This window comes from Paraburkholderia sp. SIMBA_030, from assembly GCF_046535245.1.
Lineage (GTDB): Bacteria > Pseudomonadota > Gammaproteobacteria > Burkholderiales > Burkholderiaceae > Paraburkholderia.
Genome location: NZ_JAWRXB010000005.1, coordinates 1 through 230,686 on the forward strand (window position 1 = coordinate 1; position 230,686 = coordinate 230,686).

Consider the following 230,686-nt stretch of genomic DNA (forward strand, 5'->3'; position numbering starts at 1 on the left):
AAGATTCACGGCACCTTCATTCTGGGGCTGCCGGGCGAGACGCAGGAGACGATCCAGAAGACCATCGAGTACGCGAAAGAGATCAATCCGCACACGATCCAGGTGTCGCTTGCCGCGCCGTATCCGGGCACGACGCTGTATAACCAGGCGGTCGAGAACGGCTGGCTCGAAGAGAACAAGGTCATCAATCTCGTCAGCAAGGAAGGAGTGCAGCTCGCGGCGATCGGCTATCCGCATCTGTCGCGCGACGAGATCTACCACCAGCTCGAGAACTTCTACAGGCGCTTCTATTTCCGGCCCTCGAAGGTCTGGGAAATCCTGCGCGAGATGCTGACGAGCTGGGACATGATGAAACGGCGCCTGCGTGAAGGCGTCGAATTCTTCCGGTTCCTGCGCGCCCACCAGGCGTGATCGCCGCGCATTGGCTCGCCGTCACGCTGGCCTATGCGTGCGCGGCGGGCGCGGTCTTCGGGATCGGCTACACGGTGCTGGCCGGCGTGCTGATTGGCCGGTTCTTCGCGCGAGCGGTGTCCGAGCCGACCAGCTTTCCGCCGGTCACGATCGTCAAACCCCTGCACGGCACCGAATGGGCGTTGCTCGGCAACCTGTCGAGCTTTTGTCAGCAGAATTACCCGGGCCCCGTGCAATTCCTGTTCGGCGTGCACGAATCGACCGACCCCGCGTTGCAAACCGTCGACGAGCTGCGGCGTCTGCATCCCGAAGCGGACATCACCGTGATCGCCGATGCGCGCCTGTACGGTCCGAACCGCAAAATCAGCAACATCCTCAATATGCTGCCGCACGCGCGGCACGACGTGCTGGTCTTCGCGGACAGCGACGTGAGCGTCGGGCCGGACTATCTGCGCAACGTGATCGGCGAATTGCAAAAACCGGGCGTCGGTCTCGTCACCTGCGTCTATCGCGGGCAGCCCGATCCGGGCTTCTGGCCGCGCCTGTCGGCCAAGGCCACCAACTACCAGTTTCTGCCCGGCGTGGTGATGGGGCTGGCGCTCGGTCTCGCGCGCCCGTGTTTCGGGCAGACCATCGCGATGCGGCGCGACACGCTCGACAAGATCGGCGGCTTCACGCCGTTCGTGCGGCATCTGGCCGAAGACCACGCGATCGGCGAAGCGGTGCGGACGATCGGCGAGAAGGTGGTGATTCCGCCGTTCACGATCTCGCATGCCTGCGTCGAAACGAGCGCGGCGCAATTGTTCGCGCACGAACTGCGCTGGAGCCGCACCATCCGCAGCATCGATCCGCTCGGCCATCTCGGCTCGGCGCTGATTCATCCGCTTGCCTTTGCGCTGCTCGCCATTGCCTTCTCGGGTGGCGCCATGTGGGCCTGGCCGCTCGCGCTGGCCGCCGTGTGCGCGCGGCTGATGCTGAAACTGCTGTCCGACCGGGCGTTGCAGCAAGCGCATCGCGACCTGTGGCTGCTGCCGTTATGGGATATCGTATCGTTTGCGATTTTCGTGGCGAGCTTCCGGTCGTCGCGAGTAATCTGGCGCGGCGTCAGCTTCAAGGTGGACGGCGACGGCTTGCTGTCGGCGGCTCAGGACGAATGACGCAGAACGAATGACGGATCGACAGCAGGTTAGGGAAGCGCTGATGGGCAGGTATTTCGAAGACGGTGTCGGCGGCTTGAAGCACAGGCAGCACAGGCGAAAGGTGCGCGCATGATGAAGCATCTCGGCCGCGTGGCCGCGCTAGCCGGCTTGCTGGTTTCGCTGTGGCTGGTCTGGCAAGGCAACCCCGGCGCCGTGCTCGGCGCGCTGCGCGCCGCGGGCGCCGGCCTGCTGCTGGCCGCCATCGCGCACGTGCTGCCGATGCTGGCCAATGCCGCCGATTGGCGTTCGCTGATTCGAGGCGCGAATCGGCCGAGCCTCGCCGCGATGCTGCATCTGGTGTGGGTGCGCGAATCGATCAATAGCATGCTGCCGGTCGCGCGCGTGGGCGGCGAGGTCGTCTCGTTCCGGATGCTCAAGCGCTGGGGCGTGCGTCCGTCGACGGCGGTCGGCAGTCTGATTGTCGATATGCAGCTCACGGTGATCAGTCAGTTGCTGTTCACGATGGTCGGCATCGGCTTTCTGTTCGCGCACGCGCATTCGGATACGCTGCGGTTCGCCGGGCAGCTGGCGTGGGGCGTCGTCGTACTGACCCCGCTGCTGGTGCTGTTTGCGCTCGTGCAACACGCCAGTCCGTTCGAGCGCATCACCCGCGCGCTCAATCATATGACCAGCGGCAAGCTGGCCGCGCTGGTCGGGCAGTCGGCGCAGATCGATCAGGCCATCAAGCTGATCTGGCGCCGGCGCGCCGTGGTGCTGCGCTATCTGTTCTTCTGGCAACCGCTGCAGTGCTTCCTGACGGCGCTGGAAATCTGGCTGGCGCTGTACTTCCTCGGCGTGCACGTGACGCTCACCGAAGCCGTGGTGATCGAATCGCTGATCCAGGCGGTCAGCAGCGCGGCTTTCTTCGTGCCGGGCGGGCTGGGCGTGCAGGAGGGCGGTTTCGTTCTGATCGGCGGCGCGCTGGGCCTCGATCCATCCATCTGTCTCGCGCTGGCAGGCGCGCGGCGCATTCGTGACCTGCTGATCTTCGTACCGGGACTCATTGCGTGGCAGTTCGCCGAGTCGTTGACTCGCGCGCCCAGCCAGGTGGAGCGTCAGGCGCTTGCCGAGCTCGCGCAGCGAGGAGAAATCCGCGAGGTGAGCCAGCGCTGAGCCCCGACAGCCGCCCAACGCGGCTTCAACGCGCTCCCGCTTGAGCAGGAAATGAGACTTCGACGGCGAGCCCACGCTCGCCGATCCCCGCGCCGAGGTGCAGGCTCGCGTCGAAATGCTCCGCGATCCGCGCGACGATCGACAGGCCGAGGCCGCTGCCCGTCGCCTGAGTGCCTGTCGCGCGAAAAAAACGATTCGTCAGATGAGCGAGATCGCCGGACGCGACGCCCGGGCCGTCGTCACGCACCGTGAGCCGCACGCGGTCGAGCGCGTGCTGCACCGCGATTTCCACGCTGCCGCCGGCGTGCCCGTACTTGATCGCGTTATCGAGCAGATTGTCGAGCAGGATGCCGATCAGCACAGGCTCCGCATTGATCTCGGCGCGCAGGTCGCCGGTCAGGGCCACGCGAATATTTTTTTGCTGCGCATTGCGCTCGTTGGCGAGCAGCGCGTCTCTGGCGATTACGGCAGGCTTGAGCGGCGCGGTCGGCATTTTCTCGTGCGCGTCCAGCCGCGCCAGCAGCAGCAATTGCTCGGCAAGCCGCGCGCTGCGGTCGACCCCTTGCACCACGCGTTCCATCGCCAGCCGCTGCAAGGCGGCGTCCGGCTCGGCCAGCGCGACTTGCGCCTGCACCTTGATTGCAGCGAGCGGCGATTTCAGCTCGTGGGCGGCGTCCGCGGTAAACGCGCGTTCGCGTTCCAGCGAGAGCCGCAAGCGCGACAGCACCAGATTGATCGCATCGACCAGCGGCCGCACCTCGGTGGGCGCATGGCCGATGTCGACCGGCGTCAGCCGGTTGACGTCGCGCGCGCGGATCGCGCTCGACAGAATCCTGAGCGGCGCCAGACTCCAGCCGATGTCGAACCACACCAGCAACGCCAGTGCCGGCAGCGCAAGCAGCGTGGGCCGGGCAATCCGGTTCGCGACGCCGCTTACCAGATCGCTGCGCGTGTTGGCCGGTTCGAACACGCGCACGGTGTGACCGAGCGCGGTGTCGCGCAAGGTGAACGAGTGCCACGCCCTGCCGCCCAGCGTGATGTTTTGCGCGCTGCTTGCCGGCGGCACCGGCAGGTCCCACGCCTGCAACGAACGCAATTGCGGGCTGCCCGCCAGCACGTCGCCGTTTGCGTCGCGCACCTGAAACAGCGCGTCGCGCGGCAAGCTGTCGTCGTCATCCTCGTCGTTGGCGCCGGGGCTGCCGCCTTTTTCTTCCTCCCGCACGTCGATGCGCGCATTGGCGAGCGTGACCAGATTGCGTTGATCGAGCAGGGCGAGGACTTGCGCCAGTTCGGCGAGGCGCGCGTCTTCCCATTCGCCTACTTCGCGCGTGGCCTGACGATAGCTCGATACCAGCGCGACGCCCCATATCAGCGCGATGCTGACCAGAATCAGCAGCATCAGCCGGCGGCGTATCGACGCCATCACGCTTTCTCCACCACGTAGCCGATATTGCGGACGGTTCTGATCAGTTTCGCGCCGAGCTTCTTGCGCAGATTCGACACATGCACTTCGATGGCATTGCTTTCAATTTCTTCCTGCCATCCATACAGGCTTTCTTCGAGACGCGAACGCGACTGGGGAATCCCCTGATTGGTCAGCAACTGCATCAGGATCGCCCATTCACGCGAGGTGAGGGACACGCGCGTGCCATCGATTTCGACCGTTTGCGCGGCCGGGTTGACGGTCAGGTCCTGATAGCGGATCACCTCGATGCTGCGCCCTTGCGCGCGGCGCAGCAAAGCCCGGCAACGCGCGATCAGTTCGGTCAGATCGAAGGGCTTGCCGAGGTAGTCGTCGGCACCGGCTTCGAGGCCGACGACGCGATCGACCACCGTGCCCTTCGCGGTCAACACCAGCACCGGCACGTCTTTGCCCGCGTCGCGCAGGCGCCTCAGGATTTCCTCGCCCGACACTCTGGGCAAGCCGAGATCGAGTATCACGAGCGCATAGGCCGTGGTGGTCAGCGCGAGATCGGCCTTGTGGCCGTCGCGCGCCCAGTCGACCGTAAAACCGGCCTGGCGCAGTCCCGCTTCGATACCGCAGCCGATCAGGTCGTCGTCTTCGACGAGGAGTAAGCGCATGAGTCAGTTCGTTCCGTTCAGGGATTTGGTCTTGGTGCGACCTTGCCGCGCCCGCTTCTAAGCAACCGCCGGGCCGCACGGTGAAGTGTAACCATGATGCCCGACACCCGCTTTATACCGCGGTCTTCCTTAAGGTTCCCTTCAGTTTGAATCGATACTATCGCCCCACAGCAGGTCGCTGTCGCGAGTCTCGACACGAGCGCGCGAAAGCGATATCGCGTTGTTATGTTTTTGCAATGCAATCGTAAGCACATCGATGGAATGCATCGCCGGCGCGTCGCGCCATCGTGCGGCGCATATCGTCAGGTCATGAGACCAAGCCATGAAGCCAGTCACCGTCGACATGCTGCGAGCCCATCTGATGGCGGCTTCGCTCACGGCCATGGGCGCTGAAGCCCTTGCCTGGACCTTGCGGCCCGTTTGGGTGGCGGCGAGTTGCCCGCGGCGCTGGCTCGCCATTCTCCATCCGCGCTTTACAGGTAGACCGTTCGTGCTCGCCGCGCACTGACGGAACCAGGCAATGACGGCTTACACATTGACAGCATGGCAATGGTTGTTGCTCGTCGGATGTGGCGCGGCTTCGCTGTATGCGATGCTGGCGGCGGTGGCCATGCCATTCTTCGCGGCGCGCCGGGGCGGTGCCGGCAGATACCCGGCCGGTCCCTTCGCGAATGTCGGCGTTAGCGTGCTCAAGCCGCTCTGCGGCGCGGAGCCGCGTCTCTACGAAAACCTCAGGACTTTCTGCGACCAGCGTCACGGGCACTTTCAACTGGTGCTCGGCGTGTCGTCGCCCGACGATCCCGCGATCGCGGTGGTGCGGCGTTTGCAGGCTGCCTATCCGATGCACGACATCGAGCTCGCGGTGGATTCACGCGTGCACGGCAGCAATCTCAAGGTCAGCAATCTGATCAACATGGCCGAGCGGGCGCGCCATGACGTGATTGTCATTGCCGATAGCGACATCGCCGTCGAAGCCGATTACCTCGACACCGTGGCCGCGCCGCTGGCCGATCCTCGCGTGGGCGTGGTCACTTGCCTTTACGTGGCGCAAGGCGTCGGCGGATTCTGGCCGCGCGTCGGCGCGCTTTTCATCAATGAGTGGTTTGCGCCGTCGGTGCGGGTCGCGCACGCGGCCGGGTCGCGCCGCTTCGGTTTTGGCGCGACGCTGGCATTGCGTCGCGAAACGCTCGAGCAGATCGGCGGTTTCGACGCGCTGAAGAACTGTCTCGCCGACGACTACTGGCTCGCAGAACACGTGCGCGCGCTGGGTCTGAGTACGGTTCTGTCGCGCGTGATGGTGGCGACCGATGTGATCGAGCCGACCTTTGGCTCATTGTGGCAGCGTGAAACGCGCTGGCTACGCACGATACGCTCTGTGAACCCGCTGGGTTTCGCGTTTCTGTTCATTACTTTTCCGTCGCCGTGGATTGTTGCCGGCGCCTGGCTTACTGGCAGCCTGGCGGCGGGGCCGTCCGACGGCGTGCATGTGTGGGCGGCGCTTGCGAGCACCTTCTTCACCGCTGCTGGTTTTGCCGCGCGCATGTTGTTGCATCTGCGCAGCGCGCGGCATGAGCGCACGTTCTGGCGCGATTTGCCGATTGTGCCATTGCGGGATTCGTTGCTTGCTGCGCAATGGCTGGCTGGGGCGTTTGGGTCACATGTGATCTGGCGCGGGGCGCGTGTGCCCGTGGGAGGCGGTTCCGCGCCCGCGGCGCGCAGTCGCGCGTTGCGGGTGATGGAGACGTCCGACGGAGGGTGAGGGTCGGTTTTGATGGTGTTTGGCTGATTGCATCAAATAGCCTGTTTCTTCATCAACAATTTCAACAGCACTGGCAACAGCAACAGCACCAGTGGCAGCTGCACGATCAACCCGGAAATAATCGCAATAGCGAGCGGCTGCTGCATCGCCGACCCTTGCCCGAGGGCAAACGCAAGCGGCAGCAGCGCCAGAATGGCAGCGATGGTCGTCATCGTGATCGGCCGCAGACGATTACGCCCGGCGGCGATCAAAGCCGCCTCGAACGCCATGCCGTCATCCTGCACGAGCCCCTGCAACTCCGAAACATAAAAAATCGCCACCTCCGTCACGATACCGATAATCATCGTCATCCCCATCATCGCGGAGATGTTCAACTCGATACCGGTGAGCCAAAGGCCGATGAACACCGCCCCCGCAGCCAGCAAAGGCATCGCCATGACCGCCATCGCGACGCGAAACCGCTCGTAGAGAAACAGCAGCAAACCGAACACCAACGCGATGGCCGCGCCGAACACGATCAGCAAACCCTTGAACGCAATCTGCTGTTGCTGATACAAACCGCCCAGCTCGTAGTAAACGCCGTCCGGCAACAGATTTTTGTCGCCAAGCGCTTTCTGCACGTCGGCGATCGTCGAGCCGAGATCCCGGCCGTCGATCCGCGCGGTAACGGCCACCATGCGCTTGAGATTGTCGCGGCTGATTTCCGGCTGTCCGGTCACGATTACCTGATCGGCCACGCGGTTGAGCGCGAACAGATGACCGTCTGGCGCGCGAATCTGCAACTGGCCCAGTTGCGTATCGGTCAGCTTCAATGCGCCGGCCACGCGCACGCGTACACCCACCGTCTTCGGTCCGGTCTGGAATTGCGTCGCGACGTTGCCTTCCACCATGTCCGACACCGCTTGCGCAATCGACTGCGTATCCATCCCCTCGGCGGCAGCCGCTTCGGGCCGGAGATGCAGTTCGAGCGCATCGCCGGCCGGGTTGATGCCGTCGTTCACGTCCACCACGCCCTGGATCTTGCCGATCTGCGCCGCTACCTTGCGCGCGGTGGTGTCGAGCGTGGTCTGGTCGTCGGAATAGATCTTGATCTGCACCGGTTGCGGCACTGCGGTCAGATCGCCGATCAGGTCCTCCATCAGCTGCGCGAGTTCCAGATTCACGCCGGGCACTTGCGTCTCGACCTTCGAACGGATCTCCTCCATCACCGTTTCGATCGGCTCGCGATTGCTCGACTTGAGCCGCACGAAGAAGTCGCCCCGGTTGGGTTCGTTCAGGTCGCCGCCGAGGCCCGCGCCGGTGCGGCGCGAGTAGGTCAAGACATTCGGATTCGCGCGAATGATGCGCTCGACCTGTTTCATCAGCCGGTCGGTTTCGGTGATCGACGTGCCGGGTTCGGTGTGATAGTCGAGCACGAAACCGCCTTCGTCCATGCTCGGCATGAAGCCGCTGCCCACGCGCGTGAAGGCGAACGCCGCGACCGCGATCAGCGGCAGGAGGCCAAGCAGCACGAGGATCGGCCGCGCGGTGACGTGCTCGATCAAATACGCGTAGCGCCTGTTCATCCAGGAAGCAAAGCGGGTTTCCTTGTGCTCCTCGGCGTCCTTCGCCTTCAGCCAGCGGTCGCACAGAATCGGCACCGCGAGCCAGGTGACGAGAAACGAAATGAACAGCGCGCTCGCCATCGTCACGGAGAGCGCCTTGAAGAACGCGCCCGTCACGCCGGACAGGAACGCGAGCGGCACGAAAATAATCAGCGTTGCCGCCGACGAACCGGCGAGCGGCCGGGTGAATTCGAGCGCCGCGGCCATCACGCGGCCGTGGAACTTGTGCGCGCCGCCTTCGCGCATGCGCCGCACGATATGCTCGATCATCACGATCGCATCGTCGATCACGAGGCCGACCGCGGCGGCCATCCCGCCGAGCGTCATGATGTTAAAGCCCATGCCGAACACGTCGAGCAACAGGATGGTTGCGGCCATCACCACCGGCACCAGCGCGACGGCGATCGCGGTGATTTTCCAGTTGCGCAGGAAGACAAACAGCGTGAACGCGGCCAGCATCACGCCGATCATGATGGCGTCGCGCACGCTGGTGGCCGAGGCGACCACGAGTTCGCTCTGGTCGTACCAGTTCGAAAGATGCACGCCGGCCGGCATCTGGTGCTGGAAGGCGGCGAGCTTCGCGGTAATCGCCCTGGCCATCGCCACGCTGTTCGCGCCGGGCTGCTGATAGACGTTGATCAGCACGGCGTCCTGACCGTCGGCGGTGACGCGCATCCATTGCGGCACCACGCCCTGTTGAACCGTCGCGATGTCGCCGAGGCGAATCTGCGTCGCGCCGTTGGCCGACACCACTACGTTCCTGAGTTCATCCAGCTGCGTGATGGTCGTGTTGGCAATCACGAGGTACAGCTTGTAGTGATCCTCGATGCGGCCGGTCGCCATCAGCACGTTGCTCGCGCCGATCGCCTTCGAGACGTCCGAAAGCGAGAGCTTGTACGCGGCGAGCCGCGCCGGATCGATCGCGACTTCGAACTCGTCCTGCGCGCCGCCCATCACGTCGACGCGCGCCACGCCTTCCACCGACGACAACAACGGCCGCATCTGGAACTGCGCCAGATCGTGCAGTGCCGTCAGCGATTGCTGCTTCGACGTCAGGCTGTACGCGAGCACCGGGAACACCGTCGGGTCCATGCGCCGCACCTGCATCGAGGTGCCTTGCGGCAGCGTCGAGAGAATTTCGCCGATGGCTGACTGCGCCTGCAACGTGGCCTGCGCCATGTCGGTGCCCCAGTCGAAATTGATCGAGATTTCCGCCGAGCCGCGGCTCGTTTTCGATTCGACGTCGCGTACATTCGGCACGCGGCGCAGTGCTTCCTCGACCGGCATGGTGACGAGCGTGGCCATCTGTTCGGCAGGGCGGTCGCCCGCGTCGAGCGAGACCACCGCACGCGGAAACGCGACGTTCGGGAACAGCGAGATCGGCAGGCGGAACGCGCTCAGCACGCCCGCGATCGCCAGCAAGGCGATCACGAACAGCAGCGAGCGCCGGTGCTTCTGCATCCATTGACCGAAATTCATCGCGGCGCGCCTCCGCCGGTTTGCACCGCCATGCCGTCCTTCAGCTCATAGTTGCCGCTGACGACGAGCGCCTGCGCGCCGTCGATCGCGCCGTCCACACCGTAGCGCTCGCCGTTTTCGACCTGCGTGAGCACCGCTACGCGGCGCGCCTTGTTCTGCGGCGTGATCTGGAACACGTAAGCGCCATGGCCGTCTTTCAGCACGGCGGCGCGCGGCACGACCCAATGCGTGCCGCTGCGGGTCGCGATATCGGCGGCGACGCGCGTGCCCGGAATGAACGCGGTCTGCCCGAGCGGCACATTCGCGCCGACGTTGACGAGCTGGCTCTGCTGATCGACAGATGCGCCGACCAGCACGACGTGGCCGTCCGCGGCGGCTTTCGCGAGCGAGGTGGACAGGCCGTGCAGCGTGACAGTGTCGCCGGCGTGGATCGCGCTCGCATCCGACGGCTCGACGCCGAGCACCACGTTCGCACGGGCATCCCTGCTGCTGCCGCCGGCCAGTTGCAGGATCGCGGCGCCGGGCTGCACCTGGTCGCCCTGAGCCGCCGACACCTGCAACACCACGCCATCGAGCGGCGCGACGATGACTTTGCTGCCGCTCGCGACGCCGGTCTGGTTTTGTGCCGCGAGGGCCTGCTGCGCATCCTCGGCCGCTTTTCTGGCGGCGGCGAGTTGCGATTGCGTGGCGAGCCCCTTGTCGTACAGCGATTGGGTTCGGGCCAATTCGCCTTGGGCCAGCGTCACGGCGCTCTTCGCCTGGGTGGCTGCGAGCACTGCGGCGGGATCGGCTTGCACGACGAACAGCGGCGTGCCGCGCGTCACGTTTTGCCCGGCCTGCACGCGCATTTGCACGATGCGCGCGACGTACGGCAAATTGACGGTGGTCAGATTCGACGCGGACGCCGCGACGATGCCATACGCACGCACCGGCTGTGCGATGGTGGCGCGCTGCACGCGCACGGTCTGTACGGCCACGACGCCTTTGTCGGCGGCATCGTCGGCGGCGGCTGCATCGGCCGCATGCGTGGCGAGGCTCCAGCTGCCGAGGGCAGCGCTTAGCAGGGCGACGCAGGTGACGGAGATCGCATAGGCAGCGATGCGAGGCCGCTGCGCCGAAAATAGGCTATTTCGCATGAGTTTCGGTGATTGTTTGAGCGGAAGGGGCGACGGAATAGGCGTCGGGAATCGCACTGCCCAACAGTGCCTGCAAACCGACCCGTTGTTCGGCGAGCGATTCGCGCAGCGTGGCGACGTCGATACGTTTGGTGAGCGATGCGCTCTGCGCGTCGGTGTAAGCGCCGAGCGCGAGGTTGTGTTCGGCGAAGGCCTGTGCCGCGTGTTGCGCGGCGAGATCGGTGTCCGGCAGCGCCGCTTCGGTCTGCTGCAACTGCCGCGTGAGAATGACGTTGTCCGCGCGCAGATGGGCCACATCCGCATAGGCCGTGTTCAGGCGCGATTGATATTCGTCGCGCAGGCGCTGGCGAGTTGCTTTTTCGATTGCCACGTTGCCTTGATTGCGGTTGAAGATCGGCAGGCTCAGATTGATCGTGAAGCCGCTGGTGTAGATATTCGAGGTGTCACGCGCCCGCACGAAACCCACTGACAGGCTCGGGAACTGGCTGAGAATCGCCGCGCGGTATTTCTGTTCCTGCGCTTCATAGCCGGCTTGCAGCGCGATCAGGTCCGGGCGGCGTTGCGCCAGCCTGGCGAGAGCCGAGTCGAGCGTGGCGTCAGACAGCGGCGCTGCGTCCTCGCTGCCGGTGAGCTGCAATTGAACCTCGGGCGACAGACCGAGCAGCGCGTTCAGATCGTGGTGCGTCTGTTCGGCGGCACGCTCGGCGTCGGTGTACTGCTTGCGCGCGTCGCTGTACGACGTAAGCGCTGCGCTCAGCGTGTCGTCGGTCAGATTGCCGTCGCGGCGAGCTTCGGCCATCCGCTCGTAGCGTGCGCGCGCGAGCTCGCGCTGCTGTTGCAGCAGCGGCAGCGTGTCCTGCTGGAAGCGCGTTTTGATGAACAACTGCCGCGCCTGGGCGACGATCTGCCATTCCTGCCAGAGCAGGCCCAGATCGGTCTTCGCCACGGTCGCGTCGGCGGATTGCTGGTTGGCGCTGCGCAGGACGATCGCCATCACGTCGATGCTCAAGCCATAATTGAAGGCGCGCGTGGCGCCTGCCGCGCCCGGATAATCGCTCGACACGCTCAGTTGCGGATCGGGCAGCAAGCCGGCCGAATAGGCCTGCGCGCGGGCGATGCCGAGATCGTCGCGGGCGAGCTTGAGATCGGGATTGTTGGCGACGGCGAGCATCGCGACTTCGTCGATGTCGAGTCCGTCGGACGGATCGAAACGGTGTACGGCCAGTTCGGGCAGCGGCATCGTCGACGGATCGATGCGGATGCGTTCGAGCGAATGGGCGGAAGTCGACGTATCCTGGGGCGCGAGCGGCTCGCGGTGGTACCACGTGCAACCGGCCAGCAGCATCGCGCAAAGCGGCACGAGCGCGCGCAGCCGTGTCGCTGGGACGGCCGCTGCGGCGGCGTAGAAAACGGGCAAGATCCGGCTCCTGAACGAAACTAGGTGAGTGCATCCGCGAGCGGACGCAGCTAAACAGGTGCCAATTCTGCTGAGGACCAGCTTAAGTGATGCTTAACCGGCGCTTAAGCCTCCCATAAGCGTCCGCTAAGCCTCCCATAAGGAAAACATAAGCGTGGCATAAGGAAGCGTTAAGCTGACTGGCGGGACAATGCGGCGGCCATTCGGGCAAACAGGAGAGAGGAGAGGCCATGCGTCTGTTACTGGTCGAAGACGACGACATGATTGCGGAGACCGTATTGGGCGCCATGCGCCGCGCGGGCTACGCGATCGACTGGGCCGAAGACGGCCGCGCCGCGGAGTTGTCGCTCGGCAACGGCGTGTACGATCTCGTGCTGCTCGATCTCGGCTTGCCGAAGAAAGACGGCATCGAGGTGCTGAATGCATATCGCAAGGCCGGCGGCGCCGCGCCGGTGATTATCCTGACCGCGCGCGACGCGGTGGACGAACGGATTCGCGGTCTCGACGCGGGCGCTGACGATTACCTGATCAAGCCATTCGATCTCGACGAACTCGCCGCGCGCGTGCGCGCGTTGTTGCGGCGGCGTACCGGCCAGAAGCAGCCTGTGTATGCGCATGGCGAGCTCACACTCGATCCCGCTGCCCACGAGGTCACCAAGGACGGCGCGCCGCTGCCGCTCGTGCCGCGCGAATTCGCGCTGCTGCAGGCGCTGATCGAGGAGCCGACGCGCGTTTTCACCAAGGCCGAGCTGGAAGAAAAACTGTACGGCTGGGGTGAGGAAGTGGGCAGCAACACGATCGAGGTGCATGTGCACAGCTTGCGGCGCAAGATCGGCGCGGACCAGGTCGTGACCGTGCGCGGCGTCGGCTATCGCCTGAAGAGGTGCGGATGACGTCGATTCGCCGCTGGCTGCTGGGCTGGCTGATTTTCGGCATGGCGGCAGCCTCGGGCGTGGCCGGCTACGGCATCTTTCACACCGCGCGAGAAGAAGCGAGCGAACTGTTCGACTACGAACTCCACACGGTGGCGTTGTCGTTGCCGTCGAACCTTCGGAGCACCGCGGAGGGCGAGCATCGCAGCCCCGATTTCGGCGATCTCGCCGACGACCGCGTCGTCATCGAAATCTGGGACCGTGCCGGCAACCTCGTCTATCACTCGACGCAGGCGCCGGTGTTTTCGCGCCTGCAGGAAGGCTTCAGTACCGTCGAGCGCGGCGAGTATCACTGGCGCGCGTTCGGGCTGCAGCAAGCGGACCGCTATATCCAGGTCGCGCAACCGGTGTCCGTGCGCGAAGATCTCGCCCTCAAGCTCGCATTGCATACGCTGTGGCCGCTTGCGTTGCTGGTGCCGGTGACGATCGTGCTGGTGCTGCTGGTGGTCGCACGCGGGCTCGCACCGATTGGCGGGCTGTCGCGCGCGCTGTCGACCCGTTCGATCGATTCGCTGGAGCCGTTGCACCTGGACGGCACCGTGCCGGTCGAAATCCGGCCGCTGGTCGAGGCGCTCAATGATTTGCTGCAGCGTTTGAATACGGCATCGCAGGCACAGCGCACCTTTATTGCCGATGCCGCGCACGAGTTGCGCTCGCCGCTGGCCGCGCTGAAGCTGCAACTGCAGGCCGCCTCGCGCGACGGCACGTTAATGGGCGAAGGGCAGGCGCTGGAGCGTGTCGAGGGGCGGGTCAACCGGATCATCCATCTGGTGCAGCAGTTACTGACGCTGGCGCGCGAGGATGCGCATCCGGTGACGTCGATGGTGCCGGTGAGTTTGCGCCGGATCGGCGAACAGGCTGTCGGGGATTTCTCGCTGCTTGCCGAAACCAGGGGGATCGATCTTGGGCTCGAATGCGAGCAGGCGCGCATGCCAGGCGACGCGTATACGGTGCTGGCCGAGCCGCATGGGATGAGTGTGTTGTTGGGCAATCTGATCAACAACGCGATTCGGCATACGCCGCGGGGCGGCAAGGCCGACGTGATTTTGAAGCGCTCTGGAGACCGCGTGGGGCTCGAGGTGGTGGATAGCGGCTCTGGTATCCCCGAGCCTGAGATCGAGCGTGTTTTCGACCGGTTTTATCGTGGGGACGAGGCGCAGGGCGAGGGGAGCGGGTTGGGATTGGCCATTGTGGCGCGAATCGCGCAGAGGCATCAGCTTTCGCTGGCATTGCGGAATAATGTTGGGCGCAGCGGGTTGTGCGTTTCTGTTTTTGGCCTGACGGCGTATGGGGTTGAGGTGGTGGCGGCAGCGAAAAGTTGATGTTGGGTTTTTTTGCCTTTCGCGACGGTATTTGGCTGTGCTTTTTTGGCGTTGCCTTTTCTTGACCACCGCAGACGTACAACCAGCAGCGCCGAAAAAATCAAACTCCGCCACACTGCTACAATCTCTTCTTTCTCGATTGACTGTGTGCCATGGGTTTCGAACAACTCGCTGAACTGAAAAAGCAACTTGCTGCGGCACGCGCCGAAGCCGCGCCTGCCGCCAAGCCAGGTGCCAAGCCAGGTGCCAAGCCCGCGGCCAAGGCCGGTGGTGCCAAACCCGGCGCCAAGCCGGACGCGAGGCCTGCTCGCAAGCCATCGCAGCCACGCCGGGCCGCTGCGCCCGCTCCCGCGCCGGACGCGAAGCCTGTCGACCCGGTGGTGAAGACGATCGGGAAACTGCAAAAGCGCTTCCCCAATGTGTTTCCGAAGAATCCTGCGCCCAAGCTCCCGCTGAAGGTCGGCATCTTCGAGGATCTCGTCGTTCACGCGAAAGAATTGTCGTTGAGCGAAGCCGAGCTGCGCGACGCGATCAAGACGTGGTGTCGCGGCAGCCGCTACTGGAAATGCCTCGTCGAAGGCGCCGCGCGAGTCGATCTGACCGGCAGCGAAGCAGGGCAGGTGACGGCGCAGGAAGCCGCCGGCGCGCAACGGCTGCAGGCGCATCGGGCAGCCAAAGCCGCGCCTAAAGCCGCCAACCCTGCGGCCACACCGCCGGCCGACTCGCAGGCCGACTCGACTGTCGCACCGCCGGCCGACCCGACTGTCGCACCGCCGGCCAACTCGCCGGCCGACTCGCCGACAAGCTCACCACTCGACACAGAGGCCTGACAGCCGGAATCCCGTCTAGGGGCGGTTGTCTTGCCTCGACGTCGCCCCGAGCCGGGCCCGCACGAAGCCGACGTGCTCGCGCAGTACGTAAAAAGCATCGGCATATGCAAGCGGCATGCGCAACTGGTTCAGCGACGCCTCGATATGATCGAGTTCGTGGCAGAGCGCTTCGCGCTCTTCATCGCTCGAGTCGGCGAGCGCGCCGCGTTCGATCGCGATCAGCGAACCGTAGTATCGATAGATGCGCGAGCGCACGCGCCATCGGTAAAGCGCCGGTATCAACCGCATCGCCGGGAACAACAGCACAGCCATCGGCAGCAGCAGAACGAGTGTGCGGTCGCCGATGCTGGCCAGCCAGAACGGCAGGTTGCGATACAGAAAACTTTTGCCGGTCTTGTAGTAGCGCTGCGCGTCTTCGCTGATCTGATATTCGCGGGCGACCGGATTGGGGAATTCGCCCGCATGCTGCAAGAGTCCCGGCATGCCATGAACCTCCTGCGCGGCTTCGATCACCAGGTCGGAGATGGCGGGGTGCAGATTGGTGCGGGCGACGATCTCAACAGTCGGGCTGACCAGGTGGACGGTTTCGGGTGGGATCCGGTGCTTGAGATCCAGCACGCCGGGCGGCAGGTCGATCTGATCGAGATACGGGAACAGACGCGCATACGCGCTCGCTTCGTCGAAGTTCATCACGGAGATGCCGGGCACCTTCAGGAGTCTGAGCATCAGGCCACGGGTCGCCGAGTCGCCGTTCAGGATCGCGGCGTCGACGTCGCCTGCAACCAGTTGCGTGGCGGCCTGCAATCCGTCGCTCGGCACCAGCACGGTGGCGCCGCCCGGCTCGATACCGTTTGCCTCCAGCAGCTTGAGCGCCAATAGGCGAGTGCCGCTGCCTTCGCGGCCGATCGCAATACTTTTGCCTTCCAGTTGTGAAAGCTGGGTCACGCCCGTGCCGCGATAGAACACCACGACCGGTATATAGAAAACGCTGCCGAGCGACATCAGCGATGACGTATCCATGCCATCCGCCACCCCGCCCTGTACGAGCGCGAGATCGACATGCTGTTTGGGGTCTAGCAGTCGATGCAGGTTTTGCACCGAGCCATCGGATTCCAGCACTTTCAGCGTGATGCCGTTGCGGGCGAGAATTTTTTTGTATTGCTCGGCGGCGACCAGGAATGAACTGTCGTGCGGGCCCGCGCTCATCGTGATCGTTTTTGGCGGCGCCGGATCGATCAGCCAGACGACCAGCGTGACCATCAGCACCACGAGCGCGGCGACGATCGCATACGGCAAGGTATGATCCCGCCATTCGGCATGCGATTGATCGCCTGGCATACTCGGGAGACGCGGGCGATGCGGTTTCATGGGCACTCAAAGAAAGCGCCACCGCCGCAGGCGGATAACCCATCGCGCCGCGCAGACAAGAAAACAAGCATCAATCCGCGGTACGCTTATCAGCCAGCGCATTCTGGCAATCCGCGAAAACCTGCCTCACTAACCGCGCTTGCGGATCCAACTCGTCCGTATCGAGGATTTCCTCAACCGCGTCCCGCGCCCATTCGGTATCGACAAACCGCGCATGCCGGCGCGCGATCTCCAGCGCCAGCGCCGACAGCTTGGCCACGCTCAGCCAGTCCGCCTCGCGCATCCGGCGGTCCAGCCATTTATGCGCGGCCTGCACATGAAACGCCGCGTCGGGCCAGTCCTCATTCAGGTAGTAAGCGCCCAGGCTCCCGCATGTGAGCCAACACAACAGCTCCAAACGGTCCCGTGGACTTAAATGGTGGCGTACATCACTCATGGCGACGCTCGCGGCTGTAAATTGTGTTCAGGTCAGGCCGGCGCACCACTGGCCCCTGCTTACATCAACAATATCACGCACTGTTGCACAGCGGAAATATACAAAATGCAGCCATCGATCATACGATTTCGGATCAGAGACACTGCGCGCGCAAACACGTCGCCGCGTGACTCAGATCGCGTTCGATCGCGCGTCGCACCCCCGCCGCGTTGCGTGCCTTCGCTGCGTCCAGCAACGCGTCGTGCGCGTCGTTGAGCGTGCCGGCAAACCGCGCGTCGCCGAAAAGCAGGTTGGAAATCGGTCCCACCTGGAGCCACACCGTTTCGATCAGCTCCAGTAAAAGCGGCGAGCCGCTCGCGCGGTAAAGAATCAGATGGAACGCCTCGTTGGCGTCGAGGTAGCCCTTGGCGTCGGCCGCTCGCAATGCTCGCGCCATCTCCGCGTTGAGTTGTTCCAGCGTATCCAGATCGTGCTCCGTGAGGTGCGGGACGCCCAGTTCGGCGGCCTGGCCTTCGAGAATCAGCCGCACGCGCAACACGTCGTCGAATTGCGCCCTGGACAGACGCGGCACCGTCACGCCGCAATTGGGTACGTTCACCAGCGCCGATTCGGCCGCGAGGCGTTGCAAAGCGGAGCGCACCGGCATCTCGCCCACGCCGAGTTCCGCCGCGACGTGACGGATCTTGATGCGCTCGCCCGGCACGAAGCGGCCGATCGTCAGCCATTGCCGCAGCGTTTCGTACGTCTCGTCCTGCAGCGTGTGATGGCGCGATGTTTTCATAACACTCGATGCATAAACGCAAAGGCCGTCAGTTTAGCGCCGCTCGCGCTCGATCACGGGCTCAGGTCAGCTCGGTGAGGCAGGCGTCGAACACAGCGATCAGCCGGTCGACGTCGGCCGCCGATGTGTCGGGGCACACCAGCATCATGTTGTGAAACGGCGTGATCAGCACGCCGCGATTGAGCAGGTACAGGTGCACGATATGTTCGAGTTCAGGGTCGAGTTGCCGGCCGGCCTCAGCGCCGTTGCGCGGCGGTGTCGCGGAGAACTGGAATTCGGTGCGGGCGCCGACGCGCGTCACGCACCACGCCAGGCCGTGACGCGCGATCACGCTTTTGAGGCCGGTCTCAATGCGCCCGGCGAGCGCGAACATGTGCTCGTAGGCGGCGTCGGTCATCACCTCGGCAAGCGTCGCGCGAATCGCACTCATCGCCAACGCGTTCGCGCTCAGCGTCGTGCCGATGCCGGAGTGGCCCGGCGGCACGCTGCGCTTGGCCTGCTGCGCGCGCTTCGCCAATTCGGCGCTAAAGCCATACACCGCGCAAGGCACGCCGCCGCCGACCGGCTTGCCGAGAATGAACAGGTCGGGCTCGATGCCGTGCGCGACCGAATAGCCGCCCGGGCCGCAACTGACGGTGTGGGTTTCGTCGATCGCGAGCAGCGTGCCGTAGCGGCGCATCAGCACCTGCGCCTCGCGCCAGTAATCCGCTTCCGGCAGCACCATGCCGATGTTGGTCATCGCGGGTTCGGCCAGCACGCAGGCGACGTCGCCGTCCTTCAGCGCGTTTTCCAGCGCGCCGAGGTCGTTGAATTCGATCACGCGCGTGTAGTCGAGCAGATCGTGCACCTGGCCGATCAGGCTGTCGCGCTGCTTCGGTTTTCCGTCGACCAGGTCGACGAATACGTCGTCCACCGTGCCGTGATAGCAGCCGTTGAACACCACAATCTGTTTGCGGCCGGTCGCCGCCCGCGCCCAGCGCAGCGCGAAGCGATTGGCGTCGCTGGCGGTCATCGCGAACTGCCAGTAGGGCAGGCCGAAGCGGCGCGCGAGTTCTTCGCCGACCCACACGGCGTCTTCGCCCGGCAGCATGGTGGTTAAACCGCGCTCAGCCTGCGCAGCCAGCGCGCGCGCCACCGGCACGGGCGAGTGGCCGAACATCGCGCCGGTGTCGCCAAGGCAGAAGTCCGCATAGCGATGACCGTCCACGTCCGTGAACGTGGCGCCGCGCGCCTCGTCGACGTACAGCGAGAAAGGGGTCGACCAGTCGTTCATCCAGTGCAGCGGCACGCCGAACAGCAGATGCCGCGCCGCGCGTTCCGACAGTGCGCGCGACTTCGGCATGGCCTTGGCAAACGCGCTGCGTTCGCGTTCGACGAGCGCTTGCGCGCGCGCCCAGTTGACGCCTTGACGGGTATTCAATCGAGTCGCTTCCGACGATGGCTTCATAAAACGCTCACACTCGCGCCCGCGCTCAGACGAGCAGTTGCAGATGCTCGCGTTCCCACGCGGTAATGCCCTGCGAGAAGGTCTCGAACTCCTTTTCCTTCACCGAGCAATAAGCCTGCACGAAGTTTTCGCCCAGCACGTCCGCGAGTTCGGTGCAGGTGGACAGCGCCTTGAGCGCGTCTTCGAGACCGCGCGGCAATTCGTATTCGAGGTCGTAAGCGCTTTCGACCATCGGTGACGACGCCTTCTGCTGTTCGACCATGCCGAGGTAGCCGCAGGCGAGGGTGGCGGCCATCGCGAGGTACGGATTTACGTCGACGCCGGGGACGCGGTTTTCCAGCCGCCGGCCGTCCGGTCCCGAGTTCGGCACGCGAATGCCGCAGGTGCGGTTGTCGTAGCCCCAGCGCACGTTGATCGGCGCGGCCGTGAAGCGCGACAGACGGCGGTATGAGTTCACGTAAGGCGCGAACATCGGCATCGCCTTCGGCATGTACTTCTGCAAGCCGCCGATGTAATTGAAAAACAGCGGGCTGGCCGTTCCGTCAGGCAGCGAAAAGATGTTCTTGCCGGTCTGGCTGTCGACGACGCTCTGGTGAATGTGCATCGCGCTGCCCGGTTCGTGCTCCATCGGTTTCGCCATGAAGGTCGCGAAAATGCCGTGACGGAAGGCGGTTTCGCGCACCGCGCGTTTGAACAGGAACACGCGGTCGGCGAGATCGAGCGCACCGCCGTGAGAAAAGTTGATCTCCATCTGCCCGGCGCCGACTTCGTGCACGAGCGTTTCGACACCGAGATGCGTCAGCTCGCAGAAGCGCGACAGGTCCTGGAAGAACGGATCGAATTCGTTGACGGCGTCGATCGAAAACGACTGGCGACCGGCTTCGTGACGGCCCGCGCGGCCGAGCGGCGGCCGCAGCGGCTCATGTGGATTCTTGTTCTGCGCGATCAGGTAGAACTCCATCTCCGGTGCGACCACCGGTCGCCAGCCCTTTTCTTCGTACAGCGCCAGCACACGCCGCAACACGGCGCGCGGCGAGATGCCGATCGGCTTGCCGTCGAGACCGACGCAATCGTGGATGACCACCGCAACCTGTTCGATGGCCCACGGCACGAGCCGAACGGTGTTCGGGTCGGGAATGCAGACCATATCGGGATCGCTCGGCCCGACGAAACGCTCGAAATCCGCGAACTCGCCGTTGACGGTAATCATCAGCAGCGCATTCGACATGTGCATCTTGCCTTCCGACAGAAACAGATTCTTCGGCACGATCTTGCCGCGCGCGACGCCAGTCATGTCCGGTATCACGCATTCCACTTCGTGGATCCGGTGATGCTCCAGGAATTCACATAGGTCATCGCGTAGGTCGCTTTGCAAGGTTGACTCCAGTCGATTGATGAAGACGGCGTGCCGCGCTGCCGCACGACACGCCGTCCGTCGGGGAAAGCTGGGCGTTTTGCATCATGAGATTTGATCAAATCATCGCATGAAAATCTCATTTTGTGAAATTTGATCAAATATGATCGCTTCGTCGTGTGTTCTGAGCGTTGCATCATGATCGATGCACCGTCTTCGCAACGCTCGTCGCCGGACCAGCGTGTCGCGACTTTGCATACCATTGCCGCCGCCGTGTCGCTGCCGGACCGGCAGGGATCGACGCAGGCTTTCGGGTCCGGCTGGGCAATCGGGGCAACTTGGGCGGCCGTCAGTGCCTCAGCGGCCGGAAGAAATCGCGGATTTCGGCCGCGAGCAGCTCGGGTGCTTCCATCGCCGCAAAGTGGCCGCCACGCGGCATGTCGGTCCATTGCGCGACATCGAATGTCCGTTCGAGCCAGGAGCGTGGCGGCTGACTGATCTCCTTCGGGAAGCGCGCGAAGCCGACCGGCGGTGACACACGTTGACCAGCCGTGAAGCGCATCGGTTGGAGCCGGTTCTCCCAAGTACATGCGGATCGCGGAGCCCATGCTCTGCGTGTGCCAGTAAAGCGAGATGTTGGTGAGCAACTCGTCGCGCGAAAATGCCCGCTCGATCTGACCGTCGCAATCGCTCCAGGCGCGAAACTTCTCCGCGATCCATGCGGCCAGTCCCACCGGCGAATCGTTGAGCGAATAGGAGAGCGTCGCGGGTTTGGTGCTGTGCATATGCGCATAGCCGCCTTCAAGCGCCGCCCATTGCTCCTTCGCGTGCAGAAAATCCTGTTCGTCCTGGGTGAGCGGGGCTTGTCCCGCATCGCGTGAAGGTTCGTATGAGCTCGGCAGAAAATTCAGGTGGATGCCGTCCACGTTCTGCGGATGTCGAAGCGCGAGCGCGATCGATACCCCGGCGCCAAGGTCGCCGCCTTGTGCGCCGAAGCGGTCGTATCCCAGGCCACGCATCAGCGACGCCCATAGATCGGCCACCTGAAACGCGGAAGTGCCGGGTTGTGTGGGCGCCTGCGAGAAGGCGAAGCCCGGCAGCGACGGCACGACGACATCGAATGCGTCTTCCGGTCGCGCACCCAATGCGGCCGGGTCGCACAACTGGTCGAGCAGGGCGTAAAACTCGAAGAACGATCCCGGCCAGCCGTGCGTGATCACGAGCGGATAAGGCTTCGGGCCGACGCCCCGGCGATGCGCGAAATGCACGCGTTGAGCGTCGACCTGTGCGACGAATTGCGGCTGAAGGTTCAGGCGGCGCTCGGCGGCGCGCCAGTCGAAACCGTCGGCCCAGTACTGCGCGAACTCGCACAGCCAGCCGGAATCGACGCCTTGCTGCCACGGGTCATACGGCCCCGCCGGCGCCCAGCGCGTCTGGCGCAGGCGTTGACGAAGGCCGTCGATCTCTTCGTCTGGAACGGAAATGCGAAATGGCTCGATGCGCATGCTTTCTCTCCGAATGCGGGCGCGGCGGCTGCCGCGTTGACCAGACGGGATCGAGCATAGCTCCTGGGCAAAATTTCCGCTGCAGGGCGGCTCACGGCGGTCAGTCCGAAAATTTGAAAACGACTGCGCAGTGCTTACGGATTCATCCGCGCAGAAGCCTTCTGCGCGCCACCGCCGGACTCACTTACAATGGCCGTTTTTCGACGTAGATTGAAGGCTCGACAATGCGAGTATCGAAAATCGCGCTGGCTTTGCTGACGGCGTGTTTCACTTTGAACGCGAGCGCCGAGATGACGGCGGCACAGTACAAGCAATGGGCGCACGCGGACAACAACTCTGTCTACGCCGCGTACATCACCGGCACGATCAATGCGTTGGGATGGGCAAACGGGGATCTGGTGTCAAAGAAACGACCGCCGCTTTTCTGTGCACCGGAAAATCTGCCAATCGGCAACCAGAACGTGTACCCGCTGCTCGACCAGTTTTTCACCAACCACCCCGGCATTTCAGACGACTTTCCGGTTGGTCTCGCGATACTTCGGTCGCTTCAGGCGGCGTTCCCTTGCTGATACGGGAACGCCTCACGCCTTGATTGATGGCGCAGAACCTCAACCCTGAACGATGTCAGGAATCCGCACGTCGGGATTCACGTCGGCTTCATAGTTCACGCCAGCGATCTCGAAGCCGAAGAGGCGCAAGAATTCCGTCTTGTAGCCGCTAAAGTCGGTGAGTTCGTAGAGGGTCTCACTGGTGACCTGATTCCAGAGCTGCTGGACGCGCGCTTGCACGTCCGGATCGAGTTCCTTGTAGTCCGCACGCAGCCGGCCTTCGTCATCCATGTGCGGCGACGTACCGTACAGGCTGTCCCTGTAGAGCCCGTAGACCTGCTCGATGCAGCCTTCGTGCGTGCCTTTCTCCTTCATGACCTTGAAGAGCAGCGACAGATACAGCGGCATCATCGGGATGGCGGAGCTCGCCTGGGTGACGACCGCCTTCAGCACCGCGACACGCGCATCGCCGCCTGTCGGCGCCAGTTTCTCGCGGATGCCGAGCACCTTCCGGTCGAGGTCCTTCTTGGCCGCGCCGATGGAGCCGTTCCAATAAATATCGTGCGTGATCTTTTCGCCGAGATAGGTGAAGGCGGTCGTCTTCGCGCCGTCGGCCAGCACGCCGGCGTCGAGGAGGGCGTCGATCCACATCTGCCAGTCTTCGCCGCCCATCACCGCGACGGTGTTGTCGATTTCGCTCTGCGTCGCGGGCTCCAGAACGATATCCTTGACGACTTCCTTGTCGGTGTCGATGCCACGCAGGCTGACGGCCTTGCCGACCGGCTTCAACGTCGAACTGAACACCTCGCCGGTCTTGGGGTGAGTGCGTTTCGGTGCGGCAAGACTGTAGACCACCAGGTCGACCTGACCGAGATCGCGTTTGATGACGTCGATAGTGCGTTGCTTGATCTCGTCCGAGAAAGCGTCGCCATTGATGCTGGTCGCGTACAAGCCCTTGGCGGCGGCAAATTTCTCGAAGGCGGCGGTGTTGTACCAGCCCGCGGTGCCGGGTTTGGTTTCATTGCCGGCGCGCTCGAAAAACACCCCGAGCGTGGCGGCGTTGGAACCGAACGCGGCGCTGATGCGGGCGGCCAGCCCGTAGCCGGTCGATGCGCCGATCACCAGCACTTTCTTCGGGCCGTCGGCGATGGGGCCGCGTGCAGTGACGTAGTCGATCTGTTCCTTGACGTTGGCTTCGCAGCCGGCAGGATGCGTCGTCACGCAGATGAAGCCGCGCACGCGTGGTTTGATGATCATGAAGCTTCCCTGTGGTGTGAATTGCCGACATTATATTTGGAAGCCAGAGGTTTTCTTGCCGGGCGGTTTGGGTTGTACGCCCGCGGCGGCGGCCTTTTCATGGTTTCTTTTCGTGTGCGGACCTATGGTCTGGGTCTGCGTCAACAAAAAACCCACCACCGCAGCGCGTGCAACCAAAACCGCCGGGCAGGCAAACGGAATTGGTACGATGCTGGCTTTCCGCCTGACGGTAAGCAAGTGTGAAACGCCTCATCACGCAGTTTTTCGAGTCCTGTGCAAGAAGGCTGGCCGAGATCCGGCCACTAGCCGCCGAGGCGCTCCGGCGCGTCCGGCGCCCCACGTGGGGGGGCGTGGCGCTGACATGTGCCGCCGTGCCGGCGCTGTTGTTCCTCTATGTGCTGATCCTGATTCCGTTCACCCCGAGCATTGGCGACATCCGCAAGGCCAAGGTAGAACAGCCCGCCCAGGTGCTTTCGGTAGACGGCAAATTGCTTGCCGAATTCAAACCGTCCAACCGCGAGTGGGTGAAGCTCACGGATATCTCCCCGCACGTGGTGGACGCCTTGATTGCCACGGAAGACCACCGCTTCTACCAGCATTTCGGCCTCGACTGGCGGCGCACCGCGTCGGCCGCGCTGCACACGTTCTCCGGCGACCGCCAGGGCGGCTCGACCATCACGCAGCAGCTCGCCCGCAATCTCTATCCCGACGAAATCGGCCGCACGCCCACGCTGACCCGCAAGCTCAAGGAGGCGATCACCGCCTTCAAGATCGAGGCGCTCTACACCAAGAATGAGATCCTCGAGACGTATCTGAACACGGTGCCGTTCCTCTACAACGCCTTTGGCATCGAGATGGCGGCGCGTACCTATTTCGACAAGTCCGCCGCCGACCTGAACGTGCTGGAAAGCGCGACGCTCGCCGGCATGCTCAAGGGCAACAGCTACTACAACCCGGTGCTGAACCCCGAGCGCGCCTTGCAGCGCCGCAACACCGTGCTTGGGCAGATGCTCAAGTACGGCAAGCTGACGCAATCGGCCTACGACACGCTGAAGGGGCGTCCGCTGCGAATCGACTTCGAGCGACAAACCGAGCCGCCTGGACCCGCGCCGCATTTCGCGCAGCAACTGCGCAAATGGCTTGCCGCATGGGCTGATCGCAATGACTACAACATGTACTCCGACGGACTGGTGGTGCGCACCACCATCGATTCGCGCTTGCAGACCATGGCCACTCAGGCCGTGGTGTGGCAGGGCAACCAGTTGCAGGGCATCGCGAACTCCGCATGGGGGACGCGCTCGGGTTGTGCGGGCGGCCGGGACCTGTTGCAGGTTTTCCTGCGCGAGACGCCTGACTATCGCGCGGCGAAAGACTCGGGGCTGACGGACGACGAAGCGTTGAAACGGCTTTTGTCCGATCGCCGTCTGGTGCAGTCGGTCTGCGAAAGCAAGACCCGGGTGCAGGCCGATTTTCTCGCGCTGGATCCGCGCAACGGGCAGATCAAGGCATGGGTCGGCAGCCGCGACTTCAGCCGGGATCCGTTCGATCATGTGCAGCAGGCGCGGCGCCAGCCGGGTTCGACCTTCAAGCCGTTCGTCTATGCCGCGGCATTCGAAGACGGCGCCAAACCTGCCGATACGTTTGTGGACAAGCCCGTCGAAATCCCGCTGGCGGGCGGCGAGATCTGGCGGCCGAGCGACGAAGACGAGCCGAGCGGGCGCGCCATCAGTCTGCGCGACGGCCTCGCTTATTCGCGCAACCGGATTACTGCTCAACTGATGGAGACCGTCAGCCCGGCCAAGGTCGCGCGGCTTGCTCGCGCCATGGGTGTGCGCGACAGCGAGCTCGATCCGGTGCCGTCGCTGGCATTGGGTACGAGCCCCGTGACACTGAAGGAAATGGTGTCGGCATACGGCACGATTGCCAACCTCGGCGGCTATGTGGAGCCGGTGATGGTCACACGCATCGAAGATCGCAAGGGCGAAGTGCTGGCTGAGTTCGCGCCAGTGTCGCCTAAACAGGAATTGCCGGCCGACGCCGCGCGAACGCTGGTGGACGTGATGCGCGACGTGATCAGCCGAGGGACGGGTTCGAGTATCCGCAGCCGCTTCGGCGTGCGTGGCGATGTGGCCGGCAAGACAGGCACGACGCAGGGCAATGCCGATGGCTGGTTCATCCTGATTCATCCGCAACTCGTGGCCGGCGCCTGGGTCGGCTTCAACGACAGCCGCGTGACGCTGCGCAGCGACTATTGGGGCCAGGGGGCGCACAGCGCATTGCCGATCGTCGGCGATTTCTTCCAGCGCGTGCAGAGGTCGAGATTGGTCGACGTCCGCGCCAGGTTCGCGACCGAGCAGGAGCCGGGCCGGTTTGCCGAACTGTCGGGCAAGATCCGCACGTGGTTCCAGCAACTGTTTGCGCCGGCCAAGCCTGAGGCGCCGGCTGCAAGCCGCAATGCGACGCGCCGCGCGCCGGCTGTCGCCGCCGCCTCTGCTGCGTCCGGTGCGTCGTCTGCTGCGGCCTCCGTTGAGCCGCGGCCGATGCCGCAGTCGCCGCTCATTCCACAGGCGTCGGCGTCCGCGCCTCCGCCGGCCGGCGAGCACATCGACGGACAGGCGCCCGCGGGCGGCGAGCCTGCGTCCGCGCCGACGCCCACGCCGGATGACGTGACGCCGGCAGACGCCGGCAACACGGCAAACGATCCTTCGAATGCGCCTGCAAGTACCGGCACATCGCCTTGAGGGGCGAATCCTGGACGCGCAGTAGTGGCCAGACCAACCAGAGCGTCGGCGAGGCGCACACGTGACCCACGGCCGTGTGCGCCCCTTGCCGTGCCGGGACGCTACTCGCCCGGGCTATACAGATCGAGCAGCTTGAGCGTCACGCCGTTGGTCCAGCCGAAGCCGTCCTGTAACGGATACTCGCCACCGCCTCCGCCGCCGGTTCCCGCGCCTTCGACCACGTACTTCTCGACCAGCTTCTGGTCGGACGCATAGACGCCCTTGACGTCAGCCAGAAACCGCGTGCCGATCTGTTGCGCGAGCGCGTCCTGTCCATAACGCTTCAGACCTTCGACCGCGATCCAATGCAACGGCGCCCAGCCGTTCGGCGCATCCCATTGCTGCGTGGTGTTGTAGATGGTCGTCACGAGGCCGCCCGGTTGCAGGAGCGTCGATTGCACCTGCCTGGCCGTCTTTTGCGCACGTTCCGGCCATGCCACGCCCGCGAACAGCGGATACAGCATCGCCGCCGTCTTGTTGTCGCGTGGCTTCGCGAGCTGCCAGTCGTAGTCCCCGTAGTAGCCGTTGTGATTCCACAGGTACCGGTTGATGCCCACCGCGCGTTTTGCCGCGCGTTCGGCGAACTCGCCCACGCAGCGGAAATCGCGGGTCTCGCCGCAGCCTCTCGCGATGGTCGTTTCGAGGTGGAACATCAGGCTGTTCAGATCGACCGGAATGATCGACGTGGTGCGGACCGTCGCGAGCGTCATGTTGTCGCCGAACCAGCGTGAGCTGAAATCCCAACCGCTCTCCGCGGTCGCGCGCAGTTCACGGTAGACCTCGTTCGGCGAGCGGCCCGTGGCTTGCTGCGCGGTCTTCACGTCTTCCAGATACGACTCGTCGCGCGGCGTGTCGAGTTCGTCCCAATAGCGGTTGAGCACCGTACGGTCCGGCATCACCACGACGTTGCGCGTGGCGTTGCCCGGCTGGGTCGAGTCGGCGCCTTGCATCCAGTACGCATACTCCTTGCGCAAAGCGGGGAGATATTTCTGATAGACCTTGCCGCCTTCGACTTTTGCCGCGAGCGTCACCATGTACGAGAAGAACGGCGGCTGCGAACGGTCCAGGTAATACGTGCGATTGCCGTTCGGGATGTGGCCGAATGTGTTGATCTCATACGCGAAGTTGTCGAGCATGTTGTCGACGAGATCTTCCCGGCCGGCTTCCTGGAGCCCCAGCATCGTGAACCAGGTGTCCCAGTAATAGCCCTCGCGGAAGCGTCCGCCCGGCACGACATACGGTTTCGGCAAGGGAATCAGCGAACTGTTCGCCGGCGCGCTCGTCGTGGTGCGCGTGAGCGCGGGCCACAGCCAGTTAATGTGCTCGCGCAACGTCTGATTCGGGGGCGGCGTGATGACCGGCTCGCTCGGCGGCGTGAAGTACTGGTTGACGAAGCTCGCCAGCGAGAAGCCTGGGTTGTTCTTCTGCTGTTCATACAACTGCACGATCGCGGCGGGGTCCGCGTTCGGTGTTGCATCGACGAAGGTCTTCTGATCGGGATAGATCTGCGCGGTTTGCACGGCGACGAACAGGTCGCCGTACAGCACGCTCGGAGCAGGCGGAAGCGCTGCGCCGACTTGGGTGTCGGCGAAGCAAACGCTAGAGACACTGGCGAGGAATACCAGACCTGAAACGGCCGCCCGATGAACGCTTCGCTGTCGAAGCGCGCCGGCTGCGAGGCGTGGCGAGGTCAGGGCGATGGCGATGTTGCGGTGGACTTGCGACGGCTCAATCATGTCTCCTCCTGAGGAATGGACAACAGGATTGGTCTCCGGCGCGGCCTCTTTTTTCTGACGATACTGAGGCGAAGGAAGCATCGCATAAAAGCGGGCGCGTTTCAAACTTTCGTGCGGCGTAGCGGAGTGCGTGCCAGCGAATACGGCTCCCGCGCTGCACCATTGCACGATTCGCTTTGCCCTACAATGCACATCTATAAGCGCTTAACAGACCACTATCTGCGGCGCGATAGTCCAGGCACCAGCAAGCCGTTCTCTCATCGCCGCGGAGCGCCTTTAGCACCGAGGAGTTTTCGCGTGACTTATAGCAAAGCGTTCTTCGATCTCCAGGTGCAGTTTGCATGCAGGGTCGCCCGCATTTCCGGCCTGCATCTGGAGCAGGCTCTGCTGGACTACACCAATCTGTATGTCCGCTTCGGCTTGGGCCGGGCGTTCGATCAGGAACATCCGGTATGGCGCCGCTACGTGACCGGCCTGTGCAACGCAGTCGACATTCGTGAGTGGACCTATCAGTTTTTTCTCGCGGGAACGAACAATATCGAGCCTCCTTCGGTCGTGGCGACATTCGGTTGCTTCTCGTACGCGAAGCCGGATCACGAATACGTCCGCCTTCACTTCCGTAATGCGGAGGCAACTGGACGTTCCCCGTTGGATATTCAATGCGTGGACAACTGCTCCCGGGTCAGTTCGCGCTGCTTCCGTGTGCCCACCTTGCGCTCCTTCGGCCGCGGCGCTTCACCCTGGTTCGTTCTCGATGGCGAGCCTGACGCACGCCGGTCATCGCGCTGCGCCTGGATCACCTGCGCCATCTGCAACGTGTGTCCCAGCCGCTTGTTGTCGACCACCGCCGCCTGGTCAATCTCCGAGAGCCGGTCGTAGCGGACACAGGGCAGGGCAGCGCCATTGACCCGGATCTCGATGCGTCCGTCCGGATACTCGAACACGTCCAGATAGTTGTGAATCAGGCTGCGGTTCGCCCCCGTGTCTTCAAGCAGGTAGATCACCCGGTCGTACTGCACCGTCAGCACCTTCGACACGCGCCGCGGAACACGAACTGTCAGGATCAGATCAAGATCGTCGTCGGCACGCAGCGGCCGGTGCGCATCGAATGCGCTCCTGGGCGCCTTGCCGAACCGGCCGTTAAAGTCAGCGATGAAGTGGGGCGCGTAAGCGTTGGCCGCCTCCTTCGTGCTGATTCCGCGCAGCCGCAGTTCCTTCACGAGCCGGTCCTGCAACGTCAGGTTGGCGCGCTCGACACGCCCCTTGGCGGGGCTTGAGTTCGCGCAGAAGGTGTCGATATTGAGCTCGTACATCGCCCGGCCAAACTGCGTGACGCCCCGCGCGCCGTTGCGGCTGTACGTTGGCCGGAATACGCTGGCCCGATCGCTGTAGAACGCCACCGGCTTGCCATGGCGTTCGAGGTACGCCCGCGTCGCCTCAAAGTAGCTGAAGGTCGATTCGGTCGCCGTGAAGTGCAGCGCCATCAGCCGGCTGGTTGCATCGTCGATGAACACCAGCAGCGTGCACGCCGGCGCGCGTTCCTCGAACCAGCGATGGTCGCTGCCGTCGATCTGGATCAGCTCGCCCAGGCATGCGCGGCGGTTTCTCGGCTGGTGCAGTTTCGGCGGCCGCTGCCGGCGTGGAATCCATAGCCCGGCTTCCCGCATCCAGCGCCGCACGGTTTCCTTCGCCAGCACCACGCCATGACATTCGGCCAGCTTCTCGCACGCCAGCGTCGGTCCGAAGTCGGCTATTTTTGCCCATCCCCCGAAAACTGAAAATCTTCACTAAACCGTTGCCAGGCTTGGCCTGCAGCGGCAGCTGACAGCGGAAAATGGTTGATTGTGGCGACTTGTTCCTCCGGAGACTCTCTCAAATGCCCCATCCTACGTTCCGGTCCTGGTGCGCGGCCGCGACTTCGCTGCCGGTGAGATGGACGTCGTGAGCGGAATGGGTTCGAACAGCGCCTCGAGATCATCGGCCGAGAACTTGACGGCGCCGGCGGCATCTTCGGACAGGATGGCGTCGGCAAGCGCTGCCTTTTGTTCCTGCATCGCGACGATCTTCTCCTCGACACTGCCGGCCGTAATCAGCTTGTAGACGAACACGGGCTTGTCCTGTCCGAGACGATGTGCGCGATCGGTGGCCTGATTTTCGACGGCAGGGTTCCACCATGGATCGTAGTGAATCACGGTGTCGGCCGCCGTCAGGTTCAGGCCGACGCCGCCGGCCTTCAGGCTGATCAGGAAGAGCGGCACCGCGCCTTGCTGGAAGCGCCTGATCGGCGTGCGACGGTCGGTTGTATCGCCGGTCAATACGACGTACGGAATCCCGGCTTCGTTGAGTGCGGCGGCAATGAGATCGAGCATGCCGGTAAACTGCGAGAACAGCAGGATGCGGCGGCCTTCCTCGATCAGTTCGGGCAACATCTCGAGCAGCAGTGCCAGTTTGGCCGACTCCTTGATGCGGGCGGCCTGGCTGATCTTGACGAGTCGGGGGTCACAGCAGACCTGACGCAGCTTGAGTAGCGCCTCAAGCACGACGATGTGACTGCGCGCGAGTCCCTTTGCGGTGACGGCGGCACGAACCTTTTCCTGCATCGCGGCGCGTACGGTCTCATACAGGTCGCGCTGCGCGCCTTCGAGTTCGACGGTGCGCACGATAATCGTTTTCGGCGGCAGTTCGGTGGCGACCTCGTCCTTGCGCCGTCGCAGCATGAAGGGGCGAATGCGCCGCGCGAGCAGATCGCGACGCACGGTGTCTCCGCCTTTTTCAATGGGCGTGCGCCAGCGCTGCGTGAAATCCTTGTGGGCGCCGAGGAAACCGGGCAACAGGAAGTCAAACTGGGCCCACAGTTCGCCGAGATGGTTCTCGAGCGGTGTGCCAGTCAGGCACAGGCGGTGCCGGGCACGTAGTTCGCGGATCGTGGTGGCGGCCTTGGTGGCGGCATTCTTGACGTACTGGGCTTCGTCGAGGATCAGCAGGTGGTACTCGTGTTCGGCGAGCGCTGACTGGTCGCGCCACAGCAGCGGGTAGGTCGTGAGAATCAGGTCGTGTTTGCGGATCTGGTCAAAGCGCTCGTGGCGCTGCGGGCCGTGCAGATCGAGCACGCGCAGCTCCGGTGTGAAGCGTTGCGCTTCCTCACGCCAGTTGTGCATCAGTGTCGTCGGCACAACGATCAGCGCGGGCCGGTCGAGCCGGCCGGCTTCCTTTTCGGTCAGGATGTGAGCGAGGGTTTGAACCGTTTTGCCAAGTCCCATGTCATCGGCAAGCACCCCCGACAGGCTGTGTTCACGCAGGAACTGCATCCAGCTGAGCCCCTGGCGCTGATAGGTACGCAATTCGGCTTGCAGTCCTCGCGGCACCGGCGTTTCACCCACACCGGGTCCCGCCATCAGGCGCTGTGCAAGCTGCCGGATCGATGCGTCGCCATGAAACTGCCAGCGCCCGGTCCGGTCAAGCGCATCGAGCCGGGCGGCATCCCACTGCGAAATGCGCAGCCCGCCTTCACCGAGTGAATCGAACAGATCGATCAGCACGCGCACAACGGGTTTGAGCCGGTCAGCACGCAGGCGCAGCCGTTCATTGCGGTCGGTCTTCAGATCGACCGGTTCATCGTCGGCAATGGCGTCAAGTCCACCCGACAGCCAGCGGGAGTCGCGCCGGAACAGATCTGCCAGCAGTGGTTCGAGGCGAACCCTCCGGTCGTTGACCGTGATCCCCATCTCGACATCGAACCAGCCGTCACCGGCCTGATGGAGCGCACCGTCGATCGCCTCGATCTCGATGACATTGTGGCGAAACACTTCGGTCATCGCTACCTGCCAGCCGTTTTCGTGTAACCGGGGCAGAGCCTGCTTCATGAAGACGGCCCAGTCTTCGGCATTGTTGGGCCCTAGCATGCCATCCGGAAATGGACGTGGGCCATGGACACGACTGGCTGGAATTTTTCGCAGTCCGGCCTTGTGCAGCTCTGCCAGACAGCGTTGTTCCCTATCAAGAGACCGTTTGATCTGCACCACTTCGCCGCTGGCGGTTCGCACGAGTGTGGTGTTGCTTTGCGCGTCGATGTTGACCCCCGCATAATCGAAGCTGACGGTGGCAAAATCGAGCATGTTGGGTGTGTCTGACATCCAGCCCGATCCGTAGGTCGGCAACGTGTTGAGCGACAACGCGGGTACAGGGGTGGTGTCGATGACGCGCACGGCCGATACATTGTGCGCAGGCGGCAACGGCAAATCGGGCGCAACTTCGCGCAGCACGTTACCGACCAGTGCGGCTTCGTCGAGCGAAATCGATGGCATCGCCAGGTACTCCGCGAGATCTTCAGCGGGCCACGGCATGTCTACTGTCCCGGCTTCTCCCGAATGAGGGTCCACGTACCAGCAGGGCTGCGTTGTCGTCAACAGCATCGTTGCGGGTGGCTCAGTCTGCAGTACCGGTCGCACACGTGTGTCGGGCTGCGATCGCCAGGCGATCTGTCCGCGGCGCGAAGGCCCGGGATGCAGTACACATGGCGTCCCGGAATGCATGGTGCTCGCGCCCGGCGAGGCAAATGCACGCCCTGTGGCGATAAGTTTTTCCAGGATTGCCGCGCCGGTTGTGCCTTGCAGTCCAAAGCTGCTCGTGTACTCGCGGGAGCGGTCCAGCCACAGCCCTCGCAGGATCGGCAGATCCTCTTCGGCAACAAACTTAGGCGGCTTGACGAGCGCGTTCTCCACGTTCTGCCACGCGTCGTCGAGTGAGCGGATCGTGCCGTCGGCGTTGACCCTTGCCTTGTAGAGGAAGATTTCCGGATATCCGCGATACGATCCGGCAATCACATAGGCAAGCGCATGCGTGGCCCTGGCGATCGCGGGCTTCCTGCCTCTGGGAGGGGTAGCCGTGCGTTTCGCCCGAAAGGCTTCGAGCCACGTTACCAGTTCGGGGCGCACGCCGGTGGCGGGTTGCTGTGGAAGGTGCTCAAGACCTGCGATCAGGAGCGCGGCCACGTGCTTGCAGTCGACGCCGACCGGGCACGTACATTCGCCTTCAACCCACATGTCGCGATGATCGTCGATATCGTGAAAATACGCACACGTCATACGGACGGGTCCTTGTGCCTTGCACCTGGCCACTCAGGGTGTCGGCGCTTCGCCAGCGCAGCTCGGAGACAGCGTGGGCGTACTCGCGTGCCTTGGCGACCGTGTGGGAACCTAACCAGTCCGTGATTTGCTTGCGATTATAGGAGACAGACATGCTGATGGATTCGGGTTGACGACGCGAGGGGCATTTTACGCGGGCCGGTTGCCGGGCGGCCCGTTCGTTTCCTGCGCGGACGGCACGTGAGTCGTCTGTGCATGGCGGCGATCATCTTCGGCATGCAGATAGATCAAATGTGCTGCAGCACATTTCCAGTATTACCGACAGTAAGTTGTTATGTGCAGTATCACCTCCAGCTCTTTGATCTCAAAGGAGACCAGTCGCCGGTACTCAACATAAATATTTGAGCCGGCTGTGGAGACCCGCAGTTCAAAAACGGCATGTGTGACCTCAGCGGTGCTATAGCGAAGGTTCTCCAGTTCGCCCAAGGCCCCTGTAACGAACCGGTCCAGCGGCAGGTTGTTTGAAACTTGATGAGGGGATAGGTGCATGATCGAGCTGTTCACCAAAGGCGAACCCAATGGCCGCCAGGAGTCCCATCATGAAACTTTATGTGCAGTAGTCCAAGGCTAACGCCTTGCTCTCAAAGCACTTACGTTGGCCACTCTACATAACAATTTACTGTCGGTAATAGATGCCGGTCGTCTCGATCGACGCATGCCGCAGATTTTTCTGGATGAAGCGCAGGTCGGTGCCGGCGTCCGCCTGATGCGAGGCCGCGCTGTGGCGCAGCCAGTGGGTCGAGGCGCGACGTAGCGTGGTGGCGCCAACTGGATCGATTGCATCGAGCGCGTCAGCGGCACGACGAAAGACGTCCCTGACGATCAGGTAGATCGCCGCGGGTGTCAGATGCCGCGCATCGTCGCCGGCGATGCTCATCACGGCAGGACCGGTCTCGCTCGCGGCCGGTACCGGCGACAGGCCGTGAAAGGCACGATAGCGCGCAAAGTCGGCCATCAACGCATCGCCAACCGGCACCTCGCCCTCGGCGCCGCCTTTGCCGACGACGTGCAGCCACCATTTTCCACGGCGCTGATAAAAGTCCACCGCCTTCGCGTGAGCGGCTTCCGAGACACGCAGCGCGGTGTGATACAGCAGGCGGATCAGCCAGCGGCTGCGCTCGTAGTGCTGCTCGTCGCGTTCGGTCAGACGCGGCCACTGCTCGACGCTCGCGAGCACGTGGTCCCACAGCGCGTGCTCGAGATAGCGCTCGACGCGGCGGGACCGCCTGGCTGAAGTCGTACGCCCACGGCGCAGCGCGAGCGGATTGCCGGCCAGATAGCCGGCGCTCACGAGGTACGTCATCAGGCCCGACAGGATGCCCAATGCCTGATGCTGGCTGCGCTCCGACAGCGGCCCCTCGAACAGCCGCCTCGTGCGTCCGCGGCGCGGCCGATCCGGATCGGCCCAGTCGCCGGTCGGTGCAGCCAGGAAGCGCTCGTAGAGCAGGAAGTCCTCGCGCGTGAGACTCGACAGCGGCTTGTCCAGCGTCTGGGTGGCCCACAGCAGCAGGCGTATCGCCTCCTTGCGGTAGCTGCGCAGCGTATGCGGCGACGCGCTGTATTCGGCAAGCCACAGGCGCACCGCTTCGACATCGGTGTCGGCGGCGATCTGCCTGTGTCCACCGCTCGCGCGGTTGGTGCCGAGGCTACCGTCGAGCGCGGCCGGCAGCACGATAGCGAGAACAGGTTCGATGGGCGCGACGGCAAGGTTCATGGTGTGACGCGTTCGGGAATCAGGTTTTCGCAGCGTACAGCGAAATAACTTGCGATTATACGAATTATCGTAAATTTCAAACCGATATCGTTATACCTATACCGTTATACAGTAATATACGGTTCGATTTTCTCTCCAAACCCATCCACCTCGACCGATTTCACCGGTCAAAACGCCCCATGAGCCGCATCAGCGATACCCGCCTGCTTACCCGCCAAGCCGCCGCCCGCCTCGTGGCCGCCGGTCGGCTCCCGCATGAGCTCACCGTCGACCTGATCTACGCCGAGATCCGGCAAGGCAGCCGCACCACGATCAATGACGAGCTCAAGTTGTGGAAGGACGAGCAGGCGCGCATCGATGCACTGAGCGCTGCGCTGCCGCCGGCGGTTGCAAACGCGATGCTGTCGGTCTGGGCGCTCGCGGTCGAACATGGTGAACAGGTCTTCGCCCAGCGCGGTGAAGAGCTCGAGACCGAAGCATCGAGCGCGGCGATACGCGCCGAGTCCCTGGTGACGGCCAACGCAGGTCTTCAGGCCGAAGCTCATACCCTGCGCGTCCAGCTCGAGGATCACCAGACACGTCTTGCCTCGGCCCTGGCCGATCTTGCCCGTGCCCAGGCCGAGCGCGATGCCGCCACCCGGCAGAGCGAAGCCGCCACGATCGAGCGCGATACCCTGCGTGCGCAATCGGAGCAGGCACTGCGCGATGCGCGGTCCGCGCATGCGCGCGAACTCGAAGGACTGCTGGCGGCCCGCGCCGAACACGAATCCACCTTGCGGGCGGAAGTCGTCCAGGCAACCACCCGGCTCGAAAGCGTCCAAAAGCGCGTGATGATGCAGGCCGATGAAGCACGCGAAGCGCAGCGTCGCGCCGAAGCTGCGCTTTCAAAGACCCAGCAGCGCAACGAACAGCTCGTCGGTGACGTCCAGCACCTGTCAGCCGAGGCCGCCGAGCAGCGGCGGCTCGCCGAGCGGCACGAAAAGCAGCTCGCCAGCGTCATGGATGAAGCACGCGAACTGCGGCGGGAGCGTGATGCGCTCGCCCAGCAGGTCGCGTCGCTACAAGGTCAGATCAAGACGCACACCAATCCTTCGTCAACGCGCCCGACGAAACGGCCGCGCTAGACTCCAAGGATCACTTCAGCGTAGCTGTGCGCCGCGGAATGCCCAAACATCAAAGAACAAATACACGCTTCCCATGGCAGCCAATTCGCATCGCCTGTCGATCCTGACACGCCACGAAATCGACGAACTGTACGCACTTCCACACTTTACCGACGAGGAGAGGCGCGCCTACTTTGAACTGGGCGAGGCCGAGCAACAGCTCGTTCAATCACGCACGACTTCGGTCGCCGCGTACCTGACATTGCAGCTCGGCTATTTCAAGGCAAAGCAGCAGTTCTTCGAATACGACCGGGATGCCATCCAGGACGATTTGCGGTACATCCTGTGCCGACACTTCCCGGATAAGGGGGCGGCCTCCATCAGCCCGCCTTCGACGCCAACCCGGCGCCTACTGCAGCACAGCATCCTCGATCTGTTTGGCTTCCAGCTCTGCGACAGCGCCGCAAAAGCCGAGCTTGAGCGTCGTGCGCAACGCCTCGCCATGCTCTCCACGCAGCCGATCTTCATTCTACGAGAGACCCTCCAGTACCTGAAGCAGCAGCGCATCGTCGTGCCCATTTACACGTTTCTGCAGGACATGATCGGACGTGTCGTGAGTGCGGAGCGCCGGCGCGTCTCGAACCTGCTCAGCGATGCACTCACCACGGAGATCTCACAGCAGCTCGATGCAATGCTGTGCGCCGATGAATCGATGTACCGGATCAGCATCCTCAAGCACGAGTCAAAAGACTTCAGCTACAAGGAACTTCGTCAGGAATCCGGGCGTAGGGAATTTTTCGCGCCGGTGCATGAGTTTGCCAGGCACTTTCTCGAGACCACCGGCATTTCCACGGAAAGCGGCCGGTATTACGCGTCGCTCGTGAAGTTCTACACCGTCTACAAGCTGCAACGCATGCCGGTCGCCATCACGCGCCTGTACCTGCTGTGCTTTGCCTACTACCGGTTTCGCCAGATCAACGACAATCTGATCGAGGCCTTCATTTATCTGGTCGACCAGTATGAGCAGTCGGCCCGCCAGGCCGCTGAGGAGGCCGCGCAAAGCGCGCTCACCGACGCCAGCACCCATCTGAAGGCCGCCGGTCAGGTTCTCCACCTCTTTGTCGACGACTCGATCCCGCGCAACGCGTCGTTCGCCAGCGTCAGGAAAAAAGCCTTCGCACTGCTCCCGCCCGAACGTTTCGAGCCGGTCTCCAACTACATGCGCAACGTCACGTTCGACAAGGTCAGCTTCGAATGGTCGCACTACACTGCGTTGTCGCCGGTCATCAAACGCAATGTCCGCCATCTGTTTGCCGGTCTCGAGTTCGCCGGCCGCGTCGAGGACGCGCCGTTGCTGGAGGCTGTCGCTTTCCTGCAGGAGCTGTTCGGCAATGGCAAATCGCCCCGGCAGAGCAAGCCGTCCGCGTTTCCCACCGCGTTCATTCCGAAAAACCTGCAGCCCCACCTGTATCGCACTGAGGTCGGAAAAAAGAAACAGCTCGACGTCGATCGCTACGAATTTCTCATCTATCGTCTCCTTCGTAACGCGCTCGAGGCGGGCGATGTGTTCAGTAATGACAGCACCGAGTTTCGCCGCTTCGAGGACGATCTGATCAGCGACGCGCGCTGGCAGCACAAGGACGATATCCTGTGCGAGGTCGGTTTGCCGGTCCTGCTTGCGCCAATCGAAGAAACGCTCGCCACCTTGCACGACGACATCGAGGCTCAACTCAAGCTCGTCAACCACCACATCGAGCACCGCGACAACCCGCATATCAAGGTGCGCCAGCAGGGCAGCAAGCGTCGCTGGGGCCTGGTGTATCCGGACCCCGACGAGTCGGTCAACCATTCGTTCTACGGCCAGTTGCCCGGGATCGACGTCGCGAGGCTGTTATGGTTCGTCGCTGAACGCACCGGTTTCCTGAAGACGTTTACCCACGTGCTCGACCGCTATGTTAAGCACGACGCCGACCCACGCGAAATCCTCGCCTGCGTAGTCGCCATGGGCACCAACATGGGGTTGCGGAAAATGGCCGAGGTGTCGGGCATCAGCTACCCTTCGCTCGCGAGCACCGCGCGCAACTATCTGCGCCCCGAAACCCTGCATGCCGCCAATGACGCGATCAGCAACGCGACCTCAGGCTTGCCGGCGTTCCATCTGTTCGACATCGGCGACCAGATCCATTCGAGCAGCGACGGTCAACGCTTCGAAACCCAGATCGACACCTTCAACGCACGGCACTCGCCCAAGTATTTCGGCCTCGACAAGGGCATCAGCGCCTGCACCGTCATCGCCAACCATGTGCCGATCAACATGAAAGTCATCGGCGCGCACGAGCACGAGAGCCATTACGTGTTCGACCTGCTCTACAACAATACGTCCGACATCCGTCCGCAGGTCCATTCCACCGACACGCACGGCATATGCGCAAGTGAAGAGCGATTTCCAGATACTCGCAGGCTGTGTTAAAGCGGACATCCGCACAAACACAGCAGAGGATCTGCACGATGACAGCAAGACGAACGACCATCCGGCAACTGCCGCTGACCGAGGTCGTTGACCGCGACACACCCGGCGCGACGCCGGTCAGCATCACCACGCCCGAGGGCGGCACCATCTATCACACGGTCCCGCTCGCAGACCCCGACACCGGCAGGCGGCGCGACGCCCGCCCGCAGTGGATCGCAAGCACCTTCCCTCTGTTTCCTGTTGTCCGGCTCGCTGAAGGCGCGCCGTGGGCTGAGGCGAACCTCTGGCTCATCGACATGATGGAGTCGAAGTCGTCGCCGAACATGCTGACGTTCGCCAGCATCGCTGACGACCTGGTAGCGTTCCGTCGTTATCTGGATGACGAGGGTATCGACTGGCTCGTCTTCCCTGTGAACAAGCGGCAACGTCCGACCTACCGATATGGCGGCTCGATCAAGCTGGCCGTGCAGGCGGGCGAACTGTCTCCTGGCGTTGCCAGGCGTCGTATGGGCGCCGTGGTGCGCTTCTATCGCTGGCTCATGAGCGAAGCAGGCTTTCGACCCACGAACGCGCCGTGGGTCGAATCTGATCGTTTCATTGAGTTCAAGGACCAGAAGGGCTTCAGCAGCGTAATCGAAGTCAAGACCACGGACCTGTCGATCAGTGGCCGGCGCGTAGAAGACCCATGGGACGATCACATCCAGGACGGTGGCCGCCTGCGCCCGCTCCCCTCTGCCGAGCAGTCGGCGCTGCTTGAATCGTTAGCCGCACTCGGCAACACCGAGATGACGCTCATTCATCTGTTCGCGCTGTTGACTGGCGCTCGTATCCAGACAGTACTGACCGTGCGCGCGAAACACGTGATGCGCAAGCCTGACGAGTTTCACGGCGACGATATCCGTCTCGCCTGCGGGCCGGGCACTGGCATCGATACAAAGGGCGGTGTCAAGGGCGTGTTGCACCTGCCGCGCGGTTTTTATGAGCGGTTGTACGTCTACGTGCACAGCGATCGTGCTCGCAAGCGCCGCCAGCTGGCAGACGGCGGCGATCACCCCGACCAACCGCTCTTTCTGAGCCATCGCGGTGCGCCACTCTACGAGGATCGCGCGTCGCGCGGCCCGCTCAGCACTGGCCCGCACGTGCGCCGCCACGTCAAGACCGGGCAGGCCGTGCGCCAGTTCATCAGGGACGAACTGTTGCCCATGATGCGCGGGCAGCTCGGCAACCCCAGGTATGAGTTCAGCTTCCACGACCTGCGTGCGACCTACGGGCTGAACATGGTCGACGCGATGACAGCGAACGAGACGAAGTACACGCGGGCACTCGATCAGTTGCGGCAGTTGATGTGGCACGTACAACCGGCTATGACCGAGCGCTACCTCGCTTACCACGAGAATCGCAAGCTGTTCGACGCGGTGCAGGACGGCTGGAGTGCGCACCTGTCGACGCTGGTCACGCGCACCCTCGACACTGCGGCGGCAGCATGAGTCGCCAGTACGAGGAAGTGCGCATGCCGCTCGCGGAAGGCACGACGCTGCTGCACCCCGAGCGAGCGCTGCTCAAGTGGGAAGGCCTTTACGGCAGTTCCGATATCGGGCGGATCTGCTACCTGACGCGCGACACATCGAGCCGGCAGCGCACGCGCCACACTTTCGACCATACGAGCTTCAGTAGCGATCGCGCCAAGGTCGTGCGTCTGCTGGTAACCCAGCTTTCCGGGCGTATGACCCTTGGCGCGATGCGTCCAAAGACGGTCTACGCTGCTCTGCGTGTCGTGCTTGACTTCGTCAACTGGGCCGACATGCAGGGCCTGCATCAGGTGCTCTGTGACGAGAAGGCGACCGCGGAAGCGGTTCATCGCTACTTCCGTGACAAGCGCGAACAGGTCTCGCTGGGCAACCTGCAGCGCCGTTCCGCCGCTGAGTATCAGCGCAGTCTGTTGTCGATGCTACGTGAGTTCTTCAGAAACGACGACTTCTGCACCGATGCGAGGGTGCTGCGCCGCCAACAGGCTGCTTCTGTGCCAACGGCTGTACCAGATGCCGAAGCACAATCCTCCCTGCTCGCATGGGCTGACGCACTCTTCAGCAGCATCAGCACGCTCGTACTCGACTTCAGGCCGTACCCGATGCACGTGACCACGGCACGAGGCGAGCATCTTTGCCTGGTTCCGCACCCATATGGCCGTAAGAACGGCGACGACTCGCGCGGCCTGCTTGGCTGGGATCTGGAGACAGGCGAGCTACATACCCAGGAGGAGCTCACGAAGCGCATGACTGAGGCAGGAGCTAAACATCCTCGTCAGAGTTCGTGGAGCATCGCCAGGATGACGGCTAAAAATCTTGCGGCAGCGAACGCGGACGCGCAGTCTCCGATCCGACGCTCGCACGCTTCGATAGCGGTCTCTTGTTTCGCTGCGCTGTTTCTCGCCGAAACAGGCATCAACCTCGCGCAACTGCTGGCCATGAAGTGGAGCCCGGGGCTTGCCGCGAGCCTGCAGGATGCGTCAATTGCACGTCAGAAGTTTCGTGAGGTCAAGTACCGGGCAGGCGGGAAGGACGTTACATTCACTGTCTCGCTGGGCTTCATGCCGAAGCTCAAGGCGTATCTGGCGTTGCGCGAGTATCTGGTGCAGGACGCTGACTGCGACGCGCTATTCATCGTAGTCGGGAATCATGCACAGCAACGACGGCCAATCGGTCTTGCAACCGAATTTCTGGTTCTGCTCTACAGTCGACTCAAGAAGCTCGGGATCGTGCTGCCGCGAATTAACGCACGTCAGTGGCGCGCGGCGAAGCAGGATTGGGCGGTGAGCAACCACGGCCCCGTCGTCGCAGCGAGGCTGATGGGGCACTCGCTGGCCACGGCACTGCGTTCGTACTCGAACGGCACGGATGCCGCGCACAAGGCAGAGATGGGCGCGTTCCTCGCTTTGGTGGAGAAGACCGTGCTGAAGCCCGGTGACGACCCGGCGGGCGGCATCAGGAGCGCGGTGGGCGTCTGCATCGCGTTCCACAAGCCTGCACCGATCGCGGACCTGATCAGCGTACAGCCCGACTGCCGTTCCACCGAAGGATGTCTCTTCTGCGACCAGTACCGCGTGCACGCCGACGCCACCGACATCCGCAAGCTGCTGAGCTGCCGTCACTGCGTCAGGCTCGTGAGCAGGCGTGCTGACTCGATCGAGCAGTACGAGAGTTCGTTCGGCGCCGTGCTGCGGCGCGTTGACTTCCTCCTGGGTGAACTGCGCAAGCGCGACGCCGCGCTGGTCGATCGCATCGAGCAGGACGTCGATATCGAAGGGAATCTGGACGCTTTCTGGTCGGCCAGGCTCGACCAGCTCTACGAACTGGGAGTAGCATGAACAACACGATGATCGCGCTGATCGCTGAGCGCCCCGACTGGTACCGGGTCAAGGACGATACGGTCGTCACGCACGACAAGCTCGGGAACGCTGTTTCGCTGTTTGGTGACGACGCCTGGGACATCTGTGCATACGCGGTTGGGCCGCGCCGGACCCATATCTATTTCCGGGGCCACCTGCCTGACGGCACAAACCGCACCCTTTCAGAAGCGACTACGCGTCAGTGGAAGCAGGTCATGTACTTTCTGATGCACGAAGCGACCGATATGGTACCGGCGTTCAGTACGCTTCAAGCTTGTGCAATGTACCTGAGGGAGTTTACGTTCTTTGCTGCCGCACGCCAGCTTACTCTCTACGAGGGGATATCCAACGTCGCCGTTGTTCTGGACTATGTGGCGCAACCCGGGATGGAGAGGAAGGCCCAGCGCCTTCATTCGATTCTGGTGAAGCTTCACCGTATGGGCGTCGGGACCACAGGACTGCGCGTACCGCTGGCCCAACTGCACAAGCCTCTGCTCGAACGCTTCGCGCAACGTGCTGGAAGCTCGCAATACCCTGTGATCCCGACGCGAATCTATCAGCACTTCCTGTCGACCTGCGAGCATGACCTCGGGATCGCTGAGGGCCTCGCTGACGTCCTGTCGGACTACCTCGCACGTTGGTATGCTGGCGAGAGTCCGGGCATTTCTGCAGCACTGGACATGGCTGCTGCGCACTTCCGGTGCGAAGATTCGCGTTACGTCGTTTCGTCGCTTGTCGCATCGATTAGCGCTCTATGCCAGCTTGTCATCCTGTCGTTTACCGGCATGCGCGCGGCGGAAGCCGAGAACCTGCCGTACGACTGCCTGAGTGAGACCCGCCTGGATGGTGTGACGCACTACTCCATCGAGGGCGTCACGACCAAGCTGTCAGGTGGCCGAGCCAGGCGCGCATGCTGGGTCACCAGCCCGCTCGCGGCCCGCGCGATCAGGCTCGCGCAACGCGTGTCGGGCGAGGCCCACCGCGCGCACGGCGCGCAAGGCTACGCCGAATCGACGGACGGTTCACACCTGCTGTTCTGCCGGATGGGTCTGCATCTTAGTTACTGGTACGTGGCAAACCGGGCGGCGAGTAACGTACATGACGATATCGAAGCCTTTCGAGAGCGCGTCTTCCCGACGATCACGGTCGAGGACATTGCTGAGTTGAAGCGTGTCGACATGCACCGCGCGTGGGAAGACGAGCCGAAGTACGCGGTCGGGCAACAGTGGCCGTTCACGCGTCACCAGCTTCGGAGGACGCTCGCGTTATACGCGCACCGCAGCGGCCTCGTGGCGCTGCCGACGCTCAAGCGTCAACTGCAGCACCTCACGCAGGAGATGAGCACGTACTATGCGCGTGGCTCGGCGTTCGCGAAGGGCCTCATCGACGCCGACAAGACCCACTTCGCGAAGGAATGGGCCGAAACGCAGGGCCTGTCCGGGTACCTTGCGTACGCCGAGCAGGTGCTGTTCTCTGACGAGCGGCTGTTCGGTGGGCATGCAGCGTGGACGCAGAGCCGTGCCGTGCGGGCTTCGCCCGTGTCGGTTTATTCGCGCGAGCATACGGTGAGAATGTTCGGGAAGGGCGAACTGGCGTACCGCGAGACGGTGCTGGGCGGCTGCGTCAGCGTCGAGCCGTGCAAGTCGACGCCACTCGACTGGATGCGTCTGGATTGCCTTGAATCGAACTGCCGTAACCTCGTGGTCGTGCCGTCGAAGCTTCAGCGCGTGATCAAGGCGCAGCAGGTTACGGTCGCGAAGCTGCGCGCGGTCGATGAGGCGAGCGTCGAATACCGTATCGAGACCCAAACGCTGCAACGACTGCTCAACGCACAGAAGAAACCGATCAGTCCAGAGGCAGCATGAGCGACGCCATGACCGACTACTACGTCGCCCTTGAGCGGCTGAAGAAGCGCAAAGGTGCGCGGATCAACAACGACACCGTGGCGATCGAGGCGGGCCGCAAGAAGGGCAGCATCAAGAAGTCGCGCCCGCAGTTCACCGAACTGATCGAAGCGATCGACGCGGCCAACGCCGTAGCCGAGCGCCCGAAGCTCGAACTGGCCGACCGTCTGAACCGCGCGAAGGGCGACGCGAAGGATCTGCAGGCACAGCTTGACGAGTCGCTGGCTCGTGAACTTGCACTGCTGCGGCAGGTGTTCAGCCTGCGCAAGGAACTGGCCGCGCTGCGTGGCGGTAGCGTCCTGCCCTTGCAGCCGCGCTAGCCCTACCTTCGCAAGCTCGGCATTGTTCGCTGGTGAGGCCGAGGCGGAATATGGCGTAGATATTGAATTTCGCTTGATTCTTTGACTCGGATATGCTACATGAAAGAACATGCACATCTTCGAACGGGAAGTCAACGGTCATCGCTACCGTATCGCGGCGCAGTCCGTGTGGGATGCCCAGCGCGGCCGCTCCGTTGCACGCCAGATCGTGCTGGGACCGGTCGATCCGCCGCGAGTCGCGGATCTGAGTGCGACCCAGACGGTAGGCACGCGCAGCGTCGGCGACGTCGGGGCGTTGATCTGGGTCGCCGAACAACTGGACCTGGTCGGGCAGATCGATCGGGCCTGCGGCGGGGTTGGCGCCAAAGGCGGCCCGTCGGTGGGCGAGTTGGTGGTGGCGGTGGCGATCCAGCGCGCCTGTGCACCGGGACCCAAGCGGGAGCTCGGTGAGTTTCTCGATGCGAGTCTGCCGCGCCTGTCGTGCTTGCCCGGCTCCGCGTTCACGGGCCAGGCCTATCATCGCGTCGCGCAGCAAGTGACCGATGAGCAGTTGGAGCAGGCGCAGGTGGCCATCGCGAAGGCTGCCGTCGCGCGCTTTGGGCTCTCCGCCGACGTGCTCGCGTTCGATACGACGAACTTCGACACCCACATCGATACGCAGACGCCCGGCGAGCTGGCCCGACGGGGACACGCCAAGAGCAAGAGAAGGGACCTGCGCGTGGTCGGGCTGGGCCTGCTGGTCAGCGAGACGGGCCATGTGCCGCTGTTGTACCGGACGTATCCCGGCAACGGCTCGGACCAAGCGGTGCTCGCGGCGTGCCTGACAGGGTTGGCGCAGTTGCACGAGGCGCTGGACAGTGCCGAGGGTCGCGAGCGGCGAGCGCAGCGCACGGTGGTACGAGACGGCGGGTTCTGGAGCCCGCAGCTCGAACTCGATCTGGATGCAGCCGGCTACTACAGCCTCATCTCGTTGCCGCTGGGGCACAAGGCCGCGGAAGAGGCGCTGCAGATGGCGGCACAACGCGGTGCGATGAAGCCGCTGTCGGGGAAGCTCGGTGACGTGCGGGCGGCGCGGATGCGAACGACCGTTGGCGAGTTGGACCGCACGCTCGTGGTGGTTGAGAGCCAGGAGCTGCTGGCGGGCCAGAAGCGCGGGATCGCGGTGGCGCTGCGCAAGGCGAAGGCGGAATTGAGCACGCTGCAGGGGTTGGTCGAAAAAGGCCGCATCACGCGCAGTCGGCTGGAGCTGCGGGTCAAGAAGGCGCTCGCTCGGGAACATCTGGCGAGCTTCGTGGTGACCACCATCGCCGGGAGCGAGTCGGCACCGACCTTGCACTGGCACGTCGATGACGCATTGCGTCGCACGCTGGAAAGGACACGGCTGGGCAGACGGGTGCTGTGTACGGATCGGCACAACTGGAGTACAGGGCGTATCGTCCACGCCTTCCGGGGGCAGTGGAATGTCGAGGAGTTGTTCCGCCGGGCGAAGAAAGGGGGCGTGGTTCCCTGGGGCCCGTCGCACCAGTGGGCCGACGGATCGCTGCGGCTGCACACCTTCGCGACCGTGCTCGGCCTGATGCTCGTGAGCCTGGCCAAGATCGCACTGCACACCGAGGCTTCGGCCCGTCGGATGATGGAGGCCTTGGCCGAAATCAGGGTGACCCTGGTGAGGACGAAGACCGGAGCAACCGGACGACGGCCCACCGCGATGCTGGCGCCGGAGCTCACGGCCGAGCAGCGGCGTGCCGTGAAGGTCTTCGAGCTGCAGCGCTGGGCACCGACATTATTTCATGTATGAGTTCAGAGCCAAATTTGGCCATCAGTGAAGAACATAATCCGTCGATTTGACACCTTGTTTTGCGAAAGTCGGGCTAGATCGGGGCGGGCGTCTTCGCTCCAGGCGGGCGGCGGGGCTGCTTCGCCTGCGTCGGGCGCCTTGAGTGCGTCGACTTGATGTTGGGGAGGTTCCCGGTACGGCTCACCCCGCGAAGTGACGCATCAGATTCGATCGTGGTTCTGTGACACCGCTGAACGGGTCAAGGGCGGGCGAAGCCCGGCCAAGTGAACCCTTGACGCACGATGGTTTGACACGCTCCAGCATGGTCGGAAGCCACGGCTTTATCGGGCTTCCGACCATGCGAAACTTGCGGCGGAAGATGGACACTCGGACGGTCATTTTGTCCATTTTATCGGCTAACAAAATGGACATTCTGCTGACTGCTGATCCCTGTATTTTCAAGGCTCCGACTGATGTCCATTGTCTTTCTCTTGCGCATAACGGCTTGCGCATAACGGCACCAACCAGGTGAACTTCTGGACCCTGTATACGTTCGACTATCAGTTTGCGCCGCGTTATCGCGATCTGCACAAGAAAATCGGTAGCCTCGTCGGTCGGCATCCACCGGGCCACTATGGAAACTGGGTGATCAAACCCTCGCGCAAGGCCTACGACGAGCTGATCGTCCGGGAATGGCCCAACGTCCAGCGCATCATGGTCTCGCTCGCGCAAAAGGATGTCACGCAAGCCACGATCGTGAGGAAGCTCAGCAGCTACGTGCGTCAGAACCAGACAAAAAAGGCGCTCTGGGAACTCGACAACCTGTGCCGTACGCGCTATATCCTCCGGTTCATCAATGACGTCAACCTGCGTCAGGCCGTGCAGAAGGCGCTGAACCGCGGCGAAGCGTACCACCGCTTGCGTCGTGCGATCGCGTATGTCAACGGCGGCAAGCTGCGCGTCCATACCGAGGCCGAACAGCAACTCTGGAACGAGTGTTCACGCCTGATCGCCAACGCGATCATCCACTACAACACAGCGCTCCTTTCACGTGTGCACGAGCAGAAGCGTGCCGCAGGCGACCACGCCGCGATGGAACTGATCGCCAGCATGTCGCCCGTCGCCTGGCAGCATGTCAACCTGTTCGGCTCGTTCGAATTTGGCCCAGCGGGTGCCCCCATCGACATCGACGTGATCGCCGCGTATTACGACGATCCGGCGTATTGGGCCAAGGTACTGGAAGCCGCGTCTGAACCCGACGAGCGCTGAATTACTGCGGCGAAAATCCCTGAGTGCATTCACAGAAACTGTTAATAAATTCGCGCCCCTCTGAGGCTTGTCCAGCAAGGCTCCCCTCGCTCACCTCCTGTGTTTCGCCGTTCGATTTTTGTGATCCATTTGAGTGCGGAGTGCCTCAAAAGTGCTCGTTGCACTCGTTTTTGACGTAAATCGTTTTGAAATGCGGCGCGCCTTCTCTGGGCGTCGGGTGCTAACAACAATCGTTCGGAAATGCCGGGAGACGGGGACGACACCTATGAAAACACCCCCAAAGACCCGGGAACCTGCCCCTGACCGTCGGAGTCGCGTCAGGGGATTCCGCCTCAATGTTCTAGTCGAGGAAACCGGCGCGAAGACGTGCCTGTCCAGTACTGCGGGTGACCTGAATATATAGAGCCATCCCGGTGCGGCAACGCCTATGCGGATAATCGGAAGTGGACCGTCTTTTCAGGCTTGTGGAGTTACGGGATCTATGTGCGGTTGCATGACGGCCTGAAATGTGATCCTTGATCCCGACGAGGGGTCAGACCATTCCTTTTCGCGTGTGGATATCAACCGCAGAACGGGAAAACCAGCGGCGTCACAGGAAATATCCGACTCGAATAGTTGGCCGGCGCTCATTGCAGCGACCGCCTGCGCGTAAAATTCAAGAAAGGCTGCAACCGGATGCGCGAAAAGCTTGATCTCCGTGCGCAGTCCTGGGCCGTCGCTGCGCACGAGATAGGGAGAATAGAGCGCCCACCAATCAGACTTTTCCGCTTTCGGAAGATGACTACAAAGTGATGCCACGTTTTCGTGCCAAAGATTGCTGACGTAAGCGATTGAGTCGTCGCTGCGGTAGCGTCGCGGCCCGCCTCAATGAGCAGTCCCTTCGACGATCGAAGCCATTCGGACGGACAGGGGAAATGTACGTCAGTCATTGTGCTTCCCGCTTCTCGCTTGCGAATGCCAGCAAGTCTCGGCCATTGTGAAAGGCGCTTCGCGAACTGCTGCTGCACGCAATCGCCGGTGCGAAGTCCGATAAGGGTACCTTCGAGCCGGGCGCGAACTGCCCCATCAATGCGCCTCTGATCCGAGACGGGCCTAACAACAGCCATCACTGTCCGTCGCAAGATGCACATGTATCGGAGAATCTGCTTGATTTGGCAGTAGATGCGGCGTTCGTCCTTGTGAAGTCGAGTCGTGCGATTTTTCTTGCCTGCAGTGGTCCCGGCGCATTTGATGAACACGCGATGCAATCTCACCTCGATGATCTCTCTCGAGCCCGGCGCGAAGCCCATGAGCTTCGAAATCTTACGTCGCTGATGAACACCGAAACCCATTAACGGTTTAACGGTCAGCGTGCATCGCCGATGCGACTGATCATCTTGGATTAGATCAAGCGCGGCGCCGAGATGTACGGGACTTGCGAGAAGTGGGTACCCTGTCATTCGGACGAGCAGAAATAGAGGGTTTTCCTTTGAAGAGTGAGCTGGTTCTGTTTGGCAGGAGAATAAATATAATTCACTCTCCTAAATTTTACGTAAGCAAAGTTGTCAATGAAACATAGTCATAGCATGAAGTCGCAGGGCCGTTTCAACGCGCGGTGGAGATAGTGGCTCATCCACATCAACCCCTGAGCGCCCGGAACATTGGCCCAGATCCACAAGGCCCAGTCGCGCGTGCGCGGACAGTCGGCCTTGTCGCCGTCGAACAGGTCTGATGGTGCCAAGCCTGGAGCGCGCAGGCCAGTCGCCGTCAGATTTGCCAGCTTTAGCGACGGCAGCCTGACCTCGCTCAGGTGTAGGCGGGATGCACGATCTCGTTCCAGGTCGTGCTGGTAGCCCGTTGATGGGATCGGAACGTCGTGCAACACCACCTCCATGATCGCCCCTCTCGGCGAGTCAGCTGCATAGATCGTCGGAATGATTTTCCCGTTATCAAGTCGGTGCAACGGGCTAAACCGCGCATTCCCCCGGCCGGACGTGTTGTAGGCGTCCGGGATGCTGCGTACTACCCATGCACCGCTCCTACTACGTGATCCCGCGCGGCCTCGATCACGGCCAAGGGGCCTGTTGCCAGGACCTCACGAGGACGCTTCCCATGAAGCATGCTGTTCGTCGACTCGAACCACCAGGCAATCCGGAACGGTGTGTAGCCTTCGAAGACCTTCAGGATCTCGGCCACTGCAGGAATCGGGTTGCCGAGATCATCAAAAATGTACCTCGGGTACAAGGTCTGGCCCGCCCGCTCGATGGCAAAAACCCTGCCTTCCTTCTTCCACCGACTCGTCACAGCATGCAGATTCGTGGCATCCGGATTCTGCTGCTTGCCGACCATCTGAGCCGTCAACCACGTGGTTCCGTCCAGCACAGCTGCGACCGCCTTAGCTTCCATCTCGGCACGCGACGGCGTCATCAGCCTGACCGGTGACGCATCGACGAGACCTTGCAGGACACTATCTTCCTGCTCGTTAATTCGCCGGCGTACCTTGCGAGTCAGCTCTACCTTGGTGTGCTCCGACATGCCACCGCCCAAGTCTTCCAACCCGTCGAGAATTGCAGTCGCAGCAGCACGTGTCGCGTCCAGCGCCATCACGATCCGGCCGATGTCACCGACGCCTCCCGCGGTCTTGGATCCGAGCGCCAACGCGGCCATGTTTGCGGGGGCCATCGTTTCGGCACTTGGACGTCCTTTAGCCATTGCGCACTCGATATTGAGAGATGTGATAGTTTAAGTGTATATCACAAATCTCACATTTCAAGTATTGCCTCAAAATGCTGCCCGGGGGTAACTCGCATACCACCCGCTGGGGCGGCCAGAAGTCGCCACAATAGAGACTTAACGTGATTCCTTCAGAAATGCCACGAGGCCATCTACGCGTTCTGTTTTCGACGTAAACCGTTTACAAAAGACGGCGACGGCATTTCTGAACGATTTCTGTCGAATTTTTATAACAGTTTCTGTGAATGCACTCCCTGAGTCCAGCGCGTTTCCCGCGCTAATACGCCTCTGAAAACCACGCCTGGAAAGGGTTTGGTGAAAATCTTCAGTTTTCGGGGGATGGGCAAAAATAGCCAAGTCGGCATAGCGCTCACGCACCAGCGCCATGGCCCGTGCACGCAGATCAACCGGCAGTTCGCGGTTGCCCGGCTGGCCACGACGCGCCGAGACGAGCCCGGCCGGACCACTGGCCTGATAGCGATGCACCAGCCGGTTGACCTGACGCTCGCACAGCTGCAGACGCTCGGCTGCCTGAAAAACCTTCAGCCGGTGTTCGACAACCGCCTCAATGATCTTGACCCGCTCAAGCTCGTGCATGCTGATCGTGATGAATCCACGTGCGTTCATGTCCGGCTCCCGGGGCAACCACCATGGCGCAGCATGCGCGCAGCGCGAGGCTCAGGGAGTGAAACTGCGTGAACCTAAAGTTCCTACCACTACCCCGAACTGAGCGGAAGCGCTTGAGTGTCATCGATCGGTTGTAGACGATCGTCAAAGTGGCGTCGGTCAACCCGCAAAGGTCTGTTACCTCGCGGCAGCTCACATCGCCAGGTCCGCGGAAAGGTAGGACAGTGTTCGTCGACGTTGCTTGTCGTTGAGCCGACTCCAACCTTTCAAGGACCGAATTGTCCTTACTTGTCTATAAATTGCATTCGCTTACCTAATTTGCCTGACCTGCCAGAAAATCGAATGAATATATAGAAGCTCTGCGATCAAATTACACAAAAAACTGAACTTTATCCATCAAATTGTGATTCGGTGATCATTTTTGATTTAAGAAATAATATTTTTTTTCGCCTTTCGTATTACAAATAATAATTCCGATGTTTCGAGAATCTCAAAACACCTTTACGAAAGGCCAATTGCTTTCTACAACTGAAGAGGAAAACCCTGGAAACAACAAAGCCGCCTTCGTGCTGACACGCGAAGGCGGCTTCTATGAAGGAGGACAGCTAGCGACAACACCAAAACTCGAGCTTTGCCAACCGCGCCGGCAGCGCGGTTTCCATTAATTTGCTCAATTTGATTTTGGTGCAGCATGTGGCCAAAGTCAAGGGCTTTTTTGCGCCCTGATTCGAGAACACGGCAGGGCGAAAAGGAGTCGTCATGTCTAACTCCCCTGATTTTGTCGATCGGGATGATCGGATCAATGCTTCTGAAGCAGTCAGAAAGAAAGAAAAGGGGCTCGCAATAGCCTTTGCGTTCTACTCACCAAAAAACAAGAAGAAAATGACCCTGCTTGGCATTCCGGCTTATTGTCACACGCTCTTATGCGAGGGCGATCCGGATATTGTCCGCTACGAGCCGAGCCGCCTGTATGAGAATCGCTCTCGCCTAATGCGACAGGTGGCGGATATCTTTTATCGCGGCGGACATGTTGAGACGTGGGTCTTCACCTGGGAGCAGCCCAAAGATCGTACGATTTCGTTCAGCCACTGGCGTGACGGCTTCATCTGGAAGTCGGCCGAAGGTCTGGAGAACAAGAAAATCCTGATAGGTAACTGGATCCGCCTCCGCGCATTCATGGCAGCCGCACGAGGCCTCTCAACGATGCAGGAGCGACGGATTATGCAGGAGCAGCTCGACCGGCGATCCACCACGACCTTGCGTGATCTCGTGTTCGCTGAGGGGGCTGACTATGGCCTGATGTGCTGCGAAGTGGCATCCAGTCTTGCGTTGGGCCGTGTGATCTGCAATCTGGAAAGTCAACGGCTTCGCCTGACGACAGTGATCCGGAGGCCGACATGAGTTCCCTGACCGGTGGCAAATTGATTATCCCCGAGGAACTGCGCGACACCTCGAGGTGGCCGTGTCCTGTCGAAAGTGCCCTGGACAATACTGCGCGATTCTATCGCCTGAAAACCGCAATCCAGATGCGCCTCAGCGGTAAGACATATCAGGCAATCCTCAGCGAAACCGGCATGGTCAAGCCCGAAGTGATCCGCCAGATACGCCGATGTCTCACAGAATCTTCGCCTGGACAGATCATTGGATTCTTTGCGTTGATTCGCCACAGGCGAATCAAGTCGTACGTCAGGGTGAAGCCCGTTGAACCTGATCAGCTGTCCAGCTCCGCCGGTGCCGCGGGAGCGCTCGGCAAACTCTTCCGTGAACATCCGAAGGCACAAAAGTTCGTCGACAGGCGGTTCCTGGTCGATGACGACGATCATGGGTATGCGGAGGCATACATCACGCTTTCCGATCTGTGGAGGCAATTCTTAGACATGCTCCAGAAGGAGCTGAAATTTTCAAAATCCGACTGGCCGTTCAATACTGGAAATGAGGGGTACAAGGCCCTTCGCAGCTATTGTGATGCTCTGGTCAGGGAGTACCCGGAAAGATGGTTGCGCGTCAGAAAAGGGCGGAAGGTTGCATGGAGAGCAAAGACGGGGCGTGGCATTGCGTCTTTGCTTGAAGGACTGGATCCCCTTGTGGAAGTCCAGCTGGACTATCTGATGCAGGACGCTGCGGGAGTGATGCACCTGAAGGACGCAAATGGTCTCGATCACAGGATCAGGGTGCGGCGGTGGTATGTTGGAATTCTCGCCGAGACCAGCACATCGGCAGTTCTGGGCCTCTACATATCCCTTGAGGTCAATCCAAGCGCTGACTGTGCGCTGGAGACCGTCTGCAGCGCTTTTGAGTCCGAGGATCATTCGACAAACCGTGTCGTGATGCAACTTCTGCCTGACGGCAAGTCGCTGATGGTGAGCCTCGTTCCCGTACTCAGGATGCTGACGTGGGCGTTGCTGCACGTTGATAACGCCTGGTGCAACTCGGCGAACGATTTCGTCAACAACGTCATCGATGCAACCGGCTGCACCGTCGTTTTCTGCTCTCCCAGGGCGTGGTGGCAGCATCCCGTAATCGAACGCGTGAACGGCCAGCTCGTGAAAGGCATGCACCGCTTGCGATCCACGTATGGCTCATCTCCTCAGGATCCCAGACGGAATCGACCCGAGGAGAAGGCTGAGGAATATGAGATCGGTTTTGAAGATCTCAAAGCGCTTTTTGTGACCAGTGTTTATGCTCACAACGCGAGCAGCGGTAGTGAGACAAACTTCGGGAAAACGAGGCTTGAGGTCTTCAATCATCTCCTTGACAGCGGGAACAGCGAATACCTTCAGCAAAGACTGCCGATCGCAAAGCAGTCACCGCAGAATCTGATGCTCCTCTGGCATTGTGTGGATCTGAAAATAGCCGGTAACCGGGAGACCGGCAAGCGGCCCCACGTGAACGTCAACTACTGCTCTTACACCAATCCGGTGCTATCTGCGGACTTCGGGCTGGTGGGTGAAACACTGCGGATCTGGATATGCCGACGCGATATCCGTATCGCTTATGGCATGTTGCTGAGCGACAAACGCAATATTGGGCAGCTGAAGATCGAAAAACGGTACCGCCGATACGCCATCACGTGGCAGGTCTTTGTGACGCTGATGCGGTACATCCACAGAAAACCGAACACTGGCACTTACGCTGATCCGGTGCTCGGCCTTTACAAAGACCTGAAGGCCAGAAAAAAATCAAAAAATCATCGTCACGGGAGCGGCGGTTCAGCGGGCGACGCGGCAGTTATCAGGAAACTTGAAGACGCCGGAGTTGGTGCGCATCATCCGAAAAAAAACACCCCCAGACCCTCCATGGTATCGCATGAAGATGCATTCGGATTATGGAATCGTAACTTCCATTCAAAATCAAACAAAATATGTATTCCTAAGCATCGCGATCCTTTTGATGTCTTCAAACCAGCCAAAAAGTGAGGTGTAGTCATGTCGGACGAATACTCACCGGAATGGAGAAAATCCCAGGTTCTGAATCATCCTCTTTTCAGTCAGACCATCTCGGGCTGTCTCTGGACCGCGCCGGTCCAGCAAGTATTTCAGCAGGTCTCAAGAAGTACGATTTTAAGACAGAGTGCCTATATTGAGGAGGCGACCGGGAAGGGCAAGTCAATCGCCATGGAATTCGCCCTCGGCCGGGTATCTCAGGTTGTCAATGGACTGGCTTGCGTGAACTTCAATGCCCAGACAAATTACGCTGCGTCGGTTCGCGCATTCTTCAAGGAATTTCTGACGGCCTTGCATCACGAGAAGACTACCGGGGAGACCTGGGATCTGCGCAACCGCGTAAGACGGAAGCTTGAGGAAGTTGCGGTTAACTCATCAAGCGCGATTGTGATTTTGTGGGTTGATGAGGCACAAGCACTGAACGTTACGGACTTCCTGTTTTTGAGGGACGTCCAGAATGGTCTGCGCGAAATTCACGCCGACCTGCTTGTGTTTATGACAGGTGAGCAGCCCTACCTTCATCGACGCATTGAAGAGGCCAAATGGAGTGCCAGCCCGGCGATAGCAGACCGCTTCGCGATGAAGAGGATGTTTCTGGGCGGTTACGGTCTCGATGAAATCCGGCACCTCTTTGGCCTCATTGACGCCGCGGTCTGGCCTGCTTCATCTGGGATCACCTGGACGCAGTTCTTCTTTCCGAAAGCGTTCGACGCCGGTTTCCGGCTTCAGTCTCAGGCGATGGCGTGCTCGAGCGCACTGGAAAGCGCCAAACTGCTCAGTCGGGATGGTCACTGTCAGGCGCGACTGCTGAAGATGGTTGTCCAACGGTTCATGCTTGACGAGGCGAAGCACGACGCAGCCGGGTTCATTGCCTCACCTGATGCGTGGCGCGATGCGGTCAGCGATTCGATCCAAAGTTACGATCTGGGAGCAAACTGGGAGGATGGGGATGACGATGGTGACGGCGACGGCAAAGACGGCCGCTAACCCGCACGATGACGTCCCCCTGCGTGCAGGGGGACAGGAGTGAGCAGGAAGCTGCCCGCACGCACGCCAGGCTGGACTGGTCTCGGATTTGGGAGTCTGCCCTACGAGTCCAGTCTGGGTGCGCTTTGGCGTTTTGCCTGGTTCAACGCGCTAAGCGGAAAGGAGATAGGGCGGCTCGCTTACATATCACAATCGGTTGCGCCACTCAGTTTTGCGGGTCTGCGTTTGCACGCTGACCAGTTTCAGCGGTTGACAGTCGCCACGGGCATCAGTTTCCCTCTCCCTGACGAGGCACGGTTGGTCGCGCGTCGCTGCAGTCTGGCGTGCGTACTGCGCAAACGTATCTGGCTCTGCCCGCTTTGTGCCCAAGGGAACTATCATTCGTTCTGGTTCCAGTTGCCGTTTCTGAGCGCTTGCCCGGTTCACAACGTGCCCTTGATTGACAGATGTCAGAGTTGTGGGGCCCGGACTCCAGATTACGCCATTACGGACCAGCTTTCCGGAGAAGCATGGTGTTGTCCGTACTGCAAACAGCCCCTGGCGGGAGTGGAACCTGGGATGGGCGACTTTATGGACCTGCGCGACAACGCGAAGTTTTTGGCTACCGTTTTTGCACCCTTGAATCAATGGGCCCGACGGGTCAGTCTGCGCGGCGCTGCGCTCGATTGTGCGACCGAAAGCCGGATTGATAGCTGGAGAGTGAATTTCCAATCACTGTTGATGCAAGGTGCGGTCTGTGAAGTGCGTCACCCACCGGGGCCATTCTGTCGTAGGCCGGTGCTGGTCACGCATTGTCTGACGTGGTGTGAGCGTATCGTTCCACGGCGAGTGAAGCTTGTGCGACTAGCGCCGCTGGAAGACGCACTCCGACAGGCGTCAGGGGCGGCGCCTTTTCCGTCAGCTCCCACGCCGGACTATATTCGTTATTTCTCGCTCGTGAAGTCGGGGCCGCCGGTGGATGGGAAATACTATCGGTCGCGCTCGCTACGGTGCTATCTCGCGGTGCTCAGGGGAATACGTCGGTGGCTGATCGCCCGGCACTCCATCAAGCAACTGGATACGGATCTGTGCGCGACGCTGCAGTTCAAGGCGCGCCACGTTGTCGTTGTCAGGGGGCACGATGTCTGCGAGATTGCGTATCTTCTGATGCGCCTCCTTTGTGAGGCTCATCCGGTGTGCCCCACTGTCCTTTCGCGTCCTGCTAGCCCGCAGGCCGTCCACTGGTGGGACTACGCAAACATAGGCGAAGCCCAGACGCTCCGGGGTGCAAGCAGGGCCGGATATCTTGCCCTGTACGGAACGCTGGTCCTCGCAATCGACCTGATCAGCGTGGACGGCGTCTTTGATCTGCGCTACATGCCGGGTGCCGCAGACCTCGATTGCACGTTGTCCGTAGCCTGGTCAACCGATTACCTGCGGCATGCTGGGATGGTGCTGATGCCCGAGGTCGAAGATCTGCTTGAGTCGTTTCCGTCCATCAAGCCTGGTATTTCTGCGGCCTGGGCGAAGGAATGGGCCGGCTTGCGGTCTGTGGCGCGGCGCTACTCCTGAGGCCGCTCCCTCGGGTTCTGACAGGGCACTCAGACACTGCGGATCCAAGCATGTGGGTCTTTCCATTTGGTGGTTTTTGAGTCACAATTGCATCGGATATTTGGCTGCAACCCACGATCCGACTGAGCAGGTGACCCATGAGCAAAGCGGTGGGAAATCCAGCAGGGCGCGTTGTTCGCCTCCGCCTTGGCGCGAGCGCAGAGGCGGAACTGGATTGGCGCCGCAGAATGCTCTGCCTCCACTGCGTTTGCGGCGAGGTGACGCTCAGAATGCTGCTTGAACCGGGCATGCTGGGAGACTACGCAGGACGTTCCGGCTCGCTGGCCATAGCGACGTGGATGGTCGTGGAGCTTCGTTGTTCTCCCGACGAGGCCGTGGAACTGGTGGATGCGATCGGACCGCGTGTCATGTCGGATTTTGTATTCACCGACCAGTAGAGAACCCGCAGGACGGGCGGCTACTCGCATCTATTTTGCCTAAATTTCCAATTGTGACTTAACGGCTACTGACGCCGGGCGGCGATATTCGCACTATTCTGCGGATGCCGCGAACCGCTCACAAACCACCCAGACCGACAGCCCGGGCGCTGCTTGCCGAGAACCTCCGCAGACTCCGTGCGGAGAACGACTGGTCACAATATGATCTCGCCCAGCGGAGCGGGGTCGACCGTTCGTTCATCGCCCACGTGGAGCGCCAGGCCAGAAATGTTTCTGTGGACGTACTTGACAGGCTCGCCATCGCCCTGCAGGTGCCGATCGGCGAACTTTTCGCCGAGTAACACCCTGATCGGCAGGCCAGAATTGGCACCAGGATGAATTCTTCCCGCCCGGCCAGTACGCGGGCGCCGCCTGACTACCCCCGTTGTGCCGCATTGAGCATCGAACATCCGTTCGAAGCCTAGGGCGTCCGAAGGCTTCCCCCGTGCACGGGCGCTCCGGTCGTCAAGACAGCCAGCGAGGCCCGGCAACATTGCGCGGCGCACCTGCCTGAATCGCGGGCAAATCCGTTTTCGAACAAGGGGTTGTCCCGGTTCAGCCGCCCGCATCGTTTCTGCCGGGCACAACGTCGCGCTCGTGCTGAGCGTCACAACACGTTATTCACCGGATCCCAGGGGCAGGAGACGGGAACATGCTCACGGTATCGCGAACCAGTAAGCTGTCGGAAAGGCGGGGCAAGTCAGGCGCCGGATCACGCCGGTCGTTCCTTCGCTCCGGCCGGGGGCGCCTGACTTCTGCCCGGGCGGAGCTTCGCACAATAGCGGAAGCTCGAACATAGACACCATCACCATCATGGGCCGGGTGGCCGCCGGTTGCTTTTCTTTTGGTGGTTTTTGAGTCACAATGATTTAGCAGGTTTGCGGCAGATGTCGCGGTATTTACGGAACCACAGGTGAGTCATGCGCCCAGGCAAGAAGCCGAAGAAAGATTCCGGTATGGTCAATGTCCTGCTTGGGCGGCACGTCCACGCCGAACTCGATCGCGAGCAGGCGCTGCTGAGCGTGTCCTGCCGCGCGTCGGGCATGACGGTCAGGATGCTGATCGACGCCGACATCGAAACCAACTACGTGATCAGCGATGGCACGCTGGGCGTAGGAGCCTGGATGGGCCTGGAAGTCGCCTGTTCACCGGAGGAGGCGGAAGAGCTCGCTGCCGCGATCGGACCGCACGCGCTGTCGTCGTTCCGCTTCATTGGATGAGCATCGCCATGACCGAAACCGACGTACAAGGCTGACGGGCAACACCGGGCAGGCGAGCCGCTGCCGCGCGGGTCGCGTTGCCGCGGACGGGTGTGACTGGCGGATCAGATCCGTCCTGCCTCCCGGACCGTTCATCGGCACGAGAGGGCGGATGAATGGGCGATCCGCGCCAGGCACCGGGGATGGCCCGATGCGTTACAGCGTTAGCCGGTCGGGCAGGACGTCGCCGACGGGAGCGGGGCGGTCGCGCGGCTTTTCCGTTCAGCTGGTGCGCGGCGCACAGGGACCGGACGACGGAACAGTGGCGGCACACGGCGGCGATCAGGCGCGAGTCCTGCGCGTCGGTACTGGAGCAGGGGGGCTGTCGAGCATCGCAATGACCTGTTGCGCCGGCATGGCAGCCGTGCCTGGATCGCCTGCTGCGGCCAGCGCCCGACGCGCGTCAGCCGCGCGTGCCGCGGCTGCCTCCGCGCGCCGGTGTCGTGCCTTCATGCCGGCCGACTGGTCGGGCCAGGTCCACGCGGGTGTCCGCGGGGCGCGCGTGTCCCAGTCTTCCAGGACAAAGCGGCCGCTGACGATGCCCGGTTCGCGCACGACCCGCAGCGCGGCGCCGGGTTCGCGGAAGGTGCGTCGCTGCGGCCATTGGCGGTCACGAGTTCCGCGAGGCCCGATTCGCGGGTTTCCAGCTCGAGGTGGAACACGCCGTTGCCGGCGCGCAGGATCGCCGACAGGACACCACCCGCGCGCACGGCGGCGCCGGCCTGCGCAAGATCGAACGAAAGATGGCGCATGATGGATCCAGGAAGACGGAAGCAGGAGCACACGATATTACATCCGCTGCCACGCGCAAGCGTAGGGCGTGGCACCGGGGAAGGGTGGAGGGTGCAAAGCTCCGCCAGGCGGCCGTCACGGGCGGTGCTTGACATAAAACCTGGTGTCACCCTCAACAGACAGACATGACAGGCATCGCCGCACGATCACCACCCGGACAAGGGGGCACCCATGCCGGACGAAATGAGACTCCTGAGCGCGGAAGAACTGGCGGCGCTGGCTTCTGCCATCGCGCGGCCTGAACCGCCGGTGCCGGCCGCGCCTGGCTTTTACACGATGCCGCTTGCGCTCCGCAAGGGTGATCGCGCCTGGCGGGTGATCGGGCTGGTGACGAACGGACATCAGCCGCTTGCGGAGCTGCCCTGTCAGGAGCGCGCCAGACAGCCCGGGTGGCCCCGGTATCAGGGCATGCCGCTGTACCTGTTCCCGATGACGATACGCGAAGCCCGCGCGCTGCGCGACCGCCTCACCGCCACGATCAATGACATGGAGAGCCGACTGGGCCTGTACTCACCCGATGACACGACAGAAGACTAACCCGGGGGTCAGCGCATGAGGCGTCAGCCCATGGGGGGCTCGCCGGATAATGGAGGTCCACGTTGAACATCGTCACGGTTGGCGTCGCGTCGCGCGCCGAGGTTGCCGCGCGCTTCATTGCCGCGATGCAGGACAACGCACAGGGCGCGCATGTCAGCTTCGCCTCGTCGCGACGGCTGTTCCAGACCCTGACAGGGCCGCGCTGCGAGCTGCTGCGCGCGCTCATGGGCCGGGGGCCGGTGACCGTGCGGCAGGTGGCGCAGCGGCTGCAGCGCGACATCCGGGCGGTGCACCGGGACGTCCAGATCCTGCTGCGCAGCGGCCTGCTGGAGCGCACCGACGACGGCGCGATCGTGTTCCCCCATGACGCAATCCACGTCGATTTCACGCTCACGCGTCATCGCGGGGAACGACCGTGAACGACGCAATGATCCGGGCCCTGGTTGCGGCAGCCCTCACGTCGCCGCACGCGCAGGACGGTGCCGGCGGGCACGCATTACGCGCGCTCGCCGACGGCTGCGGGCTGGTCGCGCAGGTGCAGACGATGGTCGGACAAAGCGGCAATCCACAGGGGTTTGACGCGGCCGGCTGGACCTGCGCATGGCTCATGCAGCCCAATCCTGCCCTTGGTGGACAGCGGCCCGTCGGGTGCATGACAACCGCAGACGGCCGCGCCCGGGTGTCGACGCTGCTGGCGATGGCGCAAAGCGGCGCCTACGGCTGACGCAATACCGGATGTCAGCCCTTGCCGCTGGCCTCCCTCTACACTGATTGCTGCGACTTGACCCACAGGCACGCCATGAGCACCACAGCGCCCCCCGCGCATCACCACCCGGACGAAGCAGACAGGCCGTCCTGGCACCGCTTCGAAGCAGTGTCTGAGCCGGGCGTGGTTTATCCTGAGCTGGAAAGCGTGAGCGTGAAACGGCGCACGCGGGAACAGGGTGGAGCTGATGTCGTAGTACGACTGCCGGCACGACTGCCGGTCGGGACGGCAAGGCAGCGCGGCCCGCACGCCAACGTGCCGCCGGACCTTTGGGCGATCGCGTACGACACCGGCAGGTAGAGGTCAGCATGCCAATCCGGGCATCATCCGCACAACCCGGCGAGCAGCGAACGCTCGCCTTCTGGCAGATCATTGAAACCGCACGGGGCGCGCGGCATTGCGTCGGCTGGCGCGTGGAAACCGGGCATGCTCACCTCAGCCCGGCGCTCGTCGCGTTTGACCCTGCGGCCCTGCGCGGCACGTCGGTCACCGGCCAGCACCACCAGCTCAGGGGCGAACCGGGCCTGAACATGGACGCGGCGGCAACACCCGGGCAGTGGTGCGAGGCATCCGGCGCGGACGTGCGCATGGTGCCGCGCGCGGATCTGGTCATACCCGCCAGGCGCGACTCTTGAAAGCCGCACACGTCCATTTCGACCCCGCACGCGGGCTGCTCGTCGGCACGTTCGATGATGGCATGACCGTTGAAAGCGCGGATCCGTGCGAACTGGCCGAGCGCATGTTTGCGGCCGGTGCGCGGCATGGACACGTCAGCATGCCCGACTGGCGCGAAGGCGACATCGCGCCCGCCAGCGGTCATAAGATTGCCTTTCACGCGCGGCTCAACCAGTTGTACCGGACTGCATGACAGACGCTGAACGCCTCGCGCTGCTGCAAACCGTCCCCGTGCATGAGCACAAGGGCCGCCCGTATTACGTGTGTCTGGGTGAGATTCCTGCGCCGTGGCAGGACGCGTTTCGCGCGGCGCTGCGTGGGTCGGCCTGTCCCGTGATCGACGGGAGGGGCGAATGCGCTTATGAGTGGGACTGGTTCGACTGGCTGCGGGGGCGGTTGCCGCACGGCTGAAAGACGCTCTTCAGCCAGTACCGGCACGCCCAGCGGCCGGCCTACCGGGGGTGGTTCTAAAGAATATTCTCCGTGAGACAGCGCGGAGCGAGGTGGACGCGCTGTAGGCCGAACGCTGCGACGGGCCCTGTGGGGCAACTTCCAGAATTGTCCGGCGGTGTCCATGGGGGGCGCGGATTGACCTTCAGCGCCGGCGCAACAGACGGTCTGGAATTGAAAAGGCAGGCACAGCATGGCATTCCAGGACAAGTTCCGGGCGTTCACGTTCGGCCTTCAGGCCGGTGTGCCGGCGTGCGAGCTTGCCGGGGAAAAGGTGCTGCTGATGAAGCATGCCCCGCTGGAGCTGGAAACCTCGCTCGCGCGCTGGCTGCTGCTGCATGACGATCTGGTGTACCGGGATTCGCCCGCGTGTGCGCTGCGCTTTAATGAGCGCGACCAGATGGGTATCACGTGGCCCGTGTGGGGCCGGTTTCTCGACTGGATGGGCGCGCAGCTCGACAGGGGCAGCGCGGCGCAGGACGACCTGCATGACGCGGCGCATGCGTTGCGCGAGGGCATGATCGCCGGCGCGCCGGCAAGCGGGCTGGACGGCGAGCCTGTGCTGTATATCGACGCCGCGCCGGTTGAACTGCGCGCCGCGCTGCGCCGCTGGCTCGATGCGTCGCCGGCGGGCTTCGCCCGGCATGATGACGGCGGACGTGCGGCGCTCACGTGGGAGGGCTGGGAGGCCTTTCTGCTGGGCCTTCAGGACACGCTCAGCGCGGCGCTGGACGGGCTCGAACAGGCGCACCAGCAGGAAAGTGATCGCGAGTGACGTCTTCGTCGTTCCGCTCACGTCCCCCTGCAATATCTCGGTGGCAAGGCAGCCCTGAATCTGCCGTCGCCGACGGGAACCGGGGACTGGCACATGGCACAGTCCTTCTTCCGGAAGCGCGAGAAGCTTTCCCGCTCGTTCATTTCGGGCGCCGGGTGTGCCACAGATACCAGCGCGTTACACGGGAATGCAGGCGTATCCGATTGCACGGCATTGCTCGATGAGCTGAAAATTGCGCACGCTGGCGACACCGTTTATGCGGCGAATCACGCGAGGGCGATCGCGGATCCGGTACCCGGCGCCGTCATGCGGAGCGAGTCTCCAGCCTTTGTCCGGCTGGACGATTACGTGCACGCGATTCCGACAGGCAGCAGGTGTTCGATCTGCTCGCCGTGGCCATGCCGGGCCTGCCCGAAGATCAGCAACAGAAGGCTTACGCGTGGCAAAGCAGGCAGCGGCCGTCACCGGAAAACGCACATGAAACGCTATACGGAGTCAGCGCATGCGGCTGTTCGTGGATACCGAGTTTACCGATTTCATCGAGTGCGACCTGATCAGCGTCGCGCTGGTGGCCGACGATGGCCGCGAGTTCTACGGCGAGCGATCGGACTACGATCGCGCGAGCTGCAATGAATTCGTGCGTGCGGCGGTACTGTCCCAGCTCGGCCAGTATCCGGGTCGTGTCTTCACGCGCGAGGCGCTACGCGCGGCGCTCGTCGCGTGGCTTGACCAGTTCGCGGACGAACCCGAACGCGTGCTGTGCTTCGATTACGGCGGCGATTGGGAACTGCTGTGCGATCTGCTCGATGGGCCGCCTGCAGGATGGCAGGCACACCACGTGGGCCAGCTGCTCGATCCGGGACGCCAGGAGGATTATTACCGCGAGCATCGCGGCCGGCACCATGCGCTGGTGGATGCGCGCGCAAACCGCTATGCGATCATGGACAGCGACCCCTCGCCAGACATGCCGTAAACGAGCCGGCGCGCTTTCGCCTACAATGAAACGGCGTGGCCAGACGGTCGCGCGCCTCTGACGCCAGGTGCCCCATGGAAAAACGGACGGACACTGCACTTGAGGACGAGATCCTTCGCGCGGCCAAACGCAAGTACCAGGAGGAGTCGCGCGAACTCGTTCGCAGTGGCGCTCGCACCCAGGACTCCATGATCCTCATCCCGAAGTCGGTCATCAAGCGCTCGACAATCCGCCGACGGACAGACGAATTCTGAGTGCGTCCAGTGTTTTGCGGGTTCGGCGCTGGAAGCGCCACCATCGGGACGCCGCGTCAGCCGCGGTGGCGCACGCCGCTGCCGATACGCTCCATCCCTGATTCAGGACGATGCTCAGGCTGGGCATCGTTTTCGTTGCAGGGGTGTGAAGGGCCGATGCGATACGTGCTGAGCCCGGAAAAGTACCGCGCTTTATAAATCGCGAGGTGTCGGGTCAGAATGACCGGATCCGTTCCGGACATGACCATGCGCGACGCGATCGACTCCCCCGAAATGTTCCTTTGCGCTATCGCGGCTGCAAGGTGACCTTGGACCTGCAATCTGCGGCCGGGACCAGGGATGGGAGGGTTGAAGCAGACCTTTTTCAGGCAAAGGCAAACCCGTTCCCGCTCGCGCATCTCGGGTGTGGACTGCACCACTGTTAGAACGGCGCTGCTCGGGGATGCTGGTGTATTCGACTGCTCTGCGCTGGTCGACGAACTAAAAATTGCCCACACAGCCGGACCCGGATACGCCGCGAATCATGCGCGTGATCGCGGATCTGGTGCTGGCGGCCGCCACGCGTGGCGAACAGGCAGATTTCGACCACCTCGTTCGATGACTTCTTGCCATGTGCAGTCGACAAGCAGGAGCTAAACGATGTGTGTCGTTGAAGCCTAATCAGCAAGCTATTGCAGCCAGAACGATCGCACTCGGCCACGCGTGATGTCGAGAAAAGGACTTGTGCCATCGTTAGCAACAGGAAATGCGTGGACCTCTGAATATGTCTAACGAGGGCCGTCGGCTAGTGCGCAGTTGTGCGACCAACAGGACTGGTCCGGCAGATTGCGGTGATAACGGGGATTATCAGGAGAGGGGAGCGGTGGTGGTGGGTGGCCCCAAAGGCGCGAACCCGCGGGCCGTGATCGTTGAGCCCTCGGTCGAAATGGATGTAGCCGCTGCACGCACGGGACTGTAGAAGTTGTGCAACGGAAGCGAATTCGGCGTGGCCTATTGATGCGGCAGTCCGCAAATGAAGGCCCGGATAAATCCGAGCTATCTACCCCTTCATTTGCGGACGCGGACCCTTGCCTTCGTGCAAGTGCGCGGCCGGACGGCACCGGTGTCGCCCAGCAACCCGCGACGGGCGATCGGGGCGCGAAGCCGGAGACGGCCAGCGTTGCGCTAACGCTGGCGCACGCGTGAGCGCGGGAAGCCGGGAACAGGCGACGAATGGCTCGATGGCCGATGGAACCTTGACGCCATGACGGCTGCGGACCTGAAGAGGCGAACCACGGCCGTTGCCCCGTCCCTGGGCGCGGCACCTTGCAGGGGCAAGGTCCCGCGCGCAAACGTGGACCGGAACCCGGGCCCGGCTACAGGTAATGGCGGTTGACCGGCGGCGGGTCCCGCCGTGACGGGGCGGACACCTGCGCGCCGATTGCGCTGGGGTGCACCGATCGGGTAGGGTGACGGGATTTCAACCCAAACAAGGAAGTCACCATGAACAAACAGGAACTGGTGGATGCCGTCGCCGCGAAGACCGGGGACAGCAAGGCCGCCACGGGCGAGACGATCGACGCGGTGATCGCGGCGATCACCGGTGAGCTGACGAAGGGCAAGACAGTGCAGCTGATCGGGTTTGGTTCGTTTTCCACGGGTGCGCGTGCCGCGCGGGTTGGCCGCAACCCGGCGACCGGCGCCGAGATCCAGATCCCTGCCGCGAAGACAGTCAAGTTCACGGCGGGCAAGGCTTTCAAGGACGCAGTCAACGGCGCGTAATACAGCGCCCCTCCGGGCGGTCGGACTTTTCGACAGCATGTAGAAATCCGGCCACCGGCGCGGCTGCCGGTCCTGGCAGCTGCTCGAGGGACACAAATACGGCGGCGGCTGTCAAATGACCGTCAAATAAGAATCGGTCATGTAAATGCGATATCAAGAAGACGAGGCCCAGTGCGGGACATATTTCATGTACTTGCGCCCCGCTTGCTCGTCATAAGGCCGGATCTTTTCCTGCTCGACGGCTTCCTTGATGTATCGGGATGCTGTCACACTGTTCTGCGGTTCAATGCCGAACCGCTCCCGCAGCGAGGTGTTGGTCATATAGTCACGTTCGACGTAGCGCAGGCACGCGTGCAGATAGCAGGCACGGACACGATCGCGCTTGTCCATCTGGCTCAGGCTCCGATGTGCGAAGAGCGTCACCCGGGTGTGGTCCGAGGCCAGCGCGAAGTCAGGCGCAGGCAACTGGTAGAGTTCAGTTTGCTGCACCACTTTGTCGACGCCGCTGCCGCGCTCCTCGCAAATGCCGAATCGCCTCAACAAGGATGCCAGGCTTTCATTGCGCGAGCGCGGGGGAGTGTCGAGAAACCGGTCAATATCCACTAGGGGTAGTCCAGGATTTGTGACCTCCATCCGGTCTGCAAAGATCTCGATCATTGGCCCGGCTCCGCCAACCGAAAAATCCTGATGGATCAGCGCGTTGGCCACGAGTTCCCGGACGGCGAGTTGGGGTACATCGGCACCGAGCGACGTAACGCCTTGCCGATCACCTCGTTGGCCGGTACCAAACCGTTGATAAAGCCGATTAGCCCTTCGAAACCCGCCGCATAGCCTTTAGCTCCGATCTGCTCGCGAAGAGTCTCGACCCGGCTTTTCTCCCTGTAGGCAACCACCCGCACCGCCTTGCGCTTCAGATGTGCGAAATCGTCCAGCTTTTTCGCAAAGAGAACCGCACCCAGATTCAGAATGTCCCAGCCACCGGCCTGGCTGCGCGCGACCAGATATTCCCGGGCCAGACGATCAAGTATTTGGGAGCGGTTCTCCGGCAGGGGAATTTCGGCGAGATCAAAATAGGCCGGATAGTCGAGCAGCGCCAGCACTTCAGCCTCTCCAAGATTTTCCGCGGCTACCAGCGACTCGAACGGCCTGTGGTCAAAAATTCGCCACAGCGCGCGCTCCTTCTCAGGAAAATCCTTCAGTTTCTTTTTGTATGAGCCGATGCGTACGAACTCCACGTGCTGGAACCGGACCGGGTGACGATAAGCGCGACCTACCTCGAGGACGACGATGCGTCGGCCATCAATTTCTGCTTCGAGAAACTGAAACTGCACCTTTGGGCTCAGCCGCTGCAGTAACCAGCTCTCGATTTCCTCGTTGCCTTTCTTGGCTTGACGTGGTCGATAGTCGGTGCCGAGTAGGTCGTGCGTGGCATCGTCCACGCCCCACACGAGGTAGCCATGCACCTTGTCGGCCAGCGCCGCCGAATTTGACAACGCCGAAATGTATTCGCCGATGTCCTCGGCCACAGCCTTGTTATGCTTGAACTCCACCCATTCGGCCTCAGCCGGAAGGGCGCGAAGTTCACTAATCAAGCCGATAAGCTTTTCAGCGCGATGTGTCTGCATGTCGATTGTGTAGACGAAGAGAAACGGGACTGGTGAATATACCAGTGTCAACGACTACTTCGAATCACCCGCATGGAAGAGAAACGATGGGGAGCGTGCACAACGATCTATGCCCTCCGATGTGCGCTGTTGCGCGACCGCACGCCTATCGTGGCGCGCCTCGCCGAAGCGCGTGGCGCGTCAGTCCCGGTCACTCAATGCGACGGGCAGAACCTTTGCCAGCACCGTCAACCGGAACAGCCTGCGCGAAGTCGGCGTCCAACTCGTCTAACTCCGCGGCCCCCATTGATGCCTCGCCGCTTGCAGTGCGGTCACGCCTGAACGGTTTCCGCTTTACACCGGCTTGCCGTCAACTAGCAACGGCGCGATGCGGCCCTGCAGTAGGGAGGTACATTTGCATTCATGTTTGGGGTGCATGAGGGCTTGCAATTCCAGGCTCTTTTTCGACGTGCCGCGCATCCCTATTATGTGCAGAGCAGACGATCGAGTCGGCTCGTTCGGTTACCACTAAAGACGCCAAATCGGGCGTGAGCGGGTGCTCGTACATGTCGCTTCTTTCCCGGGCCGAGCCTGAGTCGCCGTCCCGTACCGCCCACGCTGGGCGAGTCATTTGGAGTTCCTTCTCATGCGTCCAAAAATCATCTGTCACATGGTAGCGTCGATTGACGGCAGGTTGTTGCCCCCACGATGGACCCCTCCAGCTAAAGGCGTTGATCGGGGTATTGTTTCGCGGATCTACGAGGAGGTCGCGGACAGCTTTGATGCCGACGGCTGGATCATCGGCCGAAAGTCCATGGAAGATTTCGCAACGGGCGAGGCGCACGATGCGGAACAGGTCGTTGCTTTGCCTCGGACCTCGTTCATCGGAGACAGGAGAGGGCGGAGCGTCGCGGTGGCGGTTGACCCGGGCGGTAAGCTTCACTACACCGCGAGCGCCGTTGACGGACAGCACTTCATCACGGTGCTGAGTGAACGGGTGTCGGATGGGTACCTCGCAGAACTACGCCATAAAGGCGTGTCCTATACCTTTGCGGGCGAGGACGGAAGTGATCTTGAGCATGCGATGAGAGCGCTGGGAGAAGATTTCGGCATCCGGCTGATCCTTCTGGAAGGCGGTGGCCTCATCAATGGGTCGTTCCTCAAGGCGGGTTTGATCGACGAGATGAGTCTGCTTGTTTATCCTGGTGTTGACGGACTGGCGAGCGTTCCGAGTATCTTCGAGTATCACGGCGGAGAAAATGAACGACCGGCCGCCGGGAAGTCGCTTCGCCACGTTTCGACCGAGACGCTGGAAGGCGGAATGGTGTGGATTCGTTATGCGTTCGAGGCTAGTCCTGAGGCATCTTGATAGCTGAGGCAAAGTAGTAGCCCGGCAAGACCGATTTTCGATAGGTCGTGAACTTATCTAGGAGTACGTTATGGTTGATGCCAAAGATCTTCGTTTCAACGGAAAGGTTGCGTTCGTGACAGGCGCAACGAGCGGCATCGGGCGAGCGACCGCTATGGCATTCGCCCAGGAGGGGGCGAAAGTCGTGGTGGTCGACATTTCCGAAAGCGGCGCCAGGGAAACGGCTCGGCTGATCGAAGACGCGGGGGGCACAGCCCTCGCGGTAATCTGTGACGTAAGAGAGGCCGGGCAGGTCGAAGCCGCGGTTGATCAGGCGGTCGCCGCCTTTGGACGCATAGACTTCGCGTTTAACAACGCCGGTGTCGAACAGCCGGTAGTCGCCGTCGCGGACGTCTCCGAAGCGGACTGGCATCGGATCGTTGGGATCAATCTGACCGGCGTATTTTGGTGCATGAAATATGTAGTGCCGGTCATGCTGGCACAAGGTGGCGGATCCATTGTAAACACGTCGTCTAGCGCCGGCGCCCAGCATAAAGGGGCAGGGCGTCTATGCCGCGACAAAATACGGCGTGATCGGCCTGACGAAATGCGCCGCGCTGGACTACGCAAAGATGAACATTCGTGTGAACGCGATCTGTCCGGGAATCATCGACACGCCGATGATTCAGCGCTTTAGCGGCGGCACCTCGGAAGGATATGAAAGAGTGGTGGCTCAGGAGCCGGTTGGGCGATTGGGTAAGCCTGAAGAGATTGCGTCGGCGGTCCTTTGGCTCTGTTCCGAAGGCGGCGGATTCACGACAGGGCACGCGATGGTTATCGATGGAGGCCAAACCGTGGGCATCAGCTGAGCGCTCGCAGCAGGTTAGATGCGGGCGTCGCGGTTATCGTTGGTTCTGCAGCGGATGATCCTTGCGCAGCAGCGCTTTTAAACAGGCGGACGGCGGACGGCGGACGAGGGACGCGTCGGGTGCGGCGCGAAGCGGCGCCAGTTGTCGGGTGACACAGAAAGTGAAAACTCTGCCAAGTAAGTGAAAAACTGCTGACACGGTTAGTGAGAAAATCCGGGCGCCGGCCCCCTAGAGCGGACGGGGCGGAGCGGGGAATCGAACGTATCGGACGAGGCGGAAGTGTTCAGTGACCCAGGAGAGCTTGTATTGTCTCCTGGCTATGCGTGTAGCGGGATGCGGAGGTCGGGTACGGCAAAGTCCTTTTCAGTCTAGACAGCCGTCAGGCCGCCGTCGACCGGAAGGTCGATACCGGCGACGTAGCTGCTTTGGTCAGAGGCGAGGAATAACGCAGCGGAAGCGATCTCCTCGGGACGCGCCAAGCGCGCCAGAGGCGTAATCGCAGTGATCTGCTTCCTGGCTTCGGCGGCGCCTTCCTTGGACGGGAACTGCTCGTCGAACATCGGGGTGTCGACCGCGCCAGGGCTCAGCACGTTGGTCCTGATCTTCCGACCCTTGAGCTCATTGGTCCAAGTCCGGGCGAACGAACGGAGCGCCGCTTTGCTGGCGCTATAGGTGCTGCGGCCGGGAAATCCTTTGTTCTTTCCGGCGGAAGCCACGAGGATGATGGAGGCCCCATCATTCAAGTGGGGCAGTGCCTTCTGAACGGTGAAATAAGTGCCGCGTGCGTTGGTGTTGAAGGTCTTGTTGAAGTGTTCCGGCGTGGCTTCGGGTGTCAGCGCCTTTTCGACAAAGGCCGCGCCGGCGAAAATCACATCGATCTTGCCTTTTTTCGCGACGGTCTCGTAAAGACGGTCGAGGTCTTCGAGCTTGGCGATGTCGGTCTTTACGCCGGTGACGTTCGAGCCGATCTCCGTGACGGCCTTGTCGAGCTCGGCCTGGCGGCGGCCGGCGATAAACACGTAGGCGCCCTCTGCAACGAACTTCTTGGCGGTCGCGAGGCCGATGCCGCTGCTGCCGCCGGTGACGACGGCAATCTTGTTTTTCAGTTGAGGCATGTTGTTTCCTTCTCGGTTAGGCCGCCGACGATCGACGGCGGGGTTCGACGCGGATGACACGCCTTGCTCTTTCGATCACGGACATTCGATTTATTTCCCCGTGCACCGCCGCGACCGTCACTCTGAGGCCAGCCAAGACCTTGTTTGCGGTCCTTTGCTCCCTTGAGGTGCTGAAAAAAAAAGCCTCATCGCTAAACCTACACCATCGAAAATGCTGCAAGGCATTGCCTTCAGAGTTGCGACCAACCCCCATCGACCGGAAGTTCAGCGCCGGTCGTGAAGGTCGCGTCGAACGCGAGGAAGAGGACGGCCTTGGCGATCTCGTCCGACGTCCCGAAGCGCTTCATGGGGACCATACCGCTCGCATGTCCCCTCATCTGGGCGGCCGCATCTTTGTCGGAGAACGCCTTTTCGAGGATGCCCGTGTCGATGGGACCGGGCGTCACCGCGTTCACGCGAATATCCCGAGGAAGAAGCTCAGCGGCAAGCACCCGGGCGAATGATCGCAGCGCAGCCTTGGCGGGTCCGTATGTGGCTTGGCCGGGCATTCCCTTGACGTTCGCGATCGAGGTCGTGAGGACGACAGAGCCTCCCCGGTTGATCAGCGGCGCGAGCTTCTGCACCGCGAAAAACGGTCCCTTGGCGTTCAGGTTGAACATCTCGTCGTAGATGGCCTCGGTCACGCTCTCCAGAGGCGTTGGAATGCTGAACCCGGCGTTGACGAAAAGCAGGTCGAAGGTGTCGAACTCGGCCTTGACCCGAGAGGCGAGGACGTCGATGTCCGTCAACGACCGCGCATCGCTCGAAGCCACGATGGCGTTATTCCCAAGCTCTTTCTGCGCCGATTCCAGCGCAGCCTGCGATCGACCCGTCACCAGAACACGCGCGCCCCCATCGAGGAGCATCTTCGCCGTAGCGAGCCCCATGCCGCTGGTGCCGCCGATGATCACAACCTTTTTACCTTGGTACCGTTCCATGTGTATTCTCCTTGCGACGCTGGGTCGCTTTGCTGATTTCGAACTGTTCGGTACGATAATAGACACGATGACCGCGGTCAAGGAATTTTGAACTATTTATTTCAAAATACCGTAGGACCCCGTGGGCAATCATGGAGCGCCGCAATCGCCTGCTGATTCGGCTTACCGGGATCAGTTCAGCCGCGATCGGGCTCTCCTTCAGCACGCCGCTCTTAAATTGCTGCGAAAGACGACGAAGTTTTTTCTATGTCACGACGAGCCGTTTTGTTTCGGCGGAGCCGACGGCGACGCGGGTCTGACAGGCGATAAATTGACGCCAGAGACATTGACGACGGCCTGCCAGGCGGCTTCCTGGTTGGCGCCATCGTGGAGGTGTGGGTGGAGCTGCGCCTCAATTGGGCCTGTGAACTTCCCGGCCGCCGAGGCGAAGAATTGCCCCGAGACTTCGGTTCCGAACTCCGAGGCCTGGAGGTAGCGACGGGCGGCAGTCTCCGGCGTCTGATTCATGCCGGGAATGAGGTTCGCGATTGGGATAAACAGATACTTCAACGCCGGGCCAGCGTTTCGCACCACCTTGGTGTCGGTCGCCGCACCGGGCGAGACAGCGTACACGGCCATGCCGGAGGGTAGCCGGCGCGCCAGCGCCGCGACCCACCAAGCGATAATGAGCTTCGCGTCGGCATACGCATTGTTGGGCACGTACTTCACGTTCGGCCCGTTGCGCAGCAGGGCTTCCATAGCAGCGGTCAGGTCGCCCTGGTGGTATTTGGCAGCGAGTGCCTCCACGTCGGTGTAGCTGAACAGGGGTACGCCCCCTCGGGCAGGTTCCGCACTGGCGATAACGATCCGCGCGTTGGGGCTCAGCAGGTTGGCGCGGAGCAACCCGACAGTCAATTGATGATGGCCGATTAGCGGGGCCTGAGAAGCCTCGATGCCCGCCGCAGTGAGCACCCGCTTCTTACCTGGGACCATCCCTGCATTGAGCAGCAGGAAATCGATAGGCTGACCTCGCTTGACCAGCTCGGCGAGCGCGGACTGAACGCTGGACGGCGTGTCCAGATCCAGCTCCAGCGGCGTGAAAACCTGTGTCTTGGTCTCAGCCGCGAGTTGAGCGGCCGTTTCCTGGACCCGAGCCAGGCTGCGCCCGGTGACGATGACCTGGCGATAGCCCTCTTCGGCAAGAGCGCGGGCTGCCGCATAACCGAGCCCGGAGGTGGTGCCGGTGACGAGCGCGATCGAATGTTCCATAGGCGTCTCCGTGGTGAAGGGTGAAGGCCGAGTCGTGAGGCCCCGCGAGGCCAGAGCCGGCTTGCTAATTTCGAACTATTCGGTTATATATTGGTGCGATGACCATTGTCAATGAGTTTTGAACCAAATGATTCAAAATACTGCTAGGCCGCGGGGTCGACCGCGCAGCTTCGACGAGACGGCGGCGCTGGAAAAGGCGACCCAGGTGTTTCGGTCGAAGGGCTACGACGGAGTGACGATCGACGATCTCGTCGCCGGGATGGGTGTGGGACGTCCGAGCCTGTATGCCGTCTTTGGGGACAAGCGGGCGATATTCTTGCGTGCCCTCAGGGCGTATGCAGAGAGGAAGGGCGCTCTCGCAGCCAAAGCACTCCTCTCGCCGGAGGCTCTTCGCGACTCGCTCGCCAGCTTCCTGAGGCAGGCCGTAGAAAGTGCGACCGAGAAAGGTTCTGCCCCAGGCTGTCTTCTCGTGTGCGTGGCGCCGCTTGTGGACGACGCTGAGGTCCGTAAATTCCTGCAGAACGCTGCCGTTGGCGCCGTGGCGCTGGTGGAAGGTCGCTTCCGGGACGGGATCAGCGCGGGAGAAATCCCTTCTGACTTTCCCGTAGCCGCGCGCGCAATCCAAGTCACGGATTTAGCGCGTGGGCTGACCATGCGTGCGCAGATGGGCACGCCGCGCAAGACGCTCCTCAAAGATGCTGAGGAAGCGGCCGACTTGGTGCTCCTGCCGCGGCGCGTCTGACGGGTTATCGGAAACAATTCACTGAGAAATGACCACGACAACTGACATGAGCGGCGGACCCGGGGCGTTTCGTCGTCTGATGAACAAAGTGGCGACGTGGTCTATCGACTCCAAGCGCGCCGATGGGAACACAACAGTTTTTTCACTTACTGCGGCAGTGCGGGACGGATATTTCACTTTCCTTAGCACATGCTGGTTGCTCGACGCCACTCTTGCTTAAAAATCGCCTTAACTTCAACGACGCATTTTTCATTAATGGTGACACCCGACACCAGTTGATGCGTGGCCGGACGTCTTCCGGTCATGGAAAATGTATGGCCTCGGGCGAGCCGGGCAGTCTTACGGAAACATAACGGTTGCGCCCGTTGTCTGCCGTCCCTCCAGCCTGCGATGTGCCTCGGGTGCTTCGGCCAGTGGCATGCGGGAGCGAATGTGGATTTTCACCGCACCGCTCGCGACGACGTCGAAAAGCTCCTGGCTGTTGGCGAGAACGTCATCGCGCGTCGCCAGATGCGTGGGCAGCACTTGCCATGTGGCGAATAGCGAACCCTTCTCGGCGAGGAGCTTGAGGTCGACGGGGGCGATTGAACCCGATGCCGCACCGAAACTGACAAAGAAACCTAATGGCCTCAGGCAGTCGAGCGACGCCGGGAAAGTTGCTTGACCGACGGCGTCGTAGACCACGTCGCATCCCTTTCCCTTTGTGATCTGTTTCACACGCGAGGGGACATCTTCCCGCGTGTACTCGATGACATGATCGCAGCCATTCTGCCGAGCAACTTCCACCTTAGCCTGCGAGCCTACGGTGCCAATTACCGTAGCGCCCAGATGTTTCGCCCATTGCGCCAGAATCTGCCCAACCCCACCAGCGGCTGCGTGCATCAGTATTGTGTGACCCGGCCCGACGAGAAACGTGCGGCGCACGAGATATTGTGCTGTCAAACCTTTGAGCATCATTGCCGCCGCAGTCTCGAAGTCGATGTCTTCGGGTAGTGGGACCAAATAGTGCACCGGTACGATGCACTCTTCTGCATACGCACCTAGCGTCTCGACATAAGCAACCCGGTCGCCGATGGCGAAGTCAGTGACATCGTCGCCAATGGCGACAACCTCGCCAGCGCCCTCCTTGCCGAGCGTGAACGGCATTTCGGGTGGCGGGAAGGTGCCCTTGCGAAGATACACATCGGTATAGTTCACTCCGATTGCACGGTTGCGCACCCGGACCTCGCCACGGCCAGGCTTTCGGATGTCGATCTCCTCGTACACAAGTACTTCCGGACCGCCTGTACGATATACGCGGATCGCTTTCATGTTCTGTTCCTATGGTTTGCTCAGAGTTAGTTCGAACCGGTGATGAGCGGCGCCTCGCACCGCCGCTTCAGCTATGTTTATTTCAGCCCTGCCTGACGCCTGCTCGCCGGCCCGTCTGGGTGTTTTGACGATGGACCATCGAAGGGTAGGGAGACGTCAGCAGGTCCGCCCGCGTGCGGCGAAGATGTCGGGTCCACGCACAGCCACTTTGACGATCGGGCGTCCACACGGCCCCTGGTGTTCGACGGTACGGTTGGACCCCGTCGTCTTGATGGTCCCGTCGACATAGTGCCAGTGTTGTGGTAGCGACGTTAGCAGGCGAGAACCTGCGTGACTATTCCTAAATCTGAAAGGCCCTATACATCACGTGCATAAGTGTCGGCTTGTCTTCGGACGGAATGGACGTCAGCAGACTCCCCTGGCAGCCTTGAACCACGTCGCATCCACCGGCGCGTTCCGGTAGCTACCGCAGTGCATAGAGGGCACATCGGTCCACAGTCACGTCGATGACTTTCCGCTCTCCCGAATCGTCTCTGTCTATCCCCATTTTCCAACCCGCCTGTTGCGCACTCCCGTCAGGGCGCGGCTTCATAGAGCCGCATGGCCAATGTTCTCGGCGTCGGCGGAAATACGTTCCACGATCCGTCGTCATGCCTGAAGAAAACGATCGTCGAAGAATATTCTGATTCCACGGCCCCGATCCGGACATAGCGTCTGCGATCGGGAAATGTGCGGCCGACCTCCACAATCTGGACGGGAAAATTTGCGTCGACCCCAAACCATTTCCGGACCAGTGACCGCAATGACTTATCGCCAGCATGCATGGACTGTTCACGCTCCTGAGGTGCAACGAATACGTCTGAAACCCAAGGTCGAACGGTCACTCGCAATATGAGAAGAGAACGTGCCAACAGCACCGCGCCCGCCAGCCCAAGAATGTCCGACCGTCGCCAACTAACAAGTCCGGTGCCCTTGGGGGCTCCTGTCCGACCAGTCGACTGCGCCCTGTCTGATCGACAGCGTCGGGTATAAATATATCCTGTATTGTGGCATGCCGTAACGAGAAAGTTCCCCGGAGATCGGCGGTTTTTGCACCTGGCCGGCCTGAAGTCCAGCCACGAGCGCTGCCCTTGCGGGGCCCATAGAGTTTGACGGACAGGCCGGCCGGGAAGACCGTAGGCGCGTGCAGCCCGCGCGTCTCCGCGTAATCCCCGATGAGAATCAGCCTAAATTCTGTTTCGTCGCGTTAAAAGATCCCGTATGATGACATTTCACTAACGAGTTGTCGGGAGCAGGCTATGCAACAGAAAGTGATTCTGACTTGTGCGGTAACTGGCGGCGACGACACCGTGCCAAAGTTTTCGTCCGTGCCGTTCAAGCCTGATCAGATTGCCGACGAGGCGATTGCTGCTTGCGCCGCGGGCGCAGCGATCGCACATATTCATGTACGTGACCCGGAGACAGGCAAGCCCAGCATGGGACTGGACCTGTACCGCGAAGTTGTTCAGCGAATCCGCGAAAGCGGGAGCCCGGTGATTATCAATCTCACGACCGGTCCGGGGGCACGGTTCATACCGAGCAGTAGCGAGGCCAACACTGCGGCGCCGGGCTCCAATCTCAGAACTCCGGAAGAGCGTGTCCGGCACATTCTCGCCCTCAAACCGGAAATCTGTAGTCTGGACATGGGCAGTCTGAACTTCGGGAAAGGTGCCCTGATCAATGTGCCATCACACATTGAAGCGATTGCGGCGGAAATCCGTCGCGCCGGAGTCCTCCCCGAACTGGAAATTTTTGATACCGGCCATCTCGCATTTTCGCTGGATATGATCAAACGCGGCATCATCGACCGGAATGCAATCTTCCAGCTGGTGATGGGGGTGCCTTGGGGCGCTCCGGCCGTCACTGAAGCGTTGAGCGCGATGAAGAGTCTTCTGCCGCAGGACAGTACATGGGCGGCATTCGGGATTGGCCGCTCGGAGTTTCCAATGGTTGCTCAGGCGTATCTTCTCGGCGGCCATGTCCGCGTCGGCCTTGAGGACAACCTTTACATAGAAAAAGGCGTGCTCGCGCCCGACAACGCGTCCCTGGTGAAGAAGGCGCGGACAATCCTTGAAATGCTCGGGGCAACTCTGGCAACGCCAGACGAAGCACGACAGATCCTCGGCATTGGGCAGGTCAAGTCGGACACGGATCGATCTGCGGAGCCTGTGAATTGACCACCACTCTTTCGATCGCATGCGTTCAGGTATCGCCGAACGGCGACCGTCTCTCAAACATCGACGAGGCGATTGCTGGAGTTCGTCGTGCTGCAGCCAACGGCGCAAAACTGATCGCGTTGCCGGAGTACGCGACGCAGTTGCACTCGAGGGGTCGGGTCATGCGCGATGGCGCAGGCTCGGCCGAAAACGACGAGGCGTTGACCGCATTCAGCGCAGTGGCGCTGGAATGTCAATGCTGGATTCTGGTCGGATCGCTGACGATGCGCGCTGGCAACGAGAAGATCTACAACCGGTCGTATCTCTTCGCCGATGACGGGTCAGTTGTTGCTAGCTACGACAAGCTTCACATGTTCAATGCGACGTTACCGACGGGTCGGGTAATTCAGGAAGGGTCGTTGTATGAGGCAGGGTCGCGGGCCGTAGCGGCGGAGACGCCATGGGGCCTTCTCGGTCTTACCATCTGCTACGACGTGCGATTTCCGCATCTATACCGGGCGCTGGCTCAGGCAGGCGCGAAGATGATCGCTGTCCCGGCCGCGTTCACTCGCGCGACCGGGCAGATGCACTGGCACGCATTGCTCCGGGCAAGAGCCATCGAGAACGCTTGTTACATCATCGCTCCTGCGACGTGCGGAATTCATCCGGAAGACCATGCGACGTTCGGTCATTCGCTCGTGGTGGACCCGTTTGGAAAGATTGTGCTCGAAGCAGGCGATGAGCCGGGCGTGTTCGAGGTGGAAATTGATCTGTCGCAAGTCGACATTGCGCGAGCGCTAATTCCTTCCCTTACGCACGATCGGCCGTTTCAGGTGGAAATTGCATCGAGAGATGGCGCCAACGGTCCGACGGGATAGCTGCATGCGCGAAATGCAGCGATCGAGACACGCCTATACATCGCGGCGAAGGGAAATCCACGGGTGAAAACGTTCAACACAACGAGAGTTTGATATGACTGAATCCGTACAGCGTTTTCCGCCTCTGGAACGCAGCGCCATGACGGAGCGCCAGAGAGCCGTAGCTGACGAAATTGCTGCGGGACCGCGAGGATCGCTAAAGGGGCCATTCCTTGTGCTGATTCACAACCCGGAGCTTGCCAGTTGTGTCCAGGCGGTGGGCGAGCACCTGCGATTCGGCACCGCGATTCCAAAGCCACTGATCGAACTTGCAATCCTCGTGGTCGCTCACCGCTGGAACTGCCGTTATGAGTGGTTCGCACACGCGCGGATTGCGCGGGAGGCTGGGGTCAGCGCGGACATGATTTCCGAACTGGCGATCGGAGAACTGCCGAGCCCAATGAGTGCGGACGAAGCGCTGGTTCATCGGTTCTCGGTGGAGACCGCTTGGGACGGTCGCCCGAGCGAGGTAGCGCTCAACAAAGCCGAGGCGATTTTTGGACGCCCGGCGGTACTGGACCTCATTGCGATAGTCGGCTACTACACGATGCTTGCCATGGTGCTGAACGCAGCACAGGTTCCCGTCCCCGACCACCCAATCCAGCTGCGGGAAACCCCAGCAATGCGACCACCGACCCAGGTCGATTAGCGAATCCAAAACCGCATGGGCGCCATCGCTGTGACGCGTTGATTAATGAGGCGCGAGTAAATGCTTATTTGCATTTTTTATATTGTATAGGAGACGACAATGCCGGCAGTTTCGGGAGGAAAATTTGTAGTGGTGGGTGGTGCGAGCCTACTCGGATCTCACATCGGAGAGTTACTACTTCAGGCGGACGCTCGCGAAGTCGTACTGCTGGACAATCTGGCGCTCGGGTCTACCGACAATATCCAGTCTCTTCTTTCGGATGGACGCTGTACGTTCGTGCGAGGCGACATTCTGAGACTCAACGAACTCTTTGACCCCTTCGCCGGTGCTGATGGCGTCTTCAACGTTGCGGGATTCCTGACAGCGCCGATCGCCGCGAATCCGTGGATGGGAATCGATGTCAACGTACGCGGCGCTCAAAATGTGCTGGAAGCATGCCGCGTGCAGGGCGTTAAGAAAATGATCTTCAGCTCGTCTACTGGCGTCTACGGCGGCCTGGGTGACGAACCAAACGATGAAAACTCGCCGCTTCGGTGGGGTGACCTACCCCCAGCTCTTGTTCTTTATTGCACCTCGAAAGTAATGGGTGAAGGGCTTGCGCGTCTGTATCAACAGCGCTACGGAATTAACTGCGTGTCTCTGCGCTACTCGGCGATCTACGGGGAGCGACAGCATAAGCGGGCCATTGATGCAACTCGAATGGTCGAAGCATATGAGCGCATTAGATCGGGCCAGCCCCCAATCATTCAGGGCGACGGAAACCAGTTGCAGGATTACGTGTATGTCGGCGACGTCGCAAGAGCAAACCTGCTCGCGATGGAGAGAAATGTAAGCGGGGAAGGTATCACGATCGCGACGGGTGTGAACACTTCTCAAGCCGGTATTGTCGACCTCATCGTGAAGGCTTGCGAAACGGACCTAAAGGCTCAATACAGTGACGACGTGACGAGCAAGCCGTCACCTGCAACCCGGCCAGTGTTTGGCCGCGAAGCGGCCAAACGTCTACTCGGCTGGGAGCCTGCCGTCTCAATCGAAGAGGGAATTCGCCGGTTGGTCGCATGGCTAGATCAAGAGAGAGCTTCCACCAAAACCGTCTAGAGGCTATGTCACTGGTGCGGCCGGTCAAGCCGGCTGCCTGTGCGCCTATCCGGCATTTAGCGATATTACTTCAACGGTTTCCTCAAAGGCCTGTTGTATAGAGGCGCCGTGGAAAAGCGTCGATAGAGATTGCTCAGTGAGCGTCGCAAACGCAGTTGTTCTATCAGGAGGATGTTCTAATGAATGCAATTCATAAGCCCGAACTCGGAGCAGCCGCGAAGTTGTTCCTGGCGAAAGCTCCAAAGATGCTGATCGATGGAAAGTGGGTTGATGCGATAAGCGGTGAGACATTTCCGGTTGAGGACCCCAGCACAGAAGAGGTCATTACCCACGTGCCGGCCGGAAATAAGCTGGACGTTGATCGTGCTGTCGAAGCGGCTCGTCGAGCCCTTGAATCAGGACCGTGGGGGCGGCTCTCGCCCGGCGATAGGTCGAAGCTTATTTGGCGCTTGGGAGACCTACTGGAGAAGCACGTCGACGAGTTCGCAGAAATTGAATCACTTGATAACGGGAAGCCGGTCGCCAACGCCCGAAGGGACGACGTGCCGGGTGCAGTCAGTATGTTCCACTATATGGCGGGCTGGCCGCAACGCCTTTCGGGCGAGACCTTGCCGGTGTCGAGCCCCGGCGACTGGCATGCGTACACTTTGCGTGAGCCTGTCGGGGTCGTTGGTCAGATCATTCCGTGGAACTTCCCGCTTGGAATGCTGGCCTGGAAGGTCGCGCCCGCCCTTGCAGCAGGCTGTACGATAGTACTCAAGCCGGCGGAACAGACACCGCTGACTGCATTACGGTTCGGCGAGCTCGTGCAGGAAGCCGGCATTCCCGACGGCGTCGTCAACATTGTGACGGGTTACGGAGAAACAGCCGGCGCGGCATTGGCCGAGCACCCGGATGTGAACAAGGTCGCATTCACCGGTTCGACCGAGGTTGGCAAACGTATCGTACGGGCCGCCGCTGGCAATCTGAAACGGGTTTCTTTGGAACTGGGCGGGAAATCGCCGGCGATCGTGTTCCCCGATGCGAATCTCGATTTGGCTATCGCTGGAACAGCGAACGCAATCTTCTACAATCAGGGCCAAACTTGTACGGCGGCATCAAGGCTTTTTGCTCACCGATCAATCTATGATCAAGTTGTCGAAGGTGTGTCGGTTGCGGCAAGCAAGGTCAAGATCGGCCACGGGCTAGATCCGACCGTGAATTTTGGTCCCTTGGTCTCCAGGGAACAACATCAGCGCGTCTCCGGCTTCCTGGACTCCAGCAGATCGGAGGGAGCCGAAGTAGTCACTGGCGGCAACGTGATTGGTACCAGGGGTTATTTCGTCGAGCCGACTGTCTTGGCGCAAACAAATCGCGATATGCGCGTAGTGCGAGAAGAAATCTTCGGGCCAGTCGTGTGCGTGCAATCGTTTGACGACGATGATCTCGAAGCGGTAGCGCGGTTCGCGAACGACACCGAGTATGGACTTTCAGCAAGTGTCTGGACTCAAGACCTCAGGGTTGCTCATTTAATGGCTCGAAAAATTAAAGCCGGCACCGTCTGTATTAACACCCATAATTATGCCGATCCCGCGTGGCCATTTGGTGGCAGTAAGCAATCAGGCTGGGGTAGGGAAATGGGCAAAGAAGTGATGGAGAGTTATACAGAATTGAAATCCATCGCGGCACGCCTGTAGCAGGCCTCGCCTGCGACGCTCTGACCGAAGGCATCGCAGGCGAACTACCAGGCTGCTGTCGCTTTCTCGGAATAGTCCCGAAACGACACCCGTGCCATACCGAACATGCCGATGCAGACAAACCAATCGCATTTATCCACGTGGTACGGGCATGCATCCTTGAATGTGACGACGCGCTGACCTCCGATCCAACTTCTTAGCGAAAAAACTTTTGGGGCGCTGAAGACATACGCGTACACGGTCGACCGTTCGAACAGGCGCCCTGCGAGGAAAGAAGTTGTCGACCGGTTTCCGGTTGGACGTTGCTCGCCGTAACAAACGGAAAACAAACTATGTCGCCCTGTGCGACGTTCGAGAAGAAAACGTCGATACTGAGCAAGGCACGCGCCCTGATCGTTCTGGCGTTGTCACTCGAGGAACGGGGCACGATGGATTCTACTGGGAAGGCAACGCTGCCGTCGCGTAGGTTCAGCTCAATCGGAGCGACGGATACCACCTCAAGCCGCTCCTCGCACTATCGTTGACTGTCTGCGCAAGCGTCCCGTTGTGGTTGGAGACCGTCCACTGGCCCTGGGATAAGAGCGAAGTCCAAAACCATTTGGACTTCTTCTCTGAGCGAATGCCCTTCGATGCAAGAACAACGAACGTCGCTGGTATGTAACTTCAGAAGCTGGTAATGATTACATAGCCTGATGTCGCATAGCGATCCATTTCGACCAAGACGCCGCTCACGTCAGCTAATGTGACTTTGCGGCTGACCAGTGCGCTTGGCTTCAGTCGACCAATCGCAACAAGGTCCAGTAACTCAGGGAAACTGGAGTGGGGATTGCCTACGCTGCCTGCGATCGAGAGTTCCTTATTCACGATATCGTCGGCCGGGAAGGCGACCTTGCCTTCGTCTTCCTGGCCAGTAAGCCCGACCACAACTAGTCGACCACCTTTTCGCAGTGACATGATGGCGGGCAAAGATGTTCTGCTCCCGCCCAACGCGTCCAATGCAGCATGCGGCCCCAGGCCCCCAAGTGCCTTTCGCACCTCGGCAGCAAGTGTCTCAGCTGTGTGACCCTTGGCAGAAACCGCGTAACAAGCCCCAAGCGAGCGCGCCTGCGTAAGCTTGGCGTCGTCAATGTCAACCGCCACAGGAATGGCGCCGAGTGCGGTGCAGATTTCAATCGCGGCGAGGCCGACGCCGCCGCAGCCGAAGACGGCCACAGTTTCGCCGGCTTGGACACCACCGCGATCACGAACCGCTCGCCACGCGGTCATGTATCGGCAGCCGAGAGCAGCGGCCGAGAGTTCGTCAACTTCATCAGGCAAGGCGATGCAATTGAGATCTGCAGTAGGTACGCGTGCGTATTCCGCCCAGCCTCCGCCTCCAGGGGTCAATTGCGGTACAGCCATGAAATCACACCGGTTCTGATGCCCTGCATGACAGTACGGACAGTGGCCGCAAGCGAGGTTAAACGGAACGGTGACCCGTTGCCCAACCTGGACGCGCTTTACGGACGATCCCACCGCCGCGACATAGCCACCCATCTCGTGACCGAGTACGGCCGGCTGTGGCAGCTTCATGAACCACTTCCAGTCGCCATTCCAGAGATGCCAGTCACTGCGACATATCCCCGATGCGACGATTTTCACCAAGGCGTCTTCGGGCCCTAGCTCCGGTAACGGAACATCATGGATTTCAAGCGGTTCGCGAACGGCGGTCATTACCGCCGCGCGCATCGTCGTTGGCAGCGAAGTTTGAACGTATGCCATATCTCCTCCTGATTGCACGGACTACGTCTGGAATAGAAGCGTTTTGCTGAAAGACCGGTGCTGTTCTCGGGTTGCAGGCGGCACCGGCGTTCATCATCGCCATAACGACGCCAGGCGCCGACGATTCAAGGACGCATAGAATAGATAATCTCGAATTGTGACATTCTACACGTCGAATCCAGAGCCGCCAATGAATCGTTCTGAGATCAGATGTTCGAGCCGTCCCGATAGAGTTCGCGGCTACTGAGGGCGCTGAACAGGTGAGAACCCCTAGTTGCAATGTCATCATCGACGTATAGACTATCTCGAATCGCGGGATTATTGGATGAGCTGGAGGGCAATTCTGTTTTCGGACTCTTCCTTTGACGGGTCTATGGCATTTGATGGTGCTTCTGCACGTGATCGGGTCTTGGCCGGCGCGCCAACTCGTGAACAACGAGACCGTAAATCCGATTTTTTCCGAACCTTAAGGAGACACGAGATTGAAAATCTCTCACACGAAGGTAAGCATGGCAGCGGTTGTCGTCGGTTTGTCCCTCTGTACCACGACGGTTGTGGCTAAGGACGTCACTCTGGGCTTTGTGGCTGCCGGTATGCAGTATCCATTTAACGTTGCGGTGGCGAGAGGCTTTCAGGCGGAGGCGAAGAGTCTGGGCGTTAAGTCGGTCGTCCTGGATCCCAAGGGCAGCGTCGAAAAGCAGGGTAACGCGATCGACGATCTCATTTCGCGGAAAGCGGACGGTATTGCATCGGTCGTGCTGGATTCTGTCGTGGCGAAGACGTGGGTCGATCGGACGACGGAGGCACACATTCCGTTTGTAGCTGTTGCGGTACCGGTCGGCGATCCCGAGAAGGTAGAGAAAAAGCAGGTCTATCCCAAGCTTACAGCGCTGGTCAACGAGGACGACGTATTAGCCGGCCAGCTTGCCGGTGAGCTGTCTGCAACGCTGCTGCCAAAGGGTCGTACGGCAGAGGTTGCTATTGTTGAAGGGGCACCCGGATATTCTGTAGTTTTGCAGCGCAATCAAGGCTTCAAGGAAGGTCTCGCGAAGGCTGGTGCGAAATATAAAATCGTTGCATCGCAGCCGACCGATTGGACAGCAGAGAAGGGCGAAGCTGTTTGCCAGAACGTCTTGACCGCTCACCCCGACGTTGACCTGTTTTACACCCAATACGACGACCTGGCGCTCGGGTGCGGTCGGGCCGTTCGTTCGATGGGTTCGAAAGCAAAGATCGTCGCGGTTAGTGGCGGGTCCAAATTAGGCATCAACGCGGTACAGAGTGGTGATATGGCTGGCACGGTTTGCACAAAGCCAGAGACGATGGGTCGCCTCGCCGCGAAAGCGCTTTACGACGCGATAAATAACAAGAATCCACCCAGGGCGCAGAGCGTAACTTACAAGCTCGTCACTGTCACAAAGGCAAACCTCTCCGAGTGCCCGCCGGAATTCTGATAGGGGGCAGGACTGTCGTTTTTTGGACGAGCACTATGAAGATGGCAAGCGGTGCTTCGCTCACGTGGCTTGCGCAGGTGTCGAAGGCTTGGCTGCCCACAGGATCATTTTCGCACGCACCGCGAGCGGCCCCGTCTGGCCTGCTCCTTCTGTAAAACGACCGCACAATCCGAAGCCGCCCGAACCGACGCTCGGGCGGCGTCACCCTCAATTTAGCAGCCGAAGGATCTCAGTAACGTCGTCGACAGACTCGAGTTCGCGGACCAGGTTTTGCAGCTTAGTCACGCGGTCGATAGACGGAGGCCTTGCGGCGACAGCCGCGCAGTTGCCGAATTTCCGCGACAGGTCGTCCCACGACATCGGAGCATCCGAGCTACCAGGCACCGCGGTACCGACCTGACTGAACGTGCGACCATCGCGCGTAACGATCTCGACTTTCCCGAGCGGCAGTTCCATTTTCCAGTCGAACGCTGAGTCCGCAACCGGAACGACCTTCCTTGAGACTGCGAGCACCTCAGGATCTTGCAATGCATTGCCGGTAAAGTCAGAGATCGCCACGTTACGGCGAACGGCTGCTACTGCTACGAGGAACGGCAGGCTAAACTTTGCGTCTACGAGCGTTCCCGGCGCGCGCCGCGAGTCGATCGGGCTGCACATGATCTCGTGATAGTCGCCCACGTGAACGCGAAGTTCCTCGATGTCGTCGGGACTCAAGTCGTGGGCCGTCATTAATTGAATCGTGGCGTAGATATGACTATGGGACGGGCCGACAGCTGGCCACGGCTTGTATAGAGTGGTGCTTCCCATAAAGTCGCTGCCAAGCCCTCGCAGCAGCGCTTCTCGATTGTATCTGCCGCCAAAATAGGTCTTAAAAAAACCGTATTCTCCTTCGAACGCCGTGGTGGTCCCAACGATGCCCTTCTCGGCAAGCTGAGCCGCGACGACCGCCGCTTTTGCCGAAAAGCCTGCGTAGATGCAACGAAGATCTCCGCCGGTCCCATAAACGACATCCATTGTTCCTCCCGATTGCATGGACGCGAGACCCAACGCGTTCGCCATCTGGGCATGCGACAGTCGAAGAAGGTGTCCAGCAGCGGCCGTCGCTGCAAATACGCCCAGTACCGTCGAGAGGTTCCAGTCTTTACGCCAGTCAATGCTGCAGCGCATTCGAGCGAATATGTCCTGCCCGATAGCGATTGCCGCAATCATATCCCGCCCTGAAACTCCTCCTTTGCGCTCGGCAATCGCCATAGCGGCCGGAAGAATGGAGCTCGTCGCATGGGCTCCCCAAGGGGTGAGATCGTCGAAATCCAGGCAGTGTGCCATGGCGCCATTTGCAAACGCTGCCCACGCGGCGGGGACGCGATCCGTGAAACCCAGCACAGAGCACTCGGGGCGCCCACCGTTTTCCCGCACTACGTCGATGACCGCACGAGCGACCGGCTCGACCCCGCTCGCCGCAAGCGTCACGCCGATCAGATCCAGTACGGATTTTTTTGCGGCATCAACCGCATCGGCAGGAATGCTCTCGTACCGCGCGTCAACGGCGTATCTTGCAAGGTCGAAGCCAAGGTCGTGGAAAGTGGGCGTAGTCATTTTGTTTAAAGCGCTGATGGGTTCTAGGGAATGCAGCAACGGTTTGCGCATGTATGCTGTTAATGGCCATTTGGGGCGGCGGCTAGATCACCGGTCTCGCGGGGCTTCGTTTTCTGTTTTTCCGGCTGGACCAATATCCCACCACGATGAACTGAGCCGCATCGTGTTGAGATCCATTCCGGGTGGGAATCTCTATTGGCTGTTGCGCGCTGCATCACAGCTCCCGCAACGACAGCGCACGACTGAGCCGCAGAATGTCGGGTAGCCCGAAATCGCCGACGTTCGGAATGCGTTCGCCCGCCGCATCGGCTATTTTTGCTGCGATGCGCAGGGCGCTTGACCGCTCGCGAAGAAGCGCTGCCAGCGCTTCCCCAAGTACCTGACGGTCGGCATCTGTGAGAGTGCCGGCACGGATAACTTCGTGGGCTTGCGACACGTTGCTCTCCTCCATCCTGCCCTTTCTGGGTCTAGCCTGTTGTGAGTTCTGCTTCGATTCCGGCGTCGCAGGGGTATGGGCCACTGGATACTCGGCGGCTAAGCGAATCACCAGGCACGGCATCCAGCCGGGCGATTCGCGCTGGGCATTTCAGGCTGCCGCGATCAACAGGTTTCTGACTGGCTCATTCGGCTATCCGATGTTCATGTAGACGACCTTTTCGTACAGGAATCCGTCGACGTGCTCAGGGCCGCCTTTCCAGCCATAGCCACTCATCTTATAACCTCCGAACCCAATCCCGGGGTCCAGCGCGCCATAGCAGTTGACCCAGATTGTTCCGGCCTTGATCCGTTGCGACATCTGGTGAGCCGTGGAAAGGCTTTTTGTCCAGACGCCACCTGCGAGGCCGTAGGTGGTGTCGTTCGCGATCTTGATAGCGTCGTTGGCATCATCGAACGGAATCACGGAAATAACCGGGCCAAAGATTTCTTCCCGGGCGATTCTCATGTCGTTGTTCACGCCTGAAAAAATCGTCGGCTCGACAAAGTAGCCGGCTTCCAGTTCTCCAGTGAGACGCTTGCCGCCGCTCGCTAGCGATGCCCCTTCCTGGCCGCCAATGTCAATATACGACAGCACGCGGTCGAGCTGCTTGCGCGAAACAAGTGGACCAAGGTTCACCAGCGGATCCAGCCCGTTGCCGACCCGCAGCGTCTGGCTGAATTCCTCAAGTCTCGAGACGAATTCTTCCTGGATGCTTCGCTGAACGAGCAGACGCGTTCCGGCCGTGCAGATCTGTCCACTGTTGCCATAGACGGCCATCGCTGCGCCGGGCACTGCAATATCAAGATCGGCGTCGGCGAACACGATGTCCGGTGATTTACCGCCGAGTTCAAGCTGAACGCGTTTCATGTTGCCGGCGGAGGCCTCCACGATTTTTCTGCCGGTTTCGGTCGAGCCCGTGAAGGCGACGCGGTCCACGTCCGGGTGCGCTGCCAATGCGGCGCCCGCGCCATAGCCGAAGCCGGTCACGACGTTGATGACGCCATCCGGCACCCCGGCTTCCAGCAGCAGTTCCGCCACGCGGAGTGCGGTCAGAGACGCGTCCTCAGCGGGTTTCAACACCGCGGTGCAGCCGGTAGCGAGCGTCGGCCCCAATATCCACCACTGACTAACGAGAGGCGCATTCCAGGGAATGATGCCGCCGACTACACCAACAGGCGCCTTGATCTTGAGCGCAGTGAACTGGCCGGCGAAGGAGGTGGGTGCCGCCTCGGTACTGGCAGCGCGCGTCTGCGACGCGTAGAACAGAATTGCTTGTGAGACGAACGCTTTAAGCGCCTTGGTTCGCGAGAGCGGTGCACCCATGTCGAGAGTTTCGAGTAGCGCAAGCTCATCGAAATTCTTCTCGATCACATCGTGCACGCGTAACAGAAGGCGTTGTCGCTCGTATGGCGTCCATCGGCTCCAGTCGCCTTCGAAAGCCCGCCGCGCCGCTGCGACGGCTTCGTCAATGTCAGTCTTGTCGCCTTCGGCGAGACGGGCAATGACCTCGCCCGTCGCCGGGTTTACCGTGTCGAATTCTTTCCCCGATGCAGCCGACCGCCATTTGCCACCGATCAGCAGTCGCTTCGATCCACCGATGAAATCAGTGCGGGGGATATCAATCTTCTGCGTCGCGTCCATGAAATGCCTCGAATATCGTTGATAAAGTTAGGGAATCATCTCCTGCCGAGGAAGGGCCCCTGGTCAGCAAATTAATGCAGTGCCCGGGCGGGTATTCCTGGCGGGGTAGCGCTTCAGTCGCCACACCTCAATAATTCGCTGGCGGCTTCGGCGACTCGCTGTCCATCAGTCAAAGAACGCCTCCAGTGCATTCGCGAGAGATTCAGGCGCCTGCACCGAGGGAATGTGGCCACCCTCAATTTGCAGAAAACTGGCGCCCTTGACACGTTTGGCGATTTCTTCAATATCTTCGGAGCGCCGAACCAGGTCATGGCGGCCGGAAATGAACGTCGTGGGACATGTAATTGTTTCCAGCACACCTTCAAAATCGACGTTCGTCAGGGCGCGCAGAATGTGCGCGTAGCTGGTTGGATCGTTGCAAAGAAACCGTGCGACGTACGCCTGATAGGCATGCTCGTCCGTACGGAGAAAATCAGGATATGAGCGTCCAAGCGCGGATTCGACGACGCCGCGCATACCGTGTGCGTCGGCTAGCGCGGCGCGCTCACGCAAAACCTCTCCGCTGCGACCGGTGGCGTCCGTCGGGGGATTGATGGCGGCGAGGCGGTGGATGCGCTTCGGGTATCGCGCGGCGAGCGTGAGTCCAAGACATCCGCCGATCGCTACCCCGGCGACGTCTACTGCGTCGGTCACCGAAATGTGGTCCAACAGGGAGACAATGTCGTCTGCGAGCTGCGCGAGGGACACCGGCGCGCGGATCTTTTCGGATCCTCCCGAGCCGCGTACGTCGCACCGGATAATTCGCCGGTCGGCCGCCATCAGTTCGAGCACAGGGTCCCAGCTCTCAAGTGAACCACCCATCTCGTGGAGCAGCAGCAGGGGGCGCCCCTCATTGCCGGCAAAGGTGTACCGTATAGACGCGTTTTTGAGTAGCGCCCATCGGGGATTGGAATGGCGGGATGGAACTGATGTGTGAAGCGTCATGTGATGTACCGCGCACGAAATGCGGCGGCCCTGGTAATCGTGAACAGACGTGAGCGTGACCGATGTCCGGCGCTGCTCGCTATCGATCTCATGCGGGCGGGAACCTGACAACCGTCGTCATCGCGGTACTGCAGCATCATCGCGTGGCGCGCTGTGGCCGGAGGACAGTGCCACCTGTCCGCCGTCGATGTTCATGATCAGGCCATGAACGTGGCTTGCATCTGGAGAGGCCAGGAACAGGACCGCATTAGCCTGTTCCTCAGGCTGCGCAGCGTGACCCAGCGGGATTCGTGGTTCACGCACGGCATAGTGCTGCGGATTTTTCGCAACGTCGGCCTTGGACAGGTTGCTCCACGTCATTCCCGGACAAACGGCATTCACCCGGATGTTGTACTGACCCCAGTCTACGGCGAGTGCTTTTGTCAGGCCGACGACGGCGTGCTTCGACGCCGTGTACGACGCCGCATTCGGGAAACCCACGAGACCGCCGATCGATGCGATATTGACGATCGCGCCCGCGCGGCGAGGAATCATTGAACGGGACGCCACCGCCTGCGCCCAGAAGAAGGTCCCGTCAAGGTTGATCGCGATCACCCGGCGCCAATCCTCGACTGATACCTGCGCTGTCGGGCCTCGACGGATGATGCCGGCATTGTTTACGAGGACATCGATCCGGCCAAAGGCCTGCAACGCGGCGTCAACGTGTTCATTTACTGTCGCCGGGTCGCTCACGTCACCGGTCAATCCCAGCACGCGGCCGCCTTCGGACTCCAGGTCTTTTACGGTTGCCGAAACTGACTCCGGAGCGACGTCGGTGATGACAAGCTGTGCACCCTCGCGGGCAAATGCCCTGGCGGTAGCCAGGCCAATGCCGCTAGCTGCGCCCGTGACAACGACAACCTGATCTTTGAAACGCATGTGATGTCTCCTTTAATAAAATCGGCCCTGCACGGCTGGCCCGTTCTGCGGTGCAATCTCACGTCGCAGCACGCTATACCGTCGTTCGCATCCCGACCCGAGCGAGAGCGCCTATCTGATCCGCTAACGACTGGATGGACGACAGTACCGGCCGATCGAACTCGCCGCTCAACTCTTCAAGAATCGAGAAGGTCGGCAACTGTGCGCAGGCGATAAACATTGCGTCGCAGCTAACGTCCATCGTCTTGCGTGCGAGGGCGGCAACGTCATCGGCAGTGATCCGACCCAGCTCCTCGACGTTCGGCGCATAGAAACTGTCGAATGCGCCGACCTCGATACCTACACTAGCGATGAACAGCCGGAGCTGCTCATTGACTGCCTCCGAGTAGGGAGTAACGAGAGCGATCCTATGGGCTTGCTGTTCCAGGAGCGCAGAGATCATTGATTGCGCAATGGTTGCAACCGGCTTGACCGTGATCCGTTCCAGATCCGCCGTCAACTCACGGTCACCGTCGGGTCCGAGGATAAAACCCGCAGCCGTACATCCGTACGCGACTACGTCAATGTGGTCCGAAGCGAATTGCCGCGCCAGTGCAAGCGCGTTTGCTTTATAGGCTGGCAACGTTTCTGGCGTCAGCAACCCTTTTCCGCGTGGAATTCGCACCAGTTCGAGCGTCGATCCTGCTGGCAACCAGGATGGTAATTCGCGTTCCACCGTCGTGTTGTTTTCGGGGATCATCACGCCTACGCGCAGACCCTTTGCTGTGATATTCACTAGATGCTCCTCTGCTACTTCGCCAGGATGGCTTCGCGGAAATCGCCTACGGCACTTGCGCCTCAACGTGGATCTTTGTAGCGGGCCGCGTAACCGAATGTTCGGCCTGACGGGTGCCCGGGGGAAGGGGGCGCCAATGCAGCGAGCGGATTTCGCCGAATTCGTGCGGCACACGGACCCAGGAGTCTCCGCCGTCCAGACTTCGGAACACCTGGCCAAGATTTGTACAGGCAAATATGAGCGAAGGCTGCGACTCATGCATTGCAACGCACCAGGTGGTGCTGTTGAGCGAGCCGGGAAGATGCACATCCGCCCAGGTATCGCCGCCGTCCATACTGCGCAGCAGCCGCCCCTGGTCGCCTGGAGGACCGTTGCCGTTAGCCAGAAAGACGACCGAGGGATCGTCCGGTCGAACAATCACGGCCCGGGTGTATTGCCATGGCGAGTCGAGCGACTGGAAATGCCAGGTTTGACCGTTGTCCCCGCTAGTATGTAAGCCGCGATTCGTCGACGCCAGCATGCGTTTGTGCCCGTGGCTATCACGGGTCACCGCGATCCCGTGGACGTCGTTAGAAACCAGACCATCGCTCACCATCGTCCACGACCTCCCGCGGTCGTCACTACGATAGATTCCTCCGATCTCGATCGTTGCCCACACCGTGTCCTTGCCGACAGGATCGAAGAGGATCTGCGTCACGCGGGTCGGGCCCATGTTCACCTCGGAGAATTTCGAGATGCCTGGGACGGCAAGCTCCTCCCAGGTCCCCCCGCCGTCCTGGCTTCGATAGAGCGCAGCGGGGCGGGTGCCGGCGAGCAGCGTCAGCGGATCGGCGGGATCCTGCGTGATCGCCCAGACGTCGGTCATCGGGGATGGCAACTTTGTCCAGCGCGCTGGGCCTTCATTCCAGCGGTAGATGCCATCATCGGTGCCTGCGAACAGACATTCCGGGAGCGCCGAATGGCTGGTCATTGCCCAGACTCTTGTCTCCAGATACATCCCTGACTGACTATTGGGATGGACCCAGTTCAACCCGAGGTCGTCGCTAAACCATACGGAGTGTCCGGCGGTTCCTGCATAGATTTGAAGGTCGTCATTCATGGTCGTTAGAGAGTTGGGTGGCGTTCGGAGCAAACATATCCTGTCGTACTGCCCAGGAGGGTCATGTTCCGGTCGCGGGCAAAGGAGAAAAGACGCGTACCAGACCACAGGGTCGCGACCCGATGGAATAACGCTCCGGATCAGTGGGGGCGGGTGCCGGGAACGCCTCGCTCGACTCAACGAGGGCAACGTAATCAAACCGCGATTCGTTTTCAGCAACGAATGCGCGAGCCCGCACCATGCCGGGCAGCCTGCCCACCTGCGCGTCCAGAAGGGCACCAACCGCCCCGTCGCATTTTTCCGGTACGCCGCGCCAGACCATGAGCAGCAATTCGGCCACTGGCCCCTTTGACCCGGTCGGGGCACCGTCGGGCAGGGATGTGATCCGCGAGCCGGCGAATCGCCAGTGCGAACTCACGCCGGCAAGGATGCGCTTGGACCATGGCGAAAGGTTTTCACCGGCGATCGCCAGATAGGCAGAGCTTTTCAGGACCGAAAGGTCGTCGAGGTCATAAATCGCCAGATAACGCGGCGACGACTGCGTGTTTTCAAATCGCAACGCGCTCCGAAATCCAGCGATCTCCTTTCGTTCCGGAATGTGCTCCCGATTGGCCCACTCGTTGAACTCAGCGTCCTGACCTTCCGGCGCGTCCATCATCGTCAAAAGCAGCCCTTGGCTCAGCAGTGACATCGTCTGCACCTACGTAAAGAATCTCGAATAGTGACATTCTACATAGAATCGGATCGTGTGCAATCGGAAAGTTCCCCCGACGGGGCCGCCGCCTGTGGGCGCTCAACGGTGGCTCAGCATTCGACGCTCCTGGACCTCGAAGCGCCTATCCTGCGGGGGCCTGAGTCGAGCCAGTCCAGTCCCGGTCGGCGAATCGGCGGCTCGCGCAGTTGCCGACCGGCAAGATCGGAGGCCGACCGGGTAACAACCCTTAGTTGCAATGTGACCGACTGTGTATAAACTCTCGCCATACGGGATTTGTTTTCGCAACTAGGCCAGGTCCCGTACCGATAGACATTGCTGCGGCGCGTGCTGCATCGCACAACGTAATTTTCAGGCCCGGATGCTGTGGGTGCACTGACTTGGCAATAAGGTGCGCACCTTCGTTTTTATTCCTGGCCCTCAAAAACATCGAAGGAGACGGCAGTGAAAAGCACATACACGAAGGTAGGCATGGCCAGCATTGCGGTCGCGATTTCTCTTCTTGCCTCTGCAGCGACGGCCAAGGACATCACACTCGGCATCGTGGCCGCCAACATGCAGTATCCGTTCAATGCGGCTGCGGTTAAGGGCTTCCAGGAAGAGGCGAAGACGCTTGGTGCAAAAACGATCGTGCTGGATGGAAAGGGTAGTGTCGAACAGCAGGGCAACGCGATTGACGACCTGATCTCGCAGAAGGTCGATGGTATCGGCTCGATCCTGCTCGACTCCGTGGTAGCGAAGACCTGGGTCGACCGCGCTGCCGAGAGCAACATTCCTTTTGTATCGGTGGGTGTTCAGGTAGGGGACCCCGACAAGGTCCCGTTGAAACAGGTCTACCCGAAGCTCACCGCGCTCGTCACCCGCGATGATGTCGAAAGCGGTGAGCTGGTCGGCGAGATGGCAGCGACGCTGCTCCCAAAGGGTCGCACCGCCAAGATCGGCATCGTGGAAGGTACTGCTGGCGTAGCGGCGGTCAAGCAGCGTACTCAGGGCTTCAAGCAAGGCCTGGCCAAAATGGGCGCAAAGTATGAAATCGTCGCGGCACAGCCCACGGACTGGACTGCCGAGAAAGGCGAAGCCGTCTGCCAGAACATTCTCACCGCCCATCCCGACATTGACCTGTTCTTCGGTCAGTACGACGACTTAGGTCTTGGCTGTAGCCGTGCAGTTCGTGCGGTTGGTTCGCACGCCAAGGTCGTCACTGCGGATGGCGGCTCCCGACGCGGCATTGACGCCATCAAGGTGGGCGAAATGGCGGGGGCGGTGTGCTCGGAACCGGAGACGATAGGACGCCTGTCGGCCAAGGCGCTCTACACCGCGGCGACAAACAAAAACACGCCGAAGGCTCAGCTCATCACCTACAAACAGATTGTCGTGACAAAGGACAACCTCTCCCAGTGCAAGCCTCAGTTTTAAGGCGTTAGCTGGTACACAGGTCCATTGGGAGACGCGATGACTACGACGAACGAAGCCCCGCTCATGCGGCTCGAGCAGGTGGCCAAGACTTTTCCGAACGGCACGATAGCGCTGCGTGGGGTGGACCTGAGCATAGAGCGGGGCAAGGTTCACGGTCTGCTCGGGGCGAACGGTGCCGGTAAGTCCACCCTGATCAAGATCCTCTCGGGTTCCTTTTCTGCCACTGGTGGGCAGATCTTCTGGAAAAACAAGCCTGTCCACTGGACGAGCCCGAAAGAGGTGAAGGCGATGGGGGTGGCGACGATCCACCAGCACATTCCTGTTGTTCCGACGCTGTCGGTGTTGGAAAACGTGTTCTTGGACGCAGAAAGAGGCTGGCGCCGCTCCGATGATTCGCGTCGAAAACTCGAAGAGTTGTGCAGTCGGGTTGGCTACTGGCTCGATGCTGATGCACTGGTCAGTGACCTGTCCATCGGCCAGCGGCAGATGGTTGCGATCTTCCAGGCTTTGGGAACGGGCGCCGAACTGATCGTGATGGACGAACCGACGGCTTCTCTCGCGACTGAGGAGCGCGAAGTGGTCTATCGGACGGTGCGCCGACTCTCGAAGGTTGAGCACAAGGCAATCGTTTTTGTCTCGCACTTCCTCGACGAGGTCGTCGCACTCACGGATTGCGTGACCATTCTGCGAGACGGCCAGGCCGTCATGCGGGCCGACACTAGCGATCTCGACGAAGCACGAATCGCGGAGGCCATTGTTGGCCGGCAGATTGTCGCGATGGTGCGCGCGGAACCGAGGCAGTTGCCTGACACCGCGCCGGTCGTGCTAGAGCTTCGCAACCTCGCATCTCCTGGCAAGCTTGCACCTTTGTCCCTGAAGCTGAAGGCAGGCGAGGTGCTTGGTGTGGCGGGCCTGCTGGGTTCCGGCCGAAGTGAACTGTTGCATGCGATCTTCCGCGCGGACCGGGATGCAACCGGAGAGGTACTCGTTGGTGGGCGCGCGATTCCTCGCTCGACCCCGGCGGCGGTCAAGGCAGGAATTGCATTGGTTCCGGAAGACCGGATGGATCAGGGACTTATTCCTGGGTTCGAGATCTGGCGCAACACAACGCTTCCTGCTTTGGACGGCGTGTCCTCGGGGCACTGGCTACCTTTGCGCAGACGCGAAATCGAGCGCGCGACCGAGGCAATAGACCGGTTGAAGATCAAGGCCCAATCCCCCGATGTTCTCGTCACGGAACTGAGTGGAGGCAACGCCCAGAAGGTGACCATTGCCAAGTGGTTGTTCAGCGATGCGAAGGTCCTGCTGCTCGACGAACCCACGGCTGGCATCGACATTGGTGCGAAAACTGATGTCCTGAGACTTGTGCGAGATCTTTCGGCCGCTGGAATGGTCATCGTAGTCGTCTCGTCCGAGTTCGAAGAACTGCTGGCCGTAGCCGACCGGATCATGGTGTTACGCGACGGGCAGTGTATCGCCGAGCGTGTAGGTCACGAAACATCCGAGCACGAACTGATTCTTCTGGCTGGTGGCCAGAGTGCCCTTAATCCGAACGCCGCGACAGCCGGGGCGCGCCCGATTCAAGAGTGAATAATCGTGACAAAAATATTCCGTCATCCTTCCGTACCGTCACAAATCGAGGTGGATCCTATGTCCAAGGCCGTTCCATTTGATCATGCGCATCCGAGCCTGCGCAAGCCGCACACCGACTGGCGGCGGGTCTTGGGGCTTCGGGAAATGGGCGTGTATTACGCGCTCGCACTGGTCGTCGCCCTGATTTCGGTCGCCGCCGCATATACCGGTAGCGTCAACTATCTGAGTATCCAGAATATAGCGAATGTTCTGCAGCAATCGTCTCTGACGGCGATCATTGCCGTGGCGATGACGGTCATCCTCATTTCCGGGAATTTCGATCTTTCGGTGGCCTCGGTCGCTGCGCTTTCGGCAGCGGTCATGGTCGCACTCGCCGACTCGATTGGATTTGTCCCTGCTTGCGCCGTTGCGATGCTGGTTGCAATTGCGGCTGGCTTTCTGAACGGCGCCATCGTGCAGTTGCTGGGAATTAACGCGTTTATCGTGACGCTTGGGACGATGACTGCTTTGCGCGGTGTCGTCCTCATCGTGACGGATGGCAGATCGCTTTCGGTCGATAGTCCGCAGACGCTTGACGCGATGCGAGCGTTGGAGTCCGGACGCTTGCCAGTCGCTTCGGCATTTGTTGTGATTGGCGTGGGCTTGGCTATCGCTAGTATCTACGTGGCGATGCGCGCGCGACGTGCTGACCGTGGACTTCCTCCGGCCACCGTGGGTATGGCACTGGGTGCTGTCTGCCTGTGGGCTCTCGCGTGGTTCGGCGGACCGGAGTTGGCGCTACCAAAGATCGCTGTCTACATGCTGACGTTCGCTGGTCTCGTCTGGTTTGTCCTTACATTCACGATTACCGGAAGGCGGCTTTACGCGGTCGGTGGGAATGCCGAAGCTGCCCGGCTTTCCGGGATCAACGTGTTGCGCTACAAGATGGCTGCTTTCGTCCTTTGCAGCGCGGCGGCGGGTTTCGCTGGCATCCTGTTCGCGAGCCGCCTTCGCTCGGTCAATGCAGCGGCACTGAGTGGCGCAGAATTAACTGTGATCGCGTCGGCGATCCTCGGGGGAACATCCCTGTTCGGCGGTGCAGGAAGCGTCTGCAAGACAGTGGCGGGTGCACTGCTGTTGTTCACACTTACCAACGGATTCAACATCCTGAACCTCGGCGTTAACTACCAGGGCGTCCTCGAGGGAACCGTAGTGGTCGCGGCAGCCGCAATCTACACCGTCGGCGGGTCACGACGTCGCAAGGTCTAAGCGGCTAGCGCCGTCAACCAGGAGAGAAAGGGATGCTGACCATTAATGCGCCCAGAGAACATCAGCCAACGCTCTGGGCAGAAGACTTCATTTTCCTGGAGGGGCCGCGTTGGCATAACGATCGCCTCTGGGTTTCCGACGTATTCGACAAAAAGCTCTTTACGCTTCATCCAGATGGAAGTCGGACGCTTGAATGCGAAGTGCCTCATCGACCGTCGGGCATTGGCTTTCTTCGCGACGGATCCGCAATTGTGGCCTCGATGCAGGATCGAAAGATCATGCGGTTGCTCGATGCCGAGCTGTCGGTGCACGCCGACTTCAGTGAGCTTGCCAGTGGCGATCTCAACGATATGCTGGTCGACGACGAAGGTCGGATCTACGTGGGCAATTTCGGGTATGACTTTCACGGCGGCGCACCTAAAGCGCTAACGAATGTGCATATGGTCGAACCCGACGGAGCCATACGGGTTGCGGCAAGTGGGCTCGAATTTCCAAACGGGATGGCGATTATCAGCGGCGGTCGCACGCTCGTCGTCGCCGAGACCTGGGCATGCAGACTGACCGCATTCAATCGCGCGCCCGACGGGAGCCTGTCGAAGCCGCGGCTCTTCGCGGATCTCGGCAATCGGCAACCGGACGGGATTTGTGCGGACACGGCCGATGGTATCTGGGTAGCGAGCTACAACACGGGAGAGGTCATTCGCGTGCTGGAAGGCGGTGACGTTACTGACCGTGCATTGTGCGGCCGACACGTGAGTGCCTGCCAGCTCGGCGGCTCGGACGGGAGGACGCTGTTCTGCTGTGCATACGTCGGAACCGATGAGGATCTGGAAGCAGGCAAGCGTTTGGGTGCGATCTTCACTGTAAGCGTTGACACGCCAGGTTGCTCCGTCGCTCCTAAAGATGTGTCCCACGGTAGCGGCGAGGGCTGACAGGCTACGACCTTCAGGCCTCTCTGCCCCGGAAGCGCGGGTAGAGCCTGCGAGCGCCAGGCACGTATACATAGCGGGCTCTGCGGGACCAGGCGTGCCAGTTCAGCGCTGCACCCGCGGAAGGCGTGCAGGACGAGGCGAGCCCCCAGTTTCATCAGCAAGAAGAGTTAAGAAAGTTTAGCCAGACCACTATGACGAGATTGTCATTCCGGAGGTAGTAATTATGAGTACGGGTATCGACCTTAAACGATTTACGTCCCTAAAGGACCAGGTGACTATCGTCACCGGAGCGGCCGGTGGCATTGGTCGAGCAACGGCATTAACGCTGGCTGCCGCGGGGTCCCGTGTCGGGATAACAGATCTGAATGGCGACCTTTTGGCCGAGACTGCCGAAATGGTAAAAGCTGAAGGGGGCGAAGTAATCGCTATCCCCGGCGATATAGTCAACCCACAGACGATAGACAGCCTTGCGACGGAGGTGCTATCTGCGTTTGGACACATCGACGGCCTTGTGAATAATGCCGGCATTGTGATGGCAAAACCAGTCCTCGACCACACCCAGGAAGATTTCGACAGAATCCTGCATATCAACACCTGGTCGTATTTGCTCACCGCGAAACGCGTGGTGCCGGAAATGCGAAAGTTGAACCGGGGATCGATAGTGAACATCGCCTCGGTCGGAGGACTGGTTGCTATCCCGGGACTCGCCGTATATTGCGCTTCCAAAGCCGCGGTGCTGGGCCTTACGCGTGGAATGGCGGTTGATTTTGCGCCGTCCATTCGTGTGAATGCCGTCTGTCCGGGAGGGGTCGACACCCCGATGGCAGCAGAGGATTTCGCACAATTTCCTAGCCGCGAAGCGGCACTCGAGGTACGCGCGGGCGAGCAGTTGCAAAAGCGCTATGCGGACCCCGCTGAGCTAGCGAAAGCGATCGTGTTTGTGCTTAGCGCAGACGCGTCTTTCATGACGGGTTCTGTAGTCCCCGTCGATGGTGGCTGGACGGCCTGGTAAGCCGAAAAGTTCGTCCGCGTGCGGTTCTGATTTGTCCAAGGCAATCAGAACCGCCCCCATTTGCAACAAAGCGCGGCCTGGTCTGAGCAGTCGCTGCCGTCCGCATCAAGCCGTGGAGGCGAGCGAAGCATAGAAAAGCAGCGTTGGAAATGGCATGGATTGGCAGCGGTGCGGGCCCGACGGTCGTTGCTTCGTGTACACAGATGAAGTAGCGGTACGCAACCCTGCTAACCGACCGCACGCGCCGGCCGATCCGCACCGACGCTAATCACTTCGATGCGATCGCTCACCTGTTCGCCAGCCCGGATTACAGCGGCCACACATCGCTCTTTCTCTGCGCGGTTGAAACGGTCTTCCGCGCCGGCAATGCCAATGCTTCCCAGGATGTGCCCGTCCCGGTTGAAGACCGGCGCGGAAATGCCAATCACTGCCGGATTGAATTCGCCGAAGGTCATTACATAACCGTCTGACTTCATCTTCGCAAGATTAGTGCGGAAGCCCGCCCAGTCGGTTCCAAGCCCCGCTTCCGCGATAGTTGGAGCGTGCTTCTTGAACAGACTTCGCTGCTGGTGGGGACGTAAATACGGAAGAATTATCTTTGACGCAGCCCCCTGGAAAAGCGGTCGCGTTTGACCTCGGGTAAACAGGTTCGCCGGACTGTTGGCAACCAGTTCCTCGCGAACACAGAGGACCGAGCCGCTGAATAACGCGCATAGAAGCGCCGAATGCCCGGTCTCTGCTACCAGCTCTTTCATTACTGGGCCACCGGCAATATATAGCGGATCGCATTGGCGAATCTGCCGGTCCAGCTCAACGATACGCGGCCCGAGTATGTAGTAACCGTTTGCTACCGCAGCAATCAAACCAACATCTGCTAGCGCTTTAATGTACCTGTAGCCCGAAGACCGTGACATTCCGTGCGACTGGATAAGCGCCTCGGTCGACCAGATCGGTGCAGTGGGTGTAAACAGATTGAGTAGTCCTACCGTCCGTGCGAGGCTGTTCGACGCACCGGCATCGCCGGCGTCGCTCGACGCATCTTCATCTTGTGAAGGCGCAGATGGTTCTTTCTGATTCAGCCGCTTGATGGTTGCCATGATATCCCGATTGCTCAGCTGCTTTATGCCGAAGGAAGCAGGCTTTTGACATGTGACGGAAACCGAACTGCGAAATCGCAATTCTCACCTAGCGGGATTTTACCATAGCACGCGAAAATCAGAAGTAAGATGGTGCTCCACCGAATGATCAAAGCCATTCGTCTTTGTTCTGTCTGTAGTGGTCGCACGCTACCTCCGAGCCGAATCGTTAGAGCGACGCAATTGTTCGGTCGGGCCCGGCTGCAGATCGCGTGTCCCCCGGGCGTCACCGCCTTGGTTCAACTTACCGCGGCGATGCCGCGACTGCATCAATTGCCATGGCTTCGGCTGGACTGCGCCGTCCGCTGAGGCCCGAATCCCGGTTGTGGAAGCGATTCATTGCTCGGGCGTCTGCTCGAGTCCCGCTCGCGGTGATAAGTGATAATCAATCTCGCGTGGTGAGATTCATAAATTTAACATCGCGGGCAACGCGCGGAGGGGGCACGTATTCGCCCCACTATGGACATTTGCACCTGGAATCCTGTTCCGTCGGTCGTCCGAACGGAGGAGCTGTGCCGAGTGGGCACTGGGCATGCCTTGGCGGTTGCCGGCTCTATCTACGTCTACGTCGTGAGCTACCCCACGCACTCTGTCGTCTAGAGAAGGTACGGGCAAACACTATGTTGAACAAAATCCCAAATGGCGGCATATTATTAGGACACAAACGCCGGAGCTTCAATTGAGCGAAGCACGGAACGTGCGCTGCACCGACGGTTCGATGCCTGGTTGCAGCTTTTGCCTTCGGGCTGACGTAGCAGATGTGCAGATAGCCCTTATCGGGAGGAGACACAAGATGGATACGCCCCCTTGGCGAAAACTGATGGCCGGCTCCGTAGGAAACTTCGTCGAGCTGTATGATTTCGCCGTCTTCGGATTTTCTGTTCCGATCCTGTCGTCGCACTTTTTCCCCGGAAACGATCGGACTGCTGCTCTTCTCAGTACCTTCGCGGTTTTCGCCGTCGCATTTGTCGCGCGCCCCCTCGGCGGTTTGATATTCGGATCCATGGCTGACCGAATCGGACGCGTAAAGGTGATGGCTATCACCGTCTGTCTTATGGCATTGGGCACCGCGGTCATTGGATTGCTCCCTACTTATGCCGAGATCGGGATGGCCGCGCCGATTATGCTGGTCATGTGCCGTCTCCTCCAGGGGCTCGCATTGGGTGGGGAGACAACCGGTAGCCAGAGCTACATCGTTGAGTCGGCACCGAACGACCGCCGCGGCCAATGGGTGAGTTTCACGCAGCTATTCGGCCAGCTTCCAAACGCAATCGTCGCTGTCCTTCTGATTGCCGTCCAGGCTTTCGCAGGCTCGGCGGCATATGAGAGCAGGTACTGGCGTATCCCGTTTCTGATTGGCGGCGTCATCGGCATAGTAGGTTTCTGGATTCGTCGAAACGTTGACGAGCCGGAAGAGTTCAAGCAGGCGATCCGAACAAAAGAAAGCCGTAGTCCATTGCGTGATGCCTTTCATGCAGGGGGTATAAAGGCGATGCTGCGCTTGCTCATGATCATGCCCGTCTATTTCGCGGGGGCGTACATCCTTTTTGGCTTCATGTACACCTTTCTGATAAGGGTTGCGAAGCTCGAGCCGACTACCGCGCTCATCACCAATGCTATCTCGGTCGTTGTTCTCTGTTCGATCATGCCGTTTGCAGGCATTCTGAGCGACCGTATCGGTCGGAAGCGCGTCATGTCGCTGGGGGCGGCCTGGCTGATGCTTACGGCATACCCAGCCATTCATTTCGCCGCGTCGGGGACTTTCGCCGGTGCGCTTCTCGGACAGGTACTGATAGGAATCGGCCTGGGCGTCAATGGGGGTGCCAGTTATGTGGCCGCGGTTGAGTTCTTCCCTACCAAGTACCGGGCGACGGGGCACGCCATTTCCTATCAGATCACCGTGGCGATCCTCGGCGGAACAAGCCCGTTCATCGCGGCATATCTATCCCGCCTCCTGGACACTCCGTTTGCACCTGGACTCTACCTTGCCTTCATCGCTGCAGCGTGCCTGATCGCGACGCAATTCGTACCCGAGACAAGAGGCGTCAGGTTGCGCACCTCCGTCGAGTCGTCGATCGGCGATCCGGATCGGATTGCGTTGCAGAAGGCGCGCTAGCGGCAGCGTATCGGCTGACGGCCGGGCTGAAGGTCTATGGACCTTTGTGAGTGCGGTGCGTTTTCTGGAGTCGCGCAATTTCAAGAATCGCGGTCGGGGCGGGGAATCACAGGCGTTGGAATGTGTTCCTGTGGGCGCCCCGGGCCGCGCCAATTTCCCGTGAGGAGATATCCGAATGGAAACCTACGACTACATCATCATCGGCGCCGGGTCGGCCGGCTGCGCGTTGGCACGGGGGCTTACCGATAATCCGGACCACAAGGTCCTGCTGCTCGAAGCAGGCCCCCCAGCCGATAAGTTCTGGGTCAATACCCCTGCAGGCATGGCGAAGTTGTACTTCCACAAGGACCTGAACTGGAACTACTTCACCGAACCCATGCCGGCGCTCCGCAATCGCCAGATGTACTGGCCGCGCGGCAAGACGCTTGGTGGCTCGAGTTCTATCAACGGGATGGTGTTCATCCGGGGCCACCGCAAGGATTTCGATAGCTGGAAAAAGCTGGGCAATACGGGCTGGGGTTATGACGACGTGCTGCCGTACTTCAAAAGCATGGAGCACAACGAGCGCGGCGAAGACGAGTATCGCGGCGTGGATGGCCCGCTGTGGATAAGCGACCCGGTCACTAAGGTCAAGAGTTCCTATGACTTCATTGAATCAGCTCGTAGCCTTGGCCTTGAACGCACGGAAGACCTGAATGGTGCGGTTCACGATGGAGTTGGCTTCATGCAGCACACCATCCGTTCGGGACGGCGCTACTCTGCATATACCGCGTTCATTGATCCTGTTCGCCACCGGAGAAACCTCACCGTAAAGACGGACTGTCTGGTAAAGCGAATTCTGCTCGAGGGCAACGTCGCCACGGGCGTGGAGGTGATTTGTGAGGGCGAGCTTCAGAGTTTCGCGGCTGCACGGGAGGTGATTCTGTCGGCGGGATCATTGAATTCGCCTCAGATACTGATGCTCTCAGGGATTGGGCGGGGCGAGGAAATGCAGCGGCATGGGATACCGACGCTTGTTGAATCTCCAGGGGTAGGGCTTAACCTTCAGGACCATTTCTACGTGCATGGCAGCTACGAGACAACCCGAGAAAGCTCGTATAACTACCAGCTAGGCGGGTTGAGAAAGTATGTTGAAGGTGCACGCTACCTTTTTACGCGTAAGGGGTATCTGGCACTCGGATCGTCCCAGGTGGGGGCTTTCATTAAAAGCCGGCCGGAGGAAGACTATGCTGATCTGCAGATCAGCTTCAACCCTATGACATTCACATGGCACCCGAGCGGGGAGATTACGGTTGATAAGGAGCCAGGTATGCGCGTGTCCGTTTATCTCCTGCGTCCCCGTGCTACGGGCATGGTTTCCTTGCGTTCAGCGAATCCCGCTGACGCTGCCGTCTTCCAGCCAAACTTCCTGACGAATGAAGACGACAACCGCGCGATGATTTCTGGAGTCAAGCAGATCCGGAAAATTATGGCGACCGAACCCATCGCATCCAGGGTCATCCGGGAGCGCGTCCCAGGGCCCGGTGTGAAGACCGATGATCAGATTTTTAACTGGATGGAGGAAACTGGAAACTCCGCGCACCACCAGGCCGGCACATGCAAGATGGGACGGGACCGCCTTGCGGTCGTTGACGAGCGGTTAAGAGTGAGAGGTGTCGATCGACTACGCGTTGTTGATGCGTCCATCATGCCGCATCTCACGTCGGGCAACACGAACGCCCCGACAATAATGATCGGGACAAAGGCGGCGCACATGATTTCGCAGGACGCGGTGCCACGTCGCCAGCAGCGCGCAGCTGTAACACCGGAAAGGAACCACGTCGAAGCGTAGCGACAAAATGCAAGGTCTCGCCTGCGACGTGCGGGCGACACCGTGCGGGCGCAATGCCTCGTTGAGGGCGGTCGCGTTAGGACTACTCAGAGAATATGAGAAATAAGCACTCTTGACGCGTAGAAGTGCAGCGGGTGGGAGGGGGAAGGAAATATCGGTCGTCCGCGAATGAGGCAATGGAAGCCTGAAACGGCGCCGGGCGGTGCCTTCTGCTCGTGGCGCTGTTCGCGTGCCGCGGGTCACATAAATTTCGACTAGAAGATCGACTTGGCTATGAAGAGACTAAATATTGGAGCGGGGGTCACCTTCGCCGGCGTAGCAATCGTCGTCACCGGCTCAGCGTTTGCGCAGAGCAGCGTCACCTTGTACGGAGCCGTCGATAACGGGATTGGCTATCAAACGAGCCAAACGACCCTTGGATCGACATCCGGCGGCCGCTCCGCCGTCAAAATGATTAACGGCGTCTGGCTCGGAAGCCGTTTCGGGCTGAAAGGCGCGGAAGACCTGGGTGGAGGAAGCAAGGCGATCTTTACACTGGAGGAGGGTTTCAACAGCGGTACAGGCGCGCTCGCCACAAACGGGCTGATGTTTAGCCGCCAGGCCTTCGTCGGCGTGTCAAACGACACCTACGGGTCGCTGACCGCGGGGCGTCAGTACGTGTCGTATTACCAGTTGCTGTCACCGTTCGGACCGACGCAATGGCTCACCGGCTACTTCGGTGCTCACCCCGGGGACGTCGATGGCCTCGATACGGGCTACCGGACAAACAATACGCTGCTGTATATGTCGCCGAAGCTGTATGGAGTGACGCTTAGCGGCTCATATTCGCTCGGCGGTGTACCTGGTAGTGTAAATCGGGGCTCCACCTGGAGTACCGCTATCCAGTATGCCCAGGGACCGCTTAGCTTCGGCGTCGGCATCTCCCGGGCGAACAACTCTACCGCGGGCGGTGGGGCATTCGGCACGGACTCCACGACGTCGAACGCTGGCGCGCAGCCGGGCGTTTCCGCGTTGACCAATGGATACCAGACGGCTCAGGCTCAACAGCGCTTTGCTGCGGGGGCAAGCTACACGTTCAGCAGCGCCTTTGACGTTCGGGCCATTTACACGAACGTCCAGTACGTCCCGGGTGTTGGGTCGAAGTTCCACGATGAGGCCATTTTCAATACCGGAGGGGTAACACTGCACTACAAGCCTTCGGTCGCCTGGGATCTGGCCTCCGGTTATAGCTATACGCGCGCAACAAAAGCGAACGGAATCACCAGTAGCGCGCAGTATCAGCAGTTCAATCTCTCCGAGTACTACTCGCTGTCCAAGCGGACTGGGCTGTACGCGGTCCAGGCGTACACCCGGGCCAACGGGAAAACGCTGGGCACAAACGGGGCAGGGAATATCATTACCGCGACGGGGACGATTGGCGACGGGTTCAATGCAACCCCGTCGTCGTCGCCAAGCATTTTCGCGGCGGGTGTCGGTATCGTTCACCGGTTTTGACGCCCGGTCGTCGTGCTTGTGATGAGCCGGGCCGCATTCAGCCGGTTCTGGCAGGCATGCTGAAGATCATTCTGAAGGCGCTGGAGGAACAATGCTCGCTTCAATTCACCTGACCTATGTGCTTGGCACATTACCTTTCGAGGAGAGATTTGCCGCCGCCAGAAAACTGGGCTTTCAGGCCGTTGAATTTCCCTTTCCGTATGCGGTTCCCGCACGAGAATATGCAAGGCTGCTTGATGACCATGGCCTCGCACAGATTTCGATCGGCGCTCCCGCTGCGGACTATAAGGCCGGCGCGCCGGCTTATTCGTTGACTCCGGCGCTCAAGCCCCAGTTCGATGAATCAGTCAGCACCGTGATCGAGTACGCAAAGGCGATCGGATGTTCCCGCGTTCATGTGTTTGCAGGGTCTCGAGCGCCAGATGTGTCGCAGGAGCTCGCCTTTGAAACCTATTGCAGCAATCTTGCGGAGGCGTACGACCGCCTTCACGCAGAAGGCCTAGGCTTGGTTATTGAGCCGGTGAACTCGACAGATTTCTCAGGCTACTTTCTCGATCGTCTCGACCTCGCGATCGCGGCGATTTCACGCTCAGAGCGGCCAAGGATAAAAATAATACTCGACGTCTATCACGCGCACGTCAATGGGGAAGACCCGGTTGCGTTTCTCGGAGACCACGGGAGCAGCGTCACGCATATTCAGCTGGCTGACTTTCCAGGGCGACATGAGCCGGGCACGGGCACAGTTGACTTCGACGCTATCTTTCAAGCGCTCGTTGACATCAATTACCCCGGATCCGTGGGCCTTGAGTATGTGCCGACGCGCTCAGTCTTCGAAGGCGTCCCATTATCGAGGCAGCTCGGCTTGGCGGTTGAGTCCGGTGCGTCATGAGGGTCACTTGCCGCTGGGCGCTCGCATCCAGGGTCGCCGCCCGCGCCGCTTGCCACAAAGAGGGGCGTCCCCGCTGTCGCCCCTCAGCAAATTTTATAAATCGCGTCGGGCACGACTAAGTACAGGCGACTGTCGGGGCGAAGGCCCAGGTCATTGCCCGGCTATCCCACTCACACATAAAACACCCAAAGGATCACCTATGCCGGCTCATTCAGATATGCCCCATTCCCGCCTGGCTGCCCAGACGGAATTGGGTGCCACGCTGCGAGCGGCCCGAATGGCGGGAGCCGAACCGAAGCCGGAGCATCGAACGCATCAACCTGAAGACGGCTTGCCGGGCAGGTCATCTACCGCGCCTGTCAGCGTGGAATCCGACCTTTATGTGCCGGGATTGGAAAATGGCGAACGGGTCGCCGTGATTGCCGGGGGAGGTGGGGTGGTCGGAGCAAGTCTCGCGCGCACCTTGGTGAGCAAGGGCTGGGAGGTCATTGGACTCGCCCGCAAGCGCGTGGACATACCCGGTGTGCGCTGGGTCGGCGTTGATCTCCTCGATGCGCAGGATTGTCATGCCAAGCTCAGCGCGCTGACTAAGACGACGCACATCTTCTGCGCTGCCCGCTACAACTTCGCCGAGGGTGGTCGCGAGCCTCTGGACGAAAACCTGGCGATTGTCCGCAACGTAGTCGAAACGCTTGATCATGCCGCGCCGGGCCTTCGTCATATTCATATGGTCCAGGGCATGAAGTATTACGGCTCGCATGCTGGCCCCTTCATGACACCGGCGAAAGAAAGCCATCCGCGCTGCCCAATCCCCAATTTCTACTATCTGCAACAGGACTACCTGACTGAGAAGCAGGCCGGTGCTCGCTGGACGTGGTCGGTGAGTCGTCCCGACGCGTTGCTGCATGCGGTGCCAGGGGTGCCGCGCAGCCTGGTCAGCGTGATCGCCGTCTATGCTCTCATTTGCCGGGAGCTCGGGCTACCGCTGTCGTTTCCGGGGACCGAGGCGGCTTTCCACGCGCTCTATGAATGCACCTCGGCTGATCAGCTTGCAGAGGGACTGCTATGGATGTCTGAAGCGCCGGCCGCGGCCAATCAGGCCTACAACCTGATCAACGGTGACTACATCCGGTGGGTCAACCTATGGCCAGTCTTCGCCCGTTATTTCGATATCCCGCTTGGCCCGGTGCAGACAGTAAAACTGGTCGACGTGATGGCAGACAGAGGCCCTGTCTGGGACCGTATTGTCCAGCGTCACGGCCTGGAGCCTTGGCCGTACGACCGTGTCGCGTTGTGGGCTTACGCCGACTATATCTGGTCGCGCGGCTGGGACGTCATGGCGGACATGACGAAGGTGCGGCAGCACGGCTTTCACCGCACGGTTGACACGGAATCCGAGTTCGTCCGTTTTTTTGACGAGTTGCGGTCGCAGCGGGTTATCCCGTGAAGCAGATTGGAAGACGGGAAGAGAGTCCCAACGATCTATCCATGCGCGACAAGGAGAATGATCCTTCTGCTGCCAATCTGCACGGAGAACCTGGGATCTGCGTTCGTCAACGCGGGCTGATTCTGCCGCGGCCGCCAACGACCAGCGAGGCTAGAATCAGAAGAGCCGCGCCACCCCCAAACGTGGTCCCGATCGAAAAATGATCCAGCAGTACGCCTCCAAATTCGGCGCCGAGCATGATTGCGAGCTGGATTGCTGCGATCATCAGCCCACCCCCGCTTTCTGCCTCGTCGCTGATGCCTTTCGTCAGCCATGTCGACCAGGAAACAGGGATCGCAGATTGCAATGCGCCCCAGGCAATCATCACCGGCGCTACTGCCCACAACGTGTGGCCGACCGCGATGAGAACCAGTGTTACCGCGGCCAGGGCCAGTGGCAATAGCCGGAGCAATGTATTCAGACGACGCTCAAGCAACGCGCCGGCGCCGTAGGTCCCGGCAAATCCTGCCAGTCCGAGCCCCAACAATAGAAGTGACAGTTGTGGAACCGTCACTTGTGTGTACGTCTCCAGAAAGGGGCGAAGGTACGTAAAAATGGTAAACGCTCCTCCGAATGTAAGCATTACGGCGAGCATGGCCCACGCCACGTGCGGACGTTTGAGTAAGCCAAAGACCTTTCCGACGGGATTAGGCGCATCTGGGCGCATCGCCGGCAAGCTGACCCATTGCCAGACAAGGTTAAGCAAGACCACGGGCACGAGGGCCCAGAAGACTCCTCGCCATCCAATGATTCCGCCTAAAAGGCTGCCGATGGGAGCAGCAAAAGCAGTGGCGACCGCATTACCTGTGTAAAGGATGCTGAGCGCCTTCGGAACGGATTTCTGTGGCACGAGACGCATCACCGTCGCCGTCGACAAGGACCAAAAGCCACCCACTGTGATCCCCAAGACGGCGCGCGCAGTCATTAAAATCGCGAAGCTGGGCGCCTCGGCGATCAGTACCAGAGACGCCAGCATCAGGATGGTGAGTCCCATCAGTACAAGGCGTCGGTCGAGGCGGCCTGCTATGGACGGGATAAACAGGCTCGTCAGAACCGCAAAGAGTCCAGAGATCGAAATGGCTTGTCCGGTCATGCCCTCGGTCGCGCCAAGATCGTGAGCGATCGGGGTCAGCAGACTTACAGGCATGAACTCCGAGGCGATTAACATCGCCACGCACAAAGCCATTGAACCCACGGCGCTCCACACTTGCCGCCGTGGTGCGGCGTACTGGACTGTCGTAGTAGACATGGATATTCCTCAAAAAATAGGTGTCCCGCCAGGTCGCGTTTGGCGCGATCCATCAGGGTTTCTGCTTTTCATCGCAGGCGGGCAGGGGACACAATCGCTCCGATGCGAGAGCCTGGCCGTGTCGGCGAAGAGGTCTGGACTCGGCCCCGGCAGTCCCGGTCATCGAAGAGGGGAGCGCTGCGTCGGGCCTTCCCGGACCCTCCGAGGCCTGGCAGGTGGCCGAGTCCGCGCTCTTCGTGCTCGCCGGATTCAAAGCCGTCTGAGCGGCTTTCAGATGGACCAACCAATCGCCAGTACAGCAAGGAAGCACATGGTCCGAGCGTGGGCTAAGGGGCCGCAACTCCGATACGGACTACTTGCAAGCCGGCGTCGACGCGGTTTGAGCCAACTGGCTTGTGTTGTCGGACTTGCTTTGGGCAGCAAATTTCGCGGTTGCCTTCTGCGCGTCTTCCACCCAGGTTCTCGGATTTGCACGGGCGGGATTGAAGCCCGCCTCGTAGTACTGCGTCATTTCCGCTTGCACCTGGGCGCGTGAAAGCGGCGTAGCATCCTGGGCGGATGCCGTCAAGGGGCTCATCAGAAGGGCGACGGTAAATGCGATAACGACTCGTTTCATCGATGAAGCTTCCAAAGTAATTGCGAGGAACGGCGCAGGCGCGCCGCGGCGGTCTGTGGCTGTTCGATCTGCTACGAATCAACGAGGAAAAATCCCACTCGCGCTTCGCTATCAGTTGAACGCCGCTTGTCTCCGCCATGGTTGATCTTGCCAACCGTACGCCTCTGGAAGTTGCCGGCTTTTGTGTTCTGCCGGAATTTGCGAGCATTAGTTACGGCCGCGCCTTGCTTAGCCGTCCGTTGCCGCTTGTTCTGATCGCAGTGTCCGTGGGCTGCGCTGCATAGGACGGGAGCGGTTCAGGTTCCCACGACACACTGCATGTGCGAGGAGTGAACTCTAACAAGATCTCTGCAGCCAATTAAGTAGGCGGAAGTGCATGGGCCTATCACTGCGGTGCATCAATCGGCGTCCAACCGCGGGCCATGCATCGCCATTCCCGCCCGCGCGGTCCCGCTCCATGTCGCATGGTCAAATTTGCGGGATGGTAGGATTCGTCCAGATTTATTTCGTAGAGAAACTCATGGCGCGTGAAGGCTATAGCGATTTGCTTGCATTCCTTGTTGTCGCCCGGGAGCGCAGCTTTACGCGTGCGGCTGCACAGTTAGGCATGTCGCAATCAGGGCTAAGCCACACCATCAAGGACCTCGAGTCGAAGTTGGGGCTACGATTGTTGACGCGAAGCACTCGGAGTGTCGCGACGACCGAAGCTGGCGAGAGACTCTATCAGGCCATTGCGCCCCGCTTTCAGGAAATCGACGGCGAGGTCGCGGCCTTAGCGGAATTCCGCGACAAGGCGGCCGGGACAATCCGAATAACCGCCACCGACCATCCGGTCGACACGGTGATACTACCCAAGCTCAAAAGTTTTTTGGTTGAGAATCCCGACGTTAAAATCGAAATTACCGTCGATTACGGACTAACCGACATAGTCGCGCAGCGTTATGACATCGGTGTACGGTTCGGAGATCAGGTCGCAAAAGACATGATCGCGGTTCGCATCTCGCCCGATCTCCAATGGTGCATCGTTGGGTCGCCGGAATACTTTGCCCAGCGCGAAGCTCCCCAGTCACTGCAGGACTTGGTTGATCACGATTGCATTACGCAACGTCTGCCCACGTCGGGCGGCTTGCACGCGTGGGATCTTCGGGATGGTGACCGAGACGTGCAGGTTCGGGTGAACGGCAAGCTCACCTTCAACGGGGAGCACCAGTTGCTTAATGCGGCTCTCACGATCGGCGGACTCGCGTTCCTGCCGGAAGACGTCGTTGCACCATATATTCAGGAAGGCCGTCTTGTGGCTGTTATGAAGGACTGGTGCCCAGTCTATCCAGGCTACCACGCGTACTATGCCAGCCGGCGCCAACCGTCGCGTGCCCTCGCGCTTGTAATTGACGCATTGCGCTACCGTAATAGCTGAAAGCTTCCCTAGCTGAACGGTGGTCCGTTCGGCGAAAACGCGGCGGTCCCGTCGCGTCCGACGAACGAAATCTGCAAGAAGACGGGAAGATTTTCCAGAGCCAAGGCTGTGCGAACTAGCAGGTTAACCCATTACCCGTCGGCCTTCGACCGGATAGTTGGGATCCGTATAGCCCGGCGTCGACGCATGACCCGGAGGAACCAGACTGTCGACAAAATTTTCGTCGTCGGGGCCAATTTGCAGTGTCAATGCATCCGTATAGCTGTCCCAATGCGCCTCCGTGCGCGGACCGGCGATAGCGGAACTCACGAATCTATTCTTCAATACCCAGGCGATAGCGAACGCGATCGAAGTCGTGCCGCGTTCAGCAGCGTACGTCGCGACTTTTTGCGCGATGGCGAGCGATTCCGGACGCCACTCGGTCTGCTTGATGCGCTTGTCGCCGCGTCCTGCGCGTGAATCCGCTGGCGGCGCACCATCGAGCGCATATTTGCCGGTCAGCACACCACGTGCGAGTGGGCTGTATGACACGACGCCAATGCCGTAATGTCCGGCAGCAGGCATCAATTCGACCTCGGCCGTTCGATCCACCATGTTGTAAACCGGCTCGAGCGCAACGGGGCGATCAATGCCGAGTCGATCGGCAAGACGCACCACTTCCGCTATGCGCCAGGCGCGGAAATTGGACAGACCGAAGTAGCGCACCTTACCCTGGCGAATCAGATCGCCAATTGCACGCAAACCTTCTTCCAGAGGCGCATCGTTGAGCGAGCGATGAAAGTAGAGAACGTCGATGTAATCGGTGCCAAGGCGCTTCAGGCTTGCATCCACCGCCTGGCAGATCCATTTACGCGACTGCCCCTGTTCGTTGGGACGAGCCGTAGCCGACGCCGGATAGCCAAACTTTGTCGCAACGACCCAGTCATCGCGTCGCTGCGCAATCGCGCGGCCGACGATTTCCTCGGACCGGCCAGCGTGATACACGTCCGCGGTGTCGATGACATTCACACCCTGATCGAAAGCCTTGTCAATAATCCGGCGCGAGGCGGCTTCATCCGTTTCGCCGCCGAACATCATTGCGCCCAGGCAGAGGGGCGAAACCTTGAGGGCGCTGCGGCCCAGATATTCATAGTCCATCGTCATCTCTCCGTGCAGGCGGAGCCTGCGTTTGCGAAAGCGCTGCCTGACGCAGGGGCGCGCGTCCGTTCGTCGTTAGAGATAGATGATAGACAGTCGGCATCTAGCGATAAAGCCCGCAAAACCGCAAGCTCCCATGAACGTGTTTCATGAATTATTTTTTCTCGTCTTCGATTCGTCATTGCGATAACGGATTGCGTCGATAACCACTGTCATCGCTCGCGAGAATTCGCGGCGGGTTGCATAGCAGGCATGCAAGCCTGGAAAGACTGGACACCATTCCTCCAGCACCTTGACGAGATGCCCCGCTTCGACGTGCTCGTGAGCCAGGTCAGCGGGAATATAGGCGAGACCATATCCCGACAGCGCTGCCGCCAGCATCTGGTAGGTCCCGTTGAACGCGAGTTGTCCATCGACGCGGACCTGCACCCCGCGGCTGCCCTTTTTGAGTTCCCATGGATAAAAGCCGCCCAGCGTCGGCAAACGTAGATTGATGCACTGGTGTCCGGTCAGATCCTGAGGCTTCTTCGGCCGCGCATGCTTCTCCAGATACTCCGGCGCGCCGACAATCGCCATGCGCATCTCCGGCGCGAGGCGCACCGCGATCATGTCTTTGGCGACCTGATCACCATGGCGAACGCCAATGTCATAGCGATCCGCCACGATATCCGAGAGGCCATAGTCGGTCGTGATCTCAACCTTGATATCCGGGTAGTCGTGCAGGACCTTCGACAATCTGGGCCACAGGACCGTTTCGGTCGCGTAGTCGGTGGCGGTGATGCGAATCGTGCCTGCGGGTTTGTCCCGGAACTCGGTGACGGCAGCCAGTTCCGCATCGATTTCTTCAAACCGGGGAGCGATGGTCTGAAGAAGACGCTCGCCGGCTTCGGTTGGCGAGACACTGCGTGTGGTTCGGGTCAGCAGCCTGAGCCCGAGACGGGTTTCGAGCGAGCGAATGGTATGGCTCAACGCGGATTGCGAAACGCCGAGTTGCGCGGCGGCACGCGTGAAACTGCGCTCACGCGCGACGGCGATAAGGGCCAGTAGATCGTTATAACTTTCGCGGCGCATTAATGAACTCACTTCATAGGTGTTTGCCGATTCTAGCGCCTAGTCGTACATGAGTGAGTGCATTACATTACAAATGATGCGCACCGTATGTCGCAGGCAGGTCTTCAAGACAGACCGCTGGGTCCGGCACGCGCCTTTCACGCAACGACAGAACGCGGCACGGTGAATCTCAATGACGTGCGAGCGCCGGTGAGGAGCCGAACAATGAAATTACTCGCAGTTGCGGTGCTTGTGTTCTCGTTCGGCATCGCCGCGTGTTCGCGAATCGAAAGGAAAACTGACATGGAAAGTTCGGACCGCTCCGCGCCCGCGAACGTACTCGACGCAATGCGCACCGTTTCCCCCGCTCTTGAGCACTATACGACCGACGTCGTGCTGGGTGACCTCTGGAAGCGACCAAAACTGTCGGCGCGGGACCGAAGCGTCGTTACGGTCTCGGTATTGATCGCGCGCAATCAGAGCACGGAGTTGCCGTCCTACCTCGATCTCGCGCTCGACAGCGGCCTCAAGGCCAGCGAGATTTCAGAGATCATCACGCACCTCGCGTTCTATTCCGGTTGGGCCAATGCGACCGCGGCTGTCAAGGTAACGAACACCGTATTCGAAAGACGTGGAATCACGGCAGCGCAGCTCCCGCCGGCGTCCGTTGAACTTCTTCCGCTTGATAAGGCGGCAGAAGCCGAGCGCGAGACTCGGGTGCAGCAGAACTTTGGCGCGGTTTCGCCAGGCGTCGCTCAATTCACGCGAGACACGCTGTTCAACGACCTGTGGCTGCGGCCAGGGCTCGTGCCGCGCGATCGTAGTCTCGTGACGGTCAGCGCGCTGGTTGCAACCGGTCAGGCCGCACAACTGACTTACCACCTGAATCGGGCAATGGATAACGGATTGACCAAAGCACAGGCCTCGGAGGTCATGACGCAACTGGCGTTCTATGCGGGTTGGCCGAACGTTTTTACCGCACTTCCGGTAGTGAAGGACGTACTTGAAAAACGACCCGGCTGATCCGCTCCTGGCACCGCAGCGACCGTCGAAATTCTGCCGCGCGCCTGAGCGCCGGAATTCCTGTTGAATAGATTCGAGAGAGAAACCGGATGCCTGAAAAGCTCGATGGCGCCACGCGTCTGTTCCCAATCATCGGTGACCCGATCAAGTTCGTGAAATCGCCGCAGCAGTTGACCCGTGGTTTCGAGGCACGAAGCTACAACGGTCTATGCTTGCCCATGCAGGTAGCGAAAGGCGATCTGGAACCGGTCATGCAGGCGCTGGCGCTGACAGGGAACGTCGATGGCCTGCTTGTCACGACGCCGCACAAATTCTCGGCGTTCGCCCACTGTTCCACCAGTTCCGATACTGCCCGGCTGCTTGGTTGCGTAAGTGTCATGCGTCGCAATGCGGACGGAACCTGGCACGGCGATATGCTCGACGGTCTCGCGTTTGTGAAAGCGCAAACGGATCACGGCGCACGGGTAAAGGACGGCCGCGCGTTGATGGTCGGTGCCGGTGCGGCGGGCAGTGCGATCGCGATCGCGTTGCTCAACGCGGGTGTACGCGAACTAATAATTAGCGATGCAGAGGAATCCCGCTCATCACATCTGAAGGACCTGACCTCCGGCATTGGCCAAAGGCCGTGCGCGGGTCGGCCCGGCGGATCCGTCCGGATGCACCCTGGTATTCAACGCGACTCAGTTGGGATTCGCTGAAACCGATCCGCTGCCCGTTTCTGCCGATCTGCTGGATTCATCCATGTTTGTCGGCGACGTGATTGCCGGGCACGGCGTGACGCCGCTGCTGAAGGCGGCGCAGTCAGCAGGTTGCAAGACAGCGAACGGCGTGCAGATGGTCGATGCGGTCCAGGCAATGATGCTTGACTTTCTGCTGGGCCAACAAACCGGGTAAGCGCCTGGCTAACCCCTTCACGTCAAACCCTGATCGCTAAAGTCGACGATGTCGATCGTTATATCGCGTCGCCGCTGATCATTGGGCGACCTTCAGCCCCAATGTGCTGACAGCAACATCAACCATCAGGAGTATTTATATGAATCCCACGTACGACTTCAAAGGCCAGGTGGCGCTCGTTACGGGCGCAAGCTCCGGAATGGGGCTGGCGACAGCAAAGGCGTTCGCCGAAGCAGGTGCTGCCGTTGCGCTGGTCGACCGGAATGCAGAGAAGCTCAATGCCGCAACCGGGATACTGACCGCTGCAGGACATCGGGCCATCGGCATTGTGTGCGACGTATCCGATGAAGCGCAGGCCAAGGCCGCAGTCGATCGCACCGTCACGGAATTTGGCCGCCTCGACATGGCCTATAACAACGCCGGTATCCTTGGCCCCATGTGCGAAATGTCCGCCGAACCCGCCAACGGATATGACGAGGTGCTAGCCGTAAATCTGCGCGGCATCTGGACCTTCATGAAGCACGAGCTGCTGCAGATGAAGAAACAGGGTAGCGGCGCGATCGTCAACTGCTCGTCGCTCGGTGGCCTGGTCGGACTGCCGGGTCGCGCGGCCTACCACGCGAGTAAGCACGGCGTGATTGGTCTCACCAAGAGCGCTGCTCTGGACGTCGCGGCGCAAGGCATACGGGTGAACGCGATATGCCCGGGCTGCATCGACACGCCCATGGGCGATGGAATCGATCCAGAGGCGATGAAAGTGTTCCTCAAGGATCAGCCAATAGGTCGAATGGGCAAGCCGGAGGAGGTCGCGTCAGCGGTTCTGTGGTTATGCAGTCCTGGTGCCAGCCTGATCGTGGGCGTCGCATTACCCGTCGATGGCGGGTTCGTCGCGCACTGAAGGCGGTATGGGCCGGCTAGTCGCCGGTTCGCGGTCACGCCGGGCCCAAGCAAAATAGACACCTAAAGCCATACCTCTAAGCAAACAGCTTGGTCAGCGTCGGGCGCTTCGGCTGACCGGCGCATAAGCCGAACGAGTTCATCTCCGGCAATGTTGGTGGTGTCGGTTACGTCAAGGTGCTTCGCTCGTCCTTGCATTGAGAAACTTTTTCACGAACGCTATCGTGGATAGTGCAGACGTTGGTTTGCGTAAAACTGTTCACGTGCACCAGTCGGCAGCCGGGAACAATATCAAGCAAATCGCAGTTGCGCGAAAATGTTCCCGCGGCTAACCAAGGCGCCATCATGGCCGGCGCGCGCGCGGCACCTGCCGTTGGCCGGCACGCATATTCGAGCGCGGCGCTTTTTGTTTGCCCGATCACTGCGTGGCTGTTTTATGGCTTTGCAGCGCATCCCAACAGTCCCCCAAGCGACGAGCAGTTGACGATGGCGCCGCTTCCTTGCTTGCGCATCTGCGGCAATTCAAACTTCATGCAGATCCATACGCCGCGGAGATTGATCGCCATGACTCTGTCATAATACTCGCGAGGAGAGTTTGCGGTCTTCGCAGGAACATTTTGAACGTCGGCATTGATGTATGCGACGTCAAGTCGGCCGAAGGTGCTAACAGTCTGCTCAATCATCGCTTCAACCTGAGCGTCGTCGCACACGTCGCGACGGACTGCAAGCGTCTTATGGCCTTGTGTGGCTAGCTCCCCGGCCGCACGACGCACCGCGCTCTCGTGCCGGTCCGCAAGGACACTAGACACACCAAATATGATGCTGCGCGCCCGACAGTCGCGGATTGATTTACTGTTCACCCAACACGGCTTTGCGACTGCTGGCAGCTTGATGATCCAACGGCACAGCGACCGGACGAAAAACCTGACATCACAGCAGCTGCAGACATTTTTAGGATCGACGGTGCGGGTTTCATTTCGGAACATCGATTCCGGATAGATTTGCGCAAGCCACGACGACTTCAGAACCGGGGGTTGCAAAATTCGGGCTGGCCATAGATTTGAACTTGGCCGGAAAGCGGACATTTCATCATGGCCTCGACGTACCATGAACATGAACTGTAGTAGCTTTATAGATGGAATGGTCGCCTCCACCCTTAACGGACCGTCCGGCGCTACAGACTCGCATCCTGAGCGTGCGACATTGCTGGTTTGTGAGTCCTGCCGCCAGAGAGAATCAGATGGAACCCATGGCCATTGCCACCGATCTTGCGAAGCACGTTTTTCAGATATGTTCAAAAGTAGGCGGGTGCGTCAGTCGGGCCCAGGGACGGCCTTGGTGACGCGCTTCAGCACTTCACTCATGCTCTGCGTGGCACGGGACCGTGGTCGAGCGTGCGGAAAGATAAGCTGGATCGATACCGAGACCGTAGGCAAAAACGGCCGGAACACAAGAGGGCTCGTGATGACTGTGCGGTCTACGAGTGCTACTCCAACACCTTCGGCCACCAGTAAGCAGGCGGTCAGCGATGAGCTTGCATCGATAGTGGCCGCCGGCACTTCGGTGCCCGATAACCGCGCAGCATTGTCGATCAGTTTGCCCAGCATCGTTGTCGCACCGATGGAGATCACCGATTCACCGACAAGATCTTTGAAGGTTATAGTCTTCTTGCGAGTCAAACGATGGCGTCTGGGCAGAGCGCAGACGATCTCGGTGGTAGCCAGGAACTCCGACTCAACACCCGCATTATCGACCGGCCCATATATCACGCCCATGTCGGCATGGCGGAAGCCCACGGCCTCGATCGCAAGAGGCGTGGGAACCGAACGCAACGAGACGTGAACGTTTGGACTTTGTTTACGGAATAGCCCGAGCACTCGCGGGAAAATTCCGTTTGCCAGTGTTGGGGTGGTGGCAACGAGTATGCGACCGGTGCGACCATCTCTCATGGCTTGCATTGTGCGACTGAGAGTGTCAATCCTGGAGAAAATGTCGTCCACATCGGGTAACAGGGCACTCGCCTCTGGCGTCGGAGACAGGCGCCCACTAATGCGCTCGAAGAGTTTCATGCCAAGACGTTGCTCGGCGTGCTTCAACACAGCGCTGATAGCTGGCTGGCTGACATTCAATGCACGCGCTGCGCCCGTTACTGAGCCCGACTGCATAATTGCGTGAAATACTTCGAGCTGTCGAAGATTCATTGCGGCTGCCCCTCATGCTGAACGTCGTGACGAGACCCTCATTGAATGTCAAGAGGTCCTCCCTCGTCAACACGTCGGGACGCATTGACGCATGGGGGATATGGTTGGGAGCCTTCGCATGCTTGCGTAGCCACCGCGTGATGCGCCATCGTCGATGGGCGATGAACCCATTGATCAAAGGGTTCCGGTGAAATGATTCGGCCTGGACTGGAATGGCCTGGGCATTGAGTCGCTGTGCAAAAAGCGTGCGGTTTGGTCCTTTGGCAACTTCCAGAAAGGAAAAGGAGGCACCACGTGCTTGCCCTGTTGTCGCCCTACCTTCGACCGCACGCCTCTGTGCCGATGGTCGACATGAAAACGTGCGCATTCGCCGAGGTTTGAAAGGCGGACTGCTTCTGATCCGACTGCCTTTGCATGTGAGGTTCGGCGGGACTCTCCTCAAAACACCCATAACTTGCATTTATCGATGACCGTCATTTTACGATTAGGCTATCTCATGATCTGGACTTATTCTGAGGCCTCGGGAATGGAGGCGGCGTGAAGCAACGTCCGAGCCCGCATTATCTGACGACCTACTGAAAGGACCTACCATGCGACTGAGTGAACAACAATTGCGCGATTTCGATCGCGACGGGTTTCTGATCTTCCCTAGCCTGCTTACTTCTGCCGAGGTCGAAATCCTTCGCGATGAAGTCACACGTTTGCGCGAGATCGACAGCGACCTCGTCAGGCGGGAACGCAACGGCGCCGTGCGGACTATCTGGCGCTTGCACGAAGACAATGGTGTAACGCAGTCGGCAGCTTTCCGGGCATTGTCGCGTGCGCCGCGCATGCTAGAAACTGCACAGCAGCTCTTGTCTGACCCGAAGCTTTATATTTATCAGAGCAAGATCAATGTCAAGCCCGCCATTGAGGGCACTATCTGGTCCTGGCACCAGGATTACGGTCCGTGGCAGCGCGACGGCGTACCACGGGATCACATGCTGAACACGATGGTCATGCTGGACGATGCCGACGAAATGGGTGGCGCGCTGTACATTTTGCCGGGTAGCCACAAGTGCGGCCCCTTGGAACACGTCGAAGACGCGGCGGTTGGGGCGCTGAACCAGTACTCCGTGCGTCGGGACCTCTTGGTCGAGGCTCTCAATGTTGGCAAGGCGACGCCGATGGTGGGTGCCGCGGGCACGGTGGTGATGTTCCATTGCAATGTGGTGCATGGTTCGGGGCATAACATGTCATCCCGTGACCGACGCCAGGTGTACGTCGTCTACAACCCGGTTGCGAATGCACCGGCTGCGTCAGCGCGTATTCGTGGAGATCATTTCTCTTCCGGCGACCAGTCGTCGGTCGAGCTGGGCGCGGAAGACGGCGTGCTTGCCTCCGGACGACAGATAGCCTGAAAAATAGCATATCGTCAGAAGACGCTCTCGAGTGCCACGGGAAATAGTGAGCCAATAGCGCCAACCCGGCATTCGAGGATGTGCCCATGCGCCCTCTTGCCGACGTAATTCGTATCGTCTCTTGCTGAAACGGCGAAGAAGACGAGAGAAACGGAAGCAGAATCACCTTTCGAGTGTGCAATCACACGTGAGGCACTTGAAGCGCATTTCTGGCTGCCGCCAGGCGCCGGCGAAGTTCGCATGCTCAAAACGTTTGCAGATGGCCGCGAACGCATTACCGCGGTCGCCGAAAGAAAAATGCGGGTGCGGCCCCGATCAGCCCTCCCGACTCATAACCGCTGACTTCCTCGGCAAGCGCTAGGCCGCCCGCAGAGGACGTTTGCGTCGCAAACCGCCGATTTCCCCTGCGTGGCCGCCGGGATGACGAAGAACTGGCATCACAATAAGAAAAACACGACCGTTCAAAAATTGATCATTCCCTTTATGCAAAATTCCAAAACGGCGGAACAGAGGCAACTTTCCATTGCCGTCACGGTGCAGGGGAGACGTGAGAGGCAGAGCCGAGATAACACCCGTTATCGCCGCAATCGCGTGGTGGCAATACCGTGGCAAACGGGCCGGGGTAGGGCGCCTGTCGTTTGCGTTTTCCTAAGGCGGCGTCCTATGCGACGGAAGGGCTGCAGTTCGGCCTTATGGAAAGCTTCGCATAAGCCGAATTTCAGCCGTCTGGACTACCAGTCAATGCGATGCTTTTCATCGGTTTCACGATGACGACGATCGTCGTCCACGTGAAGATAGATCAAATGTGCTGCAGCACATTTGATCTATTACCGACAGTAAATTGTTATGTAGAGTGGCCAACGTAAGTGCTTTGAGAGCAAGGCGTTAGCCTTGGACTACTGCACATAAAGTTTCATGATGGGACTCCTGGCGGCCATTGGGTTCGCCTTTGGTGAACAGCTCGATCATGCACCTATCCCCTCATCAAGTTTCAAACAACCTGCCGCTGGACCGGTTCGTTACAGGGGCCTTGGGCGAACTGGAGAACCTTCGCTATAGCACCGCTGAGGTCACACATGCCGTTTTTGAACTGCGGGTCTCCACAGCCGGCTCAAATATTTATGTTGAGTACCGGCGACTGGTCTCCTTTGAGATCAAAGAGCTGGAGGTGATACTGCACATAACAACTTACTGTCGGTAATACTGGCTGGTGGTCGTGAGCGACGTATGCCCGAGATTGTCACGCACGAGGCGCAAGTCGACCTGCTGGTCCGCCATATGCGAACCTGCGCTGTGCCGCAGCCAGTGCGCTGACGCCTGCTCGAGCTGGTCAGCGCGCTGCGCATATTCTGCGCCGCGAGCCCGCAGTGTGTCGGCGGCCCCGCTGAAAACCTCCTTCACAATCCGGTGCAGCGCAGCGCGTGTCAGCGGCTTGCGCGACTGCCCGATTGCCAGCACCAGGGGGGTGTCTTCGTCCTGGGACGGCAGCGCCGGTAGTCCCCGTTCGCGACGGTATGCCGAGAGTTCCGCCATCATTTCCGCAGTAGCCGGCACCAGCCGCTCCCTGTCACCTTTGCCGAGTACTTCGAGCCACCAGCGATCCTCGCCATTTGCGTCGCGGCGGTGGAAAAACCGTCCCATCGTGTTGGTGCCGACCTCCGTGATCCGCAGACCGCCCAGATAGAGCAGGGTAAAGAGCCAGCGCACGCGTGCGTGGTGTTCGCGCTCGCGACCGGTCTGCGTTGGCATGCCCTGAATGTAGGTCTTGACCTCGAGCCACAGCTCGGGCGACAGATACCGGACGATGCGCGGCCTGGCCCGTCGGGTGCGCTGACGCGAGAGCGACAGCGGATTGCCGGCCAGATAACCGGCCTGCACCAGCCACGCAAACATGACGTTGAGGATGACCATCGCCTGTCGCTGGCTCGATCCGGCCAGCGGGCCGTAGAACGGCCGCCAGCGCGGATCGTGGCGGGGATGCTTGCGTCCGCCGTCAGCGGTCCATCGCGCGGCGGGCTGGGGATCGGCAAGAAAGTGCTGGTAGACGAGCAGGTCCTCGTGCGTGAGCGAGGAGAGCGGTTTGCCGATCTGCAGAACGGACCACAGCAGCAGCCGTTCGGCTTCCTTGCGGTAGTTGTCAAACGTGGTTTTCGTATCCACAAACCGGGCAAGCCACGCGCGAACCGCGTCGAGATCGGTGTCAGCGGCGACCTGCATGCGTCCGTTTGCCCGGTTGGCGCCGTGACGGCCATCGAGGTCGGTGGGCAACTCGATGGCACCGATCGGGCGAGGGGCGGGCAGGGCGGTATTCATGGTCGAAGAGGCGGCGGATCCGGGGGTTCTGGCTAGACGCAATTATGCGCACGCCAAGCTACATTAATTCGACATTATCGCCATTGTACTAAACCGCTGACGCGGTAGTGGGAGGGAAGCGGAGGTCAGTGCCTGGCGTTCGGTCAGGACGGTTGCCGGATGCCGGACCACGGGGAAGGGACGAGCAGGCGGCCAGGAGCAGCATGGAGGTGCCCGACCGGGCATGCCATCCACTGTTTCCAGGAGGCTCGCCATGACACTGCTCCGCCAACGCATGCTGCACGACATGCTGATCCGGAACCTGGCAGAGAACACCCAGAAGTCGTATCTGCTGCAGGTTTCGAGTTTCGCCCGCCACTTCCGGCGCTCCCCTGAACTGCTCGGCCCCGAGGAGATCCGGGCCTGGCTCGTCTATCTCCGTGAGGAGCGCAAGCTGGCCCCCGGCAGCCTCGGTCCAACGATCGGCGCACTGCGCTTCCTCTACCGCGTGACGCTCAAGCGAGACTGGAGCGACGAGGACTTTCCGTTGCCGAAGAAGCCGTTCAGACTGCCGGTCATCCTGAGCCTCGAGGAGATCAACCACTTCTTCGAATCGGTCCGCAGCCTCAAGCATCGCACCATCCTGATGACCGCGTACGCAGCCGGGCTGCGTGTGTCCGAAGTCGTGCACCTGAAGGTCACCGATATTGATAGCCAGCGCATGGTCATCCGTGTGAACCAGGGTAAAAATCGTAAGGATCGCTATGTAATGCTCTCCCCGCGGCTGCTCGAGATCCTGCGACTGTACTGGCACGACGCTCATCCCAGGGACTGGCTGTTTCCCGGCGATATTCCCGGGCGCCCCATCACCCGGGACGCAGTGGGACTGGCGTGCGACGTCGCGCGCGAGCGCAGCGGTATCCAGAAACCGATCACGCCGCATTCGCTGAGGCACGCCTTCGCCACGCATCTGCTGGAAAGCGGCACCGACGTACGCAGGATCCAGCTGCTCATGGGGCATCGCTCCCTCGCTACGACAGCAAAGTATTACCGACAGTAAGTTGTTATGTGCAGTATCACCTCCAGCTCTTTGATCTCAAAGGAGACCAGTCGCCGGTACTCAACATAAATATTTGAGCCGGCTGTGGAGACCCGCAGTTCAAAAACGGCATGTGTGACCTCAGCGGTGCTATAGCGAAGGTTCTCCAGTTCGCCCAAGGCCCCTGTAACGAACCGGTCCAGCGGCAGGTTGTTTGAAACTTGATGAGGGGATAGGTGCATGATCGAGCTGTTCACCAAAGGCGAACCCAATGGCCGCCAGGAGTCCCATCATGAAACTTTATGTGCAGTAGTCCAAGGCTAACGCCTTGCTCTCAAAGCACTTACGTTGGCCACTCTACATAACAATTTACTGTCGGTAATAGATGAAATGTGCTGCAGCACATTTCCAGTACTTGAAACTGGCGACCAGCACCGTCTGTGCAACCTCCAGCCCCTTTGATCTGCTGCCGCATCCCGAGCCGGTGCAGCCTCCGCCCAGTCCACCCGACTATTTCTGAACACGGTCATGCGTGCGGCACTCGAGGTGGCGGATATCTTCCGCCGCTTATGCGCAAGTCAGGGACGATTTCCTGGTACTCGCAGGCTGTGTTAAAGCGGACATCCCCACAAACACAGCAGAGGATCTGCATGATGACAGCAAGACGAACTACCATCCGGCTACTGGCACTGACCGAGGTCGTTGACCGCGACACACCCGGTTCGACGCCAGTCAGCATCACCGCACCCGAGGGCGGCACGATCTATCACACGGTCCCGCTCGCAGACCCCGACACCGGCGGGCGGCGCGACGCCCGCCCGCGGTGGATCGCAGACACCTTCCCTCTCTTTCCTGTTGTCCGACTCGCTGACGGCGCGCCGTGGGCCGAGGCGAACGTCTGGCTCATCGATATGATGGAGTCGAAGTCGTCGCCCAACATGCTCACGTTCGCCAACATCGCAGACGACCTGGTGGCGTTCCGTCGTTATCTGGATGACGAATGCGTCGACTGGCTGGTGTTCCCCGTGAACAAGCGGCAACGTCCGACCTACCGCTACAGCGCCTCGATCAGGCTGGCCGTGCAGGCAGGCGAACTGTCTCCGGGCGTCGCCAGGCGTCGTATGGGCGCTGTGGTGCGCTTCTATCGCTGGCTCATGACCGAAGCAGGCTTCCGGCCTGCGAACGCGCCGTGGGTCGAATCTGAGCGCTTCATCGCGTTCAAGGACCAGAAGGGCTTCAGCAGCGTGATCGAAGTCAAGACCACGGACCTGTCGATCAGTGGCCGGCGTGCAGAAGACCCGTGGGACGATCACATCCAGGACGGCGGTCGCCTGCGCCCGCTCCCGTCTTCCGAGCAGTCAGTACTGCTTGAATCGTTGGCCGCACTCGGCAACACCGAGATGACGCTCATTCATCTGTTCGCGCTGTTGACAGGTGCTCGCATCCAGACAGTACTGACCGTGCGCGCGAAACACGTGATGCGCGAGCCGGGAGAGTTTCACGGTGACGACATCCGGCTCGCCTGCGGGCCAGGTACGGGCATCGACACGAAGGGCGGCGTCAAGGGCGTGCTGCACCTGCCGCGCGGTTTCTATGAGCGGCTGTACATCTACATGCACAGCGATCGCGCGCGCGAGCGTCGCCGTCTGGCAGACGGCGATGATCACCCCGACCAGCCGCTCTTTCTGAGCCATCGCGGTGCGCCACTCTACGAGGATCGCACGTCGCGCAGCCCGGTCAGCACTGGCCCGCGCGTTCGTCGCCACGTCAAGACCGGGCAGGCCGTGCGCCAGTTCATCAGGGACGAACTGTTGCCCATCATGCGCGCGCGGGTTGGCAACCCCAGGTACGAGTTCAGCTTCCATGACCTGCGCGCGACCTTCGGGCTGAACATGGTCGACTCGATGACCGCGAACGGGACGAAGTACACGCGCGCGCTCGATCAGTTGCGGCAGCTGATGTGGCACGTACAACCGTCTACGAGCGAGCGCTACCTCGCTTACCGCGATAATCGCAAACTGTTCGACGCTGTGCAGGACGACTGGGGAGCGCACCTGTCGACGCTGGTCACGCGCACCCTCAACACCGCGGTGGCATCATGAGCCGCCAGTACGAGGAAGTGCTCATGCCGCTCGCGGAGGGCACGACGCTGCTGCACCCCGAGCGCGTGCTGCTCAGGTGGGAAGGCATGAGGAGGCGTTCCGATATTGGTCAGATCTGCTACCTGAAACGTGACACGTCAAGCTCGCACCGCACGCGACGCACTTTCGACCACTCAAGTTTCTGCAGCGAACGCGCCAGGGGCGTACGCCTGCTGGTGACGCAGCTTTCCGGGCGTATGACCCTTGGCGCGATGCGCCCGAGGACGGTCCACGGTGCTTTGCGCGGCGTGCTTGAATTCGCCAACTGGGCCGACAGGCAGGGCTTGCATAAGGCGCTCTGTGACGAGAAGGCTACCGCAGAGGCTGTTCATCGCTACTTCCACGAGAAGCGCGAGCAGGTCTCGCTGGGTAACCTGAACCGAAATTCCGTCGCCAGCGATCAGCGTAATCTCTTGTCGATGCTGCGTGAGCTCTTCCGAAACGACGACTTCTGCGCTGATGCCAAGGTGTTACGCCACCAACAGGATGCCTGGGTACCGACGGCTGTGCCTGACGCCGAGGCACAAGCCGCCCTGCTCGCATGGGCTGACGCGCTTTTCAGCAGCATCAGCACGCTGGTGGTCGACTTCCAACCGTACCCGGTGCGCGTGACCACGGTGCGAGGCGAGACTCTTTGTCTTGTTCCGCACAACTACGGCCGTAGCGTCGGCGATGACTCGCGCAGCCTCTTTGGCTGGAATCTGGAGACAGGAGAGCCACACACGCGGGAGGAACTCAGGACGCGGATGGTTGAGGCAGGCGCTAACAGACCGCGTGAGCGTTCGTGGAACATCGCCAGGCGTGCGGGTAGACTTCTTGCGGTGGCGAACGCGGACGCGCAGTCGCCAATCCGACGCTCGCACGCTTCGATAGCAGTCTCTTGTTTCGCTGCGCTGTTTCTCGCCGAAACAGGCATCAACCTCGCGCAACTGTTGGCCATGAAGTGGAGTCCGGAGCTTGCCGCGAGCCTGCAGGATGCGTCGGTCGCGCGTCAGAAGTTTCGTGAGGTCAAGTACCGGGCAGGCGGGAAGGAGGTTACGTTCACCGTCTCGCTGAGCTTCATGCCAAAGCTCAAGACGTATCTGGCGTTGCGCGAGTATCTGGTGCAGGACGCAGACCGGGACGCGTTGTTCGTCGTAGTCGGACATCATGCCCAGCTGCGGCGGCTAACGGGTCTCACAACCCACTTTCTGGATCTGCTTTACTGTCGACTCGACACGCTCGGGATCGCGCTGACGCGTATTAGCGCACGGCAGTGGCGTGCAGCAAAGCAGGATTGGGCGGTGCGCAACCACGACCCGCTCGTCGCAGCCAGACTGATGGGGCACTCGCTGGCCACGGCGCTGCGCTCATACTCAAACGGCACGGATGCTGCGCACAAGGCCGAGATGGGCGCCTTCCTCGCATCGGTCGAGAAGACCGTGCTGAAGCCCGGCAACGACCGGGCGGGCAGCATCAGGAGCGCGGTGGGCGTCTGCATCGAGTTCCGCAAGCCTGCGCCGATCGCGGCGTCGGTCACCGTACAACCTGACTGCCGCTCGACCGAAGGGTGTCTCTTCTGCGACCAGTACCGCGTGCACGCTGACGCCGCCGACATTCGCAAGCTGCTGAGCTGCCGTCACTGCGTCAGGCTCGTGAGCGGGCGTGCTGGCTCGATCGAGCAATACGACAGCTCGTTCGGCGCGGTGCTGCGGCGCGTTGGGTTCCTGTTGGATGAACTGCGCAAGCGCAACGCCGCGATGGTCGATCGCATCGAGCATGACGTTGACGTCGCCGGGAATCTGGACGCTTTCTGGTCGGCCAAGCTCGACCAGCTTTTCGAATTGGGAGTGGCATGAACAACACGTTGATTGCGCCGATCGCTGACCGCCCTGACTGGTACCGGGTCGAGGACGATACGGTCGTCACGCGCGACACGGCTGGGAACACGGTTTCGCTGTTTGGTGACGACGCCTGGGACGTCCGTGCATACGCGGTTGGGCTGCGCTGGACACATATCAATTTCAGGGGCCACGTGCCTGACGACGTGAGCCGTGCCCTTTCAGAGGCGACTACGCGTCAGTGGAAGCAGGTCATGTACTTTCTGATGCATGAAGCGACAGATACGGTACCTGCGTCCAATACGCTTCAAACTCGTCCAATATACCTGAGGGAGTTCACGTTCTTTGCCGCCGCACGTCAGCTTACGCTCTACGAGGGGCTGTCCAATGTCGTCGTTGTTCTTGACTATGTCGCGCAAGCCGGGATGGAGACGAAGGCCCAGCGCCTTCATTCGATTCTGGTGAAGCTTCACCGTCTGGGTGTCGGGACCACGGGGCTGCGCGTACCGCTGGCCCAACTGCACAAGCCTCTGCTCGAACGCTACGCGCAACGTGCTGGAAGCTCACAACACCCTGTCATCCCGACGCGGATCTACCAGCACTTCCTGTCAACCTGTGAGCATGACCTCAGCGTCGCTGAGGGCGTCGCCGACATGCTGTCGGATTACCTCGCACGACTGTACGCCGACGAGAGTCCGGTTGTCCCTGCAGAACTAGTAAGGACCACCACACACTTCGGGGGCGAGGACTCCCCTTACGTCGTGTCATCGCTTGTGGCGTCGATCAGGGCATTATGCCAGCTTGTCATCCTGTCATTCACCGGCATGCGTGCGATGGAAGCGGAGAACCTGCCGTACGACTGCCTGAGCGAGACCCGTCTGGATGGCGTGACCCACTACGCCATCGAGGGCATCACGACCAAGCTGTCGGGCGGTCGTCCCAGGCGCGCATGCTGGGTGACCAGCCCTCTCGCTGCCCGCGCCATCAGGCTCGCGCAACGGCTGTCGGGCGAGGCGCACCGTGCGCACGGCGCACAAGATTACGCCGAATCGACGGATGGCTCGCACCTGCTGTTCTGCCGGATGGGTCTGCGTAAGGAGGGGTACGTGGCAAACCGGGCCGCGAATAACGTACATGACGATATCGAAGCCTTTCGTGAGCGCGTCTTCCCGACGATCACGGTCGAGGACATCGCTGAGCTGAAGCGTGTCGATATGCATCGCGCGTGGGAAGACGAGCCGAAGTACGCGCTCGGGCAGCAGTGGCCATTCACGCGTCACCAGCTTCGCCGCGCGCTCGCGCTTTACGCGCACCGCAGCGGTCTCGTAACGCTACCGACGCTCAAGCGTCAGTTGCAGCACATCACGCAGGAGATGACCATGTACTACGCGCGCGGCTCCGCGTTCGCAAAGGGCTTCATCGACACCGACAAGACCCACTTCGCGAAGGAATGGGTTGAGACACAGGGTCTGTCCGAGTACCTTGCGTACGCCGAGCAGGTGCTGTTCTCTGACGAGCGGCTGTTTGGCGGGCATGCAGCGTGGACGCAGAGCCGTACCGTGCAGGCGTCGCCCGTGTCGGTCTACTCGCGCGAGCAGACGGTGAGGATGTTCGGGAAGGGCGAGCTCGCGTACCGCGAGACGGTGCTGGGCGGCTGTGCGAGCGTCGAGCCGTGCAAGTCGACGCCGCTCGACTGGATGCGTCTGGATTGCCTTGAATCAAACTGCCGTAACCTCGTGGTCGTGCCGTCGAAGCTTCAGCGCGTGATCAAGGCGCAGCAGGTTACGGTCGCGAAGCTGCGCGCTATCGATAAGGCGAGCGTCGAATACCGTATCGAGGCCCAGACGCTGCAACGACTGCTTGACGCGCAGGAGAAATCGATCAAGCCGGAGGCAGCATGAACGACGCGATGACCGACTACTACGCCGCCCTTGAGCGCCTGAAGAATCGCAAGGGTGTGCGTATCAACAATGACACCGTGGCGATCGAGGCTGGCCGCAAGAAGGGGAGCATCAAGAAGTCGCGCCCGCAGTTCACCGGACTGATCGCAGCGATCGACGCGGCCAACGCGGTAGTCGGGCGCCCGAAGCTCGAACTGACCGAGCGGCTGAACCGCGCGAAGGGCGACGTGAAGGAACTGCAGGCACAGCTTGACGAGTCGATGGCTCGTGAACTCGCATTGCTGCGGCAGGTGTTCAGCCTGCGCAAGGAACTGGCCGCGTTGCGTGGCGGTAACGTCCTGCCCTTGCAACCGCGCTAGATCCGGGCGGGCGTCTGGGCTACTTCGCTTGCGTCGATGAACCCTTGACGCGCGATAGGTCGACTCGCTCCAGCATGGTCGGAAGCCCCGTCTTTATCGGGCTTCCGACCATGCGAAACCTGCGGCGAAAGATGGACACTCCGACGGTCGTTCTGTCCATTTCTTCTGCTAATTTTATGGACACCCTGCAGCCTGCTGATTCCAGTATTTTCAAGGCTCCGTGTGATGTCCATTTTTTTTATCTTGCGCGTAGCGCCCGCGGAGCCCAGTATCGGCAGAGCCACGCCGGTGGGCTCAGTCGTGCCCAGCGGCGGGCGATGAGCGCGATCGAGCTGTGTCGCACCGCGGCCCTCGGTGGCCATGTCGAACAGTGCGATGCCTGCGCTCACCAGCGTATCACCTACAACTCATGCCGGCATCGCGCCTGTCCCAAGTGCCAGTCGCTCTCCCGCGCACAATGGCTCGAAGACCGGCAGGCCGAGTTGCTGCCCGGGGTCGAGTATTTCCACGTGGTCTTCACACTGCCCGAGCCCATCGCAGCACTCGCGTACCAGAACAAACGCGTGCTCTACGACCTGCTGTTCCGCACCAGCGCCGAAACCCTACGCACGATCGCCGCCGATCCGAAGCACCTGGGCGCCGAGATCGGATTCATCACGGTCCTGCATACCTGGGGGCAGAACCTGCAACACCATCCGCACGTGCACTGCGTGGTACCCGGCGGCGGCATCGCCCCGGACGGCGAACACTGGATCGCCTGTCGCCCCGGCTTCTTCCTGCCCGTACGGGTACTCTCGCGCCTGTTCCGGCGCCTGTTCCTCGCACAGCTGCGCCATGCCTTCGACACCGGCGCACTGCATTTCTACGGCCAGCTTCAACCGCTTGCCGACGCGCAGGCGTTCGCCGCCTTTCTCGCGCCGGCCGCACAGGCCGAGTGGGTGGTCTATGCGAAGCCTCCCTTCGGCGACGCCCGGCACGTACTCGACTATCTGGGCCGCTACACCCACCGCGTCGCCATCTCGAACAACCGGCTGGTCAACTTCGACGACGGCCACGTCACCTTCCGGTGGAAAGACTATAAACACCCCGCCGCACCGAAGACCATGACGCTTGAGGCCGACGAATTCATTCGCCGCTTCCTGCTGCATGTGCTGCCCAATGGCTTCAAGCACATCCGCAGTTACGGCCTGCTCGCCAATCGCCACCGGACCGCCAGGCTCGCCACCTGCCGCCGGCTGCTCGGCGTCGTGGCTCCCACGGACGAAATACCCGACCCGATCCAAGACTACCGCGACCGTTACCAGCGACTCACCGGCAGGTCCCTGCGCGATTGCCCCGTCTGCGGCAAGGGTCACATGGTCTGCATCGAAACCTTCCTGCCCGGCGCACTGCCGCGTGCGCCGCCACCCGCTCACCATGTTCACTGATCCCCGTTCACACCACGACCGGTCACGTTTCCATGCATTCCTGATGGCAACGCGCCCGGCCTTGCGTCACCGGGTCCTTGCCGCAGGCGAACACGCCACCACCGGCACCCCTGACCTCGCCAACCCAACTCCCGCACCATCCTTACGCACTCATCCACTTCGTTTCATCGTCGTCCGGTGCCCGACCAACGCGGGTGGCCCGCACTGGATGACCCCGGCGGTCATTCAATGCCCATAGAGGCCACCGCCTGCGGAGCGGTTCAGCACAAACGGTTTTTTGGTTACCGATCGCGGGCTGATCTCACCGGTTCCTGTTCATGATCGCGGCCGCGATCGCCAACCAAAAAACCCTCTGCCTAATGTCAAAATTAACACGTCTATGAGTTGGGTATTTGACGGTTTACGTTATATTATTTATTGAAATACACTGAAACCGCTCCCATGTCCGACGTCCTGCCCGACGAAGCCCGCCTCGCCGCCGAAATCGACCGCCTGAAGGCCGAATTCCCGAAGACCCGCGAGCTGTACCGCGAGGCCTGCGCGCTGCTGTTCTTCCGTCACGGCATCACGCCGACCGCGAACCGGCTGTATCAGCTGGTGAAGCGCGGCAGCATGAGTACGCCAACTCAGGTGCTCGGCGAGTTCTGGGTCGAGTTGCGCGAGAAGAGCAGGGTACGGATCGAGCATCCCGATCTCCCGGCGGAGTTGCAGGCGGCGGCCGGCGAACTGGTGGCGTCGCTGTGGACGAAGGCCACCACATCAGCGCAGGCGGCGCTCGAGGCACTGCGGACTGATGCCGAGGCGGAGAAGGCCGGCGCGCGCAACGAGGTAGCGTCACTGCAGGCCGGGATCGTGCGGACCGAAAAGGCGCTCGAGCAGCGCACCGGCGCGTTGCTGGCGGCGCAGGTGCGCATTCGGGAGCTCGAACAGGCGCAGGCCGCGGGGGAGGCGACGCGTCAGGCGCTCGAGACTGAAATCGCGCGACAGCAGGACGAGATCGGTACGCGTGACCGGGCACTCGTGCAGGCGAGGGCGGATTTTTCGAAGGAACTGGAAAAGCTACGTTATGGCGCCGTACTCGCGGAAGAGCGTCTGCGCGCCGCAGAGAAGAGGGCACTGCTTGAAATTGATCGCGAACGTGGGATCACCGCGCGGCTTCAAATCGAAATCGACACCGTACTACGTAAACTGGAGCAAAACGAGGCAGGACATCGGGCCACAACACAAACTCTCCAGGTACAAGTGGGCGATTTGCGACATGAACTCGGAGTACTCGAAGGAAACCTTCAGGCCGCGCGCAAAATCAGCGAAGCGTATCGGCGACAATTCGAAGCAATGCAAGACAGGATCATCGCTGCACCCGTTGGCAGCGCGCGCGGTCACCGCATATCGCCCCGACGGACAGGAAGTGAAGCGGCTTCGACTTCTACGTCCAAGGGCGCGTATGGCAACCAACAAACCAAGCGCCGCAGATAATTTAACGCATGGCCTCAACGAAAGTAGTGGATAGGCGAAATCTAGCGTTTCCTGTGCTTAGCCGCTTCCCGCACATCTTCAACGCTCGTTTTGCCGGTCACCTTTCGCATAGTCCCAAGCTTGGCGTTACCTGAGAACTGGGGGATTGGGTCCGGTAGGTTCTTGTTCAGCGTATCGCTGCGTTTTTGCTGAATTCGCCCAGTTTTCGGCGGCGCCTTGTCCCTGTGTCGACCATCCAGTCCCGGCTCTTTCATCGCGCTTTCTCCGGCAATTAACCGCAGCCATTATTAAATGAGTGCGGTTTGGCCGCAAGTATGAAACTGCCGGCCCCATCGAGGGCAAATATCGGCCGCGCCCGTGTATTGGCTATCCGCCGTAGCTTTTCGTACGGAGTAAGTCTCCTTTGGCGTCACAACTCGATCCGTACCAGCCGTCGAAAGCACCGACCGCCAATTAGCGGGAGGCCTCCTCATGCCGCGCAGCGCCACTATGGCTTGTGCTGTTTGTGCAATCGCACACAAATTATTGTGGAAATTGCGTTGGATATGTGCTTTTATACAGTGGTATGAGATCTGCGTACTGAAGCGCCTCGCGAGCCCTATATGTCCATAGTGAATGGCGGGCGCATCGATAACGTCCGTCAGACCGATATTTCAACCTGAACGAGCGAAACACATGACAATCAGCAAGTCGATAATTGGCGGATCCTTTGGCGGCAAGCCGATTGTTCAGGCTCCCACACGAACAATACACGGCGGAGTTACCGGTCAAAAGATGCAGCCCGTTACGCGCGGAGCCGGGAAAACTAACGACGGCAAATCAGGGGGCGGAAATTCGAAGTAGTCCGCGAGCCCTACCATGAGCGAAGAGTTGGAGTTGGATTCGGCTGTCAGCGATATCGCCGAGCGCCAAAGGTTGTACGAGCGCAATCGCGACGATCTATCTAAACGCCAGGTTTCGAACGCCGAAAACCTCGATAAATCGATCCTGACATATTCGGGTGCGGGGCTGGCGCTGTCTCTAGGATTTCTCAAGGACTTCATTCCGATCGGTAGGGCCGACTTTGCATGGGCCCTGTACGGCTCATGGTTTTTCTTCACGCTGGCAATGGTGCTGGTGGTGGTTTCGTACGTGCTAAGCCTGCGGGTGCTTTCTCTTCAACTTGCGCGCAGCGAAAGGTATTACCTGCAGAGCGATGGCTCGGCGATGGACGAACGGACGTGGTGGGACCGTACGGCAGATCATGTGAATCACTGGATGTCGGCGGCAGCGTTCGCGATTGCGCTGATCCTGACTACTTTTTTTGTATCGGTAAATCTTCGAGGTGCAAACGTGGCAGAGAAAAATATATCCCGCGCTATGGCGCAGGACGGTGTCACCGGAATGAAGATGCAAAAGGTGCAGGGAACGAACAGCACTCTGGAGCGGGGCGTGACAGGTATGCCTATGCAATCCGTAAAGCCCACCGTGCCAGTCAATCCCGCGCCCGCGCCACAACCAGCGAACAAACCAAGCAAGAGCTGAATCTCGCGGACCAAACGCGTTAACGGTAGCCCCGCAAGCTGCTCGAATAGTTCCCGGCCAGCAACCAATGGAGGCCATGTGGCGATCAAGGCGATCTTCATCGGTATAAGTAAGCACCTTGACGCAAGCATCCCTGAATTGAGCGGTGCGCGGCGCGACGCCACCGCGTTGTGGGCGTTATTCGCCGACACGATCGAAGGCCTGTCTGCTCGGCTGTTGCTCGACGAGACCGCCACGCACGCGGAAGTTACGCAGGCCATCCTGGGAACGCTGTCGGCTGCGGATGAACATGATGTGATCGTGATTTCGTTCGCCGGTCACGGGTCGCCCGACGGCAATCTGGTCGTCTTCGATACCGACCCAACGAATCTTGCGGGTACCGCGGTGTCGATGATAGCGCTGGCCGATGCCTTCAGGGCGACGAAGGCTCGTGCAGTCTTGTGTATCCTCGATTGCTGTTTCAGCGGTCAGGCGCCTGCCCGTGTCCTCGAAACCGCTGCGAGGCCGCGCAGCGCATTCGCGCTCACGGGCGTCTTCGGCGAGGGGCGGATCCTTTTAGCGGCGTGTGCGACGAACGAATCCGCCTGGGAGCAGCCCGGCACTGGACATGGTCTCTTGACCCACGCGGTCATCGAGGCTTGGACCGGCTCTGCGGGGCCATCGGTCAGTTTCCCGGAGATCGCAGGGGAAATCATTCGCCTCGCGCGTGTGGAGGCCGAGCGCATTAGCGTGACGCAAACACCCGTGTTCCTAGGCAATGTGCAGGGCGGATTGGTGTTTCCGACCCTCCGGCATGGAGACAACTATGCCGCGGCGTTTCCAGCGCGGCCGGTGCTGCAGATTTCCGGGTCATTCGCCGAATTTGCCGCCTACGGTTTTCCGCCTGAAGTCGTCGAACGGTGGGAGGCGGACTTTCCCCAAGGCCTCAATGCGCTGCAGCTGAAAGCTGTGAACGAATTCGGAGTGCTCGGAGGCAGATCATTGCTCGTCGTCGCTCCGACCAGTTCGGGCAAGACCATGATCGGAGAGTTGGCCGCGATCCAAGCAGTGACGTCGGGGAAGAAGGCAGCTTTCCTTTTGCCCTACCGGGCACTCGTCAACGAAAAGTTCGAGGAATTCAGCGCGCGCTACGAGGCCGCTGGCCTGCGCGTCGTACGCTGTAGTGGAGATGCGAGCGACGGCATCGGTCCTGTGCTCTCGGGACGCTATGACCTTGGCTTCTTTACCTACGAAACCTTCCTTAATCTCGCGTTGGGATCACCACGCCTTCTGAATCAGCTCGGTCTTGTGGTGTTGGATGAAGGTCAATTCATTACCGATCCGCATCGCGGCATCACTGTCGAACTGATTTTCTCGTTGCTCCTTCGGGCGCAGCAGCGCGGCATCGAGCCGCAACTCGTCATCCTGTCGGCCGTCATCGGGAATCTGAACAACTTCGATCGTTGGCTCAACGTGCCGTTGCTGCTGTCGCGCGAGCGGCCCGTGCCGCTGATTGAAGGCGTGCTCGACAGACGCGGGACATTCCAGTACGTCGACGCCGATGGGACGATGAAGACCGAAGCACTACTCGCACCGCATCGCATCGTGCAGCGTCGCGAAAAGCCAAGCTCGCAGGATGTGATTGTGCCCCTTGCGCAGCAACTGGTCGGACAAGGCGAGAAGCTGCTGGTGTTCCGCAATATGCGCGGCCCCGCGCAGGGATGCGCGAAGTACCTCGCCAAGGAGTTGGGGCTTGGGGCAGCTACGTCGGTGCTCCACGCGCTCCCAACGCAAGATCTTACAGGAGCATCACAGGACCTCCGCGAATGCCTAGCCGGTGGTACCGCATTTCACAATACCAATCTATTGCGGGCAGAGCGCGAGTCTGTCGAAAAAGGATACCGCAGCGCCGTCGGCGGCATCCATGTCCTGGTCGCCACGACGACCTTGGCCGCCGGCATCAACACCCCGGCATCGACTGTGGTGCTTGCCGAGAATGAATTCGTTGGCGAGGATGGCCGCCCATTTACTGTTGCCGAATACAAGAACATGGCAGGTCGTGCCGGGCGCTTGGGCTTTAACGAAACCGGCAGAGCCATCATCCTGGCGGAAACGCCAATGGAACGGGCACAGTTGTTCCGGCGCTATGTGGCGGGTGCACCGGAAGATGTAAAGTCATCGTTCCAGCAACGGGATTTGCCAACCTGGACGCTGCGGCTGCTCAGTCAGGTTCGCGGCGTCCGTCAGGACGAAATCCCTGGACTGCTCGTCAACACGTTCGGCGGATATTCGGCGTCGCGCGCGAATCCCCAGTGGGTCGCCATGGTTGATAGGGAGGTGGCTGCATTGGTCGAACGCCTGTTGCAGGCTGGACTGGCCGAACGGGAAGGTGATCTGATCCACCTGACCTTGCTCGGACGCGCTTGCGGCGCCTCCTCCTTGTCATTCGAGTCGAGTTTGCGATTGGTGGAACTGATGGGGCGACTCAGCGCCACGCAGACTCCTCCACAGCACGTGCTTGCTATGGTGCAGGTACTGGATGAAATGGATGCCGTCTACACACCAGTCATGAAAAAAGGGCAATCCGAAGCCGTGCGTGCCAACGAAGTAGCTCAGCGATACAACCAACAAATGACACAGACGTTACAGCGATATTGTCGGGATCAGTTCGAATTCTGGGCCCGGTGCAAGCGCGCTGCATTGTTGTACGACTGGATTGAAGGTACACCAGTTGATATGCTGGAGAAGCGATACTCCACGACGCCATTTGCTGGTGCCATCGGGTATGGCAACATCATTGGCATCGCGGATGCGACGCGGTTTCACCTGCGGTCTGCACATCAGATCTTATTGACCTTGCTTCCCGATAGATCCGAGTTTTTGGAGAGACTCGATGAGATACTTCAACGCTTGGAATTCGGCCTGCCTTTGGCTGCATTACCACTTACGAAGATGTCGGTTCGGCTAATGCGCGGCCAATGCCTTGCCCTTGTCGCGATAGGCGTTCGCAATCCAACGGAGCTTGACGCCGTAGACGAACGGAACTTACGCGATTGCGTCGGTGTGACGACGGCGGCTCTGCTGCGACCATACACAAGCGCAACTTCGTGATGGGACAGGAAGCGTAGACCAAGCAAAACAGCGGGCCTTGACCGAGCTGGCGTATGTTTGCCGGATACCGGGGGCTGGCGATCTGTTCAAGATGGAATGCTTTAGAGGCAATGTAGAGCACTAAAAATATTGGAACAAAAATGTCACGAAGCGGGCAGCGCCGAGCGCAAAAAAATGGGCTGGATCACAGAGAGCGGGCGCTAGTTTCAGGCGCCAGAGGACCAGCGCCGGCAAAGTATGCTGGTCTGTATCGACTGAAAGCGAAGACGACCATAGCAGAACTATTTTTGCTGTTTCCACTGTCTATTGTGGACCAAAGTGAACTCGCTGCCATACATGGAGAACCGTTTCCCGCCACACTTGACGCACTGTTCTCGGTCGCGAGGCTAGGGGGGACGGCCTCCATGCTCAATGAGGTCGTTTGGGCAATTTCCAGCAGTCTGCTTCATGCGACAAGGCTATCGCGGTTTTGCGCACTGCGTGCGGATTTTGAGCAGGCATTGCTTAAGGACGATCTATCCCTGTGTGCAATCCTGCTTGACACAGTGGAGCGGGAGTTTGGGTGGTCTCTTTGGCTTATTCAAAATCGCCTCACAATCGCACAGATTGGCGAAGGGATCGACGAAAAACGCAGGATCGCCCGTGTCTACGAAGAAAGCGCGAAGGGCAATGATGTTCTCGCTTTGTTGCTGAGCTTCGTTAGTCAGCGCTGTGAAGGAACCACGGTCCCCGGTTATCTCCAGGGGGAGCTCAGCCGACTGTTTCCGGACGGGAATGCCCCCTCCTTGGAGGCGTACCTACGCACCACGCTGTTTGATCTCGCGAACCCAACGGTCAGCAGCATCGCGTCAACACTGTCCTATGCCTCACAATCTAGCGCCATCGACTACTTCGAGACGCTAATCGCCTTTCTTCAAGCTCTAGCTGCAGATCCGGCGTTTCCCGATCACTTGGCTACACAACTGTCAAAGCCTCTTTCCGTCCTACACAAAAGAGTGGATGATCGCAGGCTGGTTCCGGTGCTTGTTGCAGTGAGCGATAGTCCCGCCGGAGAACCAGCAGAGCGAGAAGATCGAGCGGCGCTTATTGAGGCGTACAGCGAAGGACGATATGGGGACGTTATCGATCGCGGGGCCGCATATCTGAGCGAACATCCCGACGATATTTCGGCCGTTGTGGTATTTCTTCGGTCAGAACTAAAAGCGAACTCGGATGCGGTCCGATTTCCGGGAGTACTAGGCGAACTGGCCGATAACCTACGCCAGATCTTTGCCCTTTCGCCGGACACGTATACCGCGGCCTATTCCCTGTTCACGATGTATGAGCGGTTTTATGGGCATAGTTGGGCGACTTACGTCCGAGCGGTCGTGATGCATGAACTCTCACAAGAAACTGATACCTTCCCCCCAGCGAGCTTGCGTAGACAGTACGCCGTCGATCCGCACCTCACTCCCTTCTCCTGCCTCCTTGCGCGAAGCGAGGCGAAGAAAAGAGAAATTCAACGCGCGCTATCGAGTGCCTTCAAGAGTACTACCCAGGTGTTTGAGCTTGTGGCGCGCGGCGAAACCAAAACACCTGTCACGATTAGCGAGGAGCGAAAGCGAAGGTACATCGGGCGTTACTACCTTGCACGCGGAGATCATCAACTGGCCATCGAGAATTTTAGATGGATACGGGAGAATATGACCGGCGCCGAGGCCCTAAGGGCTGCTGCGTGCGCAGCTCTATCATATGTGCAGGCAGGAGATTTGCGCAGTGCAGTTGAGGTTGTTGTAGACGCGTACGATAAATGGCCACACGTCCCAACCGTGCTGCCGATTCCCGAAGTTGTCTCGAAGCTTGAACAGCCATCGACATGGCCGAATTCAATTGCTTTACCACTAACGTTTGAACTTTACTCCAGCTTCTTTAATGATGATCGCTTGTCGCATCTTCGATATGCATTCGAACGTTTTCAGACTGAGAACGACATAAAATTACCTGCTGACGTTCTTAAACTTAGCGATAGTGTAGGGCAGGCGCAGCTGGTGCATTACCTATATCGAGTCTGGCGACCGGAGGTGATGAGTCAAACTCTGCTATACGAGAGTACAAAGGAAATCGAAGATGCTCGCATTAAGGTATGCAAACTCTTGGCCGAACTCGATCAGACCAACTCTGCACGCTATGTAAGTGAAATTCGCGAGCGTGTAAAGCAACAGGAAATTGCGAAGGCGACGAGTTTGGTCGCTCAAAGCAAGGTCTATGTCGATATTGGAGCCATAAAAAAGGCATTGAAATCAAAGCTGGGGGATGCATATGCTCGATATAAAAGCGCAGTATCGACAATGCCGGTCCCTGACGATCCAATTGTTGAGACTATCACGGATATCATCTCTCAAGTTGGCGGCCGCGACGAGTCGCTCACGAAAGTGCTCTCGGATCTTCACGTACTATCGCCGGAAGTAACCAATGAACTTGATGTGCAATTTGCCTCCATGTTTTCAGAAGTTACAAACGAATTCCTTCGGGGAGATCACGGACTGAATGCCTACCTAAGTACCCGGGTTCGCCACGGAAAACTTAGCAATGCCATCAGAAAGGCAGTGGGGGACGAGCACCTTGTGACTGCTCGAAAGGAAGGCGATGGTTCGTATTTGGAAAACCACTATTGGGCAACCGAACTGGTGGATGCAGATCAAGCGACGCGGACCGCCGTGCTGGCCTCTCTGCAGGATTTTGCGAAAGACTTCGATGAAGTCGTGTCATATGCTCGGGATAAACTCATTCAAATTGCAATCATTCATGAGTTCGTTGATTCAGGTAGTTATCCGCATGCTCTTTTCGTGTATCGGTCGTCCAATCTTGAGCGTCGGTTCGTTCAGGCATATGACAGAAAGGCAAAATATATCGATGAGTTTATTGACCGCTGTATTGAGACACTCTGGGAAAAAACTGACGAAAATTTGATACGAGTTCAACATGTCCTTAACACGACCATTCGCACGCAACTCTTGGGCGTGTTCGATAAATTGAGTGAGAGGCTAGCCAACGTGCCTAGCGCCTATCTGCTTGGCGATCTCACCAATCACGTCGCTAGGGCGCGCACAAACACGCAGAACGCTCTCACCTTGGTCGCGTCGTGGTTCAAACGTAGCGAAGTATATGACCGGCAGGATTATCTGCCCGATTTCGCAGTCCTCGTGGCGACAAATATGGTCGTCAGTACCGTTTCGGGGGCAGGTGAATGGGAAGGTGTGAAGGTGCGCTGCGAACTTGGAAGCCCTTCTATGCCGGGGAGAACTCTAGACGGCATGGTGGACATATTCGACGCGCTTATCGAGAATGCAATTGAGCACGCTTCTTTGCCCATCGAGCAACTTACCGTTGACGTCAGCCTGAAGCTGTCGGACGGTGTATTTTCTGCCTCGATCGAGAATGTCACCGGTGCAATGCTACTTGACCCTCAGGCGGAGCTTCGGTTGGAGAAACTTAGGGACGAAATTAAGAAGAGCGATTCTCGAAGAAAAGCTCAACTCGAAGGGAGAAGTGGCTTTCACAAGATTTGGGCGACTATCAATGCTCCGCAGTACCGGGAGCCTGCACTGGATTTCGGGTTCACATCGAACGGAACTTTCAAGGTTAATCTCGGATTCAAGATAGGGGCAATGGAAGATGAAGATTCTTCTGATTGAAGACGACGAAGAAAAGGCAGAGATACTGGCAGATTTTATCAAGGTAGAGTTTCCACGCCTTGAGCTGGACTTAGCTAGATCATTCGGCAGTGGACTGCGATCGCTCATAAAAGGCGCGTTGATTTACAAACTTCTCTTGCTGGACATGAGTATGCCGATCTACGATGTGACACCAAACGAACCGGGAGGCGGTAAGCCGGAGAGCTTTGCCGGCAGTGAAATCCTTGCTCAGATGCGCCTTCGCGGAATTGATATTCCTACTGTTGTTGTGACTATGTTTGACAAATTTGGTGACGAGCCTACGCAAATTTCCCTGGAAGAGCTAAAACGCGATTTGGAAAAATATTCGCCTACGTTCCGAGGTATCACTTACTATAACTCCGCGCAAGAAGGTTGGCGTGCGTCACTTAAAAAGCTGGTAGACGAAACCTTGGGACAAAAATGAGACTGCTGATTGTTGACGACGAGTACGAAAAAGCTATAGAGATCTCAAAGGTTATAGCTACAACCGGCGCGCAAATTAGTATAGAACATGTTACGACTTCGACGGCCGCTAGGCGTGCGCTGAGGACCGGTCGGTTCGAATTCGCGGTGATTGACCTCAATCTGCCCGATGCAGTAGGCGCCCCTCCGACAAAAGACGGAGGTATAGCACTTTTTGATCTTCTGATGATGGACGAGCGATCGTCGCTGCCCACGGACGTATTATTTTTGAGCGCCAAGGATGATCTGATAAGCGAAGCCGCTACGCTTGTCATTGAGCGGGGAGCGACTTTGTGCCGATTTGGGTTGGATACCGATGAGTGGAAACACGTTCTATCAGGCAAGCTAAAGCTCGCAGCCGAAAGAGCCCGAAGGGCGCAGCTTGACCGGCCTCCTGTTGATGTGGCCGTGGTAACAGCTCTGATTTCTCCCGAGTTGACGGCGGTCCTAGATCTAGACTACGGTTGGTCTGAAAAACGGTTTCCTGAAGACCTAACGAACTATCACTTCGGCAGCTTTGACAAAGAAGGGCAACCGGTGAGGGTGATGGCGGCGTCAGCGGGGCGTAAGGGGATGCCATCCTCAGCCGCTTTAGCCTCAAAAATTGTTGAGCGATTCCGGCCCAAATATATCGTCATGCTAGGAATATGCGCGGGTGTGCGCGGGAAGACGGGCTTGGGCGACGTGATTGTTGCTGATCCTTCGTGGGATTGCGGGAGTGGGAAAATGTCCGAGTCGGAGGACGGATCTCCGGTGTTCCTAGCAGCGCCCTATCAAAAGGCGCTAAATCCGGTGATTTCACAGCTTGCGCTGGACCTAGCAAGCAAATCAGCGACAAGCAAGGCGATAACTGGGGCTTGGAACGCGCCGACGCCCGCTGGTAACCTTTCGATTCGCGTAGGCCCGATGGCGTCAGGCGCTGCGGTTCTAGCACATGGCAACGCCGTGCTGCCAATAACGGCACAAAATCGCGAGCTATTGGGTGTGGAGATGGAGGCGTATGCTGTTATGGCCGCCGCTGATTATGCTGTGGGACCACAGCCAACACCGATCGCTATCAAATCAGTGTGTGACTTTGCCGATGCGCAAAAGAGTGATGACTGGCAAGCTTATGCAGCGTTCACGAGTGCAAGGTTCTTTGATCGTTTGGTGAGAGATATAGCGTTTCCGATACAGACCTCCAGCGGGCTGTGACTTGGTACCGTCGTGAATCCCAAAACATGCCCAACGGTAGTAATCTATGCGCGTCTATAATCTCAACACTGCTGGGTACGCTTTACAGAACGTCGAGCACCGTCGACTCAAGATTTCGACGCTCAATGACTTGAATGATCCGTTCGAATTGAGAAGCCTCGAACTATCGGACGTGACCCATCGACGAGTGCTGACTGGCTTTAGGAATGAATTTCACGAAAAATTTGGCTTGCTCTGTTTCTCCAGGTCATGGGCAAATCCGCTAATGTGGAGTCACTATGGTGATCGCCATCGCGGAATTTGCTTGGGATTTGATGTTTCCGATGATCGCGTGGGCACCGTGCGGTACGTGGAAAATCGCGCCGCGTCACAAATGATGGACGTGGAAGTGGTGGACGAAAGTTTTGCCCAATCAATGATTCTGACGAAGTATAAGGACTGGGAGTATGAGCAGGAAGTTCGTTCATTCGTTGCCTTACCTGAGCCGGACGTATTAACGGGCCTCTACTTTGAATCGTTCGATGAAAATTTGGTGCTTCGCGAGGTAATCCTTGGACCACAGTGTGAGCATTCGGTTGAATCGGCTCGAGAGCTTGTTGGGCGTAATTCTGACGTTGAGGTGGTGAAGCGCGGCTCGCCTTTCAGACATTCAAGGTTGTTCTCGATCGGCGGTCGACCGAAGGAGGGCTAGCAGATCGTTGACCATTTCGCCAGCGCCGTCATAACTGGGAACAGTAAGAACCGATTAGCATCGCCCCCCACGCGGCAATCGGTCGGAGAGGCACGGACCACCTGTGTTTTTCCAGGGCGATTAGTTCCGCGAGCGCACGACGCTTAAGGCTGAGGTTCAGCGTGGGGATTGCGAAGCAGGGGGCAGTCGTCAGCGACAGGCAGGCACTGACCGACTGACTCCCAAAAAATAACAATTTTGTAGTCCTATCTATTTGACATAAGCAAAGTCGTCAACAAGAGGCGTATGGAAGAAAGGGCGATTTGACGCGTATCCGTCAGCGGAACCCGTGTTGACGGGATCGCGCGGTCAGATGTCGACGATCTTTCGCAACAGAGCGTACGAGACCCGCCAATGACCTTCCGAATCATTGACGGCGATAGACGCAGTTTTCGCGTTGAGTCGGACGATGATGCCGACTCGCTCGCTCAGATGTTTGTCGGTGAAGCCAACGGCGTCGCCAATAAAGAATTCCTCCCGTTGTGCTCGCGATGGCGGCGGCGCAGGCGCGTGACTTGGACCGCTGGTGGTGTCAGGGATAACCGCCGCGTATAGCACCGACCAACGCTGACCGCTCTGGTTGTCCTGGATCACCGCCTGGGTTTGCCGCAACTCCACCACCGTTCCGTGCGAAGGTGCTGCGAGCGGATCGCCCCGATATAACTGACCTCCATTCCCAGGTGCAAGCGTTGACGTACCTCGGGAATACGTCGCGGGTCGTCCAGCATTTTGCCGATTCGAGATAGAGGCGATACAACTCGGCGCTGGGTGCCTGCCGAAGCGAGTTGAGAATGTCCATGGGCGGTAAGGTGTCTATCGGGCGAGCGGCAACAGTTCGTGCACCCGGTTGACAGGGTACGATGGTAACTGCTCAAGCGTGCGCTCAAGCCACGCATAGGGCTCGATTCTGTTCAGACGCGCTGTGCCGATCAGTGAATACATCGTGGCGGCCGCTCTGGCGCCGCGCGGCGAATCCGCAAACATCCAGTTCGACCTCCCGAGAGCAATTGGCCTGATTTGCCGCTCTAACGCGTTGTTGTCCGGCAGCAGGATACCGCTCTCTGTGTAGCGAACGAGCGCCGGCCAGTGACGTAACGCATAGCCGAAGGCCTTCGCGAGCGGTGCCTGAGCAGGCAACCCGATGACGTTGCCCTCCAGCCATTGCCGGAACTGCGTGAGCACCGGCAGCGCCTCGGCTTGCCGCGCCGCGTATTTGATGTTGGGCGTGTGGTCTTTGATCCGCGACTCGATCGCATACTGTCGGGCGATCCACTGCAGCGCCTGCGCCGCGAGTCCCGGTTTGCTTTGCGCCTTCGCGATTTCGAAGAAGCGTCGGCGGCAATGGGCCCAACATCCGACCTCGACGATGTCTCCTGTTTCGTAGAGTGCGCCATGTCCACTGTACGCGTCCGCCTGCAGATAACCTTTGTACTTCTGCAGGTACCGCAGCGGATGCGAGCCCGAGCGCGATTCGGCGAACTCGAACACGACTGCCGGCGGGTGGTCAACCCAGACGCCGTTCTCCTCGCGCTGGCCCGCGCCCAGGTAGCCCCATAATCGTGCTGTGCGCGTCGCCGTGCGACCCTTCTCGAGTAATGGCAGCGTCGTGTCATCCACGTGCATGCGGGGGGCCTGCAACTGGTGAGCCCGTAGCGGTGGCAGCAGCACTTCGAGCAGTTCGGCTGCCGCCAGTTCCATTCGCACAGCGTTGCCTGGGGCAGATGCACACCACGCCGTGCATAGCGCATCTCCTGCCGGTTCAAGGGCAGATGATCGACGTAGGTGTTGACCAGGATGTTTGCCAGCAGGCTCGCGCTCGCGTTGCTCTTCGGCAGCGGTGAAGGCTGGGCGCTCGCGGTCACGATGGTCGACTCGCCATCCATCTTCGCCGCGTACTTGAAGCGGATGTGCTCGATGACGGTGAGCCTGGACGGCTCGTAGTGCAGCGTCTCGCTGCGCTCCTCGCCGATGCGCTCGAGCGCATCGAACGCGGCCTTCTGTTCGTCGCTCAGATCGTATTCAAGGCGCGTGCGTGGCAGGTCCTTCGGCAGGGCCGGACGTCCCTTGCGGGTGTGGCCCGCAACCGGAACCTTGGCTGGCTCGGGCGGAACGGGTAACGCCGTGGCAGCATCAAACAGTTCCGCCTGACCCGCCAGCCGCTCGGAACTGACGCCGAAGCGCGCGCGGTTCGTCTGGGCAATCTGGTGCTGCAGCACTTCCAGCTGCTCCCACAGCACGCATGCCAGCCGGTTCTGTTCGAGCGCGAAGGCTTGCAGCGCGTCGGGCTCGACCGGCAATTCCGCGACAGTGATGGCGGTGGGCGGCATGCCTGTCATGATGCCCAACTCGCGCGACGTTTACAAGATCGGGGAGCGTTGTATCTGCGCAGACGATGGCTAGTTCAGCCCACGCGCGTCACCGCGACGGCCCGATGCGGCTCGTGCGCCGGAATCTCGATGCCCTCGAGCCAGGTGTTGAGTTCGGCAAGCGTGAAGCCACGTTGCGCAAGCGCCAGCGGTGACGGAAAGCGGCGCCGTTCAAGGCGCTTGTACCAGAGCGCGAAGCCGGTGCGATCCCAGTACAGACATTTGACTTTCGAGCGATCGCGGCCGACGAACACGAACAGGTTGCCCGAGGCAGGATTCTGGGCAAGCAGCGGTTCGACCAGATACGACAGCCCGTCAATCGATTTGCGCATGTCGACCAGCTCACGGCAGATATACGCACGGACATCGGCTGCGATCAGCACCGTGCATCTCCAAGCTGTCCGAGCACGAAACGCACGATGCGCTCGGCGTGAGCACCGGTCAGTTCAATGCGAACAGCGGCGAGCGACAGAACCACTCGATCACGCGAAGACGACGAAGCGTCCGCCGTCGACGGTGGCGCAGGAGTGCCTGGCGCGGCGCCCGGATGGGAAACGATAAATGCCGCGTCTGGCGTGAGCTCAAGCGGGCACGCCTGCGCCCGTGCCTCGCCCGAGAGCTTCTTGCGCCACAGGCCGAAGGTACTAATGGCCAGTCCCCGCTCACGACAGAAACATCGCGCGCCGAGTCCGCTTGCTGTCCATGCCACGACCATCTCGCGCCAGAATGCCTCGCCTTGCCGAGGGCGTCGGGCGCCCGTCGGAACAGCCGTCTCTTTAGTCGAGTCGTCCATCGCCTTGCTCCATCGATACGATGGCTACACCTTCGCACCGGGCTTGCGTGCGCTCAAGACGGGATGCGCTGACGGATACTTTGACGCGCTCTCCACTGAGCAGAGAAGATGGTCGATCTTCAGCCTGGAGCGCTCGACTCTTTCTCTGGGTCCGCATGGGCTTCGCAGCGGGTCCTAAACCACGTGGGGCCATATGTTGTTCCCCGATTGCCACACACCTCGCAGATCCGCCAGCTGAAGGCTTGTGCCTGGCCAATCATCCCGCGTTGCGCATCGTTGCAGGCTCCGGTATAAAAGCGCAGGCCGCCAAATTTCTCCTTGACTTGGAATGCGACGACCTGCGGGCCACCGTTCTCTGTCTCGCTTTGCAGGCTTTCACACAGGGCATCGAGCAGGTCGAACCAACCTTCGCCGCAACTCACGCGCGGCAGGTGCGTAAAGATCAACGGGTAACGCGCGTGAAGCAGCGTCGTGAGTTCTGGACTCAATTCCCTCTCCTTGGTGTGCGTCCCCTCCGGCGAGAACGCGCGAGAAAATATCTGTCGATATACCGCGTCACGGATGACACCTTGTAACTCCGGCGGGTGCTGCATGCACGGCAACAGTTGTCGGCCGTTGACATACCCAACGTCTGGCTCAGCCTTCGAGCGGGGAGAGTTCGTCTAACAGCCTCTGTGTCATCCAGCGCGCATGCCTCCCACGAGCTCCAAGCAATCGCGGGACAGTGGTCCTTGTCCACACGTACGACGTAATCCACCGCTATCACACGAACAATAATGGACGCGACAATCGTGTGGGATCTGAGAGCGAGACTGTGCCGGCAAACCCATTCTCGACATCTAGCCTAGAAATTCTTCGATTCGGGAAACCACGCGTGAGTCATCGAGCCCCCGCGCTGGGTCGCATACGACCAATCGGGGTAGGAGGTCGGGAATCGAGGAGAATTCTCTTGGCGCGTCATCGAGAATGAGGTAGTCGTCTGGCGAAATGCGTCTCCGTCGCACGTAATCGAGAATCCGAAGTGCGCGACTCTCAATGCGCCGGTTGGTCAGCGTGATGTGTGCAACTGCGTCCAGCCGTGATAGGTACGTCTCTCGCAGAATCTGGGCGTCAAACATGTAAATCCACGTGCTGTGAATTGCAATCTCAACCGCTTTGCCAGCGACCATCTCTGCCAGCTTATCCTGGAGCGCACATACTCCTGACCCGGTTACCATGGGTCCCTTCGGACCGTACTCGAGTTCGCCAACGGTAGACGGGTGTAACACTCCGTCGATGTCCAAGAAGATCGTTTTCATTGCTGCCAATATAGAATCGTTCGACTTCCTTTCTGTAAGAGCGGACCGTCGGACCAGATTCTTGGTGCTCAAGCAGCCAGGCGCTGATCGCCTCGAGATCGTCTGTGGCGTCAATCGTACAAGTTTCGGCTGGTCCGCGATTTGGACCCACATCGTTGATGAGGTGAGTTTGGGGGCGGGAAGTAAACAGGCAATCCAGCCGCAGTGGAACACGGTGAGCGGCATCATTGGAATCAAACGCTTCGTCGTAAGACATGGCGCCGATCAAATGCTGTTGAGTTCGCAGACGATTTTGCTGCTTAGCGGCAGCTCTGGTCAAGGCCGATGCACGGCCCGTCAATCATAACTCTGGCCTGCGAGCTTTCTTAGGTGCTTGTCTAGGACGTGGGCTTACGCACTTGCATTTCCTGGCGACGTAAAACACCTACCTAAACATGGAATATGAGTTATGTACCTGATCTGCGTACCCGAGGCAGATTTGCACCAAAACGGAGAAATTGCCCATGTTTCTGGAAAAATGGTTAGAAGTTTACGTTCACGGACTGTGAAACCGGACATTTCGAATGAGCCAGAATCGGACATTATCAAAAAGCCCTGACACCAATGAGGTTGATTCTTGGTACCTACGGCGAGATGTTGCGCGACAAAGAGAATGGTCCATGTCAGCGTTTATCGACGCCTGAGTAATGTTTTGCAAGGAAAAACCAACAGGAACCGTTGCGTCGCATGCGTGGCCGTTTCTGTTGCGCAGAATCCGGCTGGAAGCCTTGAGCTACCGTCGCAGGATGCCCGAAAAACGCAACAGTCCCAAACATACCAAAAGTGTTGATAATTTATCTTATGTCAAATTAGTGATGATCCGTTGGACAGCTTTAAACTACCCAGCATTCGCAACCCGCACCGACGTCCAGCGCCGCTAGGCAGCCGGCTGCTTCAGCGCGCCCTTCAGCGTCAGACAACAGGCAGAAAGGACCAAGGAAAGCGCCGCCGCTGCTACAACAACAATTTTCTTCTACCGGATCGATAAAATCAGCAAACACCCATGAGATGGATTCATCAATGCCGCGCGAAAACTTTAACGATCTGCTTGCCTTCATTGCCGTTGCGCGCGAGCGCAGCTTCACCCGCGCGGCGGCGCAATTGGGTGTGTCCCAATCCGCGTTGAGCCATACGATCCGCGCGCTCGAAACGAGACTCGGCCTTCGGCTTCTGACTCGCACTACACGCAGCGTGTCCCCCACCGAGGCAGGCGAACGTCTTCTCCAGACGGTCGCGCCCCGCTTCGAGGAGATCGAAGCAGAACTGACAGCCGTGACCGAGCTTCGGGATAAACCCGCCGGCACCATTCGCATCACCGCAACCGACTACGCGACCAGGACAATCCTTTGGCCCAGATTGTCCAAGGCCCTTCGCAAGTATCCGGAAATCAAGGTTGAAATCATCACGGACTATGGTCTCTCCGATATCGTTGCGAACCGCTATGACATCGGCGTTCGCAACGGCGATCAGGTCGCAAAAGACATGATCGCGGTCCGCATTGCACCGGATATGCGCATGGCGATCGTCGGCTCGCCGGCCTATCTGGACAAGCGGGCACGGCCAAAGACTCCGCATGATCTGACGACGCACAATTGCATTAATCTGCGTCTGCCGACGCTTGGCGCGTTCTACGCGTGGGAGCTCAAAAAAGGGAATCGTGAAGTGCAGGTGCGCGTAGCGGGTCAACTCGCCTTCAACGGAACCTATCAGATGCTGGATGCGGCGTTATCAGGGTACGGTCTTGCCTACGTCCCCGCGGATCTGGTACAGACGCACGTCGCGTCGGGCCGTCTCATCTGCGTACTCGAAGACTGGTGCCCTACTTTTCCAGGTTTGCACGCCTATTACGCGAGCCGTCGTGAGTCTTCACGAGCGATGGTCCTCGTCATCGATGCGCTGCGTCAGCGTGCGTAAGCGGCGCGAAGCGACCAACCAGCTTGCGTGAATTCATGAATGTGGCTCATAACGGCTTGCGGTTTCGTGGGCTTTATCAATAGACAGTGCCTGCCTATCATCTCACTCGACATTCGAGACGGCAGCGTCGCGAATGATGAACCGCAGGCACAGCCTGCACGGAGAAAAATCATGGATTATCGATATCTGGGTCGTAGCGCCCTCAAGGTTTCGCCCTTGTGTCTGGGTGCAATGATGTTCGGCGCAGAGACCGACGAGGCGGCCTCGAAACGCATCATCGACAAGGCGTTCGATCAGGGCGTTAATTTCATCGACACGGCCGACGTCTATCACGCAGGCCGTTCGGAAGAGATCGTGGGTCGCGCCATTGCGGATCGTCGCGACAGCTGGGTCGTCGCGACGAAATTCGGTTTTCCGACGTCGCAGGGTCCGAATGAACAGGGTCAGTCGCGCAAGTGGATCGTTCAGTCGGTCGAAGCGAGCCTGAAGCGTCTGGGCACCGACTACATCGATATCCTCTACTTCCATCGCGCGTTGGTCGATGCTCCGCTGGAAGAAGGCGTGCGCGCCATCGGCGATCTGATCCGTCAGGGCAAGATCCGCTATTTCGGCGTATCGAACTTCCGCGGGTGGCGCATCGCCGAAATCGTGCGTCTTGCCGATCAACTCGGTATCGATCGGCCGGTCGCCAGCGAACCGCTGTACAACATGGTTGACCGTACCGCGGAGGTCGAGCAGTTGCCCGCCGCAGCACACTATGGCATCGGCGTCGTTCCGTATAGCCCGCTCGCGCGGGGCGTGCTCAGCGGCAAGTATGCGGTGGATGCGCCGCCGCCGGCCGATTCGCGTGCGGGCCGCGGCGACAAGCGGATCCAGCAGACTGAATGGCGGCTGGAATCGCTGGCCATCGCGCAAAAGGTTGCTGCCCACGCTGCGGCACGCGGTACGACTTCGATCGCCTTCGCATTGGCCTGGGTACTCAAGAACCAGTTCGTCAGCGCCACGATTGCGGGGCCGCGTACGGAAGCGCATTGGGACAGCTACGTCGACGCGCTGAAACTGCAACTCGGACCCGACGATGAAAAATTCGTCGACAGTCTGGTTCCGCCGGGTCACGCGTCAACGCCAGGCTATACGGATCCCGGATATCCGATCGAAGGTCGTCGAACCATCTGAAACCAGGCGCGTGGTGATCGAAGTACTCGATGTCGACACCCTGGAAGTGGAACAGCTGGTACCACAGCCTTCTTCCAGAAAGCGATAACTCCACACTTCCCGCCTCATCAACCGAAAGTAAGCCGTTTCCTCCGGCCGGCCAAAGTTGACGAGCACGTCATTCTTCGTCCACTTGCCGGGCTCCGCGCGGTAGAACTCGCTCGGCTGCAGCACTTCGTGCCAGACGGCCTTGCGATCGAGCAGCGCGCCCGGCACGCAGCCAGCCCGAACAATGCGTGTGATGGATGTGCGGGGGCATATTCGACTGTCCCTTCGCTTCGTCCCGGCCAAAGGTTCGCGTCCGGTCGTCATAGGTGAAGAGTTCCGCATAGCGCCCCCAGTCGATCGCCGCGCGCGGCGACCATCTCCCCGCTCAGGTCGAGCGCCTCGCGATCGGGGTGTTCGGCGTGCGCGAAGGCAGCTTGAAGCACGCTCAGATAGAGCTTCAGGCGGTCGTTGGCAGACAGCGCCGCCTTGATCCAGCCCGGCAGCAACAGGCTGCGTTGGCCCATCGATTCAATAGCTTGAGTCTTTCGCATCGCGGCGCATGGTTGTCCGGTAGATGGCCTCAGTCTCGGTAGACCGTATGACACCGTTCTGACAAATACCGCGCGATTCGACGCGTTAGTTGATGCGTATCAAGTGCGCGTGAATTCGCTGAGGTTTGATGTAACAAGGGCGACGCAAAGCGCGAGCGCGGCAACGCTTGCTTATGATCCACGTCAACTCTCGTGCCGTGGCCGTACGGATACTTAGGACACCCCCACCCATCGCCGGAGAATCCCATGGCTCAATCGATGAAAGCCGCAGTCGTCCATGCGTTTGGCCAACCGCTTCGCATAGAGGAAGTGCCCGTGCCCACGCCGGGCCGCGGTGAAATTCTGGTCAAGATCGTGGCATCGGGCGTATGTCATACCGACCTGCATGCCGCCGACGGAGACTGGCCAGTCAAGCCGACACTGCCGTTCATTCCAGGGCACGAAGGGGTTGGTTTTGTCGCGGCTGTCGGCGACGGCGTCAAGGCCGTCAAGGAAGGCGACCGTGTCGGTGTGCCATGGCTCTATACCGCCTGCGGCCACTGCGAGCACTGCCTGAGCGGCTGGGAGACGCTCTGCCATGAACAGCAGAACACCGGCTACTCGGTCAACGGCGGCTATGCGGAATACGTGCTGGCCGATCCGAACTATGTCGGGCATCTGCCCGCGCAAGTCGGCTTCGAAGAAATCGCCCCCATTCTGTGCGCCGGCGTCACGGTCTACAAGGGCATCCGCATGACCGACACGCGGCCTGGCCAATGGCTCGCGATTTCCGGCATCGGGGGCCTCGGCCACGTGGCGGTTCAATATGCGATCGCGATGGGACTTCGCGTGGTGGCTGTCGACATCGCGGCGGACAAGCTCGCGCTTGCGCGTGAACTCGGCGCGACACTCACAATCGACGCAACCACCGAGGATCCCGCCGCCGTGATTCAAAAGGAAATTGGCGGAGCACATGGCGTGCTCGTCACCGCGGTATCCCGCAGCGCCTTCGCCCAGGCGCTTGGCATGGTCCGCCGCGGCGGCACCGTTGCGCTCAATGGTCTGCCGCCGGGCGACTTTCCGCTGCCGATTTTTTCAACCGTACTCAATGGCATCACCGTGCGCGGATCGATCGTCGGGACACGCCGGGATCTTCAGGAATCGCTTGAATTCGCCGCTGAAGGACGAGTACGCGCGCGCATTCATACCGATCGCCTCGATAACATCAACGCCGTGTTCGCCGACCTGAAGAACGGAAAAATCGACGGCCGTGTGGTGTTGACACTCGATTGATGGATGATCTGCTACCCGGGACCCGGATAAGAGACTAAATGTCGAATGTCCCGGCTCTCTTCAGTTCGAGCCACGCCATCCCTTCCCGCAACCCTTCGAGTACCGCCTCGCGTTCCGTTGGGAAGAGCTTGCTGTGCTTGAACTGGTGCGTGAAGGTGCCTTCCGGCGTGCAATGGCTGACGTGAATCCGGCAATCGTAGCCGCCGGTAGTCTTATTGACCTCTGTGGAAACGGACCAGTCCGCTTCGCAAACGTTACCTGAGATTGTCATGATTGCACGCTTCCGTCCTATTGCCACGTAGATCACGTAGTCATTTCGCTAACTTCGGTTGCGGATGACTCGGCGGGGCATTGCCTGCCTGTTTCCGTCAGCGTCACGCATCGTCGTTCGCTGTCGGGTTGAGCAGCATCACGAAGCACGCGACGCCGGCGACGATTGCCGCCGCACCATAGCGGGTCACACTGTCTGCGCCGGAAAGCACGCCATGGATGGCGGTCGCTATACCGCCCAGCGCGAAGAATACGGCGATTGCCGCAAGGACGATCCGATGTTCTGCGCGCACCATGGCATGCTCCCGACACGGTTGTGTGATTCAGATGACGCGCAAGCATTCCAGATCCACGGGGCGGACCGTCACGCATGCGATTAACCGTAGCGTGTACGCTCGCTCCTGTCCGCGATTTGACTTACGTCACGTTTGCGCCGTTTCAACGCCTGCAGCTGGTTCAGATCTGGATCGCGACCCCGCCGATGGCTGTCGCGGCTGTGCTGACACGGCGCCCGGTCAGCCCCCGCGTCGAACGTTCAGGCGCGTGCGCAAGGCCTCGATCTCGTCGAGCAGATCCAGCGCGAGCGCGATCCCGGGCGCGTTGATCTCCAGGTCCCGCGCAAGGTGCTGGGCCGTCCTCGCACGACGCAGCGCCTCGCCGCTAAAGCGCCACTCGTGCGGCTCAGCGCCTTTCGGTTCAAATGCGCCTTCCGATACCCAAAGGTTCAGCTCGTCTTCCGAGGCACCGCTGATCCGACACAATTCAACGAGTGTGAACTCAACGCTCTCGTCGACGATCTGGCCTTCCATAAAGACACGGGATTCTTTCATCGTGAGTTACTCATAAAAATGCGCGCGAGCGTCGAAATTAACCGCCTGGCGCAGCGCGTCGTAAGCTGCTTTGGCACGCTCGCTATCGGCCGGCGGCAGTATGATGTTCAGGATGACGTACAGGTCGCCCGGCGGATTTCCGGGAATACCCTTTCCCTTGAGGCGCAAGCGCCTGCCGCCTGCGGAACCTTTGGGCACCGTGAGCTCGACGGAGCCATCGGGTGTCGGGACGTTGACGTGGGCGCCGAGCGCGGCCTCCCACGGCGCCACCGGCAGGGTGAGCAAGACATCGCGCCCGTCGACGCGAAAGCGCGGATGCTCACGAAAGGCAATTTCCAGATACAGGTCGCCTGGCTGTCCACCCGCCGCGCCGACGCTCCCCTGCCCGGCCAGGCGCAGGTGCTGCCCGGCACGCACGCCCTTAGGGATCGCGACGTTCAGAATGCGTGACTGCAACGTCACATGGCCTTTAGCATCGACAACGGGCATTTGCAGTTCAATCGAGCGTTGCGCTCCACGATAGGCATCCTCCAGATCGATCGCCACCTTCGCGTGATGATCCTGGGCCATCGCATGCGATTGCCTGTGTCGCGCGTGCTCGCCACGCACGCCGCCGAACATGGCTTCGAAAAGATCGTCCAAGTCGGCTTGCGAGCCCGATTCGCGGCCTGCCCCGCTGAATTCGAAACCTTCATCCCAGTTCGGCGGCGGCTGAAACTCTTCGCCATCGCGCCAGCCGCTGCCCATACGGTCATAGGCCGCGCGTTTTTCCGGATCCTTGAGTACCTCATAGGCGTGGCCCAGTTCCTTGAAACGGGTTTCCGCGTCGTCGTGCTTGCTGACGTCCGGGTGATACTTGCGAGCAAGCTTGCGATAGGCGCGCTTGATATCCTCCTGGGTCGCACTGCGCTCCAGCCCCAGAATTTCGTAGTAGTCCCTGTATTTCATTTGAAAGTAAGACCAATAGAGGGGAGACGACGCGCGAGCAAGCCACGCGGCTTTACCAGCATGAATCTACGAATCTACTTTACATGACTGTACGACCTGGGAAAACCGTAGCGCCTGCGCCGGAGTCAACCCGATCGGGTGGGGATCCAAAAGAAAATACCCTGCTGCGCCTACCCTTTTGTAGGGCATCTCCCCATCAGATTCGTCAAAGACGCGTGGCATAATTCGCCGCAAGCTCGAGCCCGTCCGTCACTCCACCACTGCCATGCTTCGCCTTATCCACCGCAAGATCGGCAGCATTCTAGGATTGCTTGCAATCCTGATGGCAACGCTCGCGCCAACGGTTTCGCATACCCTCGCGGCCGATGAACGTTCTGAAGCGTTCCCGGGCGCTTTGTGCTCCGCGCAAAGTCCGGGGTCCGACGAGTTGCCATCCCCTGAAAAGGCGACCCATTGGCAGGCGTGCGCGTATTGTGGGCTGCTTGCTCACATGCCCGTGCTACCGAGCGGGACCGTGGCGTTTGCGCCGACCGATTGGGCCATTCAGCCCACGGCAGTGCCCCAGTTTCAGTCGATCCGCCGCGTTTTCCCCTTCACCGCCGCGCAGCCGCGAGCGCCCCCATTTTCATCCTGACTGAGTCAGCAAGGCGGCGATGCACGTGTCATTGCATCGCCGCGCCGTCGCGCGTCTTTTGACAGGCCCGCGACGATACAAACGCGACCATTCACAAAGGATGAACCATGCGCCTCACTCGAGTACGCGCCGGCATGCCGGCGCTCGCGGCTTTAGTCGTTCCTGCAGCCGCAGCAGCCACGCTTCTTTTCCCCTCATATGCAACTGCGCATGCTATTGCAGGCAACCGCGTTTTCCCGGCGACGATGGCGGTCGACGACCCCGGCGTGGGAGACGAAATCAATCTGGAATTCGGCCACGTCAAATCCGAAACGGACGACGGCGACACCCAGAACACCAATACGACGACGCTCGAATGGGACAAGCTGATCACGCCCAGCTTCGCGCTGTCCGTGACGGGGACCTATGTGAACGTGAACGCACCGAACGGCGGCTCGGCGCGCGGTTTCGACAACTTCGCGGTCGGTGCCAAATATCGCTTCTACGTCAACGAAGCACATGAGTTCATGGCGTCCGCCGGTGTTGTTGCCGAGCTGGGCGGCACAGGGTCGAGGGCGATCGGCGACCCTCACTCGGCGCTCACGCCGACGCTTTATGCCGGCAAGGGCTTCGGCGATCTGCCGGACGGTCTGAAATATCTGCGGCCGTTTGCGATCACCGGCACCATCGGCCCACGCCTGACGATGAACAGTTCCGATCCCGATTCGCTTAGCTGGGGCGTGACGCTGCAATACAGCCTGCCGTATCTGCAGAATTTCGTGCAGGACATGGGGCTCAAGGCGCCGTTCAGCAACCTGATTCCGGTCGTCGAATTCCCGATGAGTACCTGTACCGGCGGCCCCTGTTCAGGGCATACGACCGGGAGCATCAATCCAGGCGTGATATGGCTCAATCGTTGGGGGCAGTTGGGCGCCGAGGCGGTGATACCGGTCAATCGTGCAAGCGGCAAGGGGGTGGGTGTCCTGTTGCAGGCCCATCTTTACCTGGATGACGTGCTGCCCAACTCCGTAGGCAAACCGCTGTTCGGCAAAGGAGATTAGCCATGGCTGTATTCGATGAGCTTCGCCGACGCTGCGCCATAGCGGTCATCGCGACCGGCATCCTGCTTCCGGCCGCCGCATTCGCGCATGTATTCCCGCAAAAGCAGTCGCCGTCGGCGGGTGCCGAAGTATCCGCGCCGGAGAACGTGACGGTCGTATTCGACGGTCCGCTCGAGCCTGTATTCAGCGCCCTTACCGTCAGCAATTCGACGGGTAAGCAGGTCAATACCGAGAAAGCGCAAGTGGATCCGAACGACAAGAAGTCGATCCATGTCGCGCTGCCCCCGTTGCCACCTGACAAGTACACCGTGCACTGGGTGGCCGTTGCTTCCGACGGGCACCGCACGCAAGGCGATTATTCGTTCAGGGTGAAGTAAGGGGCCGCGCGGCGATATGCGGTTCGGTCATCGCGGCAGTGCTTGCCGTAGGCGCCGCGACGATTCGCGGCGACCGCTCCGGATGACTGTCGCGCTGTTCAGCGAGGCTACCGGGCGAACGGTGGTGGACCACACTCAGCCAGATGATACAATTCAGAAAGCCATGCCGCGCCATTTCTCGCCTCCCTCCTCACGCGTATGTCCGATAAAAATCCCAGGTCAACGAATAACGAACGGATTCATGTTTTGTTCCACATTTCGAATTTCGGAGACGGTGGAATTGAATCCTCGCTAATTCAGTGGCTAAGGATTCTTGATCGAAGCCGGTTTCAACTGTCATTGTCCGTAATTTATCCGTCATCGGCACTTGAAAGCCGGTTTCGAGCGTTGATTCCGCCCGACGTAGGGGTTGAAATTCTGGCCGATATTCGGTGGCTCAATTACTTCCAGGCGAGGCGACAAGCCAATCGTCTCGGCAAGCTGGGGCGGATCGCGCGTGACGTTCACAATACGTTGGTGGTCCGCCCGCACGTGGCGAAACGCATTGCAAGAATTGTGCAGGGCGTTGACGTTATCGTTGATTTCGACATGTCGTTGCGGCGCTTGTCGGGTCGTTTCGGCGTCGCCTGGTTGGGCGTCAATCACTTCAGCTTTGACGCGCGCCTTGCTAACAGACCCCGCAAGGTCCGACGCCTGCTGGCGCAATATCAGCGTTATCACGGCGTCGCAGTGTTGAATCAACATATGGCCGATGAGGCAGCACAAATCTTCGAAGGAAAATTGAAACGGGTAGTTATGCTGCCAAATGCCATCGATACTGAATCGATTCGGGAGATGGCTTCGGAAAACAACGACGCCGGTCCGATTACGCCCAGTGGTGAACCCTACATCGTGTCCGTCGCCCGTCTTGATGAGATTCAAAAGGATCACCGAACGCTTTTGCGTGCGTACGCTGACCTGGTACAACGGCGAGCCATCGCAGAGCACTTGGTGATTGTTGGAAACGGCGCGTATCGCGAGGAACTGGAGGACTTGGCAGCCAAGCTTGGCCTGCAAGGACGCGTGCATTTTGTGGGCCATCGGGACAATCCGCATCCTATAGTGGCGCGTGCTTCCTTGCTCGTCCTGAGTTCGAAATACGAGGGACTGCCTATGGTGTTGCTGGAGGCCTTGGCGATCGGCAAGGCGATCGTGGCAACCGATTGCCCCACGGGGCCGCGCGAGATTCTGGATGGCGGGAAGGCTGGAGCTCTCGTGCCGGTGGGAGACGTTTCCGCGATGGCAGAAGCGATCGGCCGCCTGCTAAGTGAGAACAGGCTCCGGGAAGCTTCGGCCGCCGAAGCGCATGCGCGGGCAGCGTATTACGGCGTTGAGGCAAGCAATAATCGACTACTTACATTTATCCACTCGGTGATGGCGGATTAGGCGAAATGTTCCCGCTTCTGCATTGGTTCTGATATTCATATAGCCGGCCTGGCTCCGTTCCGGTGGAACGGGGGCGTAGAGATGGCGCGGCGTCACGCGGCGTCGGCAGTCTACGTCGTGAATGGCACCGGGATAGCACCCACCCGGCGTCACGGCGGTAGACTGGGAACATGGCTTCGGAAAGGAGAACGTCATGCGTCTCGTCGACTGGAACATTCAGTGGGGGCGCGGTGTGGATGGCCGCGTCGACCTCGTTCGCATCGTGCGCGAGGCACGGGCGTTATGCGACTTCGATATCCTGTGTCTCCAGGAAGTCACACGCGGCTTTCATAAAGGACCGGCGCAAGGCGGATTGGCAGGCGGACCATCAGCCGATCAGTTCGCCAAGCTTGCCACCTTGCTGCCGGGCACGACCGTGATCGATGCGATCGGCTCCGATCTTCCGGGTGTAGGGGCCGCGCGACAGCGGCGTCAATTCGGCAACGCCATCGTGAGCCGGTTGCCTGTCAAACAGGTGCTGCGTCATTCGCTCCCCTGGCTGGCCGCCCCCGCCAAGCCATCAATGCTGCGGGTCGCGCTCGAAGCGGTCATCGAAACCGATGTGGGTCCGTTGCGTGTCGTCAGCACGCATCTTGAGTTCTACTCCGAAGCTCAACGGCTGGCGCAGGTGACGAGGCTGCGCGAATTGCACGAGGAAGCATGCGACCACGCCCGTCGTCCGGCGAAAGCGGAAAAACCGGACAGTCCGTTTGCCGACACTGCCCGTCCGATGAGCGCCATCGTATGCGGTGATTTCAACAGCGCGTTCGGCGATTCTGCTTATTGCAGGATGCTCGAGCCGCTTGCTGGCGCGCCCGCCTTCGCCGACGCGTGGACCTGTGCGCACCCGGATGCCCCGCGTGCCGCGACGGTCGGTCTGTACGATCACGAGCAATGGCCCGATGGACCGTTTGCATGCGATTTTATTTTTGTCACCGAGGATCTGAAGCCGCGCATTGCGAGTTGCGATGTGGACCAGAATAGCCGCTCGTCCGATCATCAGCCGCTGTGGCTCGAATTGCACTGATCCGCGAACTCATATCGAGTTCAGAATAAACAGGCTGAGAATCAACCCCCGCTCCACAATTGCTACGCGATGTGTGCAGCGAAGCCGGACTGCTCAGGAGAAATATCGCTGCGCAATGTGAGCGCCGGAATGTCGTACTCTCCGGCATTCTGCGCGCGAAAAGGTATCGGCGCGGTCTGCCAAAGCTCGTCAAGGCGCTGGCCGAGCGAGTCGCAAATCCCTGAAAATTTTGCTTCGTCAATTCGGCCTGTTCGATAGATCACGTACGGCGGCAAGACGTCGAAACCAGGGTAATACAGAATCCCATGCTGGATGGGGAACAAAATATCGTCCATTGGGCCATTGATACCTCGCGAGCCGTAATGCGACTCCCATCCGCCCGCCGTGACGATCAGCATCGCCCGTTTTCCTGCCAATGTGCCTTCTCCGTAGCGGTCGCCCCAGCGCGCATCGGAGTGTTCCCCTACGCCATACGCGAAACCATATGCATAGACGCGTTCCACCCAGCCTTTGAGGATCGCCGGCATCGAGAACCACCACAGCGGAAACTGCAGGATGAGCGCATCTGCCCACATCAGCTTCTCCTGTTCGAGTGCGATGTCCAGGCTCTGCAGACCATTTTCGAACGCGTGCTTCGAGTCGAGGGCTGGATCAAAGCGCCGATCGGATCGACGGACCTGCGTGTCGATGCTGTCGTGCGCATCGAGCGATGCTTTCCACTTCATTGCATAAAGGTCTGAAACCTGGACCACGTGTCCCGCATCCTCAAGGCGTTTGACCGAAAAGTCCTTGAGCGAGCCATTCAATGACCTGGGTTCGGGATGAGCATAGACGAGAAGAACATTCATGACTGGGCCTCCACTGCTAGAAGACGGCAGGATAGGTTTTCATCAGGTATATTGGAAATGAATTTCCGATATCTCAGGTATTAAGATGAATAATCTTAGAAGGCTAGACCTCAACCTGCTGGTCACACTTGATGTTTTGCTCTCCGAACATAATGTGACTCGCGCGGCACAACGGCTGCACTTCTCTCAACCATCGGTAAGCGTTCATCTCGCCAGGCTGAGGGACGTCTTTGGAGACCCGCTGTTGCTACCCGGGCCACGAGGAATGCGGCCCACCGCGAGAGCCGAGGCATTACGCGAACCTTTGCGGCAGGCACTCGATGCACTCGAGCGCGCGGTGTCGCCCGCGAGTCCTTTTGATCCGGCCGAGGCCGGTCATACGTGGCGCGTTGCCGCTGCCGACTACGGCGAATTGACGGTCCTGCTGCCGGCTTTGGCAGGCTTGCGCTCGGCAGCGCCGGGCAGCCGGCTGGCGGTTCTGGAACTTTTTCCGTCGCGCGTCGCGAGGCAAGCGGAACAGGGGGAGATCGATCTTGCCCTCCATACCAGCGAGGGGGCGCCGTCCGGGATGCGTCGGCGGGTGCTCTTCACGGAGCGGTATGTTCTAGCCGGCCGCGCAGGTCACCCGCGTTTGAAGCGCCGGCCCACGCTTGCGCAATTCTGCGATCTCGATCACGTGATCGTCTCGCCGGACGGCGGGGGATTTCGCGGCATCACGGATGAAGTGCTCGCGCAGGCAGGGCTCGCGCGCCGGGTTGTGCTCTCCGTTCCGCACTTCCTGTTCCTGATGTCGGTCCTCGCGAGCACGGACCTCGTGGCGATGTTGCCTTCGCGCCTGGTCCGCAACACCGGCGTGCTGCGGGTGGTCGAGCCACCCGTCGAGGTACCCGGCTACGAGATGGCCATGCTCTGGCATGAGCGCTCCCATCGCGACCCCGCGCATCAGTGGCTGCGTGAGTACATTGCGAATTCGGTGTGACGGTTGCCGCGTTCGCCAGCCACCACCGCCATGAACCGTGCGGCAACTCGCCGTCCCGCGTGGCGGCGGCCAGCCCGGCGGCGAGCCCGCGCGAAACCGCCACCAGATTGCCACCCATTCACCGCTAAAATTCGCTTCCCGCGCCGCACAAGGCAAAATACGGGTTTGTGCGCCCCAACAGCGCCGCAGAATCTGCAGAATCAGACGTCGGCGGGCCTTGGGCCGTCGACCTTCGCGAGACGCATGACGACGGCCCAAGGCCCGTCGCACGCGACGCGGCAACAGGATGGCTCGTCCTTTAACAGAGCCCATCAGGAGCATTTATGACCGATTCGAACCCGTCTTTCCTCGGCAGGATTTCCCTTGCCGTCAGCACCTTTTTCCGCATCCTCGGCGATGGCGAGTTCGCCGCCGGGGTCCTGCGCCTGCGCAACGGCGGCGGCGTTGCCGCTGGTGCAGCGCCTGCACCCGCATCTGCATCTGCGCCTGCGCCCGTTCCCGCGCCACAGCCCGCCGCGCCCACGCTGAAGGAAGCGAGCCCGGACGCCGCGCTCCAGTTGCTCGGCCTGCTGCAACGCGACGCGCGCTTCATCGATTTCGTCGAAGAAGACATCAAGGGCTATAGCGACGCCGACATCGGCGCCGCCGCCCGCCTCGTGCACGACGGCTGCCGCGCGACACTGCGCGAGCATTTCACGATCCGTCCGGTACGCGACGAAGCCGAAGGCAGCCGCGTGACGCTCGCCGAGGGCTTCGACGCCACCGCGATCCGGTTGACCGGCAATGTCGTCGGCAAGGCGCCGTTCAATGGCAGCGTCAGCCACCGTGGCTGGCGCGTCGACGAAGTCCGTCTGCCGAAGCTGACCGACAGCCATAACGCCCGCGTAATCGCACCAGCCGAGGTGGAGCTATGAGCGACGCACGCTACTCGATCGGTATCGACCTGGGCACCACGCACTGCGCGCTGTCCTACGTCGACTGCACTGCCAGCGACGGCGAGAAAACCGCTCAAAGCGTTTTGCCGATCACGCAACTTATCGGACCGGGCGCGATCGACAACCTCGATCTGCTGCCCTCGTTTCTCTACCTGCCGCACCCGGACGAACTGGCCTCGGGCGACCTCTATCTGCCGTGGACCGGCCAGCGCGAATTCGCGGTCGGCGAATTCGCGCGCAGCCGCGGCGCGGCCACGCCGATCCGGCTCGTGTCGAGCGCGAAAAGCTGGCTGTGCCATCCAGGCGTCGACCGGCGCGCGGCGATTCTGCCCAACGACGCGCCGCCCGAAGTCGCGCGCGTTTCGCCGCTCGAAAGCTCGGTGCGTTACCTGACGCATCTGCGCGAAGCCTGGGACCACGCCCACCCGGACGCGCCGTTCAGCCAGCAGGACATCACCGTGACGATCCCGGCGTCGTTCGACCCGGCCGCGCGCGAGCTCACCGCCGAAGCCGCCGAGGCCGCCGGCTACGGCCGCATGACGCTGCTGGAAGAACCGCAGGCCGCTCTGTATAGCTGGATTCAGAAAAGCGGCGGCCAGTGGCGCAAGCAGGTCAAGCCTGGCGACATCATCCTCGTGGTCGACGTCGGCGGCGGCACTACCGACCTCTCGCTGATCGCCGTGATCGAGCGCGAAGGCAACCTCGAACTGCATCGCGTCGCGGTCGGCGAACACATTCTGCTCGGCGGCGACAACATGGATCTCGCGCTCGCCCACGTGGTCGCACGCAGGCTCGCAGCGCTTGGCACCCAGGCCGACGCGTGGCAACTGCGCGCCCTCACCTACGCATGCCGCGCGGCGAAGGAAACGCTGCTCAGCGACCCGTCGACCGACACCGTGCCGCTCGTCGTGCCGAGCCGCGGCTCGAAGCTGATCGGCGGTTCGATCCGCACGGAGCTGACGCGGACCGAGTTGACCCAGACGATCCTCGAAGGCTTCTTCCCGCAAGTGGACAGCGCGGCCCGTCCGGTGAGCCGCGCGCGCGCGGGCCTGACGCAACTCGGCCTGCCCTACGCACAGGACGCCGGCATCACGCGGCATCTCGCGGCTTTTCTCGGCCGTCAGGTGGGCGCGCTTGCCGAACTCGAAGGCTTGCGCGAAATGGACGCCAACGCAACGGCGCAAGGCGCAAGCTTCCTGCATCCGACCGCGGTGCTGTTCAACGGCGGCGTGTTCAAGTCGCCGTTGCTGGTGGAGCGCATCCTCGGCACGCTCAATGGCTGGCTTGCGGCGGAAGGTGCGACCCTGGCGCGGCTGCTCGAAGGCGCCGATCTCGATCTCGCCGTCGCACGCGGCGCCGCTTACTACGGCTATGTGCGACGTGGCAAAGGCGTGCGCATTCGTGGCGGCACGGCGCGCGCGTACTACATCGCAATCGAATCGGCGATGCCCGCCGTGCCCGGCCTCGAACCGCCGATACAGGCACTGTGCGTCGCGCCGTTCGGCATGGAGGAAGGCACCGCGGCCGAGTTGCCGGCGCAGGAGTTCGGCCTCGTGGTCGGCGAGCCGGTGCACTTCCGCTTCTTCGGATCGTCGGTGCGTCGCCAGGATCAGGTCGGCACGCTGCTCGACTTCTGGGGGCCCGAGGAATTGCAGGAACTGGAGGAAATAGAGGCATCGCTGCCAGCCGCCGGCCGCACCGCCGGCGAAGTCGTGCCGGTGAAACTGCATGCGCGCGTCACCGAAGCCGGCACGCTCGAGCTCGAAGCCATGCCGCGCGGCACCGATGAGCGCTGGAAAGTCGAGTTCGACGTGCGCGGCAGCGCCAGTGCATGAGTGGGCGGTTTCAAACGTGAAGCGATACAGCGTCGGGATTGATCTCGGCACGAGCAACACGGTGCTCGCCTATGCCGAGGCGGGCACCTCGGACATTCGCGTCTTCGAGATCGATCAGCTGGTGAGTCCCGGCGAGGTCGCCGCGCGGCCGTTGCTGCCGTCGGTGCGGTATCACGCGGCGGCCGGCGAACTGAGCGCGGGCGACTTGCAATTGCCCTGGCATGAGGCAACGCGTGCCGCCGACGATTCACAAACCCAGCCGGTCGTGATCGGCCGGCTCGCGCGCACGCTCGGCGGCCAGGTGCCGGGACGGCTGGTGACGAGCGCGAAGAGCTGGTTGTCGCACGCGTCGGTCGACCGGGTCGCGCCGATTCTGCCTTGGGGCGCCGCCGACGAGGTCCGCAAGGTCTCGCCGGTCGAAGCCAGCGCGAGCTACCTGGCGCATGCGCGCGCGGCCTGGAACCAGCGCTTTCCTGACGCGCGTCTCGAAGATCAGGACGTCGTGCTCACTGTGCCCGCTTCTTTCGACGAAGGCGCGCGAGCGTTGACGGTGGAAGCGGCGCGTCTCGCCGGCCTGCCCGCGTTGCGGCTGCTGGAAGAGCCGCAGGCGGCGTTCTACGACTGGCTGTTTCATCATCGCGAGCGCCTGTCGACTGAACTGGCGGACACACGCCTCGTGCTGATTTGCGACGTAGGCGGCGGTACGACCGACCTCACGCTGATCGAAGTGCGAAACGTGCGAAACGTGCGGAACGTGCAAACGCGCGACGGCGAGCCTGAACTGACGCGCATCGGCGTGGGCAATCATCTGATGCTCGGCGGCGACAATATGGACCTCGCGCTCGCGCATCTGGTCGAGGCGCGTTTGCCTCACGCCGGCAGCGAGCGCACGCGTCTGTCGGCGGCCAGCCTGTCGCAACTGGTCGAGCGGTGCCGCGGCGCGAAAGAGCAACTGCTCGGCCGGGAAGCGCCCGACTCGGTGTCCATCACGCTGCTCGGCGCCGGCTCGAAGCTGATCGGCGGTGCGCGCACGGCGCAGGTGACGCGCGCAGAGGTCGAGCAGATCATCGTCGACGGCTTCTTTCCGGCGGTGAAGTCGAGCGAGCGGCCGGGACGTCCACGCGGCGCGATCGTCGAGTTCGGCCTGCCCTATGCGACCGACGCCGCGATCACGCGGCATATCGCGGCGTTCCTGAGCCGCTTCGCCGCGCAGTCGCGCAAAGCGCTGGGTTCGCCTGCTACGGCCGAAGGTAACGCTACAGACAGCGGGCCTTTGCCGATGCCCGACACGCTGTTGCTGAACGGCGGCGTGTTCCGCGCCGAAGCGTTGACGCAACGGCTCGCCAGCACCTTGAACGACTGGCGCGGCGAGCCGCTCAACGTACTGCATAACGACAACCCCGACGTGGCCGTCGCCCGTGGCGCGGTTGCCTATGCGCTCGCCCGCGCGGGCCAGGCGCCGAAAATCGGCGGCGGCTCGCCACGCAGCTACTTTCTCGTGCTCGATGAAACCGGCGATGGCGATGGCAATGGCAACGGCGAGCAAAACGGCGAGCCTTCGCCGCGCGGCATCTGCCTGCTGCCGCGCGGCACGGAAGAAGGCCACGAGATCCTGATCGAGGACCGCACTTTCGCGCTGCGCCTCGGACATCCGGTGCGCTTCCATCTGGTTTCTTCGATCGCGGACACGGTGTATCGGCCCGGCGAACTCGCCGATCTCGCAAGCGGCGACTTCGTCCGTCTGCCGCCGATCGCGACGATCGTGCAACCGCGTGGCACCGGCACCGCGCGCGAATCGCCGGTGCGGATCGCCACGTCGCTGACCGAAGTCGGCACGCTCGAGGTGCACTGCATCGAGATCGACAACCCCGCGCAGCGCTGGCTGCTCGAATTCCAGTTACGCCGTGAAGACGCGCAAGTGACGTTGCCGGCCGATTCTGCACAGACCCCGCATGCGGCGCTGGGCGTTGCGATCGAACAGATCGACCGCACCTTCGGCGCCCGCTCGCAAGACGTCGGCCCGAAGGAAGTCAAACGGCTGCGCGCACAACTCGAACAACTGCTGGGACCGCGCGAGCGCTGGAACAGCGCCCTGCTGCGCGAACTGTTCGGCGCGCTGTGGGAACGCGCGCGCCGCCGGCGGCGTTCGGCGGATCACGAACGCCTGTGGCTGAATCTCGCCGGCTACTGTGTGCGGCCGGGCTTCGGCTACCCGCTCGACGAATGGCGTGTCGAGCAACTCTGGTCGCTCTTCGACGACGGCATTCAGTACGTCAACGACAGCCAGGTCTGGTCGGAATGGTGGACGCTATGGCGCCGCGCGGCGGGCGGCCTCGACGAGGGCGCGCAGCTTCGCGTGCTCGATGCGATGGCGTATCTGCAGAAGGCCGCTCAATCGCGTCACAAGCTGCCGTTCGACGTGTCGAAAACGGGCTTCACCGACATGGTCCGCCTGAGTGCGTCGCTCGAACGCATCCCGGTGGAGCGCAAGATCGAACTTGGCGAATCCGTGTTGACGCGGCTGAAGAAACCCGCCGAAAACCATCAGAGCTGGTGGGCGGTCGGCCGAATCGGTGCACGGCGGCCGTTCTACGGCAGCGCGCATGGCGTCGTGCCGCCCGACATCGCGGCACTTTGGCTGAACACGATTCTTGCGCTCGACTGGAAGAAGATCGATCCCGCGGCGTTCGCCGCCGTGCAGATCGCCCGCATGACCGGCGACCGCTCGCGCGACCTGCCCGAGCCATTGCGCAACACGGTGGTGCGCAGGCTCGAAGCGCTCAACGCGCCGCGTGCGTGGATCACCATGGTCAGCGAGACGGTCGAGCTCGATAACGCCGATGAAGGCCGCGTGTTCGGCGAGTCGCTGCCCGCAGGATTGAAGCTGATCGCGAGTTGAGGGGGAAACGTCTTAACGCGATCCGCCGCTAGCCAGCAGGCTCTCGCCGGTCATCCAGCGCGAGTCGTCCGATGCCAGGAACACGGCGACGCCCGCGATATCTTCAGGCTGCCCGATCCGTCCGAGCGGTGTCTGGCTGACGGCCCACGTCTCGAAGTCGGAACCGACAAAGCCGGCGCTCTGCGTGCCTTCGGTGGCGACCATGCCCGGATTCACCGAGTTGACGCGAATCTTCCTCGGCCCGAGTTCCCGGGCGAGCGCGCCGGTAATGCCGTCGACCGCAGCCTTCGTGGCGGTGTAAACCGCGCTACCCGCCGGCGTGATGCGGCTGACCAGCGAGCCGATATTGACGATGCTGCCGCCTTCGCCCAGACGTTTCGCCGCCGCTTGCGTGACCAATAGCAGACCCAGCACGTTCACATTGAAGTGCTTATGGAAGTGCTCTTCAGTGATCGCCTCAATCGGCGCGAATTCATAGACGCCAGAGTTGTTGACGAGGATATCGAGGCGTCCGTACGTTTCGACCGCCGCATCGATGATGCCTTGCGCATCCGCTGCTTTCGACACGTCGCCCGCTACGGCAACCGCCTTGCCACCCGCCGCGGTGATCGCGGCGACCACCGCGTCCGCGCCGGTCTTGCTGGACGCATAGTTGACCACCACCGAGGCGCCTTGCGCCGCGAGCGCCTTGGCGATAGCGGCGCCGATACCTTTCGATGCGCCTGTCACTACTGCAACTTTACCTGTGAGCTTGCTCATGATCGTTTCCTGTGAAGTGGGTGTGCGCCGACGTGCTGCCGCGAAGATTCGCGGGGCCGACGTCGATAAAGCGGGACATGCGATGGCGCTGTCACAGGGCACAATGTAGGCAGGTAAGCCGGATGGATAAAGCGGCTGAAGACGAATAGATACGTCGGGTGAGCCGAACAATCGGATTTTGTTTGAAGTGGCGGGTGCGTTGCGGTTTCGCCCCTGCCCGAAAACGGCTAGCCTGGCGCATCTCAATGCAGCAGCATCGCACATAGCGCCACACCGGTCAGGTAGGTCCCAAGTGCGCCGACGAACCGGAAAGGGTTGGGTTTTGCCATCGTTGGCCATGCGATCAGTCCGACGACGAGCAAACAGCGGCACACGGTTGCCGCGACGATCAGCGACACCGTCGCCGTCGAAGGCGATCGCGCGCCAAGATAGAGAAACAGCAACGCGAGGAACGGCGCGTATTCGGCCGTGTTGGCATGAGCTCGCACGAGCATGTGCAGCCGGTTCGTGGGGTCCGACTCGCAGCCCGAGCCGGTGCCTTTGCGAAAACGCATCGCCGAGACGGACAATCCGAGGCCGAACAGTAGTAGCCCCAGAACTACCACGCATGCGAGAGCAACGTTGTCCATTTGAACGAGCCTCCTTGGCAGGGAATCCACGAAATCAGATTGCGCAACCACACGTTACCCTCGTCCTGATCGAAGTGCGCGTGCCAATGATGCTGGGCGGGACTTTTTTATCGCCCGTTTTTTACAGACTCTCCAGTCTTTCGTCCAGCAGTGCCGCGACGCGTTGGACGTTCGGCTCCACGATCATGTCGCCGTGGCCCCCGGAAACGTCCGCTACCACCAGGCCGGCGCGCGCAATCCTTCGCCATAGCGGCATGGGGTCACCCCGCTCCCGCTCCACTATCGCCGCGCGTAGATAAATGATCGGCCCCGCATCGTATGGACGCGGGCGGTACATCATCATCGCGGCACCCATCATCTCGCGGATGCGCCGCAACGTCGGTGGCAACGTCGCCGTGAATGGGTCGGGACGGCGCACGCTGCGTCCCGTTCGGCGACGCATGATGTCGGTTACGCTCATCAGTCTGGCAGCCAGATAGCCCGGTAGTTGGGGAGCCGGTACCTCGCGGAGCTTGCGCCATTGGCCGCCGACCAGGCGCCAGCGGCGCCGCACCCGTACGCTCAGCGGCAGAAAATCTTCGTGCACGTAGGTGTCGAGCAAACACAGCAACTCGATTCGCTCGCCCGCGCGCCGCAGTTGCTGCGCAATCTCGAATGCCACCAGCCCGCCGAATGAGAAGCCCGCTACCGCGTAAGGGCCGCTCGGCTGCACGAGGCGCATTTGTTCGACGTAGCTGGCCGCCATCTCCTCGATGCGTCGATGGGCCGGCCGTTCGCCGTCCAGGCCGTGCGCCTGCAGGCCATACACCGGACGCGGACTGCGCAGCGCGTTCACCAGCGTCAAACACTCCATCACCGAACCACTTACGCTGTGCGCGAGAAAGATCGGTGTGCCCTCCCCGGCGCGCACCTGCACAAGGATCGGCGACGCGGCGTGTTGCTGCGCACTGGCGTCGATGGTGGCGGCAAGGCGCGCGATCGTCGGCGCGATCATCAAGGTCGCCAGCGGTATCGCGCGGCCCGTCGTCCTGCGTAGCTCCGCCAGCATCCGCGCGCCAAGCAGCGAGTGGCCGCCCAGCTCGAAGAAGTTGTCGTCGCGGCCAATCGGCGCGAAATCGAATAGTCGCTCCCAATGCGCCTGTAAATGCCTTTCCAGCGATTCGCGCGTCTCGCCCGGCGGCGGAATCTCGCGCGTCGCAAGGTTCAGTGCAGGATGATTGCGGATCGCGTCGAGGCAGGCTGGGTTGCGCAGCGCAGCGGCGTTGCTGGCCGGTAAGCCGTTGACCGCATGGCGCGCCGCCGCTTCGGACAGCTTGCCATTGTGCGTGACCGGCAATGCGTCCACGGCAATGATGCGGTCCGGCACATGCGCGGGCGATGCGCGCCGCGCGAGGTCGCGTCGCACGCGCGCGGCCAGGGTGCCGTTCAGCACGCAACCGTCGCGCAACACCAGTAACAACACCACGCGCGGTTCAATGGCCGCAGCCGCAGAATCGCTTGCCGGCGCGACGCACGCTTGCTGCTGCACGACCATTGCCTCGCGAATCTCGGGGATGTCGTTCAGTACCCGGTAAATCTCCCCCGGGCCGACGTTGATGCCGCGCACGTTCAACAGGCCGTCCGAGCGGCCATGCAGACGCACGGAGCCTTCCCGCAAAATCTCGACAAGGTCGCCGTGAGTCCAGACGCCCGGGTTGTCGGCGAAATAGGCAGCGTGAAAGCGCGTGCCGTCGTCGCCGAAGAAACCGAGCGGACGCGACGGAAACGGATTCGTGCAGACCAGTTGGCCGGCACCGTCCGTGCGCTTGCCCCGCTCCCATGACTGAACGTCCAGCCCGAGACTCTTGCATTGCGCTTCGCCCGCGTAGACCGGCAGGTTCGGGTTGCCCAGCACAAAGCAACCGAGAATGTCGGTGCCGCCGGAGATCGATTGCAACGGCAGCGGCTTGACGTGATCGCGCACCCAGGCGAATTGCGCGTCGTACAGCACCGCACCGGTCGACATCATCGCCCGCAATGCCCCCAGATCGAACTGCTTGCCTGGCGCGAGTCCGGCCTCCTCGCTCATTTTCAGGTACGCGGGGCTGGTGCCGAACACGGTGACGCGCTCATCGGCCACGAGACGCCAAAGTGTGTCGACCGTCGAAATCGGACCGTCGTACGTGACGATCTCGACGCCCGACGCCAACGCCGACAATTGCCAGTTCCACATCATCCATGCGCAACTGGTGTGAAAGAACAGCCGGTCGCCTGGCCGCAGGTCGCTGTGCAAGCGGTGTTCCTTCAGATGTTCGAGCAACACGCCGCCGGCGCCGTGCATGATGCATTTCGGCTTGCCCGTGGTGCCCGACGAAAACATGATAAAGAGCGGCTGGTCGAACGGAAATTGCCGCCAGACGAAGCGGGTTGCGTCGCCGCTCGCGATCAGTTCATCCACCGCATACACAGCCGGCTCGACAGTGCCCGGCAAGCCGCCGCCATCGAGCGCGACAATGCCTTGCAGCGACGGCAACGCAGCGGCCAGCGCGACGACATTCGTCTGCACCGGCGTGCCGGTATCGAACGGTTGCGCGGCGGTATGCGCGAACAGGAGCCGTGGTTCGAGCAGCGCGAAACGCTCAAGCATGGTCTCGACGCTCATGTCCGGCGCAATGGTCGATAGCGTAGCGCCCAGCGCGGTGACGGCCAGCGCGGTCACGATCGCGGCGGCGTCGTTGCGCATCACGGCGATCACCCGGTCGCCCTCGCCCAATCCCAACGCCGACAACGCATCGGCCAGACGCGCAACGCGTTCGCGCAGTTCGCCGCGGTTCAGGCGCAGTTTGCGGCCGTCCGCGTGACAGGCCGTGAGCGCCGGTGCTTGCGCCGGCGCAATCGCGAGGCTCAGCAGCGCGTGCGCATAATTCAGGCGCACCTGCGGGAAGAAACGCGCATGCTCACAGTCATCGCCCACGCACACCGGCTCGGTGCAGCCCGACCAGTCCACGCCTTGCGACCACTGCAACAGGAACGACCAGAAGGTCCGGTAGTCCCGCACCGAGAAATCGTGCAGCGCCTCATAGTTTGCGAAGATGCGGCCGGTATGAGCCTCGAGCGCGCGCGTGAACGCCGTCATCTGCGATGCCGCCGCACGATCCGGCTGGATGCCGTAGATGGGCAGGCGCGGTGCGGCGCTGGAAGAAGCGTCGAGCAAATCCGATCGATACATTAAAAGCTCCCCGTTTTGCGCGGGCGAGCGCCATCCTGACCAGGACCCGCCGCACAAATTTCGTTTCGTTGAGAGAAATCCAACCGGACGAGCCGCTGCCCGGCGCTACCTCGGCAAGCGGTCCTGCCAAGTCTTTCTCTAGTACCGGAGCCTAGTATTCGAACTTCGCTAACTCTGTGCGACATCGTACGAACGACACGCGGCGGCGTCCCGCGACTGGTGCGAGGCCACCACGAAATTGCACGACGTTGGTGCGGCGCCGGCGCGGCGAGCACGTAGAATAGCCAGCGGTTTTCCGCAATCGCGCAATCGAGTCGAGACAGCCTTGAAACGTAAAATGCCCGCGCTGAACGCGCTCAAAGCCTTCGAAGTCGCTGGCCGCACAGGCAGCTTCACGCGCGCCGCCGAGTGGCTGAACGTCACGCAAAGCGCCGTCAGCCGGCAGGTACGGCAATTGGAGGCGCAGCTCGGCGAGACACTATTGCTGCGCCACCATCACCACCTTGAACTGTCCGCCGCCGGGCGCGTCCTGCTGCAGGCCTTGCAGCAATCGTTCGACCGGATCGAACTGACGGTGCGCAGCCTGCAGGAAAAAACCCACCGCAATCGATTGCGCCTCAACGCGCCGCCCACTTTTACGAGCCGCTGGCTGATGCCGCGGCTGGGGCGTCTGCGTGACACGCATCCGCATCTGGAATTGAGCCTGTCGACCCGGGTCGACGACAATCTGGCCGAGTCGGGCGTGCTCGACTGCGCGATCCGATTCGGCAATGGCGAGTGGGAGGGTTTCGACAACCGTCTGCTGATGAACGAGCGGCACATCGCGGTTTGTGCGCCCGCGTTGCTGGCGCGCCAGGCCGGCCGCGCGGCGATCGATCTGAATCAGTTCACGCTGTTGCACGTGCTCGCGAGCGCCGACCAGCGCTACCTGACGTGGCAGCATTGGCTGAAGGCCGCCGGCATCGACAATGTCGACACACGTGGCGGCTACGAATTCGACCTGCTCGATCACGCGATTCGCGCCGCGACCGACGGGCTCGGCGTGACGATCGCCGATCGTCACATGATCGCGCGCGAACTGGCCGAGGGACAGCTGGTGCAGGTGCTGAACGTGCATGTCGACGGGCATCAGTCGTACTGGTTCGTCACGCGCACCGGCCAGGACGAACTGCCGCACGTCGCGCTGTTTCGCGACTGGTTGCAGCAGGAGATCTGGCTCAGCGAGCGGGCACTCGATTCGTCGGCGTCAGCGCAGTTGGGTGACGCGCTTTGAGTTGGGGGATTGCGTTGACGTGCGTTGATGCGCGTTGACTTGAGGCCGCGTCGCTTTGCGCGTCTTCGAGAATCATCTCGGCGCCCTTCTCGGCCACCATCATCGTCGGCGCGTTGATGTTGCCGGACGTGATGTTCGGAAAAATCGACGCATCGACCACGCGCAGCCCGGCGATACCATGTACCCGCAAGCGCGCATCGACCACCGACGTGCGCGGATCGTCGCCCATCGCACACGAGCCGCACAGGTGATAGATCGAGCCCGACTGCTCGCGGAAGTATTGCAGGAAGCCTTCGCGGGTATTCACCCGCGGCCCGGGCGAGAGTTCCTCCACCGTGATCGTCTTCAATGCCGGCGAGCTCATCACCTTGCGCACCAGTTCGCAACCCTGGATCACTTCGTCGATGTCTTTTTCGGTGGTCAGCGCGTTGATGCGGATTTTCGCGGCGTCTTCAGCGCGATTCGACGCGATCTCGATCGAGCCGCGGCTGGTCGGCCGGCAAGGATTGAACGCCAGCAGAAAGCCCGAATAAGGCTCGGGTTCGAGACTCGCCTTGTTGCTCTTCGGAATCCGGTACGACAGCGGATTGAAGTACAACTGCAAATTCGGCTGGGTCTCATGCTCGTTGCCTTTGAAGAAACCGCCCGACTGGTTCACGCTCATCGCCAGCGGTCCCTTGCGTGTCAACAGATACTGCAAGCCGAGCTTGAGCTTGCCGAGCAATGGACGCATCTCGTCGTTCAGTGTCTTCATGTTGGCGCGATAGTAGAAGCTCACGCACAAATGGTCTTGCAGATTCTGGCCGACGGCGGGCAGATCCTTGACCAGCGTAATGCGGTGCTTCGCCAGCAAGGCGCTGTCGCCAACGCCCGAGAGTTGCAGCAGCTTCGGCGTATCCACGGCGCCCGCCGACAGGATCACCTCGCGATTGGCCATGAACTGCCGCGTGGCGCCGTTCTGCGTGACGCTCACGCCGATCGCCCGCTGGTTGCCGTCGAAAAGCACGCGGCTTGCCAGTACTTCGCGCTCGACCGTCAGGTTCTTGCGCGTGAGCACCGGATGCAGATACTCGAAGCTGCTCGACGAGCGCTGCCCGTTGCGCGTATTCACGTCGTAAATACCCGCGCCTTCGAACCGCGCGCCGTTGAAGTCGTCGCTGCGCTGGTAGCCGGCCTGGTCGCAGCCTTTAAGGAACACGTGGCAGATCGTATGCACCGCATCTTTCATCGGCGAGATGCGGATCGGGCCGTCAGCGCCGTGATAGTCGGTGTTACCGAGCGGATGCGATTCGAGCTTGCGGAAATACGGCAGCACGTCGCGAAACGCCCAACCGTGATTGCCCGCCGCGGCCCAGTCGTCGAAATCGTGCGGCTGGCCGCGCACGTAGATCATCGCGTTGATCGACCCCGAGCCGCCCTGCACCTTGCCGCGCGGGCAATAGATCGGCCGGTTGTCGAGTTCCTTTTCGGGCTCGCTGTAGTACATCCAGTTATAGGTTTCGTTGTAGTACGTCCTGGTGAAGCCGACCGGAATCTTGAACCAGAAGGAACTGTCCTTGCCGCCGGCTTCGAGCAGCAGCACCGAATATCGGCCCGACGTCGACAGGCGATTGGCGAGTATGCAGCCCGCCGAACCCGCGCCGACGATGATGTAATCGTAGTTCATGCTCTATGTCGCCAGACGGCGCTCAATCCAGTGAATGCGTATAAAAGGCTGTACCCGGCTTCAACCCTAGTTCAACCCCTGGCCGGCGCGAGGTCTTTCACGTCGGCCGGCTGAGCGGCCATCTGCAGATGCAGACGCTCGCCGGTGTACGGCGTGTGCTGCCTGAGCACTTCCATGTTCAGTTCGACGCCGAGACCCGGTTCCTGCGACGGAATGATGTAGCCGTCTTCCCATTGAATCGGCTTCTTCAATACCGCCGCATGGAAACCGTCCCACGTACCGATGCTTTCCTGAATCAGGAAGTTCGGCGTGCAGGTCGCCAGTTGGATACTGGCCGCCGCGCCGATTGGCCCGTTGTACAGATGCGGCGCGATCTGCGCGTAATACACCTCGGCGAGCGACGCGATTTTCTTCGCTTCGAGCAAACCACCCACGCGCGCCACGTTCAATTGCAAGATCGACGCCGCGCCCGCTTCGAGCAGCTTGAAGAATTCGTACTTGGTGGTGAGGCGCTCGCCGGCGGCAATCGGAATGCTGGTGTGCCGCGCGACTTGCGCCATTGCGCCCTCCTGGCCCGGCGGCACCGGTTCTTCGAACCACAGCGGATCGTATTTTTCGAGGCGCCTCGCAAGCCTGATCGCGGAGGACGGCACCATCTGCCCATGCGTGCCGAACAGCAGATCGGCCTTGCTGCCGACCGCTTCGCGCACCTTGCGGCAGAAGGTTTCGCAACGGTCGAGCACTTCCATCGACAGCTGATGCCCCGAGTACGCCGTGTACGGCCCGGCCGGATCGAACTTCACCGCGGTGAAGCCGCGCTTCACGTTCTCGGCGGCGCATTCGGCAGCGAGGTCGGGATCGTCGTAGTCGTATTCGCCGCGGCCGTTCTTCGGATAGAGATAGGTGTACGAGCGCAGACGCTGGTTCACCATCCCGCCGAGCAGTTCGTAGACCGGCTTGTTCGCGGCCTTGCCGATGATGTCCCAGCATGCCATTTCCAGCCCGCTCACCACGCCCATCATCGTCAGATCGGGGCGTTGCGTGAAGCCGCTCGAATACGCTTCGCGCCAGAGCCGCTCGATATGGTGCGGATCCTTGTCGAGCAGATAGCGGCCGAATACATCGTCGATGATGTGGGCCATCGCCTTCGGATGGAACGTCGCCGAATAGATTTCGCCGACGCCTTCAATACCGCAGTCGGTCTTCAGTTTGACGAAAATCCAGTACATGCCGCCGAGATGCGGCGGCGGTACGGCAACGATATGCGTTTCGAGCGAGACAACTTTCATTTACGCACCCTCTTTCCTGTTGAACATGTTTCTCAGCGCCAAGCCGGCGAAGCCGCCGAGCGCCGCCATTCCGGCCACATAGCCGAAGTAAAGCTGGTAACCGAAGACGCCCGGGAAGTTCTGCGTCAGATAGCCGTTGATCAGCGGCAGGAACACGTCCGGCGAATAACCGAGCACGGAGATCAGGCCGATCGCAAGGCCCATCGTTTCGACGGGAATGTTGCAGCGATCCAGCAGCGACCAGTACAGGCCGCGAATCGCGTACGTCAGAATGCCGATGAACAGCACGAGGAACACCAGCAGCACGTGGCTGGAAATACGCGGCGCCGCCATCAGGCCGAGCAGCGACAACGCCGCGAGAAAGAGCGCGATCACCAGCACCGACACCTTCGAATAACGGTCGCCGAGAAAGCCGCCGCCGATGCCGCCGATCGGCCGCATCCACAGCTTGAGCGTGGTGATCGTGCCGGCCATCACCACCGTCAAACCGATCTCGCCTTCATGCAGATACGCGGAGAAACTGTAGGTCGCCCAGAACACCTGATAGCCGCAGAACACGATTGCGGCGATAAGCCATAACTCGGGAATCGTTGCGAGCGTTTTTAGATCGACCAGCACGTTGCTGCGTTTGCGCGCGGCGCGATGGGTGACGGCGGCGCCTTGCGGGTCTTTGACCAGCGCGAGAACGACGCCAAGCGCGATGCAAAGAAACGCGTACAGGTAGACGACCAGCTTGAAACCGGCCGCAACCGGCTCGCCTTTGGTCTGCGTGAACCACGCGAACAGCGTGATCGCGACGGTCGCGAGCATCGCTTCGATCAACCCGCGTCCGCCGTCGAGCAAGCCGAAGAAGCGGCCCTGCTCATGCGTGCCGGCGATCATCGTCACGCGCTTGATGACGGCAGCCCAGAACGTCAATCCGGTCGACAAACCCCAGCCGCCGAAGATCGCCATCAACACCTGGAACGACGGCGCGGTCGAATACCACAAGCCCAGCACGCCGGTTGCGATCAGCGAAAAGCAGATCAACAGGCGCGGCGCGATGCGATCGGCGAGCCAGCCGCTCGGCAGATAACTCAACAGAAAAATCGTGCCCAGCGACGAATACAGATAGCCAAGCTGACTATCGGTGATGTGAAACACTTCGAGCATCGTCGGCTGATAGACCTGCCGCAGATACAGAATCGGGTAAATAGCACCGGCTGCCAGCACCAGCAACATGAGTTGCAGGTAGCGTTGCGCCTTGCTGTTTTGCAGTGCGGTTTCGTGCTCGCTCAAAGCGAGCGACGCGGTAGTTCGAACGGGTTGAGATGACACTTGAGCGCTCCTGGGAGACACAGCGCCGGTCTACCGGTTTGCCGGGTCTCCAATATGGTTTTGTTATGGGTTTAGCTTGCTTGCCGCGTTGCTGCGGGGGGCGCGTGCCGTTGATTGCAGTCCCGGCACGCGGTGGTTCATCAGTACTTCATCACCACGAGGCGGGTCTGCGTGAATTCGAGCATGCCGTGCTTGCCGTCGTCGCCACCGAGGCCCGAACGCTTCCAGCCCGCGTGGAAACCTTGATACGGATCGGCCGGCGTGCGGTTCACATACAGTTCGCCCGCTTCGATGCCGTTGGCGATCTTCATGGCGCTGCGATAGTTCTCGGTATAGAGCACCGACGACAAACCGAATTGATGGTCGTTGGCCATCTCCAGCGCTTCGTCGAGCGTGCGGTACTTGACGACCGGCATGATCGGACCGAAGGTTTCTTCCTGGATGATTTCCATGTCCTGCCGGCAGTTCGACAGCAAGGTAGGCGGATAGAAGAAACCCTTGCCTTGCGGCAGCTTGCCGCCGGTTTCGAGCGTGGCGCCCGCGGCGAGCGCACGCTCGACCATCGCGTGAATCGACTGGCGCGACGCTTCGTTGACGAGCGGGCCCATCAGCGAGGGCTGCTCGCTGCGGTCGCCGATCTCCACGGCGCTCATGTGCTTCTTCAGCAGCGCGACGAAGCGGTCATGCACGCTTTCCTGAACGTAGACGCGCTCGATCGCCGTGCAAAGCTGGCCGCAATGGGTGGTTTTGGACGCGACCAGATCGCGCGCGGCTTTCTCCAGATCGGCATCCGCCTCGATGATCGCGGGCGTCTTGCCGCCCAGTTCCAGCGACGGCCTGGCGATGTTCGCCTTGCAGTATTCGAGCACCTTGCGGCCCGCGCCGACACTGCCTGTCAGCGTGATCATACCGACCTTCGGATGCGTGCAGAGCGCTTCGGCGGTTGCATGATTCATCGCGAGGATGTTGACCACGCCTGCGGGCAGACCTGCGCGTTCAACCGCGCGGGCAATCTCGAACGCGGAGGTCGGCGTGTTGTTGCTCGGGCGGACCACCACCGTGTTGCCGGCGATCAGCGCGGGCGCCACCTTGCGCATGAACGTATAGACCGGATAGTTGAACGGGATCAGGCACGCGACCACGCCGATCGGCTCGCGGTGCAGCACGAGGTTTTCGTCGGGCGTGTCGCTCGGAATCACTTCGCCTTCGATGCGGCGCGCCCATTCGGCGTGATAGCGCGTGATCTGGCCGGCGTAGATCGCTTCGTTGGTGGCATCGGCAACGCTCTTGCCCGACTCCAGCGCCAGCGCCGCGCCGATGACGGGCGCGCATTCGGTCAACGCATCGGCGAGCTTGTGCAGATAGACCGCGCGCCCGGCCGAGGGCAGCTTGCGCCACGCTTTTTGCGCGGCGGCTGCGGCGTCGGCCGCGGCGATCACTTCGGCTTTCGAAGCGCCCGTGACGTGGGCAATCACGGCTTCGGTTGCCGGGTTGTAGACGGCGATGAGCTCGTCGCTAGCGGATTCGGTGCCAGGTTCGATAAACCGGCCGTTAGCAAAATTGCGATCGAGTCGCATGGTCGTCTCCTGAAAGGCGTGGTGCAAAAGCGCATTACCTCCGGCTATGAGCTTCATGCCGATGGCGCATGGAGCGAATTTTTCTCCTCGGCACAGCACGCCACAAGCGAATAATTTGCGGGACAAACATTCGAAAAAGTCACATTTATCCAGGGATGAGCCTCATACGCGTTTCCCATCCCGAACAGCAGAAGTCAGGTCGCGGTGCGGATTGCGCTGCGGCATAAGTGCCAGGCGTCAATGACATGGTGCGGGCGTAGTGCGATCGAATGCGGTCGGGCGCGGCGCGCCGGCCGCACAGCGGTTTTCCGCCGCATCGTTCAATTTTTTTCGATGTTCACGTTGCGTGTACAGGCGATTTTCCTGAACGCCGGGTCGAAGATCCGGCATGGTGGCGCAACATCGATCCGCAGAGCGAGCCATGCCGGTTCGGCGGTAATGTGGCCGCAGCGCTTCTCACCGGTTATCTGAAGCCGGCAACGGTGACGCTCTATTGCCAGCAGGCGATACCGCACAAATGGCTGATCGACGCCCGCCTGCGGCTCGATCTGAACGGCGAGATGAAAGTATTGAATGCGCCCATTCCGCCGGTTACGCCCACTGCCGGGACGCCGAACGTGCCGCCATCGGTCGTGCATCCGGTGCTGATTTATGCCGACCTGATCGCGACAGGCGATTCTCGCAACATCGAAACCGCGCGGATGCTACGTGAGCAATTCCTCTCCACTTGATCTGCTCGACAGCCGACTGCTGCCGGCGCTCGTCGTCGAACTGCTGCGGCATGCCGCTGATGCGGCGCGCGCGTCGAACGTCGAATGGTTCGTCGGCGGCGCTACCGCGCGCTTTGGACCGTATCGCCTTGCGCCACGCCTTGCCTGATGGCATCGAACAATGTGTCAAGCACCTCGCCCACCTGCTTCTCGCTGATGTGGCTAGCAGTAATTTCACACACAACCCGCACTCCGGGTGACGGGCGCCGATTGGCCAGGCATTGTTGCGGAACTGGTTCGGGAGCGCGCCGAACGCGGCATTAATCTGCGCGGGTTGTCGGCCTCGCTGTTGGACACGCAGTTCGTGGCCCATGCGACGATGGAGTCGCGGGAGGGTGTCAGGATCGCGACGCGGTCCTGCGAAAGGCTTGAGCGCGACGACTCGCTAGCAGCACCTCGGCCCGTTACGCGCGTATTTGCGATCGATCGCCCAGGCGCAGAACTCACGTCGCGACAGCACCGGATCGCCCGGATGATGCGACGCCATGTGCGACATGTAGCGTTCATAGTCCGGGATGCCGAACACTTGCAGGTAGGCACGGTGCAGCGTCCTCGCCATGTCGGACAGGCGCGTGGATCGCGCATCCGCACCTGGCTGGATCCCGGTTGCCTGAAGCAAGGACCGCACAGGTTGGTTGCTGAGAATCGTTTTCACGGCGAGTCCTCCTTAAGCGCGCGCGACAACTGGCGTCTCGTGGGTGGTGGGCTGTGTCTGGCGCAGCGCCTGCCAGCTCATCCTGACGGCGAAGACGCACATCGCAAGCACCAGCACGACAAAGAGACCGCAGACGACCGCATCCAGATAGTTGTTGAAGGCCACCCGCTGCATTTCCGCAATCGACCTGGCCGGGGCCAGCACTGTCCCGTGCGCGGCCGCATTGCTGAACCTGTTCGCCAGCGCAAGGAAGCCGATGCGCGGATCGCTGCTGAAGATCTTCTGGATACCGGCGGTCAGCGTGGTGACCAGAAGCCAGGCTGTTGGCACCAAGGTCACCCATACATAGCGCTCGCGTTTCATCTTCATCAACACGCTGGTGCACAGCAGCAGCGCGATGCCGGCAAGCATCTGATTTCCGACGCCGAAGAGTTGCCAGAGCGTGTTGATGCCGCCGAGCGGGTCGACCACCCCCTGATAGAGGAAGTAGCCCCAGGCTGCCACACACAGTCCGGTGCCCAACAGGTTCGCGGGCAGCAACTGGGTGTTGCCGAGCGGTGGGTAGACGTGGCCCAGCATGTCCTGGATCATGAAGCGACCGACGCGTGTGCCGGCATCGACCGCGGTGAGGATAAAGAGCGCCTCGAACAGGATCGCGAAGTGATACCAGAAGGCCTGCATGGCCGTGCCGCCAACCGCCTGGGCGAGGATCTGCGCCATGCCGACCGCCAGCGTCGGGGCACCGCCGGCGCGCGACAGGACGGTGCTCTCGCCGATATTGGCGGACGCCTGGGTGATCATCTCCGGCGTAATGGTGAACCCCCAGCTGGAAATGACTTGCGCCGCGTGCGCGGCGGTGGTGCCGATGACCGCGGCCGGCGCGTTCATCGCGAAATAGATCCCCGGCTGCAGCACACAAGCCGCTGTCATCGCCATGACGGCAACGAACGATTCGGCGAGCATGCCACCGAAGCCGATCAGGCGCATATGCGACTCGCGCTCGATCATCTTCGGCGTGGTGCCCGAGGAAATCAGCGCGTGGAAGCCCGATACGGAGCCGCATGCGATCGTGATGAACAGGAATGGGAAGAGCTTGCCCGAGAAGACGGGTCCGGTACCGTCAATGAAACGCGTAGTCTGTGGCATTGAGAGCGTCGGCGCGACGACGTAGATGCCGATCGCCAGGGCGACGACCGTGCCGATTTTCAGGAAGGTGCTCAGATAATCCCGCGGTGCGAGCATCAGCCACACTGGCAGACTGGACGCAACGGCGCCGTACAGAATGAGAGACCATGCGAGTTGCGGGCCGCTCAATGTGAATGCCGGCCCCCACACCGGGTCGCCTGCGACCGTCTTGCCGATCATGAGTGCCGCGAGCAGCAGCACGACGCCGAGCGCAGACGCCTCGCCTACGCGCCCCGGACGAACGATCCGCATGTAGACGCCCATGAGCAGTGCGATCGGAATCGTTGCTGCGATCGTGAAGAGGCCCCACGGGCTCGCCGTCAGTGCCTTGACGACCACGAGGCTCAGGACGGCCAGAATGATGATCATGATCGCAAGCACGCCGACCAGCGCCAGCGACCCGGGCACAGGGCCCAGTTCGACCTTGATCATCTCGCCGAGCGACTTGCCGTCGCGACGCACCGACGCGAACAGCACAATGAAGTCCTGCACGGCACCGGCGACCACCACGCCCGCGAGTATCCACAGCGTGCCGGGCAGGTAGCCCATCTGCGCCGCCAGCACGGGGCCGACCAGCGGACCCGCGCCGGCGATCGCGGCGAAGTGATGGCCAAACAGCACCCACCGGTTGGTTGGCACGTAATCCATGCCGTCGTTGTGGCGCTCTGCGGGAGTTTGCCTGGCATCGTCGAGTCGCAAAACGCGCCCGGCAATGAATTTGCTGTAGAACCGGTATGCGATGAAGTAGACGATCAGGGCCGCGGTAACGAGCCACACCGCGTTCACGTTTTCACCGCGCCCGAGTGCGAGTGTTGCGAATGAGAAAGCGCCGACTGCGGTAAGCGCACCCCAAAGAAGAATTGACGCGAGCTTGTTCATGGCACCTCCGTGCAGACGCGCTGCGCACGGCACCCGTCATCCACCACGCGGATACCGGCTGTTGTGCGGCATCTGACGCCTGGCAGGCGATTGAGTCGACACGGGGCCGACATGAAAAAGGCTACACCCACACCAGGGCTGCTGCAAGATGCGGTCCAGCGCGCGTCGCCAGGACAAATGGGTGACATGCGACGCGTGTCCTCAACCGCCGCATTCGAGGAAGACACCGCCTGCGCATGCCGGATCTGCGAATCCCATCTTGCGCGGACACGCCTGCTGTCAATGCGACACGAGCACGGGCACGGTCATCGCGCGTCGTAGTGTGCGTCACCCTGCCCAGAACCAGTTCATTCACGCGTGCGTTCCATAGGCGCCGGCCAACACGCTAGCGGGTCGTGGCGCGTCGGATCGGGGGCAGCCCGAGCCGACGCGTCTCGCACCCAGCGGCGAGCCGCTGCAGGTCGGCCAGAACGCTTGCCGCGGATGCCGCGTGCGGCGATGCCGCTATCAAGCGGGGGAAATCACTCAGGCCAGTGGTGTTCGATTTATATGAAAATAGTCGAGGCTGGCTGGTCGGCGTTCCAGTTTTCGCGGCGAATCGGCAACATGCCCGTCGCCAGCATGACGAGGGCGGACTGGCGAATGCGGACGAGTACTCCGAATGCCACGGCCGGCCGTGCCGCATGTGGGCGGCCCCGTGCGGATGTGTTGCCGCATCGGATCATGCCAGCCGCTGCACCGGGTTATGCTCCATCCGGAAAGCACCGCAGGCGGCCACCATAACCGCTCGCATTTGTCTGCCAGCGGCCGACTCGACCGGCGGTATGCCCAGTACGCGAGTAACCGCGACAACCCCGCTCCGGGGAATAGCGAAAAACTGGATGGGTTACATGGAAGGATTGCTGATACAACGCGCAACGCGCAAACAGGTCGTGTTTGCCGGTGCCTGCGCGCTGCTGATTCTGCTGACCCTGGTGATCACAGCCCCACGCGCGCGCCTGACGCTACCCGCCGTCGCGCCCTTCATGCCGATGTGCGCGCTCACGGTGTTCACCACGGCGGGCATTGCCGCCTTTCTGCTTGGCGCCCAGTTCACCGTGTCACGACAGCCGATGCTCGGCGCGCTTGGTGGCGCGTATGCGTTCACATCACTTGCCGTGGCCTTGCAACTACTGACGTTCCCGGGCGTTTTTACACCCACCGGCCTCTTTGGAGCCGGTCCGCATAGCGCTGCGTGGATGTGGGTGTTCTGGCACGGCGGGTTTCCGCTTTTCGTGATCCTGGCCGTATCGACCTATACTGAAAAAAATCGCCTTGCTCAGGCGCACCTGGATTGAGCGGCAGGCTCCGAAAGGACGTCAAGGCGAACCGGCCTGTCCGCGGGGAGAAACGTATGTTCAAGCATCTGCTGGTGCCGACCGACGGTTCGGCACTCTCCGACGCCGCCATCCAGATGGCGGTGACGCTCGCCAGCGAAAGCGGAGCCACGGTCACCGGGCTCCATGTCATCCCGGAATTCCATGTTCTCGCGTATGGGCCCGAAATGCTCGCGGACACCGAAGAGCAATTCATTCAGGTCACCCGACAGCATGCGGATGCCTATCTCGCGGCGGTCACGAAAGCGGCCACGCGGGCCGGTGTCGAGTGCGATACGGTTGCCAGGAACCACGATCAGCCGTACGAAGCGATTGTCAGCGTTGCAGCGCAACGAAACTGCGATCTCATCGTTATGGCATCCCACGGCAGGGGCGGGATGCGCGCCTTGCTGCTCGGCAGTGAGACCCAGAAGGTGCTGACGCACAGCCAGATCCCGGTCCTCGTCGTCCGTCCGTCGACGCAAACCGGTGTGGGCCAGGGAGTCGAATCCGGCACGTCATCAACCGCCCCAAAACCTCCTCCACCCCAGCCGTTCATCATCGCCCGCGTGTCGCTGGCTATCAGTCCGGTGCGCGCCTCGGCTGACCCTCAACGCGCACTGACTTAACTCCGTCAACCCGCCCTCACTCCTCCACCGCCGCTTTCAGTCTCAGCAACGCATGATCCCACTGCTGCGAGATCGCCTCGAGCGCACGCCGCGCTTCTTCGAGGTGCGCCGGTTCGAACGCCCACAAGCGCTCACGGCCGACCTTGACGTCGCGCACCAGGCCCGCATTGGCCAGCACCTGCAAATGCTGGGTCACGGATTGCCGCGTGATCGCCGTTCCAGCGGTCAGTTGCGCGATCGACATCGCACTGCCCGCGCACAATACGGCGATCAGACGCAGCCGCGTCTCGTCGCCGAGCGCCGCGAAAATCTGCGCGGCGCTGCGCGACACCGCCGTCTTCAAACGGGCGTGGCTGAGCGCCGGCTTAGCCCTTGTCGACATGCTTTTCGATGTTAAGCAACTGCTGTTCCCACCCGCCACTATTCATCCGGAACGCCTCCTGACGGCGCGCTACGGGAATCTGATCGAAGCCCGATTCGACCACCTTCAGCAAGGTGCCCGAGTCGAGATCCGTCAGTTCGAATACGACCAGCGTCATGGGCTCCGGCGAATAGTCGACCGACATATCGACCGCGTGCGGATGCCAGCGCCACGACAGATGATGCTCGGGCTCGATGCGCTCGATCACCACGTCCATGACGACATGTTCGTAGCCCGGATAGGTGATGCGGCCCTGCACGGACTGGCCGGCGACAAAACGCTTCCCTGTGAAATCCACGCCGAACCAGTTGCCGAATTCCTCGGCGTTAGACAACGCGCGCCAGACCCGCGAGCGCGGCGCCTTCAGCAGAATCTGTTTCTCGATGCGATCCGTCGATGTGTCCGATGATGAGTTCATATGCAGCCTCCTGGCTGCATATTATGCAAGCTAGCGGCAACATGCAAGTATTCGACTGCGTATTTTTCAATGCCGCACTGCAGCCTCACCCCGCCGAGGTCTTCTTCACAAACGCGCTCACCGCAGCTTCCAGTTCACGCGTGATGGAGGTCATCACACCGGCCACCACCGCGAACTCGCGGCCGGTCACATTCGCGCGGCTCGCCACGATCTGGCCGTTGAACGACACGATATGCGCTTCTTTCGCAATCGCCTTGATCCGGTCGATCAGATCCTGCTGGCCTTTTTTCTGCGCTCGCGCAATCCGCCGGCTTTCCTGCTCATAGACGGCGGTCACGCCATGCAGATGCGTCAGCAACGGATCGACCGCTTCGATCAACGCCCTCAACGCCTCATCCGCACGCGGTGAAGAACGCTCGATCGCCTCGATCGCCATCGACGCCAGCGCAATAAAGTCTGCGATCCTCTTCGCGACATTGTCGCTGCCGTGAAATGCCTCGCGGAGCGCCGGCGAGAACAGACCGGGAAATCCATCGCGGCCTTGCATGAGCGCCGCGTGGTTGTCCGCGAACGTGCGCAATGTATCGCGTGCAATGGCGAGCGCGCCGTCGAACTGCTGGGACGCCAGCATCGCCTTCAACACGATGCGCTGGGAAAGCATGCGCTGACGCCCAGCCATATTGATCAACGAGCTCAATACTTCGCTGGAAACGTCCGCTTCGGACGACGGCGTTTGAACCCGTTCAGTCGTGGTACTCATATTTGTTCTTGTGATTCGATTAGCCCCGGCCCCGAGCCCGGCATCCGCGCTGTGCGACCTGACCCGTGAAGGCAGCCGCACGGCACGGATGTTCAAGGTCACCTTACTCCGTTGCGTGCGCGTGAATCGCGCTGGTCTGCATCGACCACGCCATCCACGGACGCCGCAACGCGACGATCGAGAGGAACGCACAAGCGGCCAGCGCGCCGAAGGTCGCAAAGCCCATCTGATAGCTGCCCGTGCTTTCCTTCGCGATACCCATCACGACCGGCAGATAGAAGCCGCCGATGCCGCCCGCGGCGCCCACGATGCCCGACATCAGCCCGGTGCGCCCCGCCCAACGATGCGGCACGAGCTGGAACGTCGCGCCGTTGCCGAGACCGAACGCCACGTACAGTAACAGCAGCAGCGCAATCCCGCCGGTCAGCGACGGCATCGCGGCGGCGAACACGAAGTCGGCGAGCGAAATAACGGCAAGCAAAAACGTCAGCGCGCGCACGCCGGACACCTTGTCCGCAATCAGCCCGCCGAGCGGCCGCACCATCGCGCCGGTCGCGGCAAGCAGCGCCATGAACAGACCTGCGTCGATCTTCGACAGCTGATACAGGTTGGTCAACAGCAGCGTCACGTACGACGACATGCCGACAAAACCGCCAAAGGTGATGCTGTACACCAGCATGATGACCCACGTATCGCGCTCGGCCAGCACCGTGCGATAACGGTGCGGCAGCACCGCGATCGCCAGCAGCGCGCCGATCACCGGCAACAGCAGCACACCGGTCTTGCCCGCGCCGAACACGCCCGCTTCGACCAGCAGCACCAACACGATCAAACCGGCAAGCGTCACCGCGAAGCTGCCGAATGCGCGCAGCACGCTGCCCGATTTCACGCCGGAGTCGTTGGCCCAGAAGTACAGCGTGATGGCGGAGATCGCGAGCAACGGCAGTGCGCCGCCGGCCGCCACCTGCCAGCCGAAATGGGTTGCCAGCTGCGGGAACAGGAAACCGTCCAGCACCGCGCCGATGTTGCCGGCAGCGGCCAGGCCCAGCACCAGGCCCTGCACCTTCGGCGGATAGTTGCTGCCGGCCATCGGCAGCGCCACCGCGAAGCTCGCACCGCCCACGCCGAGAAACACCCCGAGCACCAGCAGCAGCGTGTACGACGGCACCGACGGCAACAGCGGCAGCACGATCGTCGGCACCGCCGACAACAGCACGCCCATCAGTGCGATGCGCTTGCCATGCGCCGATTGATACAGGTTACCGAGCGTCACGCGCAGAATTGCCGCCGACAGCACCGGCACCGCGACCAGCAAGCCCTGCTGCGCGGGCGTCATCGTAATGCTCTTGCTGATGAACGGCGCGAGCGGCCCGTACAGCACCCAGACGGTGAAGCCGGTGTCGAAATAGAGGAAACACGCCACTAGCGCGCGCCAGTCCCCGCTTTTCAAGGAGCTCAACAAGTTCTTCATTAGACATCCTCACATATGCTGATTGTTCGCTGACCTGGCACGCTGCACTGACGCACTGCGCACCGGAATGGTCGCGATGTTGAACACCGGTCTGGTCATGCAACGTTCATGCCATCCGAAACCGTCTGCCGATACTTTCCTGCCTGCTTTTTTGAAACCTGAAACCTGAAACCTGAAACCGTGCTTGTTCCGGCGCGCCGAAGCGTTGATATACATCAGTAAACATCACGTACGTAGCGCTTTTCCTGCGCGAGGCGGCTCACATACTCGAGCGCTTTTTCCTCGCTCATGCCGCCGTGCCGGGCGACCACTTCCTTGAGCGTCGCATCGACATCTCTCGCCATCCGGCTTGCATCGCCGCACACATAGAAATGCGCGCCGTCTTCGAGCCATGACCAGAGTTGCGCGCCCTGCTCGCGCATGCGGTCCTGCACGTAGATCTTTTCCGCCTGATCGCGTGAGAACGCGACATCGAGCCGGGTCAGCACGCCGCTGTCGCGCAGCGCTTCGAGTTCGTCGCGATAGTAGAAATCGGTCGCGGCATGTTGCTCGCCGAAGAACAACCAATTGGGTCCCCTATCGCCGCGTGCACGCCGCTCGTGCAGAAAGCCGCGAAACGGTGCAACGCCGGTGCCGGGGCCGACCATGATCGTCGGCGTGTCCGACCCGCGCGGAGGACGAAAGTGTGCGGACTGCTGCACGAACACCGGCACGTTCACGTCGCCCGCGCGGTCGGCGAGAAACGTCGACGAAACGCCCTTGCGATTGCGGCGGCCATTGCTATAGCGAACCGCGGCAACGGTCAGATGAACTTCGCCCGGATGCGCCTTCGGGCTCGATGCGATCGAATACAGGCGCGGCTGCAAACGCTTGAGCATGCCGGTCAATTCCGACGCCGTCAGGTCCACCGGAAATTCATGCAGCACGTCGGCGAGCTGTTGTCCCCACAGCCATTGCTTGAGGTCCGCTTTGCGCTCAGGCGCCAGCAGATCGCGCAACGCGCCGTTGCGGCTGCGCGAGGCGATGAACGCAAGCGAGTCAGGGTTCGGACGGGCAATTTCGTAGTGCTTGCCGAGTGCATCGGCGAGGCGCATTTCACCCGCACCGGACACGTTCACGGCGGCGTCGGCGCTCAGACCGCTCAGGCCGATCAATTCATCGACCAATTCGGGGCAATTGCTCGGCCATACGCCCAACGCATCGCCGACTTCGTATTCAAGGCCGGAGTCGCCGGTGTTCAGCGAGAAGTAGCGCGTATCCTTCACGGCGCCCTGCTTGTTCAATTTCAGGTTCTTCACCAGCCGCGACGCGGCCGGACGCGTTTTAGTCGGCACGACGCCCGGCACCACGGCATTGATCATGCCGTCTCGCGGCACCGCATACAGCGCGGCATCCTCTTCCTTGATGCGCACGATGATGCGTTCGAGCCACGCGTCGGCGATCTCCTGGTACTCGCTGTCGCAGTCGGTGCGATCGAGAAGACGCAGCGCGCCTCGAGCCGTCAGGCGTTCATCCAGGCGGCGGCCATGGCCGCAAAACTGGTCGTAGTTGCGGTCGCCAAGCGCCAGCACGGCGTAGTGCACGCCGTCGAGACGAGGCGCGGCATCGCTCGCCAGTTGCGTCCAGAAGCTTTGCGCGTTATCCGGCGGATCGCCGTCGCCGTAAGTGCTCGTCATCAGCAGCACGTATTGCGCTTTGGCGAGCGCCGATGCCGGGTAGTCCTCCATGCACGATGTGCGAATCTCGAAGCCCGATTCCATCAGGCGCGTGGCGTAACGTTCGGTGAGCGATTCGGTATTGCCGGTTTGCGAGGCCCACAACAAGGTCACCTTGGGCCGCACACGCACGATGCGCACCGCGGACGAATGCGCGTCGTCCGTCTGCGGCGCCGGCGCGCCGCGCGACGCCGCGTTCGGTCCGCTGCGGCTATACAGCCCGCCGAGCAAACCGTCCACATAGAGGCGCGTCGCGGCATCGAACGGTGCGCTGGGCGGCAGCACCGGCACGCTGTCGATGCCCTGTGCTTCAGCCGAGCGCAGCCCGCCGACAAAACCGGCGAGATAGGCATGTTCGGCCGCGTTGAACGACGGCGCGGGCAACTGCGGAAGCTGCAGCAAACGGGTGAGTGCATTGATACGGGGCATGTCCGGCTCCTCGGCGCTCGCAGGCGTTGCGTTTGCCGATGCGCGAGAAGCATCGGCGAGCGTCTCGTCGTGGGTGTCGAATGTCGTCGGCGCGATCGTGTCGAGCGCCACCGGACTCAGCGCGACCGCGCAGAACTTGAGTTCGGGTTGCTGCGAGACCGGATCGATTGCATCGCTCGTCACGGCGTTGATGCACAGGTCGTCGCCGAATACGTCGTTCCAGTGCATCGGCGCAAAGCAGTTGCCGGCGCTCACCCGCTCGGTGACGACCGCTGGCAACACCGCACGGCCACGGCGCGAGCGAATCTCGACCGGGTCCTTCGGCTTGATGCCGAGCGTGGCGGCGTCTTCGGGATGAATCTCGACGAACGGCCCCGGGTTCAGCTTGTTGAGCATCGCGACCTTGCCGGTCTTGGTCATCGTGTGCCATTGATGCTGCAAGCGGCCGGTGTTCAAAACGATCGGAAATTCCCGATCGGGCAATTCGGCGGGGGCCGCATAAGCGCGTGCAAAAAACACCGCCTTGCCGCTGGCGGTCGGAAACACGAGCCGCGGACGGCTACCGTCGGGCCGTTCCTTCAGCGTTTGGCTGACGCCGTCGTTGAGATAGCGAACCGGGTTGCGCTCGCTCGAGTCTGCCGACGCAAGCGGCCATTGCAGCGGCGTTTCCTTCAGACGGCGATGGCTCGCACCGCGCAGGTCGTAGCCGGTTTTCGGATTCGACGCGCGGGTGATTTCCGCGAACACCTCTTCGGCGCTCGTGTAGCTGAACGCATCAGCAAAACCCATTTCGCAGGCAATGCGCGCGATGATCTGCCAATCCGGCAACGCGGCGCCCGGCGGCTCGATGCCCTTTTGCATCAGCGTCAGATTGCGCTCCGAGTTGATCATCACGCCTTCGGCTTCGGCCCACAGCGCGCCGGGCAGCAGCACGTCGGCGTAATGGTTGGTCTCGGTGTCGAGGAATGCGTCTTGAGCGATCACCAGTTCCGCCGCCCGCAAACCGGCGATGGCGTTCTGGCGGTTCGCGACACTCGCCACCGGATTGGTGCAGATGATCCAGCACGCCTTGATCTCGCCCGCGGCCATGCGCGTGAACATATCAATCGTGCCGTTGCCGGTCTCGCGCTTCAGTGTGCCCTTCGGAATGCCCCACAGGTCTTCGATGAACGCGCGGTCTTCGTCGACGAGCACCGAACGCTGGCCCGGCAAGCCCGAACCCATGTAGCCCATTTCACGGCCGCCCATCGCATTCGGCTGGCCCGTCAGCGAAAACGGTCCGCTGCCGCGGCGACAGATTTTGGCCGTAGCCAGATGCAGGTTGCAGATCGCGTTCGTATGCCATGTGCCGTGCGTGCTTTGATTCAGACCCATGGTCCAGCAGCTCATCCACTCGGGCGCCGCGCCGATCCATTGCGCGGCTTTGTGGATGTCCTCGACGGCCAGGCCCGTGATCCCGGCGACCTTCTCCGGCGTGTAGTCGGCGAGGAACGCGGGCATCTCATCCCAGCCTTCGGTGGCCTCGGCGATAAATTCGGCATCCGTATGACCGTTCCGATGCAGCAGATGCAGCAAGCCGTTGAGCAATGCGAGGTCGGTGCCCGGCTTGATCCGCATGAACAGGTCGGCCTTATCGGCGGTCGTATTGCGGCGCGGATCGACGACGATCAGTTTGGCGCCCGCCTTCACGCGATCCATCATCCGCAGGAACAGAATCGGATGACAGTCCGCCATATTCGCGCCGATTACGAAGAACAGATCGGCGTGGTCGATGTCTTCATACGATCCCGGCGGGCCGTCCGCACCGAGCGAAAGCTTGTAGCCGCTGCCCGCGCTCGCCATGCACAGCCGCGAATTCGATTCGATGTTGTTGGTGCCGACAAAACCCTTCGCGAGCTTGTTGACCAGATACTGCGCCTCGATCGACATCTGACCGGACACATAGAACGACAGCGCATCCGGCCCGTGTTCGTCGAGCAGGCCGCGCAAGCGCGCCGCCGTGCTGCTGATCGCCTGCGCCATCGGCAGCGGCGCCGGGTCCTGGTCGCGTGCGTGGCGCACGAACGCGTCTTCCAGACGTCCCGACTTGCGCAACGCGACGTGTGCCGACTGGCCCTTCGTGCACAGCCGTCCGAAGTTGACCGGATGCTCCTTGTCACCGGAAATCCTGACGACCTGGCCGTCCTCGACGTGCAGCACCATGCCGCAGCCAACGCCGCAGTATGGGCACACGGTTTTTACGCTATTGCTCGCCATGTCGCGTGAGATCGTTCGAAGAAAAGGGAATAATCAGCGGCTCAGACCTCGACCCACACCTGGCCGTCTTCCACCCGCGCGGCAAACGCGTTGACGGCATATTCCGGCGTTTCAAGGCACTCGCCGGTGCGCAGATCGAAGTGATGCTTGTAGATCGGCGAGGCAACCACCAGGCGCTCGCCAAGGCTGCCGATCAGCCCGCGAGACAGCACGGCGGCTTGCGAACCCGGATCGAAGTTTTCGATCGCGAACACGCTGTTGTTCGTGTCGCCTTCGCTCACATGAAATACCGCCACCTGTTCGCCGTTGACGAGCGCGCAAACGCCCGTGTTGGGAACGATGTCGTCGAGCGGGCAAATCGGCGTCCAGGTGCGCGGCAGGCGGTCGTAGTTCATCGCGGAAGTCCTCGGTAAATGGCGAAAAAAGAATCAGGCGGTTTCGACAACGACGGGAATCTCAGCCAGCTTCGATTGCCGCTCGGCAGGCGTCGCGGGCCGGATCTGGCCGCGCTCTTCGACGAACTTCACGGTGTTGTCGGCCTGATTGCTGTTGACGAAATGACGGAAGCGTTTGCGCGTCTCGGGATCGGTGACCGCCTTTTTCCACTCGTCTTCGTAGGTGTCGACCACGTGCTGCATTTCAGCTTCGAGTTCCGCCGCAACCCCGAGTCGATCGTTGACGACCACGTCGATCAGATACGCGAGACCGCCTTCGAGGTTGCCGCGCCACACGCTGGTGCGTTGCAGCCGGTCGGCGGTGCGCACGTAGAACATCAGAAAGCGGTCGATGTAGCGCACCAGCGTCTCATTATCGAGGTCCGACGCGAGCAGTTCGGCGTGCCGCGGCTTCATGCCGCCGTTGCCGCACACGTAGAGATTCCAGCCCTTCTCGGTGGCGATGATGCCGACGTCCTTGCTCTGCGCTTCCGCGCATTCGCGGGTGCAGCCCGACACGCCGAACTTGATCTTGTGCGGCGTGCGCAAGCCCTTGTAGCGGTTCTCGAGTTCGACCGCGAGGCCCACCGAATCGCCGACGCCGTAGCGGCACCACGTGGAGCCGACGCACGACTTCACGGTGCGCAGCGACTTGCCGTACGCATGGCCCGATTCGAAACCGGCGGCGATCAGTTCTTCCCAGATGAACGGCAGTTGCTCGACGCGCGCACCGAACATATCGACCCGCTGACCGCCGGTGATCTTGGTGTAGAGGCCGTATTTCTTCGCGACCTGGCCGACTGCGATCAGGCCGTCGGGCGTGACTTCGCCGCCCGGCATGCGTGGCACGACCGAATAGGTGCCGTCGCGCTGGATGTTGGCGAGGTAGTAATCGTTGGTGTCCTGCAGCGACGCGTGCTCTTTCTTCAGCACGAATTCGTTCCAGCACGACGCGAGGATGCTCGCCACCGCCGGTTTGCAGATATCGCAGCCAAGACCGTGACCGTGTTTCGCCAGCAATTCGCCGAAGCTGCGCACGCCTTCGACACGCACGATGTGATACAGCTCCTGGCGCGAATACGGGAAGTGCTCGCACACGTGATTGTTGACGGCGAGACCCTGCTTCTTCATCTCGGCCTTCATCACCTGGGTGACGAGCGGCACGCAGCCGCCGCACGAGGTGCCTGCCTGAGTCGCGCATTTGAGCGCGCCGATGTCGGTCGCGCCCGCGCACACTGCCGCGCACAGGTCACCCTTCGAGACGTTGTTGCACGAGCAGATCTGCGCGCCGGCAGGGAGTGCCTCGACGCCGAGCGCCGGTTTCGCCTGACCGTCCGCTTGCGGCAGGATCAGGAATTCAGGCGCTGCCGGCAGTTCGATGCGGTTCAGCATCATCTGCAGCAGGCTGCCGTACTCGCTCGCGTCGCCGACCATCACGCCGCCGAGCAGATACTTGCCGCATTCGGACACCACCAGCTTCTTGTAGACCTGCTTGCGCTCGTCGCTGAATTGATACGCGCGGCTGCCCGGCGTGTTGCCGTGCGCATCGCCGATGCTCGCGACGTCCACGCCCATCAGCTTGAGCTTGGTGCTCATGTCGGCGCCGGCAAATTCCGCCGAGTCGCCGAGCAGCTGCTTCGCCACCGCGCGCGCCATGTCATAACCCGGCGCGACGAGGCCGAACAGCTGACCGTTCCACAGCGCGCACTCGCCGATCGCGTAGATGTGCGGATCGCTGGTGCGGCACGCGTTGTCGATCACGATGCCGCCGCGCGCGCCGAGCGCCAGGCCGCTCTCGCGCGCGAGATCATCACGTGGACGAATGCCGGCGGAGAACACGATCATGTCGGTGTCGAGATGACTGCCGTCGGCGAACTGCATGCGGTGCGTGCCATTCTCGCCGTCCACGATCGCCGTGGTGTTCTTCTGCGTGTGCACGGTCACGCCGAGTTCTTCGATCCTGGTGCGCAGCACGCGGCCGCCGCCGTCGTCGACCTGCACTGCCATCAGGCGCGGCGCGAATTCGACCACGTGGGTTTGCAGGCCCATGTCGCGCAATGCTTTCGCGCATTCGAGGCCGAGCAGACCACCGCCGACCACCGTGCCCGTCTTCGAGCGCGCGCCGCATTCCTGCATCGCTTCGAGGTCGTCGATGGTGCGGTAGACAAAGCAGTCGGCGCGTTCGCGGCCCTGCACCGGCGGCACGAACGGATACGAGCCGGTGGCGAACACCAGCTTGTCGTACGGCAGCGTCTCGCCGGTCGACACCGTCACGGTGCGCGCATCGCGGTCGATCGAGACCGCCTTCGCGTTCAGCTTGAGCAACACGTTCTGGCGTTCGAAGAAACCCGGTTCGACCAGCGAGAGATCGTCCGCCGATTTGCCCGCGAAGAATTCGGACAGATGCACGCGGTCGTACGCGGGGCGCGATTCTTCGCTCAGCACGGTGATGTCGAGACCGTGTGCCGCGTCTTGCGCCAGGCATTCAACCAGTTTGTGGCCGACCATCCCGTGACCGATAACGATGATTTTCATGACCGCGGTTTCCTCAATGTGCTGGGCTTGAATCGCTGCGGGCTGGTGCGCGAAAGCGATTCCGGAAATAAAAAACGGCGTCCCGCGAACCCAGTCGATGACTGAATTCGGGGGACGCCGTTGTCCAAACCTGTAATGCAGCGAGCACTGTGTTGTGGCACTCGCGCCGGATCCACGTTGATCCGATGGCAAGGCTTACAGCAAAGGTCGTGCCAATTGTGCGAAAAGCCTGCTGCAAGGCCGTGCCGCGAGGGTTTGCGGCGAATGGCACACGCGTGCGGCGAGCCCGGCACGCGACGCGTTTTGATGCAGCCAGGCACTCGGGTGGTGCGACGCAGCACTGCGCACGTGCGAGGGGCGAGTGGAGTAGCAAGTGGACGCAATGCGCCGAGGATCGTCTAAACCGACGAACAGGCTGCGGGCAAAGCGATCGCGCAAGCCGCGTGAACCGCAGCATGAACCGCGAACACACTTAAACTCGTCGCTCAACGAATCGGCCAACTCATCGGCCAACTCATCGGCCAACTCATCGGCCAACTCATCGGCCAACTCATCGGCTAACGAATCGGCCAAAACCTAGTCGCCGAACCCCAACTCGGCTTCGACGTCTTGCCCGACGCGCAGCCATGCCCCCGCTCCACGCGCGACGATCGCATTGTTGCCGAACGTCAACGCCCCGCCGCGCTGCGCATTCGCGCGGTAGACGCTCATCGTGTCGGTCGGTTCGTTCGGCCAGTCGGGGTCGGGCGCGCCTTTGGCCTGATCGATGGTCGGCATCGGACAGCGCGAGCACAGTTTGACCAGTTGCAGTCGCACGAACGGCTCGGCCTGCGCTTCGCCGCCGACACTCAGGCTTTCCACATAGTCCTCTTCGTACGGATCGAGCCCCGTCAACACGACGTTGGGCCGGAACCGGTCGATCGGAATCGACGGCGCGCCCTTGCGGTTCAGGCGGGCATTCAGATCGTCGAGCGATGCCTGGCCGATCACCAGCAACGGAAAGCCGTCGGCGAAATGCGTGGTTGCGCCGATCTCGCCGGCGTATTCCGGATCGACGACGCGCCCGCGCCGCGGATCGAAGCGCAACAGCCGCGCCGGCACGCCGAGAAAGGTCGAAAACCATGCGGCGCTGGGCTCGCCGGTGTCGAGCCCGTGGACCGCGTCGTTCCAGACCGTGGTCTGCACCGGTTGCGGCGCGGCGAGTTCGGCCGCGTCGAGCGGCGTGCGCAATTCGTTCATGCCCGGCGCGCTGATCACCAGATCATGCTCGCCGAGCGCGACCTCGATCAACGCCATGCGCGGGTACGCACGCTGCGTGAGCATCGCGCCGCTCGGGTCGGTCACCATCCAGCTTCGGTCGTATTCGAAGCCGGTGGCGAGCAGGCGCGCTTTGTTCAGCGCAATACCGGCACACGATTTGATCGGATAGACGTAAAGCTCGCTGATAGCAGGCATGGTGTGGGGACCCGCGGTATCTGCCGTTGCAGGTGTCGATTGTAAGGGCTCTGCGCGGCGGGAGCCGGTCACGCGGAAAATGGACGTAAAATTCTCGCCAGACGCATCCGGACGGCGCCGCGCGTACTTCGGTGCGCCACTGGATAGCACTTGTAGAAGCATCCCCTAACCGAGACAGGACATTCATTATGCTGAGCAAACCCGTGTTGACCGTTGCCGAAACGACCCGAATCCTCGAAGCCGCCCGCGCGGAGGCCGAAAAGAACCAGTGGGCCGTCGCCATCGTGGTGGTCGACGACGGCGGCCATCCGCTCGGGCTGCTGCGTCTGGACGGCAGCGCCCCGGCCAGCGCCTACATCGCGACGGAAAAAGCCCGCACGTCGGCGATGGGCCGCCGCGAAACCAAGGTATATGAAGACATGATCAACAACGGCCGCACCGCATTCCTGAGCGCGCCGTTGCAAGGCACGCTGGAAGGCGGCGTGCCGGTGATCGTCGACGGCCAGGTGGTCGGCGCGGTGGGCGTTTCGGGCGTCAAGTCGGATCAGGACGCGCAGATCGCCCGCGCGGGTATTCAAAGCATCGCCGTCTGATTTTTTCGCGGCAACAATAGAAGAAGCTAAACAGAAGCACAACGCGGGCCGATGCCCCCTCATCGGCCCCATTCAGATGGAGCAGTCGATGACTCAGATGAACTCGCGCGGTGGACTGCAAGTCGCCGCCAACCTCGACCAGTTCGTCGAAACGGAAGCCCTGCCCGGCACCGGTATCGACAGCGCCGCATTCTGGTCGGGTTTCGACGCCCTCGTGCACGAGCTGGCGCCCAAAAACCGTGCGCTGCTGGCCGAGCGCGACCGCCTGCAAACAGAACTCGATCACTGGCATCGCGCCAATCCGGGTCCGGTGCGCGATCTGCGCGCGTATCGCGCCTTTCTCGAAGGCATCGGCTATATCGTGCCGGTACCCGCGAGCGTCAAAGCCACGACCGACCACGTGGACACCGAAATCGCCGAACAGGCCGGCCCGCAACTCGTGGTGCCGCTGTCCAACCAGCGCTACGCGCTGAACGCAGCGAACGCGCGCTGGGGCAGCCTGTACGACGCGCTCTACGGCACCGACGCGATTCCCGAGACCAACGGCGCCGACCGGCAGAAGACCTTCAACCCGGTGCGCGGCGCCGCGGTGATCGCTTATGCGCGCACGTTTCTCGATCAGGCTGCCCCGCTTGCGAGCGGCTCTCATGCCGATGCGACGCGTTACAGCGTCGAAGGCGGCAAACTGGTCGTCGCGGTGAAGAGCGGCACGACCGGACTGAAAACGCCGGCGCAGTTCATCGGCTATCAGGGCGAAGCGGGCGCGCCGTCCGCTGTGCTGCTCAGGCACAACGGCCTGCACTTCGAAATCCAGATCGACGCGAACGATTCGATCGGCAAGACCGATCCGGCACATGTGAAGGACGTGCTGGTCGAAGCGGCGGTGAGCACGATCATCGACTGCGAAGACTCGGTGGCCGCCGTCGATGCCGACGACAAGGTCCAGCTCTATCGCAACTGGCTCGGCCTGATGAACGGCGATCTGACCGAAGAGGTCACGAAGAACGGCAAGACCTTCACGCGGCGACTGAATGCGGATCGTGAATATAAAACGGCGGACGGTTCGTCGTCGCTGAAACTGCATGGCCGCTCGCTGCTTTTCGTGCGCAACGTCGGTCATTTGATGACGAATCCGGCCGTGCTGACCCAGGACGGCAAAGAGATTCCGGAAGGCATTCTCGATGCGGTGATCACCACGCTGTGCGCGCTGCACGACCGTCGGCACAAGCTGAACTCGCGCACCGGCTCGATCCATATCGTGAAGCCGAAAATGCACGGCCCGGCTGAAGTCGCGTTCGCGAACGAACTGTTCGCGCGCGTCGAAGACCTGCTGAAGCTGCCGCGCAACACGATCAAGATGGGCATCATGGACGAGGAGCGCCGCACCAGCGTCAATCTGCTCGCCTGTATCGCCGAAGCGTCGGCGCGCGTTGCGTTCATCAACACGGGGTTCCTCGATCGCACCGGCGACGAAATGCACACGGCAATGGAAGCCGGCCCGATGATACGCAAGGGCGACATGAAGTCAAGCGCATGGATTACCGCATACGAGCGCAGCAACGTGCTGGCCGGTTTGAGCGCGGGCCTGCGTGGCCGCTCGCAGATCGGTAAGGGCATGTGGGCGATGCCGGACCTGATGCACGCGATGCTCGAACAGAAGATCGCCCATCCGAAGGCCGGCGCGAACACCGCATGGGTGCCCTCGCCGAGCGCCGCGACGCTGCACGCGCTGCACTATCACCAGGTCGACGTGCAAGCGGTTCAGCAGGAACTGGAACGCACTGACTATGCAACCGTGCGCGACGAACTGCTCGACGGCCTGTTGACGATTCCCGTCGTCGACACGGCGAAGTGGAGCGACGCCGAGATCCGCAGCGAACTCGATAACAACGTGCAAGGCATTCTCGGCTACGTGGTGCGCTGGATCGATCAGGGCGTGGGCTGCTCGAAGGTGCCGGACATTCACAACGTCGGCCTGATGGAAGACCGTGCCACGCTGCGCATTTCCAGCCAGCACATCGCCAACTGGCTGCATCACGGCGTGGTGACGCGCGAACGGGTCGAAGAAACCTTCAGGCGGATGGCGAAGGTGGTCGACGGGCAGAACGCGGACGATCCTCACTACAAGCCGATGGCGCCGAACTTCGACTCGCTGGCGTTCAAGGCCGCGCAGGCGCTGGTGTTCGAAGGACGCGCGCAGCCGAGCGGCTACACGGAACCGTTGCTGCACAAGTTCCGGCTGGAAGTGAAGAAGGGCTGAAGATCTGTCTAGCCGCCGCTCGGGCGATGCTCGAGCCCGGCTGAAAAGAAAGACGGGCGCCGCGTGGTTTGCGGCACCCGTTTTTAATGTGCGCGTTGCTGCCGCACGTCCCTGCTACGTGGATCGGTTGCTGCTCGAGCGCTTGACGCGCTCAAGCCTCTCAAGCTTGTTAAGCCGCTTCAGCCGTGTACTGAGCCGGCAGATTGGCCTGCAGGTACGTTTGCAAATACGCTTCGAACTCCGCCTTCACTTCCGGATGACGCAGCGCGAATTCGACCGTCGCTTTCAGATAGCCGAGCTTGCTGCCGCAATCGAAGCGCGTACCGAAGTAGCGATACGCGAGCACCTGCTCTTCCGTCAGCAGCGATTGCACCGCATCGGTCAATTGAAGCTCGCCGCCCGCGCCGGGCTTCAGCGCCCGGATATGCTTGAAGATGGTCGGCATCAGCACATAGCGGCCCACCACGCCGAGGTTCGACGGCGCCTGGTCCGGCGCCGGCTTCTCGACGATGCCCGACAGCTTGATCACGTTATCTTCCCATTCCTTGCCGTCCACGACACCGTACGAGCGGCTGTCTTCGCGCGCGATGGTTTCGACGCCGATCACCGAGCTGTGATAGTGGTTGAACGTGTCGACCAACTGGCTCATCACCGGCTTCGTGCTGTGCAGCAAGTCATCGGCAAGAATCACGGCGAACGGGCTGTCGCCCACCAGTTTCTCGGCGCACAGCACCGCGTGGCCGAGGCCGAGCGCTTCGGCCTGACGCACATAGAAACAGTCGACGTTGGCCGGCTTGATGCTGCGCACGAGATCGAGCAGCTTCTGCTTGTTGCGTGCCTCGAGTTCGGCTTCGATTTCATACGACTTGTCGAAATGATCTTCAATGGCGCGCTTGCTGCGGCCTGTCACGAAGATCATCTCGGTGATGCCGGCGGCAATTGCTTCTTCCACCGCGTATTGAATCAGCGGCTTGTCGACGATCGGCAGCATTTCCTTCGGGCTTGCCTTGGTGGCCGGCAGGAAGCGTGTTCCGAGGCCCGCCACGGGAAACACGGCTTTGGTGACTTTCAGCATGGTTGGCATTCCCACATCGGTTAGAAATTAGTGTGTTCGCGGGCCTGTCGGCCACTCGCTGTCACCGAAAAGACTAACAAAAAAATTAATCCAATTCACGCGTGAAATATTTTCGATTCGAATAAATAAATCAATTCCGTTACCGATATGCTGAATCGAGTTAAACATCAGGAAATAATTACGTATCGAAATCGAATTCCGGCGAAAATGCTGAAAATTTTACGCATCCGCGCGCCGGCGGCCGGCAGTTCGGCCCGGGCCGGGTGAACCGGGTCCGGACGCGAATGGAGGTGACCGTGACTATGCTGCTTACTCGTTTTCTTCGAGTTGCGGCAGCTTGCCCGGGTTGATGCGAAAACGACGGATCGGTTCGTTGCGCAGCGCCTCGCGGTACGCGGAGGCGGCAACGAGGATCAGCAGCACGGCGATGCCGGCGAGTAAATGCAGGTTCATGACTTCACCCCCTGGTCAGAGAATCCGTGTCGTAAATTAGCACGACAAAATCAGCAAATAATTCGTCTTTGCACATCGTTATGCGCAATTACAATTCGTCACAAAAACCGCCATTTAATTAGCGCTGGCAGGCGATTTTTTATCGATTTTTTCGCATCCGCCGTGCACTACGATGTGATGCACCGCAGGCGCGCATGGCGCGCCCGGGAACAGGTTTTTTCCTCCGTCAGAATAAGGACCGCGCATGAGCGACTCTGCACTGGATGCCGCCGGCTCATCCCTGCCCCTCTCCCCGCCGCGCCCTGCGGCACCGCCGCGTGTCCAGAGCGAAGCACGCGCGGACAGCGCCGGTAAGGAACATGTGATCGACGCCATGCGGGGCTTCGCCGCGCTGCTGGTCGCATATTTCCATTGCCGCCAGGTCGAATGGGTCGGCATGCAGACCTTCCATCAAAGCGTCGGCCATGCGCTGAATCTGAACGCGATTGCCGCGTACCTGACGTTCCCGATCGCCTGGGGCTCGGCCGGCGTGCCGATTTTCTTCGTGATCAGCGGCTACTGCATTCATCGCAGCGCCGCGCTGCGTCTGGCAAAAAATCCCGATTACCGCCTCGACACCGGCAATTTCTGGGTGCGCCGCTTCGCGCGCATTTATCCGGTGCTGCTCGCGGCGCTGGTGCTGACCTTCGCGCTCGACTGGATCAGCCTGCAGCTGCCGCCGGTCAACCACAAGATCCGCGAGATCGGCCTGCAGGCGTTCCTGGTCAATCTGTTTTCGCTGCAAGGCGTGGCCGGCAAGACTTTTGGGTCGAACGGCGCGCTGTGGACGCTGTCGCTCGAAGTCCAGTTCTACCTGATCTACCCGCTGCTGTTCGCGCTGCGCCGGCGTCTGGGCATGACTTCCGTGCTGGCGATCGTCGCCGTGATCAACGTGCTGTCCGCCTACGTGCTCGAGCGCCACGATATCCAGTTCTTCCCGTCGTACTGGTTCTCGTGGACGCTCGGCGCGTGGATCGCCGACGCGAAGGCCCGTAGCGCGCCGGATGCGCGCTCGCCGGCCTGGCTCTACGGGCTCGCCGCGGCGTTCATCGCGCTCGGCTGCGTGGCGTTCCATTACGGTCAATACGGTGCGTTCCAGTTGTGGGCGATCGGCTTCGCGTTCTATCTGTACAAGGCGCTGGCGCGCCCTCGTGCCGCCAGCGCCGAAACGGCCGGCGTGCGCCTGCTGTCGCGCTTCGGCGATTTCAGCTTCTCGATGTACCTGATCCATCTGCCGATCTTCGTGCTGCTGTCGTCGCTGCTGTTTCGCTCGTCGCTGCAAATGTCGATCTGGCCATCGTTCGGCTACATGCTGGTGGCCGTGCCGGTCGCCTATGTGTTCTACCGGCTGGTCGAATTGCCGGCGATGAAGTGGTCGGCGAGTTTCAAGCCGAAAGCCGCGTTGAAACAGGCCTAAGCGGCTCGCGATAAAAAAACGGAGCGAAGATCGTCAAGACTTTCGCTCCGTTGCGCTAACGACAACTTTTGCTCCGCCGCGCTGACGACAGGAACCGGCCGGGTTCCTGCCTGACTTTGCCAACCCGGCCCGCGTTAAACCGTTTCAGCGGTCCACCACGCGCTTCAGAATCCGCGCGACGCCTTCCACGTACGCCGCCGTTCCAAACCGGCTCAGCGCCGTCTGATAGCCGTTGTTGATCAACTTGTTGCGAAGTTCGTCGTTCGCGCGCAGTTCGGCCAGCGTATCGGCGAGACCGTGCGCGTCGCCCGGCGTGCACAGCACGCCGTTCTCGTAGTCGTCGATGATCTCCAGCACGCCGCCCGCGCGTGCCGCCACCACCGGCCGCTGCGCCAGCATCCCTTCGACGATCACGCGGCCGAACGGCTCCGGCGTGATCGACGTATGGACGACCGCGTCGACCGCGCACATGCACGCGGGGATGTCGTGCTGGAAGCCGAGGAAATGCACGCGGTCGCCCAGCTTGTGCGCGGCGACGAAGGCATGCAATTCGATCTCGTAAGCGTCTTCGCCGAACAGCGGCGCACCGACCATCACCGCGTGCATCTGCGGATTCAGCACCATCGCTTCGAGCAGCACGTGCTGCCCTTTCCAGCGCGCGAGGCGGCTGAACGAGCCGACCAGAAACGCGTCCTGCGGCAAGTTCAGGCGCCGGCGCAACGCCGCTTGCGCAACCGTGCGCAAGGCGTCGAACGGCGTCGCAGAGATGCCGTTGAACACCACGTCGATCCGCTTTTCGTCGAAGCGCGTCAGATCCGCGAACGCGCGCGCCGACGCCGCCGAATTGGCGATCACGTGCGTGAGGCCCAAGCGCGCGCACCACTTGATGATCGCCAGTTGCTTGCCGCCGAAATGCTCGGGGCTGACGATATCGCGCAGATGCCACACCACCGGCCGCCGCGCGAGCTTGCCGGCGATCACGCCGATCACCATCGCGCGTTGCGTGTTGGCGTAGATCACCTCGGCGTCGCGCGCGCGTTTCGCGGTCGCGCGCACGAGCGATATCAGGCCCTTGAGCGCCTGCCCCTTCGGCAATGAACCGCCTTGCTTGCGAACATGACGTAACGCGTCCGCGTCCAGCACGTTGACGATCACGCCGGCTTTGGCCAACGCGGTGCGGAACGGGCCGTCGTCGAACAGCACGACTTCGATGCGCGTACGCAATGCCTTGACGATTTCCAGCAAAGACAGCTCGGCGCCGCCGAGCACGCCGCTCTGATCGACAGCCAGGATGCGCGGCGTATGGGCGGCCGGCTCCGCTTTATATGGAACGTATGGCGGCAGCGTCGCCGCGCGCAGCGCCGGCACCGCAGCCCGCACATGCGCGAAGAAGCGTTCGCGGAAATTCCCGGCCGAAAACTGCTCGGCGTTGCCCCGACAGTCCTGAGGAGAAAAACGCTTCACGTGCTGATCGAAACGCTCGACTGCGGCGATGATCGACTCCGCGCTCTGCTCGTCGAAGAACATCCCCGTGGGCCGCGTTTCGGACAGATCGCGCACAGTTTCGAGCGCCCCGCCCTTGCCGTAGGCAATCACCGGCGTGCCGCAGGCCTGCGCTTCGACCACCGAGATGCCGAAGTCTTCTTCGGCGGCGAACACGAAGGCCTTGGCGCGGCTCATCCGGTCCTTCAGCACCTTGAATGGCTGATAGCCCATGATCTCGACATTCGGCGCCGCCTTCGCGCGGATCTTCTGCATGTCGGGACCGTCGCCGATCACCACCAGCTTGCGCTCCGGCATCCGCGCGAAGGCTTCGACGATCAGATCGATCTTCTTGTACGGCACCATCCGCGAGGCGGTCAGATAGAAATCGTCCTTTTCCGTGCAGAGCGAAAAGGCCTCGACGTCGACCGGCGGAAAGATCACCTGCGCATCACGCTGATAAACCTTCTTGATGCGCCGCGCGATGAAGTCGGAGTTCGCGACAAAGCCGTCCACCGAGTTCGACGTGCGGATATCCCAGTTGCGGATGTAGTGAAGAATCAGCCGCGCCATCGCCGATTTCGGACCGGCGGTCAGCTTCGACTGCTGCAGGTACTGGTGCTGCAAATCCCACGCATAGCGGATCGGCGAATGCACGTAGCTGATATGCACCTGGTCGGGACCGGTGAGAATCCCTTTGGCGACCGCGTGGCTGCTCGAAATCACCACGTCGTACGCCGACACGTCGAGCTGCTCGATCGCGAGCGGCATCAATGGCAGATAGGTGCGATATTTGGTGCGCGCGAGCGGCAGCTTCTGGATGAAGGAGGTCGTGACCGGTTTGCCGCGCAGGAAGCTGCGGTCGTCGAGAAAATCGACGAGGCTGAACAGGTCCGCGTCCGGAAAGCACGCGACGATCTGCTCGAGCACCTTCTCCGCGCCGGCATAGGTGACGAGCCAGTCATGCACGATCGCGATGCGCACTGCTTTGCCGGAGGCGCGCGGCGCGCGGCGCGGCGGCGCCTGAACGCCGGGGACGGTCGTGAGTTCAGCCAGCGCGCTGCGCGTCGTGGGTTGCAGCACGGCTTCTTCAAGGACATCGTTATTCATGCGCTTTTCCTCGGATTCAGTCGCAACAGCAGTGAGCGCGCAAGATCGCGCAAGGCGGGCGTCATCGTGATGGACCAGGCGAGATTCGCGCCCACCATCAATACACCGGCGACGATCGCCAAAGCGAGACTCGGCAGGAAACCGGCGAGCCACAGGCTAGCCAGCAGGAAAGCGAGATGCGCGAGCATGTCGAGCGCGATCTGCCGGGCGCGAATCGCCGACAGGCGCAGCAGCACCGCGTAATCGAAGAGCGCCCGGCCGGCCACGGCCATCGCCGCGCCGGTCAGGCCGAAATGGGCGATGCCCAGCCACAATGCCCCTGCAAACAAGGGCAATTCGAACAAACCGACCCGCGCGGCGGTGGCCGGATTGACCTGCGACTGGATCAGAATCCGCGTCACGTTGGCCTGCCCGACGAGCCACACGGCGACGATCATGATCCGGCCCACCGGGGCCGCCACCGTGGCGATTTCATTGCCGACCCACAGATGCAGGAACGGCTCCAGCACCAGCATCGCCACGAGCGCAACCGGCGTGAACACGCCATTGAGAAATTCGAGCGACTGCTGCGTGATGGTGTCGGCGTCCGCCCGGCCCACCGCCGAAAGCCGCGGAAACAGCGTGCGCACCAGCGCGGTCGGCACGATGTTCAAACGTGTGACGAGGTTCTGCGGCACCGTGTAATACGTGACGAAACGCGCGCCGAGACTCGTGCCGAGCATCACGCGGTCGAGCGATTCGGCAATCATGTTGGTGACGCTCGCAATCAGCATCCAGCCGCCGAAGTTGAACAGCCCCTTGGCCACACCGAACTGCGGCGGCAGAATGCTGCGAATCTCCAGCACCTTCAGCGCGGAACGGCCCAGCAGGATCGCCGCCAGAATCCGTGCGAACACGGCTGCGGCCAGCACGTTCTGCAAGGTCGCGCCCAGCCACAACGCGGCGCCGAGCGGCAGCAACTGGAACAGGAAGGTGCCGATCGTCTGGTTGGTGTTGTAGACGCCGAAGCGCTCAGCGCCGTTGATCGCGCCCGCGAACACCCACGACACATTGGCGATCGGAATCGCCACCGCGAGCCACGGCAGCGCCATATAGACTTCGTGCTGCAACGCCGGCGACACCTTGGTGAAATACGCGGTGTACAGAAACGCGCCGAAATAGATGATCAAGCCGCCGATCACACCGGTCGCGAGGTTCAGCCACGTCGCGCTCCAGAACACGCGGGCGCTCTCGTTCTGGTCGCCCGATGCGCGCGCCTTCGATATGTGATTCTGCGCGGCCATGCTCATGCCGAGATCGAGAATCCCGAAGTAGCCGATCAACGTCCACACGAGACTGATCACGCCGTAGCGCTCGACGCCGAGCAACTTGATATACGACGGCACGGTCACGAGCGATACGAAGGTCGGCAGAACCAGCCCGAAGAAATTGATCGCTACGTTCTTGAGAATGCCTTTGTCCATCGGATGCCCTGGGTTTGACTACGTTTGCCTGGTATTGCCTGGTATTGCGAAAAACCGTCACGTTATGCGTTTCATCAAGGTTTCCAGCGATACATCATCACTTTGCCGCGCGCGTCTTCTTCGACGAACACGAGGTACTCGCCATTGCTGCGTTTGGCGGCGCTGATGCCGTTGGGCACGTCGACCCAGCCCGACGCGCTGCCCACTTCCGGGCCCGGCCGGATCACGCCGAGCTCCTTGCCGCTGTCCTTGTCCCACACATGCACCGCGCCGACCGGTTCGACGCCGAAGAGGTACTGCCCTTCGACGGTGAGGCCGATGATCGTCGCGATGGGTTTGCCGGTCTGCCACGGCAGCGTGATCGAATAGCGCTGCACCGGCGTGCCGCTCGACCATTTGTCGTAGCGCACCAGCACGCGGCCCACTTCTTTCCAGAAGCCGCGATCGAACGGCATATCGGACGTATAGCCGCTCACGTACATCGTGTCGGTTTCAGGTTCGTAGATCGCGCGGTGCAGTTCGGTGAACGGCTGGGGCACCGGGTACTGCGTCAGGTTCGAGTACGCGTAGACCGGATTGCCCTTGGCGTCGAGGCCGCCGAAACGGAAGCGGTAGATGCCCCTGTTATCGCGCGTGCGCCAGATGTCGCCGGCACTATCGACCCACCAGCCCCAGCCGCCCGCGAGCTTCGTTCCGCTGGTGTTGAGCGTGAATTCGTCGGCGTTGAACTTGCCGTCGCCGTTCACGTCACGCCAGATCCAGTCGCCGCCCGGCGGCGCATTCGGCACCTTGGCGACCGCGCGTTCACGCCCGGCGATGAAGCCCGAAGGAATCGCCGTTTCGCCGTCATGCTGCGGGTCGAAGCGATAGATCTTCAGGTGATCCGCATACATGTCCGTCAGGTACAGGAACGTGTGACCCTTGAGCTTGCGGGCGATCGGCAGGCCGGGATATTGATCGACGTGAAGGACGGGATCGTCGGGATACTTGAAGCGGTTCGACAGAAAACCCGCGTATTTCCAGTCCTGTCCAGCGGGCTTCGAGAGATCGAGTTCGAAGCGCTTGTTGCCGGTGTAGACGCTGTCGGGGCGCGACGGGTCGACCCACGCGCCGTCGACGAACAGCAGCCCTTGCACTTGCCAGTTCTGCCTGCCATCCGGCGTATAGCTTTCGAGCGTCGCGCCGAGGCCCGCGCCGATCGGCTCGTAGCGCGGGCCGATGCCGTTGGTCGACACGTAGACGTTGCCGCGCGCATCCACGCCCACGCCGGTCAGGCCGTTAAAGCGCAGCGGCCCGGGCTTGCCGGCGACGCCGCTGAAAATCCCGCCGCGCTCGCCGAGCGTGCCCGACTCCGCATAACGGCCATTGCTCCTGCTGAAGAACAGCACCTGCTGACGCGGGCCGTTATCGGCGATCAATACGCGCCCTTGCGCGTCGACGGCGATATCGACGGCGACCGTGTCGGCGGGCAGCGCGAACGTCTCGTCGATGCGCTTGCCCGCGCTCGTGTAATGCTCGACGTGCGGCGCTTTATCGTTGCGCGTGCCGCTCAGCACCCACAGCGTGCCGTCAGGTGCGAGCGCGATGCGGCCCGGCTCGTGGACGCTCCAGGTGGTTTTCTGCTGCATCGATTCGGCGTCGTAGACTTCGATGCGCTCGCGCGCGGTGTTGGCGGCATACAGCGTGGTGTCGTTCGCCGCGAGGCCGCCGATTTCAGCGCTGGTGCCGGTCGGCACCTCGTTCATCATCAGAAAGCCCGCGGCCAGTTGCGCATGCGGATCGGCGGTTTTTGCAGCCGGCTGGAACGGTGCGGCGCGCTTCGGGTCGGCGATCTGGCGACGCGAAATGCCGAACCACTGCTTGCCCTTCTCCGGCCACACGCCCTGCTCGACCAGATGCCCCTTCTCGTTGCCGACCGCGATCGCGACGAAGGCGTAGCGGCGGTTCACCGCGATCGCGCTGCCGCCGCCGTTGCCCCAGCCGTGCGTGCCGCCCGCGAAGCCGAGCATCTTGCCGTTCTGGTAGACGCTGGCTTCGGCGCCGCTTTCGTCCCATGGCGCGTTCGTATAGACCTTGCCGTCCGGCGCGACCGCGATCGCGGTGATGTTGATCTGCGTCCACGTGCCGTCGCCGAAACCGAAGGTGTTGCCGATCCATGAAGTCTTCGCGTTCAACACGGTTTGCGCGGATACCGTGAAACTGATCGATGCCGCTGCCATGCCGGCCGCACAGGCGAGCATGGCGATCGCAGTCTTGAACGTGAAACGGGACAAAGCATTTCCTCCAATCAGGGCCGTGCCGCGGCCAGGGACACGGCCCCGCGCGAACGTAGAACAATCGAATGAGTGGAGCCAAGGAACGAAGAAGCGGCGTAAGAACGGTGAGACTGGTTTGCGTGAACCCCGACGGACATGACCTGGCTTGTGATCCATGGATAAAGACGGGACAGCGGAACGCGCGACCCACGCGCCGTCCTTGCCCGCCCAATCCGCACAGCTCACATTACGCGGAAAAAACACCGCAACGAAAATCGAAAATAATTCAAAAATATTCGCCGCTTTAACCGCAGTGAAAGAAATCGATTTAAAAATCGATTAAAGCGTAATTGACTTGAAAAAAATTATCGAGGCAGCGCCTTTGCGCCCATCTTTACCGATGCCGCGGCGCGCGTGCTGCACTTCTTACGCATGAGCGCCGTCGGCTCGCGTCACCTCGGCGCAAGCATAAATAATCCCCTTGAATGGATAACGAAACACCCTGTTGCAATCTGATTCATTTATCCATTTCATTCCCGTTTTTTCATCAATTTATTTTCCCTAGAATCGATTGCACTTCCGTTACGACGCGAAGCGACCGTGCCGGTTCGTCCGGCTGTTCGTCCGAACCCTTGCCCGGTCCTTCGCGCGGCCCATCCGCTTCACACCATGGACGGTTCATGACAGCTAGCGCATTGCCCTCAGCGCCCTCCCATTCACGCCGCATCGTGCAGCTCGACGGCTTGCGCGCGATCGCCGTGCTCGCGGTGTTCGCGCAGCACGCGCTGAAAGCGCCGCTGTGGATGGGCGTCGATCTGTTTTTTGTTCTGAGCGGCTTTTTGATTACGGGCATCCTGCTCGAACGCAAAGCGCGCCGGCAGTCGTATTTCGGCTATTTCTACGCACGCCGGGCGCGCCGCATCCTGCCGCCGTATCTGTTGCTGATGGTGGTGTCGTCGATTCTGTTCGGGTTCGGCTGGGCCCAGCACTGGCAGTGGTACGCGTTTTTCGCGACCAATATCGGCGACGCGCTCGATCAGAGCGGTCACGACAGCCTGAACGTGCTGTGGTCGCTGGCCGTCGAAGAGCAGTTCTATATTTTCTGGCCGTTCGTGATTCTGCTCGTGCCCGAGCGCGTGCTCGGCTACGTGGCAGCCGCGCTGATTTTCGCGGTGCCGGTGCTGCGCGCCGTCGCCACGCCCTGGTTCGACTCGTTCTGGCCGATCTACTATCTGACGCCGTTCCGCATGGACCTGCTCGCGGCCGGCGCGCTGCTCGCGGTCGCCGTGCGGCGCGATCGCGATGCGCTGGAGCCGTTCAAGGGGCTGGCGGTGTTCGGCTTGTTCGCCGCGCTGGCCGTGCTCGCGTGGCTGCATCTGCATTACCCGCGTTTTCGCGCGGCGAATACGCCGCTCTCGAATGCGGGGCTCTACAGCATCTCCCTTGTGCTTTGTACTTCCGTCGTGGTCATCGCCCTGCAAAGCAAGGGCATCGTCAAACGGCTGCTGTGCAATCCCGTGCTGGTCTACATCGGCACCATCAGCTACACGATTTACCTGATTCATCTGAGCGTGCTGTATACGCTGTGGCCGCTGCATCTGAACCGTTTTCTAACCGCGGCGCTGGCGCTCGCGATCACCCTCGCCTACGCCAGCATCACGTGGTTCGCGTTCGAACGGCGTTTGATCTTCGGCTCGGCGGGCAACGCTCATGCGCCAGCCGGCGCCGTGGCTGTCACGGGGGCCGCGTCGCAAGCGCCGCAAAGCCGCGCATGAGGCGCCGCACGTGGCTCGCCGCGAGCATAGGGGCTGCTGCCTCGGCCGTGGCTTCGCTCGCACTCGACGCGCATGCCGGCAGCACCGGCGCAACGCAAAAGCCGCAAACGCCACAAACGCCGCAAGCGCAGGTGCTGATCGAAGCCTACGGCGATTCGACCACGCTCGGCATTTCATGCAGCGGCGGCCACTGCGGACCGCAAGCGCAAAACGCCGTGACGTATCTGCAGGATGCGTTGCAGGCCACGCACGGCGAGCGCGTGCAGGTCACGAACGACGGCGTGGGCGGCACGATGGCCGCCCAACTGCGCGACGGCACGCCGCGCGGCCGCACCGCTGCCTTGCCGTGGCAGGAGCGGCTCGCGGCCTCGCGCGCGCAGATCGTGCTGATCAACTACGGCATCAACGAAGTCATGCGGAACCAGACGCCCGAGCAGTTCTACGAGGCCGAAACGACGCTCGTGAAAACCGCCCGCGCGCTCGGCAAGCTGCCGGTTTTGCAGACCTCGAATCCGATGCCCGACAACCGGCTCAATGCGCGGCTCGCCGCGATGGTCGCGATGACACGCCGGGTTGCCGCCGAACAGCAGGTGCCGCTCGTCGACCAGTTCGCCTACATCAGCGGCCTGCCCGACTGGAAGATGCTGATGTCCGACGGCGCGCATCCGAAGCCGGACTTGTACCGGCTCAAGGCTGAACAGGATTTTCGTGTTGTCGATCCGCTGGTGCGACGGCTGCTGGACGGCACCTCCTGAAGCGTTTTTTTTCCTTACCAATATCGAAGGCAAGCTATGAGCCAACCACGCAAAGCGATCATCACCGGCGTATCCGGACAGGACGGCGCCTACCTGACCAAACTGCTGCTCGACAAGGGCTACCACGTGACCGGCACCTACCGGCGCACCAGTTCCGTCAACTTCTGGCGCATTCGCGAGCTCGGCGTGATCGATCATCCGAATCTGCGTCTGGTCGAACACGATCTGACCGATCTGGGCTCGACGCTGCGTCTGCTCGAAGGCGCGCAAGCCGACGAGTTGTACAACCTCGCCGCGCAGAGCTTCGTGGGCGTCTCGTTCGACCAGCCGGTGACGACCGCCGAAGTGACCGGCATCGGCGCGCTGAACCTGCTCGAAGGCATCCGCATCCTGAATCCGAAGACCCGCTACTACCAGGCGTCGACTTCGGAGATGTTCGGCCTCGTGCAAGCGGTGCCGCAACGCGAGGACACGCCGTTCTATCCGCGCAGCCCGTACGGCGTCGCCAAGCTGTTCGCGCACTGGAGCACCATCAACTATCGCGAGTCGTACAACCTATTCGCGAGCAGCGGGATTCTGTTCAATCACGAATCGCCGCTGCGCGGCCGCGAATTCGTCACCCGCAAGATCACCGACACCGTCGCGAAGATCAAGCTCGGCAAGCAGGACACGCTGGAGCTCGGCAACCTGAGCGCGAAGCGCGACTGGGGCTTCGCGCTCGAATACGTGGAAGGCATGTGGCGCATGCTGCAGGCCGACGAGCCCGATACCTTCGTGCTCGCCACCAACCGCACCGAGACGGTCCGCGACTTCGTGCGCATGGCGTTCGCCGCCGCGGATTATCAGATCGAATGGTCGGGCAAGGACGAGCGCGAAATCGGCATCGACGTCGCCACCGGCAAGACGCTGGTGCGCGTGAACCCGAAGTTCTACCGGCCGGCGGAAGTCGACCTGCTGATCGGCTGCGCCGACAAGGCCCGCGAGAAGCTCGGCTGGAAGCCGGAGACCACGCTCGAACAGTTGTGCCACATGATGGTTCATGCGGATCTCGGCCGCAATCTGCATCACGAGACGTTCTAAGCGGGACGGCGGCCGCGCGAGCGGCCACCGGACCCGCATCGCCGACGTTTCACCCGATGTGAATGCGGCGAGCCACACGCTGCATTCACACTGAGCGTCGGCGCCTTCAGTGCATCCCACCCGCCGCGATCGCCTCGCTGTACACCGACGCCACGCGCCTCGCGATGACCGAATTGTCGAAGTTATCCCGCGCGTAGCGACGGCAGGCAGCCGCGTCCGGCAACTTCAGTGAGCCTTTCAACGCCCCTGCCAGGCCTTCCGCAATCGCCTGCGCGCCGGTTGCCGGCAGCACCAGATTCGGCGACAAACCCGCCACAGCTTCCGGCAAACCGCCCACCGGCGTCACCAGCACGGGCGTGCCCGAGGCCAGCGATTCGACCGTGATCAAGCCGAAGCCTTCGAGCGCGACCGTCGGCACCACGCTGATATTCGCCGCGCGATACAGCGCCGCCAGATGCTGATCCGGCACGAAACCCAGCAGCTTGACGTTGTTCTCGAGACCCGCTTCGTTGATACGCGCCTGCAACTCGCCTTCGAGCCGCCCCTTGCCTGCGATCAGCAGCAGCACGTCGGGTTCGCGGCGCTTGAGCAGCTTCACTGCGTCGATCAGATCTTCGAGACCCATGCGGCGCACCAGCCGCCGCACCGCCAGCACGATTGGCCGGTCTTGCGGCAATTGCAGCTTCAGGCGCGCCTCGGCCGGGGTGATCGGCTGATTGAACTGCTCGACGTCCACGCAACCCGGCACCACACGCACGCGCTCCGGCGCGATGCGGTAGCGCGAAGTCAGAATCTTGCCGAAGGCTTCGGACAACACGATCAGCCGCGACGAGCGCGCATACACCGATTGCTCCAGATAACGCTTGGCGCGCTGGCCCAGCGAATCGGCGCCTTCCACGTGGCTCTCGTCGGCCCACGGCCCCTGGAAATGCGACACCTGCGGAATCCCGCGCGTCACGTCGAGGCCCGGGAAGGTGTACAGCGCGAAGTGCGACGAAATCACGTCGGGACGCGCGGTGCTGATCTCGTGGCGCAGCGCGCGGCGTGCCGCCATCAGCCGCAACGGCAGCGACTGCGCGGCCGGGCCGAAGCCGTTGATCGCGCCGCCGGTGTCCGCGGCGACCTTGGGCGAGCCTGCCACGACGCCGCGCACCGCGACGCCCGCGCCCGGCAGCGCGCCGACCAGCGAGTAGTACATGCGGTCGAGGCCGCCCGCGCGCTCGGGAAACCAGTGCATCCCGATCTGCAGCGATTTGATTGAGCTCGTCGTCATGATTGTTGCCCCTGTGCGTTCTGAGAGTTGTGTTGCGTTGCGCGATGGGTTGGGCGATGCGTTGCCCGCTGGGTTACCAATACCCGCTGCCTCATTCCGCGCTCTTCTGGCCGGCCAGCGTGTTCAGCGTCAGCACATCGGTCTTGGCGACCACCGCGGTTTCGGCTTCGCTGCGCCGGCGGTCCTTCTGCTGCCCTTCCAGTTGGCGGTACAGCGCGATGTACTGCTCGGCCATCCGCGCCCAGCCGAAGCCGGTCGCGAGCTCGTTGGCGGCGACGCCCATCGCGCGGCGCGCGTCGTCGTTCGCGGCCAGCCGCGCGACCGCGCCGGCCAGCGCCTTGGGATCGTCCGGGTCTTCGAGCACGATGCCGCATTCCGGCGTGATGATTTCCGCGCCGCCCGCCGTGCGCGCCGTGACCACCGGCAGGCCCGCCGCCATCGCTTCGAGCAGCGACAGGCTCATCGCCTCATAGCGCGACGGAAACACGAACGCGTCGACCGAGTGCATCAGCACCGGCATCTCCTTCACCAGGCCGAGAAAATGCACCCGATGCGCAATGCCGAGCGCCTTCGCCTGCTCCGGATAGGGGCTGCCCGGCAGGAACCCGGCCACCGCGATCTGCACGTGTTCGGGCAAATGCTTGAGCGCCGCCAGCACCGTGCCGAGGTTCTTGCGCGGCGTGCGCAGATCGCCGACGAACAGCAGCAGGAACGCGTCGGCCGGCAGGCCGAAGCGCGCGCGGTCGCCTTGCGCCGCAGCGAAGCCTTGCGTATCGACGCCGTTATAGATCACGTCGACCCGATTGTCGGGCGTGAGGCCGATCGCGCGGATTTCGTCGGCGACCTTTTGCGACACCGCCGTGATCACCTTCGAGCGCCGGTAAGCCCAGCGTTCGAGCAACGCGTTGCAGCGCGTATAGACCGACTGATACGCGGACCACACGCCCTTGGTCAGCCCGAACGGGTAGTACTTGCTGCCGAACCAGCCGCTATGCACGAAGTGCGAGGTGTTGACGTCGGCCGGCATCCACGTGATGAAGCCGTTCACGTGCAGCACGTCGTATTCGCGTCGATGCGCGCGCAGCCACATCGCGCTTTTGAACGCGAACACCTGCTGGCGCAGCAGATTGGTCGGCCACCAGCGGCCGATTTTCACCGGCACCCAGCGGACATCCGGATGGGCCAGCAAATCCGGCGCAACATGCGACGCAACCAGCGTCACGCCGATATTCTCGTCGAGGGCGGCGCGCGCGATCTCGTGGTTGACGCGCCCCTGGCCGTCGTTATGGCGCACGACGTGCGTGACAATGGCGACTCTCAATCAGTGCCTCCGTGGAGAAATAGCGTGCGTCCGCGGTTCATCTTTTCGTAATGCACCGCGGAAAGGATCGAAAAAACACTCATGAAAAGCAGCAGCCCACCCGTGCCGACCAGCGAATTGGTGAACACCAGCATCGCGAAGGTCGCGAGACTGAGGCTCAGGCACGCTGAAACGTATTTGTCGTTGCGCAGCTTGAACGACGCGAGCACCGCGCGCACCACCAGCCAGACGATGCCGGACATGTACAGCAGCGTGCCGGGCCAGCCGAGCACGAACGGGATGTTCATCACGCCGCTGTCGAAGTTGCCGTACTGGCCGAGCTGGCCGCCGTCGTTCGAGAGCTTGGTCGAGGTGCCGGTCGCGCCCATCCCCTCGCCGGAGACGTCGGTGAACGCGGTCTTCGCGAAGGTCGCGTAGAACTCGTTACGCGCGGCGTAGCTCTGGTCGTCGCTGAGGTTGACGATGGTGTTCAGGCGCGCCTGCATCCGCTCGGCCACCGGGCCGACCGCCAGCAGCGGCACGCACAGGCCGGCCAGCAGGATCGCGCTCGCGACGATCCGCACCCGCACCTTGTTGTTCGATTTGACGAGCTGGATCAGCAGCGCGATCACCCAGCCACCCCACGTCGAGCGCACGAGGCTCAGCGCGAACGCGAAAAAGCCCAGCGCCGCCGCAATCCAGCGCACCCGGTGGGTGGCCGCCATCACGTAGACCATCGCGCCCATCATCGCGAAGGCGAACGGTCCCGACGAGTTCATCGTGCTGAACACGCGCACGCCCATCGGCACCGGATCGCCTTGCGAGTTCATCTGCGAGCCGAGCATCCACAGCGCGTCCCACTGCGGCATGATGAAGAACTGGATCAGCCCGTAGCCGCCCATCACCAGCATGCCCCAGATGAACGTATTGACGATGGTGGCGCGGTACTGCGGGTATTGGCGCGTGTGCGCCATGATGTGAAAGCCGATCAGGATCGGATAGAGCCAGTTCGCGAGGTCATAGGTCGCGGCGAGCGGCCCGCTCGACATCACGCCGACCATGAACGCGTAAGCAAGCCCCAACAGGATCAGCAGCACCGGCAAGCCGCGTCGCTGCGCGAGCAGCCTGTAGTAGCGCAACAGCGAGAGCGCGCTGATCATCGTCACCGCGAGCGGCGCGACCTGAATCAGGCTGGTGGGCGTGAACGAGCCTTTGGACCAGTCGGCGAGACGCCGCACTTCCGGGCTCAGGAACCACAGCCACCACATGAAACCGATGTAGCGCGCCGGACTTTTGAAGTAGAGCCACAGGCCCGTCAGGATCGCGAGCACCGGAAACGCGAGCGTGAGCACCGTGCCCTGATGCGCGACGATCAGCACCGCCGTGATCAGCCACAGTAACGCCGGCGGCAGCCATTCCTGCGGACCGCCGGACAGCAAACGTCCAGCGCCACTCTCGCCGGCTCGCGTAATCGTCGACATCGTTTAGAGGCCTCCGCGTGATTCGCGCGGGCTGGGACGCTGCCCTTGTCCTTGCCCTTGCCCTTGTCCCGCCGCCGGGGCGCGCGCCGCGCTTCGGGCGCGCAGCATCTCCTGGGTGATGCGCACGTGCTGCATCGCGTAGTGCTGCGTCGTCAGATCGCGCGACAGCAAACCGGCCGCCGCCGCCTGCGCCTGATGCAACGCATCCGCAGGCGACGCAACAAGCTGGTCCACCGCGTCGCGCAGCGCCTGCGGGTCGAATGGCGGCACATAAGCTGCTTCGCCCGCGGGGAAATAGTCCTCTAACGTGCCGACCTGGGTGACCACCATCGGCTTGCCGAGCGCAGCCGCTTCGAGCATCACGGTGATGCCGGAGGCGTGCGAATTCGGCCGCAGCGGCACGACGATCACGTCGGCCCAGTCGTAGAGTTCGCGCTGCTTTTTGATGCCCGCGAACAACGCGATTTCGACGTTGGCCGCGCGCAGCGACGCGGGAATCCGGCGGCGTGTCGCCAGCTTCACGGTGTAACGGGCGTGGTTGCCGAACGCCTTGATGAGGGTGTCCCAATCGCGGTCGCGATCGTTGCCGATCGCGGCGATGCGAAGCGGCGTGTGCGGCGTCCATTCGGCCGGCGCCTGCACCGGGAAGTCCTGGGTATTCAGGCCGTAGTAGACATGCCTGGCGTCGCGGTTGAAATAGCGCCGGCACAGCTCGGCGTTTTCGCTGGCGAGCGTGGTCAGCTGATCGGCACGGGCAAGCAGCTTGCGATATAGCCAGCTGCGCAGCATCCCGTAGCCGGGCCATTTATCGAGCAGCCACACGCTTTGCGCGAGCAACAACGGTCCGCCGTCGGCGCCCGCCTCGCGGCCGCTCAGCAGCAGCATCAGCGCGGCCGACAGGTGTTCCTGCTCGGTATGCGTCCAGATCACGTCCGAGCGCAGCATCTCGGCGCGGTTGCGCCACGTGTGGATGAAATCGAAACCGAGCGCCGCCTTCAGCGCGCGGCGCAGCAGCCGCACCGGCTTGCTTTCGCGCGCATCCTGCGAATAGGTCAGCGCGAACGCGTCGGATTCGGCGTGGTGATAACCATACAGACAACCGATGTTGTCGCCGGGTCGATAAAAGCGCGGGTCGGCGCCGTAAAACAGATGAACGTGAACTTTCGTACTCATGCAGACACTCCGCTCTGCCGGTGGAAAGGAGCACCGGCGGCCATGAAGCGAGGCAGGCGCCGATGCACGAACGTACAGATCGCGCGATGGGTCACGCGCTGGGTCAGGCGATCAGTCACGAAGATCAGGACAGCGCGCGCCGCGCCTCATGCGCGCCGGTACGCACCGCTCGCCAGCGCGACAGCTTCAGGCCCGCCTGCTTCGAGAGCAGCGCGAGCGCGGCGTGCGTGAGCCCCGGATAGACGCGCGTGCCGACCAGCGTCCACCACCACCACGCGGTTTCGCGGCGCAGCGGCGGCAGTTGGTCGCGCAGGATCAGATGGAAGTTGAAGGCGGCATTGCGCAAGGCCGCCATGGTTTGCGCGTCGCGCCGGTCGTCGTCGAAACGTTCGGCCGGGAAATGATCGACCGCCACGCGCGGGTCGTACATCAGCTTCCAGCCGGCGTTCTTCACGCTCAGGCTGAAGGCCATGTCGTTGTGGACTTGCGCGCCCGCGCCGCGCAGGCGCGCGTCGAAACGGATCGTGCGGACCGCATCGCTGCGGTAGCTCATATTGGCGCCCTTCAGGATGTCGACTTCGCGCGCGCCGCCCACCCCGAGGTGATGATTGCCGATGATCTTGCCGTGCGCGGTGACCTTGCCGACCAGCGGCCGCTCGCCGTCCAGCACGCGGCCTTTTTCGTGCACCCAGTCGCGCCCGCCGAGCGCGCCCAGCCGCGCATCGCTCCCGAACGCAGCCGCGATCCGTTCGACCCAGTCGAGGTGCGGCGCGGCGTCGTCGTCGGTGATCGCGATCACGTCGCCGCTGGCCGCGTCGAGCCCGCGGTTCAAGGCCGCGACCTGGCCGGGCACGTCGACCAGCGCCACCGAAAGCGGCAGCGTACCCGGCACCGCCGGATCGCGCAGGCACGCGTGGGTCGCCTCGTCGTCGGCGCGCGCGACCACCACGACCTCGTCCGGCGCGCGCGACTGCCGTTGCAGCGCCGCAAGGCAGCGCGCGAGATCGGCCGGGCGGCGGAAAGTCGGAACCAGTACCGTCACTTTCATCGTGATGTCCTTTTTTCGTCGTTGCGCTGCGCAGTTGCAATGAATGCGGAGCAAAGGGATCGCTCTCGCGCCGCTTCAGGTGCTCAGGTATTCCTGGACCGCCGCATAGCTGCGGTCGTAGCCGCGCGAGCGGGCCGGCATACCGTTGAAGATGCCGCCCTGCACGTGCACGCCAGCCGCCCGCAGGCGCTTCAACGCGTCGGCGATCTCGCCTTCGTTGTGCACGCCCGAGCGCATCACGAAGAAGGTCGAACCGGCATACGCGCCCATGATCGACGCGTCGGTCACGGCCAGCACCGGCGGCGTGTCGATCAGGATCACGTCGTAGCGTTTGGCGAGGCCGTCGAGGTATTGCGGCAGACGCGGCGACATCAGCAGCTCCGACGGATTCGGCGGCCGGCGGCCGCACGAAATGAAGCTCAGGTTCTCGATGTTCGTGCTGCGGATCGCCTCTTCGAGCGAGATCTGTCCGCTCAGCAGTTCCGACAGGCCGTTTTCCTGGACGCCGCCCACGTAGCGCTCGAGCGCGCCGCGGCGCAGATCGCCGTCGATCATCAGCACGCGCTTGCCCGAATGCGCGAGCAGCACTGCCAGATTGACCGTCAGAAAGCTCTTGCCGACGCCGGCCATCGGGCCGGTCAGCATGACGATGCGGTTCTTCGCGTCCATCATCGTGAACTGCATCGAGGTGCGCAGACTGCGCAGGCTTTCGACCGTGAAGTCCTTGGGCCGCGCATTGGCCAGCACCGAACGCAGGCGTTCGCCGCCGCGTTCGAAGCGGCTTTCGAGCAACGCCTGTTCCGCGCTGAGCGGCACGAGACCGAACACCGGCAGATGGAACGCGCGTTCGATGTGCTCGGGGTCGTCGATGCCCTTGAACATATTGCGGCGCAGGAACACGAAACCGGTGCCGGCGATCAGCCCGAGAATCACCGCCGCCGACAGGATCAGCGCCTTCTTCGGCTTGACCGGCGCGCCCGGGCGCAGCGCGACGTCGACAATATGCACGTTGCCGCCGGTGCCGGCCTTCTGCACCGACAACTCCTGCACACGGTTGAGCAGCAGCACATAAATGTCTTCGGCCACCTTCGCGTCGCGTTGCAGCTGCACGGCCTTCACTTCGGTAGCCGGCAGGTCGCGGAAGCGGTCGGCGTATTTGGCGCGCTGCGATTCCAGTTCGGCCATCTGTTGGCGCGCGGCCTTGAGCATCGGATGGTCGTCGCCGTAACGCTCGGTCAGCTGCGCCATTTGCAGACGCAAACCGGCGATCTGCTGCTCGTACTGCACGCTGCCTTCCAGGTACACCTTGGCTTCGTCGCTCGCGTTGATCGAGCCGGACTGGCGCTGATATGCGGTCAAGGCGGCTTCGGCGCGTTCGAGATCGCTCTTCAGACGCGGCTCTTCGCTCTTGAGGAAGTCGAGCATCTTGCTCGCGTCGACCTGCTTGTTCGACACGTGTTCACGCACATACGACTGCGCGAGCGCATTGGCCACTTCGGCGGCATGCTCCGGGCTCTTGTCTTCCAGCGAGATCTGGATCACGCCGGTCTGCTTGCCCTGTTCCTGCACGGTGATCGCCGACTGGAACGCGCTGATCGCGTCGAGGTCGTTGGCGCGCACCACCGTGAATTCCTCACCCGGACGGGCCACCAGCTTGTTGACGAGGATCGTCACGCCGCCGCCCTGCGCCTGCTGGCCGAGCTGGCCGCGCACCAGCAGCGCGCCGTTCTTTGCGTACAGTTCGTAGTGCTGGTCGTCCAGCACCTTCATCGTCATCTTTTCGCCTTCGAGCGCGGGCACCACGTCGATCGAGTCGACGTCGGCTTCCTCACCGCCCCACGCGTAGGACGAGAGACCCAGCCACGGCCGCGCCGGCTGGCCCGGCGTCGCCATGCGCGCGGCGATGCTGCCGAGCAGCGGGAGGGTCTTCGGCGTGACGCTGAAGTTCAGCTTCAGTTGCTGTACCACCGGGCCGACCACGCCGCGGCTCTTGATGATTTCGATTTCGGCGTCGGTCGGCAGCGAGGTCGAGCCGGTGGTGATCGCCGCGCCGGTTTGCGTCTGCGTGAGCGCCTGCGACGTGTTGTCGGACTGCTCCACGCGCACGTGCGCGTCGGCCGAATAGATCGGCTTGGCGAGGAAGCAGTACGCGCAGGCGATCGCGAAGATCGCCGCGGCGATGGCGATCAGCCACCAGATGTCGTCGAGGATCACCTGCACCAGCTGGCCGAGGACGACGTCCTCTTCTTCGGTCCTGGCCGGCGCAGCCATGTGTGGAGAAATTTGATTGCTCACGATTCGATCCCGTATCGGTTGCTTCGGCGTTAGCCTTGGCGTTTGCTTCGGTCCCGCGCCCTGTGAGAGCGGCGCGGGCCAGTCGACGGCGCAGACTGTTAGCGCGTCAGCTGCCTCAGGTAGAACATCGTCTGTACGCTCGGCAGGATCTGCTGCAACACACGGTTGAACGTGGTCGACGCGGCGGTGCTGACATACACGACGTCCATCGGCTGCAACTGGAACTGCGTCGACAGCATGATCGCGTCCGGCTGCGTCATGTCGAGGCGGTAGACGTCCGGCGTGGTCGGCTTCTCGCGCATGCCGCGCATCACGTAGATCTGGCGCGGATTGGCGTCGGTATCGAGAATGCCGCCCGCTTGCGTCAGCGCATCGGCGATCGACAGACGCCCCTTGAGCATCGGCATCTGCATCGGCGTCTTCACTTCGCCCATCACGAACACGCGGCTGGCGCTGCGATCCGGTATGTTGATCACGTCGCCGCCTTGCAGCATCACGTCCTGCGTGGTGTCGCCGCTATCGAGCATGCGGTTGGCGTCGAGCACGTAGAGCTTCTTGTTGCGGGTCAGACGCACACGCTGGATGTCGGCTTCGCCGGTCGTGCCGCCCGAGCGGGTGATTGCGTCGACCAGCGTGAGCGGCACGTCGCTGACGGCGAGCGGGCCCGGCGTCTTCACTTCGCCGGTTACCTGGATTTTCTGGCCGCGATACGAGAGCACGCGTACGTCGACCTGCGGGTTGCGGATATAGCGCACGAGGCCGGCGGCCAATTGATCGCGCAACTCGCCGACCGTCTTGCCCGCAGCCCGGATCCGCCCGACGAACGGGAAATAGATCGTGCCGTCGGCGGCAACCGTCTGCCCGTACGGATCGGCCTGGCCCGGCAACGCGGCCGTGTACGGCTGCTGCAACGCACCGCCGACCGACTGCGTGGTGTTGCCGCCCGCCGACAGCGTGCTGCCCTGCGGCGTGGTCAATTCAGGGTGGTCCCACACGGTGATGCCGAGAATGTCCTGCGGCGAGAGCCGGTACACGTACTGCGACGGGTCGCTGATAGACGAGGTCGGCAGCGGCTGCGGCGTGGTGGCGGCTTGCGCCTGCGCGGCCACGAGGGACCCGTCGATCAGATGGACCGGATAGGTCTCCGCGGGTTGGTTCTGATGCTGCCCGTCGTCTTTCAGACGGGACGTGTCGAGGTAATTCCCCGGCGCCGTAGCGCAAGCCGACAGAAAGGACGTCAGCAAAAAAGTGGCGGCGAATTTCGCGCGGAGATTCGCCCGTGAGTTCGCTTTGAGGTTTGCAGTGAGTTTCTTCATCAGCATATTTTTTTCAGCCATCCCATGACCAGATGTTCGATGAGCACGAGACTCTCTCGATAAGCGGCTTCCGCGCCGCCATGCGGATCGGCGACATCGGAATCGTGTTCCCACTTGCCGAGCGGATAAACCTTGCCGCGCGAGGCCGGATCGAGCGCTTCGACTTCGCTCACCTGCGCGCGCTCGCTGACCAGCACCAGATCGGCGCAGCGCACGAGATGCCGGTCGAGACGCCGCGAGTAATGGATGCCGGCGGCGACGCCCTGCTCGTCGAGCAGACGCCGCATCACCGGATCCATGCTGTGACCCGCCACGGCACGGATACCCGCCGAATGAAACGCGATCGGTGCCGAGGACGTCCGCGAGGCCGCGCGCTGCCGTGCCTTGAACAGCATTTCGGCGGCAGGCGAACGGCACACGTTGGCGTGACAGACGATCAGAACGTTGGCGAACATAGGCGGGCTCCCTAACGTGGCTCGGTGGTTCAGCGACCTAGCTTCCAGCGGCAGCCGTCTCGGCGGTCGCCGGCAGGCCGTTCGCGCCGACCCGTGCCGGTGCGCTGCGCAGCGCGTGCTGACGGCCGATCGCGTGATACTCGATACCGAGTTCGAGTAGCGCGTCCGGTTCATACAGATTGCGGCCGTCGAAAATCAGCGGCGTCTTCAGGATGTCCTTGAGCGAATCGAAGTCCGGGCTCTTGAAGACCTTCCATTCGGTGAGGATCACCAGCGCGTCGGCGCCCTCGGCCGCGTCCATTTCTTCCTTCACGAACGACAGGCGCGCATGCTGCTGCGGCACGTCCTTCAGATCGAGCGCGAACACGCGCTTCGATTCGTCGATCGCCACCGGGTCGTAGGCCTTCACGCGCGCGCCACGGCGCAGCAGTTCCGCGATCAGCGGACGGCTCGGCGCTTCGCGCATGTCGTCGGTATTCGGCTTGAATGCGAGACCCCATACGCCGAACGTGCGATCCGACAGGTCTTCACCCAGACGCGCCACGATCTTGTGCGCGAGGATCTTTTTCTGCGTATCGTTGACGGCTTCCACCGCTTCGAGAATGCGCAGGTTCGCCTTGTGGTCGGCCGCGGTGCGAATCAGCGCCTGCACGTCCTTCGGAAAGCACGAGCCGCCGTAGCCGCAACCGGCGTACAGAAAGTCGTAGCCGATACGCGGATCGGAGCCGATGCCGCGGCGCACCGCTTCGATGTCCGCGCCGACGCGGTCGGCGAGATTGGCGAGCTCGTTCATGTACGAAATGCGCGTGGCGAGCATCGCGTTGGCCGCGTACTTGGTGAATTCGGCCGAGCGCACGTCCATGTACAGCGTGCGTTCGCGGTTGCGGTTGAACGGCGCGTACAGGCGCTTCATCAATTCGCGCGCCTTCTCGCCCGGCACGTCTTCATCGCAGCCGAGCACGATGCGGTCAGGCCGCGTGAAGTCTTCGACGGCCGCGCCCTCTTTCAGGAACTCCGGGTTCGACACCACCGAGAACATATGCTGCGCGTTGCGCGCGGCCAGTTCCCCGGCGATCACGTCGCGCACGCGCGATGCCGTGCCGACCGGCACCGTCGATTTGTCGACGATCACCTTGAAGCCCGTCATATGGCGGCCGATGTTGCGCGCGGCGGCCAGCACGTATTGCAGGTCGGCGGAACCGTCTTCGTCGGACGGCGTGCCCACGGCGATGAACTGGATATCGCCGTGCGCGACCGCGGCTTCGATGTCGGTCGAGAACTTCAGGCGGCCTGCACGGCGATTGCGCGCGATGATCTCCTGCAGACCCGGTTCATGGATCGGCACGCCGCCGTTGTTGAGCACGTCGATCTTGCGCTGATCGACGTCGAGACAGAACACGTCGTGGCCAATGTCGGCCAGACATGCGCCCGTCACGAGGCCTACGTAGCCACTACCGATGATCGTCAGGTTCATGTATTACCTCGGATTGTGAGTTGATTCGGGAGAGCGGGCACGCGCTGCGTTGCGTCCCCGCTGCTCGATATGCGCTCAATAAGCGTTACTGCCCACAAAGCCCTTCCACAGCGTCAGCACGACGATCTTGATGTCGAGCCAGAAGGTCCAGTGCTGCATGTAGTACAGATCGAGCTTGACGCGGCCCATCATCTTTTCGATGCGGTCGGTTTCGCCGCGATAGCCGTTGATCTGCGCCCATCCGGTGATGCCCGGTTTGATCCGGTAACGGTGCATGTAGCCCTTCACCAGATCCTTGTAGATGTCGTCGTGTTCGAGTGCATGCGGACGCGGGCCGACCACCGACATCTCGCCGCGCAGCACGTTGATGAATTGCGGCAATTCGTCGAGGCTGGTGCGCCGCAGGAACGCGCCGACCGCGGTGATGCGCGGGTCGCGACGCGTGGCCTGAGTGATCTTGCCGGACTCTTCCTTGTGGACTTTCATCGAGCGGAACTTGTAGATCTCGAACTGGTTGCCGTCGATGCCCTTCCTCTTCTGGCGAAAGAACACCGGGCCGGGCGAGCTCAGCTTCACCATCACCGCGATCGCCAGCATCACCGGCGCCAGCGCGGTCAACGCGGCGAGCGCGAACAGGCGGTCGAAGACGCGCTTGGGCAGCACGCGCAGATCGGTGATCGGCGAGGCGGCCAGGTTGATCGCGGGCACGCCGAGCAGATCGACCATCGGCTGATTGAAGAGCGTCAGGCTGCGCACATCCGGAATGAAACGGATGTTCACGAAGTCGTTGCGCAAATCCATCACGAAGCGGTGAATCGCCTTTTCCTTCGAGATCGGCAGCGCCAGCCACAGTTCGCGAATCGCCCGCTGACGCACCAGCTGGATCATCCGGGCGTAGTCGCGCTCGACCGGCACGCCTTCGATCGCGTCCGAGGCGTCCGGGTCCTCGTAGGGATTGATCGTGCCGTCTTCATCGAACACGACGACCGGGCTGAAGCCCGCTTCCGGACGGCTGCGCATCTGCTCGATCAGAAAGCGGCCGTACGGCGCGCCACCGACGATCGCCACCGCGCGCTGATTGAAACCCTCGCGGCGCAGTCCCTTCAGGATCGAATAGACGATCACCTTGTTGACGATCAGGAGCACGATGGCGGCCACCGCCCAGTAGACGAGCCACAAGCGCGACAGCAGGTCCGAGCGATGCAGGCTGAAGCTGATCAGAATGCCGGTCACTTCCACCATCAGCCAGCCGCCGGCCACGCGGCACAGCAGGTCGTAGAGCGGCTTGCCGCGCCACGACTGATAGATGCCGAGCGCGGGGAAAAACACCACCACCAGCAGACAGTCGAATGCGAGCGAAATGCTTTGCATGTCGTCCAGCCACACAAATTTCCCGCTGTGCACGGCCGTCGCGATCCAGGCGCCAAAGGCGACCATCGCAATGTCGATGATTCTCGATAGAACGCTCAGCATGCGCTGCACCTCAGTTCGTCAGTCAAGTGCCATCCGTCAGTTGGTTGAACTCCGGTACCCGGTTATGCACATCACCCATCAGCCCGGCGGACTGGACGCACAACGCCGATATTCGCGCCGTGCAACTGAATGCGCGACGCGAAACTCATTGGCCTGTGCTATTGCCCAGCCGTTGTCCGCTCTAAAAAAACCAAAGTTGCCAATCAGGTGGCCGAGCCGGAAAACGCGTGTCGGAGTGAGTGAATACCCTTGTACAGGTATAGATAAAGCGGTATTAAAATTCGAACTGCAAGTCAGCAAAAAATCTCAAATTGTATCGGTCAAAGTTTCGATATTTTTTCGGAATTTGTTCGGCAATTGTTACCGGTTTTTGCGTTTTTAGAGATGGTTTGAGCGCCTTGCAGGGAGCCGCGCTCGCCGTTCTTTCCTGTTTGCCTACGAAGCTTACGCGCCCCCTTCGCCGCTATTCTGCGGCATCCGCTCGCGTAAAAAAATTGGCCGTGATTTTTTTCGTGTATTTTTTCTTTTTTTAAAAATTAAACAGACATTTTTGCGTCACGGAAAGATGAATTTTATTAGGTGATTTATATAGTTTCTATTTAACGCGCTTTTATTGATTCTTTACTTCGTGATAAAACTCGACGCATTCACCCAGCCTCGAGGAGTCCATCATGACAGCTCCGGTCACGGCGCCCCCCGCCGACACCCGGTCCACCCAAGCTATGTCCCTGAACGTCAAGCTCAAGGTCCATCCCGTGATTCTCGCGGGCGGCTCCGGCACGCGCCTGTGGCCGATGTCGCGCGAGCAATACCCGAAACAGCTGATTGGTTTGCTGGGCGAAGATTCGCTGCTGCAATCCACGACGCGCCGTCTCGATGGGCTCGAAGCCGGTCATCTTCTATCCGAGCAACTCGTCGTGGTGGCCAACGAAGAGCATCGCTTCACGACCGCAGAGCAGTTGCGCACGAGCGGCAAGCCGAGCCGGCTGATTCTCGAACCCGCCGGCCGCGACACCGCGCCGGCGCTCACGGTGGCCGCGCTGTCGATCGCCGCGCAGGACGAGGACGGCATCATGGTCGTGATGCCCGCCGATCATGCGGTAACCGACATCGACGGTTTTCATGCGGCGGTGGCCGCCGGCGTGCAGCATGCAGCGGCCGGTCATATCGTGACGATGGGCATCGTGCCGACGCGCGCGGAAACCGGTTACGGCTATATCCGTATCGGCGCGGCGCTCGCTACACAGCCTGGCATGCCTGACGAAACGTCCGGGAACACCGCCGGCAGGCCCGGCGCTCACCGGCTCGACCGCTTCGTCGAGAAGCCGCATCTGGAACTGGCGCAGCGCTACATCGAATCGCTGGAATACTGGTGGAACAGCGGCATTTTCATCATGCGCGCGTCGACCTGGCTAAAGGCTATCCGCCACTTCCAGCCGGCGATTTTCGAGGCCTGCGAAGCCGCGTTCGCGGGCGGCAAAGCGGACGGCGACTTCTTCCGTCTGCAACGCGACGCGTTTAGCGCCTCGCCGTCGAATTCGATCGACTACGCGGTGATGGAACAGCTGGGCAACGATCAGACCGCTGCCTCCGGCGTGGTCGTGCCGCTGCAGGCGGGCTGGTCGGATGTGGGTTCGTGGGACGCGATCTGGGATATCTCGGACAAAGACGCCGATCAGAACGTCGGCCGTGGCCGCGTGATGTTCGAGGGTTCGAGCTCGACCTTCGCGCATTCGGAAGGACGCCTGATTGCCTGCGTGGGCACCCAGGATCTGGTAGTGGTCGAAACGGCGGACGCGATTCTGGTGGCCGACAAATCACGCGTGCAGGACGTCAAGAAGATCGTCGGTCGGATTCGCAACGATGGCGGCCTGGAAGCGGCCAACCATCGCAAGGTGCACCGGCCGTGGGGCAACTACGACTCCGTCGACACCGGCGAGCGCTTCCAGGTCAAACGCATCGTCGTGAAACCGGGTGCGCGGCTCTCGCTGCAAATGCATCATCACCGCGCGGAACATTGGATCGTCGTGCGCGGCACTGCACTCGTCACGCGGGGTGAAGAGCGCTTTATCGTCTCCGAAAACGAGTCTGCTTATATTCCGCTGGGCGTCACCCACCGTCTCGAGAACCCGGGCAAGATGCCGCTCGAAATGATCGAGGTGCAGTCCGGTTCGTATCTCGGCGAAGACGACATCGTGCGCTTCGACGACACTTATGGACGTCAATGACAACCGTCAATGAAGGCCGTCTATAAAGCCACACCGGTAATTCACAATGGATGAAGCGGGATCCTGCGGCGGTTGCTCCTACCGGCCGCGGGGTGCTGCTGTTGTGCTAGCCGTCGCGCTCATCCCGCGTGGGAGATGAGTTCTGTCAACGCTGGAAAACGATCTGATGCGCTGCTTTCTGTAGCGGGCGTAGCTGGCGCAGCGGGTTCGCTGGGATAGCGGCGTAACGGACCGCGGAAACCACCGATAGGACCATGTAAAGGCCCGCCGTGATTCACCGTGACCGGCTCCGGCACGTGGCGCATTGCCGGCAACGTACGTGTTGGTTGCGGAGGTGCCGCTTGCGGAGGTGCCGCTTGCGGAGGTGCCGGTAGCGGAGGTGCCGCTTGCGGAGGTGCCGGTAGCGGAGGTGCCGCTTGCGGACGCGCAACCGGTGCAGCGGCATTGACGGCCGGCACAGTGCCCGCAGCCGCCAGCGTGCGGCATTCACGGTCGATCCACTGCCGCGCCCAGTCGAGCGCGTATTGCTCAGCTGCCTGCGCATCCGCAAAGCGCGGACCGACCAGACCGGAACGCTCGACGCGTTTGCCGTCCTTCATGATCTCCGCCCATGCGCGATACATGGCGTTGGGCACCCGCTCCGCCACCACATAGATCAGATAGCCGCGCCGGTCGGCGACCTGCGTGCCGCGTGGCGCGAGGCTCATCGACAGCGAACTGCGCTGATCTTCGAACGGATACGGGCGGCCCCCGGCTGTAACGGCAGAGGTCAAATCGCCCATTGCCACTTCCACCGCGTCCGCTTCAGCCATGCTGGACAGCCCGGCAGGCACCGCCGGGACGGACGGCGCCGCTGGCGCATACCCCACGCCGGCCAACTGGCGCGTGATGTCGGCGATCGGGTCGGCCGAACGCCAGTTGCTCAGGCTACTCGACATGCTGCCGGGCGCCTGCCACGACTCGGGGCTCTTCCAGGACACGCCGCGCAGGTTGTCGTCGCGCGCGCTGAGGGGTTCTGCTACCGGTGCTGCAGGTTTGGCCGCGACGGGCGGCGCCGGTTGCGGGACGTACGCGAAGGTGCGCCCGGTTTGGGATAAGAGCCGAACCATCTCGAGAAGCGTGCCGTTCAATTGCCATTCTTCAAAACGGCGCCGGCAGGTGGGACCCGACGGATAGCGGCCCGGCAGCTTCGACCAGGGTTCGCCAGTTGTCAGAATCCACAGGACGGCATTCGCCACGATGCGCGGTTCGGCGCGCGGCCTGCCGCGTCGATTTAGACGGACGGCCGGCTCATCGGAGACAAGCGCTGCCAGCAGCGCCCATTCTTCATTGCTTAGCTCATCGAAAAACATGGAGTTCTCCACGCAGCCTGGCCGGGCCGCGGCTTTGGACTGCCACGGATTCAACTTTCACGATCCGTGTACAGCCCGCGGTTGCACAAATTTGTTTTGTACGTTCTGTCTGTCGGTCACCGCCGCACTGGCTTAGTGCGGTTTATCCCTATTGCGAAGCACAAAACGTGGTCTCACTCGTGCATGGGAGAATTTGTGCACGAAGCATACCATCACCAGGGTTTGCGTGAATATCATCGAGACAAGTGTTACGGATAGAAACAATCTTGTCCTTTTTGCTGCGTCATTTCTCGAATTGCCGTAACAGAAAGGCGGTTGGTTCCGGCGGCGAAATAGGTTATCGGGCGGCGAAACGGCAAAAAATTAGCCGCAAATAGGCTTTACGAAATTGGAGAAATGCGGGGTGACTCATTTGAGGCACCTGCAACGATTTCCGGCGGACGATGCAGTTCACGCGGGCAGCGCGCCGACGATGCTGCCACCCGACCGGCGTGATGCGATGGGACGAGCGAACGGCAGCGCTCATGGGTGCGTTCGCATCAGGGTTCAGGTTGCGCGAAAGATGCTCGCGGCATGGCTTCTAGCGCACCGGTTGCGACGCGTGCGTACCCACTACGGTCGTCCATGGCCGCACGCGCCAGCGCGTCACGAGCCCCGCAAGCACATACGGATCGGCCTCGGCAAAGGCTTTGGCGGCAGCGGGCGAGTCGCCTTCGAAGAGCAGCACGGCGGTGTCGACCGGTTCAGTCAGCGCGCCGGCAAGTTGCAATTCGCCGCGTTCGACCGCCGCCCATGCATGCTTGAGATGTTCATCGCGATACGCGCCGCGACGTTCGAGGTAGTCGGATACGAGGTCGTACATCAACAGGTAGTGCATGGCGAAGCCTCCTTGGCGTGCGTGACAGACGGGACGGCAGCCCCTTCCACACACAGAATTCGGGTCAATATTACGCCGGGATCGACGGCGGGATTTTCTGCGTATTTCTTATTCAATTGTTCGCACGCACAATGCGGATTGCATTGCTAAATCTTTCCGCATTCATCGTGAATGACAGCGGTGTGGTCCGTTTGAATTCGCCCGGTCAATTAATCTGGAATGCATAGCATGATTTGACACTGCTGCGATCCATCCGTTCGCGCGCCGTGGGCGGCCCGGCCCACGGGGCACAGAAGGCCTTATAGGGAAAACCAGCGTCACGGCTTGTCAACCGGAATGCGCTTTTGTCCGTTCTGGCAGACAGCAATTGCAATAACGTGCATGCCGATGGGCGCTGAATGCCATTGACGCCCATGCGCACGACAATCAAAAACGTTCATCACCGAAGGGAGTGTCACATGAAGATCCGATCCGCCATCGCTACGCTGGTGTTGGGCGCGGTCCTCGTTTCGCCGGCGTTCGCACAGAACAGCCAGCAAACGAAAATGGCCGACTGTAACAAGCAGGCCGGCGACAAGAAGGGCGACGACCGCAAGGCCTTCATGAAGACCTGCCTGTCGGCAAAGCCGGCCGCTGCCGCCGCGCCGATGAGCCAGCAGGACAAGATGAAGGCGTGCAACACGCAAGCCACCGGCAAGAAAGGCGACGACCGCAAAGCGTTCATGAAGTCGTGCCTGTCGTCCGCGCCGGCTAATTAAGCGCAAGGCGCTTCGCCACTTCTCGCTTGAACAGGGCCGCGCTTTTTTGGGCGCGGCCCCTGCCTTTCTCCCCCATCCTTCTTCCTGTCCCGCCCCCGCGCAGTCCATCCGCACGAACGCACCGTTTTTCTTCTATGATGGCTGCGGAGACGGCCCACCCCCCACACAACATTAGACGGGCCGCCATCTTGTCGTTGATGCCGCAGAGCATCGATCGGAGGCAAGGATGGTATCGAAGCGTAAAAACCGCTGGTTGAGGCGGTGGCTGGTCGTCATCATATTCTGGGCAGTGCCGGTAGCGATCGTCGCGGTCAGCGAGATCAGGGAGGAAATGGCGTATAACACCGTCGACCTCGACCGCGCGCTGACCAGCTGGAATTTCACCGATGCACAACGCGCCACCGGCGCGCCCGCGCGCTGCCACGGCAAGCCCGACGAAGCGCAGGCAGCGGGATGCCCGGCCGACGTGCTGGCCGCCAATGCGCCGCGCCAGCAGGACGCCCGCAACGAGTACAGCGTGCGCCGCGCCACCCTCTTCGCTTACCTCTGGCACGCCTTCGTCGGCTACTGGATCGTGCCAGCCATCACGCTGTTCCTGATCGGCGCCGTGATTGGCGTCATCCGCCGGGCATTGCGGCGGCCACCGGTGAAAAGTCCGGCGAACAATGGCTGACAGGCTGGCTGAAAAAGCAAGCCTGTTGCGGCATCCGGGCAACACTTTCAATTCAGCTTCAGCGCAAATCGTACCGCGCAAAAATCGGTAAAAACGGGCGTTTCGCGGGGCCGGAGCGTCCGTCTCGTTGTGCGGATTCATAGCGGTCAGGTTTCTGCCTCGCCCCACGCGA

General features: G+C 61.4%; 187 protein-coding genes and 10 pseudogenes. 104 read left to right on the plus strand and 93 right to left on the minus strand.

Annotated elements, in window-relative coordinates; all coding sequences use genetic code 11:
• The 3 genes and pseudogenes from SB772_RS09520 to SB772_RS09530 form a co-directional block, all read left to right on the plus strand.
• Positions 1–411 (plus strand): annotated as a pseudogene (locus SB772_RS09520) (hopanoid biosynthesis associated radical SAM protein HpnJ); the annotation flags it as partial.
• Positions 408–1,568: a bacteriohopanetetrol glucosamine biosynthesis glycosyltransferase HpnI gene (hpnI, locus tag SB772_RS09525; protein WP_410833011.1), complete on the plus strand. Its 1,161-nt coding sequence runs from the start codon at positions 408–410 to the stop codon at positions 1,566–1,568. The pseudogene SB772_RS09520 and the gene hpnI (SB772_RS09525), both read left to right, overlap by 4 nt.
• A gap of 111 nt (positions 1,569–1,679) precedes the next feature.
• Positions 1,680–2,723, plus strand: coding sequence for a flippase-like domain-containing protein (locus tag SB772_RS09530; protein ID WP_410833012.1), 1,044 nt, complete (start codon positions 1,680–1,682; stop codon positions 2,721–2,723).
• A gap of 25 nt (positions 2,724–2,748) precedes the next feature.
• Here the strand turns inward: SB772_RS09530 and SB772_RS09535 are convergent, their stop codons facing one another.
• Together SB772_RS09535 and SB772_RS09540 are read right to left on the minus strand one after the other, a co-directional pair.
• Positions 2,749–4,146 carry an ATP-binding protein gene (locus tag SB772_RS09535; RefSeq protein ID WP_410833013.1) on the minus strand — a complete coding sequence of 466 codons (1,398 nt, stop codon included), beginning with the start codon at positions 4,144–4,146 and terminating at the stop codon, positions 2,749–2,751.
• Positions 4,146–4,805 (minus strand): response regulator, encoded by a 660-nt coding sequence (locus SB772_RS09540; protein WP_410833014.1) that lies wholly within the window; start codon positions 4,803–4,805, stop codon positions 4,146–4,148. Before SB772_RS09540 ends, SB772_RS09535 begins: the two co-directional genes overlap by 1 nt.
• 322 nt (positions 4,806–5,127) lie before the next feature.
• Between SB772_RS09540 and SB772_RS09545 the strand changes: the two genes are divergently transcribed.
• Positions 5,128–5,313: a hypothetical protein gene (locus SB772_RS09545; protein ID WP_410833015.1), complete on the plus strand. Its 186-nt coding sequence runs from the start codon at positions 5,128–5,130 to the stop codon at positions 5,311–5,313.
• Positions 5,314–5,325: 12 nt separating this feature from the next.
• Positions 5,326–6,564 carry a bacteriohopanetetrol glucosamine biosynthesis glycosyltransferase HpnI gene (gene hpnI / locus SB772_RS09550; RefSeq protein ID WP_410833016.1) on the plus strand — a complete coding sequence of 413 codons (1,239 nt, stop codon included), beginning with the start codon at positions 5,326–5,328 and terminating at the stop codon, positions 6,562–6,564.
• A 32-nt stretch (positions 6,565–6,596) separates the two neighbouring features.
• Here the strand turns inward: hpnI (SB772_RS09550) and SB772_RS09555 are convergent, their stop codons facing one another.
• The 3 genes from SB772_RS09555 to SB772_RS09565 are packed head-to-tail and all read right to left on the minus strand — an operon-like array spanning position 6,597 to position 12,200.
• On the minus strand, positions 6,597–9,647 hold the full coding sequence (locus tag SB772_RS09555; protein ID WP_410833017.1) for an efflux RND transporter permease subunit: 3,051 nt from the start codon (positions 9,645–9,647) through the stop codon (positions 6,597–6,599).
• Positions 9,644–10,783 carry an efflux RND transporter periplasmic adaptor subunit gene (locus SB772_RS09560; protein WP_410833018.1) on the minus strand — a complete coding sequence of 380 codons (1,140 nt, stop codon included), beginning with the start codon at positions 10,781–10,783 and terminating at the stop codon, positions 9,644–9,646. Before SB772_RS09560 ends, SB772_RS09555 begins: the two co-directional genes overlap by 4 nt.
• Complete coding sequence (locus SB772_RS09565) at positions 10,773–12,200, minus strand: TolC family protein (RefSeq protein WP_410833019.1); 1,428 nt, start codon at positions 12,198–12,200, stop codon at positions 10,773–10,775. Before SB772_RS09565 ends, SB772_RS09560 begins: the two co-directional genes overlap by 11 nt.
• 230 nt (positions 12,201–12,430) lie before the next feature.
• Here SB772_RS09565 and SB772_RS09570 point away from each other — a divergent pair, with 230 nt between their 5' ends.
• The 3 genes from SB772_RS09570 (at position 12,431) to SB772_RS09580 (ending at position 15,284) form a co-directional block, all read left to right on the plus strand.
• Entirely contained in the window at positions 12,431–13,093 is a 663-nt protein-coding gene (locus SB772_RS09570; protein WP_410833020.1) for a response regulator, read from the plus strand.
• On the plus strand, positions 13,090–14,454 hold the full coding sequence (locus SB772_RS09575; protein ID WP_410833021.1) for an ATP-binding protein: 1,365 nt from the start codon (positions 13,090–13,092) through the stop codon (positions 14,452–14,454). The genes SB772_RS09570 and SB772_RS09575 overlap by 4 nt, the downstream gene beginning before the upstream one ends.
• A gap of 152 nt (positions 14,455–14,606) precedes the next feature.
• Entirely contained in the window at positions 14,607–15,284 is a 678-nt protein-coding gene (locus SB772_RS09580; RefSeq protein WP_410833022.1) for a ProQ/FinO family protein, read from the plus strand.
• Positions 15,285–15,299: 15 nt separating this feature from the next.
• Here SB772_RS09580 and SB772_RS09585 read toward each other — a convergent pair whose 3' ends face one another.
• The 6 genes and pseudogenes from SB772_RS09585 to SB772_RS09610 all read right to left on the minus strand — a co-directional run bounded on the left by SB772_RS09585 (position 15,300) and on the right by SB772_RS09610 (position 22,175).
• Positions 15,300–16,652, minus strand: a complete 1,353-nt coding sequence (locus SB772_RS09585) for a TAXI family TRAP transporter solute-binding subunit (RefSeq protein ID WP_410833023.1) — start codon at positions 16,650–16,652, stop codon at positions 15,300–15,302.
• A gap of 70 nt (positions 16,653–16,722) precedes the next feature.
• Positions 16,723–17,088, minus strand: coding sequence for a hypothetical protein (locus SB772_RS09590; RefSeq protein ID WP_341315595.1), 366 nt, complete (start codon positions 17,086–17,088; stop codon positions 16,723–16,725).
• Positions 17,089–17,221: 133 nt separating this feature from the next.
• The gene (locus SB772_RS09595) at positions 17,222–17,869 is read right to left on the minus strand and encodes a GntR family transcriptional regulator (RefSeq protein ID WP_410833024.1); all 648 of its coding nucleotides are present in this window, start codon (positions 17,867–17,869) and stop codon (positions 17,222–17,224) included.
• Positions 17,870–17,930: 61 nt separating this feature from the next.
• A complete protein-coding gene (locus tag SB772_RS09600) occupies positions 17,931–19,289 on the minus strand; it encodes an aspartate aminotransferase family protein (RefSeq protein ID WP_410833025.1) in 1,359 nt (452 codons plus the stop codon).
• Positions 19,290–19,341: 52 nt separating this feature from the next.
• Complete coding sequence (locus tag SB772_RS09605) at positions 19,342–20,691, minus strand: glutamine synthetase family protein (protein WP_410833026.1); 1,350 nt, start codon at positions 20,689–20,691, stop codon at positions 19,342–19,344.
• A gap of 328 nt (positions 20,692–21,019) precedes the next feature.
• A pseudogene (locus SB772_RS09610) lies at positions 21,020–22,175 on the minus strand (epoxide hydrolase family protein).
• A gap of 224 nt (positions 22,176–22,399) precedes the next feature.
• On the opposite strand from SB772_RS09610, the gene SB772_RS09615 reads away from it, so the two are divergent.
• The gene (locus SB772_RS09615; RefSeq protein ID WP_410833027.1) at positions 22,400–22,744 is read left to right on the plus strand and encodes a hypothetical protein; all 345 of its coding nucleotides are present in this window, start codon (positions 22,400–22,402) and stop codon (positions 22,742–22,744) included.
• Positions 22,745–22,783: 39 nt separating this feature from the next.
• Here the strand turns inward: SB772_RS09615 and fabV are convergent, their stop codons facing one another.
• Complete coding sequence (gene fabV, locus SB772_RS09620; protein ID WP_410833028.1) at positions 22,784–23,980, minus strand: enoyl-ACP reductase FabV; 1,197 nt, start codon at positions 23,978–23,980, stop codon at positions 22,784–22,786.
• A 239-nt stretch (positions 23,981–24,219) separates the two neighbouring features.
• On the opposite strand from fabV, the gene SB772_RS09625 reads away from it, so the two are divergent.
• Complete coding sequence (locus SB772_RS09625) at positions 24,220–26,721, plus strand: transglycosylase domain-containing protein (RefSeq protein WP_410833029.1); 2,502 nt, start codon at positions 24,220–24,222, stop codon at positions 26,719–26,721.
• A 101-nt stretch (positions 26,722–26,822) separates the two neighbouring features.
• Here SB772_RS09625 and treA read toward each other — a convergent pair whose 3' ends face one another.
• From treA to SB772_RS09645, 4 genes and pseudogenes are all read right to left on the minus strand, one after another.
• Positions 26,823–28,496 (minus strand): alpha,alpha-trehalase TreA, encoded by a 1,674-nt coding sequence (gene treA, locus SB772_RS09630; RefSeq protein ID WP_410833030.1) that lies wholly within the window; start codon positions 28,494–28,496, stop codon positions 26,823–26,825.
• A 656-nt stretch (positions 28,497–29,152) separates the two neighbouring features.
• A pseudogene (locus tag SB772_RS09635) lies at positions 29,153–30,253 on the minus strand (ISNCY family transposase); the annotation flags it as partial.
• A 129-nt stretch (positions 30,254–30,382) separates the two neighbouring features.
• Positions 30,383–33,734: pseudogene (locus SB772_RS09640) on the minus strand (SNF2-related protein).
• Positions 33,735–34,256: 522 nt separating this feature from the next.
• Positions 34,257–35,354 (minus strand): tyrosine-type recombinase/integrase, encoded by a 1,098-nt coding sequence (locus SB772_RS09645; RefSeq protein WP_410833031.1) that lies wholly within the window; start codon positions 35,352–35,354, stop codon positions 34,257–34,259.
• Between the two features lie 179 nt (positions 35,355–35,533).
• Between SB772_RS09645 and SB772_RS09650 the strand changes: the two genes are divergently transcribed.
• The 8 genes and pseudogenes from SB772_RS09650 to SB772_RS09685 all read left to right on the plus strand — a co-directional run.
• Complete coding sequence (locus SB772_RS09650) at positions 35,534–36,478, plus strand: DNA-binding protein (protein ID WP_410833032.1); 945 nt, start codon at positions 35,534–35,536, stop codon at positions 36,476–36,478.
• A gap of 73 nt (positions 36,479–36,551) precedes the next feature.
• Positions 36,552–38,879: pseudogene (locus SB772_RS09655) on the plus strand (Tn3 family transposase); the annotation flags it as partial.
• 86 nt (positions 38,880–38,965) lie between these two features.
• Positions 38,966–40,414, plus strand: coding sequence for a site-specific integrase (locus tag SB772_RS09660; protein ID WP_410833033.1), 1,449 nt, complete (start codon positions 38,966–38,968; stop codon positions 40,412–40,414).
• Positions 40,411–42,291: an integrase gene (locus SB772_RS09665; protein WP_410833034.1), complete on the plus strand. Its 1,881-nt coding sequence runs from the start codon at positions 40,411–40,413 to the stop codon at positions 42,289–42,291. Before SB772_RS09660 ends, SB772_RS09665 begins: the two co-directional genes overlap by 4 nt.
• Positions 42,288–44,177, plus strand: a complete 1,890-nt coding sequence (locus SB772_RS09670) for an integrase (RefSeq protein WP_410833035.1) — start codon at positions 42,288–42,290, stop codon at positions 44,175–44,177. The genes SB772_RS09665 and SB772_RS09670 overlap by 4 nt, the downstream gene beginning before the upstream one ends.
• Complete coding sequence (locus SB772_RS09675) at positions 44,174–44,536, plus strand: hypothetical protein (protein ID WP_410833036.1); 363 nt, start codon at positions 44,174–44,176, stop codon at positions 44,534–44,536. The genes SB772_RS09670 and SB772_RS09675 overlap by 4 nt, the downstream gene beginning before the upstream one ends.
• A gap of 109 nt (positions 44,537–44,645) precedes the next feature.
• Positions 44,646–46,334, plus strand: a complete 1,689-nt coding sequence (locus tag SB772_RS09680) for a transposase (RefSeq protein WP_410833037.1) — start codon at positions 44,646–44,648, stop codon at positions 46,332–46,334.
• Between the two features lie 492 nt (positions 46,335–46,826).
• Positions 46,827–47,582: pseudogene (locus SB772_RS09685) on the plus strand (Tn3 family transposase); the annotation flags it as partial.
• 456 nt (positions 47,583–48,038) lie between these two features.
• Here the strand turns inward: SB772_RS09685 and SB772_RS09690 are convergent.
• The 4 genes from SB772_RS09690 to SB772_RS09705 all read right to left on the minus strand — a co-directional run bounded on the left by SB772_RS09690 (position 48,039) and on the right by SB772_RS09705 (position 50,921).
• Positions 48,039–48,380: a hypothetical protein gene (locus SB772_RS09690; protein ID WP_410833038.1), complete on the minus strand. Its 342-nt coding sequence runs from the start codon at positions 48,378–48,380 to the stop codon at positions 48,039–48,041.
• 760 nt (positions 48,381–49,140) lie between these two features.
• Positions 49,141–49,575, minus strand: a complete 435-nt coding sequence (locus SB772_RS09695; RefSeq protein ID WP_410833373.1) for an RES family NAD+ phosphorylase — start codon at positions 49,573–49,575, stop codon at positions 49,141–49,143.
• Between the two features lie 8 nt (positions 49,576–49,583).
• A complete protein-coding gene (locus SB772_RS09700; protein WP_410833039.1) occupies positions 49,584–50,273 on the minus strand; it encodes a hypothetical protein in 690 nt (229 codons plus the stop codon).
• 138 nt (positions 50,274–50,411) lie between these two features.
• Entirely contained in the window at positions 50,412–50,921 is a 510-nt protein-coding gene (locus tag SB772_RS09705) for a helix-turn-helix domain-containing protein (protein WP_410833040.1), read from the minus strand.
• Between the two features lie 759 nt (positions 50,922–51,680).
• Here SB772_RS09705 and SB772_RS09710 point away from each other — a divergent pair.
• The 7 genes from SB772_RS09710 to SB772_RS09740 all read left to right on the plus strand — a co-directional run bounded on the left by SB772_RS09710 (position 51,681) and on the right by SB772_RS09740 (position 58,598).
• Positions 51,681–52,322 carry a hypothetical protein gene (locus tag SB772_RS09710; protein WP_410833041.1) on the plus strand — a complete coding sequence of 214 codons (642 nt, stop codon included), beginning with the start codon at positions 51,681–51,683 and terminating at the stop codon, positions 52,320–52,322.
• Positions 52,319–54,337 (plus strand): hypothetical protein, encoded by a 2,019-nt coding sequence (locus tag SB772_RS09715; RefSeq protein ID WP_410833042.1) that lies wholly within the window; start codon positions 52,319–52,321, stop codon positions 54,335–54,337. The genes SB772_RS09710 and SB772_RS09715 overlap by 4 nt, the downstream gene beginning before the upstream one ends.
• Positions 54,338–54,346: 9 nt before the next feature.
• The gene (locus SB772_RS09720) at positions 54,347–55,351 is read left to right on the plus strand and encodes an ATP-binding protein (RefSeq protein ID WP_410833043.1); all 1,005 of its coding nucleotides are present in this window, start codon (positions 54,347–54,349) and stop codon (positions 55,349–55,351) included.
• Between the two features lie 558 nt (positions 55,352–55,909).
• Positions 55,910–56,902, plus strand: coding sequence for a hypothetical protein (locus SB772_RS09725; RefSeq protein WP_410833044.1), 993 nt, complete (start codon positions 55,910–55,912; stop codon positions 56,900–56,902).
• Positions 56,903–57,039: 137 nt separating this feature from the next.
• A complete protein-coding gene (locus SB772_RS09730; protein ID WP_410833045.1) occupies positions 57,040–57,339 on the plus strand; it encodes a hypothetical protein in 300 nt (99 codons plus the stop codon).
• 104 nt (positions 57,340–57,443) lie between these two features.
• Complete coding sequence (locus tag SB772_RS09735; protein ID WP_410833046.1) at positions 57,444–57,680, plus strand: helix-turn-helix domain-containing protein; 237 nt, start codon at positions 57,444–57,446, stop codon at positions 57,678–57,680.
• Between the two features lie 618 nt (positions 57,681–58,298).
• A complete protein-coding gene (locus SB772_RS09740) occupies positions 58,299–58,598 on the plus strand; it encodes a hypothetical protein (protein WP_410833047.1) in 300 nt (99 codons plus the stop codon).
• A 488-nt stretch (positions 58,599–59,086) separates the two neighbouring features.
• Here SB772_RS09740 and SB772_RS09745 read toward each other — a convergent pair whose 3' ends face one another.
• Positions 59,087–59,389: a hypothetical protein gene (locus tag SB772_RS09745; protein ID WP_410833048.1), complete on the minus strand. Its 303-nt coding sequence runs from the start codon at positions 59,387–59,389 to the stop codon at positions 59,087–59,089.
• Positions 59,390–59,600: 211 nt separating this feature from the next.
• Here SB772_RS09745 and SB772_RS09750 point away from each other — a divergent pair, with 211 nt between their 5' ends.
• From SB772_RS09750 to SB772_RS09795, 10 genes are all read left to right on the plus strand, one after another.
• Positions 59,601–59,966, plus strand: a complete 366-nt coding sequence (locus tag SB772_RS09750) for a hypothetical protein (protein WP_410833049.1) — start codon at positions 59,601–59,603, stop codon at positions 59,964–59,966.
• Positions 59,967–60,028: 62 nt separating this feature from the next.
• The gene (locus SB772_RS09755) at positions 60,029–60,385 is read left to right on the plus strand and encodes a helix-turn-helix domain-containing protein (protein WP_410833050.1); all 357 of its coding nucleotides are present in this window, start codon (positions 60,029–60,031) and stop codon (positions 60,383–60,385) included.
• An 8-nt stretch (positions 60,386–60,393) separates the two neighbouring features.
• Entirely contained in the window at positions 60,394–60,690 is a 297-nt protein-coding gene (locus SB772_RS09760; RefSeq protein ID WP_410833051.1) for an MbcA/ParS/Xre antitoxin family protein, read from the plus strand.
• Positions 60,691–61,040: 350 nt separating this feature from the next.
• Positions 61,041–61,367 carry a hypothetical protein gene (locus SB772_RS09765; protein ID WP_410833052.1) on the plus strand — a complete coding sequence of 109 codons (327 nt, stop codon included), beginning with the start codon at positions 61,041–61,043 and terminating at the stop codon, positions 61,365–61,367.
• Positions 61,364–61,600, plus strand: coding sequence for a hypothetical protein (locus tag SB772_RS09770; protein WP_410833053.1), 237 nt, complete (start codon positions 61,364–61,366; stop codon positions 61,598–61,600). Before SB772_RS09765 ends, SB772_RS09770 begins: the two co-directional genes overlap by 4 nt.
• Complete coding sequence (locus tag SB772_RS09775) at positions 61,597–61,818, plus strand: hypothetical protein (protein ID WP_410833054.1); 222 nt, start codon at positions 61,597–61,599, stop codon at positions 61,816–61,818. The genes SB772_RS09770 and SB772_RS09775 overlap by 4 nt, the downstream gene beginning before the upstream one ends.
• 232 nt (positions 61,819–62,050) lie before the next feature.
• Positions 62,051–62,632: a hypothetical protein gene (locus tag SB772_RS09780; protein WP_410833055.1), complete on the plus strand. Its 582-nt coding sequence runs from the start codon at positions 62,051–62,053 to the stop codon at positions 62,630–62,632.
• Positions 62,633–63,134: 502 nt separating this feature from the next.
• Positions 63,135–63,605 (plus strand): hypothetical protein, encoded by a 471-nt coding sequence (locus SB772_RS09785; RefSeq protein ID WP_410833056.1) that lies wholly within the window; start codon positions 63,135–63,137, stop codon positions 63,603–63,605.
• 74 nt (positions 63,606–63,679) lie between these two features.
• A complete protein-coding gene (locus SB772_RS09790; protein WP_410833057.1) occupies positions 63,680–63,859 on the plus strand; it encodes a hypothetical protein in 180 nt (59 codons plus the stop codon).
• Between the two features lie 1,482 nt (positions 63,860–65,341).
• Positions 65,342–65,620 (plus strand): HU family DNA-binding protein, encoded by a 279-nt coding sequence (locus SB772_RS09795; protein WP_410833058.1) that lies wholly within the window; start codon positions 65,342–65,344, stop codon positions 65,618–65,620.
• Between the two features lie 153 nt (positions 65,621–65,773).
• On the opposite strand, the gene SB772_RS09800 is transcribed toward SB772_RS09795, so the two are convergent.
• Positions 65,774–66,328, minus strand: a complete 555-nt coding sequence (locus SB772_RS09800; RefSeq protein ID WP_410833059.1) for an ATP-binding protein — start codon at positions 66,326–66,328, stop codon at positions 65,774–65,776.
• A complete protein-coding gene (locus tag SB772_RS09805; protein ID WP_410833060.1) occupies positions 66,313–67,296 on the minus strand; it encodes a helix-turn-helix domain-containing protein in 984 nt (327 codons plus the stop codon). Before SB772_RS09805 ends, SB772_RS09800 begins: the two co-directional genes overlap by 16 nt.
• Before the next feature lie 574 nt (positions 67,297–67,870).
• On the opposite strand from SB772_RS09805, the gene SB772_RS09810 reads away from it, so the two are divergent.
• The 3 genes from SB772_RS09810 to SB772_RS09820 all read left to right on the plus strand — a co-directional run bounded on the left by SB772_RS09810 (position 67,871) and on the right by SB772_RS09820 (position 69,441).
• On the plus strand, positions 67,871–68,593 hold the full coding sequence (locus tag SB772_RS09810) for a dihydrofolate reductase family protein (protein WP_410833061.1): 723 nt from the start codon (positions 67,871–67,873) through the stop codon (positions 68,591–68,593).
• 154 nt (positions 68,594–68,747) lie between these two features.
• Positions 68,748–69,269 (plus strand): SDR family NAD(P)-dependent oxidoreductase, encoded by a 522-nt coding sequence (locus SB772_RS09815; protein ID WP_410833374.1) that lies wholly within the window; start codon positions 68,748–68,750, stop codon positions 69,267–69,269.
• Entirely contained in the window at positions 69,163–69,441 is a 279-nt protein-coding gene (locus SB772_RS09820; protein ID WP_410833062.1) for an SDR family oxidoreductase, read from the plus strand. Before SB772_RS09815 ends, SB772_RS09820 begins: the two co-directional genes overlap by 107 nt.
• A gap of 368 nt (positions 69,442–69,809) precedes the next feature.
• On the opposite strand, the gene SB772_RS09825 is transcribed toward SB772_RS09820, so the two are convergent.
• The 3 genes from SB772_RS09825 to SB772_RS09835 form a co-directional block, all read right to left on the minus strand.
• Positions 69,810–70,556 carry an SDR family NAD(P)-dependent oxidoreductase gene (locus SB772_RS09825; RefSeq protein WP_410833063.1) on the minus strand — a complete coding sequence of 249 codons (747 nt, stop codon included), beginning with the start codon at positions 70,554–70,556 and terminating at the stop codon, positions 69,810–69,812.
• Between the two features lie 230 nt (positions 70,557–70,786).
• On the minus strand, positions 70,787–71,533 hold the full coding sequence (locus tag SB772_RS09830) for an SDR family oxidoreductase (protein ID WP_410833064.1): 747 nt from the start codon (positions 71,531–71,533) through the stop codon (positions 70,787–70,789).
• Between the two features lie 249 nt (positions 71,534–71,782).
• Positions 71,783–72,781 (minus strand): SDR family NAD(P)-dependent oxidoreductase, encoded by a 999-nt coding sequence (locus SB772_RS09835; protein WP_410833065.1) that lies wholly within the window; start codon positions 72,779–72,781, stop codon positions 71,783–71,785.
• Between the two features lie 127 nt (positions 72,782–72,908).
• On the opposite strand from SB772_RS09835, the gene SB772_RS09840 reads away from it, so the two are divergent.
• Positions 72,909–73,523, plus strand: a complete 615-nt coding sequence (locus SB772_RS09840; RefSeq protein ID WP_410833375.1) for a TetR/AcrR family transcriptional regulator — start codon at positions 72,909–72,911, stop codon at positions 73,521–73,523.
• 339 nt (positions 73,524–73,862) lie between these two features.
• Here SB772_RS09840 and SB772_RS09845 read toward each other — a convergent pair whose 3' ends face one another.
• On the minus strand, positions 73,863–74,834 hold the full coding sequence (locus SB772_RS09845) for a quinone oxidoreductase family protein (RefSeq protein ID WP_410833066.1): 972 nt from the start codon (positions 74,832–74,834) through the stop codon (positions 73,863–73,865).
• A gap of 1,298 nt (positions 74,835–76,132) precedes the next feature.
• Between SB772_RS09845 and SB772_RS09850 the strand changes: the two genes are divergently transcribed.
• From SB772_RS09850 to SB772_RS09870, 5 genes are all read left to right on the plus strand, one after another.
• Positions 76,133–77,050, plus strand: coding sequence for a 3-keto-5-aminohexanoate cleavage protein (locus SB772_RS09850; protein WP_410833067.1), 918 nt, complete (start codon positions 76,133–76,135; stop codon positions 77,048–77,050).
• Positions 77,047–77,907 (plus strand): carbon-nitrogen hydrolase family protein, encoded by an 861-nt coding sequence (locus SB772_RS09855; protein ID WP_410833068.1) that lies wholly within the window; start codon positions 77,047–77,049, stop codon positions 77,905–77,907. The genes SB772_RS09850 and SB772_RS09855 overlap by 4 nt, the downstream gene beginning before the upstream one ends.
• Before the next feature lie 94 nt (positions 77,908–78,001).
• Positions 78,002–78,595, plus strand: a complete 594-nt coding sequence (locus tag SB772_RS09860) for a carboxymuconolactone decarboxylase family protein (RefSeq protein ID WP_410833069.1) — start codon at positions 78,002–78,004, stop codon at positions 78,593–78,595.
• Positions 78,596–78,694: 99 nt separating this feature from the next.
• A complete protein-coding gene (locus tag SB772_RS09865; RefSeq protein WP_410833070.1) occupies positions 78,695–79,693 on the plus strand; it encodes an NAD-dependent epimerase/dehydratase family protein in 999 nt (332 codons plus the stop codon).
• Positions 79,694–79,872: 179 nt separating this feature from the next.
• Entirely contained in the window at positions 79,873–81,369 is a 1,497-nt protein-coding gene (locus SB772_RS09870) for an aldehyde dehydrogenase family protein (RefSeq protein ID WP_410833071.1), read from the plus strand.
• Between the two features lie 663 nt (positions 81,370–82,032).
• Here the strand turns inward: SB772_RS09870 and SB772_RS09875 are convergent.
• Positions 82,033–83,130, minus strand: coding sequence for an alcohol dehydrogenase catalytic domain-containing protein (locus SB772_RS09875; protein ID WP_410833072.1), 1,098 nt, complete (start codon positions 83,128–83,130; stop codon positions 82,033–82,035).
• 482 nt (positions 83,131–83,612) lie between these two features.
• On the opposite strand from SB772_RS09875, the gene SB772_RS09880 reads away from it, so the two are divergent.
• Positions 83,613–84,584 carry a sugar ABC transporter substrate-binding protein gene (locus tag SB772_RS09880; protein WP_410833073.1) on the plus strand — a complete coding sequence of 324 codons (972 nt, stop codon included), beginning with the start codon at positions 83,613–83,615 and terminating at the stop codon, positions 84,582–84,584.
• A 207-nt stretch (positions 84,585–84,791) separates the two neighbouring features.
• Here SB772_RS09880 and SB772_RS09885 read toward each other — a convergent pair whose 3' ends face one another.
• The 8 genes from SB772_RS09885 to SB772_RS09920 form a co-directional block, all read right to left on the minus strand.
• Entirely contained in the window at positions 84,792–86,231 is a 1,440-nt protein-coding gene (locus tag SB772_RS09885) for an MmgE/PrpD family protein (protein WP_410833074.1), read from the minus strand.
• Between the two features lie 163 nt (positions 86,232–86,394).
• Entirely contained in the window at positions 86,395–86,631 is a 237-nt protein-coding gene (locus SB772_RS09890; protein ID WP_410833075.1) for a hypothetical protein, read from the minus strand.
• 177 nt (positions 86,632–86,808) lie between these two features.
• Positions 86,809–88,299, minus strand: coding sequence for an aldehyde dehydrogenase family protein (locus tag SB772_RS09895; protein ID WP_410833076.1), 1,491 nt, complete (start codon positions 88,297–88,299; stop codon positions 86,809–86,811).
• 165 nt (positions 88,300–88,464) lie between these two features.
• Positions 88,465–89,283 carry an alpha/beta fold hydrolase gene (locus SB772_RS09900; protein ID WP_410833077.1) on the minus strand — a complete coding sequence of 273 codons (819 nt, stop codon included), beginning with the start codon at positions 89,281–89,283 and terminating at the stop codon, positions 88,465–88,467.
• A 117-nt stretch (positions 89,284–89,400) separates the two neighbouring features.
• The gene (locus tag SB772_RS09905; protein WP_410833078.1) at positions 89,401–90,201 is read right to left on the minus strand and encodes an SDR family NAD(P)-dependent oxidoreductase; all 801 of its coding nucleotides are present in this window, start codon (positions 90,199–90,201) and stop codon (positions 89,401–89,403) included.
• Between the two features lie 73 nt (positions 90,202–90,274).
• Positions 90,275–90,976 (minus strand): aspartate/glutamate racemase family protein, encoded by a 702-nt coding sequence (locus tag SB772_RS09910; protein WP_410833079.1) that lies wholly within the window; start codon positions 90,974–90,976, stop codon positions 90,275–90,277.
• Between the two features lie 46 nt (positions 90,977–91,022).
• The gene (locus tag SB772_RS09915; protein WP_410833080.1) at positions 91,023–92,075 is read right to left on the minus strand and encodes a WD40/YVTN/BNR-like repeat-containing protein; all 1,053 of its coding nucleotides are present in this window, start codon (positions 92,073–92,075) and stop codon (positions 91,023–91,025) included.
• A gap of 61 nt (positions 92,076–92,136) precedes the next feature.
• Entirely contained in the window at positions 92,137–92,766 is a 630-nt protein-coding gene (locus SB772_RS09920) for a hypothetical protein (RefSeq protein ID WP_410833081.1), read from the minus strand.
• Positions 92,767–93,231: 465 nt separating this feature from the next.
• Between SB772_RS09920 and SB772_RS09925 the strand changes: the two genes are divergently transcribed.
• From SB772_RS09925 to SB772_RS09945, 5 genes are all read left to right on the plus strand, one after another.
• A complete protein-coding gene (locus tag SB772_RS09925; RefSeq protein WP_410833082.1) occupies positions 93,232–94,203 on the plus strand; it encodes a sugar ABC transporter substrate-binding protein in 972 nt (323 codons plus the stop codon).
• A 36-nt stretch (positions 94,204–94,239) separates the two neighbouring features.
• Positions 94,240–95,793, plus strand: coding sequence for a sugar ABC transporter ATP-binding protein (locus SB772_RS09930; protein ID WP_410833083.1), 1,554 nt, complete (start codon positions 94,240–94,242; stop codon positions 95,791–95,793).
• Positions 95,794–95,799: 6 nt separating this feature from the next.
• Complete coding sequence (locus SB772_RS09935; RefSeq protein WP_410833084.1) at positions 95,800–97,044, plus strand: ABC transporter permease subunit; 1,245 nt, start codon at positions 95,800–95,802, stop codon at positions 97,042–97,044.
• A 32-nt stretch (positions 97,045–97,076) separates the two neighbouring features.
• A complete protein-coding gene (locus SB772_RS09940) occupies positions 97,077–97,976 on the plus strand; it encodes an SMP-30/gluconolactonase/LRE family protein (RefSeq protein WP_410833085.1) in 900 nt (299 codons plus the stop codon).
• Positions 97,977–98,199: 223 nt separating this feature from the next.
• Positions 98,200–98,988 carry an SDR family NAD(P)-dependent oxidoreductase gene (locus SB772_RS09945; RefSeq protein WP_410833086.1) on the plus strand — a complete coding sequence of 263 codons (789 nt, stop codon included), beginning with the start codon at positions 98,200–98,202 and terminating at the stop codon, positions 98,986–98,988.
• 227 nt (positions 98,989–99,215) lie between these two features.
• Here SB772_RS09945 and SB772_RS09950 read toward each other — a convergent pair whose 3' ends face one another.
• Entirely contained in the window at positions 99,216–100,085 is an 870-nt protein-coding gene (locus tag SB772_RS09950; protein WP_410833087.1) for an IclR family transcriptional regulator, read from the minus strand.
• An 832-nt stretch (positions 100,086–100,917) separates the two neighbouring features.
• On the opposite strand from SB772_RS09950, the gene SB772_RS09955 reads away from it, so the two are divergent.
• From SB772_RS09955 to SB772_RS09975, 5 genes are all read left to right on the plus strand, one after another.
• Complete coding sequence (locus SB772_RS09955; protein WP_410833088.1) at positions 100,918–102,240, plus strand: MFS transporter; 1,323 nt, start codon at positions 100,918–100,920, stop codon at positions 102,238–102,240.
• Between the two features lie 175 nt (positions 102,241–102,415).
• Positions 102,416–104,071, plus strand: a complete 1,656-nt coding sequence (locus SB772_RS09960; RefSeq protein ID WP_410833089.1) for a GMC family oxidoreductase — start codon at positions 102,416–102,418, stop codon at positions 104,069–104,071.
• 273 nt (positions 104,072–104,344) lie between these two features.
• A complete protein-coding gene (locus tag SB772_RS09965; protein WP_410833090.1) occupies positions 104,345–105,565 on the plus strand; it encodes a porin in 1,221 nt (406 codons plus the stop codon).
• A 91-nt stretch (positions 105,566–105,656) separates the two neighbouring features.
• Entirely contained in the window at positions 105,657–106,454 is a 798-nt protein-coding gene (locus SB772_RS09970; protein WP_410833091.1) for a hydroxypyruvate isomerase family protein, read from the plus strand.
• Between the two features lie 199 nt (positions 106,455–106,653).
• Positions 106,654–107,901, plus strand: coding sequence for an SDR family oxidoreductase (locus SB772_RS09975; RefSeq protein ID WP_410833092.1), 1,248 nt, complete (start codon positions 106,654–106,656; stop codon positions 107,899–107,901).
• A 106-nt stretch (positions 107,902–108,007) separates the two neighbouring features.
• Here the strand turns inward: SB772_RS09975 and SB772_RS09980 are convergent, their stop codons facing one another.
• Both SB772_RS09980 and SB772_RS09985 read right to left on the minus strand, forming a co-directional pair.
• The gene (locus tag SB772_RS09980; protein ID WP_410833093.1) at positions 108,008–109,189 is read right to left on the minus strand and encodes an MFS transporter; all 1,182 of its coding nucleotides are present in this window, start codon (positions 109,187–109,189) and stop codon (positions 108,008–108,010) included.
• A 352-nt stretch (positions 109,190–109,541) separates the two neighbouring features.
• Positions 109,542–109,805, minus strand: coding sequence for a DUF4148 domain-containing protein (locus SB772_RS09985; protein WP_410833094.1), 264 nt, complete (start codon positions 109,803–109,805; stop codon positions 109,542–109,544).
• Positions 109,806–110,325: 520 nt separating this feature from the next.
• Here SB772_RS09985 and SB772_RS09990 point away from each other — a divergent pair.
• On the plus strand, positions 110,326–111,222 hold the full coding sequence (locus SB772_RS09990; protein WP_410833376.1) for a LysR family transcriptional regulator: 897 nt from the start codon (positions 110,326–110,328) through the stop codon (positions 111,220–111,222).
• Between the two features lie 123 nt (positions 111,223–111,345).
• Here SB772_RS09990 and SB772_RS09995 read toward each other — a convergent pair whose 3' ends face one another.
• Positions 111,346–112,359: an aldo/keto reductase gene (locus SB772_RS09995; protein WP_410833095.1), complete on the minus strand. Its 1,014-nt coding sequence runs from the start codon at positions 112,357–112,359 to the stop codon at positions 111,346–111,348.
• 147 nt (positions 112,360–112,506) lie between these two features.
• A complete protein-coding gene (locus tag SB772_RS10000) occupies positions 112,507–113,430 on the minus strand; it encodes a LysR family transcriptional regulator (RefSeq protein WP_410833096.1) in 924 nt (307 codons plus the stop codon).
• Positions 113,431–113,634: 204 nt separating this feature from the next.
• Here SB772_RS10000 and SB772_RS10005 point away from each other — a divergent pair, with 204 nt between their 5' ends.
• From SB772_RS10005 to SB772_RS10020, 4 genes are all read left to right on the plus strand, one after another.
• Entirely contained in the window at positions 113,635–114,432 is a 798-nt protein-coding gene (locus SB772_RS10005) for a carboxymuconolactone decarboxylase family protein (RefSeq protein ID WP_410833097.1), read from the plus strand.
• An 89-nt stretch (positions 114,433–114,521) separates the two neighbouring features.
• Positions 114,522–115,130, plus strand: a complete 609-nt coding sequence (locus SB772_RS10010) for a shikimate dehydrogenase family protein (protein WP_410833098.1) — start codon at positions 114,522–114,524, stop codon at positions 115,128–115,130.
• 43 nt (positions 115,131–115,173) lie between these two features.
• Positions 115,174–115,326: a hypothetical protein gene (locus SB772_RS10015; protein ID WP_410833099.1), complete on the plus strand. Its 153-nt coding sequence runs from the start codon at positions 115,174–115,176 to the stop codon at positions 115,324–115,326.
• 139 nt (positions 115,327–115,465) lie between these two features.
• Entirely contained in the window at positions 115,466–116,224 is a 759-nt protein-coding gene (locus SB772_RS10020) for an SDR family NAD(P)-dependent oxidoreductase (RefSeq protein WP_410833100.1), read from the plus strand.
• 166 nt (positions 116,225–116,390) lie between these two features.
• Here SB772_RS10020 and SB772_RS10025 read toward each other — a convergent pair whose 3' ends face one another.
• The 3 genes from SB772_RS10025 to SB772_RS10035 all read right to left on the minus strand — a co-directional run bounded on the left by SB772_RS10025 (position 116,391) and on the right by SB772_RS10035 (position 118,424).
• Complete coding sequence (locus tag SB772_RS10025) at positions 116,391–116,645, minus strand: hypothetical protein (RefSeq protein WP_410833101.1); 255 nt, start codon at positions 116,643–116,645, stop codon at positions 116,391–116,393.
• Positions 116,646–116,657: 12 nt separating this feature from the next.
• Positions 116,658–117,209, minus strand: coding sequence for an SDR family NAD(P)-dependent oxidoreductase (locus SB772_RS10030; protein ID WP_410833102.1), 552 nt, complete (start codon positions 117,207–117,209; stop codon positions 116,658–116,660).
• A 327-nt stretch (positions 117,210–117,536) separates the two neighbouring features.
• On the minus strand, positions 117,537–118,424 hold the full coding sequence (locus SB772_RS10035) for a LysR family transcriptional regulator (protein WP_410833103.1): 888 nt from the start codon (positions 118,422–118,424) through the stop codon (positions 117,537–117,539).
• A gap of 590 nt (positions 118,425–119,014) precedes the next feature.
• On the opposite strand from SB772_RS10035, the gene SB772_RS10040 reads away from it, so the two are divergent.
• Entirely contained in the window at positions 119,015–119,824 is an 810-nt protein-coding gene (locus SB772_RS10040; protein ID WP_410833104.1) for a phytanoyl-CoA dioxygenase family protein, read from the plus strand.
• A gap of 174 nt (positions 119,825–119,998) precedes the next feature.
• Positions 119,999–120,166, plus strand: a pseudogene (locus SB772_RS10045) (DUF1488 family protein); the annotation flags it as partial.
• 846 nt (positions 120,167–121,012) lie between these two features.
• Here SB772_RS10045 and SB772_RS10050 read toward each other — a convergent pair.
• Positions 121,013–122,137 carry a tyrosine-type recombinase/integrase gene (locus SB772_RS10050; protein WP_410833105.1) on the minus strand — a complete coding sequence of 375 codons (1,125 nt, stop codon included), beginning with the start codon at positions 122,135–122,137 and terminating at the stop codon, positions 121,013–121,015.
• A gap of 253 nt (positions 122,138–122,390) precedes the next feature.
• On the opposite strand from SB772_RS10050, the gene SB772_RS10055 reads away from it, so the two are divergent.
• The 13 genes from SB772_RS10055 (at position 122,391) to SB772_RS10115 (ending at position 142,935) form a co-directional block, all read left to right on the plus strand.
• Complete coding sequence (locus tag SB772_RS10055) at positions 122,391–123,176, plus strand: tyrosine-type recombinase/integrase (RefSeq protein WP_410833106.1); 786 nt, start codon at positions 122,391–122,393, stop codon at positions 123,174–123,176.
• 629 nt (positions 123,177–123,805) lie between these two features.
• Complete coding sequence (locus SB772_RS10060) at positions 123,806–125,257, plus strand: site-specific integrase (RefSeq protein ID WP_410833107.1); 1,452 nt, start codon at positions 123,806–123,808, stop codon at positions 125,255–125,257.
• Positions 125,254–127,134 carry an integrase gene (locus SB772_RS10065; protein WP_410833108.1) on the plus strand — a complete coding sequence of 627 codons (1,881 nt, stop codon included), beginning with the start codon at positions 125,254–125,256 and terminating at the stop codon, positions 127,132–127,134. Before SB772_RS10060 ends, SB772_RS10065 begins: the two co-directional genes overlap by 4 nt.
• The gene (locus SB772_RS10070) at positions 127,131–129,017 is read left to right on the plus strand and encodes an integrase (RefSeq protein ID WP_410833109.1); all 1,887 of its coding nucleotides are present in this window, start codon (positions 127,131–127,133) and stop codon (positions 129,015–129,017) included. Before SB772_RS10065 ends, SB772_RS10070 begins: the two co-directional genes overlap by 4 nt.
• Positions 129,014–129,376: a hypothetical protein gene (locus SB772_RS10075; RefSeq protein WP_410833110.1), complete on the plus strand. Its 363-nt coding sequence runs from the start codon at positions 129,014–129,016 to the stop codon at positions 129,374–129,376. The genes SB772_RS10070 and SB772_RS10075 overlap by 4 nt, the downstream gene beginning before the upstream one ends.
• A gap of 131 nt (positions 129,377–129,507) precedes the next feature.
• Positions 129,508–130,803, plus strand: a complete 1,296-nt coding sequence (locus SB772_RS10080) for an IS91 family transposase (RefSeq protein ID WP_410833111.1) — start codon at positions 129,508–129,510, stop codon at positions 130,801–130,803.
• 441 nt (positions 130,804–131,244) lie between these two features.
• Positions 131,245–132,279, plus strand: a complete 1,035-nt coding sequence (locus tag SB772_RS10085) for a DNA-binding protein (RefSeq protein ID WP_410833112.1) — start codon at positions 131,245–131,247, stop codon at positions 132,277–132,279.
• 858 nt (positions 132,280–133,137) lie between these two features.
• Positions 133,138–133,803 (plus strand): hypothetical protein, encoded by a 666-nt coding sequence (locus SB772_RS10090; protein ID WP_410833113.1) that lies wholly within the window; start codon positions 133,138–133,140, stop codon positions 133,801–133,803.
• A 78-nt stretch (positions 133,804–133,881) separates the two neighbouring features.
• Positions 133,882–136,893: a DEAD/DEAH box helicase gene (locus tag SB772_RS10095; RefSeq protein WP_410833114.1), complete on the plus strand. Its 3,012-nt coding sequence runs from the start codon at positions 133,882–133,884 to the stop codon at positions 136,891–136,893.
• 404 nt (positions 136,894–137,297) lie between these two features.
• Entirely contained in the window at positions 137,298–140,567 is a 3,270-nt protein-coding gene (locus tag SB772_RS10100; protein ID WP_410833115.1) for a hypothetical protein, read from the plus strand.
• Positions 140,548–141,012 carry a hypothetical protein gene (locus SB772_RS10105; RefSeq protein ID WP_410833116.1) on the plus strand — a complete coding sequence of 155 codons (465 nt, stop codon included), beginning with the start codon at positions 140,548–140,550 and terminating at the stop codon, positions 141,010–141,012. The genes SB772_RS10100 and SB772_RS10105 overlap by 20 nt, the downstream gene beginning before the upstream one ends.
• Positions 141,009–142,244, plus strand: coding sequence for a hypothetical protein (locus SB772_RS10110; protein ID WP_410833117.1), 1,236 nt, complete (start codon positions 141,009–141,011; stop codon positions 142,242–142,244). The genes SB772_RS10105 and SB772_RS10110 overlap by 4 nt, the downstream gene beginning before the upstream one ends.
• 46 nt (positions 142,245–142,290) lie before the next feature.
• The gene (locus SB772_RS10115) at positions 142,291–142,935 is read left to right on the plus strand and encodes a DUF2971 domain-containing protein (RefSeq protein WP_410833118.1); all 645 of its coding nucleotides are present in this window, start codon (positions 142,291–142,293) and stop codon (positions 142,933–142,935) included.
• A gap of 348 nt (positions 142,936–143,283) precedes the next feature.
• Here SB772_RS10115 and SB772_RS10120 read toward each other — a convergent pair whose 3' ends face one another.
• Positions 143,284–143,592: a hypothetical protein gene (locus SB772_RS10120; protein WP_410833119.1), complete on the minus strand. Its 309-nt coding sequence runs from the start codon at positions 143,590–143,592 to the stop codon at positions 143,284–143,286.
• Positions 143,593–143,787: 195 nt separating this feature from the next.
• Positions 143,788–144,672 (minus strand): IS66 family transposase, encoded by an 885-nt coding sequence (gene tnpC, locus SB772_RS10125; protein ID WP_410833120.1) that lies wholly within the window; start codon positions 144,670–144,672, stop codon positions 143,788–143,790.
• A 96-nt stretch (positions 144,673–144,768) separates the two neighbouring features.
• On the opposite strand from tnpC, the gene SB772_RS10130 reads away from it, so the two are divergent.
• Complete coding sequence (locus tag SB772_RS10130) at positions 144,769–144,915, plus strand: hypothetical protein (RefSeq protein ID WP_410833121.1); 147 nt, start codon at positions 144,769–144,771, stop codon at positions 144,913–144,915.
• On the opposite strand, the pseudogene SB772_RS10135 reads toward SB772_RS10130, so the two are convergent.
• The 5 genes and pseudogenes from SB772_RS10135 to SB772_RS10155 all read right to left on the minus strand — a co-directional run.
• Positions 144,906–145,310 (minus strand): annotated as a pseudogene (locus SB772_RS10135) (hypothetical protein); the annotation flags it as partial. The gene SB772_RS10130 and the pseudogene SB772_RS10135 overlap by 10 nt on opposite strands.
• A 65-nt stretch (positions 145,311–145,375) precedes the next feature.
• Positions 145,376–145,723, minus strand: a complete 348-nt coding sequence (tnpB, locus tag SB772_RS10140) for an IS66 family insertion sequence element accessory protein TnpB (RefSeq protein WP_410833122.1) — start codon at positions 145,721–145,723, stop codon at positions 145,376–145,378.
• Positions 145,717–146,133 (minus strand): IS66 family insertion sequence element accessory protein TnpA, encoded by a 417-nt coding sequence (gene tnpA / locus SB772_RS10145; protein ID WP_410833123.1) that lies wholly within the window; start codon positions 146,131–146,133, stop codon positions 145,717–145,719. The genes tnpB and tnpA overlap by 7 nt, the downstream gene beginning before the upstream one ends.
• Before the next feature lie 119 nt (positions 146,134–146,252).
• On the minus strand, positions 146,253–146,621 hold the full coding sequence (locus tag SB772_RS10150) for a hypothetical protein (protein ID WP_410833124.1): 369 nt from the start codon (positions 146,619–146,621) through the stop codon (positions 146,253–146,255).
• A gap of 351 nt (positions 146,622–146,972) precedes the next feature.
• A complete protein-coding gene (locus SB772_RS10155; RefSeq protein WP_410833125.1) occupies positions 146,973–147,431 on the minus strand; it encodes an HAD domain-containing protein in 459 nt (152 codons plus the stop codon).
• Here SB772_RS10155 and SB772_RS10160 point away from each other — a divergent pair.
• From SB772_RS10160 to SB772_RS10170, 3 genes are all read left to right on the plus strand, one after another.
• A complete protein-coding gene (locus SB772_RS10160) occupies positions 147,409–147,777 on the plus strand; it encodes a hypothetical protein (RefSeq protein ID WP_410833126.1) in 369 nt (122 codons plus the stop codon). The two genes, SB772_RS10155 and SB772_RS10160, sit on opposite strands and share 23 nt — an antisense overlap.
• Positions 147,778–148,490: 713 nt before the next feature.
• The gene (locus SB772_RS10165; RefSeq protein WP_410833127.1) at positions 148,491–149,384 is read left to right on the plus strand and encodes a LysR family transcriptional regulator; all 894 of its coding nucleotides are present in this window, start codon (positions 148,491–148,493) and stop codon (positions 149,382–149,384) included.
• A 171-nt stretch (positions 149,385–149,555) separates the two neighbouring features.
• Entirely contained in the window at positions 149,556–150,560 is a 1,005-nt protein-coding gene (locus SB772_RS10170; RefSeq protein ID WP_410833128.1) for an aldo/keto reductase, read from the plus strand.
• A 16-nt stretch (positions 150,561–150,576) separates the two neighbouring features.
• Here the strand turns inward: SB772_RS10170 and SB772_RS10175 are convergent.
• Positions 150,577–150,776 (minus strand): annotated as a pseudogene (locus tag SB772_RS10175) (hypothetical protein); the annotation flags it as partial.
• A gap of 131 nt (positions 150,777–150,907) precedes the next feature.
• Positions 150,908–151,138 (minus strand): hypothetical protein, encoded by a 231-nt coding sequence (locus SB772_RS10180; RefSeq protein WP_410833129.1) that lies wholly within the window; start codon positions 151,136–151,138, stop codon positions 150,908–150,910.
• 246 nt (positions 151,139–151,384) lie between these two features.
• On the opposite strand from SB772_RS10180, the gene adhP reads away from it, so the two are divergent.
• Positions 151,385–152,410, plus strand: coding sequence for an alcohol dehydrogenase AdhP (gene adhP / locus SB772_RS10185; RefSeq protein WP_410833130.1), 1,026 nt, complete (start codon positions 151,385–151,387; stop codon positions 152,408–152,410).
• 34 nt (positions 152,411–152,444) lie between these two features.
• Here adhP and SB772_RS10190 read toward each other — a convergent pair whose 3' ends face one another.
• From SB772_RS10190 to SB772_RS10205, 4 genes are all read right to left on the minus strand, one after another.
• Complete coding sequence (locus tag SB772_RS10190) at positions 152,445–152,681, minus strand: UDP-glucose 4-epimerase (protein ID WP_410833131.1); 237 nt, start codon at positions 152,679–152,681, stop codon at positions 152,445–152,447.
• A 103-nt stretch (positions 152,682–152,784) separates the two neighbouring features.
• Complete coding sequence (locus SB772_RS10195; RefSeq protein WP_410833132.1) at positions 152,785–152,976, minus strand: DUF2964 family protein; 192 nt, start codon at positions 152,974–152,976, stop codon at positions 152,785–152,787.
• A 219-nt stretch (positions 152,977–153,195) separates the two neighbouring features.
• A complete protein-coding gene (locus tag SB772_RS10200) occupies positions 153,196–153,489 on the minus strand; it encodes a chaperone modulator CbpM (protein WP_410833133.1) in 294 nt (97 codons plus the stop codon).
• A 27-nt stretch (positions 153,490–153,516) separates the two neighbouring features.
• Entirely contained in the window at positions 153,517–154,458 is a 942-nt protein-coding gene (locus SB772_RS10205) for a DnaJ C-terminal domain-containing protein (protein ID WP_410833134.1), read from the minus strand.
• A gap of 265 nt (positions 154,459–154,723) precedes the next feature.
• On the opposite strand from SB772_RS10205, the gene SB772_RS10210 reads away from it, so the two are divergent.
• The 5 genes from SB772_RS10210 to SB772_RS10230 all read left to right on the plus strand — a co-directional run bounded on the left by SB772_RS10210 (position 154,724) and on the right by SB772_RS10230 (position 159,000).
• A complete protein-coding gene (locus SB772_RS10210) occupies positions 154,724–155,092 on the plus strand; it encodes a DUF2946 domain-containing protein (protein WP_410833135.1) in 369 nt (122 codons plus the stop codon).
• A gap of 107 nt (positions 155,093–155,199) precedes the next feature.
• Positions 155,200–156,132, plus strand: coding sequence for a hypothetical protein (locus SB772_RS10215; RefSeq protein WP_410833136.1), 933 nt, complete (start codon positions 155,200–155,202; stop codon positions 156,130–156,132).
• A gap of 2 nt (positions 156,133–156,134) precedes the next feature.
• Positions 156,135–156,509 carry a copper resistance protein CopC gene (locus tag SB772_RS10220; protein WP_410833137.1) on the plus strand — a complete coding sequence of 125 codons (375 nt, stop codon included), beginning with the start codon at positions 156,135–156,137 and terminating at the stop codon, positions 156,507–156,509.
• 246 nt (positions 156,510–156,755) lie between these two features.
• A complete protein-coding gene (locus SB772_RS10225) occupies positions 156,756–157,934 on the plus strand; it encodes a glycosyltransferase (protein ID WP_410833138.1) in 1,179 nt (392 codons plus the stop codon).
• 193 nt (positions 157,935–158,127) lie between these two features.
• Positions 158,128–159,000, plus strand: a complete 873-nt coding sequence (locus SB772_RS10230; RefSeq protein ID WP_410833139.1) for an endonuclease/exonuclease/phosphatase family protein — start codon at positions 158,128–158,130, stop codon at positions 158,998–159,000.
• Positions 159,001–159,062: 62 nt separating this feature from the next.
• Here the strand turns inward: SB772_RS10230 and SB772_RS10235 are convergent, their stop codons facing one another.
• Positions 159,063–159,848 (minus strand): NAD(P)H-dependent oxidoreductase, encoded by a 786-nt coding sequence (locus SB772_RS10235; protein WP_410833140.1) that lies wholly within the window; start codon positions 159,846–159,848, stop codon positions 159,063–159,065.
• Between the two features lie 85 nt (positions 159,849–159,933).
• Here SB772_RS10235 and SB772_RS10240 point away from each other — a divergent pair, with 85 nt between their 5' ends.
• The 4 genes from SB772_RS10240 to SB772_RS10255 all read left to right on the plus strand — a co-directional run bounded on the left by SB772_RS10240 (position 159,934) and on the right by SB772_RS10255 (position 166,496).
• Positions 159,934–160,827 carry a LysR family transcriptional regulator gene (locus SB772_RS10240; RefSeq protein WP_410833141.1) on the plus strand — a complete coding sequence of 298 codons (894 nt, stop codon included), beginning with the start codon at positions 159,934–159,936 and terminating at the stop codon, positions 160,825–160,827.
• 323 nt (positions 160,828–161,150) lie between these two features.
• Positions 161,151–161,741, plus strand: coding sequence for a DUF2760 domain-containing protein (locus SB772_RS10245; protein WP_410833142.1), 591 nt, complete (start codon positions 161,151–161,153; stop codon positions 161,739–161,741).
• Positions 161,738–163,597, plus strand: coding sequence for an Hsp70 family protein (locus tag SB772_RS10250; protein ID WP_410833143.1), 1,860 nt, complete (start codon positions 161,738–161,740; stop codon positions 163,595–163,597). The genes SB772_RS10245 and SB772_RS10250 overlap by 4 nt, the downstream gene beginning before the upstream one ends.
• A complete protein-coding gene (locus SB772_RS10255) occupies positions 163,548–166,496 on the plus strand; it encodes an Hsp70 family protein (protein WP_410833144.1) in 2,949 nt (982 codons plus the stop codon). The genes SB772_RS10250 and SB772_RS10255 overlap by 50 nt, the downstream gene beginning before the upstream one ends.
• Before the next feature lie 12 nt (positions 166,497–166,508).
• Here the strand turns inward: SB772_RS10255 and SB772_RS10260 are convergent, their stop codons facing one another.
• From SB772_RS10260 to SB772_RS10270, 3 genes are all read right to left on the minus strand, one after another.
• The gene (locus SB772_RS10260; RefSeq protein ID WP_410833145.1) at positions 166,509–167,255 is read right to left on the minus strand and encodes an SDR family NAD(P)-dependent oxidoreductase; all 747 of its coding nucleotides are present in this window, start codon (positions 167,253–167,255) and stop codon (positions 166,509–166,511) included.
• A gap of 242 nt (positions 167,256–167,497) precedes the next feature.
• Complete coding sequence (locus tag SB772_RS10265) at positions 167,498–167,884, minus strand: MAPEG family protein (RefSeq protein WP_410833146.1); 387 nt, start codon at positions 167,882–167,884, stop codon at positions 167,498–167,500.
• 121 nt (positions 167,885–168,005) lie between these two features.
• Entirely contained in the window at positions 168,006–171,092 is a 3,087-nt protein-coding gene (locus tag SB772_RS10270) for an acetoacetate--CoA ligase (protein ID WP_410833147.1), read from the minus strand.
• A 337-nt stretch (positions 171,093–171,429) separates the two neighbouring features.
• Here SB772_RS10270 and SB772_RS10275 point away from each other — a divergent pair, with 337 nt between their 5' ends.
• Positions 171,430–172,365 (plus strand): LysR substrate-binding domain-containing protein, encoded by a 936-nt coding sequence (locus SB772_RS10275; protein ID WP_410833377.1) that lies wholly within the window; start codon positions 171,430–171,432, stop codon positions 172,363–172,365.
• Here SB772_RS10275 and SB772_RS10280 read toward each other — a convergent pair.
• The 4 genes from SB772_RS10280 to aldA form a co-directional block, all read right to left on the minus strand.
• Complete coding sequence (locus tag SB772_RS10280) at positions 172,310–174,031, minus strand: GMC family oxidoreductase (protein WP_410833148.1); 1,722 nt, start codon at positions 174,029–174,031, stop codon at positions 172,310–172,312. The genes SB772_RS10275 and SB772_RS10280 overlap by 56 nt on opposite strands.
• 71 nt (positions 174,032–174,102) lie before the next feature.
• Positions 174,103–175,320 (minus strand): mandelate racemase/muconate lactonizing enzyme family protein, encoded by a 1,218-nt coding sequence (locus tag SB772_RS10285; protein ID WP_410833149.1) that lies wholly within the window; start codon positions 175,318–175,320, stop codon positions 174,103–174,105.
• The gene (locus SB772_RS10290) at positions 175,321–176,637 is read right to left on the minus strand and encodes an MFS transporter (RefSeq protein WP_410833150.1); all 1,317 of its coding nucleotides are present in this window, start codon (positions 176,635–176,637) and stop codon (positions 175,321–175,323) included.
• A gap of 140 nt (positions 176,638–176,777) precedes the next feature.
• Entirely contained in the window at positions 176,778–178,214 is a 1,437-nt protein-coding gene (gene aldA, locus SB772_RS10295; RefSeq protein ID WP_410833151.1) for an aldehyde dehydrogenase, read from the minus strand.
• 440 nt (positions 178,215–178,654) lie between these two features.
• Between aldA and SB772_RS10300 the strand changes: the two genes are divergently transcribed.
• Complete coding sequence (locus tag SB772_RS10300) at positions 178,655–178,945, plus strand: type IV toxin-antitoxin system AbiEi family antitoxin (protein ID WP_410833152.1); 291 nt, start codon at positions 178,655–178,657, stop codon at positions 178,943–178,945.
• A complete protein-coding gene (locus SB772_RS10305; protein ID WP_410833153.1) occupies positions 178,923–179,093 on the plus strand; it encodes a hypothetical protein in 171 nt (56 codons plus the stop codon). The genes SB772_RS10300 and SB772_RS10305 overlap by 23 nt, the downstream gene beginning before the upstream one ends.
• 276 nt (positions 179,094–179,369) lie before the next feature.
• Here SB772_RS10305 and SB772_RS10310 read toward each other — a convergent pair whose 3' ends face one another.
• A complete protein-coding gene (locus tag SB772_RS10310; protein ID WP_410833154.1) occupies positions 179,370–179,639 on the minus strand; it encodes a YbdD/YjiX family protein in 270 nt (89 codons plus the stop codon).
• Positions 179,640–179,651: 12 nt separating this feature from the next.
• Positions 179,652–181,703 carry a carbon starvation CstA family protein gene (locus SB772_RS10315; protein ID WP_410833155.1) on the minus strand — a complete coding sequence of 684 codons (2,052 nt, stop codon included), beginning with the start codon at positions 181,701–181,703 and terminating at the stop codon, positions 179,652–179,654.
• 890 nt (positions 181,704–182,593) lie between these two features.
• Between SB772_RS10315 and SB772_RS10320 the strand changes: the two are divergent.
• Both SB772_RS10320 and SB772_RS10325 read left to right on the plus strand, forming a co-directional pair.
• Positions 182,594–183,028, plus strand: a pseudogene (locus tag SB772_RS10320) (MASE4 domain-containing protein); the annotation flags it as partial.
• 68 nt (positions 183,029–183,096) lie between these two features.
• Positions 183,097–183,687 (plus strand): universal stress protein, encoded by a 591-nt coding sequence (locus tag SB772_RS10325; protein ID WP_410833156.1) that lies wholly within the window; start codon positions 183,097–183,099, stop codon positions 183,685–183,687.
• Between the two features lie 16 nt (positions 183,688–183,703).
• Here the strand turns inward: SB772_RS10325 and SB772_RS10330 are convergent, their stop codons facing one another.
• The 8 genes from SB772_RS10330 to SB772_RS10365 all read right to left on the minus strand — a co-directional run bounded on the left by SB772_RS10330 (position 183,704) and on the right by SB772_RS10365 (position 195,581).
• Positions 183,704–184,069 (minus strand): ArsR/SmtB family transcription factor, encoded by a 366-nt coding sequence (locus SB772_RS10330; RefSeq protein ID WP_410833157.1) that lies wholly within the window; start codon positions 184,067–184,069, stop codon positions 183,704–183,706.
• Entirely contained in the window at positions 184,053–184,526 is a 474-nt protein-coding gene (locus SB772_RS10335) for an SRPBCC family protein (RefSeq protein ID WP_410833158.1), read from the minus strand. Before SB772_RS10335 ends, SB772_RS10330 begins: the two co-directional genes overlap by 17 nt.
• Positions 184,527–184,611: 85 nt before the next feature.
• Positions 184,612–185,286: a type IV pili methyl-accepting chemotaxis transducer N-terminal domain-containing protein gene (locus SB772_RS10340; RefSeq protein ID WP_410833159.1), complete on the minus strand. Its 675-nt coding sequence runs from the start codon at positions 185,284–185,286 to the stop codon at positions 184,612–184,614.
• A 103-nt stretch (positions 185,287–185,389) separates the two neighbouring features.
• Complete coding sequence (locus SB772_RS10345) at positions 185,390–186,757, minus strand: MFS transporter (RefSeq protein ID WP_410833160.1); 1,368 nt, start codon at positions 186,755–186,757, stop codon at positions 185,390–185,392.
• 215 nt (positions 186,758–186,972) lie between these two features.
• Positions 186,973–191,157 (minus strand): molybdopterin-dependent oxidoreductase, encoded by a 4,185-nt coding sequence (locus SB772_RS10350; protein ID WP_410833161.1) that lies wholly within the window; start codon positions 191,155–191,157, stop codon positions 186,973–186,975.
• Between the two features lie 41 nt (positions 191,158–191,198).
• Positions 191,199–191,552, minus strand: coding sequence for a nitrite reductase small subunit NirD (gene nirD, locus SB772_RS10355; protein ID WP_410833162.1), 354 nt, complete (start codon positions 191,550–191,552; stop codon positions 191,199–191,201).
• 33 nt (positions 191,553–191,585) lie between these two features.
• Positions 191,586–194,126: a nitrite reductase large subunit NirB gene (gene nirB / locus SB772_RS10360; protein WP_410833163.1), complete on the minus strand. Its 2,541-nt coding sequence runs from the start codon at positions 194,124–194,126 to the stop codon at positions 191,586–191,588.
• A gap of 576 nt (positions 194,127–194,702) precedes the next feature.
• On the minus strand, positions 194,703–195,581 hold the full coding sequence (locus tag SB772_RS10365) for an MOSC domain-containing protein (RefSeq protein ID WP_410833164.1): 879 nt from the start codon (positions 195,579–195,581) through the stop codon (positions 194,703–194,705).
• A gap of 188 nt (positions 195,582–195,769) precedes the next feature.
• Here SB772_RS10365 and SB772_RS10370 point away from each other — a divergent pair, with 188 nt between their 5' ends.
• Both SB772_RS10370 and SB772_RS10375 read left to right on the plus strand, forming a co-directional pair.
• Complete coding sequence (locus SB772_RS10370) at positions 195,770–196,174, plus strand: heme-binding protein (protein ID WP_410833165.1); 405 nt, start codon at positions 195,770–195,772, stop codon at positions 196,172–196,174.
• Between the two features lie 88 nt (positions 196,175–196,262).
• Positions 196,263–198,434 carry a malate synthase G gene (locus SB772_RS10375; RefSeq protein WP_410833166.1) on the plus strand — a complete coding sequence of 724 codons (2,172 nt, stop codon included), beginning with the start codon at positions 196,263–196,265 and terminating at the stop codon, positions 198,432–198,434.
• 169 nt (positions 198,435–198,603) lie between these two features.
• Here SB772_RS10375 and galU read toward each other — a convergent pair whose 3' ends face one another.
• Positions 198,604–199,509, minus strand: a complete 906-nt coding sequence (gene galU / locus SB772_RS10380) for a UTP--glucose-1-phosphate uridylyltransferase GalU (protein ID WP_410833167.1) — start codon at positions 199,507–199,509, stop codon at positions 198,604–198,606.
• Between the two features lie 309 nt (positions 199,510–199,818).
• Complete coding sequence (locus SB772_RS10385) at positions 199,819–199,962, minus strand: hypothetical protein (RefSeq protein ID WP_165848068.1); 144 nt, start codon at positions 199,960–199,962, stop codon at positions 199,819–199,821.
• 244 nt (positions 199,963–200,206) lie between these two features.
• Between SB772_RS10385 and SB772_RS10390 the strand changes: the two genes are divergently transcribed.
• Complete coding sequence (locus SB772_RS10390; RefSeq protein WP_410833168.1) at positions 200,207–201,418, plus strand: acyltransferase family protein; 1,212 nt, start codon at positions 200,207–200,209, stop codon at positions 201,416–201,418.
• Positions 201,419–201,562: 144 nt separating this feature from the next.
• On the opposite strand, the gene SB772_RS10395 is transcribed toward SB772_RS10390, so the two are convergent.
• From SB772_RS10395 to SB772_RS10405, 3 genes are all read right to left on the minus strand, one after another.
• On the minus strand, positions 201,563–204,010 hold the full coding sequence (locus SB772_RS10395) for a glycosyltransferase family 4 protein (protein WP_410833169.1): 2,448 nt from the start codon (positions 204,008–204,010) through the stop codon (positions 201,563–201,565).
• The gene (locus SB772_RS10400; RefSeq protein WP_410833170.1) at positions 204,007–205,473 is read right to left on the minus strand and encodes a flippase; all 1,467 of its coding nucleotides are present in this window, start codon (positions 205,471–205,473) and stop codon (positions 204,007–204,009) included. The genes SB772_RS10395 and SB772_RS10400 overlap by 4 nt, the downstream gene beginning before the upstream one ends.
• Positions 205,474–205,547: 74 nt before the next feature.
• Complete coding sequence (locus tag SB772_RS10405) at positions 205,548–207,746, minus strand: hypothetical protein (RefSeq protein ID WP_410833171.1); 2,199 nt, start codon at positions 207,744–207,746, stop codon at positions 205,548–205,550.
• Between the two features lie 157 nt (positions 207,747–207,903).
• Here SB772_RS10405 and SB772_RS10410 point away from each other — a divergent pair, with 157 nt between their 5' ends.
• The 4 genes from SB772_RS10410 (at position 207,904) to gmd (ending at position 211,338) form a co-directional block, all read left to right on the plus strand.
• A complete protein-coding gene (locus SB772_RS10410; RefSeq protein ID WP_410833172.1) occupies positions 207,904–208,071 on the plus strand; it encodes a hypothetical protein in 168 nt (55 codons plus the stop codon).
• A gap of 337 nt (positions 208,072–208,408) precedes the next feature.
• On the plus strand, positions 208,409–209,503 hold the full coding sequence (locus tag SB772_RS10415; protein WP_410833173.1) for an acyltransferase family protein: 1,095 nt from the start codon (positions 208,409–208,411) through the stop codon (positions 209,501–209,503).
• The gene (locus tag SB772_RS10420) at positions 209,500–210,258 is read left to right on the plus strand and encodes an SGNH/GDSL hydrolase family protein (protein ID WP_410833174.1); all 759 of its coding nucleotides are present in this window, start codon (positions 209,500–209,502) and stop codon (positions 210,256–210,258) included. The genes SB772_RS10415 and SB772_RS10420 overlap by 4 nt, the downstream gene beginning before the upstream one ends.
• A 36-nt stretch (positions 210,259–210,294) precedes the next feature.
• Positions 210,295–211,338 carry a GDP-mannose 4,6-dehydratase gene (gmd, locus tag SB772_RS10425; protein ID WP_410833175.1) on the plus strand — a complete coding sequence of 348 codons (1,044 nt, stop codon included), beginning with the start codon at positions 210,295–210,297 and terminating at the stop codon, positions 211,336–211,338.
• Positions 211,339–211,444: 106 nt separating this feature from the next.
• On the opposite strand, the gene SB772_RS10430 is transcribed toward gmd, so the two are convergent.
• From SB772_RS10430 to SB772_RS10475, 10 genes are all read right to left on the minus strand, one after another.
• Entirely contained in the window at positions 211,445–212,611 is a 1,167-nt protein-coding gene (locus tag SB772_RS10430) for a glycosyltransferase family 4 protein (protein ID WP_410833176.1), read from the minus strand.
• Positions 212,612–212,702: 91 nt separating this feature from the next.
• Positions 212,703–213,932 (minus strand): glycosyltransferase family 4 protein, encoded by a 1,230-nt coding sequence (locus SB772_RS10435; RefSeq protein ID WP_410833177.1) that lies wholly within the window; start codon positions 213,930–213,932, stop codon positions 212,703–212,705.
• Positions 213,929–215,392 carry a glucose-6-phosphate isomerase gene (locus tag SB772_RS10440; RefSeq protein ID WP_410833178.1) on the minus strand — a complete coding sequence of 488 codons (1,464 nt, stop codon included), beginning with the start codon at positions 215,390–215,392 and terminating at the stop codon, positions 213,929–213,931. Before SB772_RS10440 ends, SB772_RS10435 begins: the two co-directional genes overlap by 4 nt.
• A 3-nt stretch (positions 215,393–215,395) precedes the next feature.
• Positions 215,396–216,565 carry a glycosyltransferase gene (locus SB772_RS10445; protein WP_410833179.1) on the minus strand — a complete coding sequence of 390 codons (1,170 nt, stop codon included), beginning with the start codon at positions 216,563–216,565 and terminating at the stop codon, positions 215,396–215,398.
• A 124-nt stretch (positions 216,566–216,689) separates the two neighbouring features.
• Positions 216,690–217,613, minus strand: coding sequence for a glycosyltransferase family 2 protein (locus tag SB772_RS10450; protein ID WP_410833180.1), 924 nt, complete (start codon positions 217,611–217,613; stop codon positions 216,690–216,692).
• Positions 217,614–217,688: 75 nt separating this feature from the next.
• Positions 217,689–219,884: a polysaccharide biosynthesis tyrosine autokinase gene (locus SB772_RS10455; protein ID WP_410833378.1), complete on the minus strand. Its 2,196-nt coding sequence runs from the start codon at positions 219,882–219,884 to the stop codon at positions 217,689–217,691.
• 122 nt (positions 219,885–220,006) lie between these two features.
• Entirely contained in the window at positions 220,007–221,224 is a 1,218-nt protein-coding gene (locus tag SB772_RS10460; protein WP_410833181.1) for a polysaccharide biosynthesis/export family protein, read from the minus strand.
• Positions 221,224–221,679, minus strand: coding sequence for a low molecular weight phosphotyrosine protein phosphatase (locus SB772_RS10465; RefSeq protein ID WP_410833182.1), 456 nt, complete (start codon positions 221,677–221,679; stop codon positions 221,224–221,226). The genes SB772_RS10460 and SB772_RS10465 overlap by 1 nt, the downstream gene beginning before the upstream one ends.
• Positions 221,680–221,716: 37 nt before the next feature.
• The gene (locus SB772_RS10470) at positions 221,717–223,153 is read right to left on the minus strand and encodes a UDP-glucose dehydrogenase family protein (RefSeq protein WP_410833183.1); all 1,437 of its coding nucleotides are present in this window, start codon (positions 223,151–223,153) and stop codon (positions 221,717–221,719) included.
• A gap of 75 nt (positions 223,154–223,228) precedes the next feature.
• Complete coding sequence (locus SB772_RS10475; protein ID WP_410833184.1) at positions 223,229–224,626, minus strand: undecaprenyl-phosphate glucose phosphotransferase; 1,398 nt, start codon at positions 224,624–224,626, stop codon at positions 223,229–223,231.
• A 671-nt stretch (positions 224,627–225,297) separates the two neighbouring features.
• Between SB772_RS10475 and SB772_RS10480 the strand changes: the two genes are divergently transcribed.
• Complete coding sequence (locus tag SB772_RS10480; protein WP_410833185.1) at positions 225,298–226,854, plus strand: mannose-1-phosphate guanylyltransferase/mannose-6-phosphate isomerase; 1,557 nt, start codon at positions 225,298–225,300, stop codon at positions 226,852–226,854.
• Between the two features lie 119 nt (positions 226,855–226,973).
• Here SB772_RS10480 and SB772_RS10485 read toward each other — a convergent pair whose 3' ends face one another.
• Positions 226,974–228,206, minus strand: a complete 1,233-nt coding sequence (locus SB772_RS10485; RefSeq protein ID WP_410833186.1) for a transposase — start codon at positions 228,204–228,206, stop codon at positions 226,974–226,976.
• A gap of 580 nt (positions 228,207–228,786) precedes the next feature.
• On the minus strand, positions 228,787–229,083 hold the full coding sequence (locus tag SB772_RS10490) for a YciI-like protein (RefSeq protein ID WP_341312180.1): 297 nt from the start codon (positions 229,081–229,083) through the stop codon (positions 228,787–228,789).
• A 458-nt stretch (positions 229,084–229,541) separates the two neighbouring features.
• Here SB772_RS10490 and SB772_RS10495 point away from each other — a divergent pair, with 458 nt between their 5' ends.
• Positions 229,542–229,841: a PsiF family protein gene (locus tag SB772_RS10495; protein WP_410833187.1), complete on the plus strand. Its 300-nt coding sequence runs from the start codon at positions 229,542–229,544 to the stop codon at positions 229,839–229,841.
• 226 nt (positions 229,842–230,067) lie between these two features.
• The gene (locus tag SB772_RS10500; RefSeq protein ID WP_410833188.1) at positions 230,068–230,514 is read left to right on the plus strand and encodes a hypothetical protein; all 447 of its coding nucleotides are present in this window, start codon (positions 230,068–230,070) and stop codon (positions 230,512–230,514) included.
• The last annotated feature ends 172 nt before the right edge of the window (positions 230,515–230,686 follow it).

Excerpts from the sequence above, each read along its gene's own strand:
- SB772_RS10245 (WP_410833142.1), top strand. The coding sequence starts at position 161,151 with ATGACCGATTCGAACCCGTCTTTCCTCGGCAGGATTTCCCTTGCCGTC.
- SB772_RS09540 (WP_410833014.1), bottom strand. The coding sequence starts at position 4,805 with ATGCGCTTACTCCTCGTCGAAGACGACGACCTGATCGGCTGCGGTATC.
- SB772_RS10340 (WP_410833159.1), bottom strand. The coding sequence starts at position 185,286 with ATGAGTACCACGACTGAACGGGTTCAAACGCCGTCGTCCGAAGCGGAC.
- SB772_RS09905 (WP_410833078.1), bottom strand. The coding sequence starts at position 90,201 with ATGCGTTTCAAAGATCAGGTTGTCGTTGTCACGGGCGCAGCTAGCGGC.
- gmd (WP_410833175.1), top strand. The coding sequence starts at position 210,295 with ATGAGCCAACCACGCAAAGCGATCATCACCGGCGTATCCGGACAGGAC.
- SB772_RS10420 (WP_410833174.1), top strand. The coding sequence starts at position 209,500 with ATGAGGCGCCGCACGTGGCTCGCCGCGAGCATAGGGGCTGCTGCCTCG.
- nirD (WP_410833162.1), bottom strand. The coding sequence starts at position 191,552 with ATGAACTACGACCGCCTGCCGCGCACCTGGACGCCGATTTGCCCGCTC.
- SB772_RS10005 (WP_410833097.1), top strand. The coding sequence starts at position 113,635 with ATGAAATTACTCGCAGTTGCGGTGCTTGTGTTCTCGTTCGGCATCGCC.
- SB772_RS09850 (WP_410833067.1), top strand. The coding sequence starts at position 76,133 with ATGCAACAGAAAGTGATTCTGACTTGTGCGGTAACTGGCGGCGACGAC.
- SB772_RS09670 (WP_410833035.1), top strand. The coding sequence starts at position 42,288 with ATGAACAACACGATGATCGCGCTGATCGCTGAGCGCCCCGACTGGTAC.
- SB772_RS10315 (WP_410833155.1), bottom strand. The coding sequence starts at position 181,703 with ATGAACAAGCTCGCGTCAATTCTTCTTTGGGGTGCGCTTACCGCAGTC.
- SB772_RS09985 (WP_410833094.1), bottom strand. The coding sequence starts at position 109,805 with ATGAAACGAGTCGTTATCGCATTTACCGTCGCCCTTCTGATGAGCCCC.
- SB772_RS10190 (WP_410833131.1), bottom strand. The coding sequence starts at position 152,681 with ATGACAATCTCAGGTAACGTTTGCGAAGCGGACTGGTCCGTTTCCACA.
- SB772_RS10440 (WP_410833178.1), bottom strand. The coding sequence starts at position 215,392 with ATGTCGACGATTACGCGAGCCGGCGAGAGTGGCGCTGGACGTTTGCTG.
- SB772_RS10470 (WP_410833183.1), bottom strand. The coding sequence starts at position 223,153 with ATGAACCTGACGATCATCGGTAGTGGCTACGTAGGCCTCGTGACGGGC.
- SB772_RS09765 (WP_410833052.1), top strand. The coding sequence starts at position 61,041 with ATGCCAATCCGGGCATCATCCGCACAACCCGGCGAGCAGCGAACGCTC.
- SB772_RS10495 (WP_410833187.1), top strand. The coding sequence starts at position 229,542 with ATGAAGATCCGATCCGCCATCGCTACGCTGGTGTTGGGCGCGGTCCTC.
- SB772_RS10430 (WP_410833176.1), bottom strand. The coding sequence starts at position 212,611 with ATGACGACGAGCTCAATCAAATCGCTGCAGATCGGGATGCACTGGTTT.
- SB772_RS10210 (WP_410833135.1), top strand. The coding sequence starts at position 154,724 with ATGCTTCGCCTTATCCACCGCAAGATCGGCAGCATTCTAGGATTGCTT.
- SB772_RS09665 (WP_410833034.1), top strand. The coding sequence starts at position 40,411 with ATGAGTCGCCAGTACGAGGAAGTGCGCATGCCGCTCGCGGAAGGCACG.
- SB772_RS10165 (WP_410833127.1), top strand. The coding sequence starts at position 148,491 with ATGCCGCGCGAAAACTTTAACGATCTGCTTGCCTTCATTGCCGTTGCG.
- SB772_RS09700 (WP_410833039.1), bottom strand. The coding sequence starts at position 50,273 with ATGGCTAAAGGACGTCCAAGTGCCGAAACGATGGCCCCCGCAAACATG.
- SB772_RS10105 (WP_410833116.1), top strand. The coding sequence starts at position 140,548 with ATGAAGATTCTTCTGATTGAAGACGACGAAGAAAAGGCAGAGATACTG.
- SB772_RS10480 (WP_410833185.1), top strand. The coding sequence starts at position 225,298 with ATGACAGCTCCGGTCACGGCGCCCCCCGCCGACACCCGGTCCACCCAA.
- SB772_RS09995 (WP_410833095.1), bottom strand. The coding sequence starts at position 112,359 with ATGGACTATGAATATCTGGGCCGCAGCGCCCTCAAGGTTTCGCCCCTC.
- SB772_RS09810 (WP_410833061.1), top strand. The coding sequence starts at position 67,871 with ATGCGTCCAAAAATCATCTGTCACATGGTAGCGTCGATTGACGGCAGG.
- SB772_RS09750 (WP_410833049.1), top strand. The coding sequence starts at position 59,601 with ATGCCGGACGAAATGAGACTCCTGAGCGCGGAAGAACTGGCGGCGCTG.
- SB772_RS10455 (WP_410833378.1), bottom strand. The coding sequence starts at position 219,884 with ATGGCTGCGCCGGCCAGGACCGAAGAAGAGGACGTCGTCCTCGGCCAG.
- SB772_RS09980 (WP_410833093.1), bottom strand. The coding sequence starts at position 109,189 with ATGTCTACTACGACAGTCCAGTACGCCGCACCACGGCGGCAAGTGTGG.
- SB772_RS10365 (WP_410833164.1), bottom strand. The coding sequence starts at position 195,581 with ATGCCTGCTATCAGCGAGCTTTACGTCTATCCGATCAAATCGTGTGCC.
- SB772_RS10100 (WP_410833115.1), top strand. The coding sequence starts at position 137,298 with ATGCTCAATGAGGTCGTTTGGGCAATTTCCAGCAGTCTGCTTCATGCG.
- SB772_RS09720 (WP_410833043.1), top strand. The coding sequence starts at position 54,347 with ATGTCGGACGAATACTCACCGGAATGGAGAAAATCCCAGGTTCTGAAT.
- SB772_RS09915 (WP_410833080.1), bottom strand. The coding sequence starts at position 92,075 with ATGAATGACGACCTTCAAATCTATGCAGGAACCGCCGGACACTCCGTA.
- SB772_RS10080 (WP_410833111.1), top strand. The coding sequence starts at position 129,508 with ATGGACACTCCGACGGTCGTTCTGTCCATTTCTTCTGCTAATTTTATG.
- SB772_RS09760 (WP_410833051.1), top strand. The coding sequence starts at position 60,394 with ATGATCCGGGCCCTGGTTGCGGCAGCCCTCACGTCGCCGCACGCGCAG.
- SB772_RS10335 (WP_410833158.1), bottom strand. The coding sequence starts at position 184,526 with ATGAACTCATCATCGGACACATCGACGGATCGCATCGAGAAACAGATT.
- SB772_RS10155 (WP_410833125.1), bottom strand. The coding sequence starts at position 147,431 with ATGAAAACGATCTTCTTGGACATCGACGGAGTGTTACACCCGTCTACC.
- SB772_RS10040 (WP_410833104.1), top strand. The coding sequence starts at position 119,015 with ATGCGACTGAGTGAACAACAATTGCGCGATTTCGATCGCGACGGGTTT.
- SB772_RS10035 (WP_410833103.1), bottom strand. The coding sequence starts at position 118,424 with ATGAATCTTCGACAGCTCGAAGTATTTCACGCAATTATGCAGTCGGGC.
- treA (WP_410833030.1), bottom strand. The coding sequence starts at position 28,496 with ATGATTGAGCCGTCGCAAGTCCACCGCAACATCGCCATCGCCCTGACC.
- SB772_RS09870 (WP_410833071.1), top strand. The coding sequence starts at position 79,873 with ATGAATGCAATTCATAAGCCCGAACTCGGAGCAGCCGCGAAGTTGTTC.
- SB772_RS10170 (WP_410833128.1), top strand. The coding sequence starts at position 149,556 with ATGGATTATCGATATCTGGGTCGTAGCGCCCTCAAGGTTTCGCCCTTG.
- SB772_RS09990 (WP_410833376.1), top strand. The coding sequence starts at position 110,326 with ATGGCGCGTGAAGGCTATAGCGATTTGCTTGCATTCCTTGTTGTCGCC.
- SB772_RS10265 (WP_410833146.1), bottom strand. The coding sequence starts at position 167,884 with ATGGACAACGTTGCTCTCGCATGCGTGGTAGTTCTGGGGCTACTACTG.
- SB772_RS10050 (WP_410833105.1), bottom strand. The coding sequence starts at position 122,137 with ATGAATACCGCCCTGCCCGCCCCTCGCCCGATCGGTGCCATCGAGTTG.
- SB772_RS09730 (WP_410833045.1), top strand. The coding sequence starts at position 57,040 with ATGAGCAAAGCGGTGGGAAATCCAGCAGGGCGCGTTGTTCGCCTCCGC.
- SB772_RS10055 (WP_410833106.1), top strand. The coding sequence starts at position 122,391 with ATGACACTGCTCCGCCAACGCATGCTGCACGACATGCTGATCCGGAAC.
- SB772_RS10385 (WP_165848068.1), bottom strand. The coding sequence starts at position 199,962 with ATGAACCTGCATTTACTCGCCGGCATCGCCGTGCTGCTGATCCTCGTT.
- SB772_RS10345 (WP_410833160.1), bottom strand. The coding sequence starts at position 186,757 with ATGAAGAACTTGTTGAGCTCCTTGAAAAGCGGGGACTGGCGCGCGCTA.
- SB772_RS09960 (WP_410833089.1), top strand. The coding sequence starts at position 102,416 with ATGGAAACCTACGACTACATCATCATCGGCGCCGGGTCGGCCGGCTGC.
- SB772_RS10475 (WP_410833184.1), bottom strand. The coding sequence starts at position 224,626 with ATGCTGAGCGTTCTATCGAGAATCATCGACATTGCGATGGTCGCCTTT.
- SB772_RS09570 (WP_410833020.1), top strand. The coding sequence starts at position 12,431 with ATGCGTCTGTTACTGGTCGAAGACGACGACATGATTGCGGAGACCGTA.
- SB772_RS09975 (WP_410833092.1), top strand. The coding sequence starts at position 106,654 with ATGCCGGCTCATTCAGATATGCCCCATTCCCGCCTGGCTGCCCAGACG.
- SB772_RS09965 (WP_410833090.1), top strand. The coding sequence starts at position 104,345 with ATGAAGAGACTAAATATTGGAGCGGGGGTCACCTTCGCCGGCGTAGCA.
- SB772_RS09840 (WP_410833375.1), top strand. The coding sequence starts at position 72,909 with ATGATTCAAAATACTGCTAGGCCGCGGGGTCGACCGCGCAGCTTCGAC.
- SB772_RS10370 (WP_410833165.1), top strand. The coding sequence starts at position 195,770 with ATGCTGAGCAAACCCGTGTTGACCGTTGCCGAAACGACCCGAATCCTC.
- SB772_RS09885 (WP_410833074.1), bottom strand. The coding sequence starts at position 86,231 with ATGCGCAAACCGTTGCTGCATTCCCTAGAACCCATCAGCGCTTTAAAC.
- SB772_RS10070 (WP_410833109.1), top strand. The coding sequence starts at position 127,131 with ATGAACAACACGTTGATTGCGCCGATCGCTGACCGCCCTGACTGGTAC.
- SB772_RS09790 (WP_410833057.1), top strand. The coding sequence starts at position 63,680 with ATGGAAAAACGGACGGACACTGCACTTGAGGACGAGATCCTTCGCGCG.
- SB772_RS09595 (WP_410833024.1), bottom strand. The coding sequence starts at position 17,869 with ATGAAAACATCGCGCCATCACACGCTGCAGGACGAGACGTACGAAACG.
- SB772_RS10015 (WP_410833099.1), top strand. The coding sequence starts at position 115,174 with ATGTTTGTCGGCGACGTGATTGCCGGGCACGGCGTGACGCCGCTGCTG.
- SB772_RS09560 (WP_410833018.1), bottom strand. The coding sequence starts at position 10,783 with ATGCGAAATAGCCTATTTTCGGCGCAGCGGCCTCGCATCGCTGCCTAT.
- SB772_RS09955 (WP_410833088.1), top strand. The coding sequence starts at position 100,918 with ATGGATACGCCCCCTTGGCGAAAACTGATGGCCGGCTCCGTAGGAAAC.
- SB772_RS09650 (WP_410833032.1), top strand. The coding sequence starts at position 35,534 with ATGAGCCGCATCAGCGATACCCGCCTGCTTACCCGCCAAGCCGCCGCC.
- SB772_RS10220 (WP_410833137.1), top strand. The coding sequence starts at position 156,135 with ATGGCTGTATTCGATGAGCTTCGCCGACGCTGCGCCATAGCGGTCATC.
- SB772_RS09660 (WP_410833033.1), top strand. The coding sequence starts at position 38,966 with ATGACAGCAAGACGAACGACCATCCGGCAACTGCCGCTGACCGAGGTC.
- SB772_RS10240 (WP_410833141.1), top strand. The coding sequence starts at position 159,934 with ATGAATAATCTTAGAAGGCTAGACCTCAACCTGCTGGTCACACTTGAT.
- SB772_RS10200 (WP_410833133.1), bottom strand. The coding sequence starts at position 153,489 with ATGGAAGGCCAGATCGTCGACGAGAGCGTTGAGTTCACACTCGTTGAA.
- SB772_RS10130 (WP_410833121.1), top strand. The coding sequence starts at position 144,769 with ATGTTTGCCAGCAGGCTCGCGCTCGCGTTGCTCTTCGGCAGCGGTGAA.
- SB772_RS09930 (WP_410833083.1), top strand. The coding sequence starts at position 94,240 with ATGACTACGACGAACGAAGCCCCGCTCATGCGGCTCGAGCAGGTGGCC.
- SB772_RS09920 (WP_410833081.1), bottom strand. The coding sequence starts at position 92,766 with ATGTCACTGCTGAGCCAAGGGCTGCTTTTGACGATGATGGACGCGCCG.
- SB772_RS10415 (WP_410833173.1), top strand. The coding sequence starts at position 208,409 with ATGACAGCTAGCGCATTGCCCTCAGCGCCCTCCCATTCACGCCGCATC.
- SB772_RS09815 (WP_410833374.1), top strand. The coding sequence starts at position 68,748 with ATGGCATTCGCCCAGGAGGGGGCGAAAGTCGTGGTGGTCGACATTTCC.
- SB772_RS09940 (WP_410833085.1), top strand. The coding sequence starts at position 97,077 with ATGCTGACCATTAATGCGCCCAGAGAACATCAGCCAACGCTCTGGGCA.
- SB772_RS10465 (WP_410833182.1), bottom strand. The coding sequence starts at position 221,679 with ATGTTCGCCAACGTTCTGATCGTCTGTCACGCCAACGTGTGCCGTTCG.
- SB772_RS10030 (WP_410833102.1), bottom strand. The coding sequence starts at position 117,209 with ATGTTCCGAAATGAAACCCGCACCGTCGATCCTAAAAATGTCTGCAGC.
- SB772_RS10215 (WP_410833136.1), top strand. The coding sequence starts at position 155,200 with ATGCGCCTCACTCGAGTACGCGCCGGCATGCCGGCGCTCGCGGCTTTA.
- SB772_RS09585 (WP_410833023.1), bottom strand. The coding sequence starts at position 16,652 with ATGAAACCGCATCGCCCGCGTCTCCCGAGTATGCCAGGCGATCAATCG.
- SB772_RS10250 (WP_410833143.1), top strand. The coding sequence starts at position 161,738 with ATGAGCGACGCACGCTACTCGATCGGTATCGACCTGGGCACCACGCAC.
- SB772_RS10375 (WP_410833166.1), top strand. The coding sequence starts at position 196,263 with ATGACTCAGATGAACTCGCGCGGTGGACTGCAAGTCGCCGCCAACCTC.
- SB772_RS09705 (WP_410833040.1), bottom strand. The coding sequence starts at position 50,921 with ATGAACGCACGTGGATTCATCACGATCAGCATGCACGAGCTTGAGCGG.
- SB772_RS09945 (WP_410833086.1), top strand. The coding sequence starts at position 98,200 with ATGAGTACGGGTATCGACCTTAAACGATTTACGTCCCTAAAGGACCAG.
- SB772_RS10010 (WP_410833098.1), top strand. The coding sequence starts at position 114,522 with ATGCCTGAAAAGCTCGATGGCGCCACGCGTCTGTTCCCAATCATCGGT.
- galU (WP_410833167.1), bottom strand. The coding sequence starts at position 199,509 with ATGCTGAAAGTCACCAAAGCCGTGTTTCCCGTGGCGGGCCTCGGAACA.
- SB772_RS09845 (WP_410833066.1), bottom strand. The coding sequence starts at position 74,834 with ATGAAAGCGATCCGCGTATATCGTACAGGCGGTCCGGAAGTACTTGTG.
- SB772_RS10485 (WP_410833186.1), bottom strand. The coding sequence starts at position 228,206 with ATGTTTTTCGATGAGCTAAGCAATGAAGAATGGGCGCTGCTGGCAGCG.
- SB772_RS10205 (WP_410833134.1), bottom strand. The coding sequence starts at position 154,458 with ATGAAATACAGGGACTACTACGAAATTCTGGGGCTGGAGCGCAGTGCG.
- tnpA (WP_410833123.1), bottom strand. The coding sequence starts at position 146,133 with ATGGACGACTCGACTAAAGAGACGGCTGTTCCGACGGGCGCCCGACGC.
- SB772_RS09785 (WP_410833056.1), top strand. The coding sequence starts at position 63,135 with ATGCGGCTGTTCGTGGATACCGAGTTTACCGATTTCATCGAGTGCGAC.
- SB772_RS09615 (WP_410833027.1), top strand. The coding sequence starts at position 22,400 with ATGCGAGTATCGAAAATCGCGCTGGCTTTGCTGACGGCGTGTTTCACT.
- SB772_RS10330 (WP_410833157.1), bottom strand. The coding sequence starts at position 184,069 with ATGTCGACAAGGGCTAAGCCGGCGCTCAGCCACGCCCGTTTGAAGACG.
- SB772_RS09590 (WP_341315595.1), bottom strand. The coding sequence starts at position 17,088 with ATGAGTGATGTACGCCACCATTTAAGTCCACGGGACCGTTTGGAGCTG.
- SB772_RS10085 (WP_410833112.1), top strand. The coding sequence starts at position 131,245 with ATGTCCGACGTCCTGCCCGACGAAGCCCGCCTCGCCGCCGAAATCGAC.
- SB772_RS10400 (WP_410833170.1), bottom strand. The coding sequence starts at position 205,473 with ATGGACAAAGGCATTCTCAAGAACGTAGCGATCAATTTCTTCGGGCTG.
- SB772_RS10115 (WP_410833118.1), top strand. The coding sequence starts at position 142,291 with ATGCGCGTCTATAATCTCAACACTGCTGGGTACGCTTTACAGAACGTC.
- SB772_RS09900 (WP_410833077.1), bottom strand. The coding sequence starts at position 89,283 with ATGACGCTTCACACATCAGTTCCATCCCGCCATTCCAATCCCCGATGG.
- SB772_RS10260 (WP_410833145.1), bottom strand. The coding sequence starts at position 167,255 with ATGAGCAAGCTCACAGGTAAAGTTGCAGTAGTGACAGGCGCATCGAAA.
- SB772_RS10285 (WP_410833149.1), bottom strand. The coding sequence starts at position 175,320 with ATGAAAGTTGTCTCGCTCGAAACGCATATCGTTGCCGTACCGCCGCCG.
- SB772_RS09725 (WP_410833044.1), top strand. The coding sequence starts at position 55,910 with ATGGGCGACTTTATGGACCTGCGCGACAACGCGAAGTTTTTGGCTACC.
- SB772_RS10280 (WP_410833148.1), bottom strand. The coding sequence starts at position 174,031 with ATGAACTACGATTACATCATCGTCGGCGCGGGTTCGGCGGGCTGCATA.
- SB772_RS09895 (WP_410833076.1), bottom strand. The coding sequence starts at position 88,299 with ATGGACGCGACGCAGAAGATTGATATCCCCCGCACTGATTTCATCGGT.
- SB772_RS10060 (WP_410833107.1), top strand. The coding sequence starts at position 123,806 with ATGATGACAGCAAGACGAACTACCATCCGGCTACTGGCACTGACCGAG.
- SB772_RS10350 (WP_410833161.1), bottom strand. The coding sequence starts at position 191,157 with ATGGCGAGCAATAGCGTAAAAACCGTGTGCCCATACTGCGGCGTTGGC.
- SB772_RS10000 (WP_410833096.1), bottom strand. The coding sequence starts at position 113,430 with ATGCGCCGCGAAAGTTATAACGATCTACTGGCCCTTATCGCCGTCGCG.
- SB772_RS09555 (WP_410833017.1), bottom strand. The coding sequence starts at position 9,647 with ATGAATTTCGGTCAATGGATGCAGAAGCACCGGCGCTCGCTGCTGTTC.
- SB772_RS09865 (WP_410833070.1), top strand. The coding sequence starts at position 78,695 with ATGCCGGCAGTTTCGGGAGGAAAATTTGTAGTGGTGGGTGGTGCGAGC.
- SB772_RS10020 (WP_410833100.1), top strand. The coding sequence starts at position 115,466 with ATGAATCCCACGTACGACTTCAAAGGCCAGGTGGCGCTCGTTACGGGC.
- SB772_RS10450 (WP_410833180.1), bottom strand. The coding sequence starts at position 217,613 with ATGAAAGTGACGGTACTGGTTCCGACTTTCCGCCGCCCGGCCGATCTC.
- SB772_RS09680 (WP_410833037.1), top strand. The coding sequence starts at position 44,646 with ATGCACATCTTCGAACGGGAAGTCAACGGTCATCGCTACCGTATCGCG.
- SB772_RS10065 (WP_410833108.1), top strand. The coding sequence starts at position 125,254 with ATGAGCCGCCAGTACGAGGAAGTGCTCATGCCGCTCGCGGAGGGCACG.
- SB772_RS10410 (WP_410833172.1), top strand. The coding sequence starts at position 207,904 with ATGGATAAAGACGGGACAGCGGAACGCGCGACCCACGCGCCGTCCTTG.
- SB772_RS09545 (WP_410833015.1), top strand. The coding sequence starts at position 5,128 with ATGAAGCCAGTCACCGTCGACATGCTGCGAGCCCATCTGATGGCGGCT.
- SB772_RS10255 (WP_410833144.1), top strand. The coding sequence starts at position 163,548 with ATGAGCGCTGGAAAGTCGAGTTCGACGTGCGCGGCAGCGCCAGTGCAT.
- SB772_RS09875 (WP_410833072.1), bottom strand. The coding sequence starts at position 83,130 with ATGGCATACGTTCAAACTTCGCTGCCAACGACGATGCGCGCGGCGGTA.
- SB772_RS09715 (WP_410833042.1), top strand. The coding sequence starts at position 52,319 with ATGAGTTCCCTGACCGGTGGCAAATTGATTATCCCCGAGGAACTGCGC.
- SB772_RS09535 (WP_410833013.1), bottom strand. The coding sequence starts at position 4,146 with ATGGCGTCGATACGCCGCCGGCTGATGCTGCTGATTCTGGTCAGCATC.
- SB772_RS10090 (WP_410833113.1), top strand. The coding sequence starts at position 133,138 with ATGAGCGAAGAGTTGGAGTTGGATTCGGCTGTCAGCGATATCGCCGAG.
- SB772_RS09710 (WP_410833041.1), top strand. The coding sequence starts at position 51,681 with ATGTCTAACTCCCCTGATTTTGTCGATCGGGATGATCGGATCAATGCT.
- SB772_RS10235 (WP_410833140.1), bottom strand. The coding sequence starts at position 159,848 with ATGAATGTTCTTCTCGTCTATGCTCATCCCGAACCCAGGTCATTGAAT.
- SB772_RS09950 (WP_410833087.1), bottom strand. The coding sequence starts at position 100,085 with ATGGCAACCATCAAGCGGCTGAATCAGAAAGAACCATCTGCGCCTTCA.
- SB772_RS09675 (WP_410833036.1), top strand. The coding sequence starts at position 44,174 with ATGAGCGACGCCATGACCGACTACTACGTCGCCCTTGAGCGGCTGAAG.
- SB772_RS09835 (WP_410833065.1), bottom strand. The coding sequence starts at position 72,781 with ATGGAACATTCGATCGCGCTCGTCACCGGCACCACCTCCGGGCTCGGT.
- fabV (WP_410833028.1), bottom strand. The coding sequence starts at position 23,980 with ATGATCATCAAACCACGCGTGCGCGGCTTCATCTGCGTGACGACGCAT.
- SB772_RS09580 (WP_410833022.1), top strand. The coding sequence starts at position 14,607 with ATGGGTTTCGAACAACTCGCTGAACTGAAAAAGCAACTTGCTGCGGCA.
- SB772_RS09645 (WP_410833031.1), bottom strand. The coding sequence starts at position 35,354 with ATGAACCTTGCCGTCGCGCCCATCGAACCTGTTCTCGCTATCGTGCTG.
- SB772_RS09745 (WP_410833048.1), bottom strand. The coding sequence starts at position 59,389 with ATGCGCCATCTTTCGTTCGATCTTGCGCAGGCCGGCGCCGCCGTGCGC.
- SB772_RS10390 (WP_410833168.1), top strand. The coding sequence starts at position 200,207 with ATGAGCGACTCTGCACTGGATGCCGCCGGCTCATCCCTGCCCCTCTCC.
- SB772_RS09970 (WP_410833091.1), top strand. The coding sequence starts at position 105,657 with ATGCTCGCTTCAATTCACCTGACCTATGTGCTTGGCACATTACCTTTC.
- tnpC (WP_410833120.1), bottom strand. The coding sequence starts at position 144,672 with ATGGAACTGGCGGCAGCCGAACTGCTCGAAGTGCTGCTGCCACCGCTA.
- SB772_RS10325 (WP_410833156.1), top strand. The coding sequence starts at position 183,097 with ATGTTCAAGCATCTGCTGGTGCCGACCGACGGTTCGGCACTCTCCGAC.
- SB772_RS09795 (WP_410833058.1), top strand. The coding sequence starts at position 65,342 with ATGAACAAACAGGAACTGGTGGATGCCGTCGCCGCGAAGACCGGGGAC.
- SB772_RS10230 (WP_410833139.1), top strand. The coding sequence starts at position 158,128 with ATGCGTCTCGTCGACTGGAACATTCAGTGGGGGCGCGGTGTGGATGGC.
- SB772_RS09740 (WP_410833047.1), top strand. The coding sequence starts at position 58,299 with ATGCGCCCAGGCAAGAAGCCGAAGAAAGATTCCGGTATGGTCAATGTC.
- SB772_RS10110 (WP_410833117.1), top strand. The coding sequence starts at position 141,009 with ATGAGACTGCTGATTGTTGACGACGAGTACGAAAAAGCTATAGAGATC.
- SB772_RS10075 (WP_410833110.1), top strand. The coding sequence starts at position 129,014 with ATGAACGACGCGATGACCGACTACTACGCCGCCCTTGAGCGCCTGAAG.
- SB772_RS10445 (WP_410833179.1), bottom strand. The coding sequence starts at position 216,565 with ATGAGTACGAAAGTTCACGTTCATCTGTTTTACGGCGCCGACCCGCGC.
- SB772_RS10180 (WP_410833129.1), bottom strand. The coding sequence starts at position 151,138 with ATGCGAAAGACTCAAGCTATTGAATCGATGGGCCAACGCAGCCTGTTG.
- SB772_RS09860 (WP_410833069.1), top strand. The coding sequence starts at position 78,002 with ATGACTGAATCCGTACAGCGTTTTCCGCCTCTGGAACGCAGCGCCATG.
- SB772_RS09575 (WP_410833021.1), top strand. The coding sequence starts at position 13,090 with ATGACGTCGATTCGCCGCTGGCTGCTGGGCTGGCTGATTTTCGGCATG.
- SB772_RS10195 (WP_410833132.1), bottom strand. The coding sequence starts at position 152,976 with ATGGTGCGCGCAGAACATCGGATCGTCCTTGCGGCAATCGCCGTATTC.
- SB772_RS10270 (WP_410833147.1), bottom strand. The coding sequence starts at position 171,092 with ATGTATCGATCGGATTTGCTCGACGCTTCTTCCAGCGCCGCACCGCGC.
- SB772_RS10395 (WP_410833169.1), bottom strand. The coding sequence starts at position 204,010 with ATGAATAACGATGTCCTTGAAGAAGCCGTGCTGCAACCCACGACGCGC.
- SB772_RS09530 (WP_410833012.1), top strand. The coding sequence starts at position 1,680 with ATGATGAAGCATCTCGGCCGCGTGGCCGCGCTAGCCGGCTTGCTGGTT.
- SB772_RS09825 (WP_410833063.1), bottom strand. The coding sequence starts at position 70,556 with ATGCCTCAACTGAAAAACAAGATTGCCGTCGTCACCGGCGGCAGCAGC.
- SB772_RS10460 (WP_410833181.1), bottom strand. The coding sequence starts at position 221,224 with ATGAAGAAACTCACTGCAAACCTCAAAGCGAACTCACGGGCGAATCTC.
- SB772_RS09890 (WP_410833075.1), bottom strand. The coding sequence starts at position 86,631 with ATGGAGGAGAGCAACGTGTCGCAAGCCCACGAAGTTATCCGTGCCGGC.
- SB772_RS09830 (WP_410833064.1), bottom strand. The coding sequence starts at position 71,533 with ATGGAACGGTACCAAGGTAAAAAGGTTGTGATCATCGGCGGCACCAGC.
- SB772_RS10160 (WP_410833126.1), top strand. The coding sequence starts at position 147,409 with ATGTCCAAGAAGATCGTTTTCATTGCTGCCAATATAGAATCGTTCGAC.
- nirB (WP_410833163.1), bottom strand. The coding sequence starts at position 194,126 with ATGAAAATCATCGTTATCGGTCACGGGATGGTCGGCCACAAACTGGTT.
- adhP (WP_410833130.1), top strand. The coding sequence starts at position 151,385 with ATGGCTCAATCGATGAAAGCCGCAGTCGTCCATGCGTTTGGCCAACCG.
- SB772_RS10275 (WP_410833377.1), top strand. The coding sequence starts at position 171,430 with ATGCCCGCGCTGAACGCGCTCAAAGCCTTCGAAGTCGCTGGCCGCACA.
- SB772_RS09775 (WP_410833054.1), top strand. The coding sequence starts at position 61,597 with ATGACAGACGCTGAACGCCTCGCGCTGCTGCAAACCGTCCCCGTGCAT.
- SB772_RS09735 (WP_410833046.1), top strand. The coding sequence starts at position 57,444 with ATGCCGCGAACCGCTCACAAACCACCCAGACCGACAGCCCGGGCGCTG.
- SB772_RS10490 (WP_341312180.1), bottom strand. The coding sequence starts at position 229,083 with ATGCACTACCTGTTGATGTACGACCTCGTATCCGACTACCTCGAACGT.
- aldA (WP_410833151.1), bottom strand. The coding sequence starts at position 178,214 with ATGCGACTCGATCGCAATTTTGCTAACGGCCGGTTTATCGAACCTGGC.
- SB772_RS09780 (WP_410833055.1), top strand. The coding sequence starts at position 62,051 with ATGGCATTCCAGGACAAGTTCCGGGCGTTCACGTTCGGCCTTCAGGCC.
- SB772_RS10500 (WP_410833188.1), top strand. The coding sequence starts at position 230,068 with ATGGTATCGAAGCGTAAAAACCGCTGGTTGAGGCGGTGGCTGGTCGTC.
- hpnI (WP_410833016.1), top strand. The coding sequence starts at position 5,326 with ATGACGGCTTACACATTGACAGCATGGCAATGGTTGTTGCTCGTCGGA.